We start from the raw sequence: 230,686 nt of genomic DNA on the forward strand, positions 1-230,686 counted from the left end.
GTCGAATAAGGTGGTTCAGCCCCGAATCTACCGCTACGAATGTCCGTGTTGGGTTTTCTTTGACGATGTTGGTTTTAACCAGCAAATGCCCGCTCTCGCTGACCAAAAATTTGCCGGGTTCGAACCACAATTCCAGGTTACGCCCGTATTGTTGGCAGAAATTCTGGAAAGCAGCCGACACCTGACGGCCCAATTCGGGAACATCTGTAATGTGGTCACCCTCTTTATATGCCACCTTGAACCCACTGCCAAAGTCAATAAACGTCAGGTTAGGGTAATCGCTGGCCAGATCGAACAACACGTCGGCTCCTTTCAGAAAGGCATTGGCATTTTTGAAATCTGAACCCGTATGAATATGCAATCCCACCACCGAAATTCCGTACTGTTCCACGATGGACAGCATATCGACCCGTTGCAGAATCGAAATACCGAATTTGGAATCGGCATGACCCGTCGAAATTTTGATATTGCCGCCTTCGCTGATGTGTGGATTGATACGAATGCTAACGGGCACCTGGCTTCCGTAGTTTTGTCCAACCCACTCCAGCAACGGCAAACTATCTACATTTAACTGTAGCCCCATGTCGATAGCTTCGCGGATTTCGCCAAACGAAACTCCGCTGGGCGTAAACATAATCTGACCGGGCGCAAAACCAGCCAGCATACCCATCCGCGCTTCGTTGACCGAAACCGAATCCATTTCTACACCCTGCTGCCGCATCAATTTCAAAATCGACACATTAGTCAATGCCTTCGCTGCGTATTTTATCTTCAGGTTGACCCCGGCGAATGAAGACCGGAGCAAGCCTATTTTTTCGATAATTTTGTCGGCATCATATACATACAATGGCAACCCGAACTCGTCGGCTATGTCCAGTACATCAACGCCCTGAATCTGGTAGGTTTGGTTATTTAGTTGCATAACTTTGTCAAACGAGCCGCAAAATTACGCCATCTTTCCCCCATGTACAAAATTCAATTCCTCTTACTACTCACGTTATTAAGTCCGTTGGTGGTATTTAGCCAGCAGACGTCGAAACGACCGGTACCGGTTGCTCGATCAACCCCAAAATCAGCCAGTCAAAATAACCTCCAGTCTGGCCCGATGGTTGGGTATTCGGAAATGCGCGAGGTGATGCTATGGGTACAAACCAAACAACCGGCCAAAGTCCAGATTCGCTATCATGAAGTCGACAAACCGACGGTTAATTACCTAACCAACGAAGTACAAACCAACCGGCAAACGGCTTTTACAGCCCACCTGCTCGCCGATCAGGTGGAACCCGGAAAAAAGTACACATACGAACTGTTGATCGAGGGCCAGAAGGTGAGCCTGCCCTACCCGACCCAGTTTCAGACCCAACCCCTGTGGCAGTGGCGGACCGACCCTCCGACGTTTCACTTCGGCGTCGGAAGTTGCACGTACGTCAACGAACCTGAGGTAGATCGCCCCGGCAAACCGTATGGGGATGGCTACGAGATTTTTACGTCGATAGCCGCCAAGAAACCCGATTTCATGCTTTGGACGGGCGATAACACCTACACCCGAGAGGTAGACTGGAACACACGCTCGGGCGTTCTCCGACGGTATACCCACACGCGCTCGCTGCCCGAAATGCAGCCGCTACTGGCCAATACGCACAACTACGCAACCTGGGACGACCACGATTACGGCCCTAATGACGCCGATCGGTCTTACTGGCTCAAACCCGTCACGCTCGAAGCCTTTAAGCTATTTTGGGCGAACCCGAATTTTGTGTTTCCTGAAGGTTGCGCGGGTACATTTTTCTGGAACGATTGCCAGTTTTTCCTCCTCGACGACCGTACATTCCGGGCACCAAACGACATGCCTGACGGCCCCGAGAAAGCCTATTATGGCGATAAACAGATACAATGGTTGATGGATGCGATGACGTTCAGCAAAGCCACGTTCAAGTTTATTGTAACGGGTGGTCAGATCGTCAACCCAACAGAAGCTTTCGAAAATTACTCCATTTACGGCACTGAACGCAACCGCTTATTCAAAGCCATTACCGATGCTAAGATTCCGGGCGTTCTCTTCCTCACCGGCGACCGGCACCACTCTATCCTTCACAAATTAGATCGGGCGGGAACGTATCCTTTGTATGATTTAACCATCTCCCCTCTGACATCGTCGGTGGCTCAACCGCGCGCGGATGAGCTAAAACAACCCACTTATGTGGCTAACACGTTAGTAGCTGAGCGCAATTTTGGCCTTCTGAGCGTCAGTGGCCCGTTGAAAGATCGGGTGCTAACCATAAAAGTCTACGACCAGAAAGGCACCGAACGCTGGACGAGAGAGATACGAGCTAATGAGTTGAAATAGGCCGAATTAGCTCACGCTTTCTGCGTTCTCGCTTGGCTTCGCCGAGTGAGGATTATTTTTAACGGCCTCTGGCCGGAGAATAGCAAATAAAGTTAAAAAACGGGCCAGAGGCCCTTAAAATGATAGACCTCACTCGGCGAAGCCAAGCGAGAACATGAGAAAGTAACAATTTTACGTAATATGACTTTCCACCAATTCCCCGATTATGCGACGCTGTCGCAGTATACTGCCGAGCACATTGCGGCTATTATCAATCAAAAGCCGGATGCGTTGCTGTGTTTAGCATCGGGTGATACGCCCATTGAAACCTATCACCGATTTGTGGATTTGGTAAAATCTGACAAAGTCGATATTAGTCAGTGTACGTTTGTTGGCCTGGACGAATGGGTGGGTTTCGGCCCGGAAGATGTGGGGAGTTGTTCGTATTACGTGTTCCGCGACCTGTTTACCCCTTTGAATCTTCGCCCCGAGCAAGTTCATGTATTCGATGCAAAAGCAGATGACCTGGCAGCTGAGTGCGCCAAAATCGATGCCATTATTAAGTCTAAAGGTGGGCTGGATGTATTGCTGGTGGGTATGGGCATGAATGGCCACATTGCGCTGAATGAACCCGGCACACCGTTTACACTGGGTTGCCATGTAGTTGAATTGGCAGAAAGTACGAAAACCGTTGGCCAGAAGTATTTCGAGAAAGAAACGACCCTGACCCAGGGCATCACCATCGGACTGCGTCACCTGACCGAAGCGAAGGAAGTCATTCTGCTAGTAAGCGGAGCGAAAAAAGCGCCTGTCCTACGCGATGCTTTACGTGGCCCCATAACAGAACAACTGCCAGCCAGTATCCTGCAAACACACGCTAATGGCCAGGTTTGGATCGATGAAGCCGCCGGAAGTTTGCTGACAGGTTTTTGAAATTTCAGTTTGAAGTTTGTAGTTTGAGGTCTGGAGTTAAGCGTGGCTGTTAACTTCAGACTTCAAACTACAAACTCAAAACCTTTTGTCTACTACGCTCCCCGCCGTTTCCCGGCGAACTGAAATCCTTGCCGGTATTTCTACTTTTCTGGCAACGATGTACATTATTGTTGTCAATCCGGCTATTCTGAGTCAGGCCGGGCTACCGTTCAGTGGTGTATTGACCGCTACGGTGCTACTATCGTTTTTTTGCAGTCTGATGATGGGCTTATACGCCCGCAATCCGATTGTCGTAGCGCCGGGAATGGGGCTGAATGCCTTCTTCACCTTCACTGCCGTTAAAGGCATGGGCATACAGCCCGAAGTGGCCCTCGGCGCGGTGTTCTGGGCGGGTGTCTTATTTCTATTACTGTCTGTTCTGAACATCCGCTCGGCAATTGTCAAAGCAATTCCGCTGCCGTTACGTTATGCGGTTTCAGCAGGTATTGGGTTATTTATCACACTAATTGGTTTCGAAAACGCGAAGTTTATTATAGCGAATCCCGCTACATTGGTCAGCATTGCCCATTTTAATGACCCGATTGTACTAACGTTCATCTTCGGTTTACTGCTGACCAGCATCCTGGTGGTGCGCGATGTGCCGGGAGCCATTATTATTGGCATCATCCTGACAACGTTGGCTGCCTGGCCCATCGGTCGCTACTGGGGGGATGCAGAGGCTATTAATTTCGGGCAGAAAACGCTGGTCAATTTTCAGGGACTTTGGGCTGCGCCTGATTTCTCCTTGCTTGGTAAGCTAGACCTGATGGGTTCACTATCCTGGTCGCTCTGGCCGGTCATTTTTGCTTTTGCTTTCACGGATTTGTTCGATAGCCTGTCTACGTTTGTCGGTGTGGCCGAAGCGGGTGGTTTGCAGGATACAGATGGCAATCCACACAATCTGAATCGTTCCCTATTAACCGATGCTGTATCGACTACCTTAGCCGGTTTGTTGGGTACCAGTCCCGGTACGGCTTACATTGAATCGGCGGTGGGGATTGCGCAGGGTGGGCGAACAGGCCTGACAGCCATCGTAGCGGGTTGTTGCTTTCTGCCGTTTCTGTTTCTATCTCCCTTATTATCGGTCATTCCGGCCATTGCCACCGCTCCGGCTCTGGTGCTGGTTGGTGCGTTTATGATGAAGCCCATAACCCGCATCAATTGGGGTCAGTTAGACGATGCACTTCCGGCTTTTCTAGCTCTTGTTCTCATTCCGTTCAGTTATTCCATCACGCAGGGACTTATTTGGGGCTTTTTATCGTGGACAGTTATAAAAGTGGCCGTCGGCAAAAGTCGCGAAGTATCATTGGGGTTGTGGATTGTCGATGTGTTTTGCGTTCTGGCGCTAACGAGCGGGCATTGAGCAATAAACCCTTTTGTCCACAGAGCGGTCTGCGAAGCTACCAGTGGTGTCAGTTTCTTAAAACTGACAGCGATAGGTTTCTCAAAACCTACCGTGTCAGGCTTGATATTATAACTCGGTTTTGAGAAACCTCGCTTGTCAGTTTTAAGAAACTGACACCACAATAAGCATAATAATGGCCAACCAACTCTTTTAATCTGGCAGCTCAGGTAGCCTCACCGAACAAAAATGCCAGAGCAAGTTGAATGATGACTAACAGTTTTTACCAAAATACTCTAATGAAGAAAACAATTCTATTTCTCCTTTTTCTCTCCCATTTTACGTTTGCTCAGCGCTATAAACCCAAGAATATCACCGGTTTATTGGGTGCCTTTGGCGCTGAAGTAGCCTTAGTCAAAGAATCATTGAAAAAGCCCAAAACCGTTGTAGTCGATGGCGTTGCATTCACAACCGGGCGCATTGGAAACCAGAAAGTTGTTGTGGCCGAGACGGGCATCGGCAAAGTCAATGCCGCTATGACAACGGCGTTAATGCTCGATCATTTCCGCCCCCAGCGTATCTTGTTCACCGGCATTGCAGGCGGTACAAATCCGGATTTACAACCCGGCGACATTGTTATTTCGGGCCGAACAGCGCATCATGACTATGGCTCTATTACAGACAAAAACACACCGACGAAACAGACCCGAAACGCAATTACCAAAGAGTTTAATCCCGTTTACTTCCCCGCCGATTCAACGTTAATGCGGCTAGCCGAAACCGTTGTTAAAAACGTTCCACTAGAAGGTATTCCACTGGCATCGGGGGGCGTGTCAGACAGACCGGTTAAGGTGATGACGGGCACCGTCGTGACGGGCGATGTCTTTGTAGCGTCGGCCGAAAAAGGGAAAAGTCTCCGCGCTGATTTTGGAGCCGACGCAACTGAAATGGAAGGAGCCGCCATTGCGCAGGTTTGCTACCAGATTCAGGTGCCACTCCTGATTATTCGCAGCCTCAGCGACCGGGCCGATGCCGAAGCGCACATTGCCTACGACAAGTTTTACCCGACTGCCGCCCGCAATTCAGCCAAACTAGTTATTGCACTGGTGAAGGCCTTGTAGCCACCGCTCCCTCAGAAAGGTTACCTTTTGTTGGGAACAGACAACTTTTCATTCATATTTGAGTAGCATAGACCTTCGCCAAGCTCACGTATGAAATACATAGTCGTGTTACTCATAGTGGTTGCATTTCCCTCGGCTCTTTTCAGCCAGCCATTAAAGCCGGGGTTTGATAAAGCGGAATACATCGAACTGCTCAAGGTATCGGCCCAGTTTGGCGATTCGACCTATGTCAGTGCATTTCCTGTCCCTCAACGCTACAAACTTGCCTATCGATCTCCGGTTGTTGGACTGGATAACCGCTGGGATTTATGGACAGATAAGCAATCGGGAGCAGTGCTGAGCATTCGGGGAACAACCGCGAATAGTGTAAGCTGGCTGGGTAATTTTTATGCTGCGATGGTTCCAGCCAAAGGCGAGTTGCAACTCAACGCCACCGAAAAATTCCCCTATGAGCTGGCTTCCGACCCCAAAGCGGCCGTTCACGTGGGCTGGCTGGTGAGTATGGCTTATTTGAGTAAGGATATTCTGCCCAAACTAGATTCCTGCTACAAGGCTGGCATTAAAGATATACTGATTATGGGCCACAGTCAGGGGGGAGCCATTGCTTTCCTGCTAACCTCTTACCTTAAAAGCTTACAGAAGCAGACCAAGCTCCCCGCCGACATTCGGTTCAAAACCTATTGTAGTGCAGGGCCAAAACCGGGTAACCTGTATTATGCCTATGCCTACGAGGCCGACACACAAATTGGCTGGGCCTATAATGTTGTTAACTCCGCCGATTGGGTACCCGAAGTTCCATTCTCGATTCAAACGGTTAACGATGTAAACACAACAAATCCGTTCAGCGGTGCCCCGGCCATGATCAAAAAACAGAAGCTGCCGCAGCGCATCGTCCTCAAATATGTCTATAATCAACTGAGTAAGCCAGCACTCAAGGCGCAGAAAAATTACCAGAAATATTTAGGAAAGTTTGCGTCTAAAAGCGTAGTCAAGAACTTAAATAGCTATGTTCCATCTAGTTATTACAACAGTAGTGATTATGTCAGAACCGGCCCCACCATCGTTCTCCTGGCCGACAGCACGTATTTTCAAAACTATCCAGAGAGTAAGGAAAAGATCTTTACCCATCACTTCCATCCGCCTTATTTATACCTGGCGGAGAAGTTGCCTTAGAGGTGTAGCGACAACAATATGCCGCAGCCGCGGACGGTCGCGACGGCGAATCGTAAAAATCGTCACGACTTAGCGCTAGCTAAAAAATTTCAGACCCAATAACGTACAGTTAACAATAGATACCCATTCGTCTCACGCTAGGAGCGTTTTAAGCGACACATATATTATTTTTTTCGTTTGAGAATAGCCTGCGTACCCAGAATTAATTTACCCATGTTTGCTTTACTGTTAGCTAAGATCACGCAGCCATTACCCAACTCAGGAAAAGCCGAAATATGGGTGGTAAACCCAGGTGTACTGCCATTATGCTGAATATCCCGATAGGAGCCCGTAGTGCGTACACCCCATCCAAGGCCGATGTCGTTACGCGTGGGCTGATGCGTTAAGCGTATAGTCGGGTCTTTTTCCGTAATCTGGGCTTGGAGGTAGCGCATCATATCGGCTAAATCGGAGTGAAGATCGAACCGGCAACTCATTGGCCGATATACGCCCCCCTAAATTTGTTAATTCGATTCTGCAAGACAAAACAGGCAAGTTTTGGTTTGGCACAAGAGATCGTATGCTACGTATAGTAATTGACAGTTATTAAAGTAAGCCGTTCAATTAAACAGCCTATTTAAGGAGTAGATATTTTCAAGCTCCTTTGTCTCACAGAGGAGCCTTCTTCTGAGAATATAAGCACAGAGGTGATTTAGCCTAATTTTGCATACTGTTTGGGCTTTTGACCCAGATACTTCAAAAAGACCCGCGTAAAATGGCTCAGGTTTTCAAAGCCCAGTCGATACCCCGTTTCCGACACCGATAGTTTCGCTTCCCGCAGCAGTCGGGCCGCTTCTTGCATGCGCACTGTCTGATAATACGCGTAGAGGCTCAAGCCGAAAACCTGTCGAAACAATCGTCGCAGTTTACTCTCGCTCATGCCCGCCACCGAGGCTAGTTGAGGAATGCTTGGTGCCTGACGTAAATCCCTTGTCAACTCATCCCGTACCATAAATAGCCTCTTACCCTCATCCTCTCGAAGCGAATAAACCGCTTTGGTGTCGCGTTGTAACAACTCACTCATAAACTGATAGACCAACTCCTGGCCTTTGACGGTTACGTAAAAAGCGAACAGCGGGTCCGTCTCGGGACGGGCCAGCAGATCGGCGGCAATCTGTTGAACAGCCAGCGACCCCATCTCTTCGTAGAGATACGATTGACGACCACTCAGCAGGGCTTGCACCAGCGGTTTTTGGACTTGATGCCCCAGGAGTTGCCTTAGCAAGGTCACGTTGATGCCGACGATGATGGTGTAAATTGGCGTACCGGCGGGGAAGGAGACGGCTAAGTCCAGATCGCTCGAACTCACCTGCACGGCTGGGCGCATTGGAGTCGCGGGTGGAGTAGAGGGGCGCACCAGGTTGCGAAAACTAAACGTAATCATCGGCTGATCGCTCGGTTCGGCCCGACGACGCAGCTCAACATCCCGGCTAAGGATGTAGCGGTGCAACATGACAAACAGCAGCGGACTCAGCGCGAACCGCTGGATGGTACCCGTGCCCAAAGCAGGTGGAAATACCATTTCTATGTGGTCGGTGCTGGTCAAGTGACCATCTTCCGACAGCACATCAATCCGCCCGGCCGTTCCTGAGGAATCAATTACTAACTGCATCTGACTGAATACGACTATTTATTGGCTAAACGTAGGTATTTTCTCTAACCAATGAGCAAGACCTTTGTCAAGTTGAAACGGAACGACTAATGAAATGCGGTTCCTAAACACTACCACATGATACTTAAATGCTTTGAACTCCTCAATCTAGTCCTGTCGGCTTTAGTGGGCGGCATGTACTGGGGGCCTTATCTGGCGCTGAGCCGCTCGTTAAACACTTTTGAGCCGGAGACGTTTCTGACCATCACCCACCGGCTCAACCAGAACATGGCGGGCCTGATGACGTACCTGACCCCGCTGGGGCTACTCTCTACCCTGCCCACTCTGTACCTGTCGTTCGGTAGGCAACAGCCTACTTTCTGGCTCACATTGGCGGGCTTCATCTGCTTTCTGGCCGCGCTCCTCGTCACGGTATGGATCGAGGTACCTATTGTGATGCAGATTGTCAGCTGGGACCCCTCGGCCCTACCCGCTAATTGGACGCATCTGCGCGACCGGTGGGTGAACTTTCACTGGATTCGAGTAATGGGAGGACTCGTCGGGTTGGCATTCCTAACTGCCGGTGCCATTTTCTAATCAGCCAATACTTCATTAGCCCTTAATCACAACCCATTGAGGCAATTCCCGGCTGAAACTAAGCTAAACACGATGAAAACAATCTTAATCGCGATAGTATCGCTTGCTCTGTGGGCAACACCTGCTTACACACAAGGTGCACTAACGGTCAACGTAACCGGCTTTAAAAACGAGAAGGGCCAGTGTACGATCTGGCTCTTCAACTCAGCGGACGGATTTCCCTCCAACCACAAAAAGGCCCTGCGCTATGTAGAGGCACCAATCAATGGGCTAAGCAGTCTGGTTGTGTTCAATCAATTGCCCACCGGTCACTATGCCTTAGCCGTGGTGTACGACCAGAATGGTAACCATCAACTCAATTACAATCTGTTTCACATCCCTAAAGAGGCTTACGGAATCTCCAACGACGCCTGCGGGGGCTTGGATGGTCCGCCGACGTTTGAGCAAGACGTGGACTCTGACTGTTCATCCGATCAACTGGGAAGCGTTGCGGGATAAGTGGGTTTACTTCACGGTCGTACGAATGGCGACAGGCCTGGTGGCGTTTGCCTTATTGAGTGCTGCCTTTCTGCGAATTGTCAGGCCGACGCCCACTCTAGAATAAGAAAGGAGCTCGGCAACTGGACGCTAACCAGCGCTTATTTTGCCTGATACCAAGTAGTTTCACTGAAGCTAACTGCGTTCTGGTCCTCAGCAAACGGACGATCTTGGCCACCATTATGTTATAAGTGGAAAGTGTTTCTTCAAACGCCCCATTTATGGAGCAAATACATGAATGCTTCTTCGTCTCACATGGGAGTAATACATGATACAGATATATTCCGAAGATATCCTGCTTTGACTAAACATAGAGGCTATGGCTGTTGCAAAAGTCAGGACTCTCCCGTTTAATGATACACTTATAAAAATTTTCATTCTGGATGAAACTAAAACTCTGCCTGCTTGCAATTGGTGGCTTATTGAGTTCTCAAGCCCTGCTTGCTCAAGTCCAGTTGGGGGACAAAGCGGGAGTAAACTTAGCCACCCTTAAGTTTGATAACCCCACCTTAAACGCCACTCAGCAGGCTCGTACCGATTTTCAGGGAGGTTTTTTTTAGATGTGCCTATAACGTCTAGTTTCTCCTTGCAGCCTGCCTTACTGATTAGTACCAAAGGAACTCAGATCAATACGTTCGCTATCGATAGCAGCCGAAACCCGATTGCTACACCCATTACCAACTCGATTAAACTGCTCTATGTCGAGTTACCCGTACTCGCCCTGTTTCGCTTTGACGTCAGTTCATCCTTGCGCTTTTATGGGGGATTAGGGCCCTACCTGGGCGTGGGCTTAGGTGGCCGGATCAGCTCCAGCTATGTGCCTTTAGGCGAGCGCGAAATTGTATTCGGATCGGGGGGCGTGGGCAGTAATAGCTTTAGGCGATTTGATTATGGAGTAAGTGGTGCTGCGGGTATCGAATGGCATCGATTGATCATGGGGGTTACCTATGGCTATGGGCTAGCTGATTTGGGAAGCGCCCTGGCCAAATCGTATCATCGTCCGGTCGGTCTAAGTGTGGGTTTTTGGTTGAGTCGACGCTCTTCCAATGGGGGTTCAGAAACTCGTTGATTGACAGTTCATATCTGCTGTGTTTGGGCTGGTTTTACCTGTTCACACTTCTAAAACGGACCATCTGCTATCGATTTAGTGTACCTAGAAATCTACGGATATCTGCCCAGTCGGCGTACCACTGGGCAGATATTAAAACCAGCGTTCTATGAGAGGCTAGTTTTTACTATCTGTCCAACACGATCGGGAGCATAAGGAACAAAGTGAACGGGTTTAACTGGTCAAACCGTCTTAAAAGTAGAATAGCCCATAGACCTAAGACTTAGAAAATCACCAGGGCTGCCAAACAAACTAGATATAGTACTGTATTAGTGCTAGTCCCCGTGCGTAAATGATACTGACGATAACTGGTTATTCGACTGCTCTATTTTCAACTTGGTATTTCGTTGAAGAGCTACGACTATTACTCGACGCGGGCGATGGCATTGCCCCCACACTCTTACAGAAATCTCGCAAGATTGACCATATTTTCCTGTCCCACGCTGACCGCGACCACGTAACAGGACTGTTACGCTTGAATGAACTAAACGCCCGCGAGGGCTTTCCATCCGTTTATTATCCAACCGATGCGGTGTCTATTTCAGCCCTAGAAACCTTTTCAAAACAATTTGATGGGCGAGTCAAAAAAACGGTATGGCACCCGATGGGTGATCAGCAACACATTCAGCTTCGTAAAGACTTATTTGTGCAATCGGCCCGGAACAATCACGTACTCAACGCACAACCACATGAAGTAAAAAGCTTGGGCTATCAGATTTACCACACAAAAAATAAGCTTAAATCAGATTTCGTCGACCTGTCAGGGGAAGCGTTGCGGCAGTTAGCGGAGAAGTTTGGGCGGGAAACTCTTACGGATGAAGTCAGGACAAACTTACTAGCGTATTCAGGCGACACACCCGCCGAAAACTTTGATCAGTGGAATAACACGCAGATCTTGATCCACGAAGCGACCTTCCTGACCCGTGCCGAATTTTCTACATTAGAAACGAACCGGAATCAACACAGCACGCTGGAAGATGTTTTGGCGGCTGTTGCTGATCTTAACATTAAAACGCTGATTCTGGGTCATTTCTCGTCGCGGTATTCTGCGGAAAAAATAGACGAGGCCATTCGTCGTTTCTGCACCGCCTTTCACGTAACCATTCCGGTTCATCGGCTTCTACCGGGTCAAACGCATTGGGATATTTTACGAAGCGATCCGATTAACTAAATGGGCTAATTATTGGGCCATTGTAGCCATACTGACCGATGGCTAATTGATAAAAAAGCCACGCTCCCCGGTTGGGCCAGGCCGTGAAGCGGTCACGGATCGATAATCAGCGATTAGCATCTCGCGGAATGGAGCGTTTTTGTGTGACGCTGTTTAATAACTGTCCAACGCCATCAGTATCATACGGAGATTCTTTTTTAGTTAACCTTACAAAACTTGAGGTGATCTACAATTGCGTTATGATATGTGCCTGATAATTAATTATCTAGTGAAGTTCTATATCCATTCGTCGTAGCAGGCCGTCTTGGATTGTGTAAATGTGCTTAACTACTCCGTCAAATAACGTATTGCCTTGTAAGTCTTTTACAAGTTGATGGACGTTAACTTCCAATGTGCCATTCGGTCTTTCAATAATGTTGACTGGATCGACAGTAGGATTAATTTCGGACCATTGACGTGTCCAATAGTTGCGTATTTCTTCGTGGCCACTCACGTAACCACCTTCAAATGCTTTTGGCCATTCCACATTTGAGTGAAATGTAGAAAGCGCTCTGTCGATATCTCTCGAGTTAAAAGCCGAATAGGCTTTTTTGATTAAGGCATGAATGTGCTTATCCAATTTGTTTGCTTTTAGAGTTACTAATCAAAAAGGTTAGCTATGGAGGTCTGAACTAACCCCATAGTGTCGGCGCTATAACTTTGACACAGCATAAGTAGAAGAAGCCCCGCTACCCTAGCGTTACTCCTATTTGCATACGTTCTAGCTACAAATTAACTAGCCAATTCCCTTGAAAAATGCCCTGATATCCCTTGCCAATAAATGGGGCTGTTCCATGGCAGCAAAATGGCCGCCGGTATTCATTTCTGTCCAACGCTGAATGTTATATCCTTTTTCGATGTAAGCGCGGGGTGGTGTGGGTAGTTCTTTTGGAAATTTCGCAAATGCGACGGGTACCCGCACAAAATCGTGCTCACGAAATAGTAGAGGACGTTTACTGTTTTCGTTGTACATGCGTATCGAGGAGTGTATCGTTTGGGTAACCCAGTACAACGTAACATTGGCCAGTAAGTCGTCTTTGGCGAATACGGTTTCGAGATTTCCCTGATGGTCACTCCAGCCATAGAATTTCTCGACGATCCACGCGCACAACCCAGTCGGCGAATCATTCAGACCATAGGCCAACGTGAGCGGTTTAGAGCTATGCTGTTGCGCATACGCCCCCTCCCGAGCCGACCAGTCACTGGCCGATCGTTGAAATGCCTTTACGTCTTCGGGCATCGACTCGTTTTCGTGCAGAAAGGGCTTATACGAGCCAGGAATATAATTTAGGTGTAGACCTATCACGCTCTCGGGGTGTTTCAAGGCCAGCCAGGTACTGATCCCAGCACCAATATCACCCCCCTGTGCTCCATACGTTTTGTAGCCCAGTTCGCTCATTAATTTGTGCCATACCTCTGCCACAAAGGCACTGTCACAACCGGGCTGTGAACAGGTGCCAGAAAACCCAAACCCGACGACCGATGGAATAACGACATCAAATGATAGGTCGTCAGCCTGGGTTAGAAGCGGAATGAGCTTCATCATTTCTAGGAATAAACCCGGCCATCCATGCGTGATGAGCAAGGGAATGGTCTGCTTTCCCTTCCCTTTTATGTGCAAAAAATGAATGCGGACGCTATCAATTACGGCTATAAAATTCGGGTAGGCGTTTATTTCGTCTTCTACCTTGCGCCAATCAAAATCAGTTGCCCAATAGGCGGCTAACTCCTTCAAGTAGGCGAGGTTGGTGCCATAACTCCACCCCGAATCCACTAGCTCATCAGGCCAACGGGTAGCGCTTATCTTGCCCCTTAAATCATCCAGGATTTCTTGAGGTACGTTAACACGGAAAGGCTCTATCACGCTGAATTTCTTGGAAAAACGATTAGTTTTTACTCGTTACGGCTGCCCAAAGTCGCTTAATTTTGGGCTGCCGGACGAATGACAATATCACCAACTTCCACATCCTTCGGCTGACTGATGGCATAAATCACCGCGTTGGCAACTGCCTGAGGACTGATCGCAAGCTGATCCATGTTTTTCATAATGGTCGCCTTCATTTGCTGATCTTTGATGTTGTCGGCAAAGCCTGTCTTGACAAATCCGGGGGAAATACCGGTAATCCGGATTGTCCCATCCGACTCCTGCCTAAAAGCCTCGGCTAACGTCCGGACAGCATTTTTGGTGGCGGCATAGACCCCCTGCGTCGGCACGATTTTTATGCCCGAGGTAGAAATAATATTGACGATGTGCCCTTCCTGTTGTTTTTTGAAAACGGGAATAGCCGCTGCCATGCCATACAGGACGGCTTTGAGGTTGATGTCGATCATATCATTCCAGCCGTCGATATCCAGTTCATCAATCCGGCTAAGCTGACTAACCCCCGCATTGTTGATGAGAACGTCCAATCGGCCAAAGGAGTCAACTGCTTTATTGACCAGTTGAACCAGCTCTTCTTTGTTCCTGACATCTAGTTTTACAAACTCGGCGTTGCCGCCTTCCTGCCTGATCTCGTCCACAATTGTCTCCAGCTGCTCGGTTCTACGGGCACCTAACACAACGTTGACGCCGAGTCTAGCTAATTCAACTGCTGTGGCTTTTCCAATCCCGCTGCTTGCGCCGGTAATGGCCACTACCTTTCCCTTTAGTTCGTTTTTCATGTTGATTGTTTTTAGTCGGCAATTTTTTCGAGACGGGGTTCACTATTTGCCTGCCGCACCTAGTTGACCCAGAAAGGTTCTGTTGTCAGTCTGCACCCATTCTTCGACCAGTCGTCCCTGATCGTCAAAGCGGAACAGGTTGATCAGATCGAAGACCACCCGCTGCCCATTTGGTGGCAACGGACCGGCGGGTGATTGTGTGAATTCATTCACAAACGTTCCTTCAATCCAGGTTTGACAGGCTACATGGTTTCCCTCAACGACAATCATCCCCCGTTTAATAGAGCGGTCAGCAAAGGCAGCCCGGATCGATTTAAAATAGTTGGTGAGCCCGGCGTAATCAGACTCAAAACCGCCGGGGCCATGAAACCTAAAATTCTCCACGTCAAAGTACGCGTCAATGTCCGCCTGTTCGGCACCCAGTACTTCGAGCTCTCCGGCTTTGATCAGCCGGCTAATCAGCTCTTCACGACTTAATTGATTTTCCATAATGACCAGGTAACGTTGATGTATTGATTGAACTAAGTATTGGTGCTTGTAGCCAGATAAATTACCCATCTGTTGCCGCATCAGTTAAACGACTTCCTGAATTCAAGGGGCGTGAGGGCCGTCTTACGTTTAAATAGCTTACTGAAGGATTGTGGGTATTCGAAGCCTACCTGATACGCAATTTCATTGACGGTTAAGTCAGTCGTTGATAGCTTTTCTTTTGCCAAATCAATAAGTTTAGCATGAATGTGCTGCTGTGTATTTTGACCGGTAAGCACGTTCAATACACTGCTCAAATAATTTCGGGATACGTTTAGCCGTTGCGCTACATACTCTGGCGTAGGTAGCCCATGCTCAATTAGTTCCTTACTCGTGAAGTACTCGGAAAGGAGCGCTTCTACATGCTCCAGAAGGGTGTGGTTCGATTTTTTGCGCGTAATAAACTGGCGTTGATAAAACCGTTTGGCGTAGTTTAGTAATGTTTCGATTTGGGAAATGATAATATCCTGCGTGAACTTGTCGATGTTGGAACGGTATTCCTGCTGAACATTCCTGACAATAGTGTTAATTATGGCCTTTTCTTTTTCAGACAGAAACAAGGCCTCGTTGGCCGAATAATCGAAGAAATCGTACTTCCTTATTTTTGTAGCCAGCGTTGTCTCCCATAAAAAATCAGGATGAATCAGTAAGATCCAGCCAGATGGACTGATCGGCTCCCTGCCCTTCTCAATGGTAAAAACCTGATTGGGCGCCATAAAAAACATAGCCCCTTCGTCAAAATCATGCGGTTGCTGGCCGTACTTAAATTTGGCATCCGCCGTTTTTCCAATCGAAGAAACAGAATAAAATTCCCAGATAAATTGGTAGGACGCTTCCTTCAGTGGTTGCGTGTCTGCATCCAGATCAATCAGACTGATCTGCGGATGCTCGGGTTTGGGCAACCCCCGAAGCTGATGGAACTCGCTGATTGTTCTAACCCTGCATGGCTTGATGTTTCCCATTTTTGAACATGTTAGTTGTGATCGGCATAGACCGCGGCAAACTCCCTGGCGAAATCAACCATCTTGACCGTTCCCAGCTTTTCGGGTCTGTTCAGGAAATAGTCTTTATGGACCAAACCGCTATGAATACCCGCATTCATCTCGACCAACGCTTTGGCAATTTGCTTAGGCATCCCAAAGCGTTCCGCACCGGTCTGCATCTGTTTATCAGAAATAGTTACCCATTTTAAATACGGCTTACCGATTGCCTCACCGATAATGGTGGCTACCTGATCGCAGGTCATCTCATCGCTGGCTACATACCGTACGTTTCTGCCGCGAAAAGGCTTGATCAGCTCTTCCGCAACCACATCGGCAATATCAAGTGGCGAGACCCACACGGTTTTATCAGCTCCGCCGTAGTTTGCCATCAGAATGCCCGTCTGACCCCTCAACAGAGGCAGTAGTCCGTAGTAACGGAAGGCCAGCAGGTGCGCCAGAAAGCCCCTGCCCTTAATCAAGGGTATGTTCTGAAATAGGTTATTGTAGAAACCGGCAGGACGAATGTGTGTTATGGAAACATCGTCCGGTAACTGTCTCAGAATGGTCTCCGCATGGTAGTGAACAGCCAGCAGCCCCGTACCTACGTCTGTATGGGCACCCATACTGCTTAAGTGTACAATGCGTTTAACGCCAGCTTGCTGGATAGCCTGTTTATAGTTGTTGACGACTTTAGAAATTGCCTCGATGATGTTAAGCTGTTTATCGAGATACCGCTCCGTCTCAAAAGCCTCCATCACATAAACAGCATCGGCCCCCTTGAAGGTCTTTGCCAGAAAGTCGGCATCTTCCATGGTGCCAATAGCTGCTGTTGCGCCAATGGCTTCAATCTCTTTTCGTCTCTCACTTTTGCTGCTAACTACCGTAACAGCATGCCCTTGTTGTACCAATCGGCAAGCGAGCGGCCTGCTGACGTTGCCTAATGAGCCGGTTATACTAATCTTCATACAATTTGAGTTTGTCATCGCAAAACTCAGAAAGTATGAACCCAGAAAAGTAGCCAAAACACAGTATGTTGTGCCGAAAAGAAAGACAGCAGCCAGACTGGGCGTGTCAATGCGTTTTGCTGAGGTCACTGGTTTTATACGCTGCACCATGATTTAACAGTTTATTATAGAGTAGCTAGCCAGACCTATACAATGCGCTGGCGTTGCTGCAAACACATCCATTCGCGCTTTCGCCTACGTTCGAGTGGAAGTAAAGGCGATAGTAGCCTCAAACGAAACAATTTACCCGGTCAATCCAGTCATGTACAAAGCACTGCAAGAAGCTGTCAATGCCATTATGCCCATGACGGACGCCGATTTTGTCCTGCTGGACGCCATGACATCGACCTTTTCCGTACTTAAAGGGCAAACACTGATGGAGCCCGGCCGGGTGTGTACTGACATTTACTTCCTGACCCACGGCGTCTTTCGCATGTACTACGTTGATCCCGACGGCCGGGAGATCAATTACCGATTTGCCCTTGAGAACAACTTCATGGTCGACTTTCAGAGCTTTCTGAGTCGCAAACCATCCCATTACTACTGGCAGGCGATGGAAAATGCCCGGGGATTCGCCTTCAGCTACAATGATGTGCAAGAAGCCTATCGACAATCGCGTAACTGGGAACGCTTTGGTCGACTGATGGCCGAGCAGGTCTACCAGCAGGTCAACGAGCGCATCGAACTCCTCCAGTTTTTAACGCCCGAGCAGCGGTACCTGCACGTGGTGGCTACGCAACCGGCCCTGGTCAACCAAATCTCCCAGTTTCATCTGTCCTCTTACCTGGGCGTTACGCCAGAATCCCTGAGTCGAATCCGCAAGCGGCTCAGTCAACACTAACAACCTTTCTTACCTAACGTCAACGATTTGGGCGTTTGTGGAGGTCGACCTTTGTGCCAGATAAACACAAACAAATGACGACCACAACACGAAAAACGGCGCTCATCACCGGCGCATCAGGCGGAATCGGCTATGAACTGGCGACCCTGTTCGCCCGGGATGGAACTGATCTGATCCTGAACCGACTGCTCGCCATTAGCACCGGGCTGACGCCCTCCCGCCGGTTATTACTGGCGATCTCCACGTTCGTTATGCGCCAGCAATAGGCAGGCACTACCCCGACAAAATTGGCTTTACGGATAGCCCAATCCATACACATTCATTTTTCACATTTTCTTCGATTTATCAATGATCAAATTCACGATTCTCCTGCGCAAACGCGCCGACTTAAGTCACGACGAGTTTGTCACCTATCACAAGACCAAACACGCGCCCTTGTTCATTTCCCTGCCTGAAGTACAGCAGCATGTGCGTCGTTATGTGCAGTGCCACTCCTTACCGATTGCGTTGCCGGGGATGCCACCCCAGGCGTACGACGGCATAACCGAGTTATGGTTCGACAATGAAGATGCCATGGGGCAGGTGTTCCTATCCGAGCGGTATCTGGCTCTGGTACGGCCTGATGAAGCGAAGTTTCTGGACATGGCAGGCTGTGGTTTCCTGGTATGTTCCGAAAATGCGGTCTTATAACGGAACGACGTACCCAGGTACGTTGTCATCTATCCTCCTACTAGGCTAACTACTGCCATGCCTGACCTGTCTCTCCGCCGAAGATCATCTTTTTCAGGCCCGGCGTAAAAAACAGGCTCGGTCGGGAAACGGCTTCTAAAGCCGCCAGTTGATCCGCTGTGAACCGGATTGTGAGTGCCGCCAGATTGTCCCGTAACTGATCCATCTGGCGGGCACCCATGATCGGTGCGGTCACGCCGGGTTGCGCCAGAAGCCAGGCCAGGGCCACGGAAGCCAGCGGGGCATTCTGCTGTCCGGCCATGGTACGAAGCACGTCCAGAATTTGCCAGTTCCGGTCGGTGAATTTCGACGTACCGAACGGATTAGAGCCGCTCAGTCGTCCCTGCCCGCTGGCACCGGCATTGGTCCGCTGGTACTTGCCCGCCAGAAAACCAGCTGCCAGTGGACTCCAGGGCGACAGGCTCAGTCCGCCGTCGCGACCGGCGGCAATATGTTCCTGCTCCACCATGCGCTCCACCAGCGAGTACTCCATCTGCATGGCAATGGGGCCAGGTACGTGATGAACGGTGGCCAGCGTTGCCGCTTTAGCCGTGTACCAGGCAGGCATGTCTGAGAAGCCGAAGTACCGAATCTTACCCGCCTGCACCAGGGCGCCCAACGTTTGCAACACTTCTTCCACGGGCGTCACCATATCCCAGACGTGCAGCCAGTAGAGGTCTACATAGTCGGTCTTGAGCCGACGCAGAGAACTCTCGAGGGCGTTATGAATATGCTTGCGCCCGTTGCCCCCGGCGTGTGGGTTGCCCGGTTGCGTGTTGAAGCCAAATTTGGTCGCCAGCACCACCTGGTCGCGTACCCCTCGATCGACTATGTACTGACCGACGAGTTCTTCACTGCGGCCACCGGAGTAGGCGTCGGCGGTGTCGATCAAGTTACCCCCGGCATCGATGTACTGATTAAAGATCTGTTGGGAGGTATCATCCGGCGAGCCCCAGGCCGTGTTACCAAAGGTCATAGTGCCCAGGGCTAAGGGGCTCACCACCAGGCCGGAGCGGCCCAGTGTACGATAGTCATTGAGTGTCATTGTATGTGTTGTTTGTCGTTTAAAAAGGGTTACTAAAACGCTATTGCGCCGAGAAACGAAAGGCCACCGGACTGAGACCCGTTTTGCTTTTGAACAGTCGGCTGAAATACTGCGGGTATTCAAAGCCAAGCTGGAAGGCCGTCTCATTGACCGAGAGGGACGTTGTCAGCAGCAGTCGTTTCGCCTTCTCGATCAGGGCATTGTGAATGTGCTGCTGGGTGTTCTGACCAGTCAGTACCCTAAGCAGATCACTCAGGTAGGCCGGAGACACGTTCAGTTGATCGGCGAAAAACTGAACCGTTGGCAAAGGCTGGTCAGCCTCCCGCGCGAAATAGTCTCTCAGCGCGGTCTCGAACCGGCTCAAGACCGATCCTTCGTCGCGGTCGTGTTCCACGGAGCGTCGGGTAACAAACTGCCGGGTATAAAAACGGTCGGCGTAGGTCAACAGCAATTCGACCTGCCCTACCAGTACGTCCTGACTGAACGCGTCGATCGGTCGTTCGCACTCTGCCCGCAAGTTGTCGAGCAATCGGCTAAGCTGAACTTCTTCCTGTTCCGACAGATGAAGCGCTTCATGCACGGCATACGAGAAAAAGCCGTAGCTGCCAATTCGTTTGCCTACGGGGTATTTCCGCAGCAAGTCCGGGTGGAACACCAGCATCCAGCCCGTCACCTGGGTCGTATCTAATGACGGATCGACCGCGAATACCTGGCCGGGCGCTGAAAAACCCATGACCCCATCACTAAAATCGTAGGGCCGATGACCGTAGTACAGCAGTCCATTCAAGTTTCGTTTCAGAAAAATCGTGTAGAGTTGGAGCGCTACTGGTTTGTGTACCACCTTGCCGCCAAGGGCCACCGCCTGTTTATTAGCGGCTCCCAGATCAATCAGCGTCAGCAACGGATGCGCGGGGGCGGGCAGGTCGTAGAACCGGGTGTATTCCGTGACGGTATGCAGCGTCTGGATATCGGTGGTCGTGTGTTTCATCGGTATATAAACCATTGGGTAAGATCCGTTTCGGGCTGTTAATGCGCTCGGATGGGTTCATTAAACAGCCCAAAACGGTGTTTTTTTAGCTAAAAACCGGGTAAGCGGAGCCCGCTACGCTGCCCACCGGCAGAATAGCATCGAGTTCGTCGAGTTCCGAAGGGCTTAATGTGATGGCAGCAGCGGCTACATTGGCTTCCAGGTACGTTCGCCGTTTCGTTCCGGGGATAGCTACTACGTGTTGAGCGAGTACCCAGGCCAGGGCCAGTTGCGACGCCGAAACGCCTTTCGTTACGGCCATTGACTCCAGCTTGGTAACTAACTCCAGGTTCTTGTAAAAGTTGTCGCCCTGGTAGCGGGGAAACATCCGGCGTGAATCAGTCGGCTCGAAATCATCCGGCGATTTAATCGCCCCCGACAGAAAACCCCGTCCCAGGGGCGAGTAACCCACAAAGCCGATACCCAGTTCCCGCGTTGTTGCCAGCACACCCGTTACCTCTACTTCCCGGTCGAACAGCGAATACTCACTTTCGATGGCTGTGATGGGGTGAACCGCATGCGCCCGTCGGATGATGTCGGAGGGCACTTCAGACAGACCCAGATACCGGACTTTTCCTTCCTGAACCAGATCCGCCATAGCACCAACAGTCTCTTCAATCGGCGTATTAGGGTCCAGTCGGTGCAGGTAATAGAGGTCGATGTAGTCCGTTTTGAGGTTTCTCAATGAGCGCTCAATCGACTTCCGGACGTACGCCGGCTGGCCATTAAAGGCGTAGGTAATGGCACCGGCAGCGTCGACTTCGAAACCGAATTTGGTGGCGATCGTAATCTGGTCGCGTTTTCCCGCCAGGGCTTTGCCGACTAACTGTTCGTTGGTAAAGGGGCCGTATACATCCGCCGTATCGAGCATGGTAACTCCGAGTTCGATTGCCAGGTGAATGGTGGCGATGCTTTCGCGTTCGTCGGGCGTACCGTATATCGTGCCGCCGGGAAAATCGCTCATACCCATACAGCCCAATCCCTGCACCGAAACCTGCAGTCCCTGACTGCCTAGCGCTACTGTTTTCAACGTGTTCATATCGTCTTGTAGTTTAATCAATTAATTACGATACAAAGGTCAGCCTTTGACCCTCCTGGCAGCTACACGAAATGCGGTTTCTGCAATACAAAACGCGGTACCTTTACTGAGAACGGCCAGAACAGACAAGGGTAAATCGCTTTCAGTCAGTAAGGCCGATGCTAACTCACACTTGTGTAGTAATGTCTTCTCTGGATACGTCAAATGCTTCTGACGGGTGAAGGCGACGCAGCCAGAGTAGGCTTGTCAACAACAGGAGCAGAATCATGGCCGGTATCCCACCCATCAGACCGCCCGGAATCAAAAAGGCATGCATACCTATTGCACCGATCATGATAATGGAGAGGCCTATAGCAGCAAAGCGGGTGAGCATTGGTACTAGTAAACCAATGCTCCCGAGGAGTTCAGCGCCCCCAATAACGTAGGCTAACCAGCCAGGAAGCCCCAACGTAGTAAACAGCCTGACTGCACCGGGCAAGTCGCTCAGTGTTCTGATGCTGGAAGCCAAAAAAACGAGACAGAGCAGTAGCCGGAGGATCCAGGCTACAAGATTGCGAATGGAAACGGACATGTGTTTTGCGTGATAAAATGAGTTGACAAATACCTTAATTAACCCTTAGCGGAATCGTTGGATGCTGAAATCCCGCGCATTGATCGTTTCGCTGATCCGGGCATTCAGCGTGTACACTTGGTTGTTAACTGCTACGTTCGTCGTTGCTCCCGTATAAACGCCTTCGTCAAACTTGACAACAGAAGCCGTTAGCCAGTTGTCTGTGCTGCGGACCTGCGCCACGCGGGTCCCCTGGGTCACCACGTATAAATCGTTGTTCAGTAAACACAGTCCATCGCCGGGGAGTGGCCCCGTACCTGTAATCTCTGTGACCGCGTTTCCGCGCTGCAAATCGACCTTGTAGAGTTTCTGCTGGCCAACGTTGGCCACGATCAGGTAGCCATTCGGGTGATACACAATCCCGTTCAACCCAAAGCCGGGACTTGAAAAATTGACGTTGTCACGCAGTAGTACGCTGGCTGTTCCATCCGGAGTGACTTTATAGATAACCGGCGAAAATGAATCGGTAACGTAAGCGGTGCCGTCTGGGGCCAACGTTACATCATTGGCGAAATTCCGGTCAGCCGCTGGCAGCAGAGCGTCAAGGTCCGTTCGGCGTTCAAGTTTGCGCGTGTCCAGGTTAAAAACCAGTAATTCGGCTGTTTGAAAAGCGCCTGCCGGTGTGCTTTTCATGGCGGTCCCCGGATCACTATTGCAAACGAACACCCGATTACCAGCCACTTTTATCCCGATACCGCTGACCAGTTCAGGCGCTGCCAGTATCTCTTCGAATTGACCATCGCTAGACACAGTGCTGATTGTTCCCATTGATATGGACGATACCAGAAACTTTCCTAACTGAGACGAGTAAGCAATACCTTCCGGGTAGAGCCGATTCGCCACAAACTCAATGCGCTCCGGTAAGGAAGCATTAGGGCTATCGCGGTGGTCTTCGCAGGCACTTAAAACAGTGATTAACGCAACCAGTACCGCGCTTGCGTTGGTGTTGATTTTCATAGTGATGAAGTTTTTATATAGTGGTTTTTAAATGAAACTGTGCCAATCACAGCGCTGACAGCCTCAGGGCTTGACTGAAGGACAAAATCCTAAAATTGGATGTCAGAGAAGACTCAGGATGTGGCTTCGGCGAGTGCCGTGCTTGCTGCTTCGTGCTGGTAGAAGCTGTTAACGGGCCTAACCACAGCAGGGTATTGCCTGGCTTGTGCCCGGTGGACCAGTAAGGCATTCAAAGTGTGGCCTTCGTTGATGAAGGGAAAGGGACTTTCAATCGGCGGCATAAATCAGATCAGTAAGTTGATAAACCTGGTTGCCAATGGCCGGAGCATTCCCGGCGCGATGCACTTGATTTGTGATCGCTCTTGGTTGTACAAAGGTCTTACTGGTCTACGTTGCGGGGTATGACAGAACGGGCGGCTATTGGTGAATTTCAATCATTTTCCGAAAAGCCGAGGGAGTTACTGTCGCGTATTTTTTGAACAGATGGCTGAAATACGACGCATCTGCGATTCCTACCTGGGCAGCAACTTCACCAATAGAAAGCTGGGTTTGATAGAGTAACACCTTGGCTTCCAATACTATAGTTTCATCAATCCATTTAATAGGCGATTTACCCGTAATGAGCCGAACTGACTTGTTCAGATGATTAGCCGAAATGTTGAGTCGGTCGGCGTATTCGGCTACCAGATGATAATTCTTGCCGTAGGTGAAAAGCAATTCTTTAAACCTGTTAGTAATGTTGAGAGCAGGAATTTTGGGACTGACCAGCGCAGGCTGATAGGCCTGATTGATTTCACTTAATAGGGTAATGAACGTAGCTTGTATTAGGACTAGCTGCGTGAGTCCAAAGGTGGAATAATGCAACAACATTCGGTTGAACACCTGGCTGACGAAATCCGCCGTTGGCTTATCTAACCTGACATGTGGGTTGCCCCAGACCCGTAGAAACTCGTAGTCGTTGAGCAACTCGGCTTTGCCAAATCGCCCGATTAGAAAATCAGGATGGAAGTTGCAGAGATACCCTTCATTCTCGTTTACCATATTGACCGCATCGACGGAGAACACCTGGCCTGCTGGCACAAACAGGCACGTGTCCGGGCCAATTCTGTAAGTTTCTGCCCCGACTCCCATTGTAACTTCGCCCTGTGATAAATACACCAAACTGTGATTGGTCGAACGTACTGGTGGCACGGGCAGCTTCATCGTAGGAATAGCATCTTCGATTCGGGTGACGAAGAAGTGCCCGAAGTTTGTTTTAAGCAGGTTATCTACAAGCGCTTCTGCTCGTATGTACTGGTGGCGAAAGCTCTCATTCGTGTACGTTTTAATCGATTCGGCCATTTTATCGGGCAAAGGAGTTCTGTCGACAATATGCAACTGCTGGAATAGCTTAGTTCTTTATCTGAAATCGGTTTTTTTTAGTGGCTGGAAAACCAGACAGTCCTGAGGGAACTTTCCCCACTAAACAGCACCATCTGTAAGGTAAAGAGTTTGGGCGATTTTCCGGTCCTTAATTAACCAACTAATTGCTGGTCGAAAAGAAAAAACGCTTTCCGTCTTAGCCTGTAAGGCAACATACGGGATCAATAAGTCGAATCTTTTCTAATCAATCCAAGGAAGTGGTGTTTCAAATAACGGGCGTGGCTGTTGCACAACTCCGCTTGTTACATCGGTTGTTCATGCTGTATAGGCTAGTGGTCAGATTTTCTTACCTCGTTGTTCCATCTCAGTTGAAATAAAGCATGGTAAAGCTCAGAAAAGTGTTTCCAGGAGCCAATGACCACTCCACTTTTAGGGCTATGGCCTGGCTGACAGTAGACTTGGTCGTGAACTTCATATACTTCTTCAGATTGAAGGCCACAGCTGCCATTAGCATCACCTTGTGAGCCCCAGCTTTGCCTCGTACATTGATCTTTCGTAAGCCATTGTACTCTACTAAACTGCCTAAGACCGGTTCTACCGTCTGTTGGCGAAGCCGTTTCATGCGTTTGCCCCGCCGACTTTGCTGGCGTTCCAAGGCTCGACGATAGAAGGGATCATAGGCCGTCCGGGTTATCTGTCGGCATTTACTGTTGGGAATACACGTGGGTTTAAGCGGGCACTGTTGGCAGTCCTGGTAAGCGGCTCGGTAGATTTTCAGCAAACCGCCATCGGCCTGCGAATCGAAATTCTTAAAGGACAGTGGCTTCCCAGCGGAACAAGTGAACTGGTCAGCAACTGGGTCATAGGGGAAGCCATCAATCTGGGGCTTATACTTGCCGAAAACGGGTATCCAGCCAGTGATTTTCCACCCCTCCAGTAAGGCGTAGTTGCCGCCGTTCGAGTAGCCAGTATCGGCCAGTATCTCCTCTAGACGCAACTCATTGTGTACTAACCGCTGCTGAAGCTTCCGCATAATATCAGGTAGAGACTGGCTGTCCCGGCCATCGGCAAAATTAGCCTGTACATGGCTGATAATCCCTTCGGCCGTATCCACTGCCAGGCTACAATTGTAGTTGAGTTTGCGGGCTTTACCCGGCTTGATGGAGATGCGCGCATCGGGGTCGGTAGGGCTATAATGGGTTTTATTGCTCAGCAACTGTGCCTTTTCGTTACTGGCTCCCAAGGTGATAGGCGCACTCTTCAGGTTTTGTTGATGCTTTTTCAGCCGTCTCAACTGGTGATCGGCAGCTGTGATTACCGAGGCTGCCTGACGGGGGCTAAGTTTAGGGATCGAATCTACTGGTCCATTTTGATCTTCAACTTGGGGTAGCAACTTGAGCCCAGGTCGTTGGGGCTGTTTTTCTAAGAGTGTTTCCATCGAAGCATTCGCTTTGACAGGAGCCGAGTCGATAGCGAGCCGCCGACCGGCTACCATGTTGTGGGCTACACACAGGCGGAATACTTTGTCAAATAATAACTCAAAAAGTGCTTCTGGATATAGCTGGCGGGTCCGGCTCAGAGTGGAGTGCCAAGGCAATGGTTCATCGATGTTATACCCCAGAAAATACAACATATCCATGCGCATGGAGCAGTGCTCAATCAGCTTTCTGTCAGAGGTAATATTCTCCAGATAGCCGATGAGCATAAACCTGAAGAATACCACTGGGTCAATCGAGGGATTGCCCGTTGAGCCATAGAGTTCTTTAGTATGTTCATAGAGGAAAGTAAGGTCAAGCCTCTCCTTTAGCCGACGATAGAAGTTATCTGTCGGAATGTGGCTCGACAGCTGAAAATAAGTGATGGGCTTTTCGGTATATTCTTTTCGGCCTTGCATATCTCAAGATACAGAAAAGGCCCCTTATATCCCTAAGCGGAGTTGCGCAACAGCCACGCCCGTTTTATACAACGGTAGCACTAGCTAATAAAACCAGCAAAATAGGGGTATAAACTGTCTCAAATTGCCATCTCATAAATCTATGTCTCATTTCAGTAGCATTGCCTGAGTTTATGAGCCAAAGTTGGGCGGATTCTATGGCTTGAAATACGTATATAAGTCATGGAATCCGCCCACGTTAAGCGTCTCACAATTGGCTGTATGCAAACAGGTTTAGAGTCGTATTACTATAGCAAAGTCTTGACGATTTTTTACGGTTCGCCGTTGCGACCGTCCGCGGCTGCGGTGCCTTTTTGTAGCTATACCCCCGTGCGGTAGATTCTCTGGATTCTATTGTACTGATCATCAGGAGTCATAGAACTCTGGTTCGGCGAAGTTTTTAACTGTGCTCAACAGTGGGCCTTAGAGATACAACTGCACCATTTTCTGCCAATCGTCGGCCTGGTGTGCCCGGCCGTCCCAGAGGTACAACTCGTGCGATACGTTTTTGGCCCAGAGCGCTTCGCTTAGATTCAGATTGCTATGAAGAAAAGGGTCTTCGGTGCCAATTGTCATGACTAGTTGCATTCGCCGTATGTTGTCGAGGATAGCACCATCATGCAGATTTGGCAGGAAATGATTCGGGCTATGAAAGTAGATTTCTTCGTCATAATAATCGTCGAATAAACCCCGGAATTCGGCTACGGGTTCAGATAAATTATAGCGCCCACTAAAGGCCGCCACTTTACCAAACCATTGCGGATGCCGAAGGGCGATGTTCAACGCGTGATAAGCCCCCAGGCTACAACCGTGCGAGATCATAAACGGTTGGGGGTTTTTCAGCCGGGAAAGGGGCAGCACTTCGTTCAGGATATACTGTTCATACTGACTATGCCGTCGTATCCGGTCCTGAGGAGATGCATACCGGTTATAGATGCTTTCTCGGTCTACGCTATCGACACAATACAGTTGCAACCACCCGTTTTCAATTCGGTCAGCGAGTGCATGAACGAGGCCCAGATCTTCGTATTCATGAAATCGGCCGCGACGGGTAGGAAATACCAGCACACGTGCGCCTGCATGACCAAACACAAGCAACTCCATGTCACGATTCAGATTCGGGCTAAACCATTTATGATATTCCCGTTGCATACCGGTATGCGTTAAATACCCCTGAAATTGCAACAAGTAAGGTAAAGAATTTCTACGAACCGGGTAAACAAATTATTAAAAAATTCGGGCCTGCTTCTGTACCACTTGTTTCCACATTCGGTAACCCGCCGGACTTAGATGCAATCCATCAGGCTCAAAAAACTCTCTGCGAGGCTTCCCATCGGATCCTAGCAACGGGGATGCCATATCAACAAACTGGTAATCAGCGTATTTTTCGATTTCTCTGAGGATCAATGTATTTGCAAATCGGATCTGATCCACAATGCCCCAGCGGGCAGGGCTAATTTTTATCGACAAAAAAGACAGAGGTATACCCGGTAGGATAGTACTGAGTTTTTTAGCGAAGGTGCAGAAAAATAGATATACTTCTTCAGGGTGTCTCCCATCGCCGAGATCGTTATCACCCGCGTAAAACACGATAGACTTAGGATTTGCCGGAACAAGTACCCGTTCGAAAAACCATGTGCAAGCAGCCAGCGTAGAGCCTCCAAAACCTAAGTTGAGTGTATTGATTTGTGGAAAATCCTGTGCCAGCGTTGTCCAGAGCCGAATGGATGAGCTGCCATAAAAAACGACCCGATCCGAAGCGGGTGGCAAGCTACTCAGTTTACTTTCTAATTGTTGAATATCGGCTTCGTACCAGAACATCCGGTTAAGTTTATTGATGATTTATTAAGCTGCTTACTTTTTAGCAGCTTCAACTAGTTTTTTCGATTCAGATACAGCTAACCCGGCCGTCCACTTCCGAATCATATTAGCCAGAGGACGAAATTCGATCAAAAATCCATCATGACCATACAGTGAATCAATTTCTTCGTAGGCTGCATCAGGAATATGACGTGCCAGAAATTGCTGCTCAATTGGGGGGAACAGCAAATCAGAGCGAATACCGACAACTAGTGTATGCGCCTTAATCTGGCCAAGCGCGTTGAGGATACTGCCCCGATTACGCCCAACATTATGAGAATCCATGACCTTCGAGAGCGTCCAGTAGGTAAAGGCATTAAACCGTTCGACCAGTTTCTCACCCTGATAACGTTGATAACTCGCTGACTTATACCCATCCAGTTGCTCATTATTATCCAGAGCCTGTGTAAAGCCATACGTATCGTAATTTCGATACGAAATCATAGCCATAGCACGAGCCGCTTTCATACCAGCCAGACCCGCATCATCACGGTTTTCTCGCCAGGTTGGGTCGGCTTCAATAGCCATCCGCTGTGCTTCATTGAAAGCAATACACCACGGAGAGGCCACGGCGCTGGCTGCAATAACGATTAGGTTTTCAATTAAATTAGGCTGTAGAATAGCCCATTCCAGTGCCTGCTCCCCACCTACTGAGCCGCCAATACAGGTATGGATTTTTTCGATGCCCAACTCCTGTCGAAGTAAGTCGAGGGCATTAACTATATCACGAATCGTGATAGCGGGGAAATCGTGGTGATAAGGCTTTCCGCCTATGGGATTGACGGAAAGCGGTCCTGTAGAACCGTAGCATGAGCCAAGTACATTGGCGCATACAATAAACTGCCCCACACCGGACTTGGCTTCGGGGTCAAAATACTTTCCCGCACCAACCATGCCTCCCCACCAATCGCCCACATCGGCATTACCGGTCAGTGCATGACATACCCATACAACGTTCGACCGATCTTCGTTGAGTGTACCGCGTGTGGTATAAGCCAGCCGAAAACCCGGCAAGCTTTCGCCCGATTCGAGCGCGAACGAATACTTATAATCGTAATACTGGAGATTCAATCAAGTTTATAGTTTGTAGTTCGTAGTTTGAGGTTTGTAGTTGAAACTACAAACCTCAAACTACGAACTGTTTAACCCAATACCGGTTCGGCAATGTTGGCAAACGCCTGCTCAAAGTCAGCTTTAATGTCATCAATGTATTCAATGCCCGCTGACACCCGTAATACACCTAATTCAACGCCAGCACTAGCCTGTTCCTGTTCGCTCAACTGTTGGTGCGTTGTAGCAGCCGGGTGGATAATTAGCGTTTTTGAGTCACCAACGTTGGCCAGATGGCTGACCAGTTTCAGACTATTAACAAATTGGTCAGCGGCTTCACTACTGCCTTTCACTTTAAACGAGAATACACCGCCGAAACCGCGTTTTAGGTATTTTTTGGCTAGGTCATGGTAGGCACTACTTTCCAAACCCGGGTAGTTTACGAATTCAACCTGCTCGTGTTGTTCGAGCCATTGGGCCAGCGCCAGCGCATTCTGTACCGTACGGTCTACTCGTAACGACAGCGTTTCCAGGCCCTGAAGTAGCAGGAACGAGTTGAATGGGCTAATGGCCGGTCCATAGTCACGCAGACCTTCAACGCGGGCACGAATAATAAACTGAATGTTGCCAAAGGGACCACCTACCCCAAACACATCGCTGAACACGAGCCCATGATAACCTTCCGACGGTTCGCTGAACTGCGGATACTTCCCATTTCCCCAGTTATACGTGCCCCCATCGACAATTACCCCGCCAATGCTCGTGCCGTGGCCACCAATCCACTTCGTTGCCGACTCAACAACAACGGCCGCACCATGTTCAAGAGGACGGAAAAGGTAGCCCCCTGCACCAAATGTATTATCAACGATCAAGGGTAGGTCATGTTCTTTAGCCAGGGCGGCAAAGGCGTCGAAATCGGGAATATTGAAGCCCGGATTCCCGATGGTTTCCAGGTAAATTGCTTTTGTGTTTTCGTCAATCAGTTTCGCGAAGGATTCAGGCTTATCACCATCCGCAAAACGGGCTTCGATACCCAGCCGTTTAAACGAAACTTTAAACTGATTATATGTACCTCCGTACAGGAACGAGGTCGTCACGAAGTTATCACCAGCGCTCAAAATGTTGCTTAGTGCAATAAACTGGGCCGCCTGTCCCGATGCAACTGCCAACGCAGCTACGCCCCCTTCAAGAGCCGCGATACGCTTTTCAAAGACATCGGAGGTAGGGTTCATGATCCGGGTATAAATATTCCCGAAGGCTTTCAGCGCAAATAAATCGGCCCCGTGTGCCGAATCATTGAAAACAAACGAAGTTGTTTGATAAATAGGCACAGCCCGGGCATTTGTAGCCGAATCGGGTTCCTGGCCAGCATGGAGCTGGAGCGTATCGAAATGAAGTTCAGACATGAGTTTAGTAGTTAGTGATTTAGGATCGTGTAATTAGTTTTCTGTAGAAATACGGGCAGCAACCAGTTGGCTGGGTATTTTCATGATTCGATAGAAAATACTAGGGACTGACCGCAACTAATTGGTACGACAAACCCTCCCGGTTTTCGTAGCGGTTAGTGAGTCATACTTAGTAGGCCCCCCGGGGCATACAGTGCTGAATATAGAGCATGTGAGTTCCGATTTATAGTCCCTAAAATAACTTTAGGCAGGAGTTAGCACCTTGCCGTGTGGTAGGTTGCCAGTGGTTCACAGAGCCTGATCTCTCCCCACTTCTTTATAAATCAACGTGCACCGATAGGCTAAAAATGGTGCGAAACAATTGACTTGATGTCGCAAGTATACTAGCCAAATAGCGCGAATCCAAACGTGGTCTGTTTTTTCTATCCGATAACACATTTTTTCGCTTTTGCTGATCTGTGTTCATTCATTAAGTCAATTCATTGTTTACTTTTGTGGTAAGACATCCCACCCAATGAATCAGACGTACCGCTATAATCGCGAAAATGCTACCCGGGTAGCTGGCACTACGACCCTGAAGGACGCAATCGGGCAGTTGCTAAAGGCGTATCAACTCCAGACTCGGTTTAATGAAACGTATCTGGAAGCCTTCTGGGGGCGTATGATGGGTCCAGCTATTGCCTCACGTACAAACCGACTTTACGTTCGCGATCGGAAGCTTCACATTGAAATTGGTTCGGCTCCGCTTCGTAACGAGCTCGTTAATGCCAAGCAGAAACTTATTCAGCTAGTCAATAAAGACATGGGGTCCGATGTGATTGACGACGTGATATTTATCTGATCAGTGTCGATACTTAACCAATAGATTACTTAAAATTGAATGAGTAAGTTGCGACGTTCCTGTTGCATGGTTAAAGGTTCGTCAATAAAATTAGCATTTAAACCCACTTGCCGGCAAATACGTAACCACTCCTGCTGAGGTATAGTCAAAAAACCATTCTTCTGTCGAACGGCATAGTAGCTAGACAGTCGTAGGCGAACCAACAATTTTATTGTAGCGAGCAATTGCCTTTGTTTGAATGACCTTCCGATCATACTCCATATATCTTTCAGTACGCTCCCGCCTACCATCAAATCGCAAATCAGCGCTTTGGCATTAGGTGCAGCTACTTGTTTTATTGATTTCAGTAATTGTTCAATTTCAGCGGTGTTCCGATAGTATTGAACCACACTCATCACAATAATCACGTTAAAGCGCTGGTCGCTTATAAGATTAAAATTAAGGTAATCATCCGGCGACAAATCATAAAAGTGGACATTCGGGTGATGCATGTGTTTACTTCGGGCAATCTCATTGTAGCGCTTAGAGATATCAATCCCATGAATTTCACGGACTTTATTGTACCAGGCATCTTCTAAATTACCTGGTCCAGAACCGATGTCCAGTACTTTGTCTGTAGGCGATAATGAAATGTATTTTTCAACTCGATCTAAGAAATAATCGTAATTAACTGACATTGATTGATCGAACTCATTCTCCTGCTGCCAGAAATCCAGCCATGTTACCATCATCCAACTTACCTTTTTTATATTGCTCGAAGTGTACCCTATAATTACCGAATGCAACCAGATACTATTGCAAGATTAAAAAGGGATTAAATTTAATTACTACTTACTAACGAGTGCGAACGTTGTAACATTAAGTAAATAATTCTAAACCAAATCAATGCACATGGCAGGGCTTTCAGCACATAGGGCTTAACAAATTGCTCCCGTATAAAGGGCGGAAAAATATCGCTCGGTGAAAAAACGGTGAATACAAGACAACTAATCAGAAGTGCGCGATCAAGCCTGCTCTGAGGACAGTAAAACCACCAAACCATTACGCCAGTTACAGCCGTAATATAGGTTGGCGACTCAGAAACGGGATTAAAAATAACCTGAAAAATGAGAACAGACGCGATCATCAATATACGAAATGAGCGCTCACCAAACCGATTAACCTGACTATAAACGCTACAGAATACTACAATACCTAAGCCAATAATGACTGATGTTGGAACATCTGGGGAGATGAATACATGAACAAGTCGATGAATCGATGTATTTGCCCATTTGTCATGATCAGACTTAATAAATAACTGATGTACCCACAAATCATACTGCCATAGTAACTTGGTGGGTGTCGTGAATAAGAGGGGCAATAAACCAAGCAACACGCCCCATAGTATCTATAGACACTAAAGAACGTGGTTTCTGGGGGTAAAGCAGAAACAAGGCGGCTGCAACAAGGCTATAAATCTTAATATTGAAACCAAGAATGATAAAAAAAGCAGCCCAGAAGTGTTGTCGTTTCTCAAAACTAATGAATGCAGCTAATGGAATAGCACCGATAAGCGGATTTGTCTGACTATTCACTAACGACGTGAATAATTCCTGTAAACAAAACCAGTAGGCAAACACCTTCTGCTGATGCGAAAGCGGCATTCGGTAGATGGCCAACACCCAAATACCGGCAAACAGAAAATGCCATAGAAATAGCCCTGCCGAAAAAGGCAGCATAAAAACAGGTGCAAATAAAGCTGGGAAGGTAGGAGCGTAATGAAAATGATCAGCGTATTGGTCCGGATAGAGGCTATACAGGCTTTTGCCCTCTAGCAGATGCTCGAGCGAATAATAGAAAATCCGGTAATTGTTCGAATCGAGAAGTATAACTGTTCGAACACTGACAAAAAGTGTAAGTAGGGCAAAAATGCCGAAGATGAATCGATACGGTGAGTTTAGGGATTCTCTACGTTAAGGCTTTGCACAAATTCGCCCATTGTCCTGCAATCACCAAGTGATTTTAGATAACGCAATAAGGCTTCAACCCGGTCAAGCAGTTCATCGCGTGAGTGTCGGCGAACATACGTTGGTATTTTCTCATAGCCCGACAAGTCCGTAAATTCCCAGGGGTGAACATATAAATTCAAAAAACCATCGGCCTCCAGCGTTTGCCGACAGAGTAGTTTGTAATAAGCAAACGGGAAATTTTTTAGACTCAACCAAAATAAAGGCAATCGTAATCGGGGCGTAACTGACGCTGGAATTTGCCAGACGCCTACCTCTTTGAATGGGTGCCGGGGCTCCCCCCAGTGATTATAACGTCCCGGAATCCAGGTCGGGTGCAATGACGAATTATATTGATAACCAGCCTGCTGCACATCATTCGGATCAACAAAACCCATGCGCGCCCGCCGGAAACCCGTTACAGGCTGTTTCAATAACTCTTCAAGAGCCAACCGAGATTTGAGCAAATCGGCAGGTTCGAAGGTCGTATGAAAATAGCCGTGCGACGCGATTTCGTGTTTTTGAGCTAAACTCCGAATTAATTCCGTCTCGTGAAGCGCATAATTAGCCGTTGTAAACAAAGTAGTTCGCGCGCCTACGGCATCGAACCGTTGCGCCAAAAGACGCAAGCCACGGGTTGATACAGCGAGTTGTTCACTCAGTGGAATGTTGTGACCAAACTCAACAGCCGTATCAAACTCTTCTATATCAACGGTGAATAAAATACTACGTCCTCCTCGGTTGGGGATTGCCATGTTGTTACAGTCTCCTCGATCTCGCTCGTATCACCGATGATATAGGCCGGGCGCCCTTTCACTTCAACGAACGTTTTGCCTAAATATACGCCGATAATGCCAATCATAATGAACTGAACGCCCCCAATCAGCACCAGAAGCAGTACTAGCGTTGTCCAACCCGATACAGTGGCATCTGTAAAAAAGTGCTCATATAAGGTTTCTGCACCAAACAGGGTAGCAAATAGGAACATCCCAAAACCGAGCAATACCGACAAATATAGAGGACGTGTCGAAAACGACGTAATACCCATTGCTGCCAGTTGCAGCATTTTTCGGAACGAATATTTAGATCGGCCTGCGTACCGGGCCGCAGGTTCGTACAGAACCCGGCACTGCCGAAATCCAACCCACGAAATAGCGCCCCTCAGGAACAGATCGTTTTCCTTAAATTGCTTAATTGTATTGACCACTTTCCGATCAAGCAATCGGAAATCGGCAGCACCGTCTTCGATCTGTAGATTCGAAGCATTACGCAGGATTTTATAGAAGTATTTCGAGGTTGTCCGCTTAAACCAGGATAGTTTAGGATCGGGCTGCCGAACAGTATACACCACTTCGTAACCTTCGCGCCACTTATTAACTAGCGTTGGAATCAACTCGGGGGGGTGTTGCAGATCAGCATCAAGGCAAATTACAGCTTCGCCACGGGCATTGTCATAACCAGCTCGTAAGGCCATCTGGTGACCAAAATTCCGGGAAAACGAAATGAAACGAACCACCGGATACGCTTGACTTAATTGCCGTAGTACATAACGGGTTTGATCGGAACTACCGTCATCAACAATCAGAATTTCGTAAGAATCGTATTGTTCCATAACAGCCATGAGCCGATGAACCAATACAGGTAAATTCTCTTCCTCGTTAAAAGCCGGTACAACCAAACTGATCATACCTGAATGAAATTTCATAGTTTATTGATTTGTCAAGACCGTTACGAGCGGGTTCCTTTAAAACTGGGTATAAATATAAGTATATCTACTTACCAATTCAAAATTATTAACGATATATGATAGGATAAAGATTCTATACTATAAATGCATTATCTGTTCGTAGGCGATGTAATAAAAGTAGAGGATTGAAACTGATACAGATAGCGGCAAAAACAGCCCATTTCCTCAGTACCGCTAGCTACTCAAAAATTTACACTACTCAGTAAAGATACCTTTCGTCAATTACCCGAAGGAAGGCCACAACCAGCCAACCCGGCATATAGTTGAACGAACCTAAATCATCTTTCCTGGGACTTTTTAGTTAACTTATCCTCTTGCTTCTTATTAACCACAGAGCACTCTACATAGGCACCCATCTATTATAGATCTGCCAAGAAGGTTGTGTAAGCTTTTTGATGGATCGTACTTTTTGCTTTTACTCATTTTTTCAATCAAATTTTTATGTAAACACGACCTGATTGTTGATTGGCTTGTAGCACAGTGCATCCGGCGAAATACTTAGCAAGAAACAGCTGTCGCCGATGGAGGTCAAATCGAACTGTACTAATTTTACCTTATCACTTAGTAATTGGCCAACCTGACTTTATTAACAACTTCGCACTAACGTATGAAAATCACTACAAATCAATGGCAACAGGCTTCAGGCGTCGTTTTGTGCCTATTCTTATCTCTACTGGCCAATCGACTGGCTGCTCAGGCCTCAGGCGGAATAAATAAAGCCGACTCTGCCTATGTCCGGGAAAACTATACCAAACTGGAGCGGATGGTTCCTATGCGCGATGGTGTAAAGCTTTTCACCTCGATTTATGTACCAAAAAATACCGACCAGACGTACCCAATTATGCTGGATCGCACACCCTACAGCGTAGCACCATACGGGGAAGACAAATACAAAACGTCCATAGGGCCGTCCATGCTCTTTGCGCGTGACGGCTATATCATCGTCTACCAGGATGTACGAGGCAAGTACATGTCGGAAGGGGATTTTGTGGCGGTAAAACCCTACATGCCCAACAAGAAAAAGAAGACTGACGTCGATGAAATTTCCGATACCTACGATACCATTGACTGGTTACTGAAAAATATTCCGAACAACAACGGGCGGGTTGGCACCTGGGGTATATCGGCACCGGGCTTTTATACCACAACAACCCTCATCGATGCCCATCCAGCCCTGAAAGCCGCTTCGCCCCAGGCACCGGTGACAGACTGGTTCATGGGTGATGATCGACATCATAATGGCGCCTTCTTTCTTATGGGCACATTTGCGTTTTTATCCTCTTATGGCCAGCCTCGACCCGAGCCGACGCCCAAAAACAGTCCTGGCTTTTCGGCATACGGCACGCCAAGCGGTTATGAGTTTTACATGAATCTGGGGCCGATAAAAAATGCAAACGAGCAGATTTTTAAAGGAAAGAATGCCATCTGGAATGAGATGATGGATCACGAAGCCTATGATGCATTCTGGCAGGCCCGCACGCCTGTTCCCTATCTGAAAAACATTAAACCGGCGGTTATGACGGTTGGTGGATGGTTCGATCAGGAAGATTTATATGGTCCGCTTAAGGTGTACGCCGGCATCGAACGAAACAATCCCCAATCGCCTAATTCATTGGTTATGGGCCCCTGGATTCACGGAGGCTGGTCGCGGGGACCGGGCGAAACGCTGGGCAATATTCGTTTTGGGGATAAGACCTCAGTGTTTTATCGGGAAACCATTGAATTTCCCTTTTTCGGCCACTACCTGAAAGACAAACCCGATCCACAGTTGCCGAAAGCATATATTTTTGACACAGGCTTAAATCAGTGGAACAAGTACGACCAATGGCCACCCAAGACAGCTCAGGAGAAAAAACTCTATTTCCATCCAAACGGAAAGCTATCGTTTGATATGCCCCAAATCAGTCAGACTCCATTCGATGAGTACGTCAGTGATCCTAAAAAGCCAGTTCCTTATACAGCCGAAATTCGGAACGTTCGGGGAAGCGACTTTATGTATGAAGATCAACGCTTTGCGGCCACTCGCCCCGATGTGATGGTGTACGAATCGGATACGTTGACCGAAGATGTAACGATAGCAGGAAATGTACTAGCCGATCTGTTCGTTTCCACCACCGGTACCGATGCTGACTTTGTTGTGAAGTTAATCGATGTATACCCCGCTGCTGCCCCGAACAATAGCCCTATTCCTGGGACTAAGATGGGCGGCTTTCAATTGCTGGTGCGGGGCGAAGTAATGCGGGCCAAGTTCCGCAACAGTTTTTCAAAACCCGAAGCTATGAAACCGGGCGAGGTTACGGAAGTAAAATTCGATATGCAGGACGCGGCCCACACGTTTAAGAAAGGACACAAGCTAATGGTTCAGGCTCAAAGCTCGTGGTTCCCATTGGTCGATCGCAATCCGCAAACGTTTGTAAATATTTATCAGGCTACCGAAGCCGATTTCAAGAAGGCAACACACCGGATTTATTTTTCACCCCAACAACCATCCAGTGTCATGGTGAGTGTTCTTAAAGACCCCAATTGAGTAGGAACCGAATTCCGAAAATTAAGCAAAATGATTTAACCACAGAGGCACAGAGAAAACTCTGTGCCTCTGTGGTTAAATCATCTATCCCTCCGGTTGAACCAATGTAAGGCGGGCGGCTTCAAGGTCCAGTTCTTGCTCCATCTTTCGGAGGATTTCATCATCCAGCAACGTACTCTGACGTTGTTCAATCAAAACGGTTCGTTCTACATCGATCAGCTCCAACTGAAGTCGAATGGCTTGTTGGTAGAGTTCGGCAGGCCGCTGGGCGTTATCCGACGCCCTGAGCATTCCACTTAACTCATTGATTTTTAACTCGTATTCATTTTTCACGTAGCTCAGTACATCATCGTGTACAGAACCCGCCGAATGATTGGCTTCGAGATGCGTAATTACCTGTAACGCCATTGTCCGCCGTAGTTTGCGCTCTTCGTGTTTTTCATCAATCTGCTCCCGAACATTTAGGGCTTCAACAATCACGGGCAAGGTAAGTCCCTGCACAACCAGCGTAATTAAAATAACAATGAACGTAATAAACAGAATAAGGTCACGGGCAGGAAACGGTTGACCGTTGGGCAACTCATTCGGTAAGGCCAAGGCACCCGCCAGAGAAACTACGCCCCGCATACCCGCCCAGCCAATAATTGCCACCTGTTGCCAGCTTGGCCTGGCTTCTCGCTTTCGGATGCGTGCACTTAACCAACGGGGCACATAAGCACCCGGAAAAACCCAGACAATCCGGCACACAATCGCCACAGCGCTAATGAGTAAACCATACATAGCCGACTCGGGCAATGAATACCCATTCAGGTTGGATACAATCATGGGCAGTTGCAAACCAATCAGAATGAACACTAGACCATTAAGCAGGAAAACAACAATTTCCCAAACCGAATTTACCTGAAGTCGGCTATGGTAGGAAAACAATTCCGAGGTGCGAGCCGACAGAAAAAGGCCTGTCGTTACCGCGGTTAGCACCCCAGACAAGTGGAAGTTCTCGGCAATAAGATAAGCTCCGTAAGGCGTCAATAGAGTTATCGCCGTACTCACGACCGCATCTTTACTAATAGTCCGGTGTACCCAAAGTAAAACCCAACCAATAGCTAACCCGATCGCCACACTTACCAGGGCAATCCCAACAAACTGTAGACCAGCCTCCCAGAGTACAAACCGATTTGTCAGAATGGCTACCAGACCATATCGGTAAATAATCAGACTTGTGGCATCGTTTACCAGGCTTTCGCCTTCCAGCACCGTATTAATCCGTTTAGGCACGTTCAGCCCGCGCATGACCGATGAAGCCGCTACGGCATCGGGCGGAGCAATAATTGCCCCCAGTAAATACCCTTGTGCCAACGAAAAGCCCGGTATAACCGCATGAGCTACCAAAGCCACAACGGTTGATGTAAAGAGTACAAGTCCAACAGCCAGCATAGAAACCGACCGGCTGTACAGCTTTAGTTCAACATTGTCGATTTGCCACGCAGCCGCATAGAGTAATGGAGGTAGAAAAATGAGGAAAACGGCATCGGGCGACAGGATAACTGTTGGCAAGCCAGGTATCCAGCCAATAAGCAAGCCAACAAGTACTAACAAAATTGGGTAGGACAACCGGAATCGACGGGCAATTACTGCCAGTAAAGTTGTTATGCCGAGTAAACCAGTTACTATTTCAATTGGATGCATTTAATGAACAGAATGGAGGATAATTCGGGTTAAGCGTTGAAGAGCAGGACAAAATAGCGATAACTTTGTTAGCCCACCTACTCTAGTTATCTGCTTATTAAAAAACCTTTATTCTATGAATGCATCGGGCCGTCAACTTTCCAGTCACGCCCCCCAAAATAGCCAGTTAGTTGAGCAGGAAGAAAAACGTACCGACCTAGGTTTTGGCACTAAACTAACCGATTCGAAGGTAAGGTTAGTGAATCAGGATGGCAGTTTTAACCTGGCTCGGGCTAATGGGTCTCTTTGGGATCGGTTAAATGTGTACAACCGGCTAATCACGATGAGTTGGGTGCAGTTTTTCACCTGGCTCCTGGCAGCCTATCTGTTCACGAATACCCTATTTGCGGGTATTTATATGCTGGCCGATGCCAGTACACTCGTGGGTATCGACGACAAGAAACTAAACGGACCTTTCTGGAAGTGTTTCTTTTTCAGTTCACAAACTCTGACAACGGTAGGCTACGGCCATATTTCACCCAATAGTTTCCTGACAAGCTCCATTGCGGCTTTTGAATCTATGATTGGGTTACTGGCCTTTGCGCTGGCAACGGGCTTGCTATATGGGCGGTTTTCCCGCCCCGTAGCGCATATACGTTTCTCAAAACAATCGGTATTTTCACCTTATCTGGATGTGAACGCCTGGATGTTTCGGATCATTAATACCCGCGCTAACCAGCTTATTAATTTAGAGATAACAGCAACCCTCTCACGCCTTGAACCAAAAGGAGATGGTACGCTTACCCGAAAATATTATCCCCTTAATTTTGAGCGGAACAAAGTGGCTTTCTTCCCCGCAAACTGGACACTGGTTCATCCCATCACAGAAAAAAGTCCGTTATATGGCTGCACACCCGAAGAACTTGAGCAATCAGATACGGAAATTCTGATTTCGTTTCAGGCCTTAGATGATACCTTTGTGCAGAGCGTACACACGCGTTTCTCCTATCGATTCGACGAAATAAAATGGGGCCATAGATTTCGCCCTATGTTTGATGGCGATCAGCAAACGAAACTTGATCTGGATAAACTGGACGAAACCGAAGAAGTTAACTTGAATTGATATATAGTTTGCGGTTTGAAGTCTGTAGTTTGTAGTTGGCTGGCGCACAATTGCTTTCGCCGTTCCGCTCGCTGGTGGAGTAAGCTAATCCCGAACTATAGACTTCAAACCGCAAACCCCAAACCTTTACTGAATGCTCCCTCCTTTTCTGCGTCCCGGCGATACAGTCGGTGTTGTGGCTCCTGCCAGTTGGTTTCCGTATGAAGAACTGGCTGATGGGCTTCGAATTCTGCGCGATGACTGGCATCTCAACGTCATTGAAGGCGAAAGTCTGCACGCCATTGATGGCCCATTTGCGGGTTCTGATGATCTGCGCCGAGCCGATATTCAACGTCTGTTCGATGACCCGACCGTGAAAGCTGTGTTTGCGGCCCGGGGTGGCTACGGCTGTTATCGCATTGCAGATGGCCTGTATTTAGCCGGTATTAAAGCAAACCCAAAATGGCTCGTAGGTTTCAGCGACGTAACCGTACTCCTAAGCTTATTACACAACCATGGTATTGTAAGTCTGCATGGTCTGATGCCCCGACAATTCGGCGATCCTGCCCGAGCTGCAGCCCTGGAGTCAGTTCGGCAGTGGCTGTTTGGTGAATTCCCTGCGCATTATATTGTGCCAACGCACCCACTAAATCGGCCAGGGCATGCTAAAGGAAATCTCGTTGGCGGCAATTTAACTATGCTTGTCAACTCAATTGGCACACCTACCGATGTAAATTTCACCGATAAGATCCTCTTTATTGAAGACATCGACGAAACGCTTTTCTCGCTCGATCGCATGATGACCCAACTCCGGCGGTCCGGGCGATTGGAAAATCTGGCGGGCTTAGTTGTTGGTCAGTTTACTGATATGCGGGCTAATCAATCATTACCCTTTGGCAAGGATTCGTTCGAAATTATTGCCGATACGGTCGCGGCTTATTCTTATCCCATATTAGTCGATTTTCCCGCCGGTCACGTTGAGTTTAACCTGGCGCTACCCATTGGCAAATCGGTAGAGTTAGTCGTGGGGAAAGACAATGCGCGACTTGAGTTTTTTCGACAGGATTAACAGCCAAGCCGACGTTCGGCTAAGACGCGATTTGCCGGAATTGTAATCCTGTCTTACCCTCTTAATCCTGTCGAAAAAAAATGGCTCTCGCGAACTCTGTTATCTGGATTACTGGTGCGTCTTCTGGCATTGGCGAAGCCATCTCTTTGGCTGTAAGCAAACTAAGCAACGTTAAACTGGTGCTATCGGCCCGACGTGCAGATGAATTGCACCGGGTGGCTATAGCAACGGGCTTGCCTGCTTCAAACGTGTTGATCTTGCCAATGGATGTGGCTGATTTAGACAGTCTGCCAGCGCATGTCGAAACGGTTCGCCAACGTTTTGGGCGAATCGACTACCTGTTTCAAAATGCCGGTATCAGCCAACGAAGCCTGGTTATCGACACTAATTTTTCGGTCTATAAGCAGATTATGGATGTGAATTTCTTTGGCGTCGTAGCGCTCACCAAAGCTGTACTGCCGTTAATGCTGGCCCAAGGGAGTGGCCATTTTGTCGTTACCAGTAGCGTAGCAGGCAAACTCGCTACCAAGCAACGGTCTGGTTACTGCGCCAGCAAACACGCCCTGCATGGTTTTTTCGATGCGCTTCGTTCTGAGGTATACGAGGCAGGGTTGCGCGTTACAATCGTTTGCCCCGGCTACATCCGAACGGCCATTTCCATCAACGCACTTGGGCCCGACGGCCATACGCATGGCAAAATGGATGAAAATCAGGAAATCGGCATGGCTCCTGAGGACTTCGCACAACGACTGCTCCGAGCCGTTTCTAAAGAAAAAGAGGAAGTCTATATAGGCGGCTCCGAAATCTACGGCATCTACCTCAAACGCTTTCTGCCGGGGTTGCTGTCGCGAATTTTGAGAAACAGGAAAGGGGTATAACGGTTACGGTATTTGGTTTACGGTTGACTGATGTATGAGTTGCTGACGCATCAGTCAACCGTAAACCAAATACCGTAAATCGTTATACTCTTTACTGCCCGCTCGCGGTTGTTAACTCCTTTATCGCAATACCCTTGCTGGCAAATTCCATATAATCGGTGGTCAGGCGGCAGAGCGATTTCATGCCGAGTACAAAACCACCTTCGTCGATCTGAAAATCAGGCGTATGGTGCGGAGCGGCATCCTCTACTTTTTTACCCTTCGTCATACCGCCCAGAAAGAAGAAGAAACCCGGCACTTTTTGCTGATAGAACGAGAAATCTTCAGCACCTGTCTGAGCAGGTGTCAGCTTAATGTTGTTTTTACCCGCTACTGCTTCGAGCGAAGGAATCATCTGATCCGTTAGTTTAGGATCGTTGTAGGTAACCGGGTACATGACATTAATTTTTACATCGGCCTGAGCACCTGCGCTTTCCGCAATGTTCGTCGCAATTTCACCGATGCGCCGATGAACCAGCTTTTGCGCTTCGGGACTGAATGTGCGAATGGTGCCGATCATATTGGCCTCTTCGGGGATAATGTTTTGCCGAATACCACTGTGTAAAGCGCCTACGGTTACTACAGCCGCGTTATCAGTAAGCGTTATGTTACGGCTAACAATAGTTTGCAAACCCATCACAACCTGAGCCGAGGTCACAATTGGATCAACACCCGACCAGGGAGCGGCTCCATGTGTTTGTTTACCTTTGATTTTAATGGCATATGAATCGACGGCGGCCATTGTGGCACCGGGCCGATATTTGATCGTACCGACTTCGGTTTGCGAGTTAATATGGAGACCAAAAATGGCGTCGACTTTTGGATTTTCCAGAACACCTTCCTTGACCATCAGATAAGCGCCACCTTCTTCACCTTCGGGAGCACCTTCTTCAGCGGGTTGGAAAATGAACTTAACCGTGCCGCGCAGATCATTTTTAACGGAGGCCAGTATTTCGGCCGTACCCATCAGAATAGCGACGTGCGTATCGTGGCCACAGGCATGCATCACACCCGTTTGCTGCCCATTGTATTCGGTTTTCACCTGGGATTTGAATGGTATATCAACCCGCTCTGTTACTGGCAACCCGTCAATATCGGCCCGTAAAGCCACAACAGGGCCAGGTTTTCCACCTTTCAGCAAGCCAACTACGCCCGTTTTTCCAACGCCGGTTTTCACCTCCATGCCAAGCGACTGTAGGTGAGCCGCTATTTTAGCTGCCGTTTGAAACTCGCGATTACCTAACTCTGGGTGTTCGTGAAAATCACGTCGCCAGGCAACCACTTTCTTTTCCAAGCTCTCAGCGGTTTTATCCATTCGTGCATTTAGCGTTGTGCTCTGCCCGAACGTTGTATGCGCGATAAGGCCAATGAAGGCCAGTGAAGAAACAAATAGCGTATGTTTTTTCATCAATATGTATTTTTTGGCACTGGTTTATTTGTAGTCCAAGTTACACATAACACAGTATAAAATATGGCGCTTCACATAATATCTTCGAAAAAGAACAACATAAACTACTATATAACAATTTTATATTGCCTATTTTCAGCAACAAACAGAATCAGCTCTTTAAGGGTATAAGCTCAGGTTTCAGAGATTTCAAAGAAACGTAAATTGCTTTTGAGCAAGGGTTTACCAACTTTATAAACGTTTTCTGTTTAATCATTCCTACCTATGACCCAACTGCAACAAAACAAACAAAATGCCATCAGCTTCTACGACTTGATGTTCAACCAGTGCAAGCCTGCGGAGGCTATTGCATACTATGTTGGTGAAACGTATACGCAGCATAATCCGATGGTTAGCGATGGAAAGGCGGCATTCATCAGCTACTTCGAACGAATGGCCAGGGAATATCCAGGTAAACAGGTAACAGTTAAACGGGCTATTGCCGAAGACAATCTGGTTGTTCTGCACTGCTTGCAACACTGGCCAATGACCGATGGAATAAGTACCGAAGATTGGGCCGGTATCGATATTTTCCGCTTCGATGACAACGGAAAAATTGTTGAACACTGGGATGTGTTGCAGGTGGTTCCGGCTACATCGGCAAACGGTAACACGATGTTCTAATGAAACCATTTAGCACGAGTTGGTTCGTGCCTGCTCTCCAAACAAAGTTGAGTTGTTCCTGTTTTGACTTCATACTCAACGAAAAACAGTTATGATTCGAACATACATTAACACCTTCCAGATTGGCGTTGTTGCTGGTATGCGTAGTATGCTGGCCCCTGCTCTGGTCAGCTATAAACTATCGCATACGTCCCCAGAACCATTAACTCAGTCAAAACTTCATTTTCTGGTCTCGCCCAAAGCAACCATGGCGTTAGAACTGATGGCTGGTGGTGAACTCATCGGCGATAAACTTCCAAGCGCCCCCGATCGCACCGGACAACCTCAACTATGGGGTCGAATTGCATCGGGAGCTATGTGTGGAGCGGCCCTGACTGAGGCTGATAAGCAGCCTATTGCATACGGAGCGGTTCTAGGTGCCGTGGGTGCAGCCGTTGGTTCGTTTGCCTTTTTTCACCTACGCCATTGGCTAACCCACGAGAAAGATATACCCGATCCCATCATTGCGTTAGCCGAAGATGCGTTGGCTATTGGAGTGGGCTTGATGATCATAAAAGGTAACGATTAATCCGTAATAGTCTGGGTTCGTATGTTTCGCACAACCTCATCGCAATTCGCACAGGCATTGTCACCATCCTGATGATACCAACGGCACCGGTCTCGGATAGCGCAGGCAACGAGCGTTGCTTCTGCTTTGCGATTCATGACCTCCACAATTTTGCCAACCAATCCACAGCCAGCCTGGCCCGAGTCCCAATGCCCACAACCCGTTTTCGCGCACGGGCTAGCGAATCGAAACCGCTCTTCAGGAGTGCGACCCTGTCGTGCTGTCTCCACGAAAGTTTGATCGATAATGATTGGTTCATCGAGATATTCGACATGACCAGTTGCCGTCTGAACACCAAAGAGAGCGGCACCAGGCTTAGCTGTTGAACTAGGACAAAGAAGGGAGGCCATATTCACAGAAGAAGTAAGTAGCTAAACTTAAATTTTAATACTATTTGTAGTCGGAAGCCACATGCCTAGCGTTGGCAATTCAATCAGAATGCTAATGGGTTTGCCTAGTACGATTCCGCCGTTTACCTGCTCCAGCAAATCGTTGGTAAGCTGACCATTTTCGTCTACTTCAGCCAATTTTTTCATAAATTCCTCCTGGCTTAGATTAGCCTGTTGCAGGGTCTTAATTTTGTCGTTAATGCCTTTTTTCATGATTTCGTTAATTGATTTGACTTGATTTATTTACTAATCAAAGGTCTTGAAACAGCCCTATGAAAGCTACAACAACTCGTTGTAAATCAGTCAAATCAATTATAGTTTATTCAATTAGGTTATACAGAAAAGACTCATGGCCAAACCTGTTTTAGAGCAGATTTAACGATGAGTCTTTTACTCACGAAAACAGCCTGATTAAGGCATTTCTATCGCCTTTATATTATCTTTTGGATGTCGGTCAATAAGCAGATTCATGGGGTCAATGCCAGCACGGTCTGGCTTCTGATTCACGCGCACTATAATGAACTGCTTCGGCTTTGTAATGTGGTGGCGCTGGTAGTATAGCAACTTTTCGGAATCGCTGCCTTTAGCCTTAGGCGCGTAAACCCCTATCCATATCCACTCATTTATGGGTCGTTTGGTCTCGTTACCGAGACTATCAGCCCGAACCTTTTCAGCAGATACTGTAACCTGAACGTCGTATTGTTTGCCTACCGGCGTCACCGTTACCTTATCCGTTTTGAGTTCATATAGTGTGATGGCATTCACCCAGTCATCGAGCAGCCCCCGAAGGCTATCAGGCGTTACGGCTTGTAGTTCGCTGGTTAAGTCAGCTGCGGTTGGGTAAATTCCCGTTTGGGCTACCCTGGCCACATTCCAGCGATCGCGGTAGGCACGTAGCGCCTGATTCAGTTTGTCTTCACCAATCTGATCCTGCAATGCGTACAATACGTGCGCTCCTTTATTATAATGAATGTACTGCTGACCTTCGCATTGCGACAAAGGTTGCTCTTTCTTCGTCTCGGACTGACGGCCACGGAGGTAATAATCCAGTTCATAGCGTAGAAATTCCTGCATCCGCTCCTGAGGGTACTGATGCTTCATCACCATGAGTGCGCTGTATTCGGCCAAAGATTCAGATAGCATAGCACTGCCCCGTACGTTGGCTTCGGTAACCTGATGGCCCCACCACTGATGGGCTGTTTCGTGAGCTGTCACAAAGAAAGGCATATCGATATCCTGCTTATCGTCGATGTCGGCAACAAACCCCATATCCTCCCCAAACGGAATGGTATTGGCAAACGATTGGGCATAACTCCGGTAGCGCGGAAACTCCATAATGCGCAACTGGCGATGCTGAAAAGCGCCGTAGTTAGCCTGATAATAAGCCAGCGATGCTTTCATACCACGCATCATTCGGTCGAGATTGTGGGGATGGCCGGGGTGATAGTATATTTCCAGACTAATGGGATTGCCAGCTTTGCCTGTATAGACTTCCTTTTTGACCAGATACCGTGCCGAAACGATGGAATAAAAATCGGCGATGGGCGAATCCATCTGGTAACTGAAGTACCGGCGTTTCTTGCCATCAGGCCCGGTTTTGAGCCATTCTTTCTGTAGATAGCCCGGCGCAATGGCGGTTTGATCGGGCGTGGTACTGATGGTCATGGCAAACCGAATCTGGTCGGCATCATCACCAAACACGTTCTGGCGCACACCAGCCGGGTCATTCTGAGCACGCATCCTCTCTTTCGGTTTCAGGCCATTATCTTTCCGTTTGTCATCAGAACTCAGCTCATACTGTTCACTGTAGCCAATACCCGGAAAATATTGATTGGTAAAAAACGTGCCGTTTTGGACAATGTCGATGTTAGCATTCCCATTTTTGAATCCCTTGGTCCGGTAGAGCAAGTCAAAATCGAGCCGTAGACTATCGCCCGGTTGCAGCGGTTGATCGAGATGATACATTCGGTAGGCATAATCGGCAACCTATAGATTATCAAGTTGGCTTGGTACCGAGAGTTTGAGTTGTTTCACCTGAATGTCATCATTCGGATAGCTTTGCAGATGGATGTACCGAATTGGCTGGGTTGTTTTATTTTTCAGGATATACCAACCCGTTGCCGTGAAATCACGGGTTTCTGGAAACAGATCGACATTCACCGTGATAGCCGTGATTCGGGGCTGTGGCAAACTGGCAAATCGTTTAAGTGTCTTTTCATAATCGGCCTGCTGCGCTTCATCGGCTTTACTATTCCGATACTGGTTGAGCACGTTGGTGTTGTAATAAATGTATGACCCACTGGAGATAAAGACGATCAGCATGGCCAACCCAAACGTCAGCACAGGCCGGGTTAGCTGGTGCCGACCGATTTGCAACCGAAGCTTCAATAATTCCTCCGATCCACGCACCGATAAGACAACCGCGCCCGCGAATAAGAGTGCCCCAAACGCCGACCAATAGAGGGTTGTCCAGGAAAAAGGCGCAACGTAATGCCCAAAGCCGTTCATATCGGAATAGGTGCCCAGTGAAGCCGAATCGAATACCAACAGCCGATGCTCCCAACCCAGATACGATAAAACACCCAGAACCACGAAGAACAGGACCATGAGCGCGTGTCCGGCAAACTTATTATTCACCATCGTATGAATAAAGAAGCCGAGCAACATGAACGTTAGAAGGCCCAGTAACGTATTGCCGTACAGGCTGGCAGCATATACCGACCAGTTGATGAGCGATGCCCCTCCATGTAGTACCTGCATCAATGCCCCTAACCCAATGGCCAGCGTGATCATCAGCGCAAAGGCCAGTCCTAAGCCAAGGTATTTACTCAAAACAGCACCCAGTTCGGTACAGGCAACGCATCGCTGATCAGGCTGATCCGTACATCTCGCTCCTTCCAGATCAGATCACCAACGTACACAATTGTCCGCATCAACGACGATTTGCCCGCGCCATTGGGTCCAAGTAGCCCAAAAAGGCCTGGCTCAATGGTTAAGGATACGCCGTTCAGTGCGCGAACCGCACCAGCAGACTGCCCAGTGTTGTAGGTCTTGGTTAGGTAGTCGATTACTAAATTCATAGCAATAGGAAAAGTGAATTAATACGAAGGTCAGAAATCAGTTACAGGTCGATTGACTACAGGACTTTCGCCGAAGGCCTGAACTATCTGCTCTTACAAAGCAGCCTGTTAGCAACCCAAAGGAAAATATATTTCGACCAATGCCCCCTTTTCTTCGACCAATAAGATCGGGGATGCGACGATTGAAAAACACGTAGTCTAGGGACACTCGTGCAATGAATTGCCAAAGCAAAATCTGTACACAAGCCCCCATGCAATGAGCTTGCGTATAGAGTGCCCGTTTGTTCAGTCGCTATTGCTGACGAACAGCCGTGATGAGCAGATCCTGTAAGGTTAACTCAATGAGATCCATTAAGCTGATCTTATACAAAGACGATACTTGTTGTAGCACGGTGAGGGATAACTCGGTTCGTCCCGTTTCTTTTTTACTATAAGCAGCCTGGCTAACACCTAACTGAAAGGCAACGTACTCCTGTGGATAGCCGTGAATCTCCCGGAGTTTGCGGATTTTGGTGGCAATGGGGTTCATGATATATATCGGTAAAGGTTTATGTTGTTTGACCGATACAAACTAACCGAGCAGCCTAACGGCAGAAAATTTATTTCGACCAATAGGGCATTTGCTTCGACTAATACGTCACCATAACGGGTTTATAGAATATATTGCTTCTATTATGAAGGATATACTCACCTGTTACTTAGTCGATGACGAGTCACCTGCCCATGTCATCATGTCGAAATACATCAGCCGTGTGCCTTATCTGGCCCTGCTTGGGCAGACATACGATCCGTTTGAGGGATTGGAACAGGTCCAACAACGTAAACCCGATATCCTGTTTCTGGACGTTGAAATGCCGTACATGACGGGTGTTGAGTTTTTGAAATCGCTGCAGAAACCTCATCCTATGGTCATTATGGTAACGGCCTCCCCTCAATTTGCGGCCGAAACCTACAACTTCGATGCGGTGACCCATTATTTGCTCAAGCCTGTAGGGTTCGATAAGTTTCTGGAGGCCATCAACCGGGTAACCAAACGGCTTAACTTTGAGATAGACCCCAATGCGCCGACGCCAACGCGCCCACCAGCCCGTGTGCAAACACAAGCCCCAGTCGACCCGCGCGAAAAAATCCCTTACTTTCTGATTAAGGAAGACAAGAAGCTGATCCGTGTAGCGCCGGAGGATATTGTCTTTGCCGAAGGCATGAAAGACTACCTCAAGTTGCACCTCACAACGCGTGTTCTGATCACACACATGACCATGAGCAAGCTGGAGGAGATGCTCCCCCCCTCGCAATTTCTGCGAATTAACCGGTCTTATATTGTCCGGCGGCAAGCGATCAAAGAGATCGATGGCAATCAGATTACTACTCTCGACGGGAAGAAAGTAGTTATTGGCGTCACCTACCGCGAACGGGTGATGGAGGAGTTAAAGAAGAATATGATTTGAATTCTGAGGCAATAAATTATAGTGTTAACTAGACCCAATCCCACACTTGTATTATGAGCCAAGTTCAAGATGAATTTATGAATCCTATATTAAACCCAACAACGATTAAAAGATGGATAAATCACATTTTACTATGGGCAGTGTTTTCATATTTCATGCGTTATTTCGTTGTTGATATTTTTTACAAAGACAATATCGTGGTAGTAAATTGGCTGTCTATCAGCTTAATTATACAAACAATTTCACTTTACTATTGTCTTGGATATTATGTTTTCCCTAGGCATTTATACAATTTCAGTATAGTGCCCTTTATATCATGGATCTTAGTTTGTCATTTTATTATTTACGAGAGTAATTATTTATTATTCTACTATTTACAACAGATTAATAGTGGGCCTCGAATTGAAAGGGATTGGCAGTTATTTCATCATGCTTACTGGTACGGATGTTTTTCAAATGGAGCAGCGGCTTTTTTTAGTTTCTTCTACAGTTTCCCTTTTGCAATTATACTATTAGCCGTACAGGTCGTTAATGCTATTATTAACCTTCGGACTAAAAACCTACAACTTGAAAAAGATAAGCTAAACCTTGAATTAGATTTTCTAAAATCCCAAGTCAACCCCCACTTTCTATTCAATACCCTTAATAGTGTGTATTCCCGCATTTTTGATAATGATGAAAAAGCGGCTGATTTGATTCTGCGCCTATCGGAGTTGATGCGCTACAATCTTTATGAAACAGATTCTCCAAAAATTGCCCTTGATAAAGAACTAGCCTACATCCAGAATTACCTTAATCTGGAGCGTAACCGGCTTTCGGATCGACACGTGGTGATCGAGTATGAACAGCGTGGGAATCCCTCAACCTATCAGATTACACCGTTGCTACTCATCGCTTTTGTGGAAAATGCCTTCAAGCATGGTGCAAAAGGCACTACAGATCCAGCTTATGTGCAGGTAAGTGCCGATATAACAGCAGGCCAACTTGTGTTCCGGGTTGAGAATAGTGTGCCCAATAAACTGCCTGTTAGCGAGCTAGACAGGAAATCAGGGGGCGTTGGACTTGGCAATGTACGAAGGCGATTAGATACGTTGTATAAAGACAAATACGAGTTAGTTGTAACACAAACTGAGATTACATACGAAGTTACGCTTATCATTCAGGTCGAGATTTTACCCTAACAAAGCATTAGTCGAAGCGATTAGACCATTAGTCGAAAAATGCCCGCTCATATGTCGAAAGTAGTTGAAGCGACTATATGCATCTGCTAGTTTTGAATCGTCAACGGACATAGTTCCGGCCCCTAAACCCTTACCCATCGAAAACCTAAACTTAAATTATTTACAGCTATGAACACGCAAACACCATCTGCTCCAACCCGCTTAATTTTTAAAAGACAACGTATTGTTTGCCTAACTACCATTTCAGCGAATCCTAAAAATAATGGAAGAACAACAATTTTCACTTTAGGAAATTTCTAGTCACCATTGCCCAACTACCTGCTCATCAATCCATCAATGGCGAGTCGGCGTCAACTCGCTCATTACCTCCAACGCACCGGCTGGCTTAACGTTGGCCAGACCGGAGCGTTTACGGAGGATATGCTGACCGCCATTCAGACCACCAAACACGCACTGGTCTTTCTGCGGCTTGCCAACCCGGACGACCATGTCCCCGGCCCGTTTCTGGATGCGTTGCGTACTCATCCGGCAGTTATTATTACTTCGCCTTATCCGCAGCATCTGTTCAACCATCTGAACCTGAACCCGTTCGACTTTCTAACTGAACCGTATTCATTCGAGCGGTTTGCGGTTTGCATGGATGCGTATGTTAGCCGATACGGTTGATGTAACGAAATTTATCGAAACTACTACAAAATCTACCAACAATATGTAACTATGAATTACCTTTGTGCTACTTAATAGTCCACTCAGTTTTCATGGTTCAACCGAAGGATTTTTTCATTTTACGTCAACCGACGTATTCACTCGACCACTTACTTCTTGTTTATAATCAGCTTGCTACCACCCCTTTATCCGACCTGCTGCGTCAGCATTACCAGGACCCGCTGGCGCAGCAGGCCATTTTTGTCGCATCGCCCGCCCTCTATGAGCGATTTCAACGGTGGCTATCGGGCGAAACCCTTCCCGAGCAGGATAAACTACTGATAACGCTTCATAAATACCTGATTCGGATGTGTAGCCGCCCCACACCCTATGGCCTCTTTGCGGGTTGCACAGTAGGAAGTTTCGGCGCGCAAACCCAATTACGAGCGGGCACAACCACAACGCTTCAAACCCATACCCGTATCGATATGGACTGCTTGCTGGCAATCTGCCAGTGGCTCAGTAACCAGCCCATTATCCGAGAGCAACTACGTTTATTTCCCAATTCATCCCTCTACCCAATAGGCTCATCGTTGCGGTATATTGAGCAGCAGTTCGATCATAAGCAGCGTAGCTACTTTATCAGTGTTGCCGAAGCCGAACCCCATCTGACAGCAGTTCTGGAAGCAGCGCGTACCGGAGCAACCATTCAGGAGCTGGCAACCCGATTAACAACATTTAACATCGATCAGCACGAAGCCATTAGTTTTGTTAAACAACTCATTGAAGGACAGCTATTATCATTTGAACTAGAACCAACTGTAACAGGCCTGCACTACCTGAATCGGCTCACGGCACGAATTGCATCCTTGAGCGGTACCACCGAAATCACGAACCATTTACGCCAATTACAGACCTGCCTGCAACAGCCTGATCGACTGCTGGCTTACGCACAGGTTCAGGCATGGTTTACCGACCGGGGCATCCCTCTGCCCTCTGCCGACATCGTTCAGGTAGATGCCTTCTTTGATAATCCAGCGCTGCAATTGGGCAAGCACGCGTTGCAACTCCTGCAACGAGATCTTGAGAAATTGCAGGTCCTGAACCAACCAAACAAATGTCCTGACCTCGATGAATTTAAACGGCGGTTCTACAATCGTTATGAAGATGAGGAAGTTCCGTTGGCACTGGCTATCGATGCCGAATCGGGCCTTGGCTATGGCTCTGGCTCAACATTTGGTGTAGGTTATGCCCCCCTGATCGATGACTTAACCTTTGCAACAAGTCCGGCTACCCAAGCCACGACCTGGGACTGGTGGCAAACCCTGGTAATGGACAAGTACACGCAGGCACTCCGCACAACTCGAACGGCTGGTGCCGTCCATGAAATTGTCCTGACCGAAGATGATTTAACCTACATCAATAGCCAGGTAATAACGTCGTCTGTTCCCGATAGCTTTTATGTATTCGGTACGCTGCTGGCCAGCTCGCCCAACGCTGTGGATGAAGGCGATTTTAAGTTTAATTTACTGGCTTGCAAAGGGCCATCGGCCATAAACCTGCTCAGCCGATTTGGGGAGGGTCATGAATCATTAGCCCAACGGCTTAAACAGTGCGCCCTAGCCGAAGAGAACCATCATCCAGATGTGATCATTGCCGAGATCGTTCACTTGCCCGAAAACCGGGTTGGTAATATCTTAATCCGACCGACCACCCATCAATACGAAATCCCATATATGGGCCAATCGTCGGTAGAGCCGGATTATCAAATTCCCCTGACCGACTTACTGGTGTCGGTTCGGTATGACCAAACTGCTCAGGGACAGATTATTTTACGGTCCAGGCGGCTCAACAAACGGATTATCCCCCGCCTGAGCAACGCACACAATTTCTCGCAGGGGTTACCCATTTATCGGTTCCTGTGCGACTTACAAGCCCAGGACTCCCATCTGAACATTGCCTGGAATTGGGGTATTCTGCGAACGCAGACCTATCTACCCAGGGTTCGTTACCGGAACATCATTCTTAGCCGGGCTACCTGGCAACTTGCCTGTAACGAGCTTACACCCGACAATCCATTACGATTAGTAGCCCAGTTAACGGCGGCTGGCTTACCCGACCAATTTGTAATTGCCCAGGGCGATAATGAGTTATTTATTTCGATGCACACGCCTGCCTCGCTGGCATTGCTGGCCCAGGAAATTCGTCGATTGACTCGTGCAGACGCATCAGGCCACATCAGACTGGTTGAGTTTCTATCGATGCCCGACCGCTCGCCCTTAACCAGCAAACGCGATCATTTTACCCATGAATTACTTATTCCGTTCAAAAATTTAGCGGCAAAATCGTTTTCTGGCCTGAGTCAATCGACAGGTATATTGCCTCAGCGCAAGTTCTCGATTGGGAGCGAATGGTTCTATTTGAAAGTGTATACCGGCGAAAAAACATCCGACACACTCCTGACTGAAACCATTTATCCGGTAGTACAACAGTTGCTAAAGACGCACATCATTGATGAATTCTTCTTTGTTCGCTACAAAGACACCGATTCCCATTTGCGCCTGCGCTTTCGCGGAAACGCCCATCTCGAATTCTATCATCATGTGGTGCGGGTTATGGAAAAAGCATTGCACGAAGCGATTGAGTCAGGTATCGTGCATAGCATCAAAGTAGATACCTATCAGCGGGAACTCGAACGCTACGGTCTGGAGCACATGCCCCTGTGCGAAACATTATTCTATTACGACAGTCTGTCTACGTTAGCCTTCATTGCGCGTACCGGCAATGAGTTTGACGAAAACCTACGGGTTGCCATTGCCATTCGTAAAATTGACCAGCTATTGGTGGGGGCAGGACTTGCACCTGATGCCTGCCTGAATATACTAGGGGAACTAAAAGAACGCTTTTTTCAGGAATTTGGCGGCTCACCGGAGCTACGCCATCAACTCAATGAAAAATACCGGACGTATCGACCCCTGATGGATCAGGCACTGGCCGACGATTTTCCAATTGCTGGCGACCTGACTAACTGGGAACACCGCCAGACCGAACTTGTGCAGAAACTGGTACACTCCTTAGCAAACTCTCACCGGCTCTATGCCATTTTAAGCAGTGTGATTCACATGATGGTCAATCGCCTGTTTCCATCCAAACAGCGCGCTTATGAATTGGTACTCTACCATTGCTTAGCCCGCCATTATGACTCCCTGCGCGCCCGACAAAAAGTCGTTGACCCATAAGTTTTTTCTACTATAACCTAATCGTATAAGTTATATCGCAATGGACTAGACTACAACCATTGGTTATTGAAACCAGAAAAAACAACGGCCAATTTTGATTCAACAAATCAGAACACACAAACCTAAATCAATGTCTACCTAAATTAAACTACTATCATGAAAGCACGCATTCACACTGAGCATTCTTTTGAAGTATGGATTAACAACGATACTGATTCTCTAGCGGATGAAACGGGTTCTTTTGACGATAACTGGATCGTATCTGCCGGCGATTTATTTGACAACATGGCGTTGTCCAATGACGAGTCTATTAGTTATTATGATGAGGTTGCATAAGAAATATAGCCATTATAACCTAATCGAATAAAGCACAACTATAGGTTATTGAATTAGAAGCTAAGTCACCAGAAATTTGCATCATACAATGAACAAGACAGTGGATAAAAATTATGAACAAGAAAAATCTATTGGTCGTAGTCGGGCTGATGATCCTGGCGACCGCCTGTAAAGAAAATGACACAGTAAAGCCATCGTATGTTAACAATACGTACAGCTCAGAGAGTGAAGCAGAATCGCCCAGTCTATCAAAAAGAGATTCTGTTGTAAAGCGTGTATTACCTATTAAAATCCAACCAATAGAACAGCCTGCAACAGGCCCATTGCTGGGGAAAGGAAAAGATATCCTCGAGCAACAGGAGGAAATCAACTAGTACAGCTTGCTGTAAACCAGCAAGCTTATTGATCAAGAATTAATGGAACGCTACAGTGTCAACTAAGTACCAGACATCAAAAAGCCAGAGGAAGACAACTAAGTACACCCTCGATTGGGGTTGGCAAAGACCAATACAAAACATTAGTTAGACGGCTTTTAGACTAGTATGGTAAGAGTTTGATAGCTGTGGAATATATTAAGAATGCCTATTTCTGTTACGACCGAAGCATCCCGGGTTTAAGCGGAGGACGTGATAAAAACGTGCAGTTTACTATTTTAATTAAGAAACAAATGAAAAATTTAAATTTAGAAAATTACGAAATAGACAATTTAGCCAATATAGCCAAGGAAGATGCTAAGGCTATAAATGGTGGTTTAACATTTGATGAGTTTGCTGAGTGGTATGTTGATACTTGTTATAGTATTGCAAATAGTTTTGCAAAAGGTTTTGTAAAAGGATTTAACGCATCATACAAAGGCTAATTCTCCCTAACTTCTATAATTTATGAACACAAAAACTATAAATGATTGGAATCTTACTGAACTTGATTCCTACTCGCAACTAAGTATCGACGGCGGCAAAGATTGGGTAGAAAGCTTTGGCTATGCATGCGGGTATCTGTGTGGTGCTGCTACTAATGCAGCGGGTATCTTAGGCCGTGGCCTTGCGGATGCCCTCGCAGGTGAAATTATGGGAGGAGCATTTAAATAGCAATTAAAATTAAGGCAAACAGTATCTTTTTTTAGTTACTGTTTGCCTTGAAAATTTTACCGATGTATATTTTTCACCAGTATATTCAGCAAGTGCCACATAATAGATTGCAAAAATGGCGTGAACTTTTATACGCTTTTATAATCTATTACGCAATAGGCATATTATGTACTATATTTATAATAGTTACTGATTTTTTTGTTGTAAAAATACTTGATCACCCATCGATTCTAAGTTCACATTTTAAGTTAGATGAGTACATCAAAACAATGGGTTTATATAAAAGTATTTTTTTTAGTTCGGTAAAAGCACCTATTATCGAAGAGTTATCATTCCGATTGTTATTACGGCCAACCCGTTTCAATGTGTCATTTTCAATAGCTTTTTTTATATTTTTATTATTCGATACTATTTTATACTTTAGTGATTTACCTACTTATAGTATAAGGCTCGTAATCTGCCTGCTTCTCTTTTTCTTTCTATATATTACTTACAATCCTTTATGGCTTTCTGCGTTAAAAATTACCGATTATAAACTACTAACTATTACATCGTTAGGTTTTGGGGCTATTCACATAACTAACTTCACTACTATTGATAAAGGTTTATTTTTCATCTATCCTATATACATTTTACCTCAAATTTTTCTCGGTTTTATATTAGGCATTATTCGAATTAGAAATGGGTTTATTTGGGCAGTATTATTGCACATATTGGTAAACGGTTCTGTAACGTGGCATAAATTTTTTCAGTAATTTACCAAAATGAATAAGGAAAATATATGCATATGGCTAGGAGCCATGTGTGGGATTATAACTATAGCAGTCCAATTGTGAATAAGACCATTATTAATGGGGAAAAGTGTTTTTTTAGCTATAGTTTTAGGTAGTCTACCAATTTTTGGGGCAGTACTGGGCTTTTCGCTGATTGTTCTGCAATTTAAGAAGCCTATAAAAAATCCGTTTCGGCTATAATACATATCCTTCTGAGCATCATGGCTCACGAAGTTTTTACACAATCTACTCCACGTACTTCGTTCGGAGGAATGTTTGATTGGTATGACATTATTGCTACATTTTTAGGCGGTATTTGCACCTATGTTATGAAAGTAGCCATTTTAGAAAAGAAAATTAAAACTAAAGCCACCGGAATGAATGAAATAAATAATTAATTATGAATACGAAACAATTTTTCTGGGCAACCTATACAATTTCCATTATTACTGGTATATTTTGCCTGTACTATTATTTTTTTTACTAAAAGTACATTTCCGTATTTACTGCTAGGGCAAACGTATGAACAAATTTCCTTTGGCACGTCCTTAAAATGGCCCATTTTTAAAGAAGTAATCAGGAAGTTATGAGAAGGCTGCCAATGAAAATTAGGTTGAATTAGGTAAACCATATCGAAAATTTTGATTATGCGTTTTCCCTGATTCGTAATAGAAAAACTGAGTAATCTACATAAGTTCACTTCTAAAAAAACAATACTTAGTAAAAATTCATCTAGGCGACATGCAATTGAGTAACTCCCTCGATGCTCGTAGCAAAGGATTTACTCTAAAAATCGAATCAATAACGCTCATCGGTTTATAACCTAATCGAATAAAGCACAACTATAGGTTATTGAATTAGAAGCTAAGTCACCAGAAATTTGCATCATACAATGAACAAGACAGTGGATAAAAATTATGAACAAGAAAAATCTATTGGTCGTAGTCGGGCTGATGATCCTGGCGACCGCCTGTAAAGAAAATGACACAGTAAAGCCATCGTATGTTAACAATACGTACAGCTCAGAGAGTGAAGCAGAATCGCCCAGTCTATCAAAAAGAGATTCTGTTGTAAAGCGTGTATTACCTATTAAAATCCAACCAATAGAACAGCCTGCAACAGGCCCATTGCTGGGGAAAGGAAAAGATATCCTCGAGCAACAGGAGGAAATCAACTAGTACAGCTTGCTGTAAACCAGCAAGCTTATTGATCAAGAATTAATGGAACGCTACAGTGTCAACTAAGTACCAGACATCAAAAAGCCAGAGGAAGACAACTAAGTACACCCTCGATTGGGGTTGGCAAAGACCAATACAAAACGTTAGTTAGATGGTTTTTTGACGAGTACGGTATGATTTTGGTAGATGTAGAATAGATTAAGAGTGCCAATAGTATCTATTGCGGCCGAAGCATCCCGGGTTTAAGCGGAGGGTTCAATTAGATATTAAACTAAAGGTGTTTTCTTTCTTACAATTTAAACTTTTCAATAATGGATCAACTAACGAATAATGAATTAATATCTATTCAAGATGGTGGATTACTGGCTCTTTCATGCGCTCTTAATCTTGGAGTTAGAAATCCCTACGTATTAGGAATAGCGGCAGCTTTGTAGATGCATGTAAATAATTAGTAAATAAATTTTACGATTATTGATATGAAAACAGAAGCAACTAATTTAATTAATGGTGGAGGCTTAACAGGGGCCGCAATCGGCGCATTTGGTAGTCCATTACTGCCCTAGCAGGTGCCTACTTAGGCCACCTAGTGAAATGAAACCTATAAAGCCAAATCACTAGGCTTTGGTATATCTAATTATTATTAATTGTCATTCTTAATAAACTTGTCAGTTTAAGCATTAGACGATTACAGTAAATAGTTAAATATATTTCAAGCTACTGGAGCTTTAGTTAGTTATAGGTTGAAATTAGAATCAATAAATTAAATTAATAAACTAATAAATTAAAAACTAATGGTTAATTCTTATTTTGATCACACGGATGTAGTAGAGTTGAAATCTAATGAATTAGTTGAGTTAGAAGGAGGAGTCATTCCACTTGTATTAATTGGCGTGGGCTGGGGAGTCATGTTAGTATGCTCAGCAGTTGCATTAGGCTTGAAAGAAAAGTACAATTTGTAATTCATAAACCAGTTACTCATATAAATTAACTAATCATGAATCAAAGTGCATATTTGGAAACTACAGCCTTTGTTACTGAAGCATATGGTGTAGAGATTTTGACTAATAATGAACTAGCTGATAATGCCGGTGGGCTTGCATTCCTTATCCCAGTAGCCATTGCTCTTCTTGAAGGAACCGCTATTGGCGTAACTATTGCTGGTGGGCTATATGGAGTTTATAAAGCCGCTCGCTCATAACCATCCTCTCAAATCAAGCACGGCCCAGAGTACTCTGGGCCGTGCTTATTTTCCATTAAATCGATGAAAAATAAAATGTTCAAATCGGCAACTTTATTAGTTTATATAATTGTGGTCCTCCTATTAGTGTATTGGATAACACTGAAAATCAAGTGAGTGCAAATCTAAACCTTACTTTGTCTACTCTCAAAGCCCAGCTCTACGGCGGCATTGCTTTTTTTATTGGTGCGCCCTTGCTGGTCTGGCCTTTTAGTCAACTATGGAATTTTTCATTAAAGCAGATAGCGGCTTCGGGGCTAGCCCCAATTCTATTGTTTATTGCGGCTATGTTTGTTGGCATTGTCGTGCATGAATTAATTCACGGTCTTACGGCAATGTGGGTCGGGCGGTTGCCCTGGCAAAAAATAAAATTTGGTGTGCAATGGCAATCAGGAACTCCGTATTGCCATCCTACCGTGCCGATGCCTGCCCGTGCTTATCGTATTGTGGTTATTATGCCGTTGGTTACGCTAGGCTTAGTTCCTTACGGGGCGGCTTTAGCCACTGGTAACGTCTGGTTGCTAGCGTTCGGTGTGTTTTTTACGTTAGCGGCCTTCGGCGATATAATAATACTCTGGCTCATGCGCCACCTCCGCGCTACCGAGTTAGTTCAGGACCATCCTACCAAAGTTGGTCTGATCATTGTTTCACCAGACTCCACACCTTGATTCGTTCTATAATACCCCAATACCTGCTGCCTTTACTGTTTTTTATTTGCGCATACAGTACGGTTGGGCAACGTATTTAGGGCAAAGACTTATCGACATCAAAAAAGGGAATTTCACTTGAGCATTTATTTGTAGGCAAATCTCCCCAATCTCAATGAAACCTGTACTTCTTACATGTTGCCTCGTCCTCTCGTTCATTGGTTTGTGGGCGCAGTCGGTTACGGGCATCGTGGTGGATGCCAAAACTGGGCGGCCTCTGCCGGGCAGTTCGGTGCGGGTGGGCAGACAAGGCACGATTACCAATGAAGACGGCAAGTTTTCGTTAAAACTATCAGGTTCATCAGTTGCCAAAACGTCAATTACGGTCTCAAACCTGGGCTACGCCAGCAAAGTCGTTCCCTACATGGGGCCCTCGATGCTCACTATTGCCTTAAACGAGAGCGAAACAGCGTTGAATGAAGTCGTTGTACACAGCAGCGCAAGGGGTATTGTGTTGAATGCCATTGATAGGATACCCGCCAACTACCCGACTAAGTCGTTCATGATGCAGGGAATGCTACGCGAGTACAACCGGGTCAGCAAAACCGATTATCTCTACCTCCTCGAAGCCCAGCTCAACGCCCATATTAAGCCGTACACCAGTAATGACGAGCCGAAAGTGGAAGTTCTGCAAAAAAGCAAGCAGGTATTCCGTAACCTCGACTCAACGCTGTTTATACGCTGGGGAAACACCGCTTATGTCATGGACATCGGCGACTTTGTACATAACAAACCCGCCTTTCTCGACAAAAAGAAAATGGACAATTACGCCTACGAACTGCTCGATGTGACCAGTCTCGACGGACAAACAGTTTATGTGATTGGCTTTAGTCCAAAAGCCGACAAAGCGAAGCGGAGAGGCAAGCTGTTTATTGACGCACAATCGATGGCATTTGTGGGAGGTGAGTACAGTGCCATAGTAAAACCGGATAAAACCGGAACCGAAGCCGTGAACGATACGGGCGATCGATTTACCAAAACGTACTACCAGCCTTACGGTGGGAAATGGTACCTACGCAATACTACTATTTCGAGAACGTCGAATAAAATGTCCCGGCATTCCGAAATTATGGTTGAATTTTTCAGCACCGAGATTGACACAACAACGGTGCACTCTATTGGCTACGCCCGGAACATGCAACAAATGGACATTTTGCTCACCAAGCCCGTTGCCTACGATAGTCTGTTTTGGGCGCAACAACCCGGCACGGCACGTAATGATGACCTGGAAGCCTTTCTTCTTCACCGGGATACCAGTGCTGTCGTTGCTTCAGCAACTGATGCCTTGCAAAAAACAACCGTACCAACCGCAAAGCTACCGGCCCCTCTGGTGAAGGTGTTGACCTACATTGTCCAGCACGTTCACGGTGGGTATGGGTTGAGTACGTTGCCGGGTTTGGTGAATGGCGGCACAGTTAGTATCGCTTGGGACAACTCGGCCCAATTTAGCATCGATCAGCAGCGCAGCGTATCGACCCTGCACAGCTACGGCATTTACCTCAGTCAGCGGCTCGACCTGCCCTACCGGTTTTCAATCTATAATCAGAACAGCACCAACTTTGGGTTGGGGGGCATCTCGAACCGGGCCAATCTGCTTGGTCTTTCCCATACTATAGTAATAAACCGGCCGCACCGGCCCATCCGTTTTCTACCCTTCATCGGTGTCGAAACGGTGCGGCTGATGCGGTCCTTCGACGACATAGCTGCTAATCCAAATTACCTGGGCAGTATCCGGCTCAAAGGTGATGCCGTCGAGCCGATTCTGGAGAAGCGTTACAGTAATCTAGCTTATTCACTGCAAACGTCCATTGAGCTTAAGCGACATCGAAAACTAACCGTTGGCCTGACCTATCGGGTACCACTCCACGAATCGGACCGGCTTTATCTGAAAGAAACGGGTGGTTTTCCATTGTTCCGCAGGAAACGCGAGATCAACAATCAGGGCGATCAACGGGTGCTCATCAATAGTTCATTATCAATCATAACATACCAAATTGGTCTAAGCTTTTAATTCTATGAATCAGGAAAAAATTATGCAGCTACAAGCGTTAATCTCCAAACTCGAAGAGCGGGTACAATCGCCCGACGGGAAGATCACTATTACGTTCAACGGTCAGTGTCAGATAAAAGAAATGCATATTCCTGACGGTGTGCCAGCCAGTACATTGCAGACGACATTACCTGTACTTATCAATACCGGACTGTTGACTATTACCGAAAAGATAAAGTCAATAGCGGCAAGCGCTGTAGCTTGATCAAGAGCGGATTAAGAAAGTTGCTCACTCAATAAAACGGCTTCGTCTTTTCTCTGCGTGAAAAAGACGAAGCCGTTTTACATTTCACCTTCTGATACGACCAATCGTTATAACCTATTCCCTCTCGTTATAAACTACAACCGCCCGTTATTGAACCCCCTATAGCATCACCCGACCTTTGAGATAAGAAATCTCCTTATCCCAAACGTCACCACGATGCAACATCTAGTACATCCGCCCTCCGTCATCGAGCACACGACGGAGGCTTATTTGCCCCAGGTTACCGTTCGGGGCCAGCTCATCTACTGCTCAGTCGCACTCGCTATTGTTGCGGCTTTAGTTTCTCTCCCGTTTATTCATACCGAAATCTCCGTGCAAAGTGCGGGCATCATTCGCCCGGTGGCCGAGCGTAACGAACTCCGCCCACTTGTAGCTGGTACGGTCGCTCAGGTGCTGGTGCATGACAACCAGCCCGTTCGCCAGGGCCAGCCCATGATTCGATTACAGACCGAAGTGCTGGAAACCAAACTCCGGCTTAATCATTCCCAGCAAGCCGAAAAACTCCTTAACATCCGCGACCTCGACCGGCTTGTCCGCGCTACTCGCCCAAACCTGTTGTCGGTATCCGGTTTGCAATCGCCGGTTATTCGCCAGCAGTACGAACAGTTTAGGTTTCTGCTGACAGAAAACACGCAGACACAACAAAAACGCAAACGCGAACTAGACGTTACGCGTCAACTCTATGAGGACAAAGTGCTGGCCCAGCAGGAATTTGAAGACAAAGAGTTCACCTACAAAACCGTAGTGGCGCAATATGCTTCCCAAATTGAGCGGCAGGTAAGTGACTGGCAGGCTAGTCTGACCCAACAGCAACTCGCCCTCGACGAACTCCGCGCACAGGAACGTCAACTCCTCAACGAACGCGACCTGCACACCATCAAAGCCCCAGTTGCCGGAACAGTTAGCCAACTGACCGGCCGCTATCCTGGCAGCTATGTGCAACCCGGCGAAGTCCTTGGCGTGGTCTCGCCTGATTCCAATCTGCTCGTTGAGTGCTACGTATCGCCCAAAGATATTGGCCTGTTACGGCCCGGCATGACGGCCCGGATGCAGATAGATGCCTTCGATTACAATCAGTGGGGGTTGGTACAGGGAACAGTGACCGAAGTCTCGAACGACATTACCGTCATGGAAAACCGGCCGGTTTTTAAAGTCAAGTGTAAGCTCGATCAGAATTTCTTATGTCTCAAAGAAGGCTATAAGGGCTATCTCAAAAAAGGCATGACCATCCGGGCGCGCTTTGTAATTACCGAGCGAAGCCTGTTCGACCTACTCTACGACAAGGCCGATGATTGGCTCAATCCGAAAAACACAGCATTAACGGTCAATAGTAGTCATTAAGGGTCATGGGTTGTCATTTCTAAGAGCGAACCTATCCCTATGACCATCGAATAACGCGCAGCAACTGACAATCAATGACTCGTAGTAAACCAGAAATCATGGCAAAAAATACGATAATCAAACAACACGATATTACCGATTGTGGAGCGGCTTGTCTGGCCTCCATTTCGGCACACTATAACTTGATGATGCCCATTGCCCGCATCCGGCAAATGGCCTCTACCGATCAGAAAGGCACGAATGTACTGGGTATGATCGAAGCAGCTACCCGGTTGGGGTTCCAGGCTAAAGGTGTACGCGGTACGTTCGAAAGCTTATCGAAAATACCGAAACCAGCCATTGCGCACGTCATTATCAAAGAAGTACTCCATCACTTTGTGGTCATTTATGACGTAACCGATAAACACATCGTGGTCATGGACCCCGGACCGGGCAAGCTCGTTAAACACACGCATGATGAGTTTAAAAAAATCTGGACAGGCGTTTTGATTTTGCTCCTGCCCAACGAGCAGTTTGAGACGGGCAACGAGAAAATATCGGCTACACAACGCTTCTGGCAGTTGATTCAGCCGCACCGGAGTGTGATGATTCAGGCCCTGTTCGGTGCCCTGATTTACACCGTGTTGGGCCTTTCTACCTCCATTTATGTCCAGAAAATTGTCGACAATGTTATTGTCGAAGGCAATCGAAATCTGCTCAATCTGTTGAGCATTACCATGATTTTGATTCTCGTTTTGCAGCTATTTATCGGAAGTTTAAAAAGCATGTTCGCCCTGAAAACCGGGCAGCAAATCGACGCCCGATTGATTCTGGGGTATTACAAACACCTGATGAAATTACCCCAGCAGTTTTTCGACACCATGCGCGTGGGCGAAATCATTTCGCGGATCAACGATGCGGTTAAGATTCGGGCGTTTATCAACGATGCCGCTACAAGCCTGGTTGTCAACGTGTTCATTGTCCTGTTTTCGTTCGGCATGATGTTTACCTACGACTGGAAACTAGCCATGATTATGCTGGCCGTTATCCCGTTCTATGCGGGTATCTACGTCATTGTCAACAAGCTGAATAAAAAGTACCAGCGAACCCTGATGGAAGATGCAGCCGAGCTAGAATCGCAGTTGGTCGAGTCGCTGAATGCAATGGGTACTATCAAACGCTTCGGGCTGGAATCGTTCGCCAACATCAAGACCGAAACGCGCTTTGTCAAGTTGCTGAAGACCATTTTCACGTCGGCCCGCAACTCCGTTTGGTCGGGCAATGCCACGGAAATTGTTTCCCGATTATTCACCATCATCCTTCTTTGGGTAGGTGCGGGTTTTGTGATCGACAACCAGATTACGCCCGGCGAACTCCTATCTTTTTATGCGCTGATTGGCTACTTCACAGGCCCAGCCAGCCAACTCATCGGAGCCAACAAAACGGTGCAGGATGCGCTGATTGCGGCTGATCGACTGTTTGAAATCATGGACCTGGAGCGAGAATCGACTGAGAACAAAATCGAACTTCAGTCGGATATGATCGGTGACATTCGCTTCAAAGACGTTTCGTTTCGCTACGGAAGCCGAACACAAGTATTTGACAGTCTGAGCATAACGGTTCCGAAGGGCCAGATTACGGCCGTGGTTGGCGAAAGCGGTTCAGGTAAATCCACGATGCTATCGCTCCTCCAAAACCTATATCCACTGCAAAGCGGCAGCATTCATATTGGCGATTACGACATTAAGCATATCAGCAACGAAAGCATACGCCGTCGGGTAAGCGTCGTGCCGCAGAAGATCGATCTCTTCGCCGGAAACGTCATCGACAACATTGCCGTGGGAGAATATCAGCCCAATATGCAGCGGATCGTAGCCATTTGCCAGCGACTCGGCATTACGGAGTTTATTGAAAAATTGCCCAATGGCTTTCATACGTATCTAGGCGAGAACGGTGCCAGTTTATCGGGTGGGCAGAAACAGCGGATTGCCATTGCACGCGCCCTGTACCAAAATCCCGACATCCTGATTCTGGACGAAGCCACATCATCGCTCGATTCCATTTCCGAGAAGTGCGTTCAGGAAACCATCCAGCATTTACGCGAACAGAATAAGATAGTTATCCTGATTGCCCACCGACTCAGCACGGTGATGAACGCCGATAAAATCATCGTTATCGAGCAGGGTAAATTAATTGAAGAAGGCTCCCATTTCGATCTGCTGGCGAAAGAAGATGCGTATTACAAACTCTGGGCTTCGCAGATGCCTCTGGTTACAAAATCGCCCAAACTCTCCCCGCTTGATTTTCTTCAGATTAGTGCCAACGGCGACCAAACGGTAGCCCCCGTAACAACTACCGAAACCCAAACCGCCTTAGTCCTATGAAACAAATAGTTACGCTTCTGCTCGCGCTGGGTCTATCTGGAACAGGCTGGGGGCAATCCACTTCGACTTCGTTACCCACTTCCTCAACACTAACGCTGGAGCAGTGTATTACACTGGCTCTGGAAAATCAGCCCTCCATTCGGCAGTCGATATTGCAGCAGCAAGTAGCCGATAACACAGTGGAGCAAACCCGAAGAAGTCAGTTACCAACCCTGTCGGGTTATTCAAATCAAGGCTTAAATTTTGGCCGTAACGTTGATCCGTATACGAACAGCGTTACCAATGCGCAGATTACAACCAATACAGCTGGATTAGGCGTAAGTTGGACCGTATTCAATGGATTCCAGTTAAAAAATACGCTGCTACAGCAAAGTTTTAGTGCGCAGGCCAGCCAATTTGATGTCGCCACGGCTAAAAATACCATTACCCTCAATACCTTACTAGCCTATTTACAAGTGTTAACAACGCAGGATTTAGTACTAGCCAGTGAGGTGCAGGTAAGCGTGGCGCAGGCCCAGGTAGAGCGAACCGAGAAGTTGGTAAAATCGGGTACTACGCCCCCGTTTAATCTTTATGACGCTAAAAGCCAACTGGCAAATGACCAGATGCAACTCGTTCAGGCTCAGACAAACCTGAAGGCGGCCAGGCTAACGTTGCTCCAAGTTTTGAATCTACCGTCTACAACAGTATTACAGCTAGTACGGCTAGAAGGCACAACGATACCCCAGGTGAGTACAACCGACGCGTATCAGATTTTTACCCAGGCCCGGACCTTTATGCCCGAAGTTCAGGCCGCCGATTTACGCACGAAAGCAGCTCAAAAAGGATTAGATCTGGCCAAAGGGCTAGCCTATCCTACCCTAACTGTCAATGCTAACTGGGGAACATCGTATTCAAGCGCGGCCCGCCGAACCAGCTATAGCAATGAGGTAGTGGAGCAGGCAACGGCTGGGTTCGTTGACGTGGGCGGGCAATCCTATCCAGTTAAAGTGCTCGAGCCTATCCTAAGCGCAGAACGCATAAATTATTTTCAGCAACTGGATAACAATCAGTACAAAAGCGTAACCATGAGTATCCGAATTCCTATTCTGAATGGCTTTCAGGTCCGCTATCGAACTACGAATGCCCGGTTGCAGCAACAACTCGCCGAATCACAAGCAGAAAGTGTCCGGCGGAATCTACGACAAGCCATTGATCAGGCCGTTAACCAACAGCAAAACGCCAATGAACGATATCATGCGCTGGAACAACAGGTGGCCGTTTTGGCGCAATCGCACAAAGCGGCCGAAGCCCGTTATAATGCGGGTTTGCTCAATGCTGTTGAGTATAATTTAGCCAAAAGCAATCTGGACCGGGCATCGGTGAACTTGATTCAAGCCCGTTACGAACGAGTTCTGCGGGAGAAAGTGGTTGATTTTTACCGGGTTGGAACGTTATAAGGCAAAAAAACATAAGTTATTAGGCTCCAATTAGCCATACCTACAATCTCCAAAGGCGCACATGTTAGTGCGCCTTTCTCATAAATAACACCGTAAAGTTTACATCAGGCATTATCTTTGCATCCTTAAAATTACCTCATCAACAGCTTCTTTGACATGAATAATGGATACTGCACACTGTAAAATGTGCACTGGGCACCTCCACTATTATTCATCATACATTATTCATTCTACATTAGTTTATGCAGGTTCTTAAATTCGGTGGCACCTCGGTCGGTTCCGTAGAAAGCATCAAACAAGTCATCCAAATCATTGATAATCATCGCCAAAACGGTGATCAGATAGCCGTTGTATTCTCGGCGATGGGGGGCGTAACAAACCAGCTCATCGAAATTGGACGAATGGCGACGTCGGGAGAGCCGGATTATATGGAACTGGTCCGACGAATTGAAGACCGGCATTTCAATGTGGTGAAAGCGTTGATTCCCGTAAAAGAACAAAGCAAAGTATTTGCCCACGTTCGGGGCATTATCAATGAACTGGAAGACCTGCTACGGGGTGTATCGCTCATTCGCGAATTGACACTGCGCACGCATGACCTCATCACCAGTTTTGGCGAACGGTTATCCACAACCATCATCACCGAATGTGTAAAAAGTCGGGGGATTCCCGCGCAATTCTGCGATGCCCGTCAGATTATCAAAACCGATGCCCAGTTTGGCCAGGCTGAAGTAAACTATTCCCTTACGAATCAACTCATTCAGGAGCATTTTGCGAAGTCCACAACTACGCAAATGGTAACGGGTTTTATCGGATCGACTGAAAAGAACGAAACGACAACCCTTGGGCGAGGTGGCTCAGATTATACGGCCAGCATCCTTGGCGCAGCACTAAATGCCGAAGTCATCGACATCTGGACCGACGTTGACGGCATGATGACGGCCGATCCACGCAAGGTGCCGAATGCCTTCAATATCCCAACGATCACCTACGCCGAAGCTATGGAGCTTAGTCACTTCGGTGCGAAAGTGATTTATCCACCGAGTCTACAACCGGCGTTCGCCCGTAACATTCCGATTCGCGTACTCAATACATTCAATCCTACACACGAAGGCACGGTTGTGAGCCGCACCGCCGAACGTCGGCAATACACCATTACGGGTATTTCAAGCATCGACGACATCGCTCTTGTGAACGTACAGGGATCGGGCATGATTGGCGTAGCGGGTGTATCGGCAAAGTTGTTTGGCGTATTGGCCGCGCATAAGATCAGCGTCATTCTGATCTCGCAGGCATCATCGGAGCATTCCATTTGTTTCGCTATCGACCCACGTGGGGCTGAAAATGTAAAGACCATTTTAGATGCCGAATTCGCGACTGAAATTGAACACGGCCATATCGATAACATCGCCATCGAGCGCGATTTGTCGGTGATTGCGACAGTTGGCGAAGGCATGAAAAAAAGCTCAGGTATTGCCGGAAAATTATTTTCGGTACTGGGTAAAAACGGGGTTAATATCGTAGCTGTAGCGCAGGGATCATCGGAGATCAACATCTCGGTAGTTATCAACAAAAATAACCTTTCCAAGGCCCTTAACTCGCTGCATAACATCTTCTTCCAATCCGAAGCACGGGTACTTAACCTGTATTTAGTTGGCATCGGATTGATTGGCAAAACACTCCTGAAGCAGATTTTCGACCAGTCTGAATACCTGCGCACGGAAAAGCTGCTAAAAGTATGCGTTGTGGGCATGACGAACACCAAAAAGATGCTCCTTGACCCAAAAGGCATCGCCCTGGATGACTGGCGTGAACGAGTACTCACGGAAGGCGTTACCACCTCCTTACCCGCGTTTGTCGACAAAATAAAAGATTACAACCTACCTAACTCGGTTTTCATTGACTGCACATCAGACAAGGATATCGTGCAGTTTTACGAGTCGCTTTTGGATAGCAACATCTCCGTTGTTACGCCCAATAAAGTAGCCAATTCCGGCCCTTATGCCGAGTATCGGCGACTACAACGGACTGCATTGAACCGGGGGGTTAAGTTTCTCTACGAAACCAATGTTGGCGCGGGTCTGCCTATTATCAACACCGTTCAGGGATTGATGACGTCCGGCGACCGTTTCCTGAAAATAGAAGCGATTTTATCGGGTACTTTATCCTTCATTTTCAACACATTCCGCCCTGGTACGTCCTTTGCTAATGTAGTGCGTGAAGCCAAAGAAAAAGGATACACCGAGCCTGACCCACGCGATGATTTGAGCGGCCTGGACGTAGCTCGAAAAATTCTAATTCTGGCGCGTGAAGCCGGTTTTCCACTCGAACCAGAGGATGTCACCATAACGCCTTTATTGCCTGAGTCCTGCCAGGCTGCCCCTACCGTTCCAGCATTCTTTGAGGAATTGGAGCGCAATAATGATTACTTCGAGAATCTGCTGGCCGAAGCAACAGCCAAAGGGGAGAAACTACGATTTGTCGCCCGTTTCGAGAATAACAAAGCGACCATTGGCCTTCGCTCGGTCGATTCTGAACATCCATTCTACCAGCTAACCGGTGCCGACAACATCATTTCATTTACGACGGAACGCTACAAAGATCGCCCGCTCGTCATCAAAGGCCCCGGTGCAGGAGCCGAAGTAACGGCCTCGGGCGTATTTGCCGATGTGGTGAGTATCGGGAGTTATTTGGCGTAACAGGCAACCTATAAGAGCATCTAACTACAATAAAACCGCTAAAAAAATCGTAATTTCGCAGACGACCATAGCCCTTTCCTGTGCTTACCGACACCCAACAACAACCCCTCGTTGAACGCATTCGTGACATCGGTCATGCCGAAGCAGTCCGGCGTTTTTTTGGGTTGCTGAAGGAGCTGATCGACATTGTCAATCTGCCTAATGGCGATGCCCGGCTGGCGTTTGTGGTGAAGCCCGATAAATCGTCGATTACGGCCAATATTAATTTCTTTCAGGCCTTACGAATTCAGAAGCCCCGGCGTGGGGAGGTTGAGTATCACTTAACGATTAAAAAATCGTATCAGGATCGGCTGAAAAGCATTGAAGAATTAGTCTTTGAGCCGCTTACCGAAAAATCAGATTATCTGGCCGTTATTATTGGACAATCGAACGTCCATCTGCTCTATCAGCCTGCCTTGCGCACATGCTGGGAGGATTGCCTACTCGAACTGGTGGAGAGTACCAAACGCGGCCCGCACCTCGCCCGGCACAATGCAGATGTGTATCGGGCAGCCGAAGATGAAGCCTTTCTGAGTGAGCTTATCCGCCTTGCCGATGACCCGACGCTTGGGGATCGGGTCTTGAATGAGGATAGCGTAGAAGAACCAGGAGGAGAATATGAAACAGGGCCGAAACTCCCTAGTCAGCCCCATAACCTTATTTTGTTTGGCCCACCAGGTACGGGTAAAACATTTGCTTTACAGCCCTATCTTCGCGAGCAAAATTCCAATCTGATTACGTTTCATCCCTCCTACAGCTATGAAGAGTTTGTCGAGGGCATCAGGCCGGAAGTGATCAACGGTCAAATCAGCTATCGGATACGCAGAGGTATTTTTCACAAAGCTTGCTTATCGGCTATTCAGCAGGCTGGTTACGGTACAATGGCCGACTGTCTGAACGACTCACCGGAAACCCGTCGTCAGAAATTACAAAAAGCACCCGTCCATTATCTGCTTATCGACGAGGTCAACCGGGCCAATGTAGCCAGCGTATTTGGCGATTTGATTACATTACTTGAATCTGATAAACGACTGGGGTCCGAGAACGAATTGTGGTTAACCCTACCCTATTCGCAGGAGCGATTTGGCGTACCTATCAACCTGTTTGTCATCGGGACGATGAACACTACTGACCGCTCCATTGCCTTACTGGATATTGCCCTGCGCCGACGGTTTTCGTTTCGCGAAATGCGGCCAGACCCAACGGTTCTGGGAGAAATTGATGGAATACAGTTGGGCCAACTGTTACGGACAATAAATGAACGCATCGAGTGCTTACTTGACCGCGATCATCAGATTGGTCATGCCTATTTAACCAACGTTGAAACCTATGCCCAGTTATGCGACGCTTTCCGCGACCGCATCATTCCATTGCTTCAGGAATACTTTTTCAACGACTGGGCTAAAATTCAATTGATTCTCGGTGATAATCAGGCCTGGGGCAAAGAGCCCGATCAACGGCTTGTCTGGATCAAGAAAAAATATACCGCTAATGCCACCAGCAAACTATTTGGCGAGGTACCCGACGCTATGGATGAGGTTGTAACGTACGAAATCAACCCAAATCTTCAACAGGGAGACTATGCATTGGTGCCAGTAGAATCGTTTATCAGAATTTATCAGAAACTGTAAGGCGGACATCTTGTCCGCTCTATTAAACCTAAGGACAGGATGTCCGCCTTACTTATGAAAGCACTCGTTCTTACGGAATACAATCAGTTCGATCTGCAAGATCTACCCAAGCCCACCATCAAACCAAACGAAGTACTCGTGCGGGTACAGGCAGTGGGCATCTGTGGCTCCGACGTTCACGGTATGGACGGCAGCTCTGGCCGACGCATCCCACCTATCGTTATGGGCCACGAAGCCAGCGGCATCATCGCTGAAGTGGGGGCTGATGTACGAGCCTGGGCCACTGGCGACCGCGTTACCTTTGACTCGACGGTATATGCACTGGACGACTGGTATAGCCGTCGTGGTATGTATAACCTAAGCGACGGACGTGAAGTAGTAGGCGTATCGACCCCCGATTTCAAGCGTCAGGGTGCGTTTGCGGAGTTCGTAGCTGTGCCGCAGCACATTTTATATGCCATTCCCGATAATGTTAGTTTCACACAGGCCGCACTGGTTGAGCCCGTAGCCGTGGCCCTCCATGCCGTTAGTCTGACGCCTATTCAAGTCAATGATTCGGCTGTGGTAGTCGGTGCGGGGATGATTGGACTGTTTGTAATCCAGGCGCTAAAACTGGCGGGTTGTGGTGCCATCATTGCCATTGATCTGGACGATGACCGGCTCGCACTGGCGCATTCACTGGGCGCGACACATAGCATCAATGCGCGAACCGGTGATGTAGCAAATCAAGTGCAAAGTCTCACACACGGACGCGGTGCCGATGTTTCATTTGAAGTAGTAGGTGCTGGCCCAACGGTTAAAACCGCCATCGACTGCGTTCGGAAGGGAGCGACGGTTACGCTAGTAGGCAACCTTGCTCCTACGGTTGAGATTCCTCTGCAAGCCGTTGTAACACGCCAGTTACGATTACAAGGCTCTTGCGCTATCAACGGCGAATACGAAGCAGCCTTAGCGCTGATTTCGTCTGGCCGTATGAACGTTGAAGCAATTCTCAGTGCCGAGGTGCCATTAGCGGAAGGAGCAAATTGGTTCAAACGGCTTTATGATAAGGAAAAGGGGTTGATTAAGGTAGTACTAAAGCCGTAATGACAATTACTGAGCTGGGGTATATTGAGTAAGCCAATCCCCAATCTGTAGTTCAAGTAAATTATTTGATAGAACCGTAATTGTTGCAGGACTATTAGCACCGCATTTGACGGATGGGCAACTAGACAGGAAGTCCCTATACTGAATAACTACTCCTTTTCGCTCATATCGGCTGGCAGAGCAACAGGGGGCCGACGTGAGGACGCCATTTCTGCGATAAATAAGCGTACCATCGGGTCGATATTCTGTGTCATAATAGGCATCCGTATCGTACACGGCCCATACAGTATCATTCACCCCACGCGTCTGTAATACATGCCAACGTTTGTACAGCAAGCCAGCGGGCCCTACAGAATCGTCTGTTTGGCAGGCAGCGGTTACAATCAGTAATAAGGCGGTTGAGAGTAGGCGGTTTTTCATATTAAGGATAGGCTTGAAACGTAGCTACTCCACGTTCTTGTCTAATGATCAGGCGATTATATCTTAACTCTTCTATCTGCCAGGCGTTCCCTGGCGATGCGCAGTCAACCGCTACGCAGGTAGGATTTGGCGTTCGTTCGGGAAAAGGGATTGCGGCTACATCAACCAGGTCTAACGTACTGCCCTTACGGTTAAACTGAGCGGGTGAACAACAGGGATCATACTTCCCGTCTGCGCCATATAGAATCATGCCATTCGGTGTAAACGTAACGATGGACCATGGGTTGGCTGGTGATACATCCACAGGTTGCCCATTGGTATATTGTATCTGTGTCATTCGCCACGTTCGATACAATAAATCGCTAGGACTTGCTTCGTCTGTATGGCAACTGGTTATTCCAGCCATCATTAGAAAAATGCACAGCCAATGTTTCATATCTTTTCTCATTTTGAGAGTAGATGACTCTCATCTAAAGCATTTAGTTGGAATACGCGTTGAAAATTATGTCTACTACTCCTATACGAATTGCCATCATTGGCCCCGGCAAAGTGGCTCACCTACACGCCCAGGCCGTTTTGCAAACACCTGACACCAAATTAGTCGCTGTTTACGGCCGAACCTATCAGAAAGCGGAAGACTTCGCGAACCAATATGGCATTCGAGCCTACAGTGATATATATGACATGGTCGACCGTGAAAACGTGGATTTATGCCTTGTTTGCACTACGCACCCAGCCCACCGGGAGCCTGCTGTTGCCGCACTCAATGCGGGCTCTCACGTGCTGGTCGAAAAACCATTGGCCTCAACGCTCGAAGACTGCGATGCGATGATTGAGGCTGCTAAACAGAACAACCGCTATCTGGGTGTTATCAGTCAACGGCGGTTCTATGCGCCATCCATGCGTATTCGGGAAGCCATTGATACCGGAAAGATTGGGAAGCCCGTACTCGGCACTATTCAAATGCTGGGCTGGCGTAGTGAAGAATACTATAAAAGTGACGACTGGCGGGGGACCTGGGATAAAGAAGGCGGGGGCGTATTGGTCAATCAATCGCCCCACCAACTTGATTTACTTGTGTGGTACATGGGCGAAATAGATGAGGTGTACGGCGTTTGGCGTAACCTGAACCACCCCTATATCGAGGTCGATGATACGGCGCTGGCTATCGTAAAATTTAAAAATGGTGGCCTGGGGAATATCATCGTGAGCAATTCTCAAAAGCCTGGAATCTTTGGAAAAGTACACGTGCATGGCGAGAATGGCGCATCCGTAGGCGTTCAGACGGATGGGGGAGCCTTGTTTATTGCCGGTATGTCGAGCATTACTGATCCCCCCGTCAATGACCTCTGGACCGTACCCGGCGAAGAAGATCTGTTAGCTAAGTTCATAGCCGAAGACACGGCATTCTTTAATACCATTGACGCGACGGTTTATTACTTTGGCATACAAATCGCCGATTTCCGCGATGCTATCCTCAACCATCGTCCACCACTGGTTACAGGCGAGGATGGTCGCCGGGTAGTTGCTCTGTTCCAGGCCATCTATGAATCAACCCGAACGGGGTTGCCTGTGAAAATGTAAAAAGGAGAAAAGGGAGGAGGGGGAGTAGAGGGACGAAAGGCTGTTAATGAATACCTTTCGTCCCTCTACTCCCCCTCCTCCCTTTTCTCCTTTTTTAGAATTAATTCGCGGGATCTACTGGCGTGCTGGTATTATTATCGCGTTCCGTTCTCGGATACGGAAAATAGTTACGATTCCGTTCCGAACCAGCAACCCCTGGACCAGGCCGACCAAACCGACGGCTGTCTTCAAGCCGGAAGCCGGTGTAAGCCAGTTCAATACTACGGTTACGAAGGATTTCCAGTAATAGGGCATCTGACGTTTGCGCACCGCTGTAAGCAGGCAGAGCCGCTCCCAAACCGAATGTATCCGTTGCGGCAGTTTTTGTCAGCACCTTATTCAGCGTTGTAACTGCATTAGCCAGATCACCTTTACGAGCATATGATTCAGCTTGAATCAGCAGGATTTCACCGGGTAGATACACCGGGATGGGGGCGTTATTGGCGGTATAGAATCCGGTTCCCAGGTTAGCTTTACTGTTGGTTGTTTGCGTATAAAAAGCAATCCGTTTATCGGCGACATCCGGGGCTAGTACAGCCGGCAAACCAAGACTAACATTGGTTGGTGCCACTACGTTAACATTCCCGAACGCATAGAAAAAGAGAGGATTTCGGGAGTTATCATCGAAATTAAAAACCGATTTTTTCGTCAGATCGACCTTTGCTGCTGCGGCTAGTGCTTTATCATAATCCCCGGCAAAGAGTGCATACCGGGCAATCAGTGCCTGAAGCGTATTGGGAATATCGATACCCGGCACAATTTTACCCGTAAAGTTTGCCGACACGGGTGCAGATGCTACCTGCGTTGCTGCCGACTCAAGGGATGCAATCGCTTCCTTCAGCAACTGTAATCGGTCGACAAACGGCGAATTTTCCTGCGATAAAATGGGGGCTGCCTGAAAGAACTGCGCTAACGTACCCAATGACAACGCCCGAAAGATAGAGGCATAAGCTACAATACCACTTTTTGTACCCGCATCGTTAACAACACCTGTATTGGCCAACACAAGGTCGGCATTGGCGCGGATCAACTGGCATTGAGTCCAGATCGTACGGACAACCCCATTTGAGTTGGTCACGTTGGCCTGCCCCTGTTGTAGCGCGAACTCTTCGCCATTACCCTGGTTAAGTACGGTCAGTTCATTGGTGGTCAGGCCACCCGCCGATACAGCGCTACCAATCACGCTGCCGCCCCCGCCAACCGAATATCGGTATTGGAGACTATTACAAACCGTAATCAAGCCGTCGGCCGAACCAACAACCTGTGGCTGGCTGGCTGTGCTGGGGTTGAGGTATTCCTGTGTACAGGCATTTTGCAGCAGCAGCAAGCCTGATAATACAGAGGTAATAAGAATTTTTTTCATGTGTATGTGTATATGAGTTGATAGCCAAAGGCTTTGACTAGCGACTGATAGTTAGAATGTTGCAGACAGTTTGACTTGATACGTGCGTGGAATGGGTACGTTTCCGAAGTCGAGGCCACGGAGCAGATCGTTGGTACCTCCAGCGTTGGTTTCAGGATCAAAACCGGTATAGGTATCCCAGGAATAGAGATTACGCCCGATTAACGATACATTAATGGCGCTCACCGACTTGATCAATTTGGGCAACGCATAGCTCAAGGATACTTCCCGTAATTTGGTGTATGAACCACTTTCTACGCGCCATTCTTCAGTATTATAAATAGCGAAGATATAGCCCCGTGGAAGTTCACCCCGGAGTTCTTTTTCCACATAATCGCCCATGCCCACCCCCTGCCGGGTCCGTCGGTCGGCATTGAACACATCCACACCCTGAACCAGGTCTAGCAGCACATGTAGTGTCAGCGATTTATAGGCCAGATTTGTAGTGAACGAACCCGTCCATTTTGGATTGGGGTTGGCAATAACAATGTTAGCCGTTGGATATTTTGTGTCAGGCTTTCCATCGGTGGTACGTGCCTTCTCAAAAGCAGTGGAACCAACTACCTGTGTTTTGGCGCGCTCCGACTGTGGAAAACCATTGGTGGTTAAAATCAACTCCCCGTTATCGTCACGAGCATAGCCCGTTCCGTAAAACACGCTGGCAGGCTGACCCTGTAGCAAATAAGGCGCACCGGCGGGCGAACTAATCGCAATAGCCGGGCTACCCAACGTGAGAACTTTATTGCGGTTCTGGTTAAAAATGGCGGTAAAATCCCAGGTAAAGTCTTTTGTTTTTACCGGCACTACGTCCAGCACGATTTCCAGACCCTTGTTTTCCATCGTACCCACATTGTTGACAATACTTGAGCCGCCCGATGAGGGAGCCAGCACTCGGTTTACAACCAGATCTTTGATTTGCTGATTATACACCGTAACGCCCAGCCCAATACGATTCTTTAAGAATGACAGATCAGCTCCAGCTTCGAGTTCGGCCATGCGCTCCGGCCGAACCAGCGGGTTGGCCAACTGGGCTCCTGGCAGCAGTGTGTTTTTGCCCAGATAAGCCACTGGCGAGAACTGATAGAATCGACTATAGGAACCAACGCCCGACAGGTTTCCTGCTTCGCCGTAACTCATCCGCAATTTCAGACTATTAAACGCATCGTTGAAGGAAGCACCCTTCCAGAACCCTAAATCCGATACAACGAACGAACCACTTACTTTGGGGTAAAACTGGTTAGTTACGGAAGGCGAAAATTTCGACGATTGGTCGCGTCGGATAGCACCCGTCAGGAACGCCAGATTGCGGTAACCCAACGTTGCCTGAGCGAAATACCCACTTAAGTTGTAGCGATCCAGACTGAAATCGGCCAGTACCGTTGTACTGGAAGCGCCCCGAACCGTTTCAATAAACGGGGCCAGGTTCTGCCCCTGTGCAGTCGAGTAATCAGACCGGAAGAACTGGTAGTTATACCCAGCTACAACATTCAGTTTAAACTTATCTGCAAATTGGCGCTCATAACTAACATTCAAGTCCGAATTGAGTTGGAATACCGTGTTATTACCCGTTGCCGAAAAACCACCTGGATACAGGTTCGCGCCAAGCGATGCCTGTGCCACGTAGGGGTATGGGCGAATGTAGTTTTGGCCAACCTGTCCATAGGTATCTACACCGAGAATATAGTCAACGCTCAATCCTTTCAGGGGTGTCAGGTTTAGCTGTACATCACTAATGGTACGGTTAACCGACTGCGTGAACTTCATATCCTCAATAGTTGATAGTGGATTCACCCGAGGCCCTTCTACAGCTTGCAGATTACCTGATGCATCACGCTTGGTAATGTCATAGATGTTGTTCAGAATGGTAACCGAGTTCATAGGACTATAGAACACGTTTCCATTGGCTTTCTCGTTGGCAAAGCTATTTACGTAGCTCAATCCTGCCGAAAGTTTAGCCCAGTTGGTTAATCGCTGATCAACACGGGCACGGAGGTTATAGCGTGTGAAGTCAGTTCCTTTAATGATCCCTTCATTTTTCAGGTAGCCAAACGATACATAATACTGCGTGTTATCGCGACCACCCGAAACCGAGATGGAATTATCGGTGCCGTAGCCCGTCCGGAAAATCTGATCGAAATAATTATAACGGGGAACGTTATCGACCACGTTCGAGAGGAGCTTATTGTTTGGTGTACCATCCCGATAAATATCAACGAAGGTAGTAGCCGGGTTCAGCGCAATAGCTGCCTGTTGCGAGGCATCGGAAGGGAACGTCTGAATAGGAAAAAGCCGTTGCTGCGTGTTTCCGAATGTCTTGTTATACAGATTGACGGGCACACTCTTGCGGAGTTCATTGACGTTAAACGAGGTCGAGAAGGTAACTTTAGGAGCACCGGTTGAGCCGCGTTTAGTAGTAATAAGTACTACGCCATTGGCCGCCCGCGATCCATACTGCGCTGCCGCAGCTGCCCCATTGATTACGTTTATGCTGGCAATATCGTTAGGGTTGATGTCTGCAAGCCGGTTGGTTCCCGGCGCAGCCGAGCCAATCTGATCGGCCACTGCCAGCTGCGATACGTTGGCACTCTGGTTACTCACAATAACGCCGTCAATCACATAGAGCGGGTCTGAGGAACCTGACAACGATTTAACCCCCCGTAAGCGAATCGAAATGGAACCCGATGGATCGCCGGAGTTTTGTGTGATCTGGGCGCCAGGAACTTTGCCCTGTAAGGCATTGAGTAGTCCACCCGATCCTGCTTGTTGCAAATCGGCCGCCTTGATGGTACTTACGGCATTACCTAATTCACGTTTTGCAGCAGATAACGTCGAACCAGTTACTACAACTTCATCCAGATTAGCAATGTCTTCTTTCAACGTCACGTTTAGCCCCGATGGCGAACTAGACGTTACAGTCTGGTTTGTAGGCTGATATCCAACAGCACTAAACCGAAGGGTAACTGACCCATCACGATTTGGTATGAACTGGTAATTTCCATCTATGTCAGTGACTGTACCAATTGTAGTGCCCTGAATCTGTACGGTAACACCGGGAATGCCAGCCCCGTTAGCATCGGTCACACGGCCTTTTATAGGGGATCGAGTGCCCTGCGCAAATGTGGTTGTGCAAAGTAAGACCGTTAGCCAAAGCAGGAAGAAGTGCCTGATAACGGAAGAGTATTTGTTCGCCATAAGTCAAAATAAATTTGTGGGTGAGTTAAAAAAAATAAGTAATTTAAATACGAAATGTAGTGATAAATGCCCGCTCAAACCATGAGTTAGCTTAGTTTCGTTCTAAAAATGCGAAATGTCTTTTTTTAGTAAATTTGAATCTTTTATAAGTCATATATACTTCATGATCAATCAAAAACTAGTCGGACGGCTTTTCATTGTTGCTTTCCTGATTACGCAGCTAGCTGCGAAAAAAACCGTAGCGCAATCCAAACAGCCGTATGCCAATCTTCAACAGGCCGTTTTTTCGGGGGGGCAGTTGGCTGGTTCGCAGGGCCCACGCAGTGTGAACTGGATTGAGGGAGGCACTAAGTTCTCGTTCATTGATGGGCAGAATACCATAAAGACGCTCTCGCCAAAAGACCAGAAAGAAGAGATCGTTTTTGACGGCAGTCAGTTGAAATTTCCCGGCACCGACAAACCGTTTGCCTACGGCTCCTTCCAATGGTCGAAAGATTCGAAGAATATTCTGTTTCAGAGCAACTTCCGGCCCGTTTATCGGCGATCGGGCGTATCCGATTATTATGTATACGCGGTGGCCGATAAGAGCCTGAAACTCGTTGCGAAAGATGCCCAAACCGCGGAACTGTCTCCGGATGGGCAGAAAATTGGCTACGAACGGGGTGGCAATTTGTTTGTCTTTGATTTCGCCAGCCAAAACGAAACGCAACTAACTGATGATGCTAAACCTGCCCTCTACAATGGTCGATTCGGCTGGGCCTACGAAGAAGAGTTTGGACTGGCGCAGGCCTGGGATTGGTCGCCGGATAGCAAGTTCATTGCCTTCTGGCAGTCCGATGAGCGCCAGGTCCCCATCTACAAATTGACCGATTATAAAGGCTTTGATGAGAAATTCGACTCTCTTCCCTACCCACGCGTAGGCGATCAAAATCCAACGGTTCGTATTGGGGCGATTGAGATTGCCAATAAGAGCAAGCAATGGATGAAGGTCGAATTGGGGGATGGCTATATTCCGCGCATCTACTGGACATCGCAGGAAGGCCAGCTTGCACTGATGCAGTTGAATCGGAAGCAGAATCACCTGCGCCTATTTATGGCAAATGCCCGAACCGGTGATGCTAAACAGATCATGGAAGAGAAATCGGCCACCTGGGTTGATGTGTTTGATTTTTTCGCGGGTATCAATCACCTGATTTATTTCCCGGCCGGTGTTCAGGAGTTTTATTGGGTATCAGATCGCGATGGATTTGCCCATCTCTACCGATATGATTATACCGGGAAGCTACTCAATGCGGTAACAAGCGGAAAATGGGAAGTAAGTTATGTCCATCATATTGATCCGAAGACGAAAAAAGTTTATTTCACCTCTACGGAAGCATCACCCCTGGAGCGTCAATTGTTCGTCATTGATGTAGATGGCAAGAATAAGCGTCGATTAACAACTGTAGCCGGAAAACACGCTGTCAATTTCTCCCCCAACGGGCAGTATTTTATCGATAAATATTCCAACGTATTAACGCCCACTCAGGTCGAATTACGCGATACGAAAGGGCAATTGATCAAGGCACTGGAAACCAACAAAAAAGTGTCTGACTACCTGGCCAGCCATGCGTATTCGCCCAAAGAGTTGACCAGCTTTACAACCTCCGATGGGCAGCAGATTGATATTTCGATTATTAAACCGATCAATTTCAATCCAGCCCAAAAGTACCCGGTCGTAATGGATATTTACGGTGGACCGGGTGCTCAATCGGTTTATAACGAATTTGCGACAACGGGATGGCATCAGTGGCTGGCGCAAACAGGCTACATTGTAGTTAGCGTCAATAACCGGGGCAGCGGTGGGTATGGACGTGACTTCGAGAAAATCGTTTATGAGAAGCTAGGAAAATATGAGAGCCTCGATTTTGCGGAAGCAGCCGCTTACTTAGCCAAGCAACCCTGGGTGGATGCCAACCGAATGGCAATCCGGGGGCATAGTTACGGCGGCTATATGAGTAGCTATACCATGCTCACCCATCCGGGTGTGTTCAAAGTGTCGATTGTAGGAGCCCCTGTTACCGATTGGCGACTTTACGACTCTATTTATACCGAACGCTATATGGGGTTGTTGCCCGAGAATGAAGAGAACTATAAAGCCAGTGCCGTATCACCTTTTGCTAAAAATCTGGCGGGTAAAATGTTCATTGCCCACGCCACCATGGACGAGAATGTACACGTTCGGAATACGTTTCAGCTCATGAATGCGCTGGAAGACGCGGGTAAAGATGCTGACCTCCGGATTTATCCACCCGGTGCTCATGGCGTGGCCTACAGTGCAGGAACGCAGCTTCTATTGTATCAGCAGTACACAAATTATTTAGAAACCTATTTGAAAAGTAGTCCATTGAATTAAGTATGAAAAAGCCTGACCAGAATGTCAGGCTTTATTTATATTATCTACTTTTTCCAATTTCTATAGGAGCTCTATATAAACCTACATACTTAAGAAAAACAATAGATTTATAAAGAGGTTTAGTAGATTCATAAGCGCATATTTATTTTTCACACTTGTACTTAAAAAGAATTTTAATTCCGTTTTTTAAAGCCAATGTAGATTGCCATCGCTGTAGCAACTTTCCCGAAAAAATTAAGCATAATAAATTTTTTTGGGAATACAATTATTCGCTTCTCTGTTTCAAGAGGATTAGGAACAGAACGTTTTTGAAAAGAATGTTTAATATGTTGAATATATGAGTAGTTATCATCTTGTAAAGAAAAATACAAGATATAGAACCTAATTTTTGCTAAGATTGTGGCATTGCGGCTTTGGGCTACATCCCAAGAATTTGAAATCTTATTATAATTCTTTTCAAGGTTATTATTTTCAGAAAAAAGCAAACAAATAGAATCAGGTAGTTTTATATTAAATAGAGTCTCAAGGCAATAAAATGCATTTATTATAATTCGTTTCATCTTAAATTTTTCTGCCTCTAAAACGATTTGTCCCCAATCAATATCATTGCCATATTTTTGATAAAACACAAATAAATCGCAAAAGTATTTTAGCCTTAACCACATTTCTCGTCCCCCATGATGAATAATTAACATCCAAAATATAGCTTCTTTTGAAGGAATCTTACAAATAGAATTAAAAAAGAATTTATTAGCCTGATCTTTAAAAAGTGAGCCAGTTGGTAACTGGTACTGGTAGAAGTCTTCATATGCATCCCAATGAAAATCGATATGAATCTCTGAATCTGCTCTTTTTAGACCAACTTCATGATGGCCACTTATAGATAAAAGGCTATGGATGATGTCATCGGTTGTCTTTTTTTCAATAAAATCATCAGGTAAAATAAAGTGATACTTAGCTTCTTCTACTAATAGTTTCAGAGCTTTTACAGCGTCTTTCCTTCTAACTAATATATCCAAATCAAAACTTTCACGAATTGATTTTTTATCATATAGTTCATGAATAAATAAAATCCCTTTGGATGGTAAAACTTCAATATTATGGCTCTCTAAAAATTTCAACAAACTAAGTATCTCTTGTGAAGCTAAAAGGTCAAATACAGACTGCCGAATAGAGCTATTCTTTAATACATCGAAATAATTACTATCAACTAAGTCTTTGTCTACTTTTCTAATCACATCGAAGAGAATAGGCGAAATACCATGGTAAGCCGTTTTCTGTTTTAATAAATCCCAATCATATTTAGTATGCTTTAATAGATATTTCAAATTCCCATCAGGGACATTATTCAAACTTACATTAATTGACTCAACTAGTAGCTTAGTATAGATGGAACTCATAAAAAGATCTATTAAACAAGTTTACGGCTCAATAGCCACTCACTGAATTACCTTATTTTTTTTGAAATACTCTAAAATTAGTTTGCACCATAGCTGTCTTCTTATTATCTCTGTTAAAGAGGGGCCTCTGGCGTAGGCATTGATTATTAAGAAATGGTGCTATTCGATATTGTTTCATTATATTCACCTCTAAGAAATTGAAATCGCAATGATCAATAAAGAATAATCCATTTGGTTTTAGTTTCTCAGAAAGTTCATTTATTTTCTTTTCAAAATGAGAAAATGGATAATAAGATTCGGTTTGCACAGAATTATGCCTATTTCCGGGGTGTTGAAAGACAGCTAAGCAAAAAATAGCATCAAAATTGTTCATCTCTAAAAATTCCTGAGAAAAACAATGGTAAAAAAAACGGTTTGGGGCATGAAAATTTCTAGTAGCCTGCTTTAAACACCACTTATTAATATCAACTCCAACAATAGTAGCATGTGGAATATACTCAGAAAGGGTAGCGACCTCTTCACCTGTTGAACAGCCAAATGAAAGAATTGTAGGTTTTTCGATATCTTGAAAATGTTTCTTAGCGATCTTAAATAAATCCGGATAGCGGTCTGATCTAGTAAAATTTGAAAATTGATGATAATGATTTTTAAATCGAAATGAGTAGATGATACGTGAACGATAAGAGGAAATTGTGATAAAACGATATACATTGTAAAGCCGCCAAAGAAGTATATATATATATTGCCAATGACCTTTTTCCCAACGACGTATTTTCAAAGACTCAAAAATATTCATTTCTGCAAAGGCTATTTTCAATGGTTAGCTGTGTTTCTTTTATCATTTAAGGACAGAAACGGGTAATATTGGCTCTGTTTTTTATTATGAATAAACAGACATTATGACATATTCTTCTGGATTACAAAATCCTGTAATTATTTTACCTTGTGCGATTGTCCAAGCATGTCCAGTTATATTGCCGGCTTCATCTCTTTTAAATCCTACAAATATTTGATACGCAATTTTATAATATGTACATATCAATTTAGCCTGATAAGCTTGATGACGGCAAACATTTTCATAAGGCACATATTTACTTATCATCCTGATTGAAGAGCAAATATCATCAATAATTAAATTGTCATTTATTCTAGCTTTTCCCTCAATTCCTTTTATTTGAAATAAAGCATATTTTTTAAAAAATTTCATCAATAGATAGGTATATATTGAAACAAAAAAAGTCATAATTAGTAACTTTTTTTGTCTAGTACTTAAACCAAAAATGATATTTATTTTACCAATTACACTATTCATAAATTTATAAAATTTATATCATTTGGTAATGATACTACTTAAGCATTGATTCGTTTTTAAACTTAAATGGTTTAATGTAATTTTATAAAATGTATTAAATCATTTAATCTAATGGAAAAAATAAATGAACTTTTATCATCCATCTGTACGACATGCGGCCTTTGCTGTGATGGAACGTTGTTTGATAAAGCCATAATAAAGGATAGTAATGATAATGAACTAGCTAAAAGCTTTGGGTTGCATACAGTTAGTGATAATAATGGTCAAGCATATTTTCAATTACCATGTCATCATTTCAGTGGAAGCTGCACAGTGTATGACTAAAATAGGCCTAATACATGTCATGTATTTTTTTGTGAACCGCTAAGAAAAATGAAAAAAGGTGAAATAAGCCCTATAAAAGCGGAAGAAACGGTTCATAAAGCATTAAAATTCCGGCAAGAAGCACTAAAATTAGCGGCTGAAACTGAAGAATTTAAAAACAGATCTACAGCTCAACTATTTAAGGAGATTAATCCCGAGCCTTCTGAGGCTATAAAAAAATATGGCAACTTATTAATAAACATGATCGCCGTTAAAACAATTTTGACCGGACAAATTAAGTAATAAATTATTTGAATTAGGGATATTATAGACAATTTCAATAAAATCATCTATAATATTCCTGCGTTTATCTACATTTCTTACATAAAAAATGTAGAAGAGAGATTACGAACTGTACATTATTCCATCATGCCCTGGATCAGTCTTAATACCCAAAAGGCTGATCTCAGTCATTTTAGGCGTTACCCATTCTTTTCTCTGGGTACCTTCCACCGGTTGAAGGGCTTTTTCTACCACCTTGTTATTGGATTGTTTGTCCATTGTTAAAAAATTAAATTGTTAAAAAAAATAATTAAACTTAAAGATCATTAGTCTCCAAAAAATACCCAAGCATTAAGGTCTTCAAAAGTGTCTGTAATTGGAGTAGGTTAGTAGTTTTCTGTTTTTGAAAGGATTGCCAATCATCTCGTAATCTTTTTGTGTGAATAATTTCTTGAAAAGTTGAGTTCCTACAAACAATAGCTAGCAAGTTAGTAATATTATTCTGCTCAGCCAAAGCGCGATAAACAATATCAGAACTTTGCAGCCCTTTTTTCTTCTCAAATAAAACTTTGTCAGGCAAACGATGTTCCATCATTTTTCTTATGACTTGTTTGTTATTTCCCTTTTCATCAAAAAATATACAATTTGGTATTGAAAGGCAAAATTCTACTACACGCTTGTCAGCTGTTGGGTCTCGTAATTCAATCCCGTAAAAATGTTTTGTATTCGCACCAAACATACATCTCGGATTCTGACCAGCCATCAGGCTATCCAACATTCCTGTTTTTGCATTGGGATAGAAAGAATAATTGCTTTTTCTATTATAGTTTTGATTATTCTCTAAGATATTCCATTTAGTTAAAATAGGTTTTTGCACATACAATACATTCCGAATATAGTTTTCCATGCCATGCCCAATATATTCGTCTACAAAGGATCGGAGGTATCGGAAGACAAATTGTTTTGAAATTACTGATTTAATTAGTTTTTTAGGATTTTTCAAAAAACTTGGATGATTAAACGGTAAGAGGTAATGTACACCGGGATAAGATATAGTTGCATTCCCATTGTCACCTGTAAGAAGTGTACTAAAGCCATTACGTTTAGTTGTTTCATAAATATCAACTAGCCAATAAGCATTACATGCACCATGTATTATTGAATCGTTTATATCTACCATTTTACAAATCCCTTTTATAGGCGAAATGTACTTAGAGGTAAGTCTATGCGAGTTAATATTACCTGATGCAAGTGCAATGGCTTCTACAAAAGGTCCTTCATCTAAAATAGAATTCGATTCTTCTTGATTTAATTCTTTCTTAAAAAGTGGTACGTGGCTAAGCGTCGCTAATGGTTGATTTGATTTTGCTAGTAACTCTGCTGCCAGAAACGATACTGTGCTGGAATCTAAACCACCACTTAGCATGGATGCAACCGATTTATAGCTTCTTAATCTTGCACTTATAGATTTAGTTAGAATTTCTCTTAATTCATCAATATAATCATTCAAATTTTTACGATAAATCAACTCAATATGTTCAGGGAACCAATAGCGATTTATAGTTAAACTAGCTTTTTTTAACTTAAGCGTGTAGGCAGGAGGCAATATATATATACCTTTATAGATCGTTTCATTATCTTGCTCATTTTTTCTAGCAATTACTAAATCTGAAATAATATAGGACTCATTGGCTTTTTTCGCTACGTTCTCAAGAGCAAGAAGGGATTTTATAGAAGTAGAAAAAGAGAATTGTTTCCCATCGAAATGATAGAAAACAGTGCTATACCCATGGTGGTCACGGGCAATAAATAACTCTTTTGTAGTAGCATGGAAACAAGCAAACGACCAATCACCTAGCAGCTTTGTAGGTGCATTTTCGCCCCATCTCTGGTAAGATTTTAACATCAACTGCCCATCTGATAGCTGATCGTTCAAGCTTAATTCTAAAGCAGACGCTAATTCGGTCCTATTATCAATTCGGCCTTCAGATACAAATAAAAGCTGTTGATCCTCAATATAAAGGGGCATTTGCTCATATAATGCCTCAGGGGTATTATAAGTAAGAGCATGACCAAATGCGGCAGCATCTTTAAACATAGATGCTTTTTTTTCATGCGGGAAATGCTCAATGCCTTTATACATGTTATCCAACAATTGACCATCTCTTAATTCATTGACTAACGATGTATTGTCGGTATATAGGAAACCAAAAAGTAAGCTCATTTGCGAATAGTAATTTTTGGCCTCTTAATTGATTAACCATTAACTTTTATGTATGCTTTTTCCTCTAAGACTTTAAGTGCTTCATTCGTTTCTCGCAAACACTCATCTTGGGTTATATTATATTCTTGACAGAGGGCGGCTACAATTTCTCGACTACTTTTCCCTTGGTCTATACCCTTTAAAATCTTAAAAAAGGTTTCATTAAGAGTAACATATTCATTTTTCATGGTATCATAAACGACACCTTCTTCAACTAATTGCGTGAAAAGTATTCTCTCTGAGTTAATCGTGTAAATCATAACTAATATTAAATAATTCAACAGAAATCAATAAGATTCACTCACTTTGCAAATATCATGGGTGAGCTTGTCTGGCTCTCCAATAATATTCTGTATAATATTATCAGCAAAAGTGCCAAAGCTTAGTACATTCTTTGGGCGAGTAGCTTTCCAAGCAGGTAATAGCTTAGTAATTTCTGTTAGCTGTATAAATTGTAGAGCATATTTCCGCATTCCATAAAGCCATTCACTTCTATAAATATTATTACTTAGTAATACCATTTGTTCTGAAGGTTTTAATTTCTCGATTTCAATTTCCTCTCCTATTGTTTCTAAAAATACGATCCCTATTACTTTTACTTTTTCATTACGAAATTTTTCATGAAAAGAAAAAGCATATTTGTCAATATTTGTTAGAATAGATTGTTTCTCAGCCTCCTGAAATAAGGTTTGCTGATCAATTGTACTCTGCCATAATCGCATCATTGGATATGAAGCCTGAGCGAAGCAAATCCCGTTTTCAACTGTTAATAGTGCTGTATCATCTGTAAATGGAGCGTAGCCTTTTTGTTGAAGCATTAACGCAGTGGTTGATTTCCCCACCTGTGATGGGCCTGCAAACAAAAGGACGCTATCCGATTTAACAAAAATCCCTGACACATGAAAAGGTAATTGGTTACGCTGAAATAACGCAATTGATAGACAATTGGCGTAAAAATAGAGTAATATCTCATTCCAATTATTGCATAGTGGTTCTATAATTATATACTCACCTTGTGTTATATAATAGCGAGCCACCTTTGGAATCTCATGCCTAAATTCGTTGTCATTATATTTACTAAACAATTCATTTTTGAAGGCATTATTTTTTAAATTATCCGGAATAATTCCTTGCTCTACCAAGATTTCCTTGGCTAATGTGCTTCCATTGTATAGTGAAAGAGCAGGCAATTCAATTGCCGATCTTATCGGAATTCCATATGCCTCATACGAGTAGTTTTTTATACTTGATGTTACTATCAATTTTATTTATTTTAAAAAATTTTTTATTGATTATGAACGCAATACTCCCTTTTATATTGAAGTTGCCTTTTGCATATTACTAGCATTGAATGTCTATTCTTGGCTAATTATCTTTAAGACTGTTCAACTGAAAAAGGTAACCATTATACCCAAACATTATTACATGTTTTCTAAAAATAGGTTTTTAATATTTGTAACCCAATTACATTTATTAAAAATAATTACTATAGATATTTTTTGATAGATAATAAATTAAAATATATTCGTGCTTATTATGTCCATTTCTTTACTTTAAGTATTATCATTTCTCATACAGTAATTAATCTTAACCCTTCTTGCTATTCACAGCTATAAAAAATAACAAAAAAAAGTGTAAATACCTTTAGAGTATGTTTTGGAATTTTATTTGGTAAATCTGTTGCTGAACATAGAATGGAACCACTTCTTAACATGGCCTCCGAACTTTCGATGGTTTTCTCCACATCCCGAAACATAAGTCGTCTAAAATTGAGCCATCCAGAGCTGCGTTCGATGGGTCAGCAATTCCTCTCAATCACGAAGCTCTGACTGCTTTTAGATTTTTGTGCATTTCAACTCGCCATCCCTACTGCTGTTCAATATGCTTAATGAAACTAACCTTATAGTCATGATCCGCAGCAATAATTTCTAGCCGAGTTAACTTTCCTTCAGACGCCCAACCATCACTTGTCCGCTTAGTTATCCGACATATTGGCATCAGTAACGTTTAGTGTCTGAGGTAAGCCTAGGCGAACCACGGCGATATTGCGCTTGCGCCCATTGATTTTCTTGTTAGCATCCATGCCTGTTTCTTATGTAATGAACTGTATAATCTTCACACTCTGATTATAAATGGCTAGCGAACTTGGCATTGGCTCTCGCTGTTAGCGTGGACAACCGGGGCAGCGGTGGGTATGGACGTGACTTCGAGAAAATCGTTTGTGAGAAGCTAGGAAAATATGAGAGCCTCGATTTTGCGGAAGCAGCCGCTTACTTAGCCAAGCAACCCTGGGTGGATGCCAACCGAATGGCAATCCGGGGGCATAGTTACGGCGGCTATATGAGTAGCTATACCATGCTCACCCATCCGGGTGTGTTCAAAGTGTCGATTGTAGGAGCCCCTGTTACCGATTGGCGACTTTACGACTCTATTTATACCGAACGCTATATGGGGTTGTTGCCCGAGAATGAAGAGAACTATAAAGCCAGTGCCGTATCACCTTTTGCTAAAAATCTGGCGGGTAAAATGTTCATTGCCCACGCCACCATGGACGAGAATGTACACGTTCGGAATACGTTTCAGCTCATGAATGCGCTGGAAGACGCGGGTAAAGATGCTGACCTCCGGATTTATCCACCCGGTGCTCATGGCGTGGCCTACAGTGCAGGAACGCAGCTTCTATTGTATCAGCAATACACAAATTATTTAGAAACCTATTTGAAAAGTAGTCCATTGAATTAATAACGAAAAGCCTGACCAGAATGTCAGGCTTTTTCATACTTAAGCATTTTTTCAGGTACAGAATCGTCTGCCAGTTCTTACCGGTAAAAAATATTTTCGGTAAAATTAACTAGGTAGTTGAGTGCTTTTCCAAGCGAGCCAGCTTAACTTATAATTTACTGAAAATCAATATTTTAAGGATACATGTCGCTAACGTTCTCGTGCTCCAGAATTAAAACATCTGGTTATCGTAGAACTATTGCGTTAAACAAACCTAAAAGTGGCAGGTTTGTAATGGCAGTAACTACCTACAAATACGTAGGTATATTATTCACTAAACGATCAATTGTTATGAAAAAGTTAATCATCGCTGCGTCAGTTTGCAGCCTGCTTTCGATCGCTCAACTTGGATTTGCACAGGCCGTTCAGGAAGGAAAAGCAGCCAAAAAAGAAATGAAGGCAGAGAAAAAAGTGGCTAAAGCCATTGAGTATAAACACGAAGCCTCTACACATAAAGGATTAGAAGTTAAAGGTATTTCTGACCCAAAAACGAGAATGGCAAAAGCCGATCGGAAAATGGAGAAAGCCGAAAAGAAAGAAATGAAGGGAGAAGCTAAAGAATTAAAAGCAGTTGCTAAAGCTAAAACCAAGAAGGCTGCTGGCGTTGATTAATTATAAATGTAGAGGGATAAAAAACGTGGTCCGACTCGTAAGTCGGACCACGTTTTTTATCCCTCTACAACCCAATCATTAGGTTCGCAATGCTCGCCGAATTACATCCTCGACGCTTAGCGATGGATCAGCTTTCAGGGCGTCATCCACGCTTTTCTCAGCGGTTGGTTTAGGGAAACCTAACGCAACCAGTGCAGCCAGTGACTCTTCGCGAACAGGATCGACAGCCGACTGGCGGTAGGTAGGCCCATTGGGCACAATACCCGATTTTTTCATTTTATCGCGTAATTCGAGAATGATGCGTTGGGCTGTTTTGGCACCAATGCCTTTAATAGCCTGCACCGCCCGAACATTTTCACCTAATATGGCAAGCCGTAAGTCGCCGGGTTGCATAGCCGAGAGCATTCCCAGAGCCGTGTTGGGCCCAACTCCCGAAACACCAATCAAGTCCAGGAACAACGACTTTTCATCGGCAATGGCAAAGCCGTACAGAGCCTGTAAGTCCTCGCGAAACAAGTGGTGAATAAACAACTTAACTCGGTCGCCACCGCCGGGTAAAACGGCATACGTTTGAAGGGAAATATGGATCATATAGCCTACCCCGTGTACGTCGATGATGGCATGTGTAGGGTCTTTATGGGCCAGCGTTCCGTCTAAATAAGCGATCATTCGTAGTTTGGAAAGGCTTGTTTTTAAGCGTGTTATGTACAGATAAAGATACGAAAAACCCACGACTTTTTTGACAAAATCGTGGGTGTATATTGGCTATCCCAGGCTTCAGATTTAGCCAACAATCAGCTTCTGGCCGGGCCGGAGCGCGTTACTCTTTATATGGTTCATTTTCTTGAGCTGATCGATAGTCAGATCATAGCGCTGAACGATGTTCCAGAGCGTGTCGCCACTCTGTACCCGATGGTAACGGGGTTTGTAGTGCTTCGCTTTAGCAATAACGTCTGCTTTCTTACGTCCTTTGGCCGTTCCCTGATCGGCCAGGCGTTCAGCTCGGGTTTCAGCAACTTCTTTCAATATAGTTAACTTCTGGCCTCGCTGGATTTTGGTTGACCGCAGGTGGTTCCAGCGTTTCAGGTCATAAAGTTCAACATGATACCGGTCGGCAATTTCACCCAGATTATCGCCTTTTTTCACTACATACGTTTGTTTACGGGGTTTCCGCATAACAACCGTTTCAATATCATCTTCGGATTCATCAGCCGATTCGGCAACGGCAAGTTGAGCAGCCGGAGAAGGGGGAGCTTCTAGGCTTATATTGGCCAACGGGTTCTGACTTAGTGCTCCCCATGTCCCCATTGAGTCAGATCCATACCGAATATCCTCAGCACTGGCCAGCAACATATGCTCCATCCGGCCCGGTATCCGACTAGCCGAATCCAGAATAGCCTGGCGACGAGAAGCGAAATAGGCATATTGCTCGCGCGGCACACGTAGCGGATAGCGGTTAGTACCTTCCGGCAGCATAGTCGTCGTGATAGCTGGATTCATTTTCTGCAAATCGGCCAGTGCCATTGTACTATGCCTGGCAAAGGTTTCGAGGTTAAAATAACCGCTTACCTGAATTGTGTCATGCGGAATTGGATACTCATAATTTTCGGCCACGATACCATGATCATTGGCATGATTCATCAAATAGGTGAACGCTACAAATTGAGGTACATACCCTCTGGTTTCTTTGGGCAGTGCATCATAAATCGTATAAAACGTATCGCCCCCCGACCGACGCATAGCCCGCTTTACTGCACCTGGTCCACAGTTGTAGGCTGCCATCGCCATTTCCCAATCACCGAAGATGTTATACAAATCCCGGAGGTATTTGCAGGCGGCTTCAGTAGCCTTTACGGGGTCCATCCGCTCATCAACATAGTCATCCTGCGATAAACGTAAATCACGACCTGTTCCAGGCATTATCTGCCACAATCCACCCGCACCAGCACGCGAAATAGCCCGTGGATTTAAAGCCGATTCAACAATAGAAAGGTATTTCAGTTCATCAGGCAGGCCATACTGCTTTAACATCCGCTCGTACAATGGGAAGAAAAGCGGTATCCGCTCCAGCATTGTACGGGTATAGCTTGCCCGGCGGAAGGTGAAGTAATCGACATAAGCCTGAACAGCCTTATGATAATTGAGGGGAATGTCTTTCTGCAACTTCGCCAGCCGCTCACGAAGCAGGCTGTCAGGCACAGTGGGCACAACCGCTATCGTATCTTTCTTTACGATTGTACTATCTAATTGAATCGTAGTCTCGGCGTGAGTCACTGTTGCCAGTCCCACTACCGCACTCAACAGCCCCAATCTCAGCAGGCTACGGTTCAGGTAGTTCATATAGGTTTCGTTACGTATTTACTGGATAATGGTCAATGTATAATGGGTAATGTATAATGATTTAGATTTTAACTTCTACTGAACAGCATTCTACGTTATTCATTCTACATTATTCATTAACAAACTTTTTGCCAATGCCACTAATGATCCCTCGGCATATGGAGGAGCCATTAGTTGTATACCGATTGGCAGTCCATCAGGATCAGTGCCATTAGGTATTGATATTGCCGGGTACCCTACCACATTGGCCTGTACCGTGAAAATATCGGCGAGGTACATTTGTAAAGGGTCGTCCCCGGAATGCCGGCCAGTTTTTTCGCCCAACTTAAACGCTGGTGTAGGGGTTGTGGGCGAAAGCAAAAAATCATAATTCTCAAACAGACGCTCGGTTTCCTGTCGGATCAATCGCCGAACCTGTTGCGCTTTGGTATAGTAGGCATCGTAATAGCTGGCACTCAGCGCAAACGTGCCGAGTAAAATCCGCCGACGCACTTCGGCACCAAACCCTTCTGTACGGCTTTTTTTGTACAACGTCAAAAGGTCCGGCGTGGATACGTCCATTGCCGATTTATTAGTTGTTGCACTTCTATATCCATAACGCACACCATCGAAACGCGAGAGATTTGAGGAGGCTTCGGCAGTGGTCAGAATGTAATAGGTTGGTAACAGATACGTTAAAAGAGAAATATCAACAGGTTCTACCGTGTGCCCTGCGGCCTTCAATTCGTTGATTTTACGTTGGGTAGCCTCCCGAACGCTCTCATCGACCCCCGCACTCTCGACACCATCACGCAGATAGGCAATGCGTAAAGGCCGGTCAGGAAGGGTTGCCTGGGTGTAAGCTGAAACGGGCTGACTTGAAACTGTACTATCAAATTCATCAGGGCCTGCCATTATTTCCAGCAAAAGAGCGGCATCCTCAGCGTTATTGGCAATAGGTCCAATGCAGTCGAAGGAAGATGCATAGGCAATTAATCCCCAGCGGCTAATGCGGCCGTATGTGGGTTTCAGACCAACTACGCCACAAAAGGCAGCCGGTTGCCGAACGGAACCACCCGTATCAGAACCAATACTGGCTAAACAAAGGCCAGCCTGAACCGCTACCGCCGAGCCACCACTTGAACCACCCGGTACCCGACTGGTATCGGCCGCATTCCGAACAGGACCAAAGGCTGAATTCTCATTCGATGATCCCATGGCAAATTCGTCGCAGTTTTGACGGCCAATGATGATAACGTCTTCATCCAGCAACCGTTGGATAGCTGTAGCCGTAAATTGAGCTGTAAAGTTTTCTAGAATTCGGCTTCCGGCCCGAACGCCGTGCCCGGTATAATTGAGCACATCTTTAATACCGATAACCATGCCGGCCAGACGGCCTGCCTTACCAGAGGCCAATTTTTGGTCAACTATATCGGCTTGTTGCCGGGCTTCATCGGCGTAAACTTCGGTAAATACATTGAGGTATTGGTGTTGATCAATACGAACGAGGTATTGGTCTACCAATTGTCGGCAGGTAGTGGAGCCACGTTTAAGATCGGCCTGAACAGAGGAAAAGCTACGGTAGAGAGTCACAAAGAACAGATTATGGTTTACGGTATTCGGTTTACGGTGGGCTGGCGCATGAATAGCTGACGCGCCAGCCCACCGTAAACCGAATACCATAAACTATCAACTAATAAAAACAGACAATCAGACGGTTCCCGATTGGCACCGCCTGATTGTCTGCTGCTATACAACATAGCTTACCTTATTTCTCCGACTCTTTCAGACCTTCTTCGATATTCTCGCGAACGTCTTTGGTAGCGTCTTTGAATTCTTTGATGCCTTTACCGAGACCCCGTGCGAGTTCGGGAATTTTTTTAGCGCCGAACAACAGGAGCAACGCCAGGAAGATAAATATCATTTCCTGACCGCCCAAACCCATAATTGCGAAAATGCTTGAAATCATGATTCCTGGAATTTGAATGTATGCAAAATTAACAAAACTCTCTCGTACAATCTATTAAAACGTAGTGAAACTTACGCACTACTAGTGAATATAGTTTTCCATATAAGGGATTTAGTTTATCGTTCTAACTATAAACTAAGCACCCTGCACCGAAAACGTTAACATCACCCTATTTTAATAGTCTCAACCGGGCGGGATGATTCCTGCCGTGGATTGGTCGCCGTATATTCCCACTCCCGAAATTTCTCAATGTCATCCTTAATACCGTTGAATAGCCAGAACATGAGTGCTATATCATCCGTTAGACCCACAATCGGCAGAAAATCGGGTAAAATGTCGATAGGTGATACAAAATAAATCAGCACAGCAATTACCCGGAGCAATGTTTTCCAGGGCAACTGGCGATACTCACCCGATGCATAGGCCTTCAACAAGCGAGTAACTACACCCAACTGTTCACGGAAAGCGGCAAAGTTTGCCCCCGACAGGCCACCGCTTTTATCAATGGCTTCCCGGATCAATTCATACAAACTTCGCGAGTTACGAGCGTAGCGCGCGGCACCATCAGTGGCCCGCTTAAAAAAAATGGAGGATAGAATCCTGGATATAAGATTACTGTTTTTCATTGATTTTTTTGTCAATCCGGAGCGGCCAGATTAACAAAGCAAGGGATGGTACGTATCTAATAACTTTCGTTCGTACTATAAACGCAGGAACTGAACCAGAAGTTTTATTCTGACTGCTATTGGTTTGTCTTGAACCAGAGACGTACTTTTGCGGTCGCTTGTTAACCCTTTAATTCCGAATACCGTATGAAAGTTACTGTAGTAGGTGCTGGGGCCGTTGGGGCCACCTGCGCCGACAACATTGTTCGCCGGGAACTTGCCCATGAAGTTGTTCTCCTGGATATCAAAGAAGGTATCAGCGAAGGCAAATCCCTTGATATGCTCCAGGCGTCGACCTTGCTCGACTGTGACATTAAGCTGATAGGTTCTACCAATGATTATGAAAAAACAGCTGGTTCAGATGTGGTTGTCATCACCTCAGGTTTGCCCCGCAAGCCGGGTATGACCCGTGAAGACCTTATTGGAATCAACGCGGGTATCGTAAAAGGTGTGACCGAAAATATTCTGAAACACTCGCCCGACGCGATTTTCATTATTATCTCGAACCCAATGGATACCATGACCTACCTCGCGTTGAAGTCATCGGGTCTGCCAAAAAATCGGGTTATTGGTTTAGGAGGTGCCCTGGATTCAGCTCGTTTCAAAACCTATTTATCGTTAGCCCTGAACTGCTCGCCTAACGATTTGCAGGCTTCGGTTATTGGTGGTCATGGCGACACGACCATGATCCCATTGACGCGCTTAGCTACCAAAGCTGGCGTTCCTGTAAGCAACTTCCTGGATGAAGACACCCTGAAAAAAGTAGCTGCCGACACCATGGTAGGTGGTGCTACGTTGACGGGTCTAATTGGTACATCGGCCTGGTATGCACCAGGTGCAGCGGGTGCTTACATGGTCGAGAGCATTCTACGTGACCAGAAGCGCATAATCCCCTCCTGCGTACTGCTGGAAGGCGAGTATGGTCAGTCGGATATTTGCCTGGGCGTACCCGTTGTTCTGGGTAAAAATGGTTGGGAAGAAATCATCGATTACAAACTCACCGACGAAGAGCAGGCTGCTTTCAACAAATCGGCTGATGCTGTTCGGAATATGAACGGTGTGCTCAGTACGCTCAATATTGGCGTTTAGTCTTGTGAGATAATTTTCAAGCCTGCTCATTCTTGGATGAGCAGGCTTTTTGTTTGCCCTATATTTAACACTTCTAGCTGTGGTGTCGGTTTCTTAAAACCTTCTGTTCACACCAATAGGTTTTGAGAAACCTCGCCGTGTCAGATGCTAACATCTGACACCACTCATGAAACAGTTTTCATAAAAAGCCTTCTACGCGATTAGAACCAGGTCCGAAAACTAATTCTTTAATCAGGTTATGATTAAAACTCGTCTTTAGTTACGCCTAACCTTTTGACAAGCATCGGCAAACTTAGTCCCTGCCCTACCAGCGTAATCAATACGGTTACGACAGCGATGAAAATGATCGTGTCTCGCTGCGGAAATGCCTGACCATCGGCCAGGGTAACGGGTAGCGCAATAGCCGTAGCCAGCGAAACAATACCCCGCATCCCGGACCAGCTAATAATCAGGCAGTTTTTCCAGTCCAGTTGGGCATCTTCGAACCGGCTATCCTGGGTTTTCCGAAAGGCGCGGTCAATATTGATTTTTTGCAGAAATACGCGGGCCATTCGGATCGCTAAGGCGACCAGGCAAACCAGGAAGCTATAGCCAATCAGGGGTAAAATTTCCTGGCGATCAATATTGTCAAGTACATACGGAAACTCAAGACCGATGAGCACAAAGACCAAGCCGTTCAGAATGAATACAATGATTTCCCAGATGGCTTTGGATTGGGCTTTTGTTCCATCAGGAAATAGCTTTTTGGCAAACTGAGAGATAATCAGCCCGAGCGTCACCACAGCAATAACCCCTGATACGTGAAGCTCTTCGGCTACTGAGTAGGCAATAAACGGCATTAACAGTGTGAAGCTGATGGCCACTAATTTATTGCCCGAAAGCTGCTTGAGAATAAACCGTAGCCCATTTCCCAACACCCAACCCACGGCAAAACCTCCCCCAATCAACAAAAGAAACTGTAAACCTGCTTTCCAGAATACAAATGAACTCCCCGCTACGGCAGCCACCGCTAGCCGGTAAGCAATCAGGCCAGATGCATCGTTAATGAGGCTCTCTCCTTCTAAAATCGTCAGGGTCTTGTGTGATAAACCCAATCCTTTGGTAATACTCATGGCGGCTACGGCATCAGTAGCCGACAAAATGGCTCCCAGCACAAAGGCAAGCGGCCAGGTCATACCCGGAATAATAAAATAGGCTGTAATGGCAATGCCGCTTGCGGTTAGAAACACCAGCGCGAATGCCAGCGAGGAAATCGTATTTATGTTCTTTTTGAATTCAGTCCAGGAAATATTGAAAGCCGCGTCGTACAGCATCGGTGGCAAGAAAAGCAGAAAGACAACGTCCGGATCAATCTCAATTTTTGGCATTCCCGGAATAAATCCAACAGCAATGCCGGCCGTAACCATCAGGATTGGATAGGGTAATTTAATCTTATCGGCCACTGCCGACAGGCCGATCATGACCGCCAACAGAAATAAAATGATACTGTAATTCTCCATAAGGATACGGTTTCTATAAACATAACGAGTTCACCCTTAGGGATAACTCAATGGGTTTTTTATTGATAAACAGCCCAAACAACCGATTTTCCGATTTGATCAATCCAACCTGAAATAATACCGTTTCATAACAACTCGTTGAATGAATACCCAAATCTAATCGTAACTATGCATTGGTTTTAACATTCATTTAGCCATGAAATACCTATTTACTACCGTACTGGTTATTACCTCCCTACTTACAAGCGTCGCTCAAACACGCGAGATTTACACAAATCCTAATTTTAAATCGCTGGCAAAAGACCACAAGATACTGGCGATTTTACCTTTCAGAACAACCTTGCAACTTCGCCCCAAAGAGGTGGAAAAAAACGGGGGGCCAGCGGGTGTAGCCGCGCTGGAAAAACGCGAAGGACTCGGTGTACAAAGTGCGGTTCACTCCTATTTTCTAAAGCGTAAAGAAAGCAACGACATCGCTGTCGATTTTCAGGACCCCGCCCGGACGAATGCCCTTTTGGAACGGAATGCCGTAACTTACGAAACGTTATCAGGCTTTACCTCAGAAGAGTTGGCAAAAATTCTGAATGTGGATGGTATTGTATCGGGCACATTTGAAAGTACACAACCTATGTCGAACGGAGCAGCCGTTGCGATGGCTTTAACCGTTGGATTTGGCGGACCAACAAACACCGGTAAAACAACCATCAGCATCAACGATGGCAAAACGGGCGACTTACTCTGGAAATATGACAAAACGCTTTCACGTGGTTTTGGGAGCAACACAGGCACCATCATTACAACCATTATGCGTAAGGCATCCCGCCAGTTCCCGTATGACAAAGACTTTAAAGAATAAATAGTAGTGTGCCTTCGTAAAAATCCCCACCAAAATCTGGCGGGGATTTTTGTTCAGGTAAACCCCTGGTTTTGTTGTTTCCTCTCGTTGGAATTAGCTAAATAAAAATCTGGTACTGCAAGGTGAACTGGCCCCGACGGCCACCCGCTGAGATTTGCGAAGTACCCGATGAGGGTTCGTAATAAGGTCGGTTCTGGTAATCTAATGTCAATTTACCATTGTGGCCTTTAATCAGATAATTGAGGCCAAGGTTATAGACGCCAAGCGTACTGACTACCCGTTGGTAATTGGCAATCTGGGCTTGTACGTACGGCATGAGTGTACCGTTGCCAGCCCCAAACAGATCCCGTTTCATTAGGTAGCCAAACTGGCCGTATACAACGCTACCCGTACCGAACATTGGGAAAGTATTCCCCTGGGTACCCCCTAATGCACCGGGCCGTTGGGCAGCCACAATGTCGCTGGCTGGGTTCATAGCACCGTTGAAACGCAGGTAGTTTGTGCCATAATCGGTATGGAAATAACCCAGATATGCATTAACTGCTGTTCCTTTCTCTTTATTCAACGGCATATCGAGGAACGAGGCAATCGACCAGAGATTCATCGCCTGATAGACCGTATCGCCGGGGGCTGCTACGTGTACCATCGCATTTTTCTGGGTAATAAATCCAGCTTCAAGATTAACGATTTTCTTCGCACCAAGGTAAGTACCCGTATTATAACCGGGTGTCTGATGCGATTCCTTATCGAAGAATTGCCACATGAATAAGCCCTGAAATTGCTTCTCGTGGCCCTTCAACGCAAAAATCGAGTTAGGTCCATAGACTGGTAAGGCCGAGCCGTTGGTTTGAATGGGGAATGGATCACTAAGCGACACACGATAATCGAGGTGACCCACCTGCCCACGGGCATATATACTCAGCTTACGGGAAAATTGGTCGGTTTGGTCAACGGTTGCCTGCGCAAATACGGGTACATCCATACTCATGATTGTTGCCACGCTGGGCGCGCTAAAGCGAGACAATCCATTTACAATGGTCAAACCACCCCCAATATTCAGGTAGTTCTTATGCTTAACTACCAGGTATTCAGCCACCGCATCGTGGAAAAACGCCTGTACTTTCCGTTGAGAGGAAGTTGTTTGGCTGAACCCACCGTTCAGGTAATTAAAATTATTCATCCCGAACTGGAAGTACACAAACAGATGGTCACTGATTTGACCAAATAGCTGTATCCGGGTTCGGCGTAGCCCGATCGATAATGTATTGTCTTTAGGAACACCAATAACCGTTGAGCCAGGGTTGTTCTGATTCCACTGTAGCCAGGCCTGATTTAAAAAAGTAGCTTTAAAAAAGTGCGTTCCTGATTCGTTAAGGTTGTACTTCAATTCATTTTTCTCAGGAGTTGGTTTGGGAGAAACTGAATTATTGACAATGACCATTGCCGAAGGGTTCGTTGTATCGGCGCGAGGAGTAACGGATTGTTGAGCAAATGTTAGTTGACCAGTTATCAACAAGGCACCTACCCAGCCAGTCGTCAGCGTTGTATTCATTTGGCTGCTGTTTTGGTATCGGTGCAAAACTATGACTGTACTACTATCAACATAGACTTTTGATTAAAAAGAGATTAAATTTTAACTATACCAATTTATAATTTAATTTTTCGAACTCGAATAAATTAAAAAAGGCCGCTGGTTCCTAAACCGGCGGCCTTTTTAAGTTGATAGGCCTAACTAGACCTTGGCTGGATTAGCCGGTACAGGCTTGTCTTTCTTGCCGCTCAACCGGGCTGTCAGACGATGAATCCCATTAAAGGCATTCTCAAAGGTTAAATAGACTGTCGGAACCAGAACCAGCGTAAGAAGCAGCGAACTAATCAGACCGCCAATAATTACCCAGGCCAAGCCGTTTTTCGACTCTGAGCCATCGCCTGTGGCCAGGGCCATCGGTAACAGGCCAATTGCCATCGCAATGGTTGTCATCAGAATAGGACGAATCCGTTCGCGACCCGCTTCGACAAGTGCATCAACCGTGCTTTTTCCTTCTTCCTTTTGTGCATTGGCAAAGTCAACCAGCAGGATAGCGTTTTTAGCTACCAGACCAATCAGCATGATCATCCCCAGCATTACGAAGAAGGAGATCGCCTGTTCGGCTAAGGCCAGTGCGAGAAATGCACCGATAATCGCCATTGGGATGGAGAACAGGACCACAAACGGCCGGAAATACGAGTTGTACAGCGCTACCATCAGCAGATACACAAAGGTGATGGCCAAGCCCAAGGCAATGCCCAGGCTACTAAACGCATCTGACTGTCGTTCCAGATCACCTTTCAACTTATAGGTTACGCCACCCGGCAACTGCTTCGTTTTTAAAATATTGTCGATCTCCGTACCAACCGTACCCGTTGGGCGGCCCACAACGTTGGCATTGACAAACAAGGAGCCAACCCGGTTATAACGCGTCAACTGTGTGGCACCCGTACCCAGTTCTAAATTGGCAATTTGCCGAACTTCGATCAGTTTTCCTTTTCCATCGGGTACTGTCAGGTTACCCACGTCGTCTTTACTCTGACGGTTAAACTTGTTGAGTTCAACCCGGATGTCATAATCACGACTACCGACCCGGTATTTACTATCCGTATTGCCCGAGAAGGCTGTCTGCAAAGTAGCGCCTATATTAGCCACGGATACCCCGTATTGCGCCATTTGACGACGATCGAGATTTACTTTCAACTCCGGTTTAGGATCATCCACGCCCAACTCTACGTCGGTCGTTCCGCTTACCGATTTCACGACCTGCTTCACAATAGTTGCCGCCTGTTGTAGATCCTGCTGCGAATTTCCCAGTAATAGAATTTGAATCGGGGCCGCGTTGGCACCACCTGTAATGGCCAGAGGTGCCGATTTAACGTTCAGGCCGGGCGTTTTAAGTATCTCCGCTTTCGTTTGGGCGGCAAATTTCTCAACCGAAATAGTCCGTTGCTGCTTGGGTACGATAGTTACCGTAATCTCCGCCTTATGATAAGGTGTCGATCCTAATCCGCCACCCGATGCAGCGCTCGAATACCCAACGTTGCTGTTGACTTTCGTAACCAGCTTGTTGCTCATCAGTTGCTTTTCAATCTTCTGGCAAATTCGGTTCGTTTCGGCCAGACTATTAAAGGGCTCACCTTCGATCTGTACGATAAATTCGCCCTGGTCACTCTGCGGGAAAAAGGTCGTTCCAATGAAGCCACCGCCTACCAGACCAAATGAAGCAATCAGTAGGGTAATAGCTGTGATATACACCCAGCGTTTGTGACCCAGACTCCACGTAAGTAACCGGGCGTAGCCATGTTTAAGCGAGTCGAATTGTCCTTCAAACCACGACAGGAATCGTTTGCCAAGACCAGGCCCTTTCAGGTCAGTTTCTTTAGCAAAACGCGACGCCAGCAACGGGGTTATAGTAAAGGATACAATCAGCGACATAAGCGTTGAGAACACCACGACCAGCGAGAACTCCCGAATGATATTCGCAATCAAACCCTGCACAAATACGAGCGGCAAGAACACCACAACGTCCACCATGGTAATAGCCAGCGCAGTGAACCCAATTTCATTCCGCCCATCGAGGGCAGCCGTTCGGCGATCTTTGCCCATTTCGAGGTGGCGGTAAATGTTCTCCAACACCACAATCGAGTCATCGACCAGAATACCAACTACCAATGACAAGGCCATCAGGGTCATTAGGTTGAGCGTAAAGCCCAGCAGATACATTGGTACAAAAACCGAAATAATCGACGCTGGTACCGATACCATCACGATGAAGGCATTCCGGATACTATGCAAAAACAGCAGCATCACGAGTGCCACCAGCACAACCGCAAACTCAAGGTCGAAAATAACACCCTCGGCAGATGCCAGTGTGTAGGTCGATGAATCGCTGGTGATTTCAAATTTTAAGCCGATGTTAGCGTACTGCTTTTCGATGCCCCCCAGAATACCGCGCACTTGCTGGCTAATGGCCACGGCGTTGGCATCGGTCTGTTTCTGGATCGAAATACCAATGGATTCGCGTCCATTGATCCGGTTGATGGTCGTTGCATCCGAAACCCCATCGGTTACAGTGGCTACATCACTCAATACTACGTTCGTTCCGTTTGTCGATGTGACCAGAGCCGCATTCCGGATCTGGTTAATATCGGTGAACTTACCTGCCAATCGGATGGCGTATTGCGCCTGATCGGTTTCAATACGACCCGTTGGGTAATCGAGGTTGGCCGAATTGACGGCCTGTGTTACCTGCGCCAGCGAGAGGTTATACAATTTGAGTTTGTTCGGGTCAACACCAATCTTGATTTCACGCTCGCGACCACCCGTTAGGGTTACCTGCCCTACGCCATCCACTTTCGTCAGTTGCGTACGAATCTGATCATCAACCAGATCGTAGAGTTTAGTGGCTTCGAGATTTCCCCGAACCCCCATCCGAATAACGGGCACATCGTCGGTCGAGAATTTTTGTAGTGTCGGCGATTCGACTTCATCCGGCAGTTGCGAGAGTACAGCATTCACTTTTCGCTGTGCATCCTGCAAGGCCTGATTCGGATCGGCACTGGCGGCTAGTTCAATCTGAATAACAGAAAGCCCCTCCTGACTGGTCGAACTTATGTTTTTCAAATTTTCGAGTGATGACACCGCATCTTCGAGTTTGCGGGTCACGGAGTTTTCGACCTCACCGGCAGCGGCTCCCGGATACGTAGTAATTACCGTGACAACAGCCGCATCGAATTTCGGCAATAGGGTATAGTTCAGGCTTTTATACGAGATAAAGCCCAAAATACCCAGGATTGTAAAAGCCACAACAACCAGCGTTGGGCGTTTAATGGCTATTTCTGTTACTGACATTTTAGTTTGTCGTTTTCAGTCTGAAGTTCGAAGTTCGAAGTTTGAGGTTTTCTGCTTAAACAACTTCAAACTACAAACTTCGAACTTCAGACTAAGTGATTAAGGATTAACCGCTACCGATGTATCTGCTTTACCCTGGGCTCCGCTCTTTTGATTAACAGTCACTTTAGCCCCATTCGTCAGATTTAACTGACCGTTTACAACGATTGGTTCGCCTTGTTTCAAGCCATCAAGTACCTGATATTGATCGCCATTATCGTATCCAAGACGGATTTTACGCAAACGGGCCACGTTATTCTGCACGACGTACACACTTGCACTGTCGGCCCCACCAACCAACGCCCGACGCGGAATAAATAATCCAGCGACGCCCTGTTTAAAGGTAAAGTTCGCGTTGGCTAACGTACCTGCTTTCAACTGATTTTTGCTGTTGTTTGTCAGGTAAATTTCAACCGGGTAGTTATGCAACTCATCGCCTTTAGGACTGATGTAATGCACCGATCCCGAAAACGATACACCCGGAAACGCCTGCGCCGTAACACTGGCTTTATCGCCTAGTTTAAGTTGATAAACAGCTTGTTCTGGCACGTTGACCACCAGTTTCAAATCCTGTAAATTAATAACCGATGCGATTACAGCACCAACAGCTACATATTCGCCGTTCTCTACCTTTTTGTCGTACACATACCCGCTGATGGGGGCAATGACGGCACCATTTCCCAGCACGCGTTGCTGTTGTTTGGTATTCAACAAGGCAGTTGTGTACTGGTCTTTATATTTCTGATACGTCTCCTGCGTTACGGCTCCACCTTGCAGTAATCGTTCGTAACGCTCCATTTCACGTTTGGCGTTGGCAACGGCAGTTTCGTTGTTTTGCACAACTATACCCTGCACCTCATCCTGTATGTAGCCTACCTGCTGGCCTTTTTTAACGAACGTACCTAATACTAATTTGAAATTCTGAAGTTTACCGCGTGTTTCGGCTATGATGTTGGCTTCGTTCTGCGCTTCTACCGTTCCTAATAGCGACAGGTTCTGATCAAGCCGCTCATAGGAAACAGGCTGCACATCCACAACCGGCGTTGTCTGGAACTGTACCGACGACGTTTTGGCGGCATCGATATCCTTTTTGTTGTTTATTAATCGAAAAGCAATCAGCGCGATCAGGGCAGCTACCGCTCCAATTATAAGAATTCGTTTCATGGTAACTGTTTATTTTTGAGTGACGTATTGAAGTATGGTTCCTTGTGAATTTTCGTAGTCTAATCGAGACTGATACAAACTAATAAGCTTATTGGCCAGATTGTTTTGAGCAGTCGTCAGCGCGTCTTTTGCATCGATCAGCGTTACCGACGTCGCGATTCCTTCCTTGTATTCCAGTTCGGTAACGGTCAAAATTTTACGGGCCAGGGTAATATTGTCGCGTTCGCGCTGAATATCGGTCACCAGATTCTGGTAACTAACCTGTGCGTTGCTCAGGCTCAACTGCGCCGACTCGCGGGCCAGAATTTGCTGTAGACGCAACGTTTCCAGATTCAATCGATTTTCGCGATCTCGGTATTTTCGTTGATTGCCATCGAAGGGCGTCCAGGAGAGTGTGAGCCCAATGGTCGAGCTTTTGAACCAGGGCAGGCTACCATCGAAAAAACTAAACGTTTGCCGTTGAGCATTCGTAGCATAAGTGCCATAAAAACCCAGCGATGGGAAATAGCCCCGGTTGTTCGATTGTCGGTTTAAGTCCTGCAATTGTGTATTCAAAACCAATTGTTTAAAATCAGGGCGGTTCTCAACAAAGCGGCTATCGGCCATTGGCAATTCGTTTACCTGCAATTCTTTCTCAATCTCCAGAGGTTGAAGTGCCAGCGTTTCGGCAAGCGGCATCCCCATCTGGTATTTCAGTTGGTTGATCGCCTGTTCGTAGTTCCGATTTGCCTGCTCTAACTGCGACTGTAGATTGTTTCGATTCAATTGAATACGCCCGAAGTCGATCTCACGCGTGGTGCCGTTTTTCAGACGAACCTGCTCCTGCCGCAACAACGTGTCCGACGAAGTCAGATCGCGGATGGTCAGGCGTTTCTGCAAATCAATAACCAGCGTCTGGTAGTACGCCCGCGCAATGTTATACGCCTGCGTTTGCTCAGCCTGGATTGTTGCCTGAGCCTGCACCTGGGTTGAAATTTTAGCCGCCTTCAGTGCCAACCCGAACGAAGGATCGAATAGCTTCTGATCGACCCGACCCGTTAGCGTAGAGCTGTATTGGGTACCAAATTGAACGGGAAGAAAGGTGCCGGGTTGCCCAAAAAACTCGCCAGGCAGTAACTGAACCGGAATCTTGACGTTATCCAGCACTGATCCCGAAACCGAAACTTGTGGTAAATTCCGCCCGATCACCTGCTGCGTTTGCGCCACAGATATTTGCTCATTAACCCGGGCAATCTTGATGTTTGGGTTGTTGACCCGTGCGTACTCAACGCACTGGGCGAGTGTATAACCACCCGATGGCGCGTTTTGCGCCCTGGCTAAATTTGCCAGCAGGCCCAGCGTCAGTAGCATCAGCGTAGTGTGCTTCATGCTTTTCATTGTTTATAAATTCTGATCTTAGTGAAGTAAAATGGGTTATAAACTTTTTATAAATCGGCGGATGGCCCGCTCGAATAGTTGGGTGGGTTGTTTAAATAGAGCTACCATGTTAGGGTCCTGTACGTTTTCAAGCATTTTGGCGCCCTGTTCTGGCCGGATGTTCGTAATCAGATTAATATAACCCTGCATCAGACAGAACCAGTTGAAAATCAGCTCGCCCATATTTTCTGTATCTGGGCTAACTTCCCGAAACAGCCCTTCAATTTTTTGTTTGGCATCTTCCATTCCTTCGCGCATCATATCCCGCTGCTGCTCCATACGTTCCGGGTTATGCATGAGTCGAAATATTTCGGGTTTTTCATTGGCAAATGTCCACTGCACCATCGATAGTCGGAGTATCTTCTCCTCGGCGCTCAGCTCCATGGCCAGAATCTCATCAAATACCCGTCGATTTTCAACATGACCCTCCTTTACGATACTTAGGAGTACATCCTCTTTATTCTGGAAGTGTTCATAGACAATTGGGGGAGTATAGTCAATAGCCTCGGCTATGCTCCGAATAGTCACGGCATTCCAGTCTTTCTCGCGGGCTATTTGCCGGGCTGCGTCTAAAATCCGTTGTCGGATTTCGGCCTTTTGCCGCGTTCTGCGATCTATAACACTCATAATCTAACGACTTTCAAATTATCTAACAAAGGTAGATTTTATTTGTTTCGTCAAATTCGATTTTTCTTAAAAATTGTTTAAACGGTTGATTTTGATATAAGAAAGGCCATTACATCCCGAAGACGTAATGGCCTTTCTTTGTAAAGTACAAAAATTAACTCTTTAAATCAAAGTGCAATTTATTTTTTTGTCATTCCGACCTTAGGAGGAATCTCAAGTTTCATAACAGTCAATTTTGAGGTTCCTCCTAAGGTCGGAATGACAAAAAACAGATAGCCGTTATTTTATACGGCTAATGTAAAGTTGATCTATTCCACTAAAGATCAAAACTCCCAATCGCAGGCTGGTGCAAGCCACTCCTGACCCGTGTCAATTGGCATACCATCGGGTGGCGTTTGAGGATTGGTTGGTTTAATATCAGCCACATTACCCTCAGCCCGACGAATCTGATCGAGTGCAAACAGATGGTGAGCCGCTACTTTCGGGTTAGTAGCTGGTGCAGCAAGCTTGGTTTTTAACTGGTTAATTTTTAGTAAAGCTAAAGCCCGTACCTGAGAAGTACCTTCCTGATTATTAGCTAAATCAATCAGTTTTTGCAAAACCAACTTATCCGTTAACCGCTTTACCTCAGCCTGATAACTATCAGCTGGGTCTGCTTTATACCAGGTAGCACCCATTAATTGATCGAGCATGGATTCCAGACTGAGTTGAGCCGGATCAACGGCCGATTGGGCTACCAGTCGACTAACACGCTCGCTATTCATCAACATCTGAAGCGTCATACCGGCAGCCGCTTCGGGTGCAGCCATTGGATCGAACGATAACCCCGTTCGACGTTTGAATACTTCCCGAGGGTTCGGGTCATAGCGGAATGGGTGGGGCGGAATCAGCGCCAATATGGATTTGGGAACTGCCAGAAATACCGGGTCAATCGTGGTCAGTAAAGCATCTAAAGCCCGTTTCTGCTCCTGAACCGGAACCGTCGATACCACTGGTTGCCCATCGCCCCGGAGCGCATTTGTATAAACCTGTCCACCCACTACTTTCGAAGCGGCTTCCACCTGATACCGGTGAAACATATACATAGGAACCAGAACTTCTTCGAGCGTTGCCATGGGCGTACCAACTGGAATTTTCTTCTCGGAGAAATTAGCCAGTGCCATCCGTCGTACATCCGATACGCGCTTCAATTCGTCAACCGCATTGGAGCCGTTGTCCCACAAGTGCGTACCTGGATGAACGGAGCCTTCGGGCCGGGCATCTTTATCGGTCAGAAAGGTCAGACCCGTCTTATGCATATCGTTGACGATCTTGTCCAACGCTTGTTTTTCATCAGCACCGGCAGGAAACTGTTCATACCCATAGCGAATGCTCCATTTGTCGTACTCGCCAATATTTTTGGCATACGCATCGGATAGATCGATGCTGGCTCCTTTTATTTTGGCGACCATCGTTGGGTAATCCATTACAGACGCCCGACCAAACATACCTCCACCTTGTGTACTGGCAATATAATTATGCGGTAAGCCAAGCGTATGACCAACTTCATGAGCCGCCAATTGACGTAAGCGCTCAATCGACATTTGCATCATTGGGTCCGATGCAGGAGCCGTTGCCCCCGAATAATCGCCAACCAATCCCTGCGCAATCAAATAATCCTGCCGAACCCGCAAGGAGCCCAGCGTAACTTTTCCCTTGATGATTTCTCCCGTACGCGGGTCACTAATGCTTCCACCGTACGACCATCCACGCGTAGACCGGTGAACCCATTGCACCAGGTTATACCGAATGTCCATTGGGTCGGCGTCGGCAGGAAGCAGCTTCACCTGAAACGCATCTTTGTAGCCAGCGGCTTCAAATGCCTGATTCCACCAGGCCGTACCATCCATCAATGCCGACCGAATGGGTTCTGGCGTACCGGGATCTATATAATAAACGATGGGCTTAACGGCCTCACTTACAGCTGCCGACGGGTCTTTTTTCTCCAGCCGATGCCGCGAAATGTAGCGTTTCATGATTGGCTGGCTAACGGGCGTAGCGTAATCAAAATACTCGATGCCGCCGTAACCGATGCGCGGATCGAACACGCGGGGTTTAAAACCAGCATCGGGCAACTGAACAAACGAGTGATGCTGATGAACCGTAACAATGGACGGAGTTGGTACAACTTCACGCAGGTAGGCTCCCGGATTATCACCTGTCAGGGTAATAATCATTTCAAACTCAGTATTCTGTGGAAAAGCTTTCGTACGCGGCAAATAGATGGCACTCCGCGTTGGGTCGAGTTTGAAAGCCCCTTGCTTGGTTCGGCTTATGGCCTGTACCGCCCCAACGGCGTCCTGCATCAGAAAAGCGGTAAGATCCACCAAAACCTTACCACTTTCTTCGGCGGCAATCTCGAAGCCAGCCTGAACGGATGTGGCAAATGACTCTTCAACGGCCCGACGTTCGAGCGGATCATTGCTGATAGCGCGGTAGCTGTAGTTCGGTTCAATCATCAGAACCTTGTTACCGCTGCGTTGAAATTTCACCACGTGCTCCTGCCCCAAACGGCCCCGGTCGAGTCCGATATCGTTGGAGCCCACGCCCTGCGCCAGCGATGGATAGTACAGAAGCTCGGTATCGAACGAAGAAATTTCGAGCCAGATTTTCCCTTTTTTAGCATCCCAGTAATACGTCAGGAAACCCTGGTTACGCTCCATGCCAGCCGTAAATGTCGAAATGCTGGCCGATGAGTTAGCGCCCGAAGGAGATTGGGCGAGAAGTAAGCGTGTAGCTGTAAGTAAGCAAAGAAGTGTGAGTAAGCGTTTTCGCATTTTAAGCAGAGGTTGTAGTTGCTGCTCAAGTTACGGCAAAAACGGTTAGTAGGAGTGAAGGGGTATAGGACAAGTTTAATTTGAATGGCTATCGGCACAGATTGTACCTCTTTTTTGACAGGATTACAGGATTTTTATTGGCCGAAAATCCTATTAAATCCTGTAATCCTGTCAAAAAATATTTGTCTCACGACCAATAGAACTTTTATCGAATTCGGTCGGAGCCGCGTACTAGTTTCTCGTCGCGACGAATAAACCGATTGGCTAATGCGTTAAAAACGAGGGCCGCAATAATGGCATAAAAGCCAACTAGAAACGTACCCTGATCGGCAGGATTACCGTATGCTTTACCTGCATAAAGTGTTCGATAAAGTATAATACCCATAATAGCGGTGAGCATTAGCGCATTCACCGCACACAAAGCTGTTTGTGTCAGTCGGTTACGATATTGAAAGATCGCGTAGAGCGATACTAAACCTACTAGAGCGATTAGCAGAGCTAAATACCAGATGGTATCAGCATAGGTCGTAACTCCTTCCTGGTGTGTGTATTGAAGCGCTGTTAGATGGGCCATCTCCGGCGACGTCAATCCAGCTTTTTCCCAAATTGGATTAGAGAGCGCAATGCCCATTGCGACGGCAATAAGAAACAAAAATACTGTCTGAATGCGTTGAATCATTGTTTGTAATGGATAATGAATAATGTGCAATGGATAATGCCCTCTGAAATCCGTACATTATTCATTGTACATTATTCATTATCCATTACCCAGAGTGCAAAAATAGCCCAAAAACTGATAGTTTATGAAAGCAGACGTTCGTCTGATAGTAACTGCCGACGGTTCGCATACGGCCATTAATCAGGCGCTTGATAAAACCTATCATTCGATTCATGGGGCCTTTCAGGAATCGCAGCGGGTTTACATCGAACTGGGTTTACTAGCCGCGTTTGACGCGTTTCCGAATGAGGAGTTGCACATCTTCGAAATGGGTTTCGGAACGGGTCTGAACGCGCTTTTAACTGCTCGTGAGGCCACTACTCACCAAAGACATATGCGCTATACCGCTATTGACGCCTACCCAATGGCTATAGACGACGCAAAGGCGTTAAACTTTGACGATTTATTAGCCACAGATTATCTGGCAAAATTGCACGAATCTCCCTGGCACCAGCCTATTGACATTACGCCCTGGTTCACACTGACTAAAGTCGAAAGTCGTTTGCAGGATTGGCAAACCACCGAACGCTTTCACCTAATTTATTACGACGCCTTTGCACCCACCGCCCAGCCTGAACTCTGGGAACCCGAAATCTTTGTTCAACTGGCCCATTTATTGCTACCAAATGGTATGTTGACCACTTATTGCTCACGGAGTTATGTGCAGCGAAATATGCGGGCAGCTGGACTAACGGTGGAAAAACACGCCGGTCCTCTGCACAAACGTGATATTCTGCGAGCCATCAAAATGGATCGAACCGGTTAACCCACAAAACCATTGCGTTCTCTGCGCATTTCTTTGTGGTTAAAAAGCCATAGTTTGGCTAATTTTATAAACCGCCGAACGTTATTACTGAAAACAACGACCTGTATGAACCGTCTGCTTCTCTTTTTTGCTGCCTTCGTTCTGCTGACGATCAGCGCTTTCCGAACAACGCTGCCTGCCGAGCGGCCCGTAACCCCAACTAAACTCACCGACGAACGTAAGCATATCAATTGGCTCACGATTGAGCAAGCTTACGCGTTGACGCAAAAGAAACCTAAGAAATTCGTAGTCGATGTATATACCGATTGGTGCGGCTGGTGTAAAGTGATGGATCGCGAAACGTTCTCGAAACCCGCTATTGTGGATTACGTCAACGAAAACTATTATCCCGTCCGGTTTAATGCTGAACAAACCGCAGATGTAACCCTGGGCAAACAGACATTCAAATACATAAGCGGAGGTAGCCGGGGTGTGCATGAGTTGGCAGCTGCTCTATTGAAAAATCAGATGAGTTATCCGACTACTGTATTTCTTGACGAAAAATTCAATCTGATCCAGCCAATTGCCGGGTATTTAGAGCCTCGTACATTTCATCAGATCATTACATATTTCGGTAAAAATTATCACCAGAAAGAACCATTCGACCAGTTTAAGATCGGTACATATAAAGAATTTCAGTCGGCTTTGACGGCTAGCAAATAACAGGAACGAATAACTAAGGGAAAAAATAGGGACGTGTATGGATGGGCCAGGTTGGTACCCCATACACGTCCCTATTTTTCGTTAAATTTGTGATCTTTCATCAACCCCAACTGTCAACAACATGACAAAACGTGTGGCTTTTCTTTTTTCGGTAGCCTTGGTTATTGGTTTTATGGCGGCTGGCCCTCGCAAATTCATTGACCCCCAAAACATGGATTTATCCGTAAAACCGGGCGATAATTTCTACCAGTACGCTAATGGAAACTGGCTCCGGCAGAACGCTGTTCCGGCCTCTAAAACCTCATGGGGAAGTTTCAATGAGCTGCGGGAAAAGAGTCTCGATGCCATGAAGGCATTACTCGAAGAAGCCTCAACGTCAACAACAAAAGGCCGCTTGTATCAGATGGTTGGCGATTACTATGTCAGTGGCATGGATAGCACAACCATCGAAAAACGAGGTTTCGATCCCATCAAACCCGACCTCGCCCGCATTGATAAAGTCAATAATAAAGCTGAGTTTCTTATTGAACTCGCCTATCAGCGGACGCAGGGCAATGGCATGTTGTTTGGTTTTTTCATAGGGCCTGACCGCAAAAACGTTACGAAATACCTGCCGCAGTTCAGTCAGGGCGGTACTACCCTCCCGGATCGAGATTACTACCTGAAAAATGACGTCCGTAGTCAGAAAATTCGTGATGCCTACCGGGACAATCTGAGTAAGATGTTTGCGCTAATCGGCGAAGAGCCCACCCAGTCATCGCAGGATGCTGACGTAATCATTCGGGTCGAAACCGCCTTAGCAAAAGCCCAGATGCCACGCGTTGACCTTCGCGACCCTTACAAAACATACAATAAATTCACCGTCGCCAATTTTAGCCAGCAAACGCCGGGTATTAACTGGGCCGATCAATTGGTAAAATATGGCGCCAAAGGCCAGGACACAGTTCTGGTACAGAGCCCAACTTTCTTCCGCTCGCTAGATAGTCTGGTACAGGTAACACCTATTGAAGACTGGCGAACGTATATGCGGTGGAATATCCTGAAAGGTGCGGCTCCGTACTTAAGTGATGCGTTTGTTAAACAAAATTTTTCTTTCTCAAAAGTATTGACAGGCCAGAAAGAAGAAACACCCCGCTGGCAGCGTGTGAGCAGTTTAATTGATGGTTCTCTGAGCGATTTATTGGGGCAGCTCTACGTACAGAAATACTTTAAGCCAGAAGCCAAGCAACGCATGCTTATGCTGGTCGATAATTTGGAAGCTTCGTACAAGGAGCACATCAAAAATCTCGACTGGATGAGCGACGGCACGAAGAAAAAAGCACTTGCTAAGCTAATGGCCTTCAAACGCAAGATCGGCTATCCTGATAAATGGAAGAGTTATGAGGGTGTTGTTATCGCTCGAAACGATTACTACGGCAATGTGAAGTCGGCCAGTAAATGGGCGTACAATCACATGATTAACCGCTTAGGCAGGCCGGTTGATCGTACCGAATGGGGCATGACACCACCAACCGTAAATGCACAATACAGCTCCGTAAATAACGACATTTCATTTCCAGCGGCCATTCTCCAATTTCCTTTCTTTGATTTCGATGCCGATGACGCCGTGAATTATGGCGGAATCGGAGCCGTAATTGGCCATGAAATGACGCATGGGTTTGATGACTCTGGTCGCCAGTTTGATGCAGATGGTACACTACGTGACTGGTGGACCAAAGATGACGCGGTGAAATTTAAAGAACGGGCGGATAAGGTAAGAGATCAGTTTTTTGGATTCAAAGTGCTGGATTCAATCAAAGTCAATGGTCAGTTAACGCTCGGCGAGAATCTGGCTGATCTTGGTGGTTTAGCTATCGCCTATGATGCCTTCAAAAAAACGCCCCAGGGTAAATCGAGTGGCAAGAAAAGTTTGATTGATGGATTCACGCCCGATCAGCGATTCTTCCTATCGTGGGCACAAGTCTGGCGTAGCAACCAGCTTCCCGAATCAACAGCGCAACGGATTCTAACCGATCCACACGCACCAGATATTTACCGGGTTAATGGTCCATTGTCCAATATTACTGCCTGGTATCAGGCCTTTAATATCCAACCCGGCGACAAACTCTACAAAAAACCAGAAGATCGAATAAAGGTCTGGTAGTAAAACCATAAGCCCTGCCTAATCATGAAAACAGTCTGTTTTTTACTCGTTTTAACAACTACAACCCTCTCCTGCCAAACCAAACCGAAACAGGAAACGGCCACAACGTCGACAACGGCTATGGCATCAGAAGATAGTGCATCAGCACTGGCGAAACGCCCTGGACCCGACACACCCCGATCCGCTGCAGATCGCTTAATCAGAGCGCTTTACTTTGAGCACAATGCAAAGGAAAATCCATTTCGGGAGAAGAAAGACAGGACATTAGTTGATCAATTCTTTGCAAAACCAGTTGCTGATCTGATCTGGAACGACGCCCTAAAACCATCCGGCAACGTGAACCGAACTACGCTAAATTTACTCTTCAATGCGCCAGATGCTGCGATAAAAAAGACCTGGGTTTTGCCGGCCGTTATAGGTGGTACACGAGCCATAGTGTATGTTACCTTTGAGAACAAAACCAAGCCTGAAGAGCTCAAAATCGACATGCAGCAGCTAGCCGGGCGTTGGCGTATAACTGAAATGTATTACCCCGACGGTAAGCGATTAACCACCTTGTTTCAGCAATGATCGTAAGCTTCTAAAAATTATTTTTAGAGCTTCTGTTGACAACACCACAAAAACGTGTAATTTTGCAACTCCAAAACCGGAAGCGGGGTTGGAATTGTTCTTTAAAAGTGTTTTTCGGGGAGTTTCCAGAGTGGCCAAATGGATCAGACTGTAAATCTGCTGGCGTACGCCTTCGGAGGTTCGAATCCTCCACTCCCCACCATTTAGTGAATAGTTAATTAGTAATTCGTTGTACCAGTTACTACTCTATTATTAACTAACCACTAAGTAAGCGGAAGTAGCTCAATTGGTAGAGCGATAGCCTTCCAAGCTATAGGTTGCGGGTTCGAGACCCGTCTTCCGCTCAATTGGTAGAGTGCTGGTCTTACAAGCTATAGATTGCGGCCGGGGTGGCGTTCCACTTCGAGACCCGTCTTCCGCTCTGTTAATGACTAATGTAGGATGAACAGTGTATTTTTTTATAAAGCATTATTCATCATACATTAACCATTTTACATTTATTAAGTAAGCCGTTATAGCTCAGCGGTAGAGCACTTCCTTGGTAAGGAAGAGGTCCGGGGTTCAAGTCCCCGTAACGGCTCAGGGCTTCTTCAGGAAGTCTTTTTGACAGGGCCGCTTAGGCGGTTTAAGCCCAAATGACGTCAGCCCTCAATCGGGATGATTTCGCTGGGTTTAATTAATTTTCAGCGAATTCATTCAATAACAAAAACAGTTCACAATAGCGTTTTAAAAACATGGCAAAAGAGAATTTTGACCGCTCGAAACCGCACGTTAACATCGGTACGATTGGTCACGTTGACCACGGTAAAACGACGCTGACGGCTGCCATTACGAAAGTGCTGGCCGGAAAGGGTCTAGCCGCAATTCGGGACTTCTCCTCAATTGACAACGCTCCGGAAGAAAAAGAGCGTGGTATCACCATCAATACATCGCACGTTGAATATGCAACGGCGAACCGTCACTACGCCCACGTTGACTGCCCAGGCCACGCTGACTATGTGAAAAACATGGTGACTGGTGCTGCACAAATGGATGGCGCTATCCTCGTGGTAGCTGCAACCGACGGACCAATGCCACAGACTCGTGAGCACATTCTGCTTGCTCGTCAGGTTGGCGTACCTCAATTGGTTGTCTTCATGAACAAAGTGGACATGGTAGACGATCCTGAGTTGCTTGAACTCGTTGAGATGGAAATCCGCGAGCTGTTAAGCTTCTATAACTTCGACGGCGATAACATCCCAGTTATTCAAGGTTCGGCTCTGGGTGGCTTGAACGGCGATGCTAAATGGGTTGCTACCATCGAAGAATTAATGCAAAACGTAGATGACTTTATTCCACTGCCTCCACGTCAGACGGATCTTCCGTTCCTGATGCCAGTAGAGGACGTATTCTCGATCACAGGTCGTGGTACAGTGGCAACGGGTCGTATCGAACGGGGTGTTATCAACTCGGGCGAACCAGTTGAAATCCTGGGTATGGGTGCTGAAAACCTAAAATCAGTTGTAACGGGTGTTGAAATGTTCCGGAAAATTCTGGACCGTGGAGAAGCTGGTGACAACGTAGGTCTTCTGCTCCGTGGTATTGAAAAAACCGATATCCGTCGTGGTATGGTTATTTGTAAGCCAGGTTCAGTTAAACCACACGCGAAGTTCAAAGCTGAGGTTTATGTACTGTCGAAAGAAGAAGGTGGCCGTCATACTCCATTCTTCAACAAGTACCGTCCACAGTTTTATTTCCGCACCACTGACGTAACGGGTGAAATCATGTTACCTGCTAACGTTGAGATGGTAATGCCAGGTGATAACATCACGATTGATGTAACACTGATCAACAAAATTGCTATGGAAAAAGGCCTTCGTTTCGCTATTCGCGAAGGTGGTCGTACCGTAGGAGCTGGTCAGGTAACTGAAATTATTGATTTATAGTTAAATACCTAAAAACAAGTGCATTTCTTAGCGGAGATGCACTTGTTTTTTTGATATTAATTCGTACTTTTGCAGTCCGTTTACGAAAGGGCATTCATTGCTATTAGTCGTCAAAACTTGTCATTTATTGTATCCACGACAAATGACTATAAATGACAGCAAAGGGAATGTCACCGTAGGCAAACGACAGGAATATATTCTACGGGTGTAGTTCAAGGGTAGAATAGCGGTCTCCAAAACCGTTGATGGGAGTTCGAATCTCTCCACCCGTGCAAATCCCTTACATCGAATGGACAAGTTTATTTCGTTTCTGAAAGCCTCCTGGGAGGAAGTTCAGCATAACGTGACTTGGCCTAAATTCAGCGATCTGCAATCCAGTTCAACGCTGGTACTGGTAGCTTCGCTGATTTTTGCGCTATTGGTCGGGTTAATTGATTTAGTGTTCGAGAACGGACTGAACGCATTTTATCAGTCATTCTAATAATTAGTCATTCATAGCCATGTATGGTCATTAGTCGTCATTTATTGTGCAAACAGGACGTAACAACAAATGACAACGAATGCCTAGCAAATGACAACAAATGACAACTACTATGAGCGGCATACAATGGTACGTCATTCGGGCGGTGTCGGGTCAGGAGAAGAAAATCAAATCCTACCTCGACAATGAGATTATCCGGCAGAAGTTGGACGAAGTAATTCCGCAGGTATTGATTCCGGCGGAGAAGGTGTACGAAATGCGTAACGGCAAGAAGCGCGTTCGGGAAAAATCATTTTTTCCTGGTTACATTCTTATTTCGGCTGATTTGGGTAATAACCGAGCACTCGACATGATTTTGAATATGCCGGGCGTATTGGGTTTTCTAGGGAACGCGCAAGTTGGAACAACCTCGAAAGTACCCGTTCCACTACGTCAAGCTGAAGTGAATCGGATTTTAGGTAAAGTTGACGAAGAAGCGCAGGAAGTTGCTGCCCCAACCGTAGGTTATCTGAAAGGTGAAAATGTAAAAGTTGTTGATGGTCCATTTGGTGGATTTATCGGCACTGTAGAAGAAGTATTCGACGACCGGAAAAAATTGAACGTCGTTGTTAAAATATTTGGCCGGAACACTCCGGTAGAACTCAGTTACGCACAAGTAGAAAAGGAAAGCTAGTCGCAAGATTAGTTCTCCGTGGCCTGGCATCCTATGCTTCCCTCAGAGGATGGCCAACCAAAACAAGTTGATTAACTGCTCAAGGCGTGCGGATTGGTTATGTGACTAACCGGTAGGAAACCAACAGCAGAAGATCGTAACTCAATTACCACAATGGCAAAAGAAGTAGGTGGCTACGTTAAGCTGCAAGTCAAAGGCGGGCAAGCCAACCCCTCACCTCCGATTGGTCCGGCGCTGGGTTCCAAGGGTTTAAATATCATGGAATTCTGCAAGCAATTCAACGGCCGGACACAGGATAAAATGGGTACGGTATTGCCAGTTTTGATTACGTATTATAAGGATAAGTCCTTTGATTTCGTCATCAAAACTCCGCCCGCACCGATTCTGCTGATGGAAGCAGCTAAGCTGAAAGGCGGCTCTGCTCAACCAAACCGCAAAAAAGTCGGCTCAGTGACATGGGATCAGGTTCGGACAATCGCGGAAACGAAGATGCCAGACCTGAACGCGTTCACAATTGAATCGGCTATGAAGCAGGTGGCCGGTACGGCCCGCAGCATGGGAATCACGGTGACGGGTACAGCGCCCTTCGAGAACTAAACAGACTTGCCGAAGCAAACACACAAATGGCTAAGTTAACGAAAAAACAAAAGGAAGCCCAGTCGAAGTACGATGCTGCCAAAGAATACTCGCTCCACCAGGCAGCTGAGATTCTGAAGGAGATTTCGTACACCAAATTCGATGCTTCCGTCGATATTGACGTTCGGTTAGGCGTTGATCCGCGTAAAGCCGACCAGATGGTTCGTGGCGTTGCTACGTTGCCACATGGTACGGGTAAAACGGTTCGCGTTCTGGTGCTCTGCACCCCGGACAAGGAGAACGAAGCGAAAGAAGCAGGTGCTGATTTCGTGGGTCTGGACGAATACATTCAGAAAATCGAACAAGGCTGGACGGACATCGACGTGATTATCACGATGCCGAACGTTATGGCTAAAGTTGGTCGTCTGGGTAAAGTCCTAGGGCCACGCGGTCTGATGCCAAATCCTAAATCGGGTACAGTAACACCTGACGTAGCGAAAGCAGTTCGCGAGGTGAAAGCCGGTAAAATTGACTTTAAAGTTGATAAACAGGGAGCTATTCACACCAGTATTGGTAAAGTATCGTTTACGCCAGAAAAACTGGCCGAAAACGCGCAGGAAATCATTTCAACACTGCTTCGCCTGAAGCCATCTTCGGCTAAAGGAACGTATGTGAAAACGATTAACCTGTCGAGCACAATGAGTCCGGGAGTAACGATTGATAAAGGCACAGTAGCCGGTATTTAAGCCATGAAGCGCGAGGACAAAGGAGCAATTATTGAGGAATTAGCTGGAAAGTTCCAGACTATTCCCTTCTTCTACATCACGGAAGCCAATGGCATGACGGTTGCTGAAACCAACAATCTCCGTCGGATGTGTTTTGACCGGGGCATCGAGTACAAAGTGGTGAAGAATTCGTTCATCAAAAAGGCACTCGAACCCCTCGATACGGATTTTACGCCGTTCAACGATACGGTGCTGCATGGTCAGTCGGCGGTGATGTTTCACCCCAGCAATGGCAAAGCACCAGCACAGCTTATTAAGGAGTTCCGTAAAACGAGCAAAAAGCTGGAATTGAAGGCTGCTTCAATTGATTATAGCCTATTTATTGGTGCTGACCAACTCGATACGCTCATCGCACTGAAGAGCAAAGAAGAGTTGATTGGCGAAATCATCGGTCTGCTGCAATCACCTGCCAAAAACGTCATCTCGGCGTTGCAAAGTGGTGGCAACAAATTGGCCGGTATCCTCAAAACGCTGTCGGAGCGCGAGGAAGCAGCTTAATTTTTCCGACACCAAGTTTTTCAATATTGTATCACAATCAAATTAAGAAAATACTACAATGGCAGATTTGAAAGCGTTCGCGGAGCAGCTTGTAAGCCTGACAGTTAAAGAAGTTAACGAGCTAGCTACTATCCTGAAGGATGAGTATGGCATCGAACCAGCTGCTGCTGCTCCCGTAATGGTAGCCGGTGGCGCAGGTGCAGGTGATGCTGCTCCAGCTGTAGCTGAGAAGACATCGTTCGACGTCATTCTGAAGTCGGCTGGTGCTGCTAAACTAGCTGTCGTAAAATTAGTTAAAGACCTGACTGGTCTTGGTCTGAAAGAAGCCAAAGAATTGGTTGACACAGCTCCAAAACCAGTAAAAGAAGGCGTTGCTAAAGACGAAGCAGAAGCACTGCGGAAACAACTTGAAGAAGCTGGTGCTGAAGTAGAAGTTAAGTAAGCAGATAGCTCTCTCGCATATCGCTCCAGGCAGGGGAGGCCAGACCAACGTCTGGTCTTTTCCTGTTTGGAGACTTTTTGTCTAAGCTCTTGCAAAAGACAAACTTATTTTTATTGCTATATGTTCTTTATTTACGCTCCTTGGGTTGGGTGACACCTGGAGTCTGAATACCGCTTAGTTCGAGTGCCGTGGCAAATCTTCGCAACGCACTCATTGAGAATCGGTTACGCACTAAACGAAGCACAATCTTGGCGACAAACGCGAAAATCAGTACGCGCAAAAATTTTGCGACGATTCAGCCAGTGATTGGATACCCAGACTTTCTGGACATCCAAGTAAAATCCTTCAAAGATTTTTTCCAGCTTGACACGCCCTCCAACCAACGGTCGGAAGAAGGTTTGTTCAAAGTTTTTCAGGAAAATTTCCCCATTTCTGACTCCCGTGAGAATTTCAAACTGGAGTTCATCGATTACTCTGTCGATCCGCCGAAATATTCGGTCGATGAGTCGATCGACCGGGGCCTGACCTATTCGGTGCCTCTAAAAGCCAAACTGCGCCTATCGAACAATGATCCCGACAACGAGGACTTTGAAACGATTGAGCAGGAGGTATTTTTGGGTAACATTCCGTATATGACCGAGAAAGGCTCGTTTGTCATTAACGGAGCAGAACGGGTCATTGTTTCCCAGTTGCACCGTTCGCCGGGCGTGTTCTTTTCAATGAGCAAGCACACGAATGGTACTAAACTTTATTCGGCACGGATTATTCCGTTCAAAGGCTCATGGATTGAGTTTTCGACGGACGTAAACAATGTCATGTATGCGTACATCGACCGGAAGAAGAAATTCCCGGTAACGACGCTATTACGTGCCATTGGCTTCGGTTCGGATAAAGACATTCTGGACCTGTTCGGCCTGTCGGAAGAAGTTCCTGCAACGCCTGCTAACCTGAAGAAGGCCATTGGCCGTCGGTTAGCGGCTCGGGTACTGCGCACGTGGACGGAAGACTTTGTGGATGAGGATACGGGCGAAGTAGTTTCCATCAGCCGGAACGAGGTGCTCCTGGAGCGCGATTCGGCCATCTCGGCAGATGATATTGATGTAATTACGGAATCGGGTCAGAAATCGGTCATCCTGCATAAGGAAGACATGAACATGGCCGATTACAACATTATTTATAACACGCTGCAGAAAGATAGCTCTAACTCTGAAAAAGAGGCTGTAGAGCAAATCTATCGGCAGCTTCGGAACGCCGACGCGCCCGATGAACAAACAGCCCGCGAAATTATTCAGAGTCTGTTTTTCTCGGACAAACGCTACGACCTTGGCGACGTAGGCCGTTACCGGATCAACAAAAAACTAGGTCTCGACATTTCGTCAGAAATGAAGGTATTAACCACAGAAGATATTGTGTCTATTGTGAAGTACCTGATTGGTCTGATTAACTCGAAGGCCGTTGTCGATGATATTGACCACCTGAGTAACCGACGCGTTCGGACAGTAGGTGAGCAGTTATATGCGCAATTTGGGGTCGGCCTGGCCCGTATGGCGCGGACAATTAAAGAACGGATGAACGTCCGGGACAACGAGGATTTCAAACCTGTTGACCTGATCAACGCCCGGACTTTATCGTCAGTTATCAACTCGTTCTTCGGTACGAACCAATTATCGCAGTTTATGGACCAAACGAACCCATTAGCCGAGGTGACGCACAAGCGTCGTATGTCGGCTCTTGGACCCGGTGGTCTGTCGCGTGAACGGGCTGGTTTTGAGGTTCGTGACGTTCACTATACGCACTACGGTCGTCTGTGTACGATTGAAACGCCTGAAGGTCCAAACATCGGTCTGATTTCATCATTGTGTGTCTATGCTAAAATCAATAGCATGGGCTTCATCGAAACCCCTTACCGTATTATCGAAAACGGGAAGGTATCGATGGATAAGCCAGTGATGTACCTGACGGCCGAAGAAGAAGATACCCACTACATCGCGCAGGCTAACGCAGGCGTTGATAAAAAAGGGAACTTCCAGGTTGATCGTCTGAAAGCCCGTTTTGAAGGTGACTTCCCAATGGCAGAACCAGCGAACGTTACCTTCATGGACATTGCCCCGAACCAAATTGTATCGGTGGCGGCTTCCATGATTCCGTTCCTTGAGCATGATGATGCTAACCGTGCCCTGATGGGCTCGAACATGCAACGTCAGGCAGTGCCATTGCTCCGTCCCGAAGCACCAATTGTAGGTACAGGTCTGGAAGGACGTGTGGCTGTTGACTCACGGACGCTGGTAATTGCCGAGGCTGATGGCGTAATCGAGTTTGTTGATTCGACAAAAATTGTTGTTAAGTATAATCTTGACGATGATCAGCTAGCGACAACATTCGACGAAGACCGAAAAACGTACAAACTCATCAAATTCCGCCGGACTAACCAGGATACGTGCATCAATATTAAGCCAACTGTGCTGAAAGGCCAGAAGGTGAAAAAAGGCGATGTATTGTGTGAAGGGTATGCAACCCAGGCGGGTGAGTTGGCACTTGGCCGGAACATGAAAGTTGCTTTCATGCCCTGGCAGGGGTACAACTTTGAGGATGCTATCGTGATTTCGGAGCGGGTCGTTCGTGAAGATATCTTCACCTCGATTCACATTGAAGAGTTTGAACTGGAAGTTCGTGATACGAAACGGGGCGAAGAGGAATTAACCTCCGAAATTCCAAACGTATCGGAAGAAACAGTTCGTAACCTCGACGAAAACGGTATCGTTCGTGTGGGTACGGAAGTAAAAGAAGGTGACATTCTGATTGGTAAGATTACGCCGAAAGGTGAAAGTGATCCAACACCAGAAGAAAAACTTCTCCGTGCTATCTTCGGTGATAAAGCCGGTGACGTGAAAGATGCGTCGAAGAAAGCACCACCGTCTCTGAAAGGTGTCGTTATCGATACCAAATTGTTTGCCCGTCCGGCCAAAGAAGATCGGGGTAAGCACAAAGATGAGGTGAAAGCTTTAATGAAGAAATACAGCCGTGAACTGAATGACTTCCGGGCACGCATGATTGAAAAAATCGTGCCATTGCTCGATGGGAAAACCAGCGCGGGTGTTAAGCATAAGTTCGGCGATGAGATCGTTAGCAAAGGGGTGAAGTTCAACCGGAAGAATATTACGGATAACCTCTTCCCAGATAAAAACGCTTATCGCGACGAAAGCAGCTATGCTGTTCCGGAAGAGGCTAACCTCTTGTCGGATATGAATCTGAACGACTGGACAGAAGATCCTAAGTTGAACGAGATGGTTGTTGCTTTAGTGAAAAACTACAACAACCGCCGGAGTGAAATTACGGGACGGTTCAAACGCGAACGGTTCACGCTTGAAGTTGGTGACGAACTCCCAGCAGGTATTGTGAAACTGGCTAAAGTATATATCGCCAAGAAGCGTAAGCTGAAAGTGGGGGATAAGATGGCTGGTCGTCACGGTAACAAAGGGGTTGTTGCCCGGATCGTTCGTGATGAAGACATGCCGTTCCTCGAAGATGGAACGAAAGTGGACATCGTATTGAACCCGCTTGGCGTACCTTCCCGGATGAACATCGGTCAGATTTATGAAACGGTACTGGCCTGGGCTGGTCAGAAACTAGATCGCAAGTATGCAACACCGATTTTCGATGGAGCAACGGAGCAACAAGTAGCCGACGAGTTGGACGAAGCAGGTTTGCCATCGTTCGGCCGGACGTACCTTTACAATGGTCTGACGGGCGACCGTTTCGATCAGCCAGTAACGGTCGGTATTATTTACATGCTCAAACTTGGCCACTTAGTAGACGATAAAATGCACGCCCGTTCGATTGGACCCTACTCGCTCATTACGCAGCAGCCGCTGGGTGGTAAAGCGCAGTTTGGTGGTCAGCGGTTCGGTGAGATGGAAGTATGGGCATTGGAAGCCTTCGGTGCTTCGAACATCCTGCAGGAAATTCTGACCGTGAAATCCGATGACGTAGTCGGTCGTGCGAAGGCATATGAGGCTATCGTAAAAGGTGAGAACCTGCCGAAGCCAAATATTCCTGAGTCGTTCAACGTACTCGTTCACGAGTTACGTGGTCTTGCACTTGAAATTACATTAGAGTAAGGAGAAGGGAGGAAGGGGAGAAAGGAGGAAGGGGTCAAAAAACTCACTTTCCCTTCCTCCCTCTCCTCCCTCCTCCCTTTTCTCCTTAAATTAAACCTCCAACCAATGTCGTTCAAAAAGAACAAGAAACTCAACAGCGACTTTGCCACTGTGACGATCAGTCTGGCATCGCCGGAGTCTATTTTGGAGAGTTCCTACGGCGAAGTAACACAGCCGGAGACGATCAATTACCGGACTTATAAACCCGAGATGGGCGGCTTGTTCTGCGAGCGCATTTTCGGGCCTGTTAAGGACTGGGAATGTCATTGCGGTAAATACAAGCGGATTCGCTATAAAGGCATTATCTGTGACCGTTGTGGCGTAGAAGTAACCGAGAAAAAGGTTCGCCGGGAGCGTATGGGCCACATCGAACTGGTGGTGCCTGTTGCGCATATCTGGTACTTCCGCAGTTTGCCTAACAAAATTGGGTATCTGTTGGGCCTTTCGACCAAAAAACTCGACCAAGTTATCTACTACGAACGCTACGTAGTTGTACAACCCGGTGTTAAAGCCGAAGACGGTATCAATCAACTCGACTTCTTGACGGAGGACGAGTATCTTGACATTATTGACAAACTGCCGAGCAGCAACCAACACCTCGACGATAAAGATCCAAACAAATTCATCGCCAAAATGGGCGCTGAAGCGTTGGAGATGTTATTGTCTCGGGTGGAGTTAGATGAGTTATCATACTCATTGCGCCACGCTGCTGCCACAGATACGTCGCAACAACGGAAAGCGGAAGCGCTGAAACGATTGAAAGTCGTTGAAGCATTCCGGGAAGCCAATGGCCGCATTGAAAACCGTCCAGAATGGATGGTGATCAAAATGGTTCCGGTTATTCCACCCGAATTGCGCCCACTCGTCCCCTTGGATGGTGGCCGGTTCGCTACGTCCGATTTGAATGACCTGTATCGTCGGGTTATCATCCGGAACAACCGTCTGAAGCGTCTTATCGAAATCAAAGCTCCCGAAGTAATTCTCCGTAACGAAAAACGGATGTTGCAGGAAGCTGTCGATTCGCTGTTCGACAACTCCCGTAAGGTGAACGCCGTTCGTTCGGAAGGTAACCGTGCACTGAAGTCGTTGTCCGACATGCTGAAAGGTAAGCAAGGTCGTTTCCGGCAGAACCTGCTCGGTAAGCGTGTCGACTATTCAGGTCGTTCGGTTATCGTGGTTGGTCCTGAATTGAAATTGCACGAGTGTGGTTTGCCCAAAGACATGGCGGCTGAATTGTTCAAGCCGTTTGTTATTCGGAAACTGATTGAGCGCGGTATCGTAAAAACGGTGAAATCGGCGAAGAAAATCGTTGACCGAAAAGATCCTGTTATCTGGGATATTCTGGAAAACGTATTGAAAGGCCACCCTGTTCTGCTGAACCGGGCTCCAACGCTTCACCGCTTAGGTATTCAGGCGTTCCAGCCGAAACTGATCGAAGGTAAGGCAATTCAGTTGCACCCTCTCGTTTGTACCGCCTTCAACGCTGACTTTGACGGTGACCAGATGGCCGTTCACGTGCCACTGGGCCAGGAAGCTGTCCTTGAAGCGTCTCTGCTGATGCTGGCGTCGCACAATATCCTGAACCCTGCCAACGGTGCGCCAATTACGGTACCATCGCAGGACATGGTATTAGGTCTGTATTATGTGACCAAAGGTCGCAAGAGCATTCCTGAGTACCCTATTGCGGGTGAAGGCATGACGTTCTACGGTACCGAAGAAGTAATTATCGGTATCAACGAAGGTAAAGTTTCTAAACACGCCAATATTAAGTGCCGGGTGAAAGTTCGGGACGAAAATGGCGATCTAGTTTGGAAAGTAATCGACACAGTAGCTGGTCGCTTGCTATTCAACCAGGCTGTACCTGAAGAAGTAGGTTATATCAATGAATTGTTGACGAAGAAAAAACTTCAGCAAATCATTGCGTTGATCTTCAAAATCTCGGGTGGTGCCCGGACAGCTCAGTTCCTTGACGAAATCAAAGAACTTGGGTTCCAGATGGCGTTCCGGGGTGGTCTGTCGATCGGTTTGAGCGACATCATGATTCCTGAAGCCAAACAGGGACTTGTTGACGAAGCAAAAGCTGAAGTACAGTCGGTTTGGGATAACTACCTGATGGGTCTGATTACGGAGAATGAACGTTACAACCAGGTTATCGATATCTGGACGCGCGTAAACTCCCGTTTGACCGAGACGCTGATGAAGCAACTCGAAGCCGATCAGGGTGGTTTCAACTCAATTTATATGATGATGCACTCGGGAGCCCGTGGTTCTCGCGAGCAGATTCGTCAGTTGGGCGGTATGCGGGGTCTGATGGCTAAACCACAGAAAAACCTGCAAGGCTCGGTTGGTGAGATCATCGAAAACCCGATTCTGTCGAACTTCAAAGAAGGTCTCGACGTATTGGAGTACTTCATCTCGACACACGGTGCCCGGAAAGGTCTGGCCGATACAGCTCTGAAAACAGCTGATGCTGGTTACCTAACCCGCCGTCTGCACGACGTAGCGCAGGATGTTATTATCAGTGAAGACGATTGCGGTACCTTACGTGGTCTGCAAGTATCGGCCCTGAAAGATAACGAAGACATCGTTGAGCCACTGTCCGAACGGATTTTGGGTCGTACCACGGTACATGATATCTATGATCCGCTTACGAAAGAGTTGATCGTTGCTTCGGGCGACATCGTAACAGAAGAAGTAGCTGCTCATATCGACGAAACCAGCATTGAAACGGTTGAAATCCGTTCGGTACTGACCTGTGAGTCGCGGCAGGGTGTTTGCGCTAAGTGTTATGGTCGTAACCTGGCATCAGGCCGCATGGTCGACATCGGTGAAGCTGTGGGTGTAATTGCTTCGCAGTCCATTGGTGAACCAGGTACCCAGTTAACGCTTCGTACCTTCCACGTGGGTGGTACAGCGTCGAACATTGCCGTTGATGCGTCGATCAAAGCGAAATTCGATGGATTGATCGAATTGGAAGAAATGCGGACGGTTCAGTCGGAAGACAGCGAAGGAAACCCACAAACGGTCGTAATGGGCCGCTCGGGTGAAGTTCGGATTGTCAATCCGGCAGATCGCAACGTAGTGCTGATTAGCAATAACGTTCCTTATGGTGCGTTCCTGCGGGTGAAAGATGGCGATATGGTGAAAAAAGGCGACGACATTTGCGCCTGGGATCCTTATAACGCCGTTATCCTGTCGGAATTAACCGGTACGTTGAGCTTCGACGCTATTGAAGACGGTATTACCTACCGTGAAGAGTTCGATGAACAGACCGGCTTCCAGGAGAAGGTAATCATCGAAACTCGTGATAAAGCGAAGAACCCTGCTATCATCGTTCAGGGCACAACGACATTGTCGCTACACTTGCCTGATAACGACGGTGGACCGCTCCAGAAGAGTTACAACTTACCTGTTGGCTCACGTCTGGTTGTGAAGGAAGGCCAGAAAATTAAAGCTGGTCAGCCACTGGCAAAAATTCCACGTAACGTTGGTAAAACGCGTGACATCACGGGTGGTCTGCCACGGGTAACGGAATTATTCGAAGCGCGTAACCCATCGAACCCAGCTGTAGTAAGCGAAATTGATGGTGTTGTTACGTATGGTACTATCAAACGGGGTAACCGTGAAATCTTCATTGAGTCGAAAGACGGTACGAAGAAGAAGTATCTGGTTCCCCTGTCGAAGTTCATCCTGGTACAAGACAATGACTTCGTTCGTGCTGGTGCGCCATTATCTGACGGTGCCATTACCCCAAGCGACATTCTGGCCATCAAAGGTCCAACTGCCGTTCAGGAGTATCTGGTAAATGAAATTCAGGAAGTTTACCGCCTGCAAGGGGTGAAAATCAACGATAAGCACATCGAAGCCATCGTGCGTCAGATGATGCAGAAAGTTGAAATCATCGACTCGGGCGATACCAATTTCCTTGAAGGACAGGTTGTTGATAAGTGGGCGTTCCGCGAAGAAAACGATAAAGTACTTGATGCCAAAGTGGTTATGGATGCTGGCGATTCGCCAAACTTCAAACCAGGTATGATTGTAACGAGTCGTCAGTTGCGTGATGAGAACTCAAGTCTGAAACGTCGTGATATGGCCCTTGTGACCGTTCGCGATGCTATGGCTGCGGTTTCTCAACCAACGCTGATGGGTATCACTCAATCATCGCTGGGTACTGATAGCTTTATCTCTGCGGCTTCCTTCCAGGAAACAACGAAGGTATTGAGTGAAGCCTCTATCCGCGGTAAGCGTGACGTATTGGACGGTCTGAAAGAGAACGTTATCGTGGGTCACCTGATTCCAGCCGGTACGGGTCTTCGTCGCTACCAAAGTGCCATTGTTGGTTCGAAAGAGGAACTGGAAACAGTTACCGAATCGCGCGAACAGTTTGCCCGCAGCAAGAAACGGGCGACGGTTTAATCGTTGGCCTAGTCATACAATACAAACTAAAAATGCCCCGGTCAGAAATGACTGGGGCATTTTTAGTTTGTATGAATTATCTCTAATACGTAAACATTTCTACTAACGTAGCGCAAATTTGTTGGTTTGCAGCTTCGTCTAACCGCCCAAGCTTTTTTACTAAACGCGATTTATCCACACTCCGCTCCTGATCTAGTGCTATCTGGCCAACCCGACCATCGAACTGACAATCGACTCGTGTTGGATAGGGCTTATGAGCACTGGTTAGGGGAGCAATAATAACCGTATTTAGATACTTGTTTACCGAATCCGGCGAAATAACTACACAGGGACGTGTTTTGGCAATTTCGCTACCCCGAGTTGGATCTAAAGACACCAACCAAACTTCGAAGCGACTAATTACCACTGCCATTCGGTTTGATCAAAATCATTCGATGCACCGTTAAACAAGTCTTTCTCAGGCTTATGACCAGCTTCAATCGCATTCTGAAACAGTTGATCCCAATTAGCACGAGGGTCTGACTTCGCAGGGCGAAGAACAATAGCACCATCTATTACCTCCAAGTCAACCTCATTTTCAATACCCGCCTGTTGAAGTAAAGGTCTTGGAAGAATAATGCCCTGAGAATTACCGATACGTCTGATATGTACTTGCATAGTTACCTTTACATGTTATAACAAAGGTATAACAACAAATAGAAAGAAAGTAGTTTATCTGAATTGAGTTTGTTACTCTAGGCCAATTCTGGATGTGACACGGATGTACTACTTACTGATTTCCAATAACCAGTTTAACCCTACCGCATTAACTCATCAAACGTAATACTCACATAATACAATCCCCCAATGCGGGCCAGCCCATAACCCTGGGCATAGTATTTATTCAAAATATTCGTCCCACCCAACTTAACAACCGATTTATAAGTCGGGACTTTATACGATACCTGCGCATCTAAACTTGTCCAGGAGGGTAACCAGGTATCGCCAGCGGTAGTACCCTGCTCAAACCAGGTTTTATCCGTCCATCGATAGGTGATGGTAGCGCCAAGCCGATCCGTCAGTTGCGGGTTGTTTAGACCGATGTTGTAGCGATTTTCGGGAGAGTTAAAGAAGTTACGTCCTTTTTGCACAACTTCAGGATTGCTCATTTTGCGGTTAACGATTGGTACACCCGCATTATCGTTGACTACATTTCCCAGTGCATCCCGAAGTGTTACAGTACCAACCTGGCGGGCGTAATTACCAGTAAGCGTAAAACCCTGACCTAAACTATACTCCGCTCCTACTCCCCAGCCATTTACAAATGCCTCATTTGTGTTGTTAAAATTGATCTGTACTACGCGATAAGAATTTGTGGCAAAGTCAGTAAGCTGGCCATTTGTTGGTTGATAAAAACTTTGGGCTGTTATAAAATCCGTGTATTTGCTATGGAAGTACATTGCATCAACGTATAATCTACTTTTAATCAAGGCTTTGTAGCCTACTTCCCATGTCTGTATTTTCTCCGTCTTAAAGTTGGTCGGCCTGTAGGCACGACTTCGGAGTTGATCTTCGGTGATCCGCCCAGCGGTAAAATCAGTTACGTCGCTATCTATATAGGCTGGATTTGAGACTAGGCCAGCCGACGCTGCTACCGACTCTAGACCACCCACTTCGCCCGCTTTGCCAGCAGCCGGAACCGCAAACAATTGCCCTGGTGAAGGATTACGAAACGCCGACTGCCACGATCCCCGAAAGTTATGTTGACCAATGGTAACAACGGCTGATGCGCGAGGGGTAAACCCACCGTTGAGATACTGATTCTTGTCGTATCGAATGGCTATAGTTGGCTTCACCATGACGGTACTACTTATACGCGCTTCTTTTGATGCCTGCACATAGGCTCCATACTCATTGATAGTATATTCAGAACCATCAGCCTTCAGTGCGACAGCCGTACCGCCCGTATTTAAGCCATAATGGCGAACGCTTCCTCCAATAATTACCTCCGCCACCTCTACCAGTTTGGAGAAATTATACATGCCCTCGTAGTGCCAGAGAGCCGAATTGTCACGGAAGCGCATACCTCTGACACCTCTGTAGCCTGGAACCGAGTCTGTATTGTAGGTAGTAGCAAATGCATCACGTACCGCATTGAATCGATCAGTACCGGGCAGATAACGGCCCCGGTCGGCGGTAGCACGAGAATCCCCAACAATGAATTTGTTGTCAATATAAACCTGACCAAATTCAGCGGCCCACTGCCCGAGCGATTTCCAGCTATTGTTGATGGCAGCCGCCGTCTGGCCAATGTTCCATGCTTCGGCTTTTTGCTGTGTGGTATAGGCCCGAAGGAAGAAATTTTCACCACGCAGCTCTGCCTTAATCTGATGCCGTTGGTAGTCAGGGAAGTACTCCCGAAAGCTGGCCGTGCGAATGAAGTTGCCATTGCCATAATACCAACCCAAGGATGCCTCGATGTTTCCAGGCAGTTTATAATGGAGTGATACGTTGGCCCGGTTATTAAACACCTTGCCATTATTCCCCAATAATTCTAGCTCCGTATAACCCGTTCGGGTCACTAGCTTATTCTGTAACAATACGTTGGCATAGTCTTTTGGAAAGGTATAGGCGCTGCCATTACCACTGATTTCATCCCCGTATATATTTACTCCATCGTATTGAAAATTGGTATTGGCATTATTATTCGGTAAGTAGCCAATACCCGTGGCTATTCCACCCCGGCTCGGGTCGGTAGCAAAAAAGTTAGTCCGTGAACGAGTCTGACGATCACTATAATCGTCGGCAATGAAATCGGTACCGCTGGTTCGCTGGAAATTCACTTTAAAGGCGAAATGGTCATTCACCTGTTTGGCATAACGGACCGCTACATCGCTGTAGCCCTTAGGCCCGAAATCTGCTTTACCGAAATTATTGGCACCAACTTTTAACTGAACACTCAGTCCTTGGTACGTGAAGGGATTCTTGCTTGAGGTAAGCATCAACCCTTGTAAGGCATCTGGTCCGTAGAGGGCCGATGATGCGCCGGGAATCAGTTCAATATTGTCAACATCCAGATCCGAAATACCAGCTATGTTTCCGAAACCAAATCCCAAACCTGGGGAACGGTTGTCCATTCCATCCGTCAGTTGCAGAAATCGGTTGTTATTGTTGGATCCGAAACCCCGAAGATTAATCGATTTAAATGTCAGGCTTTGGGTTAATAAATCAACGCCTTTAACATGCTGCAGGGCATCGAACGGAGTAATAGCCGGTGATTGTTGAAACTGCTTGACGCCGAGCTTCTCTACGGTTACAGCGGCTTTCTGAATATCTTCTGGCACACGGCTGGCCGATATAACAATCTCTTCGCTCAGGATTACTTCTTCGGCTAATTTGACAATGATGTTCCGAAAATTATTCCCCCGAACCAATACATCTTTCCGTTGGTAACCTATAAATGATACGCTGATCGTTAACGGAAGATCACCACTGGCCTGTACTGCAAATTGACCGTTTTCCTGCGTTGTGGTACCGATGTTCGTTCCCTGGATAATAATCGTTACCCCCGCTAAAGGATGTTCGTTGTCATCAGTAACGATACCGGCAAGGTTAATTTGAGCCCGAACCGTTCCCATTGACAAAGCTATAAAAGCCAGTAAAAGAAAGAGTTGTCTCATAGTTGGCAAGAGTAGTAAGCAATTCCAAACGGAAGGTAAACAAAAAAAGTAGAAAATAGAAAAGCTGTTTACGTTATTGTGAATAACGTAAACAGCTTCTACTAAGTCGAAAAACTTATAATCTGGCCTGGGTGCTGGTAGATCAGACGCGTTGATCAATCGATCAGTGTTAAATAACAAACCTCATGACTACCTAACAAGGGGCAGGTAGTCATGAGATTAGAGCGTATGGGCCATTCCCTTCCGTTAGAACGTGTAGCGTAATGTAGTCCCGTAGGTTCTGGGGTCGCCTACAATACCGGCATAATGGCCTGCACTTCCTGGAGCCGCCAATAATTGCTCGAAATAGTTTGTATTAAACAGGTTTCTAGCCCAGATAAAAATAGAAATTCCCGTAGAAGCTCTAAAACCAAGTCGGCTGTTTATTAAGGAGTAGCCATCAATGTTTAAATACTGAGACGGCGATGGACTCGATGAAAATGACGAGCGGTAGAAGGCATCTACACCGAAAAAGTAATTTCCTTTTAGACCGATGAGCAGGCCAGGAGCAGTTACCTCGCCACCTACAGAACCTGACCATTTTGAGATGCCGGGCAGCACACCTCCCGAAATATCTTTGAAGGCTTGTTCGCCACCCGTTTCTTCAAGTGGAACCGGCGCATTCGTGAAGGACACATACTTACCATCTGTATAGGCAACAGCTGCATTCAGGGTTAATCGATTAGCTACCCGTACATTTCCATCTACCTCAACACCCATTACACGTACTTTTTCGGCATTGGCCAGATAACCTCTATTCACGCCCGGCTCGGGTGTTTGCACTTGGGTCTGGAAGTCTTTGATTTCTGTGTTATAAACTATCAGATTCAGGATAGAGTTAGGTGATGGCTTTGTTTTCAGACCAAATTCGAGGTGTCTTACAGCCTCGGGCTTCACTTTGGCCAGATCAAGTAGTATCTGCCCATTGGCCGTTGGTAATCCGCCAATATTAATCCCGACGGGTTTATAGCTGATAGCATAGGTTCCAAAGGCATTAATCGTCTTCCCAGCTCTATATTGCAGGGTAACCTGCCCCGAGAAATTACCCTCTGCTACATCCGTATCGAACGCCTGATTCGTATAAACCGCGTTCTTTAAAGCTAGTAAAGCGGGATCGGTCGTTTGCAGACCGCCGTAAGTTTCCCGTTTATAGTTGGCGACCTTCTTATCGTAGTTATACCGAATACCCGGTAAAACGTGGATTTTATCGCTCACAGCCCAGTCAAGTTGGCCAAAGGCAGCCAAACCTGTGCTCTGGATTCTATTGGTTGTGCGGATACCGAAGTTATCGAACAGACCTGGGGTTTTCCAAAGAGCACTGGTGGAGCTTTGCGCAAAACGCCATTGGGCTGAACCGGCTTCTTCTGTCTGTACGGGATCCGATTTCAAATCCTGCCAAAGACCGAATAAGCCAACAACCCCACTCAATCGGGAAGAAATTTTACCTGAGTACCGTATTTCCTGCGACCACTGTTCATGAACCGAGTTGCCTGACGAGATCGTGAAGACGGGTAAACCGATATAGTCGCGATCATTCAGCGGAGTCCATCTCCAATGACGCCAGGCGGTTGTTGACGTTAGTGTACCGTTACCAATTTTAATATCTGCGTTCAGCGATACCCCACCCAGGTAGTTATCTGCTTTTGAGGGCGTATCAAGATCAACGATCCGTTCAAAAGCACTTGAGTAAGGAAGCTTGTAATTTAAATCGGCAATGATGGCATTGAATTGACGATAGGCAGCTCGTTTGGTAGGCACAACACCAGCTACAGGCCAACCATAACCATTCGGTTTTTGCTCAGAAACATCCCCAATTAAGGTAATTTTTACATTATCATTTGGGGTGTACAAGAGTTGGCCCCGCACACCAATGTTGTTAATGTCGTTGATTGGGAGTTGGGTATGTACATTGTAAAAGGTCCCGTTCCGTTGCGTACCGGTAAATGACACCCGTGCAGCAAGCTTTTTACTCAGTGGCCCAGTGAGTGAACCTTTAGCCTGAATAAATCCGTAGTTGCCATAACTCAGTTCAAAGCTTCCGCTTGGGGTAAAACCGGCAGCGCGGGTTGTAATGTTAAAAGCTCCGGCGGTTGTATTTTTACCGTACAATGTTCCCTGAGGCCCTCTTAACACTTCTACTTGTTCAATGTCTATGAAATCGAGCGCTGTAGCCGCCGGACGAGCGTAGTAAACGCCATCTACATAAAATCCAACGCCTGGATCAACACCATCGTTTGTTAACCCATAAGTAGAGCCCAAGCCACGGATATTCAGCGTTGTATTCCGCGCATTAGAGGCATATAACTGAACGGTAGGTACTATTTCTTTCAATCGGTTCACGTTGAAAGCGCCCGCGTCCTCGGCACGGTTACCGCTTACAACGGAGATCGGAATAGGAACATCCTGCGCTGATTCCTGTCGACGTCGGGAGGTGATTACAACATCCGATAGCTGATTCGAACTTTCTTCAAGTTTAATATCTACGTTATTATCACTGATTACAACTTCTTTGGTCAGATAACCTACGAACGATACGACAACAACGAAGGGAAGTTTCTGACCTGTGAGCAATTTAAATTCCCCATTCTGATCGGTTGGACCGCCATTGGTTGTTCCTTTGATGACTACCGTGGCACCGATCAAGTTTTCGTTGGTACGGGCGTCAACAACTCGTCCAATTACGGTTGAATTTATAATCGGAGCATTCTGAGCGGATAAAAATAAGGGCAGGAGAGTCAATCCTAGTAAAAAAGCTGCCTTTAAACTGTGTTTCATTCCTAATTATGTTTGGTGGTAATTGTGATTGGCGACGCCTGGTTTTTGATTGTTTATGCAATTCTCCCTATTCTCCCGGTTGTAGATAGACTATTAGTACTTATAGTCTATTGAATTAATAGGTTATACAAAACAGCACCATCTAACGATCACTTCCAAATAAAAGGCAATGAATTCCTCTAAGTCGATTAACTTTCTTGATTAAAAAAAAAGGAATCTCAAAATAAGCCAATAAAGCCCGTTTCTACGCACTAAAAAGTCCTACTATGAGCATATTAGGAAGCTACATGAAAGTGGCAATACAGCAATTCGACTAGTTTCGGCTTTTCTAACTTGTTACTCGAAGTAACCTGTCAATTCGCCATACCCCAGTACATGGCCGCTTATGGTATCAAGAAGTACATGCTTATCTGGCACTTCTGTAAACGAAAGCAATTGATCGATCGCGTAGATTCGAAACACGTATGCATGTCGACCCGCTGGCGGACATGCGGCAATAAAGGCCTGGTTACCCATTGAATTTTTGCCAACCTTTCCTCCCAGCATTTGCATCTGTTCACCGCTAACGGCTTCGGGTACACTACGCACGGAGGCCGGTAGATTGTAGATGACCCAATGCGATAGGTTAACTACCGGGAACGTGGGCGTCGGCACATCGTAATCGGTAGTTAGGATCACGTATGATTTAACAGATGGCTGGTCAATTTCCCATGTCAGTGCGGGTGATACGCCCTTTCCCCGGCAACTACAATCTGTAGGCATATCGCCGTTTGGTGGAAAGGATCGACTCGAAAGTGTTATGTTCTTTTTGAGCGTAGACAGGTATTCTTCTTCATTCTCCCGGCTATTTTTTGCCCGAATGTGCATGATCATTACCACTACCCCAACAAGTAGCAGCAAGCCCACAGGGAGTCGCCAGTAGTTACGCATAAAAAAAGTCGGTTAAATGCACTCTCGCATCTAACCGACTGCTACCAAAAAAGTTTACAATAAACAATTCACGCCATAAATAACCTTTGTGTAAGTAGTTGATCAGGCTGCCCGACTACTCTGCGGACGACGTAAAATAGTTGAGCGCAATGGCCCCGCACTGGTCAATGCTTCTTCAATTACCTGCTCCGATACCATGCCTAAATGATTCGCACGTTTCAGTACATAATCGAACGGTAAATTGAAATAGTTGGCCACTTCACTCCGGAAACTATCCGGAAAGCGGGTTAAGCGCAGGCCGAAAAACTTGCGCACTTCGGCCTCAGGGAGCATGGCTGCCAGCGCCACACGTTCGGCTTCAGCCAGCAACTCCTTCCGAACTGGAAACATGTGCTCAAGGCCTACAGAGGCTGCCAGAATATTTAAGAAGAGGTTTTTATACATAGCCGATAACTCAGCCGGCAGAATAACCCACCCCTGCTCACGGAACTTGGCCGAAAAACCTGTCAGGCCCTGCTCACCCCGAATTTCACCGGCGATGAATTCATCGGGAAAACGTAGTCGATCATCGGTCTTCTGCAACCGAAAAACGACCGCTTCAACGGGGCTTTTATGAAACAATAGATTGGCAGGCATGGCACGCGTATTTTCCCATTGATCGGTCATACGCATGAACAGGCTCTCGTTAACGGGCAGGTTATCGGGATTGCCGAGACTGATGAGTATTTGGCGAAAAGCGGCCAGAAAGTCGATCTGGAGTTGGTTTGGATTCGAGCGTCCTTTTTTCATTCGGATTGAGTAGCCAGATACTGATTTTTATTCCAAAATCCGGCCCATTAGTATGGTTGTCTGTTATAAAATCGGGGAGGTAAATATACACAATAACCCGCTGATTACAAAGACGTAACACAAACATAATTAGAACCCCACCGCTAGCTTTAATTCGGGATACACATTCTTGAAAAATCCGTTCATATTCCCTTTTTGACAGGATTTTATCTAATCCATAATCCTATCTTATCCTGTAAATCCTGTCAAAAACTTATCTAAACCAGAGTCGAATCAACGGCCCCGTGCTCGCGGGCGTCAAACCGTTTTCGAGCTTCCACAATCTGCTTACTGTGGTTACTGGCCCAATCGCCTAGTTCAATAATCTGTACTAACAGACTTCGGCCTAAATCCGTCAATTGATACTCAACCCGAGGGGGAATTTCAGCGTAAATCCGGCGCGTCACCAGGCCATCGCGCTCCAGTGTACGAAGCGTTACAGTGAGCATCCGCTGTGAAACACCATCGATCCGTTTTTTCAATTCATTGAATCGCAACGTGCCTGCATCGCCAAGATGAAAAATAGATAAGGTCGACCATTTATCGCTGAATCGGGCCAGAATATGGCGAATTGGGCATGTGCCCCCTTCTGATTCTACGTTTCCTAAAATTTTCTGCAATTTTTCTTCCAACCGATCTCTCTGATTATCAACAATAGTTATGTCCATGTGCCTGACGAATTAAAAAATGCCCTCTTGTGGGCACTCTGATTACCAAATACCTTTGAGTTACCAAAAGTAACCAAGGAACTAAAAAAAACAATAGACTCATGATTGCAATAACCGGAGCCTCTGGCCATCTAGGCAAAGCCACACTCGAATTCCTGCTTACTAAAACAAGTCCAGAATCAATCGTTGCTATCGTACGCGACCCGCAGAAAATTGCCGAGTTTGCTGACAAGGGAGTGAACGTTCGGCAGGGCGACTATACGGACAAGGCGTCGTTCGTAACAAGCCTGGCCGGAGTTGATACGCTACTTCTGATTTCCAGCGCCGTATTGGGCGACGAGCGGGTTAATCAGCACAGCAATGCCATTAGCGCAGCTAAGGAAGCTGGGGTGAAGCATATTTTCTATACCAGTGCGCCGAATCCATCCCCAACTGCGCTCTTCGCTCCGGCTATCGACCACTTTCGCACCGAAAATCTGATTTTAGAGTCCGGGTTGACGTACACGTTTTTCCGTAACAACCTCTACCTGGATATATTACCAATGGTTATTGGCGATGCAGCCCAATTGGGCAAACTCTATTATCCAGCCGGTGATGGGAAGGTCAGTTTTGTTCTACGGACAGACATTGCCGAAGGGCTAGCCAACGCGCTAACCAGCGAAGGACACGCCAATAAAGTATACGACATTGGTACACCTACAGCCTCGTCGTTCAGTGATATTGCAGCTAGCTTGAGTAGTGCCGACAAGACAGTAGATTACATTGACATACCGGGCAGCGCTTACGAAGCGGAGTTAGTGAAGCACTTACCGCCCGTAGTAGCCAAGATTTATGCAGGCATGGCTGAAGGCATCAAACAGAATGAATTCAACGTGCCTTCGTCAACGCTGAAAGACTTACTGGGCAGAGAACCCGTTAGCCTGGATACGTATTTGAAGAGCTTATCGTAAAGCATACGTGTTACGATAACATTCAGCTAGATCAAGTTCCAGTGGTGTCGGTTACTACTAACCGACACCACGCCAAATACACGCTCTAGTTATTTCGTCATTTACCCTACTATCAATATAAATAAGGCTCGTCCGCCAATCCATACGCTAATTCCTATCAAGAAAGACTATTTTTGCCATACGATTATACCGTTCGCCACTATACCGTATGCCGCGACCTATTCGTCTACTTCATCAACTACGCATTAATTTCTGTTTAGTACTTCTAAGTCCATTCTGGCTGGCTGCGGCTTATGCACAGCCAAAGACAGCAGCCTCTTCTAGTAGATTCGATTTACTTGAAACGACAATCAGCGACATTCATCGGGCGTTCCGAAATGGCTCGCTGACGAGCGAACAGCTGGTCAAGGCTTACCTGGCACGCATTCAAGCCTACGATCAGCCGACCAAACTCAATTCAATAATTCTCGTCAATCCGGAAGCCATTGCTACGGCGCGTGCGCTGGATGCTGAGTTTAAGAAAACGGGCAAACTCCGCCCACTGCATTTCATTCCGGTTATTGTGAAAGATAATTTCAACACAAAGGGGTTGCAGACAACGGGTGGCTCAATTGCGCTGAAAGGGTTTGTACCTACCGAAGATGCCTGGCAGGTTCAGAAATTGCGTGAGGCTGGCGCTATCATACTGGCCAAATCAAATATGGCCGAGTGGGCGTTTACACCCATGCACTCGCAAAGCTCAATGGCAGGCGAAACCCTGAATCCCTACAATTTAGCCTATGTGCCCGCCGGTTCGAGTGGCGGAACGGCGGCAGCCGTAGCGGCTAATCTGGGGGCTATAGGCTTGGGATCTGATACGGGAAATTCAATCCGGGGGCCATCGTCGCACAATGCACTCGTGGGTTTCCGAACATCATTGGGGCTGGTGAGTCGGTACGGTATTATTCCGCTTTATACCCGAAACGATGTGGGTGGGCCCATGTGCCGCACGGTCGAAGATGCCGTACGGGTGCTGGAAGCCACAGCAGGTTACGATCCACATGATCCGATCACGAAAAACAGCCAGGGGAAAGTACCCAAAAACTATACCCAGTTTTTACGGAAAGATGGGTTGAAGGGCGCTCGCATTGGCGTAATACGCCAATTGACCGCTACCAACATTCATCCAGAAATCAAACAGCTTTTCGATCAGGCAATCGCCGATATGACGCGGTCGGGCGCGCAGGTTGTTGATGTGACCATCCCAAATTTCGACTCGTTACGGGCCAATCAGTGGTGTGCCGACTTTAGAGTCGATATAGAAAATTATCTCCAGACCTTTGTAAAACGGGATACCCTGAAAACGCTGGAAGATATTATCCGTGTGGGTGGTTATTCCGACATTGTTCGTAACCGACTTATTACGCAGCAAACCCATTCGGGCCGCGCCAATCATCCCGAGATTCCCTGTGGTGACGCCTTCACCGACCCCCTTCGTATTGCTTATCGCAAAGCTGTTGAAGCCGAAATGGATCGGCTGCATGTTGATGCGCTCATTTACCCAAGCTGGAATTACCCACCCGCCCAGGTGGGCGATGCGAAGGGATACAAAGGCGATAACAGTCAGTTGATTGCTCCGGCAACAGGACAGCCCGCCTTTACAATTCCGATGGGTTTCACCACGGGTAATTTACCGGCTGGTATTCAGTTTTTGGGGCGTATGTTCGCCGAGCCAACCTTAATTCGTCTCATCTACGGTTATGAACAGGCAACGCATCATCGTGCAGCGCCAAAACAATTTGCGGCTCTTGGTCAGTAAATTATGGTTTGTCCGGGCCACACTCAGGCTTGGCCCAGATAAACTACATTCCCTCATTACATCAAACTTATCATCAATGAACCGATCCTCGTTGCCGTCAATCTTCCTGTTATTAAGTTTACTCACCTTTCTGGATGGGTATGTCCTTCAAGCTCAAATCTTTACCAAAGCCGAAATAGCCCGTTGGCAACAGAAAGCCAAACAGGTGACTATCACGCGTGATACCTGGGGCGTTCCGCATATCTATGGAAAAACAGATGCAGACGTGGTGTTTGGCTTGCTGTTTACGCAATGCGAAGACGACTTCGGCCGGGTTGAAGAAAATTATATTACCTCTACCGGCCGACTAGCCGAAGTAGAAGGCGAATCGGCGATCTACCATGACCTACGGGCGCGGTTGTTTCTGGATACGACCCAGGCCATTGCCATTTATAAAAAGAGCCCTATTTGGATGAAAAGCCTGCTCGACGCTTTTGCCGATGGCACAAACTATTACCTCTATACGCACCCCGACGTGAAGCCCCGGCTCCTGAAGCGTTTCCAGCCCTGGATGCCGCTCATGTTCAGCGAAGGTAGCATTGGCGGAAATATCAGCGTAGTATCCACCGAACGGCTGAAAGCATTCTACGAGCAGCGTAAATCAACCTCTTATATCGACCACGGAGATCATTACGAACGGGAGTCTATTGGCTCCAATGGTTTTGCGATTGCTCCGTCCAAAAGTGCTACCAAAAATGCGCTACTGCTCATTAACCCACATACCTCGTTTTACTTTCGGTCGGAGGTACACATGATTAGCCAGGCAGGTTTGAATACCTACGGGGCCGTGACCTGGGGGCAGTTTTTCATCTATCAGGGGTTCAACGAAAACTGTGGCTGGATGCATACCACCAGCTATGCCGATTCGATGGATGAGTATCTGGAAACCATCGAGAAGAAAGGAAACGCCCTGTATTACAAGCATGGAAAAGACCTCAAGCCGGTTCGTACCCAGACTGTACGAATTCCATACAAAACGGCCAGTGGGATGCAGCATAAAGACTTCACGATGTATTTCACCCAGCACGGCCCTATTGCGGGAGAGAAAGATGGCAAATGGATCGCCATCGATATGATGAATACGCCCCTGAATGCGCTCTCGCAATCGTATCTGCGGACTAAGGCTACTGGCTACGACAGTTTCAAAGAGGTAATGAAGTTGAACGGTAACGCATCTAACAACACCATCTTTGCCGATAAGAACGGGACAATTGCCTATTGGCACGGCAACTTTATGCCCAAACGCGACCCTAAATTTGATTGGGAACAACCCGTAGATGGCAGCAACCCCGAAACGGATTGGAAGGGCCTGCACGCAGTCGATGAGATTGTGCAGGTGCGTAACCCCGCCAGTGGCTGGATTCAGAACTGTAATTCCACGCCGTTTACGGTCTCGGGCAGCAGTAGCCCCGACAAGAGTAAGTACCCAGCCTACATGGCACCCGACGCGCAAAACTACCGGGGTATCAATGCCGCTCGGGTCTTAAGTCAAAAGTCCATCTTCACGCTCGATACTCTGATCGCTGCTGCCGATGACCCACATTTGACCGCGTTCGATGAACTTTTACCTCCGTTATTGGCCGCTTATCAAACCGTTTCGACCGAGGCAGCAAACCAATCAACCGATCTTGCCGAAGCCATTGATGTATTGAAAGCCTGGGATAAATCGTATGGTAAAACATCGATTGGGCAGACACTGGCTATTTTCTGGGGTGAGAAAATACAGAAGCTAGCCCGGAGCCGTGCGGCTGGCGATCAGCGATTCGACAACCTGTCGCTTACCGCCTACACCATCAGCAATACCTCGCCCCAGGAGAAGGTAAAAGCCCTGGCCGAAGTCCTGACTGACCTTACCCGCGACTTTGGCACCTGGAAAACACCCTGGGGCGACATTAACCGCTATCAACGCTTAACCGGCAAGATTCAGGAAAGCTATGACGACTTAAAACCAAGCCTTCCCGTTGGCTTTACCTCTTCGGCCTGGGGGTCGCTGGCGGCTTTTGCGGCACGAACGTATCCCGGCACCAAAAAACGCTATGGTAGTGTTGGGAACAGTTTTGTAGCCGTTGTGGAGTTCGGTAAGCGTGTAAAAGCCCGCTCGGTCGTGACCGGTGGCCAAAGCAGCCAACCCGGTGCCCAGCACTTCACCGACCAGGCCCCGCTCTACTGCGACGGCAAGTTTAAAGACGTGTTATTCTACCCTGAAGACATTCAAAAGCACGTTGAGAAGACGTACCATCCGGGGGAGAAGTGAGATAGTAAATTAATGACAATTTCTATAACAAATAACTTCCTAAACCAAACCTTAAACCCTAACAATGAACTTAAAAACTACCCTACTTTTCATAGCAGCCATCTCTGCTTTGTCCAGCTGCGCTAAAAAAGAATCCGCACCACCTATCATTGGCACCTGGGAGTTAGTTTCAGCGACGACGATAGAAAAAGACACCAGCTTTTCTACGTTTGATCCGACCCATAAAATGATAAAAATCATTAACCCCACGCATTTCGCATTCCTGAATCATGCTGTCTCAAAAAACGACTCGTCGGCGACTCGGTTTAGTGCGGGTGGCGGGAAATATACATTAGCAGATAGTGCTTACACGGAGAATCTGGAGTATTTCACGGACAAAGCCTGGGAAAACAATAAATTCGAGTTTGTGGTGAAAATTTCCGGTGATACGCTGATCCAGAAAGGCGTTGAAAAAGTCGATAAACTGGGAATTGATCGGGTGATTATCGAAAAATACAAACGGGTGAAGGAATAGCTAGTCTGGCAAATTTCAACCGACATGACAACAACGCAAAAAGCGCGATAAGGCCACCCTATCGCGCTTTTTATCGAATAACTACTCTCCTATTCCACCGTTACCGACTTCGCCAGATTTCTCGGCTGGTCAACGTTACGCCCACGCATGACAGCAATATCGTAGGCCAGTAGTTGAAGCGGTACAACCGATACCAGCGGCATCAGCATCTCATGAACTTTCGGAATTTCAATTGTAAAATCGACCATACCAGGCAGGCTCGTATCGCCTTCTGTTGTGATGGCAATAACGCGGCCTTTGCGGGCTTTCACTTCCTGAATGTTCGAGACAACTTTCTCGTACGAACTATCTTTGGTGGCAATCACGACTACCGGCATGTCTTCGTCGATGAGCGCAATTGGCCCGTGCTTCATTTCGGCGGCTGGATAACCCTCTGCATGGATATAGCTAATTTCTTTCAGCTTGAGGGCTCCTTCGAGCGCTACAGGGAAGTTTAAACCCCGGCCGAGGTAGATGAAATTACGGGCGTAGGTAAAGATGTACGCGATCTCCTTAATCTTATCGGCCGCCTGTAATACCTTTTCCACTTTCGCCGGGATACTTTCCAATTCAGCAAGCAATTGCCGGAACAGAGAATCTGAAATTGTGCCTTTCCGTTTGGCAGCCGCAAGGGCCATCAAGGTTAGCACCGTTACCTGTGCGGTGAATGCTTTCGTACTGGCTACGCCAATTTCCGGACCGGCATGCGTAAAGGCCCCGGCATGCGTTGCCCGGGCAATGGACGAACCTACCACGTTACAAACCCCGAAAATAGTTGCTCCTTTCGATTTGGCCAACTCAATAGCTGCCAGGGTATCGGCCGTTTCACCCGATTGCGAAATGGCAATTACAATATCTCCTTCTTTGATAATCGGATTCCGATACCGAAACTCCGATGCATATTCCACTTCGACCGGAATCCGGGCCAGTTCTTCAAAAATGTATTCGGCTACTAAACCCGCGTGCCAGGAGGTTCCGCATCCAATAATCACGATCCGTTTCGACTTCGCCAGTTTGTCGAGGTAATCGCGCAAGCCCCCGAGTTGCAGTGTTCCTTCATCGGCCCTGACGCGGCCCCGCATGGAGTCGGCAATGGAGCGAGGCTGCTCAAAAATTTCCTTGAGCATAAAATGGTCGAAGCCACCTTTTTCAATCGCTTCCAATTCGAGTTCAACCTTGTGGACGTAGGGCGTTGTGGTGGCATTATCGAGCGTAACCACTTTTAAGACGCCATCTTTGATCACTGCAACTTCATAATCATTGAGATAAATCACGTCTTTGGTATACTCTACAATCGGTGTCGCATCGGATGCCAGAAAGAATTCATTTTCGCCAACACCAATCACCAGCGGAGATCCTTTCCGAGCGGCAATCAGTTGAGTGGGATCAGCTTCATTCATGATCACAATTGCGTAGGCCCCTACAACCTCCTGCAAGGCCAGTCGTACCGCTTCTTCGAGCGTACCGGCGTGCGACGCCCCGGCATTATTCTCCCAAATGTCTTCGATAAATTGACCTAATACTTCCGTATCTGTTTCACTAGAGAACGTATGGCCCTTTTTGAGTAACGCCTGCTTAATGGCTGCGTAGTTCTCAATAATGCCATTATGAATAATGGCTAGTTTTTTATGGAACGAGTAGTGCGGGTGTGCATTCACATCGTTAGGCTCGCCGTGAGTAGCCCAACGGGTATGACCCATACCTATGGTCGAGTGGGTGTCTTTGCCCTCCAGTTCGTGTTCCAGCGCAACTACTTTGCCTTTCTTCTTATAAACCTTCAGCCCCTGGCTATTCATCAGCGCTACACCCGCGCTATCGTAGCCTCGGTATTCCAGACGCTTTAACCCTTTTATCACTAATGGACACGCTTCTCGGTGCCCTACATAGGCTACAATACCACACATAATCTAGTACCGGTTATAGTTATCAGTTATCCGTTGGGTGGGATGAAGAAAGATAAACTTATTTCGGGAGTAAAATAAATGCAAAAAGCCGGGCATTCCGGCTTTTTGCGAGCGAAGTTGATGTAAATCTTTCTTAAAAATCTGGTGCCTTAATAGTTATAAAAGCGCAATACACTCAATTGAAACCAGAATTCCTGCCGGAAAAGGCATGACTTGAGGAGTACTGCGTGCAGGAGCATTAGTTGGAAAAAATTCAGCGTACACTTTATTGAGAATACCGAAATCATTACCCGTTACCATAAAGACAGTTGTTTTTACAACCTTACTCAGACTGCTTCCAGCATCTTCCAGGATTTGCTTGATGTTCAAAAAAGCCTGTCTGGTTTGGTCTTCAAACCTATCGCTAACAACCTGACCAGACTCAAGACTTAGCCCCGGTGTACCTGAAAGAAAAATAAAGTTACCGGCAATGACGGCCTGCGGAAACACCGGGTTCATACGCGGTGCGTTCGTCGTATTAAAACTTATTTGTTCTTCCATAAGAACCCAAGCAAGTAAAGTTTACCCAGCCAGCTGCGTATAAAGATTGTAATACCGATCGGTTACGTCTTCATCTTCAACTGTCTCGAATTTGTGTTCGGGTAAATCGTTCAGGATGGCATTCAGGCTTTCGCTCGATTCTTCTTCGGCCCGCACTACGGCGTCAGCATAGGCAGAACCAATACGAATAAAGCCCTGAAAATCAGCCGTCTTTAATTCAGATAACATCTCATCATCAATGTCCATCATACGAGCTTTCTCAATGATATCTCCCTGAAAACGGTGTTCAAATGAATTGTTATACACCGTAAAAACCGACTTGGTGTCCTTAAACATGGGGTCGTTTTTGTAGGTCGTTTTCAGATAGAGCGGAATAAGCGCCGTCATCCAATCGTTACAGTGAACGATATCGGGGGCCCATCCGAGTTTCTTAACTGTTTCCAGTACACCTTTGCAGAAGAAAATAGCCCGTTCGTCATTGTCGTCGTAGAAGCGATTCTCTTTATCGTGGAATACATATTTCCGTTGGAAATAGTCTTCATTATCAATAAAATACACCTGCAATTTCGCAGTCGGTATTGACGCCACTTTTATAATCAGCGGCTTTTCATCATCACCTACGGCGATATTAATACCCGACAACCGTACTACTTCGTGCAACCGATTTTTGCGCTCATTAATCAGCCCAAAGCGCGGCACCAAAATTCTGATTTCCATCCCACGCTCCTGCATGGCCTGCGGCAGTTTGCGGACGAAGTCAGCGACATCAGACGTTTTCAAGAAAGGATTGATTTCGCTGGCGACGTAAAGGATGCGTAATTTGCTCATAAGTAGGGAAGCGTGTGTTGTCTTGAGAGAACCAAAAAACTTGCAAAATTATACAAATTTTTCCCGTATTTCAATATATTTTATCCAAAAAAGATGCGGTTCCCGTATCATTGCAGCCGAAAATCGTACAATTACCCATTATGACTCGTTTTGAGACAATTGTTAGTCTTCGTCCGTATCTAGCCACCCTAAGGCCCGAAAAAACGATTGGTTTTGTTCCCACTATGGGCGCACTTCATGAAGGACATATAAAACTAATTGAAACTGCCCGCCAGGAAAACGACATCGTTATCAGCAGCATCTTTGTCAATCCCGTTCAGTTCAATAATCCCGACGACCTGGCCCGTTATCCGCGTACCCTCGAAGAAGATAGCCAGCAACTCGAAGCAGCTGGCTGCGATTTAGTTTTTGCCCCTTCCGTTGCCGAAATGTATTCTGAACCACCGGCCATTCGACTGAATTTCGGGGGGTTGGAAACCGTACTAGAAGGTGCTTTTCGACCCGGACATTTTAACGGGGTGGGGATTGTGGTTTCTAAACTGTTCAACATTGTTCAGCCGACACGTGCTTATTTTGGTCAGAAAGACTTACAGCAAGTGGCCGTCATCCGGCGGCTTATCCGCGACCTGAATTTCCCCGTTGAACTCATCCGCTGCCCAACCGTCCGTGAAGCCGATGGGCTAGCCATGTCGTCACGCAACCGCAACCTGACAAGCACCGAGCGGGAACAGGCGCCAACTCTGTTTAAGGCACTAACGCTGGCCCATGACTTGCTAATGGAAGGTCAGGGCACTGTGCAGGCGAAAGTAGCTGTAACAAGTTTATTTGCGGCCAATCCTCATTTTCGGTTAGAGTACGTCGAAGTAGTGAATGCTGATACGCTCCAGCAAGCCAGTGAAGTACTGGCACCGGGGCAAACAGCCATTTGTTTAGCAGCCCACTTAGGCAACGTCAGACTGATTGACAATCTGGTGTTTTAGGGGGTAAACGACTATTTTTACAGTAGAAACCAACAAAAACTATGAAACCAACGACCACTCAGGAAGCACCTAACGAAACCATTGCGCTACTGCGTCGGCTGGCCGCTGAAAAGCGCGAAACAAAGCGACAAATGCGGGAAGCCTTTGCAACCGACCCGGAGGTTCAAAGAGCTATCACCCGATTGAAACAACGCAATAATGAAAATTGATGCAAACTTCCCCGACGTCAATAACATTACTTACTAAGTATCGCTTATCTTTCGCTGGAAGCATCCACAACGCCATCTCATCATGGATGAATTTGATCTATTGGGTCAACGGTACAACACCACTAAATAGGCGTTTTGACAGGGTTACTATTCCTGGTTTGCTACGCGCCAGGCCGTTTGAAAAATTAACGTCGCCCGTTTCTGTAGAATCTCATAGGCTATTTTATCGGCTGTGTCGGAAGGCTTCTGGTAATCAGCATGTTCTCCACTTGTAAAGAACAGAGCTGGGATGCCCTGTTTGGCAAAATTGTAGTGGTCTGAGCGGTAAAAGTATTGTTTGGGATCATTTTCAACATCGTACCCGCCCCGATTTAAGACTAGATTTACCGATTGCTGATTCGCAACCTCAGCGGCTTTTTGTAGTTCTTTGCCCTGTGCATCCGTAATCAGGTAACAGTAATTGGGTTTCTTCCGATGCTCATCATCTATACGGCCTACCATATCCACATTAAGATCGCACACAAACTGATTTAGAGGAAGTGGGCTGTTATAAACGAAATAGTTAGAGCCTAATAAGCCTCCTTCCTCACCCGAAAACAGGACGAACAAGATACTTCTGCGGGGCCTAATTCCTTGTTGCGCTAAACTATCAACTAGAGCAGCCATACTCAGCACTGTTGCCGTACCGGATGCATTGTCGTCGGCACCATGAAACGTCCGTCCTCCAACTCGCCCTAAATGATCATAATGAGCAGACACAACGACCACTTCTTTTTTTAAATCGGTTCCTATGATCAGTCCACTTACATTGTCGCCCAATAAAACCTTACTGCTATCTGTAGCCGTGAGCGGTATTGGAACAAGTTCATGTCGCTTGTAGGTGGTTGAATTCGTTCCATAGGTACGCATGCCACCAAACAAAGCAACCTCACTGATAGTAAAATGGAACGTTTGTCGAAAAGAGCCTCGAATTGAATCAAGCCGAAATGGCGCGATCAAATGACTTTCCCTGAATTCCCGTGTACAATAAAAAGCCGCTTGTAATTGTCCCTTGGTACCTGTTTCACGTCCACTTAAACTGTCGGAAGCCAGGAAGAAAACATGTTTTCTTAATAACGAGGACGACACTGAAACTTGAGAAATATCTGGTTGGGCATACGCCTGAGAAAGCGTAGTTATAACGATAATAAGCATAGGCAATAACTTGCTCAACATCGGGATGCACATACTGTAATTGGCTAGTTTAAACGTGGCAGCCAATGTAAGCAAACTGCGGAAAATAGTTTACCTGTATACTTGTTAATCCACAATTCGAAAGGCCATTTTAGCCTTTGCCCGCGAGAGGGCGTTAAAATGCCACCACTCGTATTCGATGGGACTAAAACCCCCTTGGCGCATGGCTGTGCGCAGAATCTTGCGATTATCGATCTGCTTTTGAGTGAGCTTGCCAGCTTTCAGCATTTCATTCTCTCGTGATGGATAAGCCAACTCGCCAAAGAAATCGTACTTCGTACCCATATCTAATGGCTCCGGTACGCCGGACCTTCCCTCTTTGGTGGCAACCGTTAAGTCAACAGCACAGCCGTAGTTGTGAATAGAGCCCTGACGTGGATCAGCTACATACTTCCGGCGTTCCCGCTCTGAGAGGTTAGGTAGTGCATTCCAGAGATTCCATTGCGCCGAACGAGGCCGGGCGGCATCGTATACCAGTAACCGTAGGTTAGGGTAATGAGCTTGCAGGTATTTACTGGCTTCCGCTAGTTTGTGAGCCGCCATGGGTTGCATATAAGCCCGTGTGAGATCCCCATACACGTCTTTCCCGACGAAATTATCGGTTGTTGAATACTTCAGTTCCACAAGAATTGTGGAGTCAATGTTTTGTATGTCGACTAAGCCCTGTTTAACCATAGCCTGCTCGACTTTGGGCTGGGCACTCAGCGTTGCGACACAGAGATACACACAGAAGACACAGAGATAGACGGAGAATCTGTGTGCATCGTTGCGCATCTTTGTGGATCTCTGTGACATAACTTTTTTATACATCATCATAACGCAAATAACGCCAAAACACGCTACTTTGCTTCATTATCCCCTTATTAGCGGCATGGCTCTTAACTACATCTGGGTTGCTTTCTTCGTAATTGCGTTTTTAGTGGCGCTGGTCAAACTGATTTTTCTGGGCGATACCGAAATCTTCAAAATCATTGTCGAAGGTCTTTTCGATTCATCCAAGGTAGCCGTCATGGATATAGCCTTGCCCCTGGCGGGTGTCATGACGTTTTTTCTGGGGTTGCTGAATATAGGCGAAAAAGCAGGCGCAATCAATTTCTTAGCCCGTATCATTGGGCCCTTCTTTCACAAGCTGTTTCCCGAAGTACCCAAAGATCACCCCGCCAATGGGCAGATGATTATGAACTTCTCCGCGAATATGCTTGGGTTAGACAATGCCGCTACTCCTTTTGGCCTACGTGCAATGGCCAGTTTGCAGGAATTGAACCCAACCAAAGAAACGGCTTCGAATGCCCAAATTATGTTTCTGGTGCTGCACACCTCGGGACTGACCATTATTCCGCTAAGCATCATGGCACAGCGAGCTATTCTGGGAGCAAAAGATCCCTCCGATATTTTTATCCCCTGCCTGATTGCTACCTACGTTGCTACAGTCGTAAGCATGATTGCTGTAGCAATAAAACAACGGATCAACTTGTTGAACAGCACTGTGCTAAGCTGGTTGGGTGGCATTACAAGCCTGATTGCGCTGGCGTTATGGTTCTTGTCAACAAAAACCAAAGAAGAAATTGAAGTCATTTCGAAAGTAACAGGCAACCTAATTCTGATGCTGATTGTGGTCTCGTTTCTTCTGGGAGCAATGCGCAAAAAGGTAGACATTTTCGACGCGTTCATTGAAGGGGCAAAAGGCGGCTTTGAAACGTCTGTACGCATTATTCCTTATCTAGTCGGCATGTTGGTCGCCATTAGTGCGTTCCGAAATTCCGGCGCTATGGACTACGTTATTGATGGCCTGAAATACATGTTCAGCCTGACCGGTATGAACACAGAGTTTACGGACGCGTTGCCTGTTGCTCTTATGCGCCCATTGAGCGGTTCGGGGTCGCGAGCGCTGATGATTGACGCCATGAAGCAATTTGGCCCTGACTCATTTGTTGGCCGATTAGCCTGCATGTTTCAGGGAGCTGCCGATACTACGTTTTATATAGTGGCTTTGTATTTCGGCTCGGTTGGTATTCGAAACTCCCGGTATGCCATTCCATTCGGCTTATTTGCCGATTTAATGGGGGTTATAGCAGGTATAGCCTTAGGCTATTTCTTTTTTCATTAAAACCACAATTTATTGTTATAAAAATGAGTAAAAACACTGGCTTTATTAGGCCGGTGTTTTTATTTACAGGCAATTAGTATCAACTACCCACAGCCATCTGGCCTATAGCTAAACCCCTTACCAGCTTCTTTTAGGGTAGTGTTATAAAGGGACTAAAATGCCCCTCATACTTAAGAAAGTGAAATTCTCCAGGCCGTATTGATACCCATTAATTCTGCTATTAACCTTAGAGAATCGTTGACTTAAGGCATTTCCAGCATCCTGCCATCTTACCCTATTTTATCGCAAATTAGCTGTGTTAGTAAAAGGATATGACCTAAGTAGTTTCACGGAATTGTACAATCAAGAGTCAAACAAACTAAATTTTACTTTTCACAAAAAATACAATATTTAATACTGATATTACCTAAAATATTTAATTATTATTTTACCTAAAGATCATATTTAGCACTTATGAATTCGGGAAATTTAACATTATTCTCTATTTTTAATAAGTATATAAGCGCGGGTATATCCCCTTAATCAAATCCAAATAATAGCCTTATTTAAACAAAAAAGAAGCTAATAATGAGAACGTTAAGTATAAATACTCAATAATTTATAGGGCATATTATAAAAAGCTAGTCATTCTAAATAGCCCTTCCAACTACAAATAGAATTTTCCAGGCACTCCTAAACGAGTTTGCAAATAAGTGGCTTTCTCCGCTTATTCCTGTTCGATCATGAATTATTTCTACTGTTCTAAATGTCTACTCTATTCTATGTTCTCAATTTTGGGAATTATCGGAATATTACAAAAAAACCTTTCGACAATATGTATGGAATTTGTATTCTGTACATTAACTTTGTTTCCCAATTTTTAGCACGTTTAGTATAAATTAATCGCTACTTACAAATGAAGAAAATTTTATTTGGAAGTTGGATACTTTCATTATTGTTCTGTCTACCCGTTTTAGCACAGGATGTAGTGGTAAGTGGCCAAGTTACTTCATCAGACGACGGGTCACTCCTGCCAGGGGTGACTGTACAGGTAAAAGGTGCCAATCGGGGTACAAACACCGATGCACAGGGCAATTATCGCATAACTGCTTCGGCTAACAGTACGTTAGTGTTCAGTTTTATTGGGTATCTATCACAAGAAGTTGTTGTTAACAGACAATCAACCATCAACGTCGGATTGAAGGGTGATTCTCAGCAACTGAACGAGGTAGTCGTTATTGGATATGGTACGCAGACCCGTCAGGATGCTACAGGTAGCATTTCATCCGTTAAAGGGGGTACTATTGCTCAGATGCCTATCCAGAGCTTCGAATCAGGTCTGGCTGGCCGGTCGGCCGGGGTTCAGATCACGGTTCCGAACGGCGTTCTTAACAACCCACCGGTTTTCCGGATCCGGGGAACAAACTCTATTTCGCTTAGCTCGTATCCGTTGATCATTGTGGATGGTGTCCCAACTTTCACCGGTGATCAGGGATCGACTAATGCCCCCAGTAACCCACTGGCCAGTATCAACCCAAATGATATTGAAAGTATGGACGTAGCTAAAGATGCAGCTGCTACGGCTATCTACGGTAGTCGCGCGGCTAATGGCGTTGTCTTTATTACCACCAAACGAGGTAAGTCAGGTAAAGTCCGGGTGAACTACGATGGCTGGGTAGGCTTCTCAAACACCTACCGGTTACCGGAGATGTTGAATGCCAGCCAGTATATTAATTTTAAGACGCAAGCGGCTGCCAATAACCCCACGGCTTCGGCGGTAAAGTTCACGCAAACCAACGATGCCAACGGCAATCCGATCGACACCAAATGGTATGATTATATCTACCGCCAGGGCGTTTCGCATAGCCATAACCTGAACGTTTCGGGTGGCAGTGAGAATACGAACTACTACTTCTCAGTAGGCTATACAAACCAGAAGGGTGTTCTCCAGAAAAATGATTTTAACCGGATGAACGCGCTGTTTAATGTAGACAGCAAGCTTAGCAAACTGTTTACCATTGGCGGTAAAATAGCGATTTCGAATGAGCGTAACCTGGCCGCTGGTACGTCGGGCTCGTTGAATGGTGAAGCCTTTAATACGAGTGGCCTGGGCCGGGTTGGTCTTGTACTGCCTCCAATTCTTTCGCCTTACAACAACGATGGTACGTATAATGTAAACGGGTCGGCTATTGGTGTAGCCAATAACATAGCAGGCACCTCGGTTTCTTATCCAAACCCAGTACCTACATTAGATTTGAACCGGTCAAATACGGAAAACAATCACATTCAGTCGAATGCCTACATTCAATTCAAGCCATTGGATTGGATCACGCTGAAAAGTACGTATGGTATTGATTATCTGCTGATTGACAACGATATATTCCAGGCACCTATCACTAGTGATGGCTATAGTTCAAATGGTAATGCGACGAGCAATTTCCGTAAGTTAAAAACGTGGTTGTGGACCAATACAGCGCAGTTTGATCGTTCGTTCGGTGCAGCCCACAACTTTAGTTTGCTATTGGGTCAGGAACAACAACGGTCAACTACGTTAGGGTATGGTATCAATCGTCAGACACTATCAGATCCGAACTACACCGTTATTCAGGCAGGTTATGTAACGACGAATACAGCCGGGCTAGCTTATGGTGAAAACTATTTACTGTCGGCTTTTGGTCGTCTGAACTATAACTATAAAGAGAAGTACTTCCTGAGTGGCAACTTACGCCAGGATGAGTATTCGGCGCTGGGCCAGAAAAAAGGAACATTCTACGGTCTTTCTGCGGGTTGGGAAATCACCCAGGAAGGCTTCTGGAAAGCCGCTTCGCTGGATAACATCTTCAGCAGTTTCAAAATCCGGGGTAGTTATGGTAAAGTAGGGAATATTGGCAGTATTAATGACTATTCGCCATATTCGCTCTATGGCTCCGGTTTATATGGTGGTGCTTCAACCTTGTTTTTCTCGGTTGTGGGGAACCCATCACTTAAGTGGGAAACCAGTACCAAAACAGATATTGGCTTTAACTTTGGTCTGTTCAACAATCGGATTACAGGGGAGGTTGCCTACTACAAAAATGATATCGACAACCTGATCCTCAACGTAGCTCAATCGCCATCTACGGGTATTCCAGGTACACTGTCTGGTGTTGCTTATCCACCCCAGAACGTTGGAACAATGTACAACAAAGGTCTTGAGGTTTCACTCAACGCCCGGGTTGTCAACACCAAGAGTTTCCAGTGGAGTTCGAACTTCAACATTACCTTTAATAAAAATGAAGTTACAGCGCTGGCTCCTGGTTTAAATGTACTCCAAACCGGTACATCGGGTCTGGAAACGGTAAACCAGACGGCTCCAGGTTATTCGCTAGGTCAACTGTGGGTTGTTCGCACCAATGGTGTTGACCCAGCAACGGGCAAACGGATTTTCGTTAATTCAGCCGGACAGAATGTGTATTATCAGTTCTACGCTCCATCGGGCGAGTTTAACTACTCAACCACGCCCGACGGAAAAACGAGATACGTTAGCCCAACTGGCGGTACATCCATTACCCAGGCTACGGACGCCGTTATGTACGCAAACGTGATCCCAAAAGTATATGGTGGTTTTGATAACAACTTCAAATTCAAAAACTTCGATCTGGGCGTTCTGCTTACCTACCAATTAGGTTTCTCGGTTTACTATGGTACCAACGCGGGTCTGCATGACCAACGTTTCTGGAATAATGCAACCGATGTTTTGACCGATGCCTGGCAGAAAGAAGGGGATACGGGCAAGAAATACGCGAAGCCTGTTTTCAATGACAACACCTCCAATGGCTCAGCCTTCCCAATGGACATCAACGTATTCAAAGGTGATTTCCTGAAAGTTCGGTCAGTAACCTTTGGCTACACGCTCCCCGCATCGTTGCTGTCGAAAGCTAGAATCAGTAGCCTGCGTCTCTATGTGAGCGGTCAGAATTTAGGTGTACTCACGAAATACCCTGGTCCAGATCCAGAAGTATCCTCTAACGGATCGACTGTCAATGGTGGACAGGGTGTCGACAGAAATACGATCGGTAATGCCCGTACGATCACCGTTGGTCTGAAAGCCGGTTTTTAATCAAGAAAGAAGAACTAACAAATGAAAAATATAGGAAAGTATTCCGCAGTTTTGGGCCTGGTTCTGCTAGGCGCCAGTTCATGCAATCGGGATTTGCTTACTCCAATTCCGCAGACATCGGTATCCGATGCATCGGCCTTCAGTACCACAACCCGGGTACAAACTCAGCTTCTATCGTTGTACGGAGCGCTGAAAGATGGTAACTTCTACGGTGGACGCTATGTGATTTATGGCGATATCCGGGGTGAAGAGTTCATTAACGAAACCTCTAACCTGGTTACAGGCTCGGACGTATGGGGGTTAAACGCCACAAACGGTGCTACTGCTGTTGTAAACCTGTGGTATTTCGCTTATCTGGCCATCAACAAATGCAATATCTTTATTGATGGGATGGCCGCTGGTGGTACCACGGTTGTTGGTGCAGATGCGTCGGCAAAGTACATTGCTGAAGCTAAATTGATTCGGGCGCTGAGCTATTACAGCTTGCTTCAGTACTATGCTCGTCCGTATGCAGATGGCAATGGCAGCAAGCCAGGCGTTCCGCTTCGGTTGAACGGAATCAAAGGGGTTGGTCAGTCGAATCTGGCGCGGAGCACCGTTGCCGAAGTGTATACGCAAATCCTGAAAGATTTGAACGATGCCGAAACCGGTTTGCCCTCAACTTACACGGCTGCGTCTGACAATACAACCCGGGCGCATAAAAATACGGCCATTGCCTTAAAAACACGGGTGTATTTAACCATGCAGAATTACGCCAGTGTTATTACGGAAGCGAACAAGATTGTGAGCGCAACAGCTCCGTTCAAAGCACCTACGGGTGTTCCGCATCAGTTGCAATCGGACATTACAACCGTGTTCACAACCTATGCTAACCCGGAATCTATCTTCTCGATGCCGATGACCTCCACAACTGGCGATTTCCCCGGCACGCAGAATCAGTTAGCTTATTATTTCTCGCCTAATACAGCAAATGGTGGCGTTGGAAACGGTGAATATTCACTGAATCCAAAAGGGATTGTTGCTGAACCAACCTGGACGGCTACCGACAAACGGCGGTCGTTCATTAAGCAATCTGGTACAGGTGCAACAGTTAAAAACTGGTTGAATAAGTACAAAACAGCAAGCCCATATACGGATTGGGTTCCTGTAATACGGTATTCAGAAGTATTGCTGAACCTGGCAGAAGCAAAAGTTCGCAGCACCAATACGGTAGATGAGCAGGCTGTTGCGCTACTGAATGCCGTTCGTAACCGATCCGATGCGGCAACGACCTTTACGGCAGCCAATTTCGCCACGTCAGCTGATCTGGCCAATGCCATTTTGCTGGAGCGTAGAATCGAATTCCTGGGAGAAGGTCTACGAAATAATGACCTGATGCGTCTGCTCCAAACGATTCCGGCTAAAGGAACGGTACCGGCTAAAGCGCCTACGGAACCAAATTATATCTGGCCTATTTCGGCTTCAGAACTGGCGTTGAATAATCTCGCTACAGATAACTAACCAATAAAAGGGTTCTATCTTCAAAAAGGCGATTACTCCGATCGGAGTAGTCGCCTTTTATTATAAAAAAGGCAAAAAAAGTGCCATGAAATAATGAAAAATAAAAATTTCAGGTAGTACATTTGTCTTTAATTGCAATTTTTTTAAATGACAATTTAATCTTTACTCACAAATGAGGAAAATTTTAGTAGGAAGCTGGCTGCTTTGCTTGCTCTTCTGCCTACCTGTGTTGGCACAAGACATTGCTGTTAGTGGTCGCGTCACTTCATCAGACGACGGCTCTGCCCTACCGGGTGTGAGCGTACAGGTAAAAGGAACAACCCGTGGTGCCATAACCGATGCCAGCGGGAATTACTCAATCAACGTACCTGCCAATGCCAGACTTGTATTCAGTTTCATTGGCTATACAGGTCAGGAGGTTGCCGTCGGCAATAAAACGACCGTCAACGTAGTGCTTGTGGCAGGCTCCCAGAGTCTGGATGAGATTGTGGTAACCGCTCAGGGTATTGAACGGGACAAGCGGTCGCTGGGGTATGCAACGCAGGAAGTAGGCGGCAACATTCTGGCTCAACGCTCTGAACCGAACCTGCTTAATGCACTCCAGGGTAAACTTGCCGGGGTTAGCATTACCGGTTCCAGTGGTGCGCCAGGTGCATCAACCAACATCAACATCCGGGGGATTACGTCGTTCAACGGTAGTAACCAACCGCTGATCGTTGTTGATGGGATTATCTTCAGCAATGATGTTAACAACACGCAGAACACCCTCTTTGGTACCCAGCCCTCTAACCGACTGGCCGATATTAATCCAGAAAGCATCGAGTCCGTCAACGTACTGAAAGGACCTGCAGCTGCTGTATTATATGGATCGCGGGCTTCGGCCGGCGCTATTGTCATCACCACCAAATCGGGTCGTAACCAGAATAATAAGACGGAAGTGACGGTCAATTCATCCTATAACGTCCAGAACGTATATGGTATACCGAAATTCCAGAATGACTACGGTCAGGGAGCCAATAACCTGTTTACGGCTAATTCAGCCAACTCATGGGGACCGGCTTTCGCAGGAGGTCCTACTTCGGTAACGAATACACAGGGACTGGTTGTGCCTTATCAGGCGTATCCAAACAACGTCAAGGATTTCTACAAGCAAGGAAGCATTATCCAGAATTCGGTTAATATTGCTTCCGGTGATGCCAATCGCAACTACATTATTGCCATTGGAAATACCCTCCAGAACGGAGTTGTACAAAACTCGAAGTTTAACCGGACCAACGTCCAGCTTGGGGGGGAATCACGTCTGCAAAATGGCCTGAAGATCAGCGGTACAGGCACTTACGTCCAGACGGTATCGACAGGTATTCCAGGTGGTAATGGAGCGAGCGCCTTTGGGCAGATTACCCGTATTCCTCGTAGCTACAACCTGGCCGGCGAGCCTTATCAGGATGCCAATGGAAAAAGTATTTATTATTCTACGACATCGGTCAATCCACAATGGAGTGTAAATAACGAACGGCTCGATAGCCAAGTAGACCGCTTTTTCGGTAACTTCCAAATCAGCTACGACATTGCTAAGTGGCTGAACGTAGCCTACCGGGTAACGGGTGATACGTATACGGATCGTCGTAAATTGACCTTACCGATTGGCGCAGGTCGTGCACCTTTAGGTCAGGTACAGCAGGATAATTTCTTCCGGAATGAATTGAACGGGGATTTATTGATTACAGCCCGCAAAGACAATTTATTTCTGGAAGGTCTTAATGCCAACTTGTTGTTAGGCAATAATATTAACCAGCGCAAAACGCAGGAAGTGATAGCAGACGGAGCCTCACTAACCATTCCAGGTTATTATAATATTAATAACGGAACGGTATTTACGGGCAGTGGCGAAACGAGCACACAGCGTCGGTTAGTTGGTTACTATGGTCAATTATCCCTGAATTATAACAACTACATATTTGTAGAATTATCAGGACGTGCTGACCAGTCCTCTACCTTACCTCAGGCGAACAACACCTACTTCTATCCGTCGGCATCCGTCAGTTTCGTACCAACCGATGCGTTCAAGGTAAACTCAGATGTATTATCGTATGCGAAAGTTCGGGCTAGTGCTGCCCGTGTAGGCCGTGATGCCGATCCGTATCTGTTGAATTCGGTGTATGTAACTTCAGGCTATGGTAATAACGTGGCCAGTATCGCCTTCCCATTGTCTGTCAATGGTGCCAGTATTCCGGGCTTTGGTATCAGCAGCCGGATTGGCAGTAATAGCCTCAAACCTGAGTTTGTTACATCTTACGAAGCCGGTATTAACCTCGGATTCTTTAAAAACCGGTTGAGCATTGATGCTACCTATTTCGATTCTCGTAGTACGCAGCAGATTTTCAACGTAGCGGTATCGAACTCATCGGGTTATGACACCCGCACAACCAACGTTGGGGAATTGCGTAACCAGGGTGTTGAAGTAGTTCTGAATGCTACGCCCATACGGGCAGGTGGCTTCAAATGGGATGCAACCCTGAACTATACCCTCATTCGAAATAAGGTCGTGTCCATTGCACCCGGTGTTGTTTCGTCTAACATCACGGGTAACTCGTTTGTTGGTATCGCACCATCTATTTACGAAGGATTCCCGTATGGTGTAATCGTTGGTACGGCCAACGCTCGTGCGCAGAGTTCGGATCCCAAAGGGCTATACTATGATGCAACAGGCCAGTATGCGGGCCAATACATCATTAACGGAACCTCTGGCCAGTTTGCACCCGGTATTGCTAACTCGGTCATTTCAAACCCACAGCCTAACTACACAGCAGGTTTGACCAATACCTTCTCCTATAAAGGTATTGCTTTGTCGGTGTTAGTTGATACGCGGCAAGGTGGTCAGCTCTACTCATTCAATGCTGTAGATGTCCGGTCGAATGGTACTTTGTATGTAACGGGTCTAGACCGTGACCAGCCCCGAATTTTACCCGGTGTTATTCAGAATACAGACGGTACGTTCCGGCCTAACAACATTCAACTGCCAGCACAGACGTATTGGCAAGGACTGGGTGGTTTAGCTTCAGAAGGAGCCGTATTTGATGCTACAGTTTATCGTCTACGCGAAGTAGCGCTGAACTATACGTTACCAAAGAGCTTGTTGAGTAAAACCCCATTCGGTGCTATTTCAATAGGTGTTAGTGGTCGTAATTTATATTTCTACGCACCTAACTTCACAGCAGATCCTGAAACCAATACACAGGGCGCTGGTAACATTCAGGGACTTGACCTGAACGGTCCGCCAAACACCCGCAACTTCGGGGGTAACATTCGGCTTACGTTCTAATCACCTTATTCATTCGATTTACTTATGAAATTTATAATTCCCAAAAGCTACCTGCTGATTCCTGTCTTTTTAGGGATGGGGGCCTGTAGCAAATACCTGGACGTTAACGTAACCCCCAACAACCCGACATCGGTAACACCGGCGGTGTTGTTGCCAGGTGCTCAAGCTGGTTCTGCATTCGCCAATTCTAATGAATTGAACCGCTTTGCATCAGTATTGGTCCAACAATTGACCGGCGCTGCCAACAACCCAGCCAACTACGATGTTTATCAGACCAATGGAGCCGACTTTGGCAACCAGTGGAGTGGTGAACTTTACAACGGTGCATTGGTCAACTACCAGAAGTTGATCGAGTTAGGCGACGCAACGAACTCGAAAGCCTATTCCGGTATTGCCAAGATCATGAAGGCGTATACCTTCAGCATTGCTACCGATGTGTGGGGTGATGTACCTTACTCCCAGGCCTTACAGGGCGAAGCCTTTACAACCCCCCGTATTGATAAGCAGGAAGATATCTACAAAGGCAACGCGTCGCTGGGCATTCAAAGCCTGTTCGATCTGGTGCGCGAAGGTATCAAGGATCTCGACGCGGCATCGGTGACGAAGCCCGGTGCTGACGATTTGATCTACGGTGGCGATCTGGCCAAATGGAAACGGGCAGGCAATACGCTGCTGTTGAAATTTGCCATGACCATTAGTCGTAAAGAGCCTGCTCTGGCTACCAGCGTAATCAATGAAGTAATTACAGGGAACAACTTTATAAACGCCAACAACGTAGATGCGAATGTAACATTTGGAGCCAGTGTAAACAGCCAGGCACCCATTTACGTGTACACGAACCTCAGCACATTCAAGGATGATCTGATTTTGAGTACTCGGTACCTGAATCTGCTTACGGCTCTGAATGATCCACGCCTGCCGATCTTCTTTACCAAACCAGGGGCTAACTACGTAACCCTTGACAATGGTTTCCGGGGAACATTGCCAACCCCTGTAGCCAACTGGTCGCGCTACAATAAATACGTAACGGGCAATAGCGGAGAAGGACCGGTTCGCTTAATCACCAACTTCCAGCGGGCTTTCATTCTGGCCGAAGCCGCTCTTCGTTTGGGTACACCTGGCGATCCACAAGCACTTTACAAAGAAGGCATTACCGCGTCGATGACCCTGGCCGGTTTAACGGCTGATCAAATCGCGGCTTACTTCACCGCTAACCCAACCGTGGCTACCCTGGCTGGAACTACGGAAGAGAAAATTGCGCAGGTGATCACCCAGAAATACATTGCCTTTACGGGGAATGGACTGGAATCCTGGAACGACTATCGTCGGACGGGCTACCCGGTTCTGCAACCATCCCAGAATGCAGCGGGTATCGATGGAACACGTCCTGTTCGGGCGGTTTACATCAACAACGAAATTCAGCGCAATCCGAATTTCACCAATCCAGCCCCGCAGTCAAACGTCCGCGTTTGGTGGGATATTGACTAATTGTTAACGACTTCAAACACGCAATTGAATGAAAAAATATATAATACAAAGTTTACTGCTGGCCCTGCTGGTTGGTGGTAGCTTCTCCTGCAAGGACGACTACATCTACAGCGATCTGGTGCGCGATAACCGCCCGGCAATTCCTGTAACGTTTCCGGGCACAACAACCTACGGATTCAACCCCTTTATTACTACCTCGATAGCAGGTGGTGGCCCTATTGAGTTCACCTTGTCGATTCCAGCGTCAAGTGGTCGTACGATTAAGGAAATCACCAAGATTGTGGGAGGGGCAACGGGTATCAACGTCGCTACATTGAATGCGGCCACGGCCACCAGCGCCTACAATGCAGCGCCCATAGCAGGTACCGGCACAACGGCCGTGTTTACAACAACACTTGCTGCCTTCAAAACAAAGTACCCAACGGTGGCTACGACGCCGGTAGCCTTACCCAACTACACCGAAATCCAGTTTCTGTTTCTAGTCACGTTGGACGATGGCACGCAAATCGTTCCGGAACCGGTTCGAGTACGTATTGTAGCCTGATTTATCTAGTAAACTAAAGTTTATTAAAAAGCCCTCTGAGCAATTGGAGGGCTTTTTGATTTTCAGCGGTATTGGTCTAACAAATGTGTATTTTAGAGAAAAGTTACTGGCATCAACCATGCATTTACGAAAAACCGTACAGCTATTTATTCCTGCTTTTCTTTTCATACTTACTACTGCCCAGGCACAATTGCCGATTCGGGGTACGCAATGGAAAGGGATTATACTTACTCCAGACGCACTGAACGTTCTGTTAAGTTTCCGCGATGACACAATGGTTATTAGTACCGAAACCGATCATCGTTCGGTGGAAACAATGCAGTACGACCAAACTGGCGATACGCTTAGCTTGCAGAAAATTGAAGGGCAAAGCTCCTGTAATACCACATCAGTAGGTACGTATCGACTTATCTATACTAACAACGGCGAGGGATTCCAGCTACAGCTATTGAGCGACAATTGCCCGCAACGTCAGGAAGCCTTCAGCTCGACCGCATCATTTATTCGTTTACGCCCTAACCCAACGAATCAACCTCCACGAAACTGGCCTTATCTCGATCCCAAGAACGACTCCGTAGCGGGCATCAGCCTGTATCGGGCGTATGAGTTATTGGCTGGCCGTAAGTCCGTTCCGGTAGTAGTGGGCGTACTGGATTCGGGTGTCGATCTCACGCATGAAGACTTGCGGGACGTAGTTTGGGTAAACCCGAAAGAAATTCCTGGCAATTCGATTGACGATGACAAGAATGGCTATACCGATGACCTGAACGGCTGGAATTTCATGGGCGCCAAAGACGGCACAACCTATGAGTACGATCAGCCGGAAATCACGCAGACCTATGTTATCCTGAGAACTAAGTACGACAAGCTTACCCCTGCTACTGCCTCCCCAAACGAAAAACGACAATACGAGACTTACCAAACCGCAAAAAAACAGTTTCTACAGCGCTACAAGACTAACTTACCGAAATACCTGGCCTTTGCAGACACGGCACAATTCTGGCGAATCACTCAACAAATCGAGTCCAAATTACCAACTACAGTCACGACCTCAGCAGCCATTCGTGCTATCGACTTCGGGACGGATTCAGTAGCCGTTGCGGTGCAAACTATTTTAGCAGAGGCCTATCTTCCTCAATATGGCCCGTTCAGTTCCTACGTTGGTCTGGTTCGCAAAAATTGGACGCGGTTCCGGCAGATCATGGGCAGCGAGGCTGATATTGCTTACAATCCAGATTATAATCCTCGAAAAACCGTTGGTGATAACCCAGCCAATCCTACGGAGCGTTATTACGGAAGTCCCACCATGTTAATCGGTCAATCGCAGCAGTTAGCCATGCATGGCAGTCACGTAGCAGGTATTATTGCGGCCAAACGCGGCAATGGGCGGGGCATTGATGGTGTTGCGGACAACGTTCGGATTATGCCGGTATCGGTTGTACCATCCAATGGCGACGAGCGTGATAAAGATGTTGCCAATGGTATTCTGTATGCCGTTGAAAATGGCGCTAAAGTGATCAACATGAGTTTTGGCAAGCGCCTGTCGCCCTTTAAAGAACAGGTCGATGCTGCGATTCGATTTGCTGAGGAGCACGATGTGCTGATTGTTCATGCCGCTGGTAACAACGGCGAAAATTATGACTCGCTCCCCGCCTTTCCGTCGGCACGGTACGAGAGTGGCGAACTAGCCAGGAATGTTCTTGTAGTTGGTAATAGTACATGGCGCGTTGGCCAGGATTTACCAAGTCGTTCCTCAAATTATGGAGCGCAAACCGTAGATGTGTTTGCACCTGGCACCGCTATTCTGTCAACCCTGCCTCATAATCGCTACGCTAGTTTATCAGGCACCAGTATGGCATCGCCCATGACGGCGGGTGTGGCGGCTTTACTTCGTTCGTATTTCCCGAAGCTAACCGCTGTTCAGGTTAAAGAAATCCTGATGCGAAGTAGTTACCAGCCCGACGTTACGGTTCGTAAACCAGGCCGTTCAGCTCAACAAGTGCCATTTAAAAACCTAAGCCGCTCAGGCGGTCTACTCAATGCCTATGAAGCCGTGAAAATGGCGATGGAAGTAAAGTGAGTAGATAGGTGGAGTGAGTAAAGTAGGTGTAGTAAGTTGATTAGTACTGCCCTCACTCCACCTACTCCACTCACTCCACCTATTCCACTCACTACCAGGCAACTTCTTTCTTATCATGCCAGAATTTGCCCGTTTCGGATTGTGGCGCTTCGGTAGCCAGCCAGACGATGGTTTCAGCCCCTTTTTCAACGGGTCGGCTGGCATTTGAGCCACCCATATCTGTACGTACCCAACCCGGATCAACGCAGTTAACCGCTATGTTCTGTCCTTTAAGCGCCCCGGCAAATTGCTTCGTTACTGCATTAAGGGCAGTTTTTGAGATGCTATAGGCAGGAGCGTAGGTGGTCATATCATTAAGTGCGCCCGCTCCACTCGATACGTTAATAATACGAGCACCAGACGTACTTTTTTGCAAGTGTTCAAGAAAATCCTGAATGACTAAGATAGGACCCGTCACATTAGCTTTTAAGGTCCGGTCGAGCATTTCAGTGTTCAGATTCAAGATATCCTCGCCATGATCTTCGAGTACACCCGCATTGTTGACGAGTACATCGAGATGATCTGCCTTTTGGGAAAACGTGCCACAAGCCGTCCGGATACTGACCGGGTCTGTTACATCAAGATGCACAAAGGTGGCTTCGTAACCTGCCTGACATAATTCTTCGGCAGCTTCACGACCTTTAGCTATGTCGCGGGCACCAATAAATACGGCAAAACCGTGTTGGGCAAGCTGACGGGCAATTTCTTTTCCGATTCCTTTATTGGCCCCCGTAATCAGGGCTGTTCGCTGGTGGTGAGTTTTCATATACACTAAATCTCTTCTACTCCAAAATGTTTGCAAAAAATCAACCGTAAGCTCAAGTCATTGACCGTTTCCTAAGTGCTGTCATGAAATTTAGTAGTTTAGCAACTATTCTTACTTACTGAATTATTGACCAGCTCCCAATGAAATCGTTTTATTTTGTTTTGACACTTATCCTTTTATCCGTCGGTTGGGCGTTGGCTCAAACGGGTTCGGCTAGTAGCTCAAAACCAGTTTCAACAACTGCTTCACCCAATCGCCAGCAGGAACTCTACGACCAGTACCACGGCATTACAAAAAAACCGTCGACGGCCTCAACAGCCGCGGCTCCTGTTCCGCCTACATCAACCGTCAACCGCGTTGATGAGCAGCAGTTAATGAAAAAATCTGCAAAGACAAAAAAAGTAGATCCACCTGTAGCGATTACGCCTTCTGAGCCAACAGCAACTGTAAATAGATCAGAACGGGCAGCTCCAGCAGGTAGTGCATCTGGTGTTCGGATTGGGATTCGGGGCGGGGTTACGTACCCCGTTTTTACCGAAACAATGACAAGTGTTGATCCAGCTATTGGCTTTGTTGGTGGCCTGACATTTAATTTTGGAGCGCGGCACGTTTCATTTCAACCTGAAGTCAATTACGCACGCTATACTAATAAAGTAACCAATTTTGGCACCTATACCAATGCTATAGATGCCCTTGAAGTGCCTTTGTTTCTGAAATTCTCCACTGGAACCTATGCTGGTAGCCGCTTTTTCGTGAATGTAGGGCCTTACGCAACCTATTCACTGAGTGCAAGTCAGGATGGGAAGAAAATATCGCTCGATGGTACCAAAGGCCGCTTTGGCTTTGGTGCAGGAGCAGGTCTTGGAGCAGCGCTGAAAGCTGGACCTGGCCACGTTACGATTGAAGTTCGGGGGCTATATCCATTGGGTGATATAGACGGCGGCTTCAACACAGATTCCAAGATAATCTTCGGGCAGGGAACACTGGGTTATGTATTTCCGCTCGGAGGCCGATACTAAAAAAACTTTCTCATAGAGTGGGTTTTTAGAATGGCGACAACCACTTGGGTGTCGCCATTTTTGTTTCCTCACCACTCGTAGTAGTCCAAAATAGATTCTCTCGTGATTAACCCTGTTTCCGAATTTTCGATAGGCCCGACATTTCCTTTGACTTTATCGTTGGGTTACCAAAGTAGTTGATCGTACTTACTCCATCAGCCGAAGCAGATAAGGTTTCAGTAACACGAACATCGGCCCGGCTAGCGCCGTCGAGATGGAGCGTAGCATGGACAATCGTCAACTCATCAGCAATTAGTTTACCCGCTCCCGACATCCGAATATCCGCTTCGGTAGCCGTTCCCCGCAAACGGGCCTGCGAACCCTCCTGCACCGTCAGTTTCAGATTCTTAGCCGAAATAGGGGCTATGAGTCGGCTGCCGGTTTCAACTGTAGCGGTTAGTGTAGTTGCCTGAATAGGCATATCTGATTCGACCGAACAGCCTGTGCTAACGTCAACCTGATTCAGGTCCGCTACGTGAATGGTTACGGTTACTCCTTTGGTATTATTGTAGGTCTTGCTCTGCGAAAGCATCACCGTTAATTCACCGTTTTTCACATCTGTTACTACGTGTTCAAGAATATTGCTCTCCCCCTCCAGTTCGGCCACTCCGGCATTACCTGCTTCAATTCGCACGCGTATACCAACCCGAACCTTTAATTTATCGAAACGGCTAATGGTACGTTGCTGCTTTACAAGTTGACCATTGCCAACGATTGAATTCTGGGCATAGACTCCCTGACTTACTACAACCGATAGAGCAATGACCAGGGCTGTTTTTATAGTTTTCATGCGTCAAAAATTGAGTTTTACATCGTGCGTACAAAGTAAGGATACCATTCCGAAATGAACGTTGCTTCCGTCATGAAAGATAGCAAAGGTTTACTGAGTAACTGTCTGTTGTCGTATATCCTTATTGACTAGTTATGCCCATTAAAAAGTAGTAAGGCATAAAAAAAGCGTTCGCCAGCGAACGCTTTTAATAATAACCAGGTCAGGTCAGCTTATACAAAGGCAAGGCTTTTTGTCCATAAATCAGCCGCCTGTCGGTTTGTATTATCGCTATGGCTAATCGATTTGGGTCTTGAATCAGCAAAAAAACCGCCCGATCCCCCTGCTTTACCATTCATTTTCGTCAACACAGCCAATGGAGCTGTAGCTAAATAAACCGACGTTTCGGCTCCCCGTTCCGGAGTTCGCATGAAGGGCCGCGCCAACGTCATCATGAACCCATAAGCGCCCGTGAAATTGGTACCGAACCCCGAGTCAACTACGCCGGGGTGTACTGCATAGGCAGTAATTCCCGAAGCAGCGTATCGCTTAGCTAATTCTTTAGTAAATAACAGATTGGCAAGTTTTCCATCGCCATAGGCAGACAGAATGGATAGGCTTTCGTTGCGCTGAAAAAAGCGAGATGCGTTCCCTAAGGCATAAGCCATTGAGGACACGTTAATCACACGAGCCTCACCAGCCGCTTTGAGTAGCTCCATCAGGTGGTAGGTCAGCACAAAATGGCCAATGTGATTGGCATAAAACGATTTCTCAATGTTGTTAATAAACTCCATTCGGTCGGGTGAGTACCCGGCATTGTTTATCAGCACATCCAGTTTTTTGTGCGTACGGCTAATCTGATGAGCTGCCCGGCGTGCCGAGTCCATATCCGTCAAGTCAGCCAACAGCAATTCGACAGTTACAGCCGGATTAATCCGTTTTACAGTAGCCAACGCTGCCTCCCCTTTCTCTTTGTTCCGACAAAGAAGAATTAGATTGAATCCTCGCCGTGCCAGCGACTTTGCGGTTGCCAGGCCAATACCAGCGTTCGCGCCTGTAATCAAGGCTGTTTTCATGTATGGTGGGGTAGGTGAAGTAGTAAAATGAGTGAAGTAAGTGGAGTGAGGTCAGGACTGGCAAACTCACTCTACATACTTCACTCACTCCACGACTTCACTAATCACAAATTAAAATAACAGTTTCCAGCCGTTGAAAAACAAGTCTTTCCCAGGCTGACCAGACCAATTATGTTGATCTGCCGCAGGCGCAGTTTCAACTGCTTCGAGCTTACGCCCTTCCTTTTGCACGACAATGGACGAAATACCTTTTTCTGCCAACGATCGGCAAATGCTTTTAGTGGTTTCGTTTACGTTACCTGCTACTAATCCTATTGTGGTTTCGTTGGTTTTCATGGCGTTCAAGGTTTATTGTATGTGCAAACAAATTTTTCGATAAATTTTTTTAAACTGGCTCTCCTAACGCCTTCGTCGCTTTAACGATCTGCTTGGTTAGCTGGCAAACATCCGTTTCGCCAATAACCTGCGAATAGCGCGCTCCTACCCGATCCCATGCCTGCGAAATTTCGGGTTGAATAGCTTCACCCTCTACTGTTGCATAAATCAGGGTTCGTTTGCCTTCCGACTCCCGCCGAACGAAACGCTTCTGCTCCAGTTTTTCCACCAATCGTGTAATCGTCGATGGAGTCAGGCAAAGCGTTTCACTCAGTTCCGATGGGGTTATTCCTGGTTGAGCAACTACTTCGCATAACATATAGGCATGTGAGTAACACATCCCAAAGCGACCAAATTCTTCATCACCAATTGCTGTAATGGCACGCGCTAATGCATTGGCCGAAAACAACAAACAAGCACTGTAACGAGATACTGACTGATCATCTTCGGCTACGGCAACTTCCAGGTTATTCATAATTCGTTTCCCTATTGTGTGAACAAAGGTAGACAATGATATTTGTATGTGCAAACAATATTTAAAAAAAGTAGAAGGTGCGTACGTGAAGTGGGTGGAGTAGGTGAAGTGAGTGAAGTAGGTGGAGTGAGGTCAGTACTGTTCGACTCACTTCACCTACTCCACTCACTTCACGTACGCACCAAATCACTTCCTCGGTAGATGAACTTCGGCCATCATGCAGCGGGCCGACCCTCCGCCATTGGCTTCAATCGTTGACAAATCGAAGTGGACCAGCGTAGCATAATCGTCCAACTGATCGATTTGTTTTGGGGTGAGGGATTCTAAAGCACGAGTCGACATCACCAATAGCTTCTGGCCTTTTTTCGTTTTCACCATCAGCATATTACCGGCAAAGCTGGCCATTTGCTCCAGCGAAATCTCGATTATCCGTTTATTCAGGTTTTCCAGTTCCTGGCGAACCATAAGCCGTTCATCGGGATCGGTGATAGCGGCCAGACACACAACCGCACATGAATCGGCTATACACATGAGCACATTGGTATGATAAACAGCTTGCCCGCTGGCATCGGCCGCACTGAAAGCAACCATACGATAACCCGTTTGGCGACTAAATTCAGCCAGCACATCTGGATGTGTCCGGGGCGATAGGCTGGCGAAGGCAACCCGATTCATGCGGTCAAGCACCAGGCTCCCGGTACCTTCCAGAAATTTGCCCTCCTGCTCAAAGTGGGTTAAGTCGATAATTTTATCAACGTGAAAATTCCTGGCCAGGTCGTCAATTATATCTTGCCGACGCTCAAGCCGACGGTTTTCTGCCTGCATAGGATAGAGCACAACTCTACCGCTCGCATGAAAAGAGACCCAGTTATTTGGAAAAATAGAATCGGGTGTATGAGGCTCTACGGTGTCATCGTACACCATCACATCGACACCCATGGCTTGTAGCTGGCGCGCCATTTCATCGAACTCCTTTTGGGCGTCTTCCTGAGCTACATCGTTCGGTTGCACAGCCAGTTTGCTATCCTGAAATGCGTTGGATTCGGCGGTTTGCTCGTTAAACCCGAAGCGAACAGGACGAATCATTAAAATACGGGAAGTAGCCTGCGATTGCATAATAGTCTGTGAGTCAGTTAGCCAGTGAATCGGTTAGTCCGTATCACTGAATCTGTCAGCAAATTAGCACCGATGCATCAATTGTTCAACGATTTAAGTAAAGAGTCCTATGTTGCCCGCCCAACTATTTCTCAAACATCCTCTCTTAACAACGGCAGACTCATGCAGTGCGACCCTCCCCGCGCCCGGCTTAACTCGGCCGACGGAAGCATAATAAACGTATTTTCGATGGTTTCGGGCGATGATTCGCCCCGTTCAAATCGCTCCAGCAGTTTACCTGCTCCAATGACGTCAAAACCGGCGGCCCGAAAGGCGTCAGCCGTTTTTTCGTTTCGGTCGTACCCCACTACCACACCATCTTTCAGCGCCAACAGGTTGCAGGAGTCCGTCCATTGCTCACGCGCACCAAATGGGAATTCGTTATTTCCCGAATAGATGAACTGGACAGGTTCAGTAGCGCCGAGATCGTTTTTACTAATATCGGCCAGTAAGTCTTCGAGGTTTTCGATCTCAATGGGCTTGTGTTCCAGTCCTTTACTAAACTGAAGGATTTTCAAATCTTCGGAAACGTCTTTTGGGGCAAAAAAGTGAATAACATCCCGCTGCTTCGCTTCATCGCCCGTACGGGCCAGCGTTCCTAATAGTACCCATATATTCCGCTTCACCTGCGTGAATACGGTATCGATATGCATATAATCCCGCTTCTTCGGAATTTTAATAACCGTTACCTTATCAACCAGATTCTTACTGAATACTAATCGCATCACTTGCTGGGCCGCATATAGCGTCGTACGTTCGCTAACCCCAACCATAAGATGTCGCTTCGCAATCATCATAACATCACCACCCTCAAGTGTTGAGCGGGTTATATCCCGATTCACATCTACATCGGGCAGTAAAAAGGCATGTTCATTATCTGGAATTTCAATGATTTTATCCTGATAGTTAACAAATAGCGGGTGATGAAAGAAAATATATTGCGCCAGTAGAGCCTCGCGGGTACGAGCCAGTTTAGCCGGCTTATTGAGCAGAATATGATCATTGATAACAATGCCGATGTCACGTGTAAAAATGAAATTCGGTAAAGGCGCAAATAACATGGTCAGATCAGGCAACGACCCCGAAATCATAATTTTAGCCAGCTCCGCAGGTTGATACTGACTCAGCTGTTGTTGGGTTTTAAACGACGTTCGTTCGATACCACAAATAGCGGCAATCAGGCGGATCCGGATAGTTTCATCGGCCAGAATATCAGCCAGAAGCGACTGAATATCAATGACGTTATCCGATCTGAAATAATTAGCATGATCGGGTTTGAAGAATGAGCGATCCGAATCAGGCCCAATAGCAGCTAGTTTGCCTCGTATTTTATCGGGGTCCAAAAAATACAACAGAATCTTAACGTAGTAATCATATTCATCCCGGCGCATCATATCCAGATGCACGATATCTTCAAACAGCCAGTCTTGTGCCTTCGATGGTACAACTTTACCCAACCCCCGATCAGGGCTATGAATGAGTAGTCGCTTAAGTGCACCAATTTCAGAAGATACGTTAATATATTGTATATCTGCCTGCGGAGCTATATCAACTAGTGAACGTTCTGAACTGAGGGATTTCTGTTCATTTGTCATAGGTAAACCCGAATCCGTTGTTGATCAGGAGTCGGTATTGCAAGGTACAGGATTGGAGATGGAAAAGAAAAGGGCTCTTTTTAATCGACAATTTATCAACCATATAACAGAAACAATTACTTAATAAGTAAGTAAAATGACAATAAACATAAAAACATACGTATAACTTTAAATTAATAACTACACTATATATAAATACAATAATATTGATTTTACCTACAAATAAAAGTTATTATTGGTATACAAATTGTTATTATACGACAAAATATAATTATATATAGTTAATACATAATTATATTACTTTTAATTTACAAAAATTACTTATCGTATATTTTTTATAGCTTCTATTGGGCCAGCGGCATATTTTTTGACAAGTCTGTAAACAAGAAAGTAATGCATTTACAGATCCATCTTATATGTCCATTTTCACTAAAATATTTAGCAGGCTTCTGCTATTCAGCATTGGTATTGTAGGGAGTTCACTACCAGTTCTAGAACAGACCATACCAGGTACGGTCTTCCGGGGTTTCACAAAAACGGCGGATGGTGGCCACCAGGAAGTAGTAAGTGGATTGACCGTTTTGCCAGGCCAAGGCCAGGTCGTAGCAACAGTCTTTGACCCTTTTACAAACTTCCAGGCTGCCGGAGCACTTTATTTTGATAAGCTAACAGGCACATCTCCCCAGTATCAGGCATTAACCCAGGATGGAGGACTCCCGGCGGCTCAACGGGCAGCAACTTTTGGAAAAGCCGCCAACCTGGGTGATTTAGAAATCTTCTGCAATAACGCGCCTATCGAAATTGGCAACCGGGCATGGGTCAATGCCAACGACAACGCTTTCAGTATCCGGGCGAAGCTCCACTCGCTGGCATAAAAGTTACGCTAACCGGCCCAGGTCTGGCCACACCCGTTAGGGTAACAACCAACGCTGTCAGTGAATATTACTTCTCCAGTTCTACAAGCGACACGGCGCTATCGGCTATGCCTATAGCCTGACGTGGTTGACCAGTGGAAGCTCGTATTCGCTGACATTCCCAACAAGCTAATTCCCACCCAATATGGCCACTGGTTACCTGGTCTGTACAAAAAAACGTACAATTCATAGAGGGCTAATTAACCTACGGCACAGAAAATTCGGCCTTTGTCATAAACTATGCCAATCTTCATATATGAATACTATTAATATTCGAGACGCCAATTAGTGTTACCATAAATATATTTTCATAAACATTTAATTATCAATACGTTCATTAAAAAAATATAATAACGGTTATAAATATACGTAAGCAAATTTTCTTATTTAATGGCACGATTTTAGTCTTCTAAAAACCAATTTTACTATGATCGCATTGTTCATGAAACAGATATCCTCGCTCTTTTTTTATTCCAAATTATCTTCAAGTGATAACAATAAACAATTGTTACACAATAAATCAAAATGGATACTTAAAGACTTACTACTTTTTCTGGTATTAGTAGTTGGCTACACAACAAGCTCTGCTCAGATAAGTGGCAAAGTCGTTCGGGAGTTTAATATGAATGGAATAGCAGATGTAGCTGTCAGCAATTCCTTTCATGATGTAGCCAACGGCAATGCCACCTCTATTACAACCCGGCTAGCTGAGGTTGGGCTCCCGGGGGCATCTATAACGGTATATGGCGATAACGAACTTGTTCTGGGAACAACTACCTCAACCTCAACGGGTAGCTGGTCTCTAACCATTCCAAATACCTATACGGGTACGCAGGTGTTGGTGGAGTGTAAACCACCTGTTAGCCTTGCCTTTCTACAGACAGGCCCTCATGGAACAGATAACAGTACCACGATAGCGAAAGTAGCAAAGACAGCCACAAACGTAAATTTCACCTTTGGTCTGGGCTCCGAGCACGCCCAGGATAGCCCTGATCTGGCTTTAGCCTGCTTTGCCTTGCCCAATCCCAGTAACACCACGGGCAACCCTGGCTCCAGCGAACCGATGGTCATTCGGTTTCCTTACATCAATGGTGGCCCCCTGACAAATGGAACTCGCAATGCTATCAGCGGAACCGGTCAGAACTACTATTCCACTACCGAATACCCTCCCATAACAAGCAAGACCATACTAACTACTTTTGGCCAAACGGGTACGGTATATGGGGTAGCGTATGATAAACGTCGGAACCGACTGCTAACCAGCGCGTTTGAGCGGGCCTATACAGGTATTGGCCCTAATGGGGCAGGAGGTGAAGGTAAATTATACGTCACTACATTTAACACGAATGGCACGGCTGCCAGCACTAGTCTGTGGCTTGATTTAGAAACTGCCCTATCTGCCGGGGTAGCGGGCACAGACCCGGCCATCACGCCTAACCTGACTTTCGTAAATAGCAATCCTACAACCATATCCCGTTTTGAACATAACAAAATAGGGCATATCAGTTTAGGCGATTTAGAGTTTTCTGCGGATGGAAAGACCGTATTTGTCGTCAACCTCTTTTCCAAGCAGATTTACGGTATACCCGTTAATGCCAATGGCACACCGAATACGGCGGCTATCAAAACCTATACCCCTACCAATCCCTGTGCTAGTGGTAGTTTTACCGATCCGGCTACCCCAGCCGGTGCACGTCCGTATAATGCTCTACTGGGGTTAGGTGTCCATCCTGAAACAGGACGTATATACTGCACCGTTACTTGTACAGGACCCAATAGTACAACTAATTTGAGAGGCTATATTTATTCGTTTGATCCAACAGCAGCTGTCACAACCTTTACCGAAGAACTTCAGATTCCACTCAATATTAGCTTTCAAAGTGGCAACGATGGAACGGAAGGTTCATATGCCACCACATCGAATGAGGCCTGGAGCCCAACGGCAAACGATGCCATTGTTACGAATACGTACTCAGACCATGCCTGGATGGGCGATATTGTCTTCGATATTCAACCGGATGGCACTACCTTCATGATCGTGGGTGGGCGTAACCGCTATATGGACGCCACATCAGGCAGTCGTATTACACACGGACAGGGCCTTTGGTTGTCTGCTCAAAATGGCAGTAGCTGGACACTGGAATCCAATGGGGTTGCTGGTAGCCGAACAACGGCTAACTCACTCGCACTTGCCTGGTTTTCTGCTCGAAATGGAAATGGCGTATTCTTCAATACGCATGGCTCTGAAGGAACCAATGGAACCGGAAATATTATTGCAATTCCAGGCTTTACCGAGCTGGCGCTTGGCGCGGTTGATAACGTAAAATCGGGTGGCAATAGTGGGATTATGTTCCTGAACCGTAGTAATGGATCCCGAACGCGGGATATCCTTCTGCTGGGCAGCCTGACAAACAGTGGTACTCCTCCACGTGATGCTGTTTATAAAGCTAACCTGTGGGGCGAAGTAGAAGCCCTTCTGGACCCAGCCCCACTAGAGGTAGGTAACTACGTGTTTATCGACGTGAATAAGAATGGTCTACAAGATCCTTCCGATCTGCCGCTGGCAGGCGTAACCGTATCACTGGTTGAAGATACCAACGAGGATGGCCTCCCAAACGAAACCGTTGTTGCCTCCACAACAACAAATGCCAGCGGCCAGTATTATTTCGACCGGGCAGACGGCTTGAAGTATGACACAAAATATGTAATTGTCATAAACAAGGCCAGTGATTTTACGGCTGGTGGACCACTCGCTGGCTACACACCAACGCTGGCAAATGTATCGTCAAATGCAAAGGATACGCGCGATTCGGATGGTGAAGTATTGACTGGCAATTTCGTAAAAACAGCTTTTCAAACGGGTGGGCCAGGCGAAAACAATCACTTGTTCGATTTTGGGTTTGCGCCACCCTGCTTACTAACCGCAGTGGTCACACCAGGTACTTGTAACACGGCCACAAATCAGTATTCAATTAGTGGTACAGCCAGTTTTACAAATGCGCTGGCTGGTACATTAACCATTACAGATGGCATCAATACAACCACTATTTCTGTAACAGCAGGACAGACCTCAGCCAGTTTCTCATTAACGGGACTGACCAGCGGAACGAGCACACACACAGTTACAGCATCGTTAAGTGATTGTGGAAATACCAGTGTAACCTACACGGCTCCAGCCGCCTGTGTCGTCGGTGTAGCGGTAACGGTAACTCCAGGACTATGCCAAACCGCTACCAATCAGTATAGTATTTCTGGCACTCTCTCGCTGACTAATGCTGTGGCCGGTACCGCTACCATCACTGATGGAATTAGCACCACTACTGTCTCGGTTTCGGCAGGGGCCACCTCCGTGCCTTATACCCTAACTGGGCTTAATTCCGGAACGGGGTCACATACCGTAACGGTGAGTTATGCCAGCAAAACTGCAAGTGTGACGTACACTGCTCCTGCGTCCTGTACAGTAGCTGTAGCCCTGACTGTCACGCCCGGTGTCTGTCAATCCGCCACGAATCAGTATGACATCACCGGAACCCTCAGCCTGACCAATGCACCAGCCGGTATCGCGACCATCACCGATGGCACGAAATCAACCACGGTATCCGTCTCAGCAGGCGCTACCTCTGTACCCTATGCCCTCACTGGATTGAACTCTGGAACAGGGTTGCATACGGTTACTGCCAGCTTCGCAACCAAAACGGCGAGTGTAACCTACACCGCACCCGTTTCCTGTACTATAGCTCCCTGTGGTCTGTCTATGGTTGTTACACCCGGTCTATGCCAGTCGGCAACGAACAGCTATGTCTTATCGGGAACCATTAACGCCACCAACGTGCCCACCAGTGGGACACTCACTATTACATCGGCCGCCCTTTCTCAGCCCAGAACGCTGACCCTCCCAGCAGCCAATACAGTTTCGGGTACGTTTAGCTACTCCGGACTCATTGCCAACGGGCAGATATATACCATTACCGCCAGCTATTCCGATGGCACCTGCTCGCCCGTTAGCCAGACATTTACAGCGCCGGTTTCCTGCTCGGTGGCACCCATCTGTAGCCTGAGTGCAACGGCAACTGCAGGAATCTGTGCCACAGCCACCAATACCTACTCTGCTTCGGTAGTTGTCAATCTGACCAATGGAGTTGCCGGGCCAATTACGGTTAGTCTGCCGGGTTCAACGCCAATTAGTCAAACGCTGGCAGCCAATACCGGTACGTTTACGGCCGTATTTAATGGCCTCACCTCCGATGGAGCCAGCCATACGGCGACCATCAGTCTACCTGGTTGCGGCACCACAACGGCCACGTTCACGGCTCCCGCATCCTGTTCGGTAACGCCAATCTGCTCCATGAGTGCAGTGGCAACGCCCGGACTCTGCCAAACAGCTACGAACACCTTTACCACGATAGCAGTCATCACCCTGACCAATCCGACGACCGGTATCCTGACTGTAACCGATGGTCCGGCCAGCCTGACCTTTGCTACCGTTACTGGAAGCACTACTTCCTTCACGGCCACCTTTGCCGGACTTAGCTCCAACGGAACCAGCCATACGGTTACAGCCAGTTTGCCCGGCTGTTCAGCTACTACGACAACCTATACGGCACCAGTATCCTGTTCGATAGCGCCCATCTGTAGCCTGAGTGCTACCGCTACCGCCGGACTTTGTGCTACTGCTACGAATACCTATTCAGCTACGGCGGTGGTTCAGCTAACCAACCCAACGGCGGGTACGCTAACGATTTCCAATGGGCCGCAGAGTGCTACGTTCGTTACAACAGCAGGCACTTCGGCTACCTTCACTGTGGAATTCCCCGGTTTAGTATCCGATGGGGCAACGCATACAATCACGGCTTCGCTGCCCGGTTGTAGCACCACGACTGCTACCTATACGGCACCGGCATCCTGCTCAATAGCGCCCATCTGTTCCATCAGTGCGGTAGTCACCGCTGGGCTCTGCGCAACAGCAACCAATACGTATTCTGCCACGGCTGTGGTGACGGTCAATAATCCCGCTGCGGGCGGAACGCTCACGGTAGCCACCGGTGGACAAACGCTCACCTTCAGCACTACAGCCCTCAGTCAGAACACCTTTACGGCTACCTTTAACGGGCTTATTTCAGATGGAGCCAGCCATATTATTACAGTCAGTCTACCTGGTTGTGGCAGTGCCAATACGGCCTACACGGCCCCAGCCAGTTGCTCGATAGCACCGGTTTGTTCGGTGAGTGCAATAGCTACCCCTGGCCTGTGTGCCAGTGCCACGAACACCTTCTCAACCACTGTGCTGGTGACGCTGACTAATCCAACGGCGGGAACCCTGACTGTTACCGATGGGGTGAACAGTATCACCTTCGTGGTGGCTGCCTCACTGGGTACCACAACTGCCCCGGCTATATTCAATGGCATTGTTTCCGATGGCACTACTCACACGGTGACGGTATCGCTGCCCGGTTGCTCGAGTACCACGCTGACCTATACGGCTCCCGTATCCTGTACTGTGGCTCCACTTCTGGCCAGCCTGGGCGATTATGTCTGGTATGATACCGATGGAGACGGTCAACAGGATAGCAATGAAACCGGTGTGCCGGGCGTAACGGTTAAACTCTTTAACCCAGCTTCGTCAACGGTTACCCCCATTGCCAGCCTGACTACGGACAGCAATGGCAACTACCTGTTTACCAACCTGATCCCGGGTATTTACTGTATCCAGTTCGACAAAACCACACTGCCAACAGGATACACCCTGACGAGTGTTAATTCGGGAACTGATGCCACCGATAGTGATGCGGACCTAAGTACAGGTAAGACCACCAACTACACCTTGGCCGCTGGGGAACAGAACTTAACCGTTGATGCCGGTATTGTGCCGCCAACCCCGAGCCTGTCGCTGGACAAATTTGTTAGTAAATCGAAAGCTAAACTGGGCGAAGTGCTTACCTATACCCTGGTGGTAACCAACAACGGGGCTATTCCGGCGACGAATGTCACGGTTCGGGATTCGAGTACAACGGGATTGACCTACGTAACGAATTCAGCCACGGCACCCGCGGGGACTACCTTTACCCAGGGAACACCCATTAGCACCTGGACGATTAGCGCTATCAGTGCTGGACAAAGTCTGAGTTTGACCTTCCAGGCCAAAGCCGATAGCACGGGAATACTCTATAACAAAGCCACCCTACCCGGCGACACGGCGACGGTCTGTACCTCCATCCCCGTGGTGATGTGTGCGGGCGATCAGTATGCCTTCACCCTCACCGCACCCGCCGGGCGAAGTAGCTACAAGTGGTTCAAAGATAACGTCGAAATCCCAGGACAAACCACCAACGTGCTCGAAGTGACCGCACCGGGCACCTATAGCCTGGCCGTCGATAACGTATCGGGAAAATGCCCCGACTTCAGCTGTTGCCCCTTCATTGTCGAGGAGGACACGCTACCCACGTTCCAGGCGCAGGCTGTCGTGGCTAGCTGTGTGGGCAATTTGGCCCAGGCTAACGGTAAGATCGTGCTCACGGGCTTCAACCCCGCCTACACCTACCAGTACTCGCTGGGAAGCAGTTTCAACGAAGCGGCTCCGCTCTCGGGCTCAGCCAAGGTGATTCCAGCGGGTGGGGTGCTAGTGAACAATCTGGCTAATCCGGTGGTGGCTCAGGCCTATACGATTCGGGTCTACAATGCTTCGGGCTGTTACACGGATGTGACGGTGATGCTGTTGCCAACCGTGTGTGGGTGTCCGGCTGAGGTGTGTGTGCCTTATGTGATTAGCCAAACCAAGCGGGCCAAACGCATTGGCGATCCGCGTTAATCGACAGCCTTCTATACACAGAAAGGCCGCTAACGATTTAGCGGCCTTTCTGTGTATAGAAGGCATTTTAACTGTACAAGCATGGTCTTAGCCTGTGTTGGATTCTTTAGTTATGCATGCTCTTTAGATTAGCTTGCTTCCAAGTTGGCACGAAATATGTAAACAAGGATCAATTATTTACATACTAAGCACATTACATAAATAGTTGTATACAACTATTCTTTTTGCAAAAATCTATAATATACAGAACTAGCGGCAACAAGTACAAACTTCTGAGCTGGCATACCCTTTGCCTTACGGAACCCTGTTAACCCAATATCAGTAACCTTGGCGATTCAACCTTTATTCCATGTATTTTTTCACTGAGAAGAAATCTTGTGTAGGCTCCCTGAAATTATATGATTTGCGTCTACCAAGTCTACTTGAAATCCGATTTATGGGTTTAATGGTATGTCTCCTGAACCGAGCCAGACAGATACGATTTAGCAGGCACATAACACCAGTCCTGAAGCGAGTTTCCCTAACTCGCCAACTTCGGTATGCCGCTATAACTACACTAGTCAATTGCAAAAAACTCAGCAGAGAATATCGATACAGCCTATAAACTCCATCACTTTCTGACTCCCAGAGATTCAGCTTTTGCCTTTAGCCGCGGCTAATCTGACCAAATGATCCTATTACCGACAATCTAATATCCACCGTACTTGACTTTATCGTTTACCATATGGATTCACTTTACAGCCATCTTTTTCAGCTAGTTGCCTGCTTGGCGAACCGAAACAATACGATAAAGGCACAAGGACGGCTGAACTATAGCTCGCTCAAACTGCCCAGACTTGAGGGCAAGTTCAACTCTATGAATAAGAAAGGATTGTTTTTTTTAAGCAGGATTAAATCCTGCCTAAACACGCCTTTTTTGTGCTTTTTTCTAATACCTATTCTATCACTATTGGTAAGCTGGCAAGAGGCACAGGCTCAAACCCCCTGTGGTCTGTCTATGGTTGTTACACCCGGTCTATGCCAGTCGGCAACGAACAGCTATGTCTTATCGGGAACCATTAACGCCACCAACGTGCCCACCAGTGGGACACTCACTATTACATCGGCCGCCCTTTCTCAGCCCAGAACGCTGACCCTCCCAGCAGCCAATACAGTTTCGGGTACGTTTAGCTACTCCGGACTCATTGCCAACGGGCAGATATATACCATTACCGCCAGCTATTCCGATGGCACCTGCTCGCCCGTTAGCCAGACATTTACAGCGCCGGTTTCCTGCTCGGTGGCACCCATCTGTAGCCTGAGTGCAACGGCAACTGCAGGAATCTGTGCCACAGCCACCAATACCTACTCTGCTTCGGTAGTTGTCAATCTGACCAATGGAGTTGCCGGGCCAATTACGGTTAGTCTGCCGGGTTCAACGCCAATTAGTCAAACGCTGGCAGCCAATACCGGTACGTTTACGGCCGTATTTAATGGCCTCACCTCCGATGGAGCCAGCCATACGGCGACCATCAGTCTACCTGGTTGCGGCACCACAACGGCCACGTTCACGGCTCCCGCATCCTGTTCGGTAACGCCAATCTGCTCCATGAGTGCAGTGGCAACGCCCGGACTCTGCCAAACAGCTACGAACACCTATTCCTCAACCGTTGTAGTGACGATACGCAATCCAGCGGCAGGTATTTTAACCATTATTGATGGTGACCAGACGCTGACTTTCTCCACGACGGCTAACGCTCAAAACACCTTTACGGCGACCTTCAATGGATTGCTCTCCAATGCAACGACTCATACTGTAACGGCTTCACTACCCGATTGCTCAACCACTATCACTACCTATACCGCACCAGCTTCGTGTTCGATAGTGCCAGTTTGTAGTCTGAGTGCCGTGGTCACTGTCGGGCTCTGTCAGCCAGCCACTAATACCTACTCTAGTACAGTGGTTGTCACTGTCCAAAACCCGTCAACTGGCATAATCACCATTGGAGACGGAACCCTAACCCAGACCTTCTCCACGACGACCACTGCCCGGAACACCTTTACCGTGATTTTCCCTGGCTTGCTTTCTACTGGCACCAGTCATACCGTAACGGCTTCGCTGCCCGGTTGCTCGACCACCAACACCACCTATACCGCACCGGTGTCTTGCTCGACGACTCCGGTCTGTGCCCTCAGTCTGACGGCCAGTGGTGCCAACTGTAATCCTGCAACGAACCTATATGTGCTATCGGGTGCGATCACACTGACCAACAGCCCCATCAGCCAGACCCTTACCCTCACTGATGGAAGCTATGTTCGCTCCCTGACGGCGGCTGCGGGTACAACCACGATCAATTACAGCTATACTACGTTGCAAAGTGATGGAGCCATCCACACCGTAACATTGACCAGCAGCAGTTGCGGAACCGCGTCTACGACTTATACCGCTCCGGCTTCGTGTACCAGCGCGCCCGCTTGTTCGGTGAGTGCAGTAGCCAGTGCTGGCAGCTGCGCCACGGCCACGAATACGTATTCCAGCACGGTGCTGGTGACGCTGACGAACCCCATAGCGGGTACGATGACGGTTGCCGATGGGGTCAACAGTATCACGTTTGTGGTGCCAGCCTCTGTGGGTACAATTACGGCCTCGGCGGTCTTTAATGGCTCACCTTCTGACGGACTAAGCCACACGGTGACGGTAAGTCTGCCGGGTTGTTCGAGCACAACAGCTACCTATACGGCCCCAGCGTCTTGCTCAGTAACGCCGGTTTGCTCGGTGAGTGCGGTAGTCACCGCGGGCAGTTGTGCCAGTGCCACCAATACGTATTCAGCCACGGCTGTGGTAACGGTTAAGAATCCAACGGCGGGTGTACTGACAGTAAGCACTGGTGCTCAGAGTTTGACCTTCGCCACCACGGCCGCTAGCTCAGCCACCTTCACCGCTACCTTCGCCAACTTACCGGCCGATGGGGTTAGCCATACCATAACAGCTTCGCTGTACGGTTGTTCAAGCACAACAGCTACCTATACGGCACCGGCGAGTTGTTCCGCAACGCCGGTCTGCTCACTGAGCCTGACCACCACCGGTCTGCCTATCGGTACTGTTGGACAAGCTTACAGCGCTACACTAACCGCTACCGGAGGAACTGCCCCCTACAGCTTCTCGCTGGCCAGCGGCAGCCTGCCCGCCGGTATCACCCTCAATCCGACTACCGGTGTGCTTAGCGGAATACCCACCAACTCAGGCAGTTTCTCGACCAGCATCCGCATCACCGATAGCCAGAGTTGTTCGGCCATCCAACCCCTGGCCGTGCTCCAGATCGAGCTGGCTCCAGTCTGCTCCCTGAGTGCGGTGGTCACCCCAGGCAACTGCGCCAGTGCCACCAATACCTATTCGGCCACCGCCGTGGTAACCCTGGCCAACCCAACAGCCGGTGTACTAACCATCACAAATGGTGCTCAGAGTTTTACCTTTGCCACCACGGCAACCAACTCGGGCATCTTCACGGCGACCTTCAGCGGCCTGCCAGCCGATGGAACCAGTCACACCGTAACGGCGTCTCTGCCTGGCTGTTCGACCACCAGCACCACCTATACCGCACCCATCAGTTGTTCAACAACTCAGGTTTGTTCGATCAGTGCGGTAGCCACTCCAGGCAACTGTGCCAGTGCCACCAATACCTATTCGGCCACCGCCCTGGTAACAGTCCAGAATCCAACAGCGGGCATCCTGCTGGTTACCACTGGTAGCCAGAGTTTGACCTTTGCCACCACAGCCACCAGTTCGGCCACGTTCACGGCCGTCTTCAACGGCTTACCGGCCGATGGGGCCAGCCACTCCCTGATTGCGTTGGTTCTGGGCTGCTCAACCACCACGACCTATACCGCGCCGGTGAGCTGTTCGGCCCCACCTGCCTGTTTGGTGAGTGCGGTGTCCACGGCGGGCAGTTGTGCCAGTGCCACCAATACCTATTCAGCCACGGCTGTGGTAACGGTTAAGAATCCAACGGCGGGTGTACTGACAGTAAGCACTGGTGCTCAGAGTTTGACCTTCGCTACCACGGCCGTTAGCTCAGGAACCTTCACAGCGACCTTCACGAATTTACCGGCCGATGGGGTTAGCCATACCGTAACAGCTTCGCTGCCCGGTTGCTCGACCACAACAGCTACCTATACGGCACCGGCGAGTTGTTCCGCAACGCCGGTCTGTTCCATGAGTGCAACAATTGTCTCCAGTGTATGTAGTACGATTACACCTTCCATCATAGGCGGCACAACACCGTATAACTACAACTGGATTGGGCCGACCATGAACGTTACCGTTGCAGCGAAAGACGTAACTCATCCTTACCTTGGTGTTGGTTTTTCAGTAGGCTATGTTATCAATGGTGTACAGGGAAAAGAGCTAACGTTAGTGCGTGGGGTCAAGTACAGCTTTAATGTGAATTCGCCCGGTCATCCATTTGAATTTACGACTAGCCCCGTAGGCGGAGCCGCAAATGCTGGCGTCATAATTACAGCAGGCGTCACTAATGCTGGCGCAACGAGTGGTATACTTACCTTCACACCATCAGCCACAACGCCAGACCTAATTTATTACAATTGTAATTTACACGGTAATATGGGTTGGAAGGTGAATATAATAGACCAACAGCCTAATGGGGTCATTGCAAACGCGGCAAATGGTACCTATTCATTAACTGTAACCGATGCAGCCAACTGCTCTGCTACAACAGTGGCTACAGTTAACTGTCCTTGTAGTGTAAGCATCACTTCTGTAACACCCAGCCAGTGCTCAGCAGCTACTAATACCTACTCAGCCACAGCTGTGGTTCGGTTATCAAACCCAACAGCGGGTGTGTTAACCATTACCAATGGTGCGCAGAGTTTGACTTTTGCTGCCACGGCGACCAATCCGGCCACCTTCACGGCCGTCTTCAACGGCTTGATCGCCGATGGGGTTAGCCATACCGTAACAGCTTCGCTGCCCGGTTGCTCGACCACCAACACCACCTATACGGCACCGGCGAGTTGTTCTGTAGCTCAGGTCTGTTCGGTCAGTGCGGTAGCTACAGCCGGGGTCTGTGCATCTGCCACCAATACGTTTAGCACAACAGTAGTAGTCAACCTTAAAAACGTGACAACAGCGGGTACATTGAGTATCACGGATGGACCAACAAGCATTACGTTTGCGACTACAGTTGCTAGCTCAGCCTCTTTCGCAGCCGTATTTACTGGATTGGTTTCTGACGGTAATTCACACAACGTGACGGCTAGCTTGCCCGGTTGCTCAACTATTACAACTACGTACACAGCGCCTGGTTCCTGCACGCAACCTGTTGGCACTAAGCTGGTGCTGGATAAACTAGTTAATAAGTCCAAAGCCAAAATCGGGGATTTACTCACTTACACCCTTGTTCTCACCAACAGTGGGACGACTCTGGCAACGAATGTGGTGGTTCAGGATTCAATGACAACGGGGCTACGTTATGTAGTAAGCTCAGCCACAGCTCCCGCAGGAACTACGTTTACCCAGGGCACACCGACCAGTACCTGGAAAGTAGCGACCCTCTCGGCCGGGCAAAGTGTGAGCATGACCTTGCAGGCTATTGCCGATAGTTCGGGCATTCTCTATAATAAAGCCACAATCCCCGGTGATACCGTAACCGTGTGTACCTCAGTACCCGTTATAGTCTGCTCAGGTGATACCTATCTTTTCCAGCTGACTGCACCGGCAGGTCGTTCCTCTTATCGTTGGTTCAATGGCTCGGTAGAAATTCCAGGACAAACTACCAATGTGCTGAATATAACTGCACCGGGCACCTATAGCCTGGCCGTCGATAACGTATCGGGGAAATGCCCCGACTTCAGTTGTTGCCCCTTCATCGTCGAAGAGGACACGCTGCCCACCTTCCAGGCACAGGCTGTGCCCGTTACTTGTACAGGTAACACATCCCAGGTCAATGGTAAGATCGTGCTGAGTACCTTCAAAACAGGCTACACCTACCAGTACTCGCTGGGAAGCAGTTTCAACGAAGCGGCTCCGCTGTCGGGCTCAGCCAAGGTGATTCCAGCAGGTGGAGTGATTGTGAGTAATCTGACTAATCCCGTGGTGGCTCAGGCCTATACGATTCGGGTGTACAATGCCTCGGGTTGTTACACGGATGTGACGGTGATGCTCTTACCAAATCCGTGTGGTTGCCCAGAAGCAGTATGTGTACCGTTGGTAATCAAACAGACTAAAGGGGTTAGACGCCAGGGTCTGTAAAACGGTGGGTGTTAAAAACGCCTACTACAACAAAAAAACCATCCGAAAGTAGTTTGCTGATGACTCAGTACTGCTTTCGGATGGTTTTTTTGTTAGTTCAACTAGCTCTTTGATGAGTTATATCTTGAGCTTAATTGATGACTCAACTTTGTATGGCTCTGGGCTCAAGCGATTGAACAAAGAACGTATAGATCTAAACAGAGGTGTTTTAGGCTTAATCAGGGCCCAATAAAAGTTACCAATATAATACAATAATTAACTAAAACTAGACAATAATAAATTTACATAAATCTATAATACGTATAATATACAAAATAAAACTTATCAATAATAATATGTAGTCATATATGGCACAGGCTTTGCTATGCAGTTTCTGATTTATGAACAAATCGACTTCTGTACTCAACTGCTCTGTCATATGCTCAAGTTATTACCTGACCCATTCACTTTCCTCTTAGTTTTCAGTACGTTTTGGTTTCGATTTAGATTGGTTAAATGCGGCTTTCCAGGCGCATTAGCCCTATTCCTACTTTTTGGTCAGGCAATCTCAGCACAATCTACTGATACTCAACTTTCCCTGGACAAGTTGGTCGACAAGAGCAAAGCAAAGATCGGGAATGTAATGACCTATACGGTAGTACTGACGAATACGGGTACTACCACCGCTACCAATGTTATTGTCAGAGACTCAATGTCTACCGGGCTCAACTTTGTAACAGGTTCAGCTACGGTTCCAACAGGTACTACCTTAACACAAGGCACACCTATTCGTCTGTGGAAAGTAGCCTCTCTAGCCGCAAATCAGAGTGTAAGCCTTACCTATCAGGCGGCTGCCGATAGCTCAGGTATTCTTTACAATCAGGCAACCATACCAGGTGATACGGCTACTGTTTGTACGACTATACCCGTTATTTTTTGTGCGGGAGATACCTACCAGATTCGTTTAACAGCAGCTCCAGGCCGATCTTCCTATAAATGGTTCAAAAATGACATTGAGCTTACCAGTCAAACAACCAATATACTCGATATAACCGCACCAGGCACATACAGTCTGGCCGTTGATAATGTAACAGGAAAGTGCCCGGATTTTAGTTGCTGCCCTTTTATTGTTGAAGAAGATACCCTGCCTACCTTCGGAGCTATTGCCACTCCTGCAATGTGCCTAGGTACTGTACCTCAGGCAAACGGTCAGATTACCTTAAGCAACTTTCGTTCTGGTTACACCTATCAATACTCACTGGGCACTGATTTCAACCCGGCGGCTTCTCTATCTGGCGCGGCCAAGGCTATTCCAGCAGGGGGCATTATTGCAGCCAATCTGGCGAACCCAGTTACAGCTCAATCGTACACCATCCGGGTTTACAATGCCTCGGGTTGTTACACCGATGTAACAGCAGTTTTGCTACCAACAACCTGCTGTCAAGTAAGTATAGTAGCCACTCCTGGACTCTGCACACCTCTTACCAACACCTACTCGACAACAGCTCTTATCACATTGACCAATCCGACCGCAGGAACGTTGACGATAACAGATGGCCCACAAAGCCTGACCTTTGCCACTACCGCAGGCAGCTCAACTACTTTTACGGCTATCCTTGATAATTTAATTCCAAACGGATCTAATCACACAGTCGTGGTTAGCTTACCCGGCTGCTCAACCGCTAGCACCACTTATACAGCTCCTACCTCCTGTTCCGCCGGCCCTAATTGTTCCATCAGCGCCGTAGCCACTGCTGGACTCTGTCAAACAGCCACCAATAGTTACTCCTCAACGGTAGTCATCAGCCTGACCAATCCCACCACGGGGACACTAACGGTCACCAATGGAGCACAGACTCAAACGCTACTGACCAACCCAACTACAACCAGTCTAACGGCAACTTTTTCAAATCTGCCCTCCGATGGAGCTAGCCATACTGTGGTCGTGAGTTTACCTGGCTGTTCGACTACCAGCACCACCTATACGGCACCAGCATCATGTTCCATAGCCCCTTCGGGATGCAACTTGAATGCGGTAGTTACCGCTGGACTCTGCTCGACGGCCACCAATACGTACTCCGTTTCGGTGGTGGTCAACCTGAGCAATGCCCAGGCTGGCAACCTCATCGTTGACGCATTCGGAGCAGACTCCGGTAGCCAGCCCGTTTCGGCGGGCACCAGTTCGGTGACCTTCGTTTTTTCTGGCCTGATCCCCGATGGGCTTACTCGGATCGTCAAGGTGAGCCTGCCCGGTTGTGGCACCACCTCAGCGGCTTTTACAGCACCCACTGCCTGCACGGCCACTCCGGCTCCGGTTTGTAGTGTGAGTGCGGTGGCTACCGCTGGAGTCTGTCAAACGGCCACCAACACCTATTCCTCAAGAGTGGTCATTACCTTAGTCAATCCCACTACAGGGACACTAACGGTCACCAATGGAGCACAGACCCAAACCCTGCTGACCAGTCCAGCCACCACCAGCCTGACGGCGACCTTTGCCAACCTGCTCTCGGATGGAGCTAGCCACACCGTACTGGTGAGCCTGCCGGGTTGTTCAACCACCAGCACCACTTACACGGCCCCTGCCTCCTGCTCGGTGGCACCGGTCTGCTCTATCAGTGCCCTTGTCACAGCGGGCTTGTGCAGCACGGCCACCAACACCTATTCAGCCTTGGTGGTGGTCAACCTGAGCAATGCCCAGGCTGGTACCCTGACGGTGAACATACCGGGAGCAACCTCCGTTAGCCAGGCCGTCTCCAGCGGCAGCAGCTCATTAACGCTTACGCTTCCAGGTCTGCTTTCAGATGGAGTATCACATACGGCGACAGTAAGTCTACCCGGTTGTGGAACCACCACCGCCACCTTCACGGCACCTACTTCTTGTTCAGTTGCCCCCATTTGCAGCCTGAGCGCGGTAGCTACGGCTAGCCTCTGTCAAACAGCCACCAATACCTACTCGTCCAACGTAATTATCAGTCTGACCAATCCCATCACGGGGACACTCACCATCACCAACGGAGGACAAAGTCAGACGCTGGTGACCAACCCGGCCACCACCAGCCTAACGGCGACCTTTGCTAACCTGCCCTCGGATGGTGCTAGCCATCAGGTAGTGGTTAGCCTGCCTGGTTGCTCGACTACCAACGCTACGTACACAGCACCAGCGTCATGCTCAGTAGTGCCTTCGGGATGCAACCTAAATGCAGTAGCTACCGCTGGACTCTGTCAAACAGCCACCAATACGTACTCCGTTTCGGTGGTGGTCAACCTGAGCAATGCCCAGGCTGGCAACCTCATCGTTGACGCATTCGGAGCAGACTCCGGTAGCCAGCCCGTTTCGGCGGGCACCAGTTCGGTGACCTTCGTTTTTTCTGGCCTGATCCCCGATGGGCTTACTCGGATCGTCAAGGTGAGCCTGCCCGGTTGTGGCACCACCTCAGCGGCTTTTACAGCACCCACTGCCTGCACGGCCACTCCGGCTCCGGTTTGTAGTGTGAGTGCGGTGGCTACCGCTGGAGTCTGCCAAACGGTCACCAACACGTATTCCTCAAGAGTGGTCATTACCTTAGTCAACCCCACCACGGGAACGCTCACCGTTACCAATGGAGCACAGACCCAAACGTTGGCGACTAGCCCAGTCACCACCAGTTTAACAGCAGTCTTCGCTAATCTGATCTCGGATGGAGCTAGCCACACGGTGGTCGTAAGTTTATCTGGCTGTTCGACTACCAGCACCACTTACACCGCCCCTGCCTCCTGCTCGGTGGCACCGGTCTGCTCCATCAATGCCCTTGTCACAGCGGGCTTGTGCAGCACGGCCACCAACACCTATTCAGCCTTGGTGGTGGTCAACCTGACCAGTGCCCAGGCTGGTACCCTGACGGTGAACATACCGGGAGCAACCTCCGTTAGCCAGGCCGTCTCCAGTGGCAGCAGCTCATTAACGCTTACGCTTCCAGGTCTGCTTTCGGATGGAGACAGCCATACGGCCACGGTGAGTCTACCCGGTTGTGGAACCACCACCGCCACCTTCACGGCACCTACTTCTTGTTCAGTTGCCCCCATTTGTAGTGTAAGTGCCGTAGCAACGGCGGGGCTTTGCTCGACGGCGACCAATACGTACTCCACTTCGGTAGTCATTACCTTAGCCAATCCCACCACGGGGACACTAACGGTCACCAATGGAGCACAGACCCAAACGTTGGCGACTAGCCCAGCCACCACCAGTTTAACAGCAGTCTTCGCTAATCTGATCTCGGATGGGACTAGCCACACCGTACTGGTGAGCCTGCCCGGTTGTTCAACCACCAGCACCACTTACACGGCACCAGCCTCCTGCTCGGTGGCACCTGTTTGCTCCATCAGTGCGGTGGCCACAGCGGGACTCTGCGCAACAGCCACTAATACGTACTCCGTTTCGGTGGTGGTCAACCTGAGCAATACCCAGGCTGGCAACCTCATCGTTGACGCATTCGGAGCAGACTCCGGCAGCCAGCCGGTTTCGGCGGGCACCAGTTCGGTGACCTTCGTTTTTTCTGACCTGATCCCCGATGGGCTTACTCGGATCGTCAAGGTGAGCCTGCCCGGTTGTGGCACCACCTCAGCGGCTTTTACAGCACCCACTGCCTGCACGGCCACTCCGGCTCCGGTTTGTAGTGTGAGTGCGGTGGCCACCGCCGGTCTTTGCCAAACGGCCACCAACACGTATTCCTCAAAAGTGGTCATTACCTTAGTCAACCCCACCACAGGGACCCTAACGGTCACCAATGGAGCACAGACCCAAACCCTGCTGACCAGCCCTGCCACCACCAGCCTGACGGCGACCTTTGCCAACCTGCTCTCCGATGGAGCTAGCCACACCGTACTGGTGAGCCTGCCGGGTTGCTCAACCACCAGCACCACTTACACCGCCCCTGCCTCCTGCTCGGTGGCACCGGTCTGCTCTATCAGTGCGGTGGCCACAGCGGGCTTGTGCAGCACGGCCACCAACACCTATTCAGCCTTGGTGGTGGTCAACCTGAGCAATGCCCAGGCTGGTACCCTGACGGTGAACATACCGGGAGCAACCTCCGTTAGCCAGGCCGTCTCCAGCGGCAGCAGCTCAATAACGCTTACGCTTCCAGGTCTGCTTTCAGATGGAGTATCACATACGGCCACGGTGAGTCTACCCGGTTGTGGAACCACCACCGCCACCTTCACGGCCCCGGTCTCCTGCTCGATCGCACCCATTTGTAGTGTAAGTGCCGTAGCAACGGCGGGGCTTTGCTCGACGGCGACCAATACGTACTCCACTTCGGTAGTCATTACCTTAGCCAATCCCACCACGGGGACACTAACGGTCACCAATGGAGCACAGACCCAAACGTTGGCGACTAGCCCAGTCACCACCAGTTTAACAGCAGTCTTCGCTAGTCTGATCTCAGATGGGACTAGCCACACGATGCTGGTCAGCTTACCGGGTTGTTCAACCACCAGCACCACCTATACGGCACCAGCCTCCTGCTCGGTGGCACCGGTCTGCTCCATCAGTGCGGTGGCCACAGCGGGACTCTGCGCAACAGCCACCAATACGTACTCCGTTTCGGTGGTGGTCAACCTGAGCAACCCGACTGCCGGTACGTTAGGCGTGACTTCTCCAGGAGTTCCACCCAGCAGCCAGACCGTTTCGAGCGGCACCAATGAGGTAACCTTTGTGCTTGACGGCCTAATTTCAGATGGGACCAGTCATACCGTTACGATGAGTCTGCCCGGTTGTGGAACCACTACCGCAACGTTCACCGCTCCAGTTTCCTGCTCGGTAGCACCCGTTTGTAGTATAAGTGCGGTTGCTACACCAGGAATCTGTGCCTCTGCGACCAATACCTTTACCACAATAGCGGTCATCACCTTAACCAATCCCACCACGGGGACACTCACTGTTACGGATGGGCCAACCAGTCTGACCTTTGCTACTACCAGTGGAAGTAGTGCCTCGTTTACGGCAACGCTAGCCAATATCGTTTCTAATGGAGCCAGTCATACCCTAACGGCCACACTGTCTGGCTGTAGTTCAACAAGCACGACCTATACCGCCCCTACCTCCTGCTCGATCGCACCGGTCTGCTCCATCAGTGCAGCGGTTACTGTGGGGTTATGTGCAACGGCGACCAATACCTATTCAGCTACAGCACTCATTAGTCTGGCCAATGCTCAGGATGGAGTCGTCATTCTCAGTATTCCAGGTGTAGCCCCCATTAGCCAGACAATTACTGCTAGTACAACCTCTCTGACGGCTATCTTTACTGAACTTCTCTCCGACGGAGCTAGTCATGCTGTCACCGTTAGCCTACCTGGGTGTTCAACTACCACTGCTCTATTCACCGCACCACTTAGTTGTACGAGTGAAATTGGCTTAAGCATCACTGACCCTGGCGTCTGTCAGCCTGGCACCAACACGTATACTACGACAGGCGTTATCAGCCTAACCAATGCGTTGGCTGGGACAGCCCTTATTTCCGATGGAACGAACACAGTTAGTCTTTCGGTGAGTGCAGGTGCAACGTCTGTTCCCTATTCAATGAGTGGCCTCATTAGTGGAACAGGTACCCACACTGTAACGGTCAGCTATTTAGGGCAAATTTCCAGCACGACCTATACCGCCCCAGAGTCCTGTACAACAGCTCCTATCTGTTCCATCAACGCCGTAGCCACTGCTGGACTCTGTCAAACAGCGACTAATACCTACTCGTCCAATGTAGTGATCAGCCTGACCAATCCCACCACGGGGACACTAACGGTCACCAATGGAGGACAGACCCAAACCCTGCCGACCAGCCCAACTACAACCAGCCTGACGGCGACTTTTGCCAACCTGCCCTCCGATGGAGCTAGCCACACCGTACTGGTGAGCCTGCCGGGTTGTTCAACCACCAGCACCACTTACACGGCCCCTGCCTCCTGCTCGGTGGCACCGGTCTGCTCTATCAGTGCGGTGGCCACAGCGGGACTCTGCGCAACAGCCACCAACACCTATTCAGCCTTGGTGGTGGTCAACCTGGCCAATGCCCAGGCTGGTACCCTGACGGTGAACATACCGGGAGCAACCTCCGTTAGCCAGGCCGTTTCCAGCGGCAGCAGCTCATTAACGCTTACGCTTCCAGGTCTGCTTTCGGATGGAGTATCACATACGGCCACGGTGAGTCTACCCGGTTGTGGAACCACCACCGCCACCTTCACGGCACCTACTTCTTGTTCAGTTGCCCCCATTTGTAGTGTAAGTGCCGTAGCAACGGCGGGGCTTTGCTCGACGGCGACCAATACGTACTCCACTTCGGTAGTCATCAGCCTGACCAATCCCACCACGGGGACGCTCACCGTTACCAACGGAGCACAGACCCAAACGTTGGCGACTAGCCCAGTCACCACCAGTTTAACAGCAGTCTTCGCTAATCTGATCTCGGATGGGACTAGCCACACCGTACTGGTGAGCCTGCCCGGTTGTTCAACCACCAGCACCACTTACACGGCCCCTGCCTCCTGCTCGGTGGCACCGGTCTGCTCCATCAGTGCGGTGGCCACAGCGGGACTCTGCGCAACAGCCACCAACACCTATTCGGCTTCAGTGGTAGTCAACCTGACTAGTGCAATTTCAGGAACACTGACGGCCAGCCTGCCAGGGGTAACTTCCATCAGTCAGGCCGTTTCCAGTGGTAGCAATTCCGTTACCCTTGTACTCGAGGGCCTGCTTTCCGATGGAGCAAGCAACAGCGTACTGGTGAGCCTGCCGGGTTGTTCAACCACCACCGCTACCTTCTCGGCCCCGGCTTCCTGCTCAATAACACCTGCTTCATGTAGCCTAAGTGCGGTAACTACGGTCGGCCTCTGTCAAACAGCCACCAATACCTATACTTCGACGGCATTGGTTCAGTTGACTAATCCACCAGCGGGTACATTAACCATTACGGATGGAACGCAAAGCAACACCTTTGTTACTACGGCTGGGGTATCAGCAACCTTTACGGTTAGCTTTATCGACTTAGTATCCGATGGGGCGGTTCATACCATAACCGCTAGTCTGCCTGGCTGTAGCACGGCAACTACAACCTATACAGCCCCGGCTTCGTGCTCAGTAGCGCCTATTTGTTCTATTAGTGCATTGCCTCTACCCGGACTTTGTCAGTCAATCACGAACAGTTACTCGTCAACAGTTATTATCACGTTAACCAATCCCGTTACTGGTACACTCACAGTCACGGACGGAACACAGACCCAAACACTACTGACTAGTCCGGCTACCATTAATCTGACAGCAGTCTTTACCAATTTGGTCTCTGATGGAATCAGTCATACCGTGGTAGTTAGCCTGCCGGGTTGCACAACTACTAGTTCGACCTATACCGCTCCGGCTAGTTGCCAATCCGAATTGGGGCTAGCCCTGACGGATCCGGGGGTGTGTCAACCAGGCACCAATACCTACAACACCACGGGTGTCATTAGTCTGACCAATGCGGTAGCTGGTCTGGCTACGCTGGTAGATGGTACCAGTAGCCTCACCGTCGTAGTCAGTAATGGAGATACGTCTATTCCCTATTCGATGAGTGGGCTCATGAGTGGAACAGGTACACATACCGTGACGGTCAGCTATCTTGGGCAAACTGCCAGCACGACCTACACGGCTCCGACTTCCTGCTCTGTAGAGCCGGTATGTAGTGTAAGTGCGGTGGCCACCGCTGGGATCTGCTCAACAGCGGCCAACACCTATTCCGCTTCAGTGGTAGTCAACCTGACTAATGCAATTTCAGGAACACTGACCGTTAGTGCCCCTGGAACAGCCCCCAGCAGTCAGACCGTTTCGAGTGGCATTAGTTCCCTAACCATTATCCTTGCTGACCTGATTTCGGATGGAAACAGCCACACGGCCACAGTCAGTTTGCCCGGTTGTGGAACCACCACAGCTACATTCACGGCCCCGGCCTCCTGTTCAGTAGCCCCCGTTTGCAGCCTGAGTGCGGTAGCTAGTGCCGGCCTCTGTCAAACAGCCACTAATAGTTATTCGTCGACGGTAGTCATTACATTAACCAATCCCACGGCCGGAACAGTAACAGTGAGTGATGGGGGACAAAGCCAAACTCTGCTGACCAGCCCAGCCACCACCAGCCTGACAGCCATTTTCGCCAATCTGCTCTCGGATGGAGTCACTCATATGGTAGAAGTCACTTTACCAGGTTGTTCAACCATTAGTGCCAGCTATAGCGCGCCTGTTAGTTGTACGAGTGAGATTAGTCTAAGCATCACAGACCCAGGAGTGTGTCAACCAGGTACCAATACCTACAACACCACAGGTGTCATTAGTCTGACCAATGCGGTAGCTGGCCTGGCTCTCATTTCCGATGGAGCCAATACGATTACTCTTTCGGTGAGTGCAGGGGCGACATCTATTCCCTATTCAATGAGTGGGCTCATGAGTGGAACGGGGAACCACACTGTAACGGTCAGCTATCTAGGTCAGATTGCCAGCACGACCTACACGGCTCCGACTTCCTGCCCTCTGGAGCCGGTATGTAGCGTGAGTGCGGTGGCTACGGCAGTCCCAGTGACGTGCCTGGGTAATAGTCCCCAGGCAAACGGTAAAATTGTAGTAAGTGGGTTCACAACTGGGGATACGTATCAATATTCAGATGGTTCTATCTTCAATCCTGCCGTCGTCCTATCTGGTGCGCCCCAGGTCATTCCAGCAGATGGAGTCATTGTAAGCAACCTGTTTAACCCCGTTGCAGCTCAAACTTACACGGTACGAATCTTTTCTACGTGTTACAAAGATGTGACTGTCACGTTGCTACCTACAGTCTGCAATTGCCCGGAAACCAGTTGTGTGCCATTAGTTATCAAACAGACAAAAGGAGCTAGACGAGCGGGTAATCCATAATGAAACCCAGTATACAACGTTCATTTGCAGTTATACACTCAAATCGTTGTGTTGGCCAAAAACAACCCACTAGTTGCCAAAACCCGCTCTTCATTAGCGGGTTTTGGCATTTTTAGCCATGAATCCTGGTAATAGATCAATAAGAATCAGGCACGCCAACTTTTAAACCCCCTATTTTGTTACCCTACCAGAACAGATACCGTTTGATCTGTTAACTTTGCGGCTTTGTTTGCCCGTCACGCTATAACTTATTATGTTATCCATCAGTAATTTACAAGCCTCAATAGGCGAAAAAGAAATATTAAGAGGTCTCAATCTGGAAGTCAATGCCGGTGAGGTTCACGCCATTATGGGTCCCAATGGAGCTGGCAAGAGCACACTAGCTTCTGTTCTGGCAGGCCGGGAAGATTATACAGTAACGGGTGGTAGTGTTTTATTTGACGGAAAGGATTTGCTCGATATGGCCCCCGAAGAGCGGGCCGCCGAAGGTATCTTCCTGGCCTTTCAGTACCCCGTTGAGATTCCGGGGGTTAGCACGACTAATTTTTTAAAGACGGCCCTGAACGAAATTCGCAAATACCGTGGCCAGGACCCTCTCGATGCCGTGCAGTTTCTGAAGTTGATGAAAGAGAAAATGAAACTCGTTAACATCGACCAATCGCTACTGAGCCGGTCGCTGAACGAAGGCTTCTCGGGAGGAGAGAAAAAACGGAACGAAATTTTCCAGATGGCTATGCTCGAACCAAAATTGGCTATCCTGGATGAGACCGATTCAGGACTAGACATTGATGCATTACGGATCGTAGCCGATGGTGTGAATCAGCTCCGGTCGCCAGAACGGGCCACGATTGTGGTAACCCACTACCAACGACTATTAGATTATATCGTACCCGATTACGTACACGTCTTATACAAAGGGCGCATCGTAAAATCAGGCCCGAAAGAACTGGCCCTCGAACTGGAAGAAAAAGGATACGACTGGATTAAAGCAGAAGCCGTATAAATCAGTGAGGAATGTAGAATGAAAAGTGTAGAATAATCACTCTCTACTTTTCATTCTACATTCTACATTCTTCACTAACTAAAAGATGACTCCCTCTTACGCATCCTATAACGAATTTAAAGACCAGTTGCTGACGGCTTTCCGGGACAACGAAGATCGCATGAACGGTGAGCGAAAAGCACCGGTTCATCAACTCCGTAGGGCAGCCCTGAAGCAGTTCGATCAACTTGGTTTCCCCACAATCCGTCACGAAGAGTGGAAATACTCCAGCGTCAATGGGCTACTTAAACAAGCGTTTGAGCTTGATGATACCACGACATTAACAGTTGACGATCTGGCTCCGCTGGAAATTCCAAACCTTGATGGGAACTTGCTGTACTTCATTAACGGCCGTTATCATCCTGAGCTTTCCCGCATTATTAGTCCGGCAGATCAGCTACAGATTACGAACTTCGCCACTGCCCTAAAGTCTGAACCTGAATTAATAGGCACTCATTTTGCCCATTACGCCGATTATCAGGACAACGCCTTTACGGCGTTGAATACCGCCCTGGCCAGCGATGGTGTAGTGATTCGAGTACCTGACAATACAACGGTTGAGCAGCCCATCATCCTTCGGTTCATTACCGATACCCGTACAAAAAACATTGCCTCACAACCTCGTAACCTGGTTGTGGTTGGTAAAAATGCGGAGGTCATGATGGCCGAATCGTATCGGACCCTTGGTGAAGGAACAAGCTTTGTCAATGTAGTAACCGAAATCGTGCTTGACCGCGACGCCCGGATGCAGTACTACAAAGTGCAGAACGAAACCGAGAAAGCCTACCATATCGGCACCACGCAGGTGAGTCAGAAAGACAACAGTCATTTCTATTCGGCTACGGTTACGCTCAACGGTAACTTCGTTCGCAACAACCTGAACATTGTGCTCAACGGCCAGCATGCCGAAGCGTTTATGTATGGTTTATACATGCCGAACGGCCGTCAGCATGTGGATAACCACACGCTTGTAGACCACGCCATGCCGAACTCGTACAGCAGCGAACTTTATAAGGGTGTCCTGGATGACAATAGCACAGGGGTTTTCAACGGCAAGATTTTTGTTCGGCCCGATGCGCAGAAAACCAATGCGTACCAGTCATGCAAAAACGTGGTTCTGTCACCGGGTGCATCAATGAACACGAAGCCTCAGTTGGAAATTTTTGCCGACGATGTAAAGTGTTCACACGGTACTACTACGGGTCAGCTTAACGACGAAGCGCTGTTTTACATGCGCTCGCGCGGTATTCCGAAAGATGAAGCCCGTACGTTATTGCTGTACGCTTTCTCGCAAGACGTACTAAGTCAAATCAAAATTCAGCCTATCCGTGAATACCTGGAGCGAGTTATTACGGAGAAGTTAACGAAGTAATTCACCCTATGGAACTATCTAAAACCCCTAAATCCCCTGAAGGGGACTTTGTCTAAAAGTGAGCCAAGTCCCCTTTAAGGGATTTAGGGGTTTTAGGCTGTTAATAAAATCGGTCAGTCAACCAGTGTTTTCGCTGTTTGGCTGACCGATTCGCTTCATAACCCATCGTACACTATCTATGAAATCACTACTCGTACTTACCTGGCTTACCATCTGTGCCGCATTCGGTGGTGCCGCATTCGGGCAAAGTCTGCAATTCTCATTTGAAGGCGATTCATTAACGATGCCTTTTATCCGGGATAGTCTGCGGGGAATTTCGGGTCTTGAGATTGTACCCGCCACAGGCGAGTGGCATTTTGTAAGCGACCGGGGCTGGCATTTCGTTTTTGCCAACATCCGGTCCATCCGGGATTTAGGCGATTCATCACACCTGAAACTAGCCCAGAAAAATCCGTTCTGGTTTGAAAGTGTTCGCTACGATGCCCGAACCAGCACCTATTTCTGGACGGATGAACACGAATTTGTCACGTCGGTACTATATGGCAAGTCAGTTCGTGATAGTGCCAGCCAGGTTTTGTTGAAAATACCGGTACCTGCACCTAACAAAGGGCTTGAAGGATTGGCAGTCACCTCGTCGGGAGCCTTGTGGGTGGTGCCTGAAGCCGGTTGGGAAGGCGAAACACTCATGAATCAAGACACGATTACATTCTTTCGTTACCCCAATCCGCTGGCTGCTGATCCTGTTGTTGAGCGATTTGCGTATCCAATCAACCGCTGCGCCTTTGCGCAGGGCGAAGAGCGAGTGGGCGGCATTTCGGAAATACTAGCCGTAGATGCCCAGCGCATACTAGTGCTGGAACGATGCTACGATGCCAGCCAAAAACGAGTTACAGCAAACTTATACGTAGCAACTCCGAATGAGAAAACCCATACCCTAATCAAAGAACTAGCCTTCGATTTTAATCGTCAATTTCCTGGCGACATCTGCAATCTCGAAGCCATGGCCTGGGCCGATGAGCAACACCAAACGCTAGTCCTTATGGCCGATGATAATTTCCGCCGGAACAAAACCTTACGAAATCAGGTGATTGTTTTACGAAGAAAGTAACTTTATTAAAAACTTCACTAGCTCTGGGTTTCTTCCAGGCTTTACTTAATCGATGAAAAATAACGAAATACGGAAGGTAATTGAGATGCTCTATTACCCATTAAACTATTCTCATTATAAGAAGCTACGATTTGATGAGGGCCTGGAATATTGTCCATATATATTTTCACAACATACCCTTTACGGATTAACAATATAGTTGGCAGAGTGTGAGTAACTGAGTGTAAAGATTCTTTAGTAACAGCAATTGTGCGAAAATTAGGAGTCAATTTCTTTCGGTACTCACGAAGTGATTCTGCCGACACCGTGTGGGGATACATCCCTACCACTTCGTCAACTGACTCTGTTTCTGTATAAGTATTAATAGTTGGAGTTACCTGTTGGCAGTGTGGACAAGCTGGACTGAAAACAAAAAACAATTGGTCTTTATTAAGCGAAATGAAAGGCCTCATAAATGTATTGTTCAAATTCATTCCCTCATGTACGCTTATTTCAACATAAGTGTTTTTCATTTCAAAACCAGTCATTACGAATGTAATGATACCCAGTATAACTGCAAAGAAAGTCTTCAAAATAGCTTTACTAGTTTGGCTTTCGGGTTGCCGCCATATACAGAAAGACAAGGCAATCATAAGTATATTACGAAATAGAGCTACAGTTGGCGACATGCTAATTACATCCCCAAAACAACCACAATCGCTTATATTCAGAAAAATATAACCGAAGGCAAAGATGAGCGTGAGTGTAATGAGTAACCCCAACGATAGTAGCCCGGCTCGTTGGCGGTACACCTCAAACAATAGCCCAATGCCAAGTGTAATTTCCAACCCAATAATAAATGGGGCAAACATTCTTAGCCGAGGGATGCCATAGCGGGCAATTACATCGGCAAAGCCATTAATATCCATCGCTTTGCTAATACCGGAAGCAAGGTATAGCAAGCCCAGAATAACCGAAGCTATTCGGGTTAATACAATAGCATTCATAACTGTAATGATTTTTATGTAACTCCGAATAAGAAATTACTCAGTAGAAACAGGAAGTGTATCGTTTACTGTGGCTCAAATTTCATGTTTCCCATTACGCCCTGTTGCTCAAAGGCTTTAATAGTACTTTCTTCTAAAGGCGTTCGTCGTACTACCGAATTATTTCGCCAAAACTCAGCGTCATATTTCGCGCCTTGAATAAGCTTTAAATCTTCACGGTGAATATTTATTGGCTTGTATTTACCTCTAGTAGCTGCATTACTGAAGTCATTAATCAATAAAAATGCACTTACCCAATCTTTTCGCTTTTCGCCAGTCGCCCTAATAAGTTGATCAAACTCAACGGTTACTCGAATACTGTTAAAAACTGTGGTATTTGCTTGAGATGTATAATCCACATCAACTGTATAAACATAATTCTCAGTCAGTGTTTTGGCATTGTTTATTACTGCTCCCATACTATTTGGGATCGTCCCGTGCACCTTCACTAATTTATAATTATTCATATTGATATAAACTTTACCCGAAAAGGCTGGGTTTGTATAGTCTTCTCGAATATGGCAATCTAATTCAGCTATTTTATCACCACTCGGTTGTGTTAGTACATCCGTTACTTGAACGTCGTAATAATCAGCTACGTCTGGCCGGACTGGGAAAAGAACTGCATTTTCTGTTGGTTTTGACTGGCTAATTGATTTTTGCGCTAATACTAAGTAAGAAAAATTAGTAAAGCTTAAATACATTTTTTTATCATCAGAAGGTAATTTCGCATATCGAGCATTACCAATCTGTACACCTTCTATTTTATTACTTGACAATGCAATATTATATGTAACTTCTTGAATTTCAGTAAACTGAGATCCATTTTTAGTTAATTGACGGTAAAAAGCATTTCCATAAATTATACTTCTTCCAGCATTTACTTGAGTAAACGCTTGCTTAATTAATTTATAACCAGCATTGCTCACCGTTACTGGGTCTAGTTCATGAGCAGCGGGTTTCAGATGTACCGTGTAATTATCCGTTGGCTCAACAATAGTAATTGTATCGGATTGATAACTGATGTGAGATACAACTAATTGAACAGGAAAAGATGGAATAGGGAATCCATATTCTCCATTTTCATTACTCAATGTACCTTTTTTTATTTTTGGACAGTATATATTAGCGAAAGGAATTCTTTGGTTTGTAATCAGGTCTACTACTGAGCCATTAATTTGCTGGCTATAACTATAAGTTGCGACAAATAAATCAATAATTAATAACCACCCTTGTATCTTCCTCATATCATTTTTAACTTATTTCAGGAGCCTTTCGTAATTTACTGGGGTATATCAATTAGACACCCCAGTAAATTAAGCATCAGTCTGTTACTATTCCCGGCTATATTAAAATGTACATTTTACTGTAGCCGAGCAAGTGCCATCTGAATTAGCTGTAGCCGACACTTCCCATTTGTTTTCAAGACGCTCTTCAAGTTCTTCTACTTGGAATAAGGCTACTAGTTCACCTTCAGACTGTGCGTCGAATAGATTAACAGTTTGCATAAAAATAAAATTAAGAAAGTTTAAGGGCTGTTTAGGTTAACCGACTACTACTGCCCCGTTAGGTAGCAGACGGATGACTTTAGTAGTAACCTTAATTTGTGTTACCTATTATATTTTTGGGTATCAATCAACAACTACTGTAACCTCCATAGGGGTATCTTCTTGGGGTCCATTATTGACCACATACCATTTATTTTCCAGCCGTTCTTCCAGTTCTTGCACTTGAAATTGAGACACCAGCTTGTTATCTGGTTGTAAAGGGTCATTTATAATCTTCATGGTCATTAAAAATTAATTATTAGTTATTAATTTGGGAGTGAGGTCCTTTTGTGTTGCACTCGTCGCAACCTTCTATCTCCCATCGATTTTCAAGCCGCTCTTCGAGTGCTTCCAGTTGAAATAAAAATATAATCTTACTTTCCGGATTCCTCACTAATTGTTTTTTCATACACATCAACAGTTAAAAGTAGATAGACTAATATAAAAAAAATCTTCACAATCTATTTTCTGTAATTGATTCCTCACTCACGTAATTTTTTCTAATATTTTTTAAAAGAATATGCTTATTACTTTGCCATTGGCTAATAATAAACTTTAGAAAAACCACGTAGAATAGCAGTACAGTTATATATTGGCGGCTTAAATCCTGCCACGACAATTGAGCGTTTACAGCTTTTGCAAACAATTGCCAAACGATGACTGGGAATTGAAACACGATTTCACGATACATAATCAAGGTGTAAATCATTATGGCGACCCACAGCAGCGTATTAATAAAGCCATATATAAACAAGCCAATCTTTTGCCATGATAGCTTGCGTAATTGCGTTTTCGGTTGCTGCCAAAAAGTCATCAGGGTGACCCTGCGAATACTTATCCTGAACATTTCATTCGCCTTTTGCAGCAAATTAGGCGTATTAGTCAAATCAGATAGTACCCAATAGCCATCAAACCGAACGAAAGGATTAAACTCCCAGATGACCATTGTGAATACAGAGAGTGCCACCGCCAGACACGTTTCGTTACCGGTCATCAAATACACAACCGCTAAAGCGCTTGCGTAAAGTATCTCATTGAAAATGCCAGCTAAGTTTGCAATTACTCGGTGTGATCTATCAACCAACCATACCTCTGTTATGTCGGCGTACATGACGGGCATAATGAAATAAAACCCAAATCCTACCCCGCCATGCTTTAAACCATACTTAGCGCAGGCTCCAATGTGACCCAATTCGTGAACCAGCATTGTTGCATACAACAGGCTGAAGTATAAAACATAATCTGTTTGAGCAATTATCTGATTTGCATCACTCACAAAGTACACCATCGGCACAACCAACGAGCATAACAGAAAAGCGATCCAAAACACGTTGAGTGCATACACCCACTGAAGCGGCTTTGACAATACTCCGACTACACAAGCCGGTAAAAGCTCTACCTTTAGTTTCAGATAGTTGTTTTTCAGGCTGGGTTTAACGGGTGTTTGATCTTCGATCAGCACGTTATACCCCCCTAACGTTTGAGCAACTATGTCATTAAATTCCTGCTGATTAAGAGTTAAACCGAATATCTGGTTAAACCGCCTGACAGCTTCTAACCAATCTGACGACTCCCGCAAAATCTGGTATAGTTGATAGGTAGCCTGATTAATCAAAAAGTTACGTCCTTTGGCTGAGTGAATAACCCAGTTATTTTCGTCGAAGACGTGAACGCTGGTATCGTTTGCGATAAGCATGGATATTGCTTAGAGATAGTCAATATATTAAAGACTGTACTAGTCGTAAAAACCCGGTTGTGATCATCGACTAGTGTGTTTACACCAAAAGAGCTTTTTCGCCATCGCTTTACGGTTTCGGGCTGTAATACATTTGTTGCGGGTATTCGCAAAATATGGCTGGTTTGCCAACTACCATCCTTAGTTTGATTCATAAGCAGCCAGTTAATTCCACATTGTATAACATTCTGATACAACTTTACATCAATAGCAATTAGTGCTTTTAGGGCAATTGCTGTATAAAATGCATTGGGTTGATTATCAATAGGATTCACCCAATAGCCATTTGGGTGTTGATTTTGAGCAATCCGGTAACCTAATTGAGGAACATAAGGTAAATGAGACGTTCGTTTAGCAAAAGCTAATGCCGTAAATGACAGAGTATATAGGTCACTTGTCCACCAATATGAGTGTAAGCCTCCTCCTACTAAGCGTCTGGTTAAATAGCGACACGTTGACTCATATACGTTATCAAGGCTGGGTATGTCGGAAAGTATATAAGCGGCAGCAGCACTTACACAATCATGGGCAGAAAGCCAGCCAGCTATGGTAGTGTGTTTAGTCAATCCTAATCGACCCCGTAATCCATCCTCATCCTGATATGTGGCCCATCCTCCTTTTTCATTTCTGAACAACAGCCATGAATCCAGAAGTTGATCAGGTATTGACCTGGTAAGCTGCCAATGCAATCCTACCAAAAAATTAGTCGAATCCGCATCCTGTAAGACGCTACCATTGAATGATCCTTTTGCAGAGAGTTTCTCTAATACTGTTTGAATTAATTGTTTGTCAACGCCACATTCCGCCAGCATACGTCCTGTGTATGCCGTAATCCAGGTATCACCAGAACCAGCACTAGTAATAAAATCTGACCATGTTCCGCTATCAATGACTGAAGTTAAATATATGAATGCGCTATCTGCGGCTTCACTAACACTTAGCCTAGGCATTATGACTGAACTTTTAGCTGATTTAATTCGCGTTTTTTTGATAAGGAGATCAATTTCATTCGCAAAATTCTTCGCCAATTCTACTTGTGTTATCAAATATTCTTCTAATGATGTAAGACCAATTTCTTTTATACTATTGATGGCCTCCTCAAAATGACTAATAGCTTTATTGATTATCGTAGCACCTACATTTGACAGGTATAAATATTTGTGCATAAGCTTCTCATCGGCTAATTGCACACCTTGTTCTGTCAAATATTCCTGAACTAACTGATGAGCAAAAGTTCGTTGTCCGCTAATAAGATCAGCCTCAAAGTCATCAATATCATCAAGATATTGAAAGGCGATATGAATGTGTCGTAAGCATCTTTCAAGCTGATTATCGAAAGGTGTACACCCATTTAGCGTTACGAGTGCCTGTATTGCGGCATAACAAACTGCCGATTTACCCGCGGCAAGTTGCTCAAAAGTGGCTTCTGAGTACAATTGCCCAGATTTGGCAAAATGCTTTTCTGTTAAGACAGCTTTTCCATACTCATTTTTGTACTTATTAAATTTAAGCCAAAATGATGAATTGGTTGGAAATAGTAAAGCTAATTCTCTGATAGCAGCTTCATGTATCTCTACTATACAGTTTAGTTTCTGAGCTTGGGCAATTTTACTTTGCTCTACTACCGTATCTACAATAGCATCAAACTCTAATAAAAAGCGAAAATACAAATAACCCGCGAACGAGATCTGTTCCTTTTCTGGCTCTAAAATTTTGTCAAAAACAGGCGCGACATAATCAATCAAATTAAGATAAAATATATGTTTCTGTTGTGCACCTTCCTGCATCAAGCGCCCCATAGTTAAATCATTTACTGGCAGCCTGCTAATTCTATCACTGAAGTTACTCCTCATAACTTTTAGAGTTCTTAATCAAGAAACAATCGCGCCCAAATTTTCGCTACCAGCGACATACTTACCAGCAAATTTATAGGCCTTGATCGAGTCAGAATATGGAGTAAACTCCTCAATTTTTGAGGAGTTTACTCCATATTTTTTCAAATGTTTAGCTTGACAAATTGCATCTTTGGCTTTCCCTTTTATAGCCTAGATGGCCATATACTTATTGCTTATATTCACAAAAAGGGGATTTAACAACCAGCACCTCATACAATTTCTGTAATTCATGCTGATGTTTTCGAGCAAACTGAGCCAGCTTTCGAGCACCTTGCAGGTTAAGTTTGCTGCCAATGCGGTTTCTGTAGTTTACAACGCTCTTTGTACTCAAGTAAAGTAGGTCAGCGATTTCGGCATTGGTCAGGTCTTCGACAACATAGAGCAACACCTGCCACTCTCTGGGTGTAAGCTCAAAAAGGGCCTGGTTTGGCAGGGCGATTTTAGGCGGTGCCTCGTTACGGTTGGGAGTAAAATGTGGTCGCTCCATTTTCAATTACAATCAATACGATATACTACTAACTGAATTCACATGTAACCAATTTAATTTATGCGAGACAAATAGCATAGCGTTACTATTGGAAACAATATTTCGTGAGCACAATTGCGTGAAATCACCCTTTTTACGTGTGAAATCAACTAAAAAGTAAATTATATGACAAAAACTAAATACATTGAATTAAACACCGCAATGGGGATCTCTAGTACATATATAGATAAATGGTGACTACTTATCGATTAGACTATTAATAAACTAAAATCATAAAATGAATTATTTATTATTAGATATAACTTTAACTTCACGAATTTCCAATAGTATCAACTCGATTTATTTAAGCCGGGAATTTCACCATGGTTGCTCAAACCCCGAACCTAATTCAACCTACTTTGCGTTTTCCAAATAGATTTCGCTAGACTTTTATAGTCCCCTATTCTGTTTCCTCATGCAGCCAGCCATAGATAATACCCTTGACATTCAACGAATTCGCCAGGATTTCCCGATACTCGATCAAGAGATCAACGGTCGACCACTGGTGTATTTCGACAATGCAGCTACGAATCAGAAGCCGCTTTCGGTGATTAATGCCCTGACTCGCTATTATGAGGGCTACAATGCCAATATCCACCGGGGCATCCATCATCTGGCTGAGCAGGCAACAGCTGCCTTCGAAGCATCCCGCCGGGCGGTTCAGGAATTTCTGAATGCAAAACACTGGCAGGAGATCATCTTCACCTACGGTACCACCGATGGGATCAACCTGGTGGCTCAGAGCTATGGCCGTCATTTCCTGAAAGCGGGCGATGAGATCATTATCTCGACCATGGAACACCATTCAAACATTGTTCCCTGGCAAATGCTCTGCGAAGAAAAAGGGTGCATTCTGAAAGTTATTCCCATCAACGACGAGGGTGAGTTATTGCTGGATGAGTATGAAAAATTGCTATCCGAGAAAACCAAGTTCGTTTCCTGCGTTCACATTTCCAATTCCCTGGGAACCATCAACCCCGTCAAATTCATCATCGACAAAGCCCACGAAGTGGGAGCCGTTGTATTAATTGACGGAGCGCAGGCCAGTTCCCACCTCGAACTTGATGTTCAGGCACTCGATGCCGATTTCTACGTTCTCTCAGCGCATAAGCTTTACGGGCCAACGGGCATGGGTGTTCTCTATGGTAAGAAGGAAATTTTAGACGCCATGCCACCCTACCGGGGGGGTGGTGAGATGATTAAGGAAGTTACCTTTGCCAAAACGACTTACAGCGATCTGCCTTATAAGTTCGAAGCGGGTACGCCTAACATTGCCGACGTAATAGCAGTCAAAACGGCTCTTGAATACATGGCAGGTTTGGGAAAAGAGAATATTGCTGCCCACGAAAACGATCTGCTTCAGTATGCAACAGAACAACTGAATGAACTGGATGGATTACGAATTATCGGCCAGGCTAAAGACAAAATTGGGGTCATTTCCTTTGTGCTGGATGGCATTCACCACCAGGATATTGGTGTAATTTTAGACCAGCAGGGCATTGCCGTTCGAACGGGTCATCATTGCACCATGCCATTAATGCAACGCCTGGGTATTGCCGGAACTACGCGGGCCTCATTTGCGGTTTATAACACCAGATATGAGGTTGACCGGCTTGTGCAGGGTTTGCGTCGGGTTCAGAAAATGATGTTGTAAGCAAAATGACCATTAACGAAAAGCAGGACGAAATCATTGAGGAATTTGACTTGTTCGACGACCTACTCGACAAGACGCAGTATATCATTGATTTAGGCAAGAAATTACCCCCTATGCCTGAAGCCCAGAAAAACGATGAGAATCGGATTATGGGTTGTCAGTCGAAAGTGTGGGTTGATGCGGAGTTGAAGGACGACAAACTCTATTTCTATGGCGATAGCGAACCAACCGCTCAGATCTCCAAAGGGTTAGTTGGCCTGTTAATCCGAGTCTTATCGGGCGAAAAACCCGAAGATATTGCCAACGCCGACCTGTATTTCATCCCTCGAGTCGGTATGGGTAACTTGATTACGTCGTTGCGGGCCGGTGGGCTGGCTTCGATGATTGAACGCATGAAAGCTTTTGGCCGGGCGTACACAGAAAAAAGTCATTCGTAACCATTGCTAGTCATTGATAGCCATACATGACTAGCAATGACGTAACGAAAATGACAATAAATGACCTAAAATAATGACAGACGAAGAATTAAAAGAACAAGTCGTACTAGCGCTTAAAGGTGTATATGACCCCGAAATTCCGGTGGATGTGTATGAACTGGGCCTTATTTACGACATTAAGATATTTCCGGTCAACAACGTCTATATCCTGATGACGCTGACCTCACCTTCCTGCCCTTCGGCGGGTTCTATTCCGGCTGAGATCGAAGAGAAAGTGCGGGCCATTGAGGGTGTCAGCGATGTAAGTGTTGAACTGACCTTCGATCCCCCCTACTCTACCGAACTAATGTCGGAAGTAGCTAAATTAGAACTGGGATTTATGTGAATTACGACCGCGCGGGCGGCCCCGTTACGAATTACGATGTACGATTTAGGTTGTAGCGTAATTCAAGTTCGTAATTTCTTCCCAAATCGTAAATCGTAATTCAAAATCGTAAATCAACTATGTATCCTCCTCATTTGCTTATCCCGATGCGGGAAGACCTGACCAGCGTTGGGTTTGAAGAATTGACTACTGCCGATGCAGTGGTGAACACAATGGAAAATGCTGAAGGCACCATGCTTGTTGTGGTGAACTCGGTATGTGGCTGTGCGGCTGGTGCTGCTCGTCCGGGTGTGAAAGCAGCTTTAGCGGCCAGCCCAGTGAAGCCCGATAAAATGGTGTCTGTATTTGCGGGTGGTGATCTGGAAGCCGTCGCTAAAATGCGTGAGTATCTGTTGCCCTATCCTCCATCATCGCCAGCCATTGGCATTTTCAAAGATGGCGAGTTAGTGCATTTCATTGAACGGCACCACATTGAGGGTCGTTCGGCGCAGATGATTGCTCAGCACCTCGAAATGGCGCTGGAAGAATTCTGCACGCCCGCAAACGCATAAGTTTGACAAACTGAAACGGGATGCGGGACTCGGGACATACGCCATATCTCCAAGATATGGCGTATGTCCCGAGTCCCGCATCCCGTTTCAGTTTACTATGTTACCGCAAACGCCTTCGCTAAAAACCTTGATAACGGCAATAAGCAGAACACCAGAAAAGCCATCGGAAAATTGGCAAAGGCCGCTACCCAGGCAGCATTCATCACAATAAGCGATAACACCCCCGCCTTTACGGCCAGACCGATATTTCGGCCAACCGGGTCTTTCACGGCCCGCCAGAGTGGCGGAAAAATATAGTAGCCAAACAGCGCCAGAAACGGCAACGCTGTACCCAGTTGCTGCTGTCGTTGAGCCAGTGCGGCTACACAACCTATAACAAGCGCATACAACATACCGGCAACGCGTAAGATGGTTGGACTGCCGCCATGTACCTCTCCCCGACTAATCATGGTGATAGCGGCAATGTAGGCAATTGGGACTAGTCCCACCCATATCCAGGGCAGTATCTGATCGGGCAGTATACTCACGCCCAGCAGCAAATTTAGTCCCCGGCATAAGCCCATATTAACGGGCCCCAGCCAGTTGTGGTGCTTTCCGAAACGGTCGTAAACAAGCGACGCAATAGAAATGGCAATCGCCAGAAAGCCCGCCGTTTGGTTGACCATAAATGATGCCCCAATGCCAACCACCAGCAGGCTAACTCCTAATCCAATAGCTGCCGATTTACTAATCGTTCCGCTCGGAATAGGGCGTTCAGGGCGTTCGATAGCGTCTAATTCCGCATCAAATACATCATTAAAAACGACACCTCCCCCGTATAGGCCAACAGTAGCCAGAGACAACCAGCCCGCTGGTGCTGGAGAAGAATCGGGAATCAGAAAATAGCCCGCAATGGCCATTCCTGCCAATACATCGGCAATGGCGGTGACCAGATTGGCCGGACGGGTAAGGGACAGAAGTGCTTTTATCATAGTAACGTACAATGTAAAATGAATAATGTAAAATGGTGCTTAGTTCATTAACCATTATTCATTTTACATTGTACATTATTCATTTAATTATCGTTGATTCCTTGTCTACCCGCGGTGCCTGACCTCCGCGCAATACGGAACTGCCGTTGTAACGCTGGCTTTGGTCAATACCAATCGGTTGTGTTAGATCGTCCAGACTGATTTGACCACTTTGAGCAAAGGCGGTTAAGGCGTTGGTGAACGTAACCAGTTTAATAGCTTCGTCCGAAATACCGCGTTGTTTCATCAGAGCAGCCGTTTTCGGGACGGCAAGTGGATCGCTAATGCCCCAATCGGCGGCCGAGTTGATCATAATACGCTCAGGCCCGTACTGCTTTACAACTTCTACCATACGTTCGTTCCCCATTTTGGTAAACGGATAAATCGTAAATCCAGCCCAGAATCCCCGATCAAGTACTTCGCGCACCGTTTCCTCATTGTTGTGATCAACGATGACCATACCAGGATCAATTCCATGCTCAATGGCAATGTCCATACTCCGGCTGGTGCCCTGTTTTTTGTCGCGGTGGGGCGTGTGAATCTGGACAGGTAGGCCCGCTTCCCGTGCCAGTTCCAGTTGCGCCCGGTAGTATTTATCCTCGGCGGGGGTCTGGTCATCAAAGCCTATTTCACCTACCCCTACTACGCCTTCTTTATAGATGAACAACGGCAGGATTTCCATAACCTGCTCGGCTAATTCTTCCTGATTCGCTTCTTTGGAGTTCAGTCCGATGGTACAATAGTGCCGGATACCAAACTGCGAGGCCCGAAAGCGCTCCCACCCAACCAGACTGGCAAAATAATCCCGGAATGAGTCGACACCCGTGCGGGGCTGGCCCAGCCAGAAAGCAGGTTCAACGACTGCAACGACGCCTGCGTCGGCCATAGCCTGATAATCATCAGTTGTTCGGGAGGTCATGTGAACGTGCATATCGAAAAACGACATGCCCCGAATGGAATCCATAAAATCCATAATACGTCTTGGTTAACCGCATTTGGCAAATACGGTAGGTAATGAGCGGGTAAAGTTCTCAAAAAAACTGGCTCTGTCCCACATGATTTTTACCCATATTTTAATTCAGTTTCTGCAAACTTCATAGTAGTCTATTCGTTTTATAGATAGACAATAAATACAGCTATGAATATGCTTCAACAACGCAAGTCAGGAAAAGGGAGCCTTTGGGCGATACTACTGCTACTAACGGCAGTTGGGGGGTTAACTTCCTGCCGCGAAAATGCAGTCAATGATTTAAGCCCTGCCGATAGTCCGGTCTATATTACCAACTATGATCGCTCCATCAACTTCGGTCAGTATAAAACGTTCAGTTTGCCCGATTCGGTTATTGTAGAGTCGAATGATGCCTATGCTACTGCACAAACTACTATTTCAAACCAGTTTGTATCGAACGTGGCCAATGCGCTAACCACACGCGGATTCAAGCGGGTAACAAAAGGTGATAGCGCCGATTTGGGTGTGGCTATTATTCGGGTGAACAATCAGTACACGGGCATTGCATCTAATCCGTACTCCTACTATTCAAGCTATTGGGGATACGGGGGGTTGGGGGGCTATGGGTATTCGCCTTATTATCCCAGTTATTACACCTATCAGGTTACTGACCAATACTGGGAAATTCAGATTGTTGACCTGAAAAATCGGGCGACTACGAGTGATGGCCAGCAACAACTAAATGTTATCTATGATGCTACAATCCGGGGTACCGATATCACGGATACGCAGGCCGTCGATCTGGCAACCACGGCCATTTTCAATCAATCGCCTTATTTGCAGGTAACCCAATAGACATTATGAAACGGCTTATCGTACTAATCGCCCTGTTTGGTCTGACAACGTCGGCCTGGGCGCAATATAAAAACGAATACAACCCGGAATCATCCATTTATGACCGGTACGTCACCTTCAACATTTCAGCTCGCTATGGCGTCTCGTTCCCAATGGGCGGACAACAGAGCTACGTCGACAAGGTGTCGCCGACGAACCTCGCGCTGGATGCCGAATGGTTATTCCCTAAACGCTTCTCAATCGGTTTAAAGACGGGTTATCAATACACAAAGCAACGGTTGCCGAGACAAGTGTATCAATATGACGACCAGTCTATTTCGGCGGTTCAAACCCGAACCTTATCTATGATTCCGGCTATGATTTCATTGTCGTACTACTTTTCGGATAACGCAGCAGCCATTAGGCCATATGTGCAGATGGCGGGAGGGGGCGCTTTTGTGGATTACACCAATTATTTTGGTCCGCTTGCCGACCAGAAAAGTGGCTTTAAAGGGGCGCTTGCACCCGCTATTGGGCTGAAATATTATGGCCGCCGGGAGCAGGGATTGGGTGCCGAAATTCAGGCGCAATATCAGAATGTGTTCTTCAATTATGACTTGCTGAAGAACTCAGCTCCCTCATTGATGCTGTCAGCCGGGATTGTGTATCGGTGGTATTAAACGAGTTTGTAGTTTGAGGTCCGTAGTTTGACGTTGGCTGACGCGTAAGCTTTTCATGCGTCAGCCAACGTCAAACTACGGACCTCAAACTACAAACTAATTCATCAACTCCTCCATATGGGCAGGCAAACTACGCCCGGCAGCTCGGCGTTCGGCAGCAAAATCAGCCAACGTTTTAGCGAGTCGGGCGTTATTGCGTTCGCTTAATCCGGTAATCTGCGTAACGTCTTTATCGGTGAAAAATGCTTTCATAACCAGTTGATTCCAGGCGGCTTCATCGAAGTAATCAGCGGGGTACGGATTGTGCAGCATAATGGCTGATTGCACATCGGCAATGTTGTTTCGAATGCCTTCCGTTGCCTGAAATTTCCACGCTTCAGGGTGCGCCAATACGGGTAGCGATGAATAAAGTGCCACTAACTCGTTCATTTCTGCGGCTTTAAACAACTGGCTAATGGTACTCACATAGGTAGCCTGATCATCGGCCGGAAGCTGAAGCAGCCACCACACCCGTGCCAGTCGGTCGATTGTCCAGCCCGTAACCGTAAAGCCCGGTCGAAGGCGCTCAAGAGCGAAAGCCATATCTGAGGGGACCTCCAGTAACTGTTTCCCCACAAAACGAGGCAGGGCGGTAAACACCCTATAGAACGCGGAGACCTGCGGACTGGTATGAAAGGCATCGGCCTGCTGCCGCAGATAATTAACCGCTTTTTCGGAGTTGGGTTGCTGTTCAATCAGATAAAACAGCGTTTGGCTCATCTGGGAAATATTCATACTGCAAAAATACTTGCGTTATTAATTAGCCTACTTACAAAAATCACATTAGTAGATGACTATACTCGCCTTTACCTAGTCAGGTGATGGCTTCCTACTGTCTTGCCCTTCCTTTGACCATGAAAAAAACAATACTACTTGCAGTTGCATTCATTTATTTCACGAACCTATGCGTTTTTGCTCAGCAGGCAACTGATTACGTCTGGTGGAACCCTGCTCAGGCCACTACGCCTGTGATTGAAGGGCAAGCCTGGTCTGGTAAAGCAATCCAGAATCCATATGATCGGTTGCCCACTCAGGCCGAAAAAAGTGTACGGAAAGAAGTCTGGAACTTATCGCACAACGCAGCAGGTCTACTGATCCGGTTCAGAGCCAGCACCGATCAGATCATGGTTCGGTATGTTGTAACTGGGAAACAGGCATTGCCCCATATGCCCGCTACGGGTGTTAGTGGCGTCGATTTATATGCCATTAACAGCGATGGCGATGCGCTTTGGTGCGCAGGCAAGTACACCTTTGGCGATACCATTCAGTACCGATTTACCGGCCTCGAACCCAATGACACCTACCATCAGAAAGGACGCGAATACCGTTTGTATCTGCCCCTATACAATTCCGTTAAATGGCTAGAAATTGGCGTACCCACTAGCGTAACCCTCACTCCTCTGCCCGTTCGAGCCGATAAGCCAATTGTAGTCTACGGCACGTCGATTGCCCAGGGTGCCTGTGCATCGCGACCGGGTATGGCCTGGACATCTATTCTAGGGCGAAAGCTGGATCGGCCCGTTATCAATCTGGGTTTTTCGGGCAATGGTCGACTGGAAAAAGAAGTGGTTGATCTCCTGCCCGAGATCGACGCGAAACTGTACGTGCTGGATTGCCTCCCGAACTTAGTTGCAACGGTTGGCATTAAACCCGACGAGATAAAAACCCGGATCATCGAATCGGTAAAAGCCCTCCGGCGGCAAAAACCGACCACCCCGATTCTATTAGTCGAACACGCGGGCTATACAGAAGGCAGCCTGAACCCAACCCGACGGCAACTGTATACAGACGTAAATGAACTGATGCAGCAGGCGTTTGCCCAATTGAAAAGCGAAGGTATCCAGAAACTGTATCTGCTGCCCAAATCAGCCATTAATCTATCCAACGATGCCATGGTGGATGGCACTCACCCCACAGATTTGGGCATGCAGCAATATGCTGACGCCTACGAACGTAGCATTCGCCCGATCCTAAATGAACCGGTTGGTGACGTTTCTACGATGAAGCCCCTGACCCAATACCGCGATGCGCGCAGCTACGATTGGGAAACCCGCCATCTGGCCATTTTGGCACGACTGAAAAGCAATCCTCCGCGCATTGTTTTCTTCGGCAACTCCATCACGCATTTCTGGGGTGGCGAACCGAAAATAGACCGGGCGTCTGGCGTTGATAGCTGGAACAGCATCCTGGAGCCGCTGGGTGTTCAGAATATGGGTTATGGCTGGGATCGCATCGAGAATGTGTTGTGGCGAGTATATCATGGTGAACTTGATGGCTACTCTCCAGCGCAGATCGTTATCATGATTGGCACGAACAATCTCCAATTCAACACCGATGCCGAGATTGCCGACGGCCTTGGCTTTCTGGTACGCGCTATGCAGGCTCGCCAGCCCAACGCAGAAATTTTACTGATTGGCCTATTGCCGCGCAGGCAAATGGAGCCCCGCATTACTGCTCTGAATCAACGCATTGCGCAGGTGGCAGGCGAAGTAAACGCTACGTTCATTCAGCCGGGCACTATATTTCTAAAGTCGGATGGAAAAATTGATGAGGCTTTTTTTAGCGATGGTTTACATCCAAATGCCGAAGGTTACCGGCAATTAGCCGCCAAGCTAGTGCCTTCGTTGAAAGCTGTTGAGGTAGCGCCAGTTCCTAAAGGCAGAAAAAAATAACTAATCTAAGTTGTATGTCACAAGTTTGTTTCGAGGGTATAGGCTATCAAAAACAACACGATTTTAATAAGGAAACCGGCTTCAGTAACGGCATGAATTTTCTTAGGAAATCGCATCGTAATCTGGCTAAAGGCCTGCTCAATCCGTTGGCGAAGTTGCTTTTTGTAAGCAGCTTCCCAAGCTTGATCGGGGCGTTGGCTATTACTTTTTCGTTGTATTCTTAAATTAACCTCCTCACCCTCAGCATACAAATCCTCTTGCTCGTAATCGGTGTAGCCCGAGTCCCCATAGACTTCGCTACCTGCTGGCAACGTCAAATGCATCATCTGAAGCGCCGTCACATCCACATACGAACCCGGCAGAATAAAAAACTGAACCGGTTGCTTGTCGCGGGTGGTGATGAGTTGAACACGAAAGCCAAAAAAGAATCGACGCTTCGACGCAATCTTCCCTCGATATTCCTCCCCTTTGACTAACCGCGATCGGCCAATGCGGATGTTGTCACAAACTGCCACAGGAAACGAATCGATCAGGTATTCTCCGCTCAGATTGAGTGCTTTGAAAAAATCAGCCAGATAGTAGAACAAGGCACTCAGTGTGGTCGCCAGGCGGTGAAGACGACGATTGAACGCCGATTTCTCAAGCATGACAATACCTTGCTTATCAGCCATGTAGAGCATAGCCGAGGCTTGATTGCCACCAAAGAAAGGGGCCGATATGATGGCGGTTGTCAACACGATACTGTCGCTAACTTTAGGAGTTGTCTGGGGTTTTACACTCCCCTGATTTTTGCCCACTTCGATGAAATAATCATCCAAAAAGCAATAAATTGCCACTACTTTCTCAGACATAGCTGGTTAGATTTACCTCTGTTTTCGCACTTCAAAGGTAGTCTGGCTTGTGCTATGTCTGTTTTTTTAAGGGGTTTGCCTATCAAATCAATCGCCTTTCATACAACTTAGATTAACTATCTATTTTAAGCTAAACCCAACGTGACCATGCTTTTTATCACGCAATTAATCTACATAATTGAAGGGAAGGAAGCGGTGTTTCATCAATTTGAGGACATTGCCATTCCAGCCATCTCAAATTACAACGGGCGGCTCTTACTACGGGTAAGACCCGAAGCCAGCTCATTTATTGAGCACACGATTGACAAACCCTATGAAATACATCTTGTAGAGTTTGACAGCGAACAGGATTTTAAAAACTTCATGCAGGACGAAGAGCGCAAGAAGTTTCTGTACTTAAAAGAACAATCCATAAAAGCATCAATCCTGATTCAGGGGACAAAGTTGTGAGGCCATCATTAAGCGTAGTCTCGGACCAGGCCGAATGAGGAACAGGTTAGCGTTACCAGTAGGAAAGAAGCATATAGTTTATTTAATTAGCCAACCAATGGCCTTCTTGAGGGCTGAACAGGCTATTAGTCTACTAGTTGTACTTAAGCTATACAGGTATGCGCAGACATCTATTTATCCTGCTCACGCTACTTATTTTCTTTACCGCCGTTATCGAAGCGTGCACAAAAGATGACCCAAATACGACAGTATCTCCCGTAGTAAGTACGCCGACCCAACCTGTTGTGGTTAGTAACCCAATTACCAATGATACAGCAGCGCTTGGTCAGGCTTTGTTTTGGGATCCAATTCTATCGGGCGATAAAGATGTAGCCTGTGCTACCTGCCATCACCCTACTAATGCGTATACCGATGGATTGGACCTTTCATTGGGTGCTCATGCTGTTGGTTATGGCCAAAACCGCCGATTCCTGAAACCGAACGACGTAGTACTCACCAAACGAAATTCGCCGACCCTCCTTAATGCGGCCTTCAACGGCATGGATGGCAACGGAAACTATGTGTCGTTGACCGCGCCAATGTTCTGGGATTCACGCGCCCAAAGCCTCGAAAACCAAGTAATCGGTCCGCTGACAACATTTGAGGAAATGCGTGGTCATGCGTATTCCGAAGCCGTTACCTTAGACAGTATAGTAGCCCGGCTGGCCAAAATAACTGAGTACAAACAACTGTTTCAGGCTGCCTTTGGCAATAGCCAGGCCATTACGGCGGCCAATATTGGCAAGGCCATTGCAACCTTCGAGCGTACCCTGACTGCTATGAATTCACCCTACGACCGCTACAAAAAGGGCGATAAAACGGCGCTCACAGACCAGGAAATTCAGGGTATGCGGCTCTTCAACGATGAGGGTTGCCCTATTTGTCATTCAGGACCCATGTTTTCCGACTACCAATTGCATGTAATGTCGGTGCCCGATAACAGCCAACTGACCAGTTCCGACGCTGGAGCGGGAGGTACTTATGCCTTCAGGACTCCCTCATTGCGAAACGTTGGGCTAACGGCTCCCTACATGCACAACGGCTTTTTTCAGAGTCTGAAACAGGTAATGAAGTTTTATGATGATATCGGCGAGCCTATTTCCCAAAACCCTCACGTGCCTGTACAGCGCTTAGACACCAAAATACAGCGAATTGCTCTTGGTGACAGGGAGCAGGAGCAAGTTATTGCGTTTCTGAATGCCTTAACCGACTCCGGTTTTGATAAAACTATCCCGGCTCGTGTTCCTAGTGGCCTCAACCCAGGTGGCAACATTCGCTAGATGGCAACTGTCCGGCATTTTCAGTCTATCTTTCGCCGGTCAGAGGCCGGATAAGACTGCGACATAGTCCGAGACCATGCTGAACTGGTAGTTGCCCAACCTACTTCTTCGCCTTCGGATGCGCTTGATCGTAGGTTTTCTTAAGCTGTTCGAGACTGGTGTGGGTATAAATCTGGGTTGCTGCCAGGCTGCTGTGGCCTAGTAAATCTTTGATGGCATTAAGGTCGGCACCCCGGTTGAGCAGATGCGTGGCAAAGGAATGGCGCAGTACGTGCGGGCTTTTCTTTTCGAGTGTTGTAACAAGGGCTAAATTGCGTTTCACAATCCGCTGAATCAGTACCGGATAGGCGGGAACGCCTTTGTCGCTTACGATTAAAATCGTTGAGTCGGCCTGGCCCGAAAATTCCTTTTCTTTTAGCTGGCTGTATTGCTGCACCAACTCGAACAAGGGTTGTGTTAAGGGAATGATCCGGTGTTTGTTGCGTTTCCCCAACACCATAATGGTTTTGTCATAGAGGTTCACATCGGCAGTTTTCAGGCCGGTTAGTTCGCTCAATCGGATCCCGGTGCCGTAGAGCAATTCGAGTACTAACTTGTCGCGGATACCCTCGAACGTATCCGGAAACTCGATGTCGTTGAGCAGCATGTCCATGGGCTTCTCTTCCACATACTGCGGCAAGCGCTTGCTCGCTTTCAGCGCCTGAATTTTCGCCATTGGATCGAGGTTGATTACGTTCCGGCGCATCAGAAAACTATAGAAACTCCGCAGCGTGGCAATCTTCCGGTTCACCGATGACTTATCCATATCAGCCTCTACCAAACTCACAATCCACGACCGAATATGCCGAAAATCAGCCCGCTCCGGTTGGTCGACATTGCATTCCGTTGCCAGAAACAGCGTAAACTGCTCCAGGTCATTGGCATAAGCCGTGAGTGTATGATGACTCAGTCGTTTTTCGTATCGAATGTGCTGAAGGAAATCTGAACCGGGATTTTTTTGATTCATTTGATTGCTCTGATTATCTAACCGTGCGGGCGGCTCTGCCGAGGAATTTCTGATTCTACTTGTCAAATCTAATTATACCAATCTTTTAAATCATATAATCCGGGTTCTGACAAAGAATCATGTCAATCAGTTAAATCACAAAAATCCCGCCGGGCCGGTCAAAAAAAAGCAGCAAACATCCCTGCTTGCTGCTTCTATGCCTTGGTTGGCGATTGGGTATCGTTGACTGCGCATTCAACGACCCACTTAGGCCAACTGCGCACCACCGGCGGATGAAATCCTATTGCTCGGTGTGGTTGCCGTACATTCTCTCTTTGTACGTGGCCTTAATGATCTCTGTGCGACGCTTTACCGACGGTTTTTGGAAAGCCGTCCGCGACCGCAACTGCCGTAACACACCCGTCTTTTCGAACTTCTTTTTGAAGCGTTTCAGGGCCTTGTCAATCGACTCGTTGTCTTTTACGTTAATGATAAGCATTGTTAATATTGTGTTTTAGCTAAAACCGGGTCGCAAAGGTAATAGATTTGCAACTATGAAACAAGCCATAATTGACTTAGGAACCAATACATTTCATCTGCTCATTGCCGAAACAGACGGCAACATGCCCATGATCCTGTTCCGCGAAAGCATACCCGCTAGAATTGGTCAGGCGGGTATCAATCAGGGAATTATCACCGAAGAAGGCATTGAACGCGCATTGGGCGTACTGACGTACTTCCGCCAGGTGCTCGACCAACATGCCATTGACCCGGAGCAGGTTCTGGCCATTGGCACCAGCGCCATTCGGGTGGCGCGGAATCAACAGGAATTTATAGACCATGTTCGGCAGGCAACAGGCATTCCAATCCGGGTTATTTCGGGCGACCAGGAGGCCTTGTACATTTATCAGGGTATTCGGGCGACTGGCGCGCTGGATGAGGCCACAGCCCTGGTTATGGATATTGGCGGTGGCAGCGTTGAATTCATTCTGGGTAATCGGTCACGGGTTTTCTGGAAACAGAGCTTTGAAATCGGGGGGCAACGGCTCCGTGAACGATTCATGACTACAGACCCTATCAACTCCGGCAGTATCCGTCGGCTGCACGATTATTTTCAGGAACAACTTTTGCCTCTGGCCAACGCCATTCACCAATACCAACCCGCTGTACTGGTTGGCTCGTCGGGTTCGTTTGATACCCTGGTCGATATGTGGTATATGCACGAACAAAATCACCTACCCGACCCGAATCAGGCCACGTTTACCTTACCCATCGAAGAATTCTACCGCGCCTATGAACTACTCATCACGAAAAATCACGCAGAACGTATGCAACTCCCAGGCATGATTGAGCTGAGGGTCGATATGATTGTCGTAGCCGTTTGCCTAATTGACTATGTTCTGAAAACATACGGTATTTCACAAATCAGAACCTCGATCTACTCATTAAAGGAGGGCGTACTAGCGTCGTTAAATGAGTAATGGATAATGGACAATGTATAATGGAACGTAGCAGGTAAGTTTTACTACTATAGAGCTTTTTAAAGTCAATGCGCATTCTCTCTGGTTCACTCGGGCCACCCCCTTATACATTTTACATTATACATTATTCATTTAACCGTCGATGAAAGCCGAAACCAACGACCGATCCTCTTACCGAAACCTTATCTTCACCGCGTTACTCATTGCGTTCGTAGGCGTAGCCTTTGCCTTTCCGGGGCTATTTCTGAGTATCGGTGATTTTCAGTTAAAGAAACTTATTGTCCCGCTACTGCAAATCATTATGCTGGGCATGGGCACAACGATGTCCATCAAAGATTTCGAAGGCGTTATTCAACAGCCCCGCGCGGTGTTTATCGGTGTAGCCTGTCACTTTCTGATCATGCCACTGCTAGGCTACACGCTGGCGAATACCTTCTCATTCCCGCCCGAAATTGCGGCAGGCGTCGTGTTAATTGGCTGCTCGCCCAGTGGATTAGCCTCGAACGTGATGTGTTTCATTGCTAAAGCCAATGTGCCACTGTCCATCACAGTCACGACCCTGTCAACCCTGCTGGCACCGTTTCTGATGCCTGCACTGATGAAACTGCTGGCCGGTCAATTCATCGAGATTTCGTTCCTGAAAATGATGGTCGAGATTATGCAGATCGTAATCGCCCCTGTGATTGTTGGATTGATTTTAAATCGGATTTTCCGAAAATCGGCGGTGATGCTGAATCGCGTTATGCCGCTAATGTCCATGGGCGGCATTATTCTTATCGTCGCTATTATAGCAGCCGCCGGGCGCGACAGTCTGCTAACAGTTGGCTGGACCCTGGCTTTATGTGTGCTGATTCATAACCTCTCCGGCTTTACGCTGGGCTATTGGTCGGCTAAGTTATTTGGTATGGATGAGCAAAGCTGCCGGACCATAGCCATTGAAGTAGGTCTCCAAAATGGCGGATTAGCGTCAGGCATTGCCGTACAAATGGGTAAAGTGGCTACGGTGGGGCTCGCTCCTGCTCTCTTTGGACCCATCATGAACACCAACGGTTCCTTACTGGCCACCTACTGGAGCCAACGCCCGGTAAAAGAAGAAGCTAGCGAATTCATACATATCGAATAGAAGTAGCCAGGATAATCATGATAGCTTCGTAACAAGCCCCTCAAGCCCAAAGTCGAAACCTCTTTCAAACATGTGTGTATGTCTATTAATTTAGAATACTTCAGAAAGAAAACTAAAGACTAAAGAATTGCCCCATAAATAGAATATATGCTTGAATTATCAGGAGATGGAGTTTTACCGCCAGGTCGCCACCGTTGTCAAGTAGATGACTTTTTTAATTTGTTCGTAAAAGCATTTAGCACTAATGCTCATCGACAACGACTTTTTCGGGAATGGGAATCTTATAACGACCGTTTATGTGCTAGGGTGGGCCTCACGGGATTAACACAATGGATTGACGGCAGTTTTGTTACTAATAAACCATTTCCCAACGATATTGATTTTGTCACATTTATTCCTCATTATCTCTATGAACCGTTTGAAGATGGACTGATTGAGTTTTATAGCACAATTTCACTTCATGATAATGGTTTAGATGCATATATATGCCCCATTTATCCAGCCGAACACCCTAGTTATCAGCTAACTCGACAGTATAGAGCGGCATGGCAAAAACGATTTAAAAAGAATAAAGACACTTCTGGTGAGAAAGGCTTTTTAGAGTTAATATTGTAATATGGCACGACCCAAATCAACAGAACAGCAGATAAATGATGTACTAGAGTTACTGGCGGATACGAATCGTATGCTCAAAAAGCTATCGCCGGAGACGAATCGACTTATGTATATTCAAGAACAACGTTTGAAGGGCCAATATCAACAGCAGCTTATAGCCCTGTTGGATGAATACCCTTCTACCCTGGTTGTATCAAGGAAGCGTCCAGCATCGTAATGCATATGCCTGCCAACCTAGTGACAGGCTATTTTTTTGATTGCAAAAGTTGCATATACAACTTTACTTTTTAACCTTTACACAATGGACACGGAAGCCTATTGTATTGCAGGTCGTTTGCGGATGTTGGCGCGGATCATGACCGGGCGATATAACGACGCCTTCACGCAGGAGGGCGTTACATTCGCGCAGGCAGGTCTGCTGATGCACATCTTTGCGCTACCGGGCGTTCGGCAATCCGAGTTATCGAAACGGTTGCAAATCGAGAAATCAGCGATGAGCCGGGATGTTCAGCTTCTGCAAAAAAATGGCTGGCTAACCGATAACCTTCGAAACGGCCTATTTCTTACCGAAGAAGGCCACCTATTGGCCAAACGATGCCATAAAATCTGGAAATCGCTCAACCAGCATGTTTGGGAAGAACTTGGCCCCAATGCCGTTGAGGGGCTTTCTACATTATCGGATAAACTATTAAAATAAGTAAACACAGAGCCACGGAGACTATAACACAGAGAACACAGGGTTTTAAATTCTTTTCTTATGCTCTCTGTGCTTTATTCTCTGTCTCTCTGTGTTTAATAAATCCTACCTACTATGACAACAGAACTCTTATCCCAACTCTGGCAAATGAGCCAGGCCGCTTCACAGGGGCCGATTCGTAAGCTGACAGCCGACAATTACCGCAACCGGTTAACGCCAGAAACCGCTTCGGCAGGCTTTATTGCCCTGCATACGGCCGAATCAATGCACCGGATGGCCAGCTTACTTTTTGGACACGAAATCAGCATTCCGCTTCAGGCCACTGGTGGTGTTTCGGACGAAGGTAAACCTCTTGACTTAGCGTCGATTCAGCAACTGGTAAGCGATAGTTTCGCCATGGTTGCCCATCATATTCAACAGACCAGCGATGACCAATGGGCCGAAATTATTCCCTCTCCTTTTGGCGAAGTACCGCGTATGCAAGTGCTGTCTTTTCTGATGCATCATAACTCCTATCACGCTGGGCAAATTGCGCAGGCGATCAAAAAGGGGAAAGAGTTTTCTCTGGTTATATAAGGCGTTTCAACTAGCTGGCGCCTGTATTTACCCGCGCCATAAGCAGTAACAGATGAAACCAGCTTTTCTACAAACTAACCGTACCGAATCGGCTAAATCGTGGCTGTTTCGGACAGGACTGAACTGGTATCCGATGTATTTCGGAACAGGGGGCAAAATTTTGTTCTGGTCGAGCGATTGGCGAGAAGTGCATGTACGGTTGCGTCGAACTATCTGGACATACAACTACGTAGGTACCATTTTTGGCGGCAGTATGTTCTCCGCCACCGACCCGTTTTATATGGTGATGCTCCTGCGTATTCTGGGTAATCGGTACGTTGTCTGGGATAAATCGGCTAGTATCCGGTTTCGCAAACCCGGTCGACAGACACTCTATGCCCGCTTCGAAATTACCGACGAGCAACTGGCAACCATTCGTACAGAGGTAGCTGCTAATGGTCAGACGGAGCATGTCTTTACAATTCAGTGGCTCGATAAGCAATCCGTTGTACACGCGGAACTCGAAAGGCTATGCTACATCGCCGATAAGCAGCATTATGAGCAACGCAAAAACGACAGGCAACAATCACGATTTCAGCGGTAATTATGACTACAGAGCAAACCGAAACGCAACGGATACGGACCTATTCGTGGGAAGATCAGACAATTGGGGCAAAAGTGGGTGCCACCCTGTCGGGAATGGACTACTTACAGGGCATGATGGCCGGTCTGTATCCTGCACCCGCCATTGCCAATACCCTCGATATGGGGATTGAATCGGTAGAAGAAGGCAAAGTCGTTTTCTCGATTGTGCCACAGGAATTTCATTACAATCCGATTGGTGCTGTTCATGGCGGTGTTTTCTGCACCCTGCTCGACTCCGCGTTGGCCTGTGCGATCCACTCGACGCTACCCATCGGAACAGGATACACTACGCTCGAACTGAAGGTTAACTTCATCCGTCCACTGACGCTTAAAACAGGCAAAGTCCTGGCCATTGGAACACTTGTACACGCCGGACGATCCGTAGCAACCGCCGAAGGAAAAATCGTAGATGAACAGGGAAAACTCTACGCCCACGCCACCACGACCTGCATGCTATTTCCATGGCGATAACCTCCTCCAACTTATGACAGAACACCACTTGCTTGTTCAGCGCACGGCCCGCTATTACACCATAGGACAGCTAACTGATCAGACAAAACACATCTGGTTCTGTCTGCATGGTTTTGGTCAGCTAGCTCAGTATTTCAGCCGTAAATTTACAGATCTGGACGACGGTCAAACCCTGGTTGTTGTGCCCGAAGGCTTATCCCGCTCCTATACCGACGGTAATTATCAGCGCATTGGCGCTTCCTGGATGACCCGCGAAGACCGTGATCATGAAATCAGCGATTACGTCCTTTACCTGAATTCACTTTACAACCTCATGCTGGATGGGCGCAAACCAGGTGAAGCTGACTTACAGGTCACCGTATTAGGATTTTCGCAAGGTGCAGCGACGGCCTGTCGGTGGCTCAATGCCAACCATGTCCATGTCGACCGGCTCATTTTATGGGCAGGTTACCTACCTCACGGTCTCGCCGATCTTATTAACCCGACTACGCTTAGTACGACTGAAACTCATTACGTGTATGGTCGGCAGGACGAATACCTGCTGGAGCTAAAGGATATAAACGGCTACTTGAATCGATTGCAAACCGATATACCCACGCTGAAGATTACTGCTTTTGACGGTGGGCACAAAGTGGAGCCTAGTGTGTTGAAACAATTAGTGGCCAGCCCGGAAACGATTCTTTAATCGTTGCCAGAACGATAGCTTTTTGTAGCCTCCCACAACGACCACTTCACCCAGCGCTGTAGTATCTTCATTGAGGTTGACCAACATTGGGGTAGCCTGGTCGGGGCGTCGTTGTATTTCCTGCGTTTGAAAGCCGATTGAGGCTACAACCAGCGTAATCAAGTCATCTTTCTGTTCCATTGGAACACTCAATTGGAAGTGTCCGGCAGAATCTGTACTAACGCCTGTTGATGTTCCTTTCAGAACAATACTTACACCCGCAAGACCCGTTTCAGATGACTTCTCGACTACCCGCCCAGTAATTACCCACGACGAGTCCGTTGATGTGGCTCCATCAACAACTAGCTGATTAGCAATATGGCCAAAGCTTTCTGAAGCTTGCGTAGTAGCAGGAACAACAAACAGGGGTTGTGTTTCGGCCTTTACCGTTTGATAGCCTAATAATCCTGCCGCTAACAAGCTAAAAAAACGCACTGGTGCCTGAGAAGCTGGCGTCGGAACATGTAATTTTCTATTGAGTTGGCTTAGTCGAAAACGCCCACAGGTTGAACCTGTAGATTGATTAACCACCTCTACAATCTGCTGATCTGTCAGCCCGGAGAAATCTACCACCGTTTTCTGGCAATGATCGCAAAACCGCCCCGTATCCACAGACTTCATTTTCTGCCAATGCTGCTGGCAAGGTGTATCAATTGCAAGATGAATCCGTTTCATAGGGATTGGGGCAGGTGTCAATTCGGGTAAACCTTAATTGGTGCCGGATGGCCTTGACCTAAGAAGATGTCCGGCAAAAGAAACAAAGAAATACAGGCGTCTTTGCTTTTAACAAGTTAATACAAGGAAAATTGATAAACCCTATTTCCGTTGAATTTTTGCGCTGCCCCCTGGCTAGTCTGAGCACTCACCTCGTCAAACTGAATTACATACCGATCACCAGCCTTTGCTTTTTTTGATAAAACGATTGCCAGCGGTTCGTTGCCTGCCCAGTCGATAAAACTCACTCGTTCGGTACCTCGTACTAAACTGATCGTTGCTTTATTGATCTCAACATCTGGATTGAGTTCGGGATGCTCCTGTCTGCTTTTTGTAGAAAGTTGCCCACTTATATATACGTTTTTAGCCGTAATGGGGATTCCTTTCACTATATCAATCGGTTTGTCATCAACCAGTATCGACACAGCATAGGTAAGTTCTTTATCCACCCCTTGAGCCCGTAAAGAAAGCGGTGCCAGATAGATCCATATGAGACAGGAAACGAAGAACAATGAGCGCATTGGACAGAAATATTAAGGATGAAACCTGTCTGGATAACGGAGCCGATGCGGCATTAATTTTAGGAATTTTGCCATTTTAACTAAAAATATAGTTTCGCTAATTAATTCACTGTCAGAAAAATGCAAAACAAGCAGGTACTGTCGTCTTCAGCAGATACAGTAGAAATATACTCACCTGGCCAGTTTCATCTGTATCCAGTTCTAACCAATCACAACAAACCCGCCCGCTGGAATTAATGAGCTCCAGCGGGCGGGTGTACTTAACACGATATAAAATCCAGGACTACTTCCTGTAAATTGTTGTAGGAGCGGCCTGCGCACCAGCCAGAATTGTCATGTCGGCAATAGTAACGTGAGCGGGAGCCGTTACAGCAAACACGATTGTATCCGCAATATCTTCGGCAGTGAGGGGCGTAAATCCAGCATATACTTTAGCTGCCCGCTCGGCATCTCCTTTAAAACGAACTACCGAAAACTCTGTTTCCACCGCGCCAGGAGCAATATTCGTCACTTTAATACCATGTTGGGTCAAGTCCAGCCGCATGCCGGTGCTGAGAGCTTCAACGGCGGCTTTACTCGCGCAGTACACCGCGCCGTTGGCGTACGTTTCTTTACCCGCCACCGAGCTTAGATTAACAATATGACCACTTTTTCGCTCAACCATACCGAGCATAACTGCTTTCGAAACATACAGTAATCCCTGCACATTGCCGTCAATCATCTGGTCCCAATCGTCAGTCGATCCATCCTGAATAGGCGACATGCCATGTGCATTACCGGCGCTATTCACCAGAATATCAATCGCCTGCCATTCTTCCGGTAACGTACGGATAGCGTCGTCGACTTCAAGCCAGTTGCGCACGTCGAAATTAAGCGTTGTAACCGTTGTTTGTTGGCTCAGCCGTTCCTGTAGTTCATCTAACCGATCCTGCCGACGTCCACAGAGAATCAACCGGAAATCAAGATCAGCGAAGGCTTCGGCAGTAGCGCGGCCAATACCAGAGGTAGCGCCTGTGATAAGTGCAATACGAGACATAAATAGGATGAATAAAATTGGTTCTGCAAAGATAAACCAGCTACTGAACGTTTGTTATTGGCACGTATCGTTTATCCTATGCCTGTGTTTAAACCAAAACTAATTAACCATATACAACTAACTATATCACAAGAACTTACTACCAGACATATCGCCATTTAATAAACTACCACCGATTTTGGTTAGGTTTTTGTATTACACTGGGCAGGCCGTAATTCCAGAAAACACGAGTTATTAAGCCAGTCTATACCTCGGGCAACAGGGGTTTCTTGCCAATTAGACCCACCAGTCTTATCACTATTCTTTTCATTACGCGTTTTTATGCTACCTGAATTCTCGGTTGTGATTCCCACGTATCAGCAACCGGCCTTACTCCTCAAATGTCTAGACGCACTCGGACGTCAACGACTTCCACGCGATCAGTTCGAGATCATTGTGGTGGATGAAGGTAATTCGCCGGAAACCGAAATGGCAGTCCATCTTTTTGCCAAACAGATTGCCCGGGACGGTGGGCCGCTTGAAGTTCGTTACCTGGGTCAACCGGAACGACAGGGTCCGGCTGCCGCCCGAAATCGGGGTTGGCGGGCGGCCAGGGGTCGAGTTATTGCCTTCACAGATGACGACTGCTTACCTGAATCCGAATGGCTTATGTCGGCTTTAGCTTGTTTCAAACGTGGAGCGCAGGTAATGAGCGGGCAACTACGCGTGCACTTACCCAACCAGCCTACCCCTCTCGACCGAACGGCCACCATCTTAAAAAGAGCTGAGTTTATGTCGGCCAATTGTTTTTGTCGAAAATCGACGCTGGAACGAGTAGGCGGATTTGAAGAAGCCTTTGATACGGCCTGGCGCGAAGACAGCGATCTCCAGTTCAAGTTCATTCAGGCAGGGATTCCCATTGGAAAATGTACCGAAGCGGTAGTTGTCTATCATATCCGCCCCTGCCCCTGGTATGGCCTCCTCCGCGACGAACGGAATAATAGCTACGATGCATTGCTGTACAAACGGCATCCAAGCCTGTTTCGGGAACGTATCCCATCATATCGCCGTCAGGTAATCCAGTATTATGTATCGGTTATCAGTGTCTGCCTCAGCCTGATCGGTTTACTAACGGGGCAGGGAGCTATTGCCATGATTGGTCTGAGCATCTGGGCTATCTTATCGGCGGACTTAATTATACGGCATCTACCTCATGACCCCTTAACCTGGACAACCATTAAACATGCTGTACTAACAGCCCTGGCCACCCCATTTCTGTCGGTTTACTGGCGACTTCATGGGGCCTTCAAATACAAGGTTCTTTACCTATAAGCAGGGGGCATGGGTCACGGAGCAGGGTTACCGCTCGCCATACTCCCTGCCCCACGCTCCCTGCTCCGTGCACCTTACTAAACGCGAAACGCTTATTTTCTGCATTAGAAGGCCATTTTAAGGAACCATTAACGATTCGATTGTATTTTTGACAGATAAAGACAGTACTACTCAACTATCTTTATCCGTTCATGGATCATTTGCAGCAGGCATTTAGTGTTCAGTTTACCTATACCGTTTTCTTCACCAAACAGCTTTTTGATAAGGCCAACTCTCTGTTGGTCGATTTTTTCAAGCAGCAATCCAACGACGAAACCCGGAAGAAGCTTCTCTTCGTCATTGATTCGGGCGTTATTGAAGCCCACCCCAATCTACAATCAGCGATTCATACGTATTTCGGTCAACACGCTGATTTCATTGAACTTATCCCCGACTTACTAATCATTCCCGGTGGCGAAACCGCCAAAAACGAACCCGTATTCGTCGAAAAGATCGTGGATGCTGTGGATAAATATGGCATTGACCGGCACTCGTATGTAGTGGCTATCGGTGGCGGGTCAATCCTGGATCTAGTCGGCTATGCGGCTGCTATTTCGCACCGGGGCATCCGCCACGTTCGGATACCAACAACCGTACTGTCGCAGAACGATTCAGGTGTGGGTGTCAAGAACGGCGTCAACTACCGGGGCAAGAAAAATTTCCTGGGTACGTTTGTCCCTCCCGTTGCCGTCTTTAACGACAGTTCGTTTCTGGCCACGCTCGATGACCGGGACTGGCGGTCGGGCATTTCGGAAGCGATTAAAGTAGCGCTGATCAAAGACGCTCGCTTTTTCGACTGGATCGAGGCCAATGCACAGGCACTTGCCGCCCGCGATGCGGTGGCAATGGACTACCTCATTCACCGATGCGCCCAAATGCACCTGCACCACATTTCGGGGGGCGACCCTTTTGAAATGGGTTCATCACGCCCATTAGACTTTGGCCACTGGAGTGCCCATAAACTGGAGCAGCTCACCAATTTTGAGCTTCGTCATGGCGAGGCCGTTGCTATTGGTATTGCCATGGATAGCCTGTACTCGCAGCAACTCGGCTGGCTCACCGCGGTGGATACCAACCGTATTCTGGCCACGCTCCGGACACTGGGATTCTCGCTTTACCAACCCATGCTCGATGCGAATGATAGTGCGGGCGTACTCAAAGGTCTGGCTGAATTTCGTGAACACTTAGGCGGTCAGCTTACCATCATGTTATTGGAAGACATCGGTAAGGGTGTTGAAGTGCATGAGATGA

192 protein-coding genes, 4 tRNA genes, 2 pseudogenes and 1 riboswitch (2 of these 199 only partly in view) are annotated in these 230,686 nt (G+C 47.1%); of the genes and pseudogenes, 108 read left to right on the forward strand and 90 right to left on the reverse strand.

The window, feature by feature from the left end; translation table 11 throughout:
- On the reverse strand, positions 1 to 922 hold the 5' portion of the coding sequence (gene lysA / locus EXU85_RS28515) for a diaminopimelate decarboxylase (protein WP_142775344.1). 338 nt of this gene lie to the left of the window's left edge; only the first 922 of its 1,260 coding nucleotides appear in the window; its start codon is at positions 920 to 922; its stop codon lies beyond the left edge, outside the window.
- A 42-nt stretch (positions 923 to 964) separates the two neighbouring features.
- Here lysA and EXU85_RS28520 point away from each other — a divergent pair, with 42 nt between their 5' ends.
- The 5 genes from EXU85_RS28520 (at position 965) to EXU85_RS28540 (ending at position 6,934) form a co-directional block, all read left to right on the forward strand.
- Positions 965 to 2,347 carry an alkaline phosphatase gene (locus EXU85_RS28520; RefSeq protein WP_142775345.1) on the forward strand — a complete coding sequence of 461 codons (1,383 nt, stop codon included), beginning with the start codon at positions 965 to 967 and terminating at the stop codon, positions 2,345 to 2,347.
- 180 nt (positions 2,348 to 2,527) lie between these two features.
- On the forward strand, positions 2,528 to 3,259 hold the full coding sequence (locus EXU85_RS28525) for a 6-phosphogluconolactonase (RefSeq protein WP_142775346.1): 732 nt from the start codon (positions 2,528 to 2,530) through the stop codon (positions 3,257 to 3,259).
- Between the two features lie 85 nt (positions 3,260 to 3,344).
- Entirely contained in the window at positions 3,345 to 4,661 is a 1,317-nt protein-coding gene (locus EXU85_RS28530) for an NCS2 family permease (protein WP_142775347.1), read from the forward strand.
- A 278-nt stretch (positions 4,662 to 4,939) separates the two neighbouring features.
- Positions 4,940 to 5,761 (forward strand): 5'-methylthioadenosine/adenosylhomocysteine nucleosidase, encoded by an 822-nt coding sequence (locus EXU85_RS28535; protein WP_142775348.1) that lies wholly within the window; start codon positions 4,940 to 4,942, stop codon positions 5,759 to 5,761.
- Positions 5,762 to 5,851: 90 nt separating this feature from the next.
- Positions 5,852 to 6,934: a lipase family protein gene (locus tag EXU85_RS28540; RefSeq protein WP_142775349.1), complete on the forward strand. Its 1,083-nt coding sequence runs from the start codon at positions 5,852 to 5,854 to the stop codon at positions 6,932 to 6,934.
- Positions 6,935 to 7,098: 164 nt separating this feature from the next.
- Here the strand turns inward: EXU85_RS28540 and EXU85_RS28545 are convergent, their stop codons facing one another.
- Complete coding sequence (locus EXU85_RS28545; RefSeq protein WP_142775350.1) at positions 7,099 to 7,371, reverse strand: hypothetical protein; 273 nt, start codon at positions 7,369 to 7,371, stop codon at positions 7,099 to 7,101.
- Between the two features lie 38 nt (positions 7,372 to 7,409).
- Between EXU85_RS28545 and EXU85_RS28550 the strand changes: the two genes are divergently transcribed.
- Positions 7,410 to 7,523 carry a two-component regulator propeller domain-containing protein gene (locus EXU85_RS28550; RefSeq protein ID WP_142775351.1) on the forward strand — a complete coding sequence of 38 codons (114 nt, stop codon included), beginning with the start codon at positions 7,410 to 7,412 and terminating at the stop codon, positions 7,521 to 7,523.
- 102 nt (positions 7,524 to 7,625) lie between these two features.
- On the opposite strand, the gene EXU85_RS28555 is transcribed toward EXU85_RS28550, so the two are convergent.
- Positions 7,626 to 8,585 (reverse strand): helix-turn-helix transcriptional regulator, encoded by a 960-nt coding sequence (locus EXU85_RS28555; RefSeq protein ID WP_142775352.1) that lies wholly within the window; start codon positions 8,583 to 8,585, stop codon positions 7,626 to 7,628.
- Positions 8,586 to 8,702: 117 nt separating this feature from the next.
- Between EXU85_RS28555 and EXU85_RS28560 the strand changes: the two genes are divergently transcribed.
- The 5 genes from EXU85_RS28560 to EXU85_RS28575 all read left to right on the forward strand — a co-directional run bounded on the left by EXU85_RS28560 (position 8,703) and on the right by EXU85_RS28575 (position 11,977).
- Positions 8,703 to 9,161: an anthrone oxygenase family protein gene (locus EXU85_RS28560; RefSeq protein WP_142775353.1), complete on the forward strand. Its 459-nt coding sequence runs from the start codon at positions 8,703 to 8,705 to the stop codon at positions 9,159 to 9,161.
- 72 nt (positions 9,162 to 9,233) lie between these two features.
- Complete coding sequence (locus tag EXU85_RS28565; RefSeq protein ID WP_142775354.1) at positions 9,234 to 9,659, forward strand: DUF2141 domain-containing protein; 426 nt, start codon at positions 9,234 to 9,236, stop codon at positions 9,657 to 9,659.
- A gap of 422 nt (positions 9,660 to 10,081) precedes the next feature.
- Positions 10,082 to 10,258, forward strand: a complete 177-nt coding sequence (locus tag EXU85_RS35525) for a hypothetical protein (protein WP_168207879.1) — start codon at positions 10,082 to 10,084, stop codon at positions 10,256 to 10,258.
- A gap of 26 nt (positions 10,259 to 10,284) precedes the next feature.
- On the forward strand, positions 10,285 to 10,767 hold the full coding sequence (locus EXU85_RS28570) for an outer membrane beta-barrel protein (RefSeq protein WP_246859281.1): 483 nt from the start codon (positions 10,285 to 10,287) through the stop codon (positions 10,765 to 10,767).
- A gap of 331 nt (positions 10,768 to 11,098) precedes the next feature.
- Entirely contained in the window at positions 11,099 to 11,977 is an 879-nt protein-coding gene (locus EXU85_RS28575) for an MBL fold metallo-hydrolase (protein ID WP_142775356.1), read from the forward strand.
- A 265-nt stretch (positions 11,978 to 12,242) separates the two neighbouring features.
- On the opposite strand, the gene EXU85_RS28580 is transcribed toward EXU85_RS28575, so the two are convergent.
- The 6 genes from EXU85_RS28580 to EXU85_RS28605 form a co-directional block, all read right to left on the reverse strand.
- Positions 12,243 to 12,596, reverse strand: coding sequence for a nuclear transport factor 2 family protein (locus EXU85_RS28580; RefSeq protein ID WP_142775357.1), 354 nt, complete (start codon positions 12,594 to 12,596; stop codon positions 12,243 to 12,245).
- 156 nt (positions 12,597 to 12,752) lie between these two features.
- On the reverse strand, positions 12,753 to 13,880 hold the full coding sequence (locus EXU85_RS28585) for an epoxide hydrolase family protein (protein ID WP_142775358.1): 1,128 nt from the start codon (positions 13,878 to 13,880) through the stop codon (positions 12,753 to 12,755).
- A 56-nt stretch (positions 13,881 to 13,936) separates the two neighbouring features.
- Entirely contained in the window at positions 13,937 to 14,677 is a 741-nt protein-coding gene (locus EXU85_RS28590; protein ID WP_142775359.1) for an SDR family oxidoreductase, read from the reverse strand.
- A 42-nt stretch (positions 14,678 to 14,719) separates the two neighbouring features.
- Entirely contained in the window at positions 14,720 to 15,166 is a 447-nt protein-coding gene (locus EXU85_RS28595; protein WP_142775360.1) for an ester cyclase, read from the reverse strand.
- An 80-nt stretch (positions 15,167 to 15,246) separates the two neighbouring features.
- Positions 15,247 to 16,167 (reverse strand): AraC family transcriptional regulator, encoded by a 921-nt coding sequence (locus EXU85_RS28600; RefSeq protein ID WP_142775361.1) that lies wholly within the window; start codon positions 16,165 to 16,167, stop codon positions 15,247 to 15,249.
- An 11-nt stretch (positions 16,168 to 16,178) separates the two neighbouring features.
- Positions 16,179 to 17,153 (reverse strand): NAD(P)H-binding protein, encoded by a 975-nt coding sequence (locus EXU85_RS28605; RefSeq protein ID WP_142775362.1) that lies wholly within the window; start codon positions 17,151 to 17,153, stop codon positions 16,179 to 16,181.
- Positions 17,154 to 17,454: 301 nt separating this feature from the next.
- On the opposite strand from EXU85_RS28605, the gene EXU85_RS28610 reads away from it, so the two are divergent.
- The 3 genes from EXU85_RS28610 (at position 17,455) to EXU85_RS28620 (ending at position 18,723) form a co-directional block, all read left to right on the forward strand.
- Positions 17,455 to 18,033 (forward strand): Crp/Fnr family transcriptional regulator, encoded by a 579-nt coding sequence (locus tag EXU85_RS28610; RefSeq protein ID WP_142775363.1) that lies wholly within the window; start codon positions 17,455 to 17,457, stop codon positions 18,031 to 18,033.
- Positions 18,034 to 18,107: 74 nt separating this feature from the next.
- The gene (locus tag EXU85_RS35885; RefSeq protein ID WP_246859282.1) at positions 18,108 to 18,299 is read left to right on the forward strand and encodes a hypothetical protein; all 192 of its coding nucleotides are present in this window, start codon (positions 18,108 to 18,110) and stop codon (positions 18,297 to 18,299) included.
- A gap of 82 nt (positions 18,300 to 18,381) precedes the next feature.
- A complete protein-coding gene (locus EXU85_RS28620; protein WP_142775364.1) occupies positions 18,382 to 18,723 on the forward strand; it encodes an EthD domain-containing protein in 342 nt (113 codons plus the stop codon).
- A 49-nt stretch (positions 18,724 to 18,772) separates the two neighbouring features.
- On the opposite strand, the gene EXU85_RS28625 is transcribed toward EXU85_RS28620, so the two are convergent.
- The 12 genes from EXU85_RS28625 to EXU85_RS28675 form a co-directional block, all read right to left on the reverse strand.
- A complete protein-coding gene (locus EXU85_RS28625) occupies positions 18,773 to 19,762 on the reverse strand; it encodes an aldo/keto reductase (protein WP_210422415.1) in 990 nt (329 codons plus the stop codon).
- Positions 19,763 to 19,847: 85 nt separating this feature from the next.
- On the reverse strand, positions 19,848 to 20,795 hold the full coding sequence (locus EXU85_RS28630) for an AraC family transcriptional regulator (RefSeq protein ID WP_142775365.1): 948 nt from the start codon (positions 20,793 to 20,795) through the stop codon (positions 19,848 to 19,850).
- An 85-nt stretch (positions 20,796 to 20,880) separates the two neighbouring features.
- Positions 20,881 to 21,873, reverse strand: coding sequence for an aldo/keto reductase (locus tag EXU85_RS28635; protein WP_142775366.1), 993 nt, complete (start codon positions 21,871 to 21,873; stop codon positions 20,881 to 20,883).
- 166 nt (positions 21,874 to 22,039) lie between these two features.
- On the reverse strand, positions 22,040 to 22,444 hold the full coding sequence (locus EXU85_RS28640; RefSeq protein ID WP_142775367.1) for a DoxX family protein: 405 nt from the start codon (positions 22,442 to 22,444) through the stop codon (positions 22,040 to 22,042).
- 45 nt (positions 22,445 to 22,489) lie between these two features.
- Positions 22,490 to 23,440: a gluconolaconase gene (locus EXU85_RS28645; protein WP_142775368.1), complete on the reverse strand. Its 951-nt coding sequence runs from the start codon at positions 23,438 to 23,440 to the stop codon at positions 22,490 to 22,492.
- Positions 23,441 to 23,553: 113 nt separating this feature from the next.
- Positions 23,554 to 23,721, reverse strand: a complete 168-nt coding sequence (locus tag EXU85_RS35530) for a hypothetical protein (RefSeq protein WP_168207880.1) — start codon at positions 23,719 to 23,721, stop codon at positions 23,554 to 23,556.
- Between the two features lie 136 nt (positions 23,722 to 23,857).
- Complete coding sequence (locus tag EXU85_RS28650) at positions 23,858 to 24,781, reverse strand: AraC family transcriptional regulator (protein ID WP_142775369.1); 924 nt, start codon at positions 24,779 to 24,781, stop codon at positions 23,858 to 23,860.
- 385 nt (positions 24,782 to 25,166) lie between these two features.
- Positions 25,167 to 26,696, reverse strand: a complete 1,530-nt coding sequence (locus EXU85_RS28655) for an IS1182 family transposase (protein WP_142775370.1) — start codon at positions 26,694 to 26,696, stop codon at positions 25,167 to 25,169.
- 462 nt (positions 26,697 to 27,158) lie between these two features.
- The gene (locus EXU85_RS28660; protein ID WP_142775371.1) at positions 27,159 to 27,887 is read right to left on the reverse strand and encodes an esterase family protein; all 729 of its coding nucleotides are present in this window, start codon (positions 27,885 to 27,887) and stop codon (positions 27,159 to 27,161) included.
- Positions 27,888 to 27,962: 75 nt separating this feature from the next.
- Entirely contained in the window at positions 27,963 to 28,556 is a 594-nt protein-coding gene (locus tag EXU85_RS28665) for a GDSL-type esterase/lipase family protein (protein ID WP_142775372.1), read from the reverse strand.
- 33 nt (positions 28,557 to 28,589) lie between these two features.
- Entirely contained in the window at positions 28,590 to 29,666 is a 1,077-nt protein-coding gene (gene metX, locus EXU85_RS28670) for a homoserine O-acetyltransferase (protein ID WP_142775373.1), read from the reverse strand.
- Positions 29,667 to 29,737: 71 nt separating this feature from the next.
- Positions 29,738 to 31,051 carry an O-acetylhomoserine aminocarboxypropyltransferase/cysteine synthase family protein gene (locus tag EXU85_RS28675; protein WP_142775374.1) on the reverse strand — a complete coding sequence of 438 codons (1,314 nt, stop codon included), beginning with the start codon at positions 31,049 to 31,051 and terminating at the stop codon, positions 29,738 to 29,740.
- A gap of 220 nt (positions 31,052 to 31,271) precedes the next feature.
- Positions 31,272 to 31,376: riboswitch (SAM riboswitch) on the reverse strand.
- A gap of 189 nt (positions 31,377 to 31,565) precedes the next feature.
- Between EXU85_RS28675 and EXU85_RS28680 the strand changes: the two genes are divergently transcribed.
- Positions 31,566 to 31,892, forward strand: a complete 327-nt coding sequence (locus EXU85_RS28680; RefSeq protein WP_142775375.1) for a DUF721 domain-containing protein — start codon at positions 31,566 to 31,568, stop codon at positions 31,890 to 31,892.
- 29 nt (positions 31,893 to 31,921) lie between these two features.
- Here EXU85_RS28680 and EXU85_RS28685 read toward each other — a convergent pair whose 3' ends face one another.
- From EXU85_RS28685 to EXU85_RS28700, 4 genes are all read right to left on the reverse strand, one after another.
- Positions 31,922 to 32,623 (reverse strand): class I SAM-dependent methyltransferase, encoded by a 702-nt coding sequence (locus EXU85_RS28685; RefSeq protein WP_142775376.1) that lies wholly within the window; start codon positions 32,621 to 32,623, stop codon positions 31,922 to 31,924.
- 585 nt (positions 32,624 to 33,208) lie between these two features.
- Positions 33,209 to 33,613 (reverse strand): glycosyltransferase 87 family protein, encoded by a 405-nt coding sequence (locus EXU85_RS35890; RefSeq protein ID WP_246859283.1) that lies wholly within the window; start codon positions 33,611 to 33,613, stop codon positions 33,209 to 33,211.
- A gap of 218 nt (positions 33,614 to 33,831) precedes the next feature.
- The gene (locus EXU85_RS28695; RefSeq protein ID WP_142775377.1) at positions 33,832 to 34,635 is read right to left on the reverse strand and encodes a DUF3473 domain-containing protein; all 804 of its coding nucleotides are present in this window, start codon (positions 34,633 to 34,635) and stop codon (positions 33,832 to 33,834) included.
- Positions 34,584 to 35,585, reverse strand: a complete 1,002-nt coding sequence (locus tag EXU85_RS28700) for a glycosyltransferase family 2 protein (protein ID WP_142775378.1) — start codon at positions 35,583 to 35,585, stop codon at positions 34,584 to 34,586. Before EXU85_RS28700 ends, EXU85_RS28695 begins: the two co-directional genes overlap by 52 nt.
- Positions 35,586 to 36,234: 649 nt before the next feature.
- On the opposite strand from EXU85_RS28700, the gene EXU85_RS28705 reads away from it, so the two are divergent.
- The gene (locus EXU85_RS28705; RefSeq protein ID WP_142775379.1) at positions 36,235 to 38,154 is read left to right on the forward strand and encodes a CocE/NonD family hydrolase; all 1,920 of its coding nucleotides are present in this window, start codon (positions 36,235 to 36,237) and stop codon (positions 38,152 to 38,154) included.
- An 84-nt stretch (positions 38,155 to 38,238) separates the two neighbouring features.
- Here the strand turns inward: EXU85_RS28705 and EXU85_RS28710 are convergent, their stop codons facing one another.
- Positions 38,239 to 39,840: a Na+/H+ antiporter gene (locus EXU85_RS28710; RefSeq protein WP_142775380.1), complete on the reverse strand. Its 1,602-nt coding sequence runs from the start codon at positions 39,838 to 39,840 to the stop codon at positions 38,239 to 38,241.
- Positions 39,841 to 39,955: 115 nt separating this feature from the next.
- On the opposite strand from EXU85_RS28710, the gene EXU85_RS28715 reads away from it, so the two are divergent.
- The 3 genes from EXU85_RS28715 to EXU85_RS28725 all read left to right on the forward strand — a co-directional run bounded on the left by EXU85_RS28715 (position 39,956) and on the right by EXU85_RS28725 (position 42,868).
- Positions 39,956 to 40,942, forward strand: a complete 987-nt coding sequence (locus EXU85_RS28715) for an ion channel (protein WP_142775381.1) — start codon at positions 39,956 to 39,958, stop codon at positions 40,940 to 40,942.
- A 133-nt stretch (positions 40,943 to 41,075) separates the two neighbouring features.
- On the forward strand, positions 41,076 to 41,990 hold the full coding sequence (locus tag EXU85_RS28720) for an LD-carboxypeptidase (protein ID WP_142775382.1): 915 nt from the start codon (positions 41,076 to 41,078) through the stop codon (positions 41,988 to 41,990).
- Between the two features lie 80 nt (positions 41,991 to 42,070).
- Complete coding sequence (locus EXU85_RS28725; protein WP_142775383.1) at positions 42,071 to 42,868, forward strand: SDR family oxidoreductase; 798 nt, start codon at positions 42,071 to 42,073, stop codon at positions 42,866 to 42,868.
- Between the two features lie 91 nt (positions 42,869 to 42,959).
- On the opposite strand, the gene EXU85_RS28730 is transcribed toward EXU85_RS28725, so the two are convergent.
- Positions 42,960 to 44,315 carry an amidohydrolase gene (locus EXU85_RS28730; RefSeq protein ID WP_142775384.1) on the reverse strand — a complete coding sequence of 452 codons (1,356 nt, stop codon included), beginning with the start codon at positions 44,313 to 44,315 and terminating at the stop codon, positions 42,960 to 42,962.
- 264 nt (positions 44,316 to 44,579) lie between these two features.
- Between EXU85_RS28730 and EXU85_RS28735 the strand changes: the two genes are divergently transcribed.
- Both EXU85_RS28735 and EXU85_RS28740 read left to right on the forward strand, forming a co-directional pair.
- Positions 44,580 to 44,978 carry a nuclear transport factor 2 family protein gene (locus tag EXU85_RS28735; RefSeq protein ID WP_142775385.1) on the forward strand — a complete coding sequence of 133 codons (399 nt, stop codon included), beginning with the start codon at positions 44,580 to 44,582 and terminating at the stop codon, positions 44,976 to 44,978.
- A 91-nt stretch (positions 44,979 to 45,069) separates the two neighbouring features.
- Positions 45,070 to 45,546: a DUF4126 family protein gene (locus EXU85_RS28740; RefSeq protein ID WP_142775386.1), complete on the forward strand. Its 477-nt coding sequence runs from the start codon at positions 45,070 to 45,072 to the stop codon at positions 45,544 to 45,546.
- Here the strand turns inward: EXU85_RS28740 and EXU85_RS28745 are convergent.
- From EXU85_RS28745 to EXU85_RS28770, 6 genes and pseudogenes are all read right to left on the reverse strand, one after another.
- Positions 45,543 to 45,935: a hypothetical protein gene (locus EXU85_RS28745; protein WP_142775387.1), complete on the reverse strand. Its 393-nt coding sequence runs from the start codon at positions 45,933 to 45,935 to the stop codon at positions 45,543 to 45,545. The two genes, EXU85_RS28740 and EXU85_RS28745, sit on opposite strands and share 4 nt — an antisense overlap.
- A 27-nt stretch (positions 45,936 to 45,962) precedes the next feature.
- On the reverse strand, positions 45,963 to 46,187 hold the full coding sequence (locus tag EXU85_RS28750) for a hypothetical protein (RefSeq protein WP_142775388.1): 225 nt from the start codon (positions 46,185 to 46,187) through the stop codon (positions 45,963 to 45,965).
- A gap of 198 nt (positions 46,188 to 46,385) precedes the next feature.
- On the reverse strand, positions 46,386 to 47,939 hold the full coding sequence (locus tag EXU85_RS28755; protein ID WP_142775389.1) for a M1 family metallopeptidase: 1,554 nt from the start codon (positions 47,937 to 47,939) through the stop codon (positions 46,386 to 46,388).
- 21 nt (positions 47,940 to 47,960) lie between these two features.
- Positions 47,961 to 48,806 (reverse strand): hypothetical protein, encoded by an 846-nt coding sequence (locus EXU85_RS28760; RefSeq protein ID WP_142775390.1) that lies wholly within the window; start codon positions 48,804 to 48,806, stop codon positions 47,961 to 47,963.
- A gap of 89 nt (positions 48,807 to 48,895) precedes the next feature.
- Positions 48,896 to 49,054 (reverse strand): annotated as a pseudogene (locus EXU85_RS28765) (ATP-binding cassette domain-containing protein); the annotation flags it as partial.
- A gap of 292 nt (positions 49,055 to 49,346) precedes the next feature.
- Positions 49,347 to 49,583 carry a helix-turn-helix domain-containing protein gene (locus EXU85_RS28770; RefSeq protein ID WP_142775391.1) on the reverse strand — a complete coding sequence of 79 codons (237 nt, stop codon included), beginning with the start codon at positions 49,581 to 49,583 and terminating at the stop codon, positions 49,347 to 49,349.
- Positions 49,584 to 49,728: 145 nt separating this feature from the next.
- On the opposite strand from EXU85_RS28770, the gene EXU85_RS28775 reads away from it, so the two are divergent.
- From EXU85_RS28775 to EXU85_RS28875, 22 genes are all read left to right on the forward strand, one after another.
- Entirely contained in the window at positions 49,729 to 50,502 is a 774-nt protein-coding gene (locus tag EXU85_RS28775; protein WP_142775392.1) for a LytTR family DNA-binding domain-containing protein, read from the forward strand.
- A 650-nt stretch (positions 50,503 to 51,152) separates the two neighbouring features.
- The gene (locus EXU85_RS36260; RefSeq protein WP_371731961.1) at positions 51,153 to 51,683 is read left to right on the forward strand and encodes a sensor histidine kinase; all 531 of its coding nucleotides are present in this window, start codon (positions 51,153 to 51,155) and stop codon (positions 51,681 to 51,683) included.
- Between the two features lie 306 nt (positions 51,684 to 51,989).
- Positions 51,990 to 52,349, forward strand: a complete 360-nt coding sequence (locus EXU85_RS28785; RefSeq protein WP_142775394.1) for a hypothetical protein — start codon at positions 51,990 to 51,992, stop codon at positions 52,347 to 52,349.
- A 92-nt stretch (positions 52,350 to 52,441) separates the two neighbouring features.
- Positions 52,442 to 55,567: a lantibiotic dehydratase gene (locus EXU85_RS28790; RefSeq protein ID WP_142775395.1), complete on the forward strand. Its 3,126-nt coding sequence runs from the start codon at positions 52,442 to 52,444 to the stop codon at positions 55,565 to 55,567.
- Between the two features lie 156 nt (positions 55,568 to 55,723).
- The gene (locus EXU85_RS28795; RefSeq protein ID WP_142775396.1) at positions 55,724 to 55,903 is read left to right on the forward strand and encodes a hypothetical protein; all 180 of its coding nucleotides are present in this window, start codon (positions 55,724 to 55,726) and stop codon (positions 55,901 to 55,903) included.
- Between the two features lie 113 nt (positions 55,904 to 56,016).
- Positions 56,017 to 56,277 carry a hypothetical protein gene (locus EXU85_RS28800; protein ID WP_142775397.1) on the forward strand — a complete coding sequence of 87 codons (261 nt, stop codon included), beginning with the start codon at positions 56,017 to 56,019 and terminating at the stop codon, positions 56,275 to 56,277.
- 188 nt (positions 56,278 to 56,465) lie between these two features.
- On the forward strand, positions 56,466 to 56,762 hold the full coding sequence (locus EXU85_RS28805; RefSeq protein ID WP_142775398.1) for a hypothetical protein: 297 nt from the start codon (positions 56,466 to 56,468) through the stop codon (positions 56,760 to 56,762).
- Between the two features lie 22 nt (positions 56,763 to 56,784).
- Complete coding sequence (locus tag EXU85_RS28810; RefSeq protein WP_142775399.1) at positions 56,785 to 56,991, forward strand: hypothetical protein; 207 nt, start codon at positions 56,785 to 56,787, stop codon at positions 56,989 to 56,991.
- Positions 56,992 to 57,260: 269 nt separating this feature from the next.
- Positions 57,261 to 57,746, forward strand: a complete 486-nt coding sequence (locus EXU85_RS36265; RefSeq protein ID WP_371732056.1) for a type II CAAX prenyl endopeptidase Rce1 family protein — start codon at positions 57,261 to 57,263, stop codon at positions 57,744 to 57,746.
- A 239-nt stretch (positions 57,747 to 57,985) separates the two neighbouring features.
- Positions 57,986 to 58,162: a hypothetical protein gene (locus EXU85_RS35535; protein ID WP_168207882.1), complete on the forward strand. Its 177-nt coding sequence runs from the start codon at positions 57,986 to 57,988 to the stop codon at positions 58,160 to 58,162.
- Positions 58,163 to 58,681: 519 nt separating this feature from the next.
- The gene (locus tag EXU85_RS28820; RefSeq protein ID WP_142775397.1) at positions 58,682 to 58,942 is read left to right on the forward strand and encodes a hypothetical protein; all 261 of its coding nucleotides are present in this window, start codon (positions 58,682 to 58,684) and stop codon (positions 58,940 to 58,942) included.
- A 791-nt stretch (positions 58,943 to 59,733) separates the two neighbouring features.
- On the forward strand, positions 59,734 to 59,901 hold the full coding sequence (locus EXU85_RS28825) for a bacteriocin (protein WP_142775401.1): 168 nt from the start codon (positions 59,734 to 59,736) through the stop codon (positions 59,899 to 59,901).
- Positions 59,902 to 59,936: 35 nt separating this feature from the next.
- Positions 59,937 to 60,140, forward strand: a complete 204-nt coding sequence (locus tag EXU85_RS28830; protein ID WP_142775402.1) for a hypothetical protein — start codon at positions 59,937 to 59,939, stop codon at positions 60,138 to 60,140.
- 176 nt (positions 60,141 to 60,316) lie between these two features.
- Positions 60,317 to 60,847: a DUF3267 domain-containing protein gene (locus tag EXU85_RS28835; protein WP_142775403.1), complete on the forward strand. Its 531-nt coding sequence runs from the start codon at positions 60,317 to 60,319 to the stop codon at positions 60,845 to 60,847.
- Positions 60,848 to 61,001: 154 nt separating this feature from the next.
- Positions 61,002 to 62,897, forward strand: a complete 1,896-nt coding sequence (locus tag EXU85_RS28840) for a carboxypeptidase-like regulatory domain-containing protein (RefSeq protein ID WP_142775404.1) — start codon at positions 61,002 to 61,004, stop codon at positions 62,895 to 62,897.
- A 4-nt stretch (positions 62,898 to 62,901) separates the two neighbouring features.
- Positions 62,902 to 63,141 carry a YbaB/EbfC family nucleoid-associated protein gene (locus tag EXU85_RS28845; protein ID WP_142775405.1) on the forward strand — a complete coding sequence of 80 codons (240 nt, stop codon included), beginning with the start codon at positions 62,902 to 62,904 and terminating at the stop codon, positions 63,139 to 63,141.
- Positions 63,142 to 63,357: 216 nt separating this feature from the next.
- Entirely contained in the window at positions 63,358 to 64,542 is a 1,185-nt protein-coding gene (locus EXU85_RS28850; RefSeq protein ID WP_142775406.1) for an HlyD family secretion protein, read from the forward strand.
- A gap of 98 nt (positions 64,543 to 64,640) precedes the next feature.
- The gene (locus tag EXU85_RS28855) at positions 64,641 to 66,905 is read left to right on the forward strand and encodes a peptidase domain-containing ABC transporter (RefSeq protein WP_142776871.1); all 2,265 of its coding nucleotides are present in this window, start codon (positions 64,641 to 64,643) and stop codon (positions 66,903 to 66,905) included.
- Complete coding sequence (locus EXU85_RS28860) at positions 66,902 to 68,344, forward strand: TolC family protein (RefSeq protein WP_142775407.1); 1,443 nt, start codon at positions 66,902 to 66,904, stop codon at positions 68,342 to 68,344. Before EXU85_RS28855 ends, EXU85_RS28860 begins: the two co-directional genes overlap by 4 nt.
- A 242-nt stretch (positions 68,345 to 68,586) precedes the next feature.
- Positions 68,587 to 71,043: a bifunctional aspartate kinase/homoserine dehydrogenase I gene (gene thrA, locus EXU85_RS28865; RefSeq protein ID WP_142775408.1), complete on the forward strand. Its 2,457-nt coding sequence runs from the start codon at positions 68,587 to 68,589 to the stop codon at positions 71,041 to 71,043.
- An 80-nt stretch (positions 71,044 to 71,123) separates the two neighbouring features.
- Positions 71,124 to 72,713 (forward strand): McrB family protein, encoded by a 1,590-nt coding sequence (locus EXU85_RS28870; RefSeq protein WP_142775409.1) that lies wholly within the window; start codon positions 71,124 to 71,126, stop codon positions 72,711 to 72,713.
- 54 nt (positions 72,714 to 72,767) lie between these two features.
- Positions 72,768 to 73,799 (forward strand): galactitol-1-phosphate 5-dehydrogenase, encoded by a 1,032-nt coding sequence (locus tag EXU85_RS28875; protein WP_142776872.1) that lies wholly within the window; start codon positions 72,768 to 72,770, stop codon positions 73,797 to 73,799.
- Between the two features lie 6 nt (positions 73,800 to 73,805).
- On the opposite strand, the gene EXU85_RS28880 is transcribed toward EXU85_RS28875, so the two are convergent.
- Together EXU85_RS28880 and EXU85_RS28885 are read right to left on the reverse strand one after the other, a co-directional pair.
- Complete coding sequence (locus tag EXU85_RS28880; RefSeq protein ID WP_142775410.1) at positions 73,806 to 74,219, reverse strand: hypothetical protein; 414 nt, start codon at positions 74,217 to 74,219, stop codon at positions 73,806 to 73,808.
- A gap of 1 nt (position 74,220) precedes the next feature.
- A complete protein-coding gene (locus EXU85_RS28885) occupies positions 74,221 to 74,556 on the reverse strand; it encodes a hypothetical protein (RefSeq protein ID WP_142775411.1) in 336 nt (111 codons plus the stop codon).
- Between the two features lie 167 nt (positions 74,557 to 74,723).
- Here EXU85_RS28885 and EXU85_RS28890 point away from each other — a divergent pair, with 167 nt between their 5' ends.
- Positions 74,724 to 75,803 (forward strand): Gfo/Idh/MocA family protein, encoded by a 1,080-nt coding sequence (locus tag EXU85_RS28890; RefSeq protein ID WP_142775412.1) that lies wholly within the window; start codon positions 74,724 to 74,726, stop codon positions 75,801 to 75,803.
- A 100-nt stretch (positions 75,804 to 75,903) separates the two neighbouring features.
- Here EXU85_RS28890 and EXU85_RS28895 read toward each other — a convergent pair whose 3' ends face one another.
- Complete coding sequence (locus EXU85_RS28895) at positions 75,904 to 77,205, reverse strand: RagB/SusD family nutrient uptake outer membrane protein (protein WP_142775413.1); 1,302 nt, start codon at positions 77,203 to 77,205, stop codon at positions 75,904 to 75,906.
- A gap of 51 nt (positions 77,206 to 77,256) precedes the next feature.
- Positions 77,257 to 80,436: a SusC/RagA family TonB-linked outer membrane protein gene (locus tag EXU85_RS28900; RefSeq protein WP_142775414.1), complete on the reverse strand. Its 3,180-nt coding sequence runs from the start codon at positions 80,434 to 80,436 to the stop codon at positions 77,257 to 77,259.
- A 163-nt stretch (positions 80,437 to 80,599) separates the two neighbouring features.
- Here EXU85_RS28900 and EXU85_RS28905 point away from each other — a divergent pair, with 163 nt between their 5' ends.
- The gene (locus EXU85_RS28905; protein ID WP_142775415.1) at positions 80,600 to 82,831 is read left to right on the forward strand and encodes a S9 family peptidase; all 2,232 of its coding nucleotides are present in this window, start codon (positions 80,600 to 80,602) and stop codon (positions 82,829 to 82,831) included.
- A 173-nt stretch (positions 82,832 to 83,004) separates the two neighbouring features.
- Here the strand turns inward: EXU85_RS28905 and EXU85_RS28910 are convergent, their stop codons facing one another.
- The 3 genes from EXU85_RS28910 to EXU85_RS28920 all read right to left on the reverse strand — a co-directional run bounded on the left by EXU85_RS28910 (position 83,005) and on the right by EXU85_RS28920 (position 85,543).
- Entirely contained in the window at positions 83,005 to 84,231 is a 1,227-nt protein-coding gene (locus tag EXU85_RS28910; protein WP_142775416.1) for a nucleotidyltransferase family protein, read from the reverse strand.
- A gap of 52 nt (positions 84,232 to 84,283) precedes the next feature.
- Positions 84,284 to 85,048: a trans-aconitate 2-methyltransferase gene (locus tag EXU85_RS28915; protein WP_142775417.1), complete on the reverse strand. Its 765-nt coding sequence runs from the start codon at positions 85,046 to 85,048 to the stop codon at positions 84,284 to 84,286.
- Between the two features lie 63 nt (positions 85,049 to 85,111).
- Positions 85,112 to 85,543 carry a lasso peptide biosynthesis B2 protein gene (locus EXU85_RS28920; RefSeq protein ID WP_142775418.1) on the reverse strand — a complete coding sequence of 144 codons (432 nt, stop codon included), beginning with the start codon at positions 85,541 to 85,543 and terminating at the stop codon, positions 85,112 to 85,114.
- A 372-nt stretch (positions 85,544 to 85,915) separates the two neighbouring features.
- On the opposite strand from EXU85_RS28920, the gene EXU85_RS28925 reads away from it, so the two are divergent.
- Positions 85,916 to 86,149 (forward strand): hypothetical protein, encoded by a 234-nt coding sequence (locus tag EXU85_RS28925; protein ID WP_142775419.1) that lies wholly within the window; start codon positions 85,916 to 85,918, stop codon positions 86,147 to 86,149.
- 295 nt (positions 86,150 to 86,444) lie between these two features.
- On the opposite strand, the gene EXU85_RS28930 is transcribed toward EXU85_RS28925, so the two are convergent.
- From EXU85_RS28930 to EXU85_RS28940, 3 genes are read right to left on the reverse strand one after another with little or no spacing between them, the layout of a single operon-like run.
- Positions 86,445 to 88,352: an asparagine synthase-related protein gene (locus EXU85_RS28930; RefSeq protein ID WP_142775420.1), complete on the reverse strand. Its 1,908-nt coding sequence runs from the start codon at positions 88,350 to 88,352 to the stop codon at positions 86,445 to 86,447.
- Between the two features lie 32 nt (positions 88,353 to 88,384).
- Positions 88,385 to 88,651 (reverse strand): PqqD family protein, encoded by a 267-nt coding sequence (locus EXU85_RS28935; protein WP_142775421.1) that lies wholly within the window; start codon positions 88,649 to 88,651, stop codon positions 88,385 to 88,387.
- 27 nt (positions 88,652 to 88,678) lie between these two features.
- Positions 88,679 to 89,581 (reverse strand): hypothetical protein, encoded by a 903-nt coding sequence (locus EXU85_RS28940; RefSeq protein WP_168207883.1) that lies wholly within the window; start codon positions 89,579 to 89,581, stop codon positions 88,679 to 88,681.
- A gap of 967 nt (positions 89,582 to 90,548) precedes the next feature.
- Here EXU85_RS28940 and EXU85_RS28945 point away from each other — a divergent pair.
- Positions 90,549 to 91,133, forward strand: a pseudogene (locus EXU85_RS28945) (S9 family peptidase); the annotation flags it as partial.
- 330 nt (positions 91,134 to 91,463) lie between these two features.
- On the forward strand, positions 91,464 to 91,784 hold the full coding sequence (locus tag EXU85_RS28950; protein ID WP_142775423.1) for a hypothetical protein: 321 nt from the start codon (positions 91,464 to 91,466) through the stop codon (positions 91,782 to 91,784).
- Between the two features lie 78 nt (positions 91,785 to 91,862).
- Here the strand turns inward: EXU85_RS28950 and ruvA are convergent, their stop codons facing one another.
- From ruvA to EXU85_RS28975, 5 genes are all read right to left on the reverse strand, one after another.
- Entirely contained in the window at positions 91,863 to 92,453 is a 591-nt protein-coding gene (gene ruvA / locus EXU85_RS28955; RefSeq protein WP_142775424.1) for a Holliday junction branch migration protein RuvA, read from the reverse strand.
- A 114-nt stretch (positions 92,454 to 92,567) separates the two neighbouring features.
- The gene (locus tag EXU85_RS28960) at positions 92,568 to 94,124 is read right to left on the reverse strand and encodes a lytic transglycosylase domain-containing protein (protein ID WP_142775425.1); all 1,557 of its coding nucleotides are present in this window, start codon (positions 94,122 to 94,124) and stop codon (positions 92,568 to 92,570) included.
- A gap of 99 nt (positions 94,125 to 94,223) precedes the next feature.
- On the reverse strand, positions 94,224 to 95,696 hold the full coding sequence (gene gatA, locus EXU85_RS28965) for an Asp-tRNA(Asn)/Glu-tRNA(Gln) amidotransferase subunit GatA (RefSeq protein ID WP_142776873.1): 1,473 nt from the start codon (positions 95,694 to 95,696) through the stop codon (positions 94,224 to 94,226).
- Between the two features lie 175 nt (positions 95,697 to 95,871).
- The gene (locus EXU85_RS28970) at positions 95,872 to 96,072 is read right to left on the reverse strand and encodes a twin-arginine translocase TatA/TatE family subunit (RefSeq protein ID WP_142775426.1); all 201 of its coding nucleotides are present in this window, start codon (positions 96,070 to 96,072) and stop codon (positions 95,872 to 95,874) included.
- Between the two features lie 164 nt (positions 96,073 to 96,236).
- On the reverse strand, positions 96,237 to 96,698 hold the full coding sequence (locus EXU85_RS28975; protein WP_142775427.1) for a YkvA family protein: 462 nt from the start codon (positions 96,696 to 96,698) through the stop codon (positions 96,237 to 96,239).
- Positions 96,699 to 96,884: 186 nt separating this feature from the next.
- Here EXU85_RS28975 and mdh point away from each other — a divergent pair, with 186 nt between their 5' ends.
- The gene (gene mdh, locus EXU85_RS28980; RefSeq protein ID WP_142775428.1) at positions 96,885 to 97,826 is read left to right on the forward strand and encodes a malate dehydrogenase; all 942 of its coding nucleotides are present in this window, start codon (positions 96,885 to 96,887) and stop codon (positions 97,824 to 97,826) included.
- Positions 97,827 to 98,068: 242 nt separating this feature from the next.
- Here mdh and EXU85_RS28985 read toward each other — a convergent pair whose 3' ends face one another.
- Positions 98,069 to 99,325 carry a Na+/H+ antiporter gene (locus EXU85_RS28985; protein WP_142775429.1) on the reverse strand — a complete coding sequence of 419 codons (1,257 nt, stop codon included), beginning with the start codon at positions 99,323 to 99,325 and terminating at the stop codon, positions 98,069 to 98,071.
- Positions 99,326 to 99,521: 196 nt separating this feature from the next.
- On the opposite strand from EXU85_RS28985, the gene EXU85_RS28990 reads away from it, so the two are divergent.
- Positions 99,522 to 100,181, forward strand: a complete 660-nt coding sequence (locus tag EXU85_RS28990; RefSeq protein WP_142775430.1) for a hypothetical protein — start codon at positions 99,522 to 99,524, stop codon at positions 100,179 to 100,181.
- Between the two features lie 97 nt (positions 100,182 to 100,278).
- On the opposite strand, the gene EXU85_RS28995 is transcribed toward EXU85_RS28990, so the two are convergent.
- The 7 genes from EXU85_RS28995 to EXU85_RS29025 all read right to left on the reverse strand — a co-directional run bounded on the left by EXU85_RS28995 (position 100,279) and on the right by EXU85_RS29025 (position 111,804).
- Complete coding sequence (locus EXU85_RS28995; protein WP_142775431.1) at positions 100,279 to 101,733, reverse strand: hypothetical protein; 1,455 nt, start codon at positions 101,731 to 101,733, stop codon at positions 100,279 to 100,281.
- Positions 101,734 to 101,913: 180 nt separating this feature from the next.
- Positions 101,914 to 105,063 (reverse strand): efflux RND transporter permease subunit, encoded by a 3,150-nt coding sequence (locus EXU85_RS29000; protein ID WP_142775432.1) that lies wholly within the window; start codon positions 105,061 to 105,063, stop codon positions 101,914 to 101,916.
- Between the two features lie 99 nt (positions 105,064 to 105,162).
- Positions 105,163 to 106,266: an efflux RND transporter periplasmic adaptor subunit gene (locus tag EXU85_RS29005; protein WP_142775433.1), complete on the reverse strand. Its 1,104-nt coding sequence runs from the start codon at positions 106,264 to 106,266 to the stop codon at positions 105,163 to 105,165.
- Between the two features lie 9 nt (positions 106,267 to 106,275).
- The gene (locus EXU85_RS29010) at positions 106,276 to 107,634 is read right to left on the reverse strand and encodes a TolC family protein (protein ID WP_168207884.1); all 1,359 of its coding nucleotides are present in this window, start codon (positions 107,632 to 107,634) and stop codon (positions 106,276 to 106,278) included.
- Between the two features lie 45 nt (positions 107,635 to 107,679).
- Positions 107,680 to 108,309 carry a TetR/AcrR family transcriptional regulator gene (locus EXU85_RS29015; RefSeq protein ID WP_142775435.1) on the reverse strand — a complete coding sequence of 210 codons (630 nt, stop codon included), beginning with the start codon at positions 108,307 to 108,309 and terminating at the stop codon, positions 107,680 to 107,682.
- A 323-nt stretch (positions 108,310 to 108,632) separates the two neighbouring features.
- A complete protein-coding gene (locus EXU85_RS29020; protein WP_142775436.1) occupies positions 108,633 to 111,125 on the reverse strand; it encodes a zinc-dependent metalloprotease in 2,493 nt (830 codons plus the stop codon).
- 205 nt (positions 111,126 to 111,330) lie between these two features.
- On the reverse strand, positions 111,331 to 111,804 hold the full coding sequence (locus tag EXU85_RS29025) for a DUF4293 domain-containing protein (protein ID WP_142775437.1): 474 nt from the start codon (positions 111,802 to 111,804) through the stop codon (positions 111,331 to 111,333).
- A 124-nt stretch (positions 111,805 to 111,928) separates the two neighbouring features.
- Here EXU85_RS29025 and mnmD point away from each other — a divergent pair, with 124 nt between their 5' ends.
- The 17 genes from mnmD to rpoC all read left to right on the forward strand — a co-directional run bounded on the left by mnmD (position 111,929) and on the right by rpoC (position 129,977).
- Positions 111,929 to 112,609, forward strand: a complete 681-nt coding sequence (mnmD, locus tag EXU85_RS29030; RefSeq protein WP_142775438.1) for a tRNA (5-methylaminomethyl-2-thiouridine)(34)-methyltransferase MnmD — start codon at positions 111,929 to 111,931, stop codon at positions 112,607 to 112,609.
- Positions 112,610 to 112,714: 105 nt separating this feature from the next.
- Positions 112,715 to 113,311 carry a DUF255 domain-containing protein gene (locus EXU85_RS29035; protein WP_142775439.1) on the forward strand — a complete coding sequence of 199 codons (597 nt, stop codon included), beginning with the start codon at positions 112,715 to 112,717 and terminating at the stop codon, positions 113,309 to 113,311.
- Between the two features lie 121 nt (positions 113,312 to 113,432).
- The gene (locus EXU85_RS29040; RefSeq protein WP_142775440.1) at positions 113,433 to 115,454 is read left to right on the forward strand and encodes a M13 family metallopeptidase; all 2,022 of its coding nucleotides are present in this window, start codon (positions 113,433 to 113,435) and stop codon (positions 115,452 to 115,454) included.
- A gap of 24 nt (positions 115,455 to 115,478) precedes the next feature.
- On the forward strand, positions 115,479 to 116,024 hold the full coding sequence (locus EXU85_RS29045) for a hypothetical protein (RefSeq protein ID WP_142775441.1): 546 nt from the start codon (positions 115,479 to 115,481) through the stop codon (positions 116,022 to 116,024).
- A 116-nt stretch (positions 116,025 to 116,140) separates the two neighbouring features.
- Positions 116,141 to 116,226, forward strand: a tRNA-Tyr gene (locus EXU85_RS29050).
- 69 nt (positions 116,227 to 116,295) lie between these two features.
- Positions 116,296 to 116,368, forward strand: a tRNA-Gly gene (locus EXU85_RS29055).
- Positions 116,369 to 116,532: 164 nt separating this feature from the next.
- Positions 116,533 to 116,604 (forward strand) — tRNA-Thr (locus tag EXU85_RS29060).
- A 154-nt stretch (positions 116,605 to 116,758) separates the two neighbouring features.
- Positions 116,759 to 117,949, forward strand: coding sequence for an elongation factor Tu (gene tuf / locus EXU85_RS29065; RefSeq protein WP_142775442.1), 1,191 nt, complete (start codon positions 116,759 to 116,761; stop codon positions 117,947 to 117,949).
- A gap of 201 nt (positions 117,950 to 118,150) precedes the next feature.
- Positions 118,151 to 118,221: transfer RNA gene (locus EXU85_RS29070), tRNA-Trp, on the forward strand.
- 17 nt (positions 118,222 to 118,238) lie between these two features.
- Positions 118,239 to 118,430 carry a preprotein translocase subunit SecE gene (gene secE, locus EXU85_RS29075; RefSeq protein WP_012928967.1) on the forward strand — a complete coding sequence of 64 codons (192 nt, stop codon included), beginning with the start codon at positions 118,239 to 118,241 and terminating at the stop codon, positions 118,428 to 118,430.
- 112 nt (positions 118,431 to 118,542) lie between these two features.
- Positions 118,543 to 119,103, forward strand: coding sequence for a transcription termination/antitermination protein NusG (gene nusG / locus EXU85_RS29080; RefSeq protein ID WP_111344334.1), 561 nt, complete (start codon positions 118,543 to 118,545; stop codon positions 119,101 to 119,103).
- Positions 119,104 to 119,256: 153 nt separating this feature from the next.
- Entirely contained in the window at positions 119,257 to 119,700 is a 444-nt protein-coding gene (rplK, locus tag EXU85_RS29085; protein ID WP_111344336.1) for a 50S ribosomal protein L11, read from the forward strand.
- A 26-nt stretch (positions 119,701 to 119,726) separates the two neighbouring features.
- The gene (rplA, locus tag EXU85_RS29090; RefSeq protein WP_142775443.1) at positions 119,727 to 120,425 is read left to right on the forward strand and encodes a 50S ribosomal protein L1; all 699 of its coding nucleotides are present in this window, start codon (positions 119,727 to 119,729) and stop codon (positions 120,423 to 120,425) included.
- 3 nt (positions 120,426 to 120,428) lie between these two features.
- Positions 120,429 to 120,962, forward strand: coding sequence for a 50S ribosomal protein L10 (gene rplJ / locus EXU85_RS29095; protein WP_142775444.1), 534 nt, complete (start codon positions 120,429 to 120,431; stop codon positions 120,960 to 120,962).
- 58 nt (positions 120,963 to 121,020) lie between these two features.
- Entirely contained in the window at positions 121,021 to 121,404 is a 384-nt protein-coding gene (rplL, locus tag EXU85_RS29100) for a 50S ribosomal protein L7/L12 (RefSeq protein ID WP_142775445.1), read from the forward strand.
- 248 nt (positions 121,405 to 121,652) lie between these two features.
- Positions 121,653 to 125,522, forward strand: coding sequence for a DNA-directed RNA polymerase subunit beta (gene rpoB, locus EXU85_RS29105; RefSeq protein WP_142776874.1), 3,870 nt, complete (start codon positions 121,653 to 121,655; stop codon positions 125,520 to 125,522).
- A gap of 105 nt (positions 125,523 to 125,627) precedes the next feature.
- Positions 125,628 to 129,977, forward strand: coding sequence for a DNA-directed RNA polymerase subunit beta' (gene rpoC, locus EXU85_RS29110; protein WP_142775446.1), 4,350 nt, complete (start codon positions 125,628 to 125,630; stop codon positions 129,975 to 129,977).
- 82 nt (positions 129,978 to 130,059) lie between these two features.
- On the opposite strand, the gene EXU85_RS29115 is transcribed toward rpoC, so the two are convergent.
- From EXU85_RS29115 to EXU85_RS29145, 7 genes are all read right to left on the reverse strand, one after another.
- Positions 130,060 to 130,389, reverse strand: a complete 330-nt coding sequence (locus EXU85_RS29115) for a type II toxin-antitoxin system PemK/MazF family toxin (protein WP_142775447.1) — start codon at positions 130,387 to 130,389, stop codon at positions 130,060 to 130,062.
- On the reverse strand, positions 130,377 to 130,634 hold the full coding sequence (locus EXU85_RS29120; RefSeq protein ID WP_142775448.1) for an AbrB/MazE/SpoVT family DNA-binding domain-containing protein: 258 nt from the start codon (positions 130,632 to 130,634) through the stop codon (positions 130,377 to 130,379). The genes EXU85_RS29115 and EXU85_RS29120 overlap by 13 nt, the downstream gene beginning before the upstream one ends.
- 140 nt (positions 130,635 to 130,774) lie before the next feature.
- Positions 130,775 to 133,636, reverse strand: a complete 2,862-nt coding sequence (locus EXU85_RS29125) for a TonB-dependent receptor (RefSeq protein ID WP_142775449.1) — start codon at positions 133,634 to 133,636, stop codon at positions 130,775 to 130,777.
- Positions 133,637 to 133,882: 246 nt separating this feature from the next.
- Entirely contained in the window at positions 133,883 to 136,450 is a 2,568-nt protein-coding gene (locus EXU85_RS29130; RefSeq protein ID WP_142775450.1) for a TonB-dependent receptor, read from the reverse strand.
- Between the two features lie 336 nt (positions 136,451 to 136,786).
- Positions 136,787 to 137,380: a YbhB/YbcL family Raf kinase inhibitor-like protein gene (locus EXU85_RS29135; protein WP_142775451.1), complete on the reverse strand. Its 594-nt coding sequence runs from the start codon at positions 137,378 to 137,380 to the stop codon at positions 136,787 to 136,789.
- A gap of 102 nt (positions 137,381 to 137,482) precedes the next feature.
- On the reverse strand, positions 137,483 to 138,169 hold the full coding sequence (locus EXU85_RS29140) for a hypothetical protein (RefSeq protein ID WP_142775452.1): 687 nt from the start codon (positions 138,167 to 138,169) through the stop codon (positions 137,483 to 137,485).
- Between the two features lie 257 nt (positions 138,170 to 138,426).
- The gene (locus EXU85_RS29145) at positions 138,427 to 138,876 is read right to left on the reverse strand and encodes a helix-turn-helix domain-containing protein (protein ID WP_142775453.1); all 450 of its coding nucleotides are present in this window, start codon (positions 138,874 to 138,876) and stop codon (positions 138,427 to 138,429) included.
- Between the two features lie 101 nt (positions 138,877 to 138,977).
- Between EXU85_RS29145 and EXU85_RS29150 the strand changes: the two genes are divergently transcribed.
- The 4 genes from EXU85_RS29150 (at position 138,978) to EXU85_RS29165 (ending at position 144,431) form a co-directional block, all read left to right on the forward strand.
- Positions 138,978 to 139,826 carry an SDR family oxidoreductase gene (locus EXU85_RS29150; protein ID WP_142775454.1) on the forward strand — a complete coding sequence of 283 codons (849 nt, stop codon included), beginning with the start codon at positions 138,978 to 138,980 and terminating at the stop codon, positions 139,824 to 139,826.
- Between the two features lie 208 nt (positions 139,827 to 140,034).
- A complete protein-coding gene (locus tag EXU85_RS29155) occupies positions 140,035 to 141,624 on the forward strand; it encodes an amidase (protein ID WP_142775455.1) in 1,590 nt (529 codons plus the stop codon).
- 76 nt (positions 141,625 to 141,700) lie between these two features.
- Positions 141,701 to 143,917, forward strand: a complete 2,217-nt coding sequence (locus EXU85_RS29160) for a penicillin acylase family protein (protein ID WP_142775456.1) — start codon at positions 141,701 to 141,703, stop codon at positions 143,915 to 143,917.
- Positions 143,918 to 143,981: 64 nt separating this feature from the next.
- Positions 143,982 to 144,431 (forward strand): hypothetical protein, encoded by a 450-nt coding sequence (locus EXU85_RS29165; protein ID WP_142775457.1) that lies wholly within the window; start codon positions 143,982 to 143,984, stop codon positions 144,429 to 144,431.
- Between the two features lie 89 nt (positions 144,432 to 144,520).
- Here EXU85_RS29165 and glmS read toward each other — a convergent pair whose 3' ends face one another.
- The 3 genes from glmS to EXU85_RS29180 form a co-directional block, all read right to left on the reverse strand.
- Positions 144,521 to 146,374, reverse strand: coding sequence for a glutamine--fructose-6-phosphate transaminase (isomerizing) (gene glmS / locus EXU85_RS29170; protein WP_142775458.1), 1,854 nt, complete (start codon positions 146,372 to 146,374; stop codon positions 144,521 to 144,523).
- Between the two features lie 156 nt (positions 146,375 to 146,530).
- Entirely contained in the window at positions 146,531 to 146,914 is a 384-nt protein-coding gene (locus EXU85_RS29175) for a RidA family protein (protein ID WP_142775459.1), read from the reverse strand.
- Positions 146,915 to 146,935: 21 nt separating this feature from the next.
- Positions 146,936 to 147,742, reverse strand: a complete 807-nt coding sequence (locus tag EXU85_RS29180) for a glycogen/starch synthase (RefSeq protein ID WP_111344377.1) — start codon at positions 147,740 to 147,742, stop codon at positions 146,936 to 146,938.
- A gap of 140 nt (positions 147,743 to 147,882) precedes the next feature.
- Between EXU85_RS29180 and panC the strand changes: the two genes are divergently transcribed.
- Together panC and EXU85_RS35540 are read left to right on the forward strand one after the other, a co-directional pair.
- Complete coding sequence (panC, locus tag EXU85_RS29185) at positions 147,883 to 148,722, forward strand: pantoate--beta-alanine ligase (RefSeq protein WP_142775460.1); 840 nt, start codon at positions 147,883 to 147,885, stop codon at positions 148,720 to 148,722.
- A 41-nt stretch (positions 148,723 to 148,763) separates the two neighbouring features.
- On the forward strand, positions 148,764 to 148,931 hold the full coding sequence (locus EXU85_RS35540; protein WP_168207885.1) for a hypothetical protein: 168 nt from the start codon (positions 148,764 to 148,766) through the stop codon (positions 148,929 to 148,931).
- A 147-nt stretch (positions 148,932 to 149,078) separates the two neighbouring features.
- Here EXU85_RS35540 and EXU85_RS29190 read toward each other — a convergent pair whose 3' ends face one another.
- Together EXU85_RS29190 and EXU85_RS29195 are read right to left on the reverse strand one after the other, a co-directional pair.
- Positions 149,079 to 150,125 (reverse strand): M28 family peptidase, encoded by a 1,047-nt coding sequence (locus EXU85_RS29190; RefSeq protein ID WP_168207886.1) that lies wholly within the window; start codon positions 150,123 to 150,125, stop codon positions 149,079 to 149,081.
- A 105-nt stretch (positions 150,126 to 150,230) separates the two neighbouring features.
- Complete coding sequence (locus tag EXU85_RS29195; RefSeq protein WP_371731964.1) at positions 150,231 to 150,959, reverse strand: M15 family metallopeptidase; 729 nt, start codon at positions 150,957 to 150,959, stop codon at positions 150,231 to 150,233.
- Positions 150,960 to 151,035: 76 nt separating this feature from the next.
- Between EXU85_RS29195 and EXU85_RS29200 the strand changes: the two genes are divergently transcribed.
- From EXU85_RS29200 to EXU85_RS29230, 7 genes are all read left to right on the forward strand, one after another.
- Positions 151,036 to 152,271 carry a nucleoside recognition domain-containing protein gene (locus tag EXU85_RS29200; RefSeq protein ID WP_142775463.1) on the forward strand — a complete coding sequence of 412 codons (1,236 nt, stop codon included), beginning with the start codon at positions 151,036 to 151,038 and terminating at the stop codon, positions 152,269 to 152,271.
- 895 nt (positions 152,272 to 153,166) lie between these two features.
- A complete protein-coding gene (locus EXU85_RS29205; RefSeq protein ID WP_142775464.1) occupies positions 153,167 to 156,349 on the forward strand; it encodes a TonB-dependent receptor in 3,183 nt (1,060 codons plus the stop codon).
- Between the two features lie 21 nt (positions 156,350 to 156,370).
- Positions 156,371 to 157,849 (forward strand): RagB/SusD family nutrient uptake outer membrane protein, encoded by a 1,479-nt coding sequence (locus tag EXU85_RS29210; RefSeq protein WP_142775465.1) that lies wholly within the window; start codon positions 156,371 to 156,373, stop codon positions 157,847 to 157,849.
- Between the two features lie 172 nt (positions 157,850 to 158,021).
- The gene (locus tag EXU85_RS29215) at positions 158,022 to 161,171 is read left to right on the forward strand and encodes a SusC/RagA family TonB-linked outer membrane protein (RefSeq protein ID WP_142775466.1); all 3,150 of its coding nucleotides are present in this window, start codon (positions 158,022 to 158,024) and stop codon (positions 161,169 to 161,171) included.
- Positions 161,172 to 161,195: 24 nt separating this feature from the next.
- Positions 161,196 to 162,659 carry a SusD/RagB family nutrient-binding outer membrane lipoprotein gene (locus tag EXU85_RS29220; RefSeq protein ID WP_142775467.1) on the forward strand — a complete coding sequence of 488 codons (1,464 nt, stop codon included), beginning with the start codon at positions 161,196 to 161,198 and terminating at the stop codon, positions 162,657 to 162,659.
- A 28-nt stretch (positions 162,660 to 162,687) separates the two neighbouring features.
- Entirely contained in the window at positions 162,688 to 163,203 is a 516-nt protein-coding gene (locus EXU85_RS29225; protein WP_142775468.1) for a hypothetical protein, read from the forward strand.
- Positions 163,204 to 163,321: 118 nt separating this feature from the next.
- Positions 163,322 to 165,283, forward strand: coding sequence for a S8 family peptidase (locus tag EXU85_RS29230; RefSeq protein ID WP_142775469.1), 1,962 nt, complete (start codon positions 163,322 to 163,324; stop codon positions 165,281 to 165,283).
- A gap of 91 nt (positions 165,284 to 165,374) precedes the next feature.
- On the opposite strand, the gene EXU85_RS29235 is transcribed toward EXU85_RS29230, so the two are convergent.
- Positions 165,375 to 166,088: an SDR family oxidoreductase gene (locus EXU85_RS29235; protein ID WP_142775470.1), complete on the reverse strand. Its 714-nt coding sequence runs from the start codon at positions 166,086 to 166,088 to the stop codon at positions 165,375 to 165,377.
- Positions 166,089 to 166,228: 140 nt separating this feature from the next.
- On the opposite strand from EXU85_RS29235, the gene EXU85_RS29240 reads away from it, so the two are divergent.
- Complete coding sequence (locus EXU85_RS29240) at positions 166,229 to 167,107, forward strand: outer membrane beta-barrel protein (protein ID WP_142775471.1); 879 nt, start codon at positions 166,229 to 166,231, stop codon at positions 167,105 to 167,107.
- Positions 167,108 to 167,213: 106 nt separating this feature from the next.
- Here the strand turns inward: EXU85_RS29240 and EXU85_RS29245 are convergent, their stop codons facing one another.
- The 6 genes from EXU85_RS29245 to EXU85_RS29270 all read right to left on the reverse strand — a co-directional run bounded on the left by EXU85_RS29245 (position 167,214) and on the right by EXU85_RS29270 (position 172,591).
- A complete protein-coding gene (locus EXU85_RS29245) occupies positions 167,214 to 167,936 on the reverse strand; it encodes a head GIN domain-containing protein (protein ID WP_142775472.1) in 723 nt (240 codons plus the stop codon).
- Between the two features lie 212 nt (positions 167,937 to 168,148).
- A complete protein-coding gene (locus tag EXU85_RS29250) occupies positions 168,149 to 168,991 on the reverse strand; it encodes an SDR family NAD(P)-dependent oxidoreductase (protein WP_142775473.1) in 843 nt (280 codons plus the stop codon).
- A 111-nt stretch (positions 168,992 to 169,102) separates the two neighbouring features.
- Entirely contained in the window at positions 169,103 to 169,327 is a 225-nt protein-coding gene (locus tag EXU85_RS29255; protein WP_142775474.1) for a hypothetical protein, read from the reverse strand.
- 49 nt (positions 169,328 to 169,376) lie between these two features.
- Positions 169,377 to 169,841, reverse strand: coding sequence for a MarR family winged helix-turn-helix transcriptional regulator (locus tag EXU85_RS29260; protein ID WP_142775475.1), 465 nt, complete (start codon positions 169,839 to 169,841; stop codon positions 169,377 to 169,379).
- 186 nt (positions 169,842 to 170,027) lie between these two features.
- Positions 170,028 to 170,957: a citrulline utilization hydrolase CtlX gene (ctlX, locus tag EXU85_RS29265; protein ID WP_142775476.1), complete on the reverse strand. Its 930-nt coding sequence runs from the start codon at positions 170,955 to 170,957 to the stop codon at positions 170,028 to 170,030.
- A 131-nt stretch (positions 170,958 to 171,088) separates the two neighbouring features.
- Positions 171,089 to 172,591, reverse strand: a complete 1,503-nt coding sequence (locus EXU85_RS29270) for an arginine deiminase family protein (RefSeq protein WP_246859286.1) — start codon at positions 172,589 to 172,591, stop codon at positions 171,089 to 171,091.
- A 416-nt stretch (positions 172,592 to 173,007) separates the two neighbouring features.
- Here EXU85_RS29270 and EXU85_RS29275 point away from each other — a divergent pair, with 416 nt between their 5' ends.
- The 7 genes from EXU85_RS29275 (at position 173,008) to EXU85_RS29305 (ending at position 199,959) form a co-directional block, all read left to right on the forward strand.
- Complete coding sequence (locus EXU85_RS29275) at positions 173,008 to 173,466, forward strand: hypothetical protein (protein ID WP_142775477.1); 459 nt, start codon at positions 173,008 to 173,010, stop codon at positions 173,464 to 173,466.
- Positions 173,467 to 173,947: 481 nt separating this feature from the next.
- Entirely contained in the window at positions 173,948 to 180,310 is a 6,363-nt protein-coding gene (locus EXU85_RS29280; RefSeq protein ID WP_168207887.1) for an SdrD B-like domain-containing protein, read from the forward strand.
- A gap of 997 nt (positions 180,311 to 181,307) precedes the next feature.
- The gene (locus EXU85_RS29285; RefSeq protein ID WP_168207888.1) at positions 181,308 to 186,557 is read left to right on the forward strand and encodes a DUF11 domain-containing protein; all 5,250 of its coding nucleotides are present in this window, start codon (positions 181,308 to 181,310) and stop codon (positions 186,555 to 186,557) included.
- 418 nt (positions 186,558 to 186,975) lie between these two features.
- Positions 186,976 to 196,437, forward strand: coding sequence for a DUF11 domain-containing protein (locus EXU85_RS29290; protein WP_168207889.1), 9,462 nt, complete (start codon positions 186,976 to 186,978; stop codon positions 196,435 to 196,437).
- Between the two features lie 253 nt (positions 196,438 to 196,690).
- Positions 196,691 to 197,440: a Fe-S cluster assembly ATPase SufC gene (sufC, locus tag EXU85_RS29295; RefSeq protein WP_142775481.1), complete on the forward strand. Its 750-nt coding sequence runs from the start codon at positions 196,691 to 196,693 to the stop codon at positions 197,438 to 197,440.
- Positions 197,441 to 197,525: 85 nt separating this feature from the next.
- Positions 197,526 to 198,851: a Fe-S cluster assembly protein SufD gene (gene sufD / locus EXU85_RS29300; RefSeq protein WP_142775482.1), complete on the forward strand. Its 1,326-nt coding sequence runs from the start codon at positions 197,526 to 197,528 to the stop codon at positions 198,849 to 198,851.
- A 178-nt stretch (positions 198,852 to 199,029) separates the two neighbouring features.
- Positions 199,030 to 199,959, forward strand: a complete 930-nt coding sequence (locus EXU85_RS29305) for an esterase-like activity of phytase family protein (RefSeq protein ID WP_142775483.1) — start codon at positions 199,030 to 199,032, stop codon at positions 199,957 to 199,959.
- A 41-nt stretch (positions 199,960 to 200,000) separates the two neighbouring features.
- Here the strand turns inward: EXU85_RS29305 and EXU85_RS29310 are convergent, their stop codons facing one another.
- From EXU85_RS29310 to EXU85_RS29330, 6 genes are all read right to left on the reverse strand, one after another.
- Positions 200,001 to 200,945, reverse strand: coding sequence for a DoxX family protein (locus EXU85_RS29310; RefSeq protein WP_142775484.1), 945 nt, complete (start codon positions 200,943 to 200,945; stop codon positions 200,001 to 200,003).
- Between the two features lie 65 nt (positions 200,946 to 201,010).
- Positions 201,011 to 202,231 (reverse strand): carboxypeptidase-like regulatory domain-containing protein, encoded by a 1,221-nt coding sequence (locus EXU85_RS29315; protein ID WP_142775485.1) that lies wholly within the window; start codon positions 202,229 to 202,231, stop codon positions 201,011 to 201,013.
- Positions 202,232 to 202,615: 384 nt separating this feature from the next.
- Positions 202,616 to 202,771, reverse strand: coding sequence for a hypothetical protein (locus tag EXU85_RS35545; RefSeq protein WP_168207890.1), 156 nt, complete (start codon positions 202,769 to 202,771; stop codon positions 202,616 to 202,618).
- Between the two features lie 214 nt (positions 202,772 to 202,985).
- Positions 202,986 to 204,227 carry a hypothetical protein gene (locus tag EXU85_RS29320; protein ID WP_142775486.1) on the reverse strand — a complete coding sequence of 414 codons (1,242 nt, stop codon included), beginning with the start codon at positions 204,225 to 204,227 and terminating at the stop codon, positions 202,986 to 202,988.
- A complete protein-coding gene (locus EXU85_RS29325; protein WP_142775487.1) occupies positions 204,143 to 206,119 on the reverse strand; it encodes a prenyltransferase/squalene oxidase repeat-containing protein in 1,977 nt (658 codons plus the stop codon). The genes EXU85_RS29320 and EXU85_RS29325 overlap by 85 nt, the downstream gene beginning before the upstream one ends.
- A 208-nt stretch (positions 206,120 to 206,327) precedes the next feature.
- Positions 206,328 to 206,648 (reverse strand): response regulator transcription factor, encoded by a 321-nt coding sequence (locus EXU85_RS29330; RefSeq protein WP_142775488.1) that lies wholly within the window; start codon positions 206,646 to 206,648, stop codon positions 206,328 to 206,330.
- Positions 206,649 to 207,102: 454 nt separating this feature from the next.
- Here EXU85_RS29330 and EXU85_RS29335 point away from each other — a divergent pair, with 454 nt between their 5' ends.
- The 4 genes from EXU85_RS29335 to EXU85_RS29350 all read left to right on the forward strand — a co-directional run bounded on the left by EXU85_RS29335 (position 207,103) and on the right by EXU85_RS29350 (position 209,714).
- Complete coding sequence (locus EXU85_RS29335) at positions 207,103 to 208,341, forward strand: cysteine desulfurase (protein WP_142775489.1); 1,239 nt, start codon at positions 207,103 to 207,105, stop codon at positions 208,339 to 208,341.
- A gap of 5 nt (positions 208,342 to 208,346) precedes the next feature.
- Positions 208,347 to 208,778, forward strand: coding sequence for a SufE family protein (locus EXU85_RS29340; RefSeq protein WP_142775490.1), 432 nt, complete (start codon positions 208,347 to 208,349; stop codon positions 208,776 to 208,778).
- 73 nt (positions 208,779 to 208,851) lie between these two features.
- Positions 208,852 to 209,163, forward strand: coding sequence for a DUF59 domain-containing protein (locus EXU85_RS29345; protein WP_111344449.1), 312 nt, complete (start codon positions 208,852 to 208,854; stop codon positions 209,161 to 209,163).
- Between the two features lie 119 nt (positions 209,164 to 209,282).
- Entirely contained in the window at positions 209,283 to 209,714 is a 432-nt protein-coding gene (locus tag EXU85_RS29350; protein WP_142775491.1) for a BrxA/BrxB family bacilliredoxin, read from the forward strand.
- Positions 209,715 to 209,809: 95 nt separating this feature from the next.
- Here EXU85_RS29350 and eboC read toward each other — a convergent pair whose 3' ends face one another.
- Entirely contained in the window at positions 209,810 to 210,685 is an 876-nt protein-coding gene (gene eboC / locus EXU85_RS29355; RefSeq protein ID WP_142775492.1) for a UbiA-like protein EboC, read from the reverse strand.
- 79 nt (positions 210,686 to 210,764) lie between these two features.
- The gene (locus EXU85_RS29360; RefSeq protein WP_142775493.1) at positions 210,765 to 211,697 is read right to left on the reverse strand and encodes a TatD family hydrolase; all 933 of its coding nucleotides are present in this window, start codon (positions 211,695 to 211,697) and stop codon (positions 210,765 to 210,767) included.
- Positions 211,698 to 211,862: 165 nt separating this feature from the next.
- On the opposite strand from EXU85_RS29360, the gene EXU85_RS29365 reads away from it, so the two are divergent.
- Both EXU85_RS29365 and EXU85_RS29370 read left to right on the forward strand, forming a co-directional pair.
- On the forward strand, positions 211,863 to 212,528 hold the full coding sequence (locus EXU85_RS29365; RefSeq protein ID WP_142775494.1) for a DUF4136 domain-containing protein: 666 nt from the start codon (positions 211,863 to 211,865) through the stop codon (positions 212,526 to 212,528).
- Between the two features lie 5 nt (positions 212,529 to 212,533).
- Positions 212,534 to 213,187 (forward strand): OmpW family outer membrane protein, encoded by a 654-nt coding sequence (locus EXU85_RS29370; protein WP_142775495.1) that lies wholly within the window; start codon positions 212,534 to 212,536, stop codon positions 213,185 to 213,187.
- A 96-nt stretch (positions 213,188 to 213,283) separates the two neighbouring features.
- On the opposite strand, the gene EXU85_RS29375 is transcribed toward EXU85_RS29370, so the two are convergent.
- Positions 213,284 to 213,961 (reverse strand): EboA domain-containing protein, encoded by a 678-nt coding sequence (locus tag EXU85_RS29375; protein WP_142775496.1) that lies wholly within the window; start codon positions 213,959 to 213,961, stop codon positions 213,284 to 213,286.
- Between the two features lie 119 nt (positions 213,962 to 214,080).
- Between EXU85_RS29375 and EXU85_RS29380 the strand changes: the two genes are divergently transcribed.
- Positions 214,081 to 215,898, forward strand: a complete 1,818-nt coding sequence (locus EXU85_RS29380; RefSeq protein WP_142775497.1) for an SGNH/GDSL hydrolase family protein — start codon at positions 214,081 to 214,083, stop codon at positions 215,896 to 215,898.
- A 17-nt stretch (positions 215,899 to 215,915) separates the two neighbouring features.
- On the opposite strand, the gene EXU85_RS29385 is transcribed toward EXU85_RS29380, so the two are convergent.
- The gene (locus EXU85_RS29385) at positions 215,916 to 216,749 is read right to left on the reverse strand and encodes an IS982 family transposase (RefSeq protein WP_142772998.1); all 834 of its coding nucleotides are present in this window, start codon (positions 216,747 to 216,749) and stop codon (positions 215,916 to 215,918) included.
- Between the two features lie 147 nt (positions 216,750 to 216,896).
- Here EXU85_RS29385 and EXU85_RS29390 point away from each other — a divergent pair, with 147 nt between their 5' ends.
- Positions 216,897 to 217,199: a DUF1330 domain-containing protein gene (locus EXU85_RS29390; RefSeq protein ID WP_142775498.1), complete on the forward strand. Its 303-nt coding sequence runs from the start codon at positions 216,897 to 216,899 to the stop codon at positions 217,197 to 217,199.
- A 158-nt stretch (positions 217,200 to 217,357) separates the two neighbouring features.
- Entirely contained in the window at positions 217,358 to 218,518 is a 1,161-nt protein-coding gene (locus EXU85_RS29395; protein WP_142775499.1) for a cytochrome-c peroxidase, read from the forward strand.
- 100 nt (positions 218,519 to 218,618) lie between these two features.
- Here EXU85_RS29395 and EXU85_RS29400 read toward each other — a convergent pair whose 3' ends face one another.
- The gene (locus EXU85_RS29400; protein WP_142775500.1) at positions 218,619 to 219,524 is read right to left on the reverse strand and encodes a tyrosine-type recombinase/integrase; all 906 of its coding nucleotides are present in this window, start codon (positions 219,522 to 219,524) and stop codon (positions 218,619 to 218,621) included.
- Positions 219,525 to 219,804: 280 nt separating this feature from the next.
- Entirely contained in the window at positions 219,805 to 220,002 is a 198-nt protein-coding gene (rpsU, locus tag EXU85_RS29405; RefSeq protein WP_093830837.1) for a 30S ribosomal protein S21, read from the reverse strand.
- Between the two features lie 55 nt (positions 220,003 to 220,057).
- Between rpsU and EXU85_RS29410 the strand changes: the two genes are divergently transcribed.
- The 9 genes from EXU85_RS29410 (at position 220,058) to EXU85_RS29450 (ending at position 225,775) form a co-directional block, all read left to right on the forward strand.
- Entirely contained in the window at positions 220,058 to 220,984 is a 927-nt protein-coding gene (locus tag EXU85_RS29410) for a phosphatase (protein WP_142775501.1), read from the forward strand.
- A gap of 142 nt (positions 220,985 to 221,126) precedes the next feature.
- The gene (locus tag EXU85_RS29415) at positions 221,127 to 222,107 is read left to right on the forward strand and encodes a bile acid:sodium symporter family protein (RefSeq protein WP_142775502.1); all 981 of its coding nucleotides are present in this window, start codon (positions 221,127 to 221,129) and stop codon (positions 222,105 to 222,107) included.
- A 147-nt stretch (positions 222,108 to 222,254) separates the two neighbouring features.
- Entirely contained in the window at positions 222,255 to 222,722 is a 468-nt protein-coding gene (locus tag EXU85_RS29420) for a hypothetical protein (RefSeq protein WP_142775503.1), read from the forward strand.
- Position 222,723: 1 nt separating this feature from the next.
- Positions 222,724 to 222,939: a hypothetical protein gene (locus tag EXU85_RS29425; protein WP_142775504.1), complete on the forward strand. Its 216-nt coding sequence runs from the start codon at positions 222,724 to 222,726 to the stop codon at positions 222,937 to 222,939.
- Positions 222,940 to 223,023: 84 nt separating this feature from the next.
- Entirely contained in the window at positions 223,024 to 223,419 is a 396-nt protein-coding gene (locus EXU85_RS29430) for a MarR family winged helix-turn-helix transcriptional regulator (protein WP_142775505.1), read from the forward strand.
- A 114-nt stretch (positions 223,420 to 223,533) separates the two neighbouring features.
- Positions 223,534 to 223,995, forward strand: coding sequence for a DinB family protein (locus tag EXU85_RS29435; RefSeq protein ID WP_142775506.1), 462 nt, complete (start codon positions 223,534 to 223,536; stop codon positions 223,993 to 223,995).
- A gap of 52 nt (positions 223,996 to 224,047) precedes the next feature.
- Positions 224,048 to 224,578, forward strand: coding sequence for a DUF4442 domain-containing protein (locus EXU85_RS29440; protein WP_142775507.1), 531 nt, complete (start codon positions 224,048 to 224,050; stop codon positions 224,576 to 224,578).
- Positions 224,579 to 224,580: 2 nt separating this feature from the next.
- A complete protein-coding gene (locus EXU85_RS29445) occupies positions 224,581 to 225,090 on the forward strand; it encodes a PaaI family thioesterase (protein ID WP_142775508.1) in 510 nt (169 codons plus the stop codon).
- 13 nt (positions 225,091 to 225,103) lie between these two features.
- Complete coding sequence (locus EXU85_RS29450) at positions 225,104 to 225,775, forward strand: alpha/beta hydrolase (RefSeq protein ID WP_246859290.1); 672 nt, start codon at positions 225,104 to 225,106, stop codon at positions 225,773 to 225,775.
- On the opposite strand, the gene EXU85_RS29455 is transcribed toward EXU85_RS29450, so the two are convergent.
- The 3 genes from EXU85_RS29455 to EXU85_RS29465 form a co-directional block, all read right to left on the reverse strand.
- Positions 225,746 to 226,489: a carboxypeptidase-like regulatory domain-containing protein gene (locus EXU85_RS29455; protein WP_246859292.1), complete on the reverse strand. Its 744-nt coding sequence runs from the start codon at positions 226,487 to 226,489 to the stop codon at positions 225,746 to 225,748. The genes EXU85_RS29450 and EXU85_RS29455 overlap by 30 nt on opposite strands.
- A 116-nt stretch (positions 226,490 to 226,605) precedes the next feature.
- Positions 226,606 to 227,049, reverse strand: coding sequence for a hypothetical protein (locus EXU85_RS29460; protein ID WP_142775510.1), 444 nt, complete (start codon positions 227,047 to 227,049; stop codon positions 226,606 to 226,608).
- A 283-nt stretch (positions 227,050 to 227,332) separates the two neighbouring features.
- On the reverse strand, positions 227,333 to 228,085 hold the full coding sequence (locus EXU85_RS29465) for an SDR family NAD(P)-dependent oxidoreductase (protein ID WP_142775511.1): 753 nt from the start codon (positions 228,083 to 228,085) through the stop codon (positions 227,333 to 227,335).
- A 321-nt stretch (positions 228,086 to 228,406) separates the two neighbouring features.
- Here EXU85_RS29465 and EXU85_RS29470 point away from each other — a divergent pair, with 321 nt between their 5' ends.
- Together EXU85_RS29470 and EXU85_RS29475 are read left to right on the forward strand one after the other, a co-directional pair.
- Positions 228,407 to 229,396 (forward strand): glycosyltransferase, encoded by a 990-nt coding sequence (locus tag EXU85_RS29470; RefSeq protein ID WP_142775512.1) that lies wholly within the window; start codon positions 228,407 to 228,409, stop codon positions 229,394 to 229,396.
- A 191-nt stretch (positions 229,397 to 229,587) separates the two neighbouring features.
- On the forward strand, positions 229,588 to 230,686 hold the 5' portion of the coding sequence (locus EXU85_RS29475; protein ID WP_142775513.1) for a 3-dehydroquinate synthase. 68 nt of this gene lie beyond the right edge of the window; only the first 1,099 of its 1,167 coding nucleotides appear in the window; the start codon lies at positions 229,588 to 229,590; the stop codon falls past the right edge of the window.

Source organism: Spirosoma sp. KCTC 42546, from assembly GCF_006965485.1.
Taxonomy (GTDB): domain Bacteria; phylum Bacteroidota; class Bacteroidia; order Cytophagales; family Spirosomataceae; genus Spirosoma.

Bases quoted from the DNA above. Each gene is read 5' to 3' on its own strand.
- EXU85_RS28840 (WP_142775404.1), top strand. From the start codon at position 61,002: ATGAAACCTGTACTTCTTACATGTTGCCTCGTCCTCTCGTTCATTGGT.
- sufC (WP_142775481.1), top strand. From the start codon at position 196,691: ATGTTATCCATCAGTAATTTACAAGCCTCAATAGGCGAAAAAGAAATA.
- EXU85_RS29190 (WP_168207886.1), bottom strand. From the start codon at position 150,125: ATGCTTATTATCGTTATAACTACGCTTTCTCAGGCGTATGCCCAACCA.
- EXU85_RS28700 (WP_142775378.1), bottom strand. From the start codon at position 35,585: ATGAAATTTCATTCAGGTATGATCAGTTTGGTTGTACCGGCTTTTAAC.
- nusG (WP_111344334.1), top strand. From the start codon at position 118,543: ATGAGCGGCATACAATGGTACGTCATTCGGGCGGTGTCGGGTCAGGAG.
- panC (WP_142775460.1), top strand. From the start codon at position 147,883: ATGACTCGTTTTGAGACAATTGTTAGTCTTCGTCCGTATCTAGCCACC.
- secE (WP_012928967.1), top strand. From the start codon at position 118,239: ATGGACAAGTTTATTTCGTTTCTGAAAGCCTCCTGGGAGGAAGTTCAG.
- EXU85_RS28755 (WP_142775389.1), bottom strand. From the start codon at position 47,939: ATGTATCATCTCGATCAACCGCTGCAACCGGGCGATAGTCTACGGCTC.
- EXU85_RS28590 (WP_142775359.1), bottom strand. From the start codon at position 14,677: ATGAAAAACGAACTAAAGGGAAAGGTAGTGGCCATTACCGGCGCAAGC.
- EXU85_RS28890 (WP_142775412.1), top strand. From the start codon at position 74,724: ATGTCTACTACTCCTATACGAATTGCCATCATTGGCCCCGGCAAAGTG.
- rplL (WP_142775445.1), top strand. From the start codon at position 121,021: ATGGCAGATTTGAAAGCGTTCGCGGAGCAGCTTGTAAGCCTGACAGTT.
- EXU85_RS28610 (WP_142775363.1), top strand. From the start codon at position 17,455: ATGTACAAAGCACTGCAAGAAGCTGTCAATGCCATTATGCCCATGACG.
- eboC (WP_142775492.1), bottom strand. From the start codon at position 210,685: ATGATAAAAGCACTTCTGTCCCTTACCCGTCCGGCCAATCTGGTCACC.
- EXU85_RS28875 (WP_142776872.1), top strand. From the start codon at position 72,768: ATGAAAGCACTCGTTCTTACGGAATACAATCAGTTCGATCTGCAAGAT.
- EXU85_RS29305 (WP_142775483.1), top strand. From the start codon at position 199,030: ATGAAATCACTACTCGTACTTACCTGGCTTACCATCTGTGCCGCATTC.
- EXU85_RS28730 (WP_142775384.1), bottom strand. From the start codon at position 44,315: ATGAAAAAACATACGCTATTTGTTTCTTCACTGGCCTTCATTGGCCTT.
- EXU85_RS28745 (WP_142775387.1), bottom strand. From the start codon at position 45,935: ATGGCCTCCCTTCTTTGTCCTAGTTCAACAGCTAAGCCTGGTGCCGCT.
- EXU85_RS29175 (WP_142775459.1), bottom strand. From the start codon at position 146,914: ATGGAAGAACAAATAAGTTTTAATACGACGAACGCACCGCGTATGAAC.
- EXU85_RS29465 (WP_142775511.1), bottom strand. From the start codon at position 228,085: ATGTCTCGTATTGCACTTATCACAGGCGCTACCTCTGGTATTGGCCGC.
- EXU85_RS29410 (WP_142775501.1), top strand. From the start codon at position 220,058: ATGAAACAAGCCATAATTGACTTAGGAACCAATACATTTCATCTGCTC.
- EXU85_RS29370 (WP_142775495.1), top strand. From the start codon at position 212,534: ATGAAACGGCTTATCGTACTAATCGCCCTGTTTGGTCTGACAACGTCG.
- EXU85_RS29375 (WP_142775496.1), bottom strand. From the start codon at position 213,961: ATGAATATTTCCCAGATGAGCCAAACGCTGTTTTATCTGATTGAACAG.
- EXU85_RS29205 (WP_142775464.1), top strand. From the start codon at position 153,167: ATGAAGAAAATTTTATTTGGAAGTTGGATACTTTCATTATTGTTCTGT.
- EXU85_RS28635 (WP_142775366.1), bottom strand. From the start codon at position 21,873: ATGAACACGTTGAAAACAGTAGCGCTAGGCAGTCAGGGACTGCAGGTT.
- EXU85_RS28620 (WP_142775364.1), top strand. From the start codon at position 18,382: ATGATCAAATTCACGATTCTCCTGCGCAAACGCGCCGACTTAAGTCAC.
- EXU85_RS29025 (WP_142775437.1), bottom strand. From the start codon at position 111,804: ATGATTCAACGCATTCAGACAGTATTTTTGTTTCTTATTGCCGTCGCA.
- EXU85_RS28725 (WP_142775383.1), top strand. From the start codon at position 42,071: ATGGCTCTCGCGAACTCTGTTATCTGGATTACTGGTGCGTCTTCTGGC.
- ruvA (WP_142775424.1), bottom strand. From the start codon at position 92,453: ATGATCGCTTATTTAGACGGAACGCTGGCCCATAAAGACCCTACACAT.
- thrA (WP_142775408.1), top strand. From the start codon at position 68,587: ATGCAGGTTCTTAAATTCGGTGGCACCTCGGTCGGTTCCGTAGAAAGC.
- EXU85_RS28525 (WP_142775346.1), top strand. From the start codon at position 2,528: ATGACTTTCCACCAATTCCCCGATTATGCGACGCTGTCGCAGTATACT.
- EXU85_RS29020 (WP_142775436.1), bottom strand. From the start codon at position 111,125: ATGCGAAAACGCTTACTCACACTTCTTTGCTTACTTACAGCTACACGC.
- EXU85_RS28695 (WP_142775377.1), bottom strand. From the start codon at position 34,635: ATGGCAATCCCCAACCGAGGAGGACGTAGTATTTTATTCACCGTTGAT.
- EXU85_RS28830 (WP_142775402.1), top strand. From the start codon at position 59,937: ATGAATCAAAGTGCATATTTGGAAACTACAGCCTTTGTTACTGAAGCA.
- EXU85_RS29035 (WP_142775439.1), top strand. From the start codon at position 112,715: ATGAACCGTCTGCTTCTCTTTTTTGCTGCCTTCGTTCTGCTGACGATC.
- EXU85_RS28910 (WP_142775416.1), bottom strand. From the start codon at position 84,231: ATGAGTTCCATCTATACTAAGCTACTAGTTGAGTCAATTAATGTAAGT.
- EXU85_RS29340 (WP_142775490.1), top strand. From the start codon at position 208,347: ATGACCATTAACGAAAAGCAGGACGAAATCATTGAGGAATTTGACTTG.
- EXU85_RS28685 (WP_142775376.1), bottom strand. From the start codon at position 32,623: ATGATGGTAACATGGCTGGATTTCTGGCAGCAGGAGAATGAGTTCGAT.
- EXU85_RS29445 (WP_142775508.1), top strand. From the start codon at position 224,581: ATGACTACAGAGCAAACCGAAACGCAACGGATACGGACCTATTCGTGG.
- EXU85_RS29145 (WP_142775453.1), bottom strand. From the start codon at position 138,876: ATGGACATAACTATTGTTGATAATCAGAGAGATCGGTTGGAAGAAAAA.
- tuf (WP_142775442.1), top strand. From the start codon at position 116,759: ATGGCAAAAGAGAATTTTGACCGCTCGAAACCGCACGTTAACATCGGT.
- EXU85_RS28750 (WP_142775388.1), bottom strand. From the start codon at position 46,187: ATGAAAAAAGGCATTAACGACAAAATTAAGACCCTGCAACAGGCTAAT.
- EXU85_RS29345 (WP_111344449.1), top strand. From the start codon at position 208,852: ATGACAGACGAAGAATTAAAAGAACAAGTCGTACTAGCGCTTAAAGGT.
- EXU85_RS29380 (WP_142775497.1), top strand. From the start codon at position 214,081: ATGAAAAAAACAATACTACTTGCAGTTGCATTCATTTATTTCACGAAC.
- EXU85_RS29040 (WP_142775440.1), top strand. From the start codon at position 113,433: ATGACAAAACGTGTGGCTTTTCTTTTTTCGGTAGCCTTGGTTATTGGT.
- EXU85_RS28880 (WP_142775410.1), bottom strand. From the start codon at position 74,219: ATGAAAAACCGCCTACTCTCAACCGCCTTATTACTGATTGTAACCGCT.
- EXU85_RS28565 (WP_142775354.1), top strand. From the start codon at position 9,234: ATGAAAACAATCTTAATCGCGATAGTATCGCTTGCTCTGTGGGCAACA.
- EXU85_RS28645 (WP_142775368.1), bottom strand. From the start codon at position 23,440: ATGAAAATCAACACCAACGCAAGCGCGGTACTGGTTGCGTTAATCACT.
- EXU85_RS28895 (WP_142775413.1), bottom strand. From the start codon at position 77,205: ATGAAAAAAATTCTTATTACCTCTGTATTATCAGGCTTGCTGCTGCTG.
- EXU85_RS28720 (WP_142775382.1), top strand. From the start codon at position 41,076: ATGCTCCCTCCTTTTCTGCGTCCCGGCGATACAGTCGGTGTTGTGGCT.
- EXU85_RS29255 (WP_142775474.1), bottom strand. From the start codon at position 169,327: ATGAAAACCAACGAAACCACAATAGGATTAGTAGCAGGTAACGTAAAC.
- EXU85_RS29280 (WP_168207887.1), top strand. From the start codon at position 173,948: ATGAAACAGATATCCTCGCTCTTTTTTTATTCCAAATTATCTTCAAGT.
- EXU85_RS28905 (WP_142775415.1), top strand. From the start codon at position 80,600: ATGATCAATCAAAAACTAGTCGGACGGCTTTTCATTGTTGCTTTCCTG.
- EXU85_RS35535 (WP_168207882.1), top strand. From the start codon at position 57,986: ATGGCTCACGAAGTTTTTACACAATCTACTCCACGTACTTCGTTCGGA.
- EXU85_RS29225 (WP_142775468.1), top strand. From the start codon at position 162,688: ATGAAAAAATATATAATACAAAGTTTACTGCTGGCCCTGCTGGTTGGT.
- EXU85_RS28795 (WP_142775396.1), top strand. From the start codon at position 55,724: ATGAAAGCACGCATTCACACTGAGCATTCTTTTGAAGTATGGATTAAC.
- EXU85_RS28660 (WP_142775371.1), bottom strand. From the start codon at position 27,887: ATGCAACGGGAATATCATAAATGGTTTAGCCCGAATCTGAATCGTGAC.
- EXU85_RS28715 (WP_142775381.1), top strand. From the start codon at position 39,956: ATGAATGCATCGGGCCGTCAACTTTCCAGTCACGCCCCCCAAAATAGC.
- EXU85_RS28595 (WP_142775360.1), bottom strand. From the start codon at position 15,166: ATGGAAAATCAATTAAGTCGTGAAGAGCTGATTAGCCGGCTGATCAAA.
- EXU85_RS28655 (WP_142775370.1), bottom strand. From the start codon at position 26,696: ATGCAAGGCCGAAAAGAATATACCGAAAAGCCCATCACTTATTTTCAG.
- EXU85_RS29120 (WP_142775448.1), bottom strand. From the start codon at position 130,634: ATGCAAGTACATATCAGACGTATCGGTAATTCTCAGGGCATTATTCTT.
- EXU85_RS28600 (WP_142775361.1), bottom strand. From the start codon at position 16,167: ATGGGAAACATCAAGCCATGCAGGGTTAGAACAATCAGCGAGTTCCAT.
- EXU85_RS29235 (WP_142775470.1), bottom strand. From the start codon at position 166,088: ATGAAAACTCACCACCAGCGAACAGCCCTGATTACGGGGGCCAATAAA.
- EXU85_RS28935 (WP_142775421.1), bottom strand. From the start codon at position 88,651: ATGATTTACACGATTAACTCAGAGAGAATACTTTTCACGCAATTAGTT.
- EXU85_RS29440 (WP_142775507.1), top strand. From the start codon at position 224,048: ATGAAACCAGCTTTTCTACAAACTAACCGTACCGAATCGGCTAAATCG.
- EXU85_RS28790 (WP_142775395.1), top strand. From the start codon at position 52,442: ATGGTTCAACCGAAGGATTTTTTCATTTTACGTCAACCGACGTATTCA.
- EXU85_RS28520 (WP_142775345.1), top strand. From the start codon at position 965: ATGTACAAAATTCAATTCCTCTTACTACTCACGTTATTAAGTCCGTTG.
- rpoC (WP_142775446.1), top strand. From the start codon at position 125,628: ATGTCGTTCAAAAAGAACAAGAAACTCAACAGCGACTTTGCCACTGTG.
- EXU85_RS35545 (WP_168207890.1), bottom strand. From the start codon at position 202,771: ATGAAGATTATAAATGACCCTTTACAACCAGATAACAAGCTGGTGTCT.
- EXU85_RS28960 (WP_142775425.1), bottom strand. From the start codon at position 94,124: ATGAACTACCTGAACCGTAGCCTGCTGAGATTGGGGCTGTTGAGTGCG.
- EXU85_RS28540 (WP_142775349.1), top strand. From the start codon at position 5,852: ATGAAATACATAGTCGTGTTACTCATAGTGGTTGCATTTCCCTCGGCT.
- EXU85_RS28675 (WP_142775374.1), bottom strand. From the start codon at position 31,051: ATGTCTGAACTTCATTTCGATACGCTCCAGCTCCATGCTGGCCAGGAA.
- EXU85_RS28930 (WP_142775420.1), bottom strand. From the start codon at position 88,352: ATGAGCTTACTTTTTGGTTTCCTATATACCGACAATACATCGTTAGTC.
- EXU85_RS28985 (WP_142775429.1), bottom strand. From the start codon at position 99,325: ATGGAGAATTACAGTATCATTTTATTTCTGTTGGCGGTCATGATCGGC.
- EXU85_RS35525 (WP_168207879.1), top strand. From the start codon at position 10,082: ATGAAACTAAAACTCTGCCTGCTTGCAATTGGTGGCTTATTGAGTTCT.
- EXU85_RS28855 (WP_142776871.1), top strand. From the start codon at position 64,641: ATGGCAAAAAATACGATAATCAAACAACACGATATTACCGATTGTGGA.
- mnmD (WP_142775438.1), top strand. From the start codon at position 111,929: ATGAAAGCAGACGTTCGTCTGATAGTAACTGCCGACGGTTCGCATACG.
- rplK (WP_111344336.1), top strand. From the start codon at position 119,257: ATGGCAAAAGAAGTAGGTGGCTACGTTAAGCTGCAAGTCAAAGGCGGG.
- EXU85_RS29160 (WP_142775456.1), top strand. From the start codon at position 141,701: ATGAACCGATCCTCGTTGCCGTCAATCTTCCTGTTATTAAGTTTACTC.
- EXU85_RS28545 (WP_142775350.1), bottom strand. From the start codon at position 7,371: ATGATGCGCTACCTCCAAGCCCAGATTACGGAAAAAGACCCGACTATA.
- EXU85_RS29415 (WP_142775502.1), top strand. From the start codon at position 221,127: ATGAAAGCCGAAACCAACGACCGATCCTCTTACCGAAACCTTATCTTC.
- EXU85_RS28800 (WP_142775397.1), top strand. From the start codon at position 56,017: ATGAACAAGAAAAATCTATTGGTCGTAGTCGGGCTGATGATCCTGGCG.
- ctlX (WP_142775476.1), bottom strand. From the start codon at position 170,957: ATGCAATCGCAGGCTACTTCCCGTATTTTAATGATTCGTCCTGTTCGC.
- EXU85_RS28630 (WP_142775365.1), bottom strand. From the start codon at position 20,795: ATGAAACACACGACCACCGATATCCAGACGCTGCATACCGTCACGGAA.
- EXU85_RS29395 (WP_142775499.1), top strand. From the start codon at position 217,358: ATGCGCAGACATCTATTTATCCTGCTCACGCTACTTATTTTCTTTACC.
- EXU85_RS28990 (WP_142775430.1), top strand. From the start codon at position 99,522: ATGAAATACCTATTTACTACCGTACTGGTTATTACCTCCCTACTTACA.
- EXU85_RS29210 (WP_142775465.1), top strand. From the start codon at position 156,371: ATGAAAAATATAGGAAAGTATTCCGCAGTTTTGGGCCTGGTTCTGCTA.
- EXU85_RS29195 (WP_371731964.1), bottom strand. From the start codon at position 150,959: ATGTCACAGAGATCCACAAAGATGCGCAACGATGCACACAGATTCTCC.
- EXU85_RS29290 (WP_168207889.1), top strand. From the start codon at position 186,976: ATGCTCAAGTTATTACCTGACCCATTCACTTTCCTCTTAGTTTTCAGT.
- EXU85_RS28900 (WP_142775414.1), bottom strand. From the start codon at position 80,436: ATGGCGAACAAATACTCTTCCGTTATCAGGCACTTCTTCCTGCTTTGG.
- EXU85_RS29240 (WP_142775471.1), top strand. From the start codon at position 166,229: ATGAAATCGTTTTATTTTGTTTTGACACTTATCCTTTTATCCGTCGGT.
- EXU85_RS29140 (WP_142775452.1), bottom strand. From the start codon at position 138,169: ATGAAAAAAGGACGCTCGAATCCAAACCAACTCCAGATCGACTTTCTG.
- EXU85_RS29285 (WP_168207888.1), top strand. From the start codon at position 181,308: ATGGTTGTTACACCCGGTCTATGCCAGTCGGCAACGAACAGCTATGTC.
- EXU85_RS28820 (WP_142775397.1), top strand. From the start codon at position 58,682: ATGAACAAGAAAAATCTATTGGTCGTAGTCGGGCTGATGATCCTGGCG.
- EXU85_RS28975 (WP_142775427.1), bottom strand. From the start codon at position 96,698: ATGAAAAACAGTAATCTTATATCCAGGATTCTATCCTCCATTTTTTTT.
- EXU85_RS28665 (WP_142775372.1), bottom strand. From the start codon at position 28,556: ATGTTCTGGTACGAAGCCGATATTCAACAATTAGAAAGTAAACTGAGT.
- EXU85_RS29390 (WP_142775498.1), top strand. From the start codon at position 216,897: ATGCTTTTTATCACGCAATTAATCTACATAATTGAAGGGAAGGAAGCG.
- EXU85_RS29135 (WP_142775451.1), bottom strand. From the start codon at position 137,380: ATGCGTAACTACTGGCGACTCCCTGTGGGCTTGCTGCTACTTGTTGGG.
- EXU85_RS29425 (WP_142775504.1), top strand. From the start codon at position 222,724: ATGGCACGACCCAAATCAACAGAACAGCAGATAAATGATGTACTAGAG.
- EXU85_RS29250 (WP_142775473.1), bottom strand. From the start codon at position 168,991: ATGAAAACAGCCTTGATTACAGGCGCGAACGCTGGTATTGGCCTGGCA.
- EXU85_RS29385 (WP_142772998.1), bottom strand. From the start codon at position 216,749: ATGTCTGAGAAAGTAGTGGCAATTTATTGCTTTTTGGATGATTATTTC.
- EXU85_RS28555 (WP_142775352.1), bottom strand. From the start codon at position 8,585: ATGCAGTTAGTAATTGATTCCTCAGGAACGGCCGGGCGGATTGATGTG.
- EXU85_RS29470 (WP_142775512.1), top strand. From the start codon at position 228,407: ATGCTACCTGAATTCTCGGTTGTGATTCCCACGTATCAGCAACCGGCC.
- EXU85_RS29315 (WP_142775485.1), bottom strand. From the start codon at position 202,231: ATGAGGAAGATACAAGGGTGGTTATTAATTATTGATTTATTTGTCGCA.
- EXU85_RS28845 (WP_142775405.1), top strand. From the start codon at position 62,902: ATGAATCAGGAAAAAATTATGCAGCTACAAGCGTTAATCTCCAAACTC.
- EXU85_RS29230 (WP_142775469.1), top strand. From the start codon at position 163,322: ATGCATTTACGAAAAACCGTACAGCTATTTATTCCTGCTTTTCTTTTC.
- EXU85_RS28850 (WP_142775406.1), top strand. From the start codon at position 63,358: ATGCAACATCTAGTACATCCGCCCTCCGTCATCGAGCACACGACGGAG.
- EXU85_RS29270 (WP_246859286.1), bottom strand. From the start codon at position 172,591: ATGACAAATGAACAGAAATCCCTCAGTTCAGAACGTTCACTAGTTGAT.
- EXU85_RS28860 (WP_142775407.1), top strand. From the start codon at position 66,902: ATGAAACAAATAGTTACGCTTCTGCTCGCGCTGGGTCTATCTGGAACA.
- EXU85_RS28810 (WP_142775399.1), top strand. From the start codon at position 56,785: ATGAACACAAAAACTATAAATGATTGGAATCTTACTGAACTTGATTCC.
- EXU85_RS29245 (WP_142775472.1), bottom strand. From the start codon at position 167,936: ATGAAAACTATAAAAACAGCCCTGGTCATTGCTCTATCGGTTGTAGTA.
- EXU85_RS29320 (WP_142775486.1), bottom strand. From the start codon at position 204,227: ATGCTTATCGCAAACGATACCAGCGTTCACGTCTTCGACGAAAATAAC.
- EXU85_RS29000 (WP_142775432.1), bottom strand. From the start codon at position 105,063: ATGTCAGTAACAGAAATAGCCATTAAACGCCCAACGCTGGTTGTTGTG.
- EXU85_RS29180 (WP_111344377.1), bottom strand. From the start codon at position 147,742: ATGAGCAAATTACGCATCCTTTACGTCGCCAGCGAAATCAATCCTTTC.
- EXU85_RS28710 (WP_142775380.1), bottom strand. From the start codon at position 39,840: ATGCATCCAATTGAAATAGTAACTGGTTTACTCGGCATAACAACTTTA.
- EXU85_RS29220 (WP_142775467.1), top strand. From the start codon at position 161,196: ATGAAATTTATAATTCCCAAAAGCTACCTGCTGATTCCTGTCTTTTTA.
- EXU85_RS28575 (WP_142775356.1), top strand. From the start codon at position 11,099: ATGATACTGACGATAACTGGTTATTCGACTGCTCTATTTTCAACTTGG.
- EXU85_RS28995 (WP_142775431.1), bottom strand. From the start codon at position 101,733: ATGAATACAACGCTGACGACTGGCTGGGTAGGTGCCTTGTTGATAACT.
- EXU85_RS28680 (WP_142775375.1), top strand. From the start codon at position 31,566: ATGAATCAGACGTACCGCTATAATCGCGAAAATGCTACCCGGGTAGCT.
- EXU85_RS35540 (WP_168207885.1), top strand. From the start codon at position 148,764: ATGAAACCAACGACCACTCAGGAAGCACCTAACGAAACCATTGCGCTA.
- rplJ (WP_142775444.1), top strand. From the start codon at position 120,429: ATGAAGCGCGAGGACAAAGGAGCAATTATTGAGGAATTAGCTGGAAAG.
- EXU85_RS28885 (WP_142775411.1), bottom strand. From the start codon at position 74,556: ATGACACAGATACAATATACCAATGGGCAACCTGTGGATGTATCACCA.
- EXU85_RS28970 (WP_142775426.1), bottom strand. From the start codon at position 96,072: ATGATTTCAAGCATTTTCGCAATTATGGGTTTGGGCGGTCAGGAAATG.
- EXU85_RS29400 (WP_142775500.1), bottom strand. From the start codon at position 219,524: ATGAATCAAAAAAATCCCGGTTCAGATTTCCTTCAGCACATTCGATAC.
- EXU85_RS28950 (WP_142775423.1), top strand. From the start codon at position 91,464: ATGAAAAAGTTAATCATCGCTGCGTCAGTTTGCAGCCTGCTTTCGATC.
- EXU85_RS28740 (WP_142775386.1), top strand. From the start codon at position 45,070: ATGATTCGAACATACATTAACACCTTCCAGATTGGCGTTGTTGCTGGT.
- EXU85_RS29275 (WP_142775477.1), top strand. From the start codon at position 173,008: ATGTCCATTTTCACTAAAATATTTAGCAGGCTTCTGCTATTCAGCATT.
- sufD (WP_142775482.1), top strand. From the start codon at position 197,526: ATGACTCCCTCTTACGCATCCTATAACGAATTTAAAGACCAGTTGCTG.
- EXU85_RS29360 (WP_142775493.1), bottom strand. From the start codon at position 211,697: ATGGATTTTATGGATTCCATTCGGGGCATGTCGTTTTTCGATATGCAC.
- EXU85_RS29125 (WP_142775449.1), bottom strand. From the start codon at position 133,636: ATGAGACAACTCTTTCTTTTACTGGCTTTTATAGCTTTGTCAATGGGA.
- EXU85_RS29155 (WP_142775455.1), top strand. From the start codon at position 140,035: ATGCCGCGACCTATTCGTCTACTTCATCAACTACGCATTAATTTCTGT.
- EXU85_RS28825 (WP_142775401.1), top strand. From the start codon at position 59,734: ATGGTTAATTCTTATTTTGATCACACGGATGTAGTAGAGTTGAAATCT.
- EXU85_RS29335 (WP_142775489.1), top strand. From the start codon at position 207,103: ATGCAGCCAGCCATAGATAATACCCTTGACATTCAACGAATTCGCCAG.
- EXU85_RS29310 (WP_142775484.1), bottom strand. From the start codon at position 200,945: ATGAATGCTATTGTATTAACCCGAATAGCTTCGGTTATTCTGGGCTTG.
- EXU85_RS35885 (WP_246859282.1), top strand. From the start codon at position 18,108: ATGACGACCACAACACGAAAAACGGCGCTCATCACCGGCGCATCAGGC.
- EXU85_RS29150 (WP_142775454.1), top strand. From the start codon at position 138,978: ATGATTGCAATAACCGGAGCCTCTGGCCATCTAGGCAAAGCCACACTC.
- EXU85_RS29200 (WP_142775463.1), top strand. From the start codon at position 151,036: ATGGCTCTTAACTACATCTGGGTTGCTTTCTTCGTAATTGCGTTTTTA.
- EXU85_RS29215 (WP_142775466.1), top strand. From the start codon at position 158,022: ATGAGGAAAATTTTAGTAGGAAGCTGGCTGCTTTGCTTGCTCTTCTGC.
- EXU85_RS28535 (WP_142775348.1), top strand. From the start codon at position 4,940: ATGAAGAAAACAATTCTATTTCTCCTTTTTCTCTCCCATTTTACGTTT.
- rpsU (WP_093830837.1), bottom strand. From the start codon at position 220,002: ATGCTTATCATTAACGTAAAAGACAACGAGTCGATTGACAAGGCCCTG.
- EXU85_RS28775 (WP_142775392.1), top strand. From the start codon at position 49,729: ATGAAGGATATACTCACCTGTTACTTAGTCGATGACGAGTCACCTGCC.
- EXU85_RS29330 (WP_142775488.1), bottom strand. From the start codon at position 206,648: ATGGAGCGACCACATTTTACTCCCAACCGTAACGAGGCACCGCCTAAA.
- rplA (WP_142775443.1), top strand. From the start codon at position 119,727: ATGGCTAAGTTAACGAAAAAACAAAAGGAAGCCCAGTCGAAGTACGAT.
- EXU85_RS28560 (WP_142775353.1), top strand. From the start codon at position 8,703: ATGATACTTAAATGCTTTGAACTCCTCAATCTAGTCCTGTCGGCTTTA.
- EXU85_RS28605 (WP_142775362.1), bottom strand. From the start codon at position 17,153: ATGAAGATTAGTATAACCGGCTCATTAGGCAACGTCAGCAGGCCGCTC.
- EXU85_RS29460 (WP_142775510.1), bottom strand. From the start codon at position 227,049: ATGCGCTCATTGTTCTTCGTTTCCTGTCTCATATGGATCTATCTGGCA.
- glmS (WP_142775458.1), bottom strand. From the start codon at position 146,374: ATGTGTGGTATTGTAGCCTATGTAGGGCACCGAGAAGCGTGTCCATTA.
- EXU85_RS29455 (WP_246859292.1), bottom strand. From the start codon at position 226,489: ATGAAACGGATTCATCTTGCAATTGATACACCTTGCCAGCAGCATTGG.
- EXU85_RS29010 (WP_168207884.1), bottom strand. From the start codon at position 107,634: ATGAAGCACACTACGCTGATGCTACTGACGCTGGGCCTGCTGGCAAAT.
- EXU85_RS29450 (WP_246859290.1), top strand. From the start codon at position 225,104: ATGACAGAACACCACTTGCTTGTTCAGCGCACGGCCCGCTATTACACC.
- EXU85_RS29165 (WP_142775457.1), top strand. From the start codon at position 143,982: ATGAACTTAAAAACTACCCTACTTTTCATAGCAGCCATCTCTGCTTTG.
- EXU85_RS28650 (WP_142775369.1), bottom strand. From the start codon at position 24,781: ATGGCCGAATCGATTAAAACGTACACGAATGAGAGCTTTCGCCACCAG.
- EXU85_RS29430 (WP_142775505.1), top strand. From the start codon at position 223,024: ATGGACACGGAAGCCTATTGTATTGCAGGTCGTTTGCGGATGTTGGCG.
- EXU85_RS28705 (WP_142775379.1), top strand. From the start codon at position 36,235: ATGAAAATCACTACAAATCAATGGCAACAGGCTTCAGGCGTCGTTTTG.
- EXU85_RS29045 (WP_142775441.1), top strand. From the start codon at position 115,479: ATGAAAACAGTCTGTTTTTTACTCGTTTTAACAACTACAACCCTCTCC.
- EXU85_RS29365 (WP_142775494.1), top strand. From the start codon at position 211,863: ATGAATATGCTTCAACAACGCAAGTCAGGAAAAGGGAGCCTTTGGGCG.
- EXU85_RS28770 (WP_142775391.1), bottom strand. From the start codon at position 49,583: ATGAACCCCATTGCCACCAAAATCCGCAAACTCCGGGAGATTCACGGC.
- EXU85_RS28925 (WP_142775419.1), top strand. From the start codon at position 85,916: ATGAAAAAAGGTGAAATAAGCCCTATAAAAGCGGAAGAAACGGTTCAT.
- EXU85_RS29420 (WP_142775503.1), top strand. From the start codon at position 222,255: ATGCTTGAATTATCAGGAGATGGAGTTTTACCGCCAGGTCGCCACCGT.
- EXU85_RS35530 (WP_168207880.1), bottom strand. From the start codon at position 23,721: ATGCCGCCGATTGAAAGTCCCTTTCCCTTCATCAACGAAGGCCACACT.
- EXU85_RS29350 (WP_142775491.1), top strand. From the start codon at position 209,283: ATGTATCCTCCTCATTTGCTTATCCCGATGCGGGAAGACCTGACCAGC.
- EXU85_RS29435 (WP_142775506.1), top strand. From the start codon at position 223,534: ATGACAACAGAACTCTTATCCCAACTCTGGCAAATGAGCCAGGCCGCT.
- EXU85_RS29015 (WP_142775435.1), bottom strand. From the start codon at position 108,309: ATGAGTGTTATAGATCGCAGAACGCGGCAAAAGGCCGAAATCCGACAA.
- EXU85_RS29005 (WP_142775433.1), bottom strand. From the start codon at position 106,266: ATGAAACGAATTCTTATAATTGGAGCGGTAGCTGCCCTGATCGCGCTG.
- EXU85_RS29260 (WP_142775475.1), bottom strand. From the start codon at position 169,841: ATGAATAACCTGGAAGTTGCCGTAGCCGAAGATGATCAGTCAGTATCT.
- mdh (WP_142775428.1), top strand. From the start codon at position 96,885: ATGAAAGTTACTGTAGTAGGTGCTGGGGCCGTTGGGGCCACCTGCGCC.
- EXU85_RS29130 (WP_142775450.1), bottom strand. From the start codon at position 136,450: ATGAAACACAGTTTAAAGGCAGCTTTTTTACTAGGATTGACTCTCCTG.
- EXU85_RS29115 (WP_142775447.1), bottom strand. From the start codon at position 130,389: ATGGCAGTGGTAATTAGTCGCTTCGAAGTTTGGTTGGTGTCTTTAGAT.
- EXU85_RS29325 (WP_142775487.1), bottom strand. From the start codon at position 206,119: ATGAGGAGTAACTTCAGTGATAGAATTAGCAGGCTGCCAGTAAATGAT.
- EXU85_RS28735 (WP_142775385.1), top strand. From the start codon at position 44,580: ATGACCCAACTGCAACAAAACAAACAAAATGCCATCAGCTTCTACGAC.
- EXU85_RS36265 (WP_371732056.1), top strand. From the start codon at position 57,261: ATGGGTTTATATAAAAGTATTTTTTTTAGTTCGGTAAAAGCACCTATT.
- EXU85_RS35890 (WP_246859283.1), bottom strand. From the start codon at position 33,613: ATGCTGCCTTTTTCGGCAGGGCTATTTCTATGGCATTTTCTGTTTGCC.
- EXU85_RS28920 (WP_142775418.1), bottom strand. From the start codon at position 85,543: ATGAATAGTGTAATTGGTAAAATAAATATCATTTTTGGTTTAAGTACT.
- EXU85_RS28640 (WP_142775367.1), bottom strand. From the start codon at position 22,444: ATGTCCGTTTCCATTCGCAATCTTGTAGCCTGGATCCTCCGGCTACTG.